Below are 227,307 nucleotides of genomic sequence, written 5' to 3'. Positions count from 1 at the left end.
GTCATTTGCCTTGATAGTAAAGGTTAAGGTGATTATTTGCCTTTCTTTAACTATGGAACGAGGCAGGGCCGCTTGCAATACTTTGCGCAACGCAAAGGAGCTACCTGATGGACAAGAACGTAAATCGAGGCTCGCTGGAAATGGTCGCTGCCATGCTCATTTCCGGCACCATTGGCTGGTTTGTCATGCTGTCGGGCTTGCCGGTTATCGATGTGGTGTTCTGGCGCTGCGTTTTCGGTGCCGTGACCTTGTTGCTGGTCTGCGCATTGATGGGCTTCTTGCGCCCAGGCCTTTTGACCCGAATCACCGTGCTGCTGGCGATGGCCAGCGGCGTTGCCATCGTCGGCAACTGGCTGTTGCTGTTCGCCTCCTACTCGCGCGCTTCCATCGCCATCGGCACCGCGGTGTACAACGTTCAGCCCTTCATGCTGGTCGGTCTGGCGGCACTGTTTCTCGGCGAGAAACTCACGGTGCAGAAGCTGGCCTGGTTGTCGGTATCCTTCATGGGCATGCTGGCCATCGTCAGTGCGCATGGCAGTCAGGAGCAGAGCGGCGAAGATTATCTGCTCGGGATAGGGATGGCCCTGGCTGCCGCGTTTCTTTACGCCATTGCCGCCTTGATAATCAAGAAGCTCAAGGGGGTACCCCCTCACCTGATCGCACTGATCCAGGTCAGTGTCGGCGTGGTGATGCTCGCCCCACTCGCCGATCTTTCCAGCCTCCCGCAGGGTGACAATGTCTGGTCGATTCTGATCACCCTGGGCGTCGTCCATACGGGCGGTATGTACGTGCTGCTGTACGGCGCCATTCAGAAACTGCCCACGGCGTTGACTGGCGCATTGTCGTTCATCTACCCGATCGCAGCGATTGCCGTTGACTGGATCGCGTTCGACCACCAGTTGAACATGCTGCAGTGGCTGGGCGTCGCGGCGATCCTGCTGGCCGCCGCGGGCATGCAGCAGGGATGGAGTCTGCGCCTCAAGGTCTGGCATGGCGTCAGCCGCTAAGCGCTCAAATGTAGGGTGGATCACGCTTCATCGATCCACCTCCGGCCGCAAGGATGGATGGGAAAAGCGCCATCCACCCCTTCCTGGCTACATCGTCAGGACTGGCAAGCGTTGCATGCCCCCACGGCTGGAAACGTTCCCAGGCCATGTCCGCCTCGCGAATACGGCGCGGCGGTTCACAGCCTGTTATCTCTTGGGGTGACCTTTACGACGATTTGCGGGAAAGTAGCACGCTTCATAGCGTACAACGCGGCTGGACAGCGCATGTCAGACGTCTTGAAAGAAGGAGTGCACTGCAGATGGAACTCACCGGCCAACATCGTTTGCGCCTGCCCTGGCTGACCCTGTGTCTGATCATCGCCAATATCGGCGCCTATTGGTGGATGGCCGACACGGTCGGTCATTTTGGCCCCTATGACGAAACCGAGCTGATGCTGCTCGGCGCCAACGTCGCCTCGTTATCGGCCACCGGCGATTATGCGCGTCTGTTCACCAGCATGTTCCTGCATGGTTCCTTGCTGCACCTGGGGCAGAACATGCTGGCCCTGCTGCTGATCGGCGCCACCCTGGAAAGCCTGCTGGCACGTTGGCAATGGTTGGCGCTGTACCTGCTCGGCGGGCTGTTCGCCAGCTTCGCGTCCGCCACCCTCAACTTCGACCGCGAGCAGGTCTCGTTCTTCGGCCAGGTAACGCAGATCATCTACGTCAGCGTTGGCGCCTCCGGTGCGATCATGAGCCTGGCGGGGGCCGAGCTCGGCGTGGCGCTGGGCCTCAAGCTCAGGGCGATGAACGAGGGCGGGGAGACTACGCAGCCCGACAAGCTGCTGCGCAGCGCTCTGCTGATGCCGATCCTGGTACTGATCTATGGCTTGCTGGATGGCGGCACCGACAACGCCGCGCATATCGGTGGTTTCCTGTTCGGCCTGTTGGCGGTCGCACCGATTGCCGCGGCGTATTTCATCAGTTCCTGGCCGCCACGCGTCGCACTGGGCCTGGGCGCATTGCTGGTGCTCGGGCTCAGTGGTCTGCAGTTGTTCAACCGGGTCGCCAGCCATCCGGACAGCGGGGGATTGCGCCAGCTGGCGCTGTGGGAGGTCGAGGAAACACAACGGGTGAGCGATCTGCATCAGCGTATCGCGCAGGAGCGCCAGGAGCCGTTGCCGCCGGCTACGACCGAGCAGGCCAAGGGCCTGGTCATTCCCGTTCCCTTCGTCGGGCGCATGGTGCCGACCTCCGATCCGCAACGGGTGTTCCTGCTGAAGAACTACGACCAGGCGCAGATCATCGAATACGACCTGGCGCGCAATGCGCCGGTGCGCACCCTGATCGATCACCCTTACGCCGGCAACGACCTGTGGGGGTGCCCCATGCAGCAGTGCTTCGGTGTCGGTGTTTCCGATCTGCAGCTCGACGAGGCCAATGGCAAGGGCTACGTCAGCAGCCTGGTCAAGGGTGCGCTGAGTCGTATCGATCTGGCCAGCGGCAGCATCGACTGGACGACCGTGACCGGCAAGTTTCCGAGCCGCCTGCTGCTGCGCGATGGGCGGCTGTATAGCCTGGATCGCGCCGACAGCAGCCTGGTGATCCTCGACGCCGAAAACGGCAAGCTGCTGGCTAAGGTGCAACTGCCAGGCGAGGGCGATTACTGGCATCGCTGGCCGACAGGCGAGACCCTGCAGTTCTCCAGCCAGGGCGATGCACTGTACCTGCTGCCGTCTGGCGGCCAGCCGTTGCGCATGGATCTGGCCAGCCAGGCGCTGACACCGGTGGGCGATGAAGGGGCCAGACAGATGGGCCACGACGGCCAGGGGCGTCTCTGGCTGCTGTACGAGGACGGGGTGTTCTATCCCGAGCTCGATGCGCGCCGCGAGCGGGTGTTCTACCGCATGGAGCGACCTTCGCCAGCGCGTTACGTCAATACCACCTTTATCGATCGTGATGGCCGGCAGCCGCTGATCCTGCACCTGGAGTCCAACTTCGTACTGGCCAGTTCGGGTCATACCGGGCAACTGTTGCGGCTGTATCCACTGGCTCATCACGAGGAAAACCAGCTGTACCTGCAGGCCCTCGATGGCGGACGGTTTTATGTCAGCGGTCGACAGGCGACGCAGTTGCTGAATATCGACACGGCCTTGCCCGCGGCCGGAGCCGGTGACGCCTATCAGGCGCAACTGGAAGAGCAGCCGCAGTGGAAGCGTCAGTTCGAGCGTCGGGAATCGCCGCAGGAAAGGCCAGGTTGGGAGTGGTAGCCGGTTACATCCCTCTGGATGCTCAAGGATTGCGCGGAACTGCTCGACTGGCTGATCCGCAAGGACAATTTCGTTCAGGCCTGAGTCGTTGTCGCCAGTCTGGCGCATGGCGGCTGACACCCCGGGCGCAATTCATGCGCCGGGGTACATGAACTCAGTGCGGCGCGCGCTGGCGTGCGGTCTTGAGCAGGTCTTCCGGGGTGATATGACCGACCACCTGGGCCGCGGCGCTGCCGGGAAGCGGCAGGTCGAGGATATGGCCCTTCATCTTGCCCACCACGTGCATTTCGCAGGGTTTGCAGTCGAATTTCAGGGTCAGCACTTCGTCGCCGTGAACCAGCTGCATTGGGGCGACCTTGGTGCGTACACCGGTGACGCCCTTGGCCTGTTTCGGGCACAGGTTGAAGGAGAAGCGCAGGCAGTGCTTGGTGATCATCACCGGTACTTCGCCGGTTTCCTCGTGGGCCTCGTAGGCCGCGTCGATCAGTTGCACGCCGTGGCGATGGTAGAACTCGCGAGCCTTGTGGTTGTACACGTTGGCGAGGAACGACAGGTGCGACTCCGGGTACACCGGCGGCGGTGTGCTTTCGGCCTTGCGCCCACCACGCGGATGAGCGGCGATGCGGGCTTCGGTCAGTGCTTCGATGGCTTCGCGGCGCAGGCTCTTGAGCTGCGAGTTCGGCACGAAGAACGCCTGGGGCGCATCCAGTTCGACGCTCTGGGCGTGGTAGATGGTGGTGCCCAGTTGGGTGAGCAGATCGCGTAGCCCATCGAGGGCCTGCTCCGGCTTGTTCGCGGCACCGAACGGGCCATCCAGGCTTGCCGAGGCGCTCAGACCTTCCTCGCTGGTGGCGGTCAGGGTCAGCTGTCGTTCACGGAGCGCGGCTTTCCACTGGATGCCGATGCGCCGCTCGGCTGAAGTTTTCAGCAGTGCCTGCTGCCAGTTGTGATCCAGGTTGCGCGAGAGCGGATGGTTGGGGCGCACACGATGCAGCGCTTCGGGCATCTCGTTGGGTTCGACGCGGTAGCGCCAGCGCTTGGCACCGTCTTCCTCGAACTCGCCTCTGGACTCGGCGATATTGGCGCGGAAACCCACCACTTCACGCTTGATCAGCACGTTGAGGCCGTCGCCGTTGGACAGCGGCTCGTGCGTGACGGCGATCAGGTCGCGTTTGCCGACCTTCTCGATATGGCCGACGGCCAAACCGGTAAAGGTCGGCGAATCGAAGGCGCCGATATCGACCTTGCGGTCGGTGACGAAATAGTCGGTGCTGCCGCGGTGGAAGGTCTTGTCCGGATCGGGCAGGAAGAAATGTGCGGTGCGGCCGCTGGAGGCGCGAGCCAGATCCGGACGGTCTTCGAGAATGTCGTCGAGGCGCTGGCGATAGTAGGCGGTGATGTTCTTCACGTAGCCCATGTCCTTGTAGCGCCCCTCGATCTTGAACGAGCGCACGCCGGCCTCGACCAGGGCGCGCAGGTTGGCACTCTGGTTGTTGTCCTTCATCGACAGCAGGTGCTTCTCGAAGGCGACGACGCGGCCCTGATCGTCTTTCAGGGTGTAGGGCAGGCGGCAGGCCTGGGAGCAGTCGCCACGGTTGGCGCTGCGACCGTTCTGGGCGTGGGAGATGTTGCACTGGCCGGAAAAGGCCACGCACAGCGCACCATGGATGAAGAATTCGATGGCAGCATCGGTTTCATTGGCGATGGCGCGGATTTCCTGCAGGTTCAGCTCGCGAGCCAGTACCAGCTGCGAGAAACCGGCCTGATCGAGGAACTTGGCCCGGTTCAGGGTACGGATGTCCGTCTGGGTGCTGGCATGCAGCTCGATTGGCGGGATGTCCAGATCCAGCACGCCCAGATCCTGCACGATCAGCGCATCCACGCCCGCGTCGTAGAGCTGATGAATCAGCTTGCGTGCCGGCTCCAGCTCATCGTCATGCAGGATGGTGTTGATGGTGGTGAACACCCGCGCGTGATAGCGGTGGGCGAACTCCACGAGCCCGGCGATATCACTGACTTCGTTGCACGCATTGTGCCGCGCGCCGAAGCTCGGGCCGCCGATATAGATGGCGTCGGCGCCATGCAGGATGGCCTCGCGAGCGATGCTGACATCACGGGCAGGGCTGAGCAGTTCCAGGTGGTTCTTGGGCAAGGACATGGTTTTTCTTTATAGGGCTGAGCACGGTAGGGGCGCATTGTACCGGCCCGCGGGGCCGAGGGCATCCTGAGCTGCCGGCTGGTCGCTACGGGGCGATTACCCGTCCTGCCTGGCGGGGGTCAATAACGATCCGGCTACGTGAGCGTTTCATCGAAACCATCGTGGCAGGGCACAGAGGTACAGGCGTCTGACAAAGCTTTTTGACGATGGCCAACTGTGGGAAAGTAGCGGCCTTTCTGAAGGGGTAGGGTGTCTGATGGACAACAAGGGGCTTGCAAAGCTCGACGAGCTGCTGCTCAAGCACGGCAACGATAATTCCATTCTTTCCGCCAGCGAGCTGGATGGCTATTTTGCCGCCATCGTTTCGGGCCCGCGGCAGATCGATCCCGGCCTCTGGTATCCGGTTATCTGGGCCGAACAGAATCCGAAATGGGCGAGCGACAAGGAAGGCGAGCGCTTCATGAAACTGGCCGTCGAGCTGATGAGCGAAGCGGCGTTCATGCTCGACGAAGAACCCGATGATTACGAAGCGATTTTCCTGGCCGACAATAATGGCCAGGGGGAAAAGCTCATCGTGTCGGAATGGTGCGCGGGTTACCTGCGTGGCGTCGCAGTCGCTGGTTGGGGGGATGATGAGCTGCCTGAGCCGATCGCGGCAGCGTTGGCGACCATTACCTTGCACGGCGCCGAGAGTGGCTCGGAACGGCTCAACGCAATGTCTGACGATGAGTACGACGCTTCCGTCGCGACCCTCGAACCTGCTGCCGTGGCGATCTATCAGTACTGGCAGCAAAATCTTCAACCAGTGCTGCCGGTACGTCGGGACGAGCTCAAGGTCGGCCGTAACGATCCCTGCACCTGCGGCAGCGGCAAGAAGTACAAGCAGTGCTGCATGCAGTGATAGGACGTGGTTTTTTATCTGGCACGCACCACGCACAGGTGTTTACGGTCTTCATGGGCGCTGCAACTGACGTAGCCAGTGATGCAGACGTCTGGTCTGGGGGCTGACGGCGTGGGTAGTGAGTCTTTGCAGGTTGTCCAGGCTGATGAACGGCTGTGGTATTTCGTCGTCGCCAAACAGGATCCCGGCAGGATGGCAGTGTTCCAGTAATGCACTTTGCCAATCGGGGTAGCCCAGCAAGTTGCACAGCGTCAGCGCATCGAGCCACGGCTGGTCATCGGTTGTGTAGCGTATGGCAATGTCATGGCCTTCGAACATCAGGTGGTGTGATCGCATCGTTCGCTTCCTTGGCGAGTTGTTTTCCTGTTCAGCTGTTAGCGATGAAATCATTAATTCCATTAGATATACAACTGAATGTTCAATCAAGCATGGACGCGGAATTTAACGTCCGCCTCCATGACTGAAAAAATCGAATTCTCCCAACGTTTGCGTAACGCCATGCTCGCTGCAGGCTATCCAGATCGCCCGGCTGTATTGGAGCGTGAGTTCAATTCGCGTTATTGGGGGCGCTCCGTGACCTTCCAGGCGGTTTCTCGTTGGTTGCGTGGTGAGGCGATTCCTTCCCAGGACAAGCTCCAGGTGCTGGCCGCATGGCTGCGGGTAGAGCCCCAGGCCTTGCGCTTTGGCGAGCGTGCTGCCCTGGCTGCGCGCGAGCAGCGCGGCCGCTGGGAGGATCCGAAGTTCTATCCGGAGCGTGAGGCCATCGAGGCCTTTCTGGTTCTGCCACCGCAGCAGCGCAAGGTCGTCCGCGACGTGATCATGGCATTCGCCCTCGCCGCAGAGGCGGGTAACAAGAGACCGGGCTCCGATTGAGCCATCCCGGAGCCAGCGTGATGGGGCCGGCCATTAGCTACAAGCCGCAAGCTGCAAGCTGCAAGTAAAAGCGGCCAGTCGATGATCCGCGTTGAACCATGGATCACGGCCTTCGGCCCCGGATTACGCCTGCAGCTAATCCAGGCTACATTCGTGCCATTATCCCGTAGGTTGGATCGGGGCGCGTAGCCTAGCCCGTAGGATGGGTGAAACCCATCAATTTCCGATGGGTTTCACCCATCCTACGACAGGCCGCTACCGCCACGTAGCTGCCATCTGTACCGAACACCTTGCAAGGGGTTCTCAGAGCTGGAAGCGGGCGATGTTTTCCCGTAGCGCCTCGCTGGTTCTGGCCAGGCTCTCGCTTTCCCGCTGGGTAGCGGCGAAGGCCTCGGCGGACTGGGCACTGCTGTCGCGCACGGCGACGATGCTCTGGCCGATCTGCTCGGCAACCGTGCTCTGCTCTTCCGCCGCGGCGGCGATCTGCTGGTTCATGCCGTTGATTTGTTCGATCATGCCGACGATCCGCACCACCGCTTCGCCGGCTTCCGACACACCTGCGACCGACTGCTGGCTGGAGGTCTGGCAGTGCTGCATGTACTGCGCGGTCTCGTCGGCGATGCGCTGCAGGTTGCCAATCAGGTTTTCGATTTCCGCGGTGGCGCCCTGGGTGCGCTGGGCCAGGCCGCGTACCTCGTCGGCCACTACGGCGAAGCCGCGGCCGGCCTCGCCGGCGCGCGCGGCTTCGATGGCCGCGTTGAGGGCCAGCAGGTTGGTCTGGTCGGCGACCGCTTTGATCACGTCGAGCACGCTGCCGATATTGCCGCTTTCCTGCTTCAGTCGGGCCATGGCCTCGGCGGAGCTGTCGATGACGCCCGCCAGTTCGCCGATCAGATCGACCGCATGACGGGTCTTGTCCTGGCCGAGGATGGCGGCCGTGTCCGCTTCGCCGGCTGCCTGCGCTGCCGCTTCAGCGTTGCGCGCCACGTCCTGGACGGTGGCCGACATTTCATGAATGGCGGTGACGATCTGCTCGATCTCCTGCTGGGCCTTGGCGACACCGGCCGTGTTGAGCTGGCTCGATTCGGCCATTTCCTGGCTGGCGGCGGCCACCGATTGCGAGGAGGCGTCGATGCGCTGCGCCATGTCGCGCAGGTTACGCTGCATCTGTCGCAGCGAACCGAGAACTCCCTGGCTGCTTTGCGCACCGCCATGCTGGCGCAGGTCGCCCTCGGCTACCTGCTGGGCGAGGCGGTCGAGGTCTCCCGGCTCAGCTCCCAGCGCGCGCAGCAGTCTGCGGGTAATGAGGTGGCCAAGCACAATGGCGAGCAGGGCCGAGAACAGGGCAATGCCCAGTAGCAGGGTGCGTTGCTGGCGGTAGCTGGCGTCGTTCTGCTCGAGTCGTTCGGCGGCCAGTTTCGCGGTGTAGCCCAGGTATTCGTCGATCGCTACCGTCAGTTCCCGCAGTAGGGGTGTGCACTGCCGGGCGATCATCTCGATGGCCGTCGCGTCCTGCCCGGCGAATACCAGGTCGGCGATGTTCTTGGCGATGGGCTCGTAGCGCCGCTCGATGACCTGGATGTTGTTGAACAGTTCGCGTGCCGTGCTGGAAACATCCTTGTCCTGGGCAATCTCCAGGGCCAGGGCGTCGAGTTGCCGGGTGACCTGGTCGTTCGCCGCCTCGATGGCGGATCGCTGGCCGGCGCGTTCGCCATGATCCACGATCAACACCAGGTTGCGCAGGGCGATGGCGCGATCCTTGGCGGCGTTGGCCAACTGCCCGGCGAGCTGGGCGCGATGGTCGATGCCATTGATATAGCGCGAGAAACTGTCTTTCGCGGCCGCCAACTGGTAGAGGGAAGCGCCGGCTACCAGCAGCAGAAGGGCGACCAGGATGGCGTAGCTCAGGTAAAGCGTGGTGCGAATGGATAGCTGGCGGGTTTGTGGCATACCGGGTCTCTCTCGGGTCGGTGGGCATGAAAGGGTTATCGGCAGGTCAGGGGAAAATTGAGGTATTCGCTGGTTGCAGCTGTCATTGCCCCTGAAACCAGGGTCATTTTATTTATTGAACTATAGGTTTAATAATTCGCAGAGTAACTGACCCGGGGCATGCTGGCGAAATGATATTTTGCAGCCCGTTGCAGCTCGGCTTCGAGCAGGCAACGCGTGGCTGCTTCCATCAATCGACGGGGTGCGCCGTTTGCCGATGCAATGCCGGCAAGCGCAGGGCGAGCTAGGACGGTCGTGACGAGAGTGATGCAGGAAGGGGGGCGTATGTGTGGCTGGGGATGGCAGTCAGGGCGAAAGTGCTGCCGTTTTCTCGGCCCGGGTGCGAATGATCTTGCCGCACCTGGCCTGTGCCATCCACCGGGAGGCGATCTACGCTGGTACGGCTCGCTGCCCCGGCGCCGCAAGGTGTGGGGCTATCCTCAGGCAAACACAAAATACTTGCGCACCGTTTCCACTACTTCCCAGGTGCCTTTCATACCGGGCTCGACCACGAAGATATCGCCGGCTTTCAGGTGGATCGGCGCCATGCCGTCCGGGGTGATGATGCAGTAGCCCTCTTGAAAGTGGCAGTACTCCCACTTCACGTAATCCACGCGCCATTTGCCGGGCGTGCAGATCCAGGTGCCCATGATCTTGCTGCCGTCATCGGAGGTGTAGGCGTTGAGGTTGACGGTATGCGGCTCGCCCTCGATGCGTTCCCACTTGCAGGCATCGACGACGGGTATCGGTTGGGTGTCGCGTAGCACGGTGATTGGCTGGTTGGTCATGGTCGTCTCTCTGTTGCGGTAAAGGTCGTTCACCATAGAGCGGCGCGGTGCCGGCCAATTGTCTGGGCTCGACATGCGAGTGCCCATCCGCGCTATCGGCGGTTTGCCTTTACTGACGGTCAACCAGGAACTTGTATTTTTCCCTCTCAGTCCAACACCTCGATTCAGCGGCGATGTAGCGCCGCATCAGCAAGCCGAACAGGGATGTCTCACCTTTCATGCTCAATCGAGGCGCCCATGAATTCCGAAGAGCAAACCCTGATCGATGGCCTGTTCTCCCGTTTGCAGGAGGCCGAGCACGAGGGCGGCCTACGCGATACCAAGGCCGAAGCGCAGATCAAGGGGCACCTGGCCCGTCAGCCCGCTGCGCCGTACTACATGGCCCAGGCGATTCTGATTCAGGAAGCGGCGATCAAGCGCCTGGATCGGCGCGTGCGTGAACTGGAGGCTCAGGCAGTCGAGCAGCGACGGCAACGCCCGAGCGGTGGTGGCTTTCTCGCCGGCCTGTTCGGTGGCGCCCAGCCCAATGCCGCACCACGGCTCGCGCAGCGCCCGGCGGGCTGGGGTGAAACCCGATTCTCCCAAGGTGCAGCGGCAGGTGTTGCGTCTACGGCCAATGCGCAGAGCACCGCGTCGGCTGCCCAGGGCGGCGGTTTCATGCGCGGTGCGTTGCAGACTGCCGCCGGTGTGGCAGGTGGGGTGATGGTGGCGGATCTGCTGACCAACCTGTTCCACCACGATCAGCCCCAGGAAATTGTCGAGGTCATCCGCGAAGACATGCCAGCGCAGACCGACAGCTTTGCCAGCGGTCTCGACGATGCTCCCTATGCCGGCACCGACGATATCGATACCGATGCTTTCGACAGCTCGGTCTTCTTCGACGACGACGGCACGTTCAGCTAATTCGCTATGGCGCTGGTAACCGGTCAGGCGCGACGTTGCCAGATGCCGCGTTCAGCACGGTTCCGGCGAGCCGTTTGGAGAAAGCGACCGCCCAACGCAGTGTGAAATTGGCGTCGCTACAGGGTGTGGGCAAGCGAGTCGGGACTGATATTCCTGTGACCTGGGTTCGGATATGATGCGCCACCCCAAAAATCGATCGAACATCACCAGGTCACTATGCCCGTTAATGCGCTTTATACCGACCTGTCTGATTACTACGATCTGATGTGTGCCGATATCGACTATCAGGCACAAAGCCATTGTATTCACAGGCTGCAGCAGATTTTCGGTAACGGGGGCTCCAGGCATCTTGATCTGGCCTGTGGAACCGGGCCACATGTTCGCCACTTCATTGATGCCGGCTACACAAGCAGTGGGCTCGATATTAACCAACCCATGTTGGATAAAGCGGCCATTCGCTGTCCGCAAGCGCACTTCTCCTTGCAGGATATGTGTGATGTCACCGTGAGCGAGCCTGCGGATCTGATTACCTGCTTCCTCTACTCCATTCACTACAGTGGCGGGATCGAGCGGCTCAAAGCCTGTATCGCCAGTGTGCATGCTGCACTCGAAACCGACGGGCTCTTCTGCTTCAATGTTGTCGATAAGAACAAAATCGACAACAACCTGTTTGCGGCGCACACCGTCAAGGACGATGAAAGTCTGTTCACCTTCAGTTCTGGCTGGAACTATGGCGGTGAAGGCGAAAAGCAGTCGTTGAAACTCAGTATTGAAAAGACCACAGCCGCCGATGTGCAGGTATGGCACGACGAACATCCCATGGTCGCCGTGAGTTTCGCTGAGTTACAGATGCTTTTACAGCCGCACTTCGACGTTCATGTGTTCGAACACGATTACGAAAAGATCATTCCCTGGGATGGTGCTTCCGGGAATGCCATCTTTGCCTGCGTAAAGAAACCGCTCTGATACGCGTTCCGGGCCTAGCTAGGGTAGGGTGGAAGACGCCTTTTTCTTCCACCGTTTGCCATCCTCACCACGTATCAACGGGATTCGGCCTTGTCCAGGCGATTGGCAAAGGCGAACTTGATAACTCCCCTGCGCGGCGAAATCGGCATGCTAACTCGCTGCTGCATGAGAACAACCAGATCAGGTGCTTTTGATCTTGGCGGCCAGAACGGCTGCCTGGAGCGTTGCCAGGGTTTTCTTGCCAGCAGGAAACTCGAAGACAGCACTTTCAACCAGCGTGTACAGGCGTTCACCGGTGTTCAGCGTGAACTCCACGAACGCCAGATGCTCGACCCATGAGCGGTAGCGCCGCACCATGAAGATGCTGTGCTTTGACCTTACCGAACCAATCTTCGCAAGGGGGATTTGCCGGTGCCCCGCTGCACTGGAAATGAACAGCTCGTCGTTGTGGATGGAGGCCGGCCCGGATTTCTTCAAACGCCGCCATTCCACGGCGAAGCGCCACACCATGATGAACAGAAAGGCGCCGGCCAGAAGCAGATCGGGGAGGGGAGTGTCAGGCCCTTTGATCAGTATCAAACCACCGATTGCCGCGAGAATGGTCAGGGTAATGGAGCGGTAGAAATAGACTCTGTGAAACTCAGGGAAGGTCAGAAAGCGGATATCCATATGGTGCCGGAATTCCCGATGCGCTAATTGGGGGGCTGAATAGGTTGAGGCGCCGCGCAGCATTATCGGTGTTGGTGAGATGGAAAACCGTACCTTGTTCCTGTTTCTGCTGAAGACCTTCGCAGAGCACGATCAAGTCCGGATTCAGGGCAGGACGCCGCCAGGTCTAGTCATCTGGCCTGCCCTCGAAACGCCGGGCGAGAAAGCCCATCACGATACCTCCGACGATGCCGATGGCACCGCAGGTCAAACCCATGGAGCGGTTGCTCACGAAGCCGACGTTTTTCACATGGGTTGGCAGACCGACCAGCCCGGTAAAAAACAGCATCGCGACCGAGAGGGCAATGAGGTATATGCCGCCGGCTCGCCAGGACTGGGTAGCCATGCCTTTGCTCCGGCAATAGGCGTAACCCAGGCCGATTGGTAGCAGGAACTGGGTCGCGAGGAAAAGGATCAGGTTACTGCTGTCGTTCATCGCTGTCTGTTTCAGAGGGGCCGGATCAGGGTATTGCATCTGCTTGCCATGCTGCGTGACCTGCCACGCAAATCGCTGGCGGAGCAACCATAAGTGCGTAGGGTGGATCGGGGCGTGTAGCTGACGCTTTTTTCATCTACCCTTTGGGCGGTGAATATTCAGGCTCCATGCTAATCATGCCTACGTAGAACGCGGGGCACGCTCAATGGATGGTCGGCGTGAGGCGTTCGCTGACCAGCTGTTGAGCCTGATAGGCCATCTGATCGAGCAGGCGGTCGCGCTTTTTCTCGGCCTCGCTCATGGCCTTCTTGCCGTGCTGCTTCAACAGGTAGGTGTGGATCTGCCGAACTTCGGTGGACTGGTAGATCGGCGTGAGATCCTGCACCGCCACCATCCCGTCCGAGCGATAGGCGCGAGTATTCATCAATACTTGCGGCCCCTGCGCCGCCAGAACCCGAAAGCCCAGGGCCTCGAAGGTCGGCACCTTGCCCGCCGCGCAGGCCAGTTCGACATGCGGGTGGCGCTCGATGATCTGCTGCAGCATGGCCCGCGCAACACCGTGCCTGCGATGGCTGGCCTGCACGGCCATATAGGCCAGGGTGCAGGCCTCGGCGTCATCCTGGCTCGGCAGGTACAGGGCAAAACCCAGCACCTGGGAAGGATCCTCATCATCCAGCGCCAGGATCAATTGCGCAGGACTATCCGCGGCACCGTTCATGGCCTGCAGATACAGGTGCACCTCGTAGCCGATCACATACTGGTACAGCTGATAGAGCGGGTTGCTGGGCGTCAGCGACACCGGGCTGATATCGCTGAAGTAGTCCACCACCATCTGCAGCACCTGGGCTTTGAGGGATTCGGGCGGCGAAGCGTTCAGGTGGATGAGGGTGAACATCGAAAGGCTGGCTCCGAGGCGGGCGCGATTGGGGGGATCGGCGGTGGCGCTATTGTAACGCTTGCGCTTGGGTAGGGTGGATGACGCTCTTTTCATCCACCAAGCGGGTTGTGAAGTTAATGTCAATCTTCCGTTCTGACACGTTTCGATGACGGCCGATCTGCTTGTGATTTCAATCCACATCACTCGCCGTAATCACCATCAGCCTGCTCTGGCTCTGGTGTAAAGTCCCATTGTCACCGCCCGGTGAAAACTCGAATACGGCCAGTCTGCCCACCGTTCGACATGTCCATGTTTCAATGGGTTGTGGATGTAATCGAAGTGGCGCTGGTAATCTCGCTCGTCGCGGATCAGGTGTTCCCAGTAATGCCGTTGCCAGATGCCACGCTCGCGCCGTCGTTGCTGGTCGAGGATCCGGGCTTCGGTGATCGGCAAGCGCTTGGCGAAGGCGAATTTGATTACCTTCCAACGCAAGGCAACGTTGGCGTCGCCTTGCGGTAGCGTCCACAGGCAATGCATATGCTCGGGCAGCACCACCCAGGCGTCGATATGGAAGGGATGTCGAGCCCGTGTGGCCCGCACCGTCTCGCGCAGCAGCTCTATTTCTCGGATCAGCAGATCGCTGGTGCGGTCGTGCAGATTGACGGTAAAGAGCCGGGAACGAGGGCGCGACGGTAATCGGGCATGGCGGCTCATCCTTGAGCATGTGTGTGTCTGAACCATGGTGGACAAGCTTCGCGTTGTCCACCCTACATCCAGGATTGCCGCTTCGTGTAGGCGGTGGTCTCTGGGCTATTTGCAAGCCGAGTTTGACATTCGTGAGATCGAGGTGCTCAGTCCGGCCATACATGCCTGCAAGGCAAGTCGGAACGCAGGAGGGGGAAGGGCCGTTGCCGTGGGCAACGGCCTTCTCAGACGGGATCAGTCGAGCAGGTCGGCCGGTACGTTGCCACCGTTGTCGGCCAGCTTCTGAAGCACGGTCTTGTGCAGCCAGGTGTTCATCTGTGCCGAGTCACCGAGTTTTTCTGCAGGGCAGCCCAATTCGTTGGCCAGTTCCTTGCGGGCGGTCAGGCTACTATCCAGCCCCAGTAGTTTGAGCAGGTCGACGATGGAAACCTTCCAGTTGAGTTTCTCCGGGTGTTTGGCAGCCAGCCCCTCCAACTTGGAGACCACGTCCACCACCGGGATGGCCTGAGAAGTGGCAGAGGGCGCTGCAGCAGGCGCAGAGACTTCAGCGGGCGCAGCCTGCGCCTTGGAACCGAAGCCCAGGGTGTCGAGAATTTTACCGAACAGACTCATGAGATTCCCTCTTCATTTGTATGAATATTGCCTAGGCAGCATAGCTCAGCGGGTGCATGACGCATTGATCGGCGAACAAGTAGGGTGGATCGGGGCGCGTAGCTGACGCTCTTTTCATCCACCAATCAGGCCTGACCACTACGCCTATCGTTCCTCTGTCACACATGTTCGCTCCGCCTCACTCCCCGTAATCACCATCATCCGCTTCGACACACCAGTCTTCGGGATAAACGCCCATCGCCACCGCCCGATGGACGCTCGAATAGGGCCAATCCGTCAGTCGTTCGACATGATCATGCTTCAGCGGGTTGACGTGGATGTAGTCGAAATGGCGCTGGTAATCCTGTTCATCACGAATCAGGTGTTCCCAGTAACGCCGTTGCCAGATGCCGCGTTCGCCCCGCCGCTGCTGGTTGAGCGTGCGTGTTTCGGTGATCGGTAGGCGTTTGGCGAAGGCGAATTTGATTACCTTCCAACGCAAGGCGAAGTTGGCGTCTCCTGGCGGTAGCGTCCATAGGCAATGCATATGCTCGGGCAGCACCACCCAGGCATCGATATGGAAGGGATGTCGAGCCCGTGTGGCGCGTACCGTCTCGCGCAGCAGGTCGATTTCGCGGATCAGCAGATCGCTGGTGCGGTCACGCAGATTGACGGTAAAGAAGTAAGTGGCGCCGGGAACACGGGCGCGACGGTAATCGGGCATGGCAGCTCATCCTTGAGCGTGCAGGTGTTTTCACCATGGTGGACAAGCTTCGCGTTGTCCACCCTACAACCTTACTTCGGGCTTCCGTAGGGTGGATCGGGGCGCGTAGCTGACGCTTTTTTCATCCACCGTTGCGGTGGTTGTCGGGGCTATTTGCTGGATGGCCATTGTCAGGCCGGCCGGTAGGGCATCCACACATCGCCTTGCCAGTGCAGCAGCGATAATCCCCGTCGGTTTTCGCGTCGTGGGCGGCGCTCATCGTCATGCTGGCCATCGCGCAGGGTCGGCACCACATCGGCGGTGATCCAGCGGCGGATGCAGCGGTTCTCCGGATGGTAATAGTGGATCAGTGCGGCATAGACGCCGGATTCGCTGACCAGCCGCGCAGCCTCCGGTTGGCCATGGGCGTTGAGCACCACCACATCGAGTAACTGGTCGGCGTCGAGCGTGCGTGTGGCGCGCTCCTCCAGATGAGGCTGGCCGATCAGCCGGCCCAGGTCGCGGGCGCTGAACCAGCATTGATCATGGAGCAACAGGGCACGCAGTTGACGGCGGTGTCGAACGAAAGTGTGCGGGGTCAGGATTTCGCCGGATAGGGCTTGTACAGGGGGCAATGCAGGTTGAAAAGGCATATCCGTTTACCTCTGGAAGCTTTCTTAGGGCTTGATTGGAGTCGGGAGCTAAGAAACCCACCAGAGACGGGCCGGACGTATTCCCCTTTCGGGTCTTGTATTAGCCCACTCCCGACAGCACAGGTGTGTTTTCTGCGGGCGTGGCAGTGCCGCGAACGCAAAAAAACCGCATAACTGTCGGGTGCGGTGAACCGCTCTGGTAAGGCGTTTCTTAGGCGCCGTTGAGTAGGGTAGGGATGTGGACGGAACCGGTCAAGGACAACGGCTCGTGCGGGCGCCGCGTAGGGGATGGATTTTTTATCCACCATTGCCGAGTTCGTCCGGGCTTCCCGCTGGATTTGGTCGTCCTGAACGGTGGACAAGCTTCGCGTTGTCCCCCTACGCCACGATTCCCGCCTCGCGTAGGGTGGATGACGCTCTTTTCATCCACCATTGTCTGGTTGGCCGGGTTACTTGCTATGCAAAATATTTTCCCCGATAGCTCCCACGCTCCAGCGTGGGAGCAGGCCCGCGACGCTCTGCATCGCGATGTGCCAGGCACATAATCGCCTGCAGGTAAACGCTGGAGCATCGAGGGCTGCATTCCCACGCGGAGCGTGGAAACAATCAAAGTTATTTATGTTTGTTGACTGCTCCGAATGGTATATGAACCGATGGCAATACTGAGGCGGCTGGATCTAAATGAAGCCTCTGGTCATCGAAAAACATGTGAGGTTTTAGCACCTCTAGTACTGATTTTTTTTCGATTCCTCCTAAGAAAAATGCTTTGTTAACCATGATGTCCCAGGCACGCATTGTGTTGATGACTCTTTCGTGTGATGGCGCATTTCTAGCTGTTACGATACTAATATCAAGAATAGGTGTGTACGTTGAGTCAGAAGCTTTTCTGGCTTGTTCCATCTTTTGGATTTTCGAGATTTTTTTGAGGAACGCCGCCAAAGGGCCTGGGTTATGTGGGGTGTTGACTAAGTTGCTTTCATGGTCGTGGAAGTCCATGAGATCTTTAGTTTTTTGATAAACCGCTTCAGCTTCATCGTCGGCTAGAACTCCATCAAAGTCTAGGGCGATCCTGAGTTCATTATCATCAGGGTCGTCATAAACGAGTGTCTTTAGCACTTGGCCTGCGGGGTAACCGGCATTCATTGCCTGTTTTACGTCAAGCTCATTAGCGGAGAGGAATAGACTTATGTGTAATGCTGGGATATAGGATTGAGGAGACTGGCCTTGTAAAAATACAGCTCTCGTCATAGAGAGGTTATGAAATTCAATTGATTTCATAACTCTCAGTCCTGTATCGGGATCGTTTCTTGAAAGCAATATGACTTCTACTGGTGGGTCGCTAGGATTAAGCTTGTTTAAACTCAGCAGCCTTCTTATGAATGAAAAGGCCACGCCATGTGGTAATGGAGTGTTTTGATTCTCGCGCTGGTAGTTTCTGTAAGTTTCTTCGCCTTGCAAGCGAAAAACTTCATCCGATTCTCCTAGATCGAAGAGTGCGCTGGATGCTAGCCCGATCACGAGCCGATTCTCTAAGTCGTAAGGCATGGTGCTCTCAAGTAAAAACCCCGCACAAGGCGGGGCTTTTTATTAAGCTTCAACCCCAACATCCATGGCAGGTGTTGGGTGAATCTAGCGTGATTTCAAACTGACATCAATCCCAGCTCAACGCCCCACCAGTCTGATACTCGATCACACGGGTCTCGAAGAAGTTTTTCTCTTTCTTCAAGTCCATGATTTCGCTCATCCATGGGAAGGGGTTGCTGGCGCCTGGGTATTCTTCTTTCAGGCCGATCTGGGTCAGGCGGCGGTTGGCGATGAATTTGAGGTAGTCCTCCATCATCGCCGCGTTCATGCCGAGTACGCCGCGGGGCATGGTGTCGCGGGCGTATTCGATTTCCAGCTGGGCGCCCTGCAGAATCATCTGGGTCGCTTCGTCCTTCATCTGGGCATCCCACAAGCTCGGGTTTTCGATCTTGATCTGGTTGATCACGTCGATACCGAAGTTCAGGTGCATGGATTCGTCGCGCAGGATGTACTGGAACTGCTCGGCGGTGCCGGTCATCTTGTTGCGGCGGCCCATGGAGAGGATCTGGGTGAAGCCGCAGTAGAAGAAGATGCCTTCCAGTACGCAGTAGTAGGCGATCAGGTTCTTGAGGAACTGGCGGTCGGTTTCCGGGGTGCCGGTTTCGAACTTGGGATCGGAGATCGAGCGGGTGTACTTGAGGCCCCAGGAGGCTTTCTTCGCGACGCTCGGGATCTCGTGGTACATGTTGAAGATCTCGCCTTCATCCATGCCCAGCGATTCGATGCAGTACTGGTAGGCGTGGGTGTGGATCGCTTCCTCGAAGGCCTGGCGCAGGATGTACTGGCGGCACTCGGGGTTGGTGATCAGGCGGTACACGGCCAGTACCAGGTTGTTGGCAACCAGGCTGTCGGCGGTGGAGAAGAAGCCGAGGTTGCGCATGACTATGCGGCGCTCGTCCTCGGAGAGGCCGTCGGTGCTCTTCCACAGAGCGATGTCGGCGTTCATGTTCACTTCTTGTGGCATCCAGTGGTTGGCGCAACCATCCAGATACTTCTGCCAGGCCCAGTCGTACTTGAAGGGTACGAGCTGGTTGAGGTCGGCGCGGGCGTTGATCATCTGCTTATCGCCGACTTCCACGCGTGCGGAGGTGCCTTCGAGCTCGTCCAGGCCTTCCTGGATGTCGAGGTCGTTCAGGGCCTTTTTCGCACGGGCGATGGCATCGGAGTCGTTGGCGTCGATGGCGCGCGCTTCGAGGGCGGCGGCGTCGCCTACCTGGTTGAGCCTTTCCAGGCTCATGTCGGCACTGGCTTGTGCGGCGGTCTGTTTCGGAGCGGCAGCTTCTGCGCCGTCTTCCTTGTCGAATTCATCCCAGCTCAGCATGAGGGGGCTCCTTTCAGGAGCAGCTTCAAGCGGCAAGCTTCAAGCTGCAAGGGGTTACGGGGTGTGGCGGACACTGATGTCCGCCCTGTTCAGCGCACGTCACGGCGATGATCACGGCAAGCTTGCAGCTCATGGCTTGCAGCTTGCCGCTGCTTTATTGACAGGCTTCGCAATCCGGCTCGTCGATGGCGCAAGCCTTCGGTACGGGAGCCGGGCCAGGCGAGGCCTGGGTGGCCGGCGCGGCAGCAGGGGCCGCGCTGAGGCCTTGGTCACCGCCGCTGGATACCGCGTTCAGTTTGCCGGTGTTGATGGTCGACTTCTCGGTGCTGGTCGCGGCCAGGGCACGGAGGTAGTAGGTGGTTTTCAGGCCACGGTACCAAGCCATGCGGTAGGTCACGTCGAGTTTCTTGCCCGAGGCGCCAGCGATGTACAGGTTGAGCGATTGCGCCTGGTCGATCCACTTCTGGCGACGGCTGGCAGCATCGACGATCCACTTGGTGTCGACTTCGAAGGCGGTGGCGTACAGGTCTTTCAGTTCCTGCGGGATACGCTCGATCTGCTGCACGGAGCCGTCGTAGTACTTGAGGTCGTTGATCATGACCGAGTCCCACAGGCCGCGCGCCTTGAGGTCGCGAACCAGGTAGGGGTTGATCACGGTGAATTCGCCCGACAGGTTCGATTTCACGTAGAGGTTCTGGTAGGTCGGCTCGATGGACTGCGACACGCCGGTGATGTTGGCGATGGTCGCGGTCGGTGCGATGGCCATGATGTTCGAGTTACGAATGCCTTTCTGTACGCGAGCCCGTACCGGAGCCCAGTCCAGGGTTTCGTTCAGGTCGACGTCGATGTACTTCTGGCCACGGGCCTCGATGAGGATCTGCTGGGAGTCCAGCGGCAGAATGCCCTTGCTCCACAGCGAACCCTGGAAGGTTTCGTAGGCGCCACGCTCGTCGGCCAGATCACAGGAAGCCTGGATGGCGTAGTAGCTGACCGCTTCCATGGATTTGTCGGCGAAGTCAACAGCGGCGTCGGAGCCGTACGGGATGTGCTGCAGGTACAGTGCGTCCTGGAAGCCCATGATGCCCAGGCCGACCGGGCGGTGCTTGAAGTTGGAGTTGCGCGCTTGCGGCACCGAGTAGTAGTTGATGTCGATGACGTTATCGAGCATGCGCACGGCCGTCTTCACGGTGCGGGCCAGCTTGGCGGTGTCCAGTTTGCCGTCGACGATGTGGTTCGGCAGGTTGACCGAGCCCAGGTTGCAGACGGCGATCTCGTCCTTGTTGGTGTTCAGGGTGATCTCGGTGCACAGGTTGGAGCTGTGTACCACGCCCACGTGCTGCTGCGGGCTGCGCAGGTTGCACGGATCCTTGAAGGTCAGCCATGGGTGGCCGGTCTCGAACAGCATCGAGAGCATCTTGCGCCACAGGTCTTTGGCCTGGATGGTCTTGAACAGCTTGATCTTGCCCGGGTACTCGGTCAGGGCTTCGTAGTACTCGTAGCGCTCTTCGAAGGCCTTGCCGGTCAGGTCGTGCAGATCCGGTACTTCGCTTGGCGAGAACAGCGTCCACTGGCCGTCGTCGAAGACGCGCTTCATGAACAGATCCGGGATCCAGTTGGCGGTGTTCATGTCGTGGGTACGGCGACGGTCGTCACCGGTGTTCTTGCGCAGCTCGATGAACTCTTCGATGTCCATGTGCCAGGTTTCCAGGTAGGCACAAACGGCGCCTTTGCGCTTGCCGCCCTGGTTGACCGCCACGGCGGTGTCGTTGACCACCTTGAGGAACGGTACGACGCCCTGGGATTTGCCGTTGGTGCCCTTGATGTAGGCGCCCAGCGAACGAACCGGTGTCCAGTCGTTGCCCAGGCCGCCAGCGAATTTGCTCAGCAGGGCGTTGTCGCGGATGGCGTCGTAGATGCCGCCCAGGTCGTCAGGCACGGTGGTCAGGTAGCAGCTGGACAGTTGCGGACGCAGGGTGCCGGCGTTGAACAGAGTCGGGGTCGACGACATGTAGTCGAACGACGACAGCAGGTTGTAGAACTCGATGGCGCGGTCTTCGCGATCCTTCGGCTCTTCGATGGCCAGGCCCATGGCCACGCGCATGAAGAACACCTGCGGCAGTTCGAAACGGATGCCGTCCTTGTGGATGAAGTAACGGTCGTACAGGGTCTGCAGGCCCAGATAGGTGAACTGCTGGTCACGCTCGTGGTTGATCGCCTTGCCCAGTTTTTCCAGGTCGTAGGTTTTCAGTTTCGGGTCGAGCAGTTCGAACTCGACGCCGGCCTCGACGTAGGCGGGCAGGGCCTTGGCGTACAGCTCGGCCATCTCGTGGTGAGTGGCGCTGGCGGCGACGTTGAGGAAGCTCAGGCCTTCGGCGCGGATGTTGTCCATCAGCAGGCGGGCGGTGACGTAGCTGTAGTTCGGCTCACGTTCGACCAGGGTACGGGAGGTCATCACCAGAGCGGTGTTGACGTCTTTCTGGGCAACGCCGTCGTACAGGTTTTTCAGGGTTTCTTTCTGGATCAGCGCGCCGTCGACTTCCTGCAGGCCTTCACAGGCTTCGGTGACGATGGTGTTGAGGCGGCCCATGTCCAGCGGCACCAGGCTGCCGTCAGCCAGGGTGACGCGAATGCTCGGGTGCGGCTGGGCGATGCCATCGGCTGCGCCAGCGGTCTTGCGCTCCTGGCTGCGGGCTTCGCGGTAGATCACGTAGTCGCGGGCGACTTTCTGCTCGCCGGAACGCATCAGGGCCAGTTCGACCTGATCCTGGATCTCTTCGATATGGATGGTGCCGCCCGAAGGCATGCGGCGCTTGAAGGTGGCGGTGACCTGCTCGGTCAGGCGTGCGACGGTGTCATGGATACGCGACGAGGCAGCGGCATTGCCGCCTTCCACTGCGAGGAACGCCTTGGTGATGGCGACGGTGATCTTGTCACCGGTGTACGGCACGACGGTGCCGTTACGCTTGATCACACGCAACTGGCCAGGGGCGGTGGCAGCCAGATCCTGGGTGGCGTCTGCACCCTGAGGCGCCTGGGCCTGAGGGTTCTCGCGAGTGGTGTCGGTATGCATGGAGGTCTCCGTGATCAATGAAATTTTCCGGGATGAGCGTTCTGCCGCTGATCGTTACGTGGTACCTGGCTTTCATTCCATTCGACAAAGCCTGAGGCCTGCACAAGGCTGGCAGCAGGGTGTTGCAAAAAGGCGCTGATGGACTGGCTGGCGCCGTGCGCCGCTGCAGTCGGTACTGTTTCGATGCCGGAACGCTTCATCCCTGGCTTTACTGGTGCTTCCTGCTGCGCGCGGCCACTAGATATAGTGTTGCCGGCGCATGCGCGGCGTGCTGTGTTCTGTATTGGCCGAGCGACCCGGGTCGTTCGATACCAGTGTGACTCTGGTTGCCGGAGCGTGTTACTCGGTGACTGCTCAATGCACCGAAACGACTCTGGGCATGGACTTTTTCAGGGCATTTGTGCTTGTACCCGTTTTCTCGGAAAACCCAACATATAGGTGTTTGGCGAGCTGTGGATACAAGATAGTGCGGTGAAGGAGCTAAGGCAAGCCCTACGGCCTGTGGATAAATCTGTGGGTTAATGCGGGGTAAGTGGCGCAAACGCCCATGAATACTGGCGATGCCCGGATTACGGTCGCGATTGCCGCAGGCAGATTTTTTTCTGGGTTCGACGGGGGAAATCCACTTCGTCACATAAACACAATATGTAGGGTTTATTCGCGCATTTTGGCCTGCAATATGCAGACGCGTGGCGACTGGCTATTGGCAGTCGCCACGGTGCGAATAGTCCATGGAATTCATCAGGTTTACGGCAGGATCAATGCCTTGTGCTTCAAGGCACGTTTCTGCGTTTCCGGCAGGTCGTCGCGATCTCCATAAGGCGCGGTGTACCAGCCGCCGTAAGTCGGGTTTGGCAGCAGGAACCAGCGTTGGCCGAACCACGCCTGGTAGGGCGCCGCTGCCTTGCGCTGCTCGCTCAGGCGATTGGGTGCGGCGATGAAGTCGCCGTAGCTGTCACCCACCAGCAGGAGAACCCGTGCGCGTTCACCGACCCACTGGCGGCGGCAGGTCTTGTCCGAGCCGGCTTGCTGGCAGCCGCCGATGGCGGTTCCTGCAGTGAGAATCTGCCCCACATCATCGATGGGAAAGCCAGCCTGGCGCAGGTTGCGCAGGGTGTCGGCTTCCTGTCCGGGTTCACGGTTGGTCAGGTAATAGGGCGTGATGCCGAGCTTTGCCGCTGCCTGCATGAAGGCCACCGAGCCGGGCAGGGCGCGAGCCTCGGCCTTTTCCACCCAGCGATACCATTCGGTGTAATCGTAAGAGCCACCATCGACCACCGATTTGGCATTCACGGGTGTGTTGTCGAGCAGCGTTTCATCGATGTCGACGATCAGCGCTGGCGGCAAGCCCGTCAGGTTGCGCGGCGGTTGCGCCAGGGCATCCCATTGCGGGTCGGCCAGCGCCGGTTGCAACTGGCGGGTCGCGGCGGCATAGACCTGGCGATAGAGCAGCTCGTGCTCGATGGAGGTTTGCGTCCACAGCACAGCGTCGAGCTGATCATGTTCCTTGGGTGCTTGCTGGCAACCAGTCAGCAGGCTTCCCAGCAAGCAGATGGTCACTAACGATGCTGTGCTACGCATTTTGGATGCTCCTTGGGCTTTTGCGACGATAGTTCATATGAAACGGCAGCAAAGCGGCGCAAGCGGACGGTCGTAGGATGGGTGAAACCCATCGGAAATTGATGGGTTTCACCCATCCTACGGGCTGGTGGATGAAAAGAGCGTCATCCACCCTACGTCTGCTCCCGCCTTTTTTCTGCCCATCACAGATACGGCTTCCCCGTCGCCTGTTAAAAACTCACGGTTGCGGACAGGCGGGCGGTGCGCGGGTCACCCGGGAACAGGTAGCCATCGCCCTGGTAGGCGCCGGTGTCGCGCCAGTAGCGTTTGTCGAACAGGTTGTCGACGGTCAGGCGCAGCACTGTTTCGTAGCCTTCGATGCGGGTGGTGTAACGGCTGCCGAGGTTGAATACCGTGTAATCGGCGACCTTCACCGTGCCGTTCGGGTTGGCGTACTTGCTGCCGCTGTACTGCAGGCCGCCAAGTAGCGACAGGCCCTGAACACCGGGCACCTGGTAATCGGCCGACAGGCTGGCGCGCACGCGCGGTACGTTGACCGCCTGGTGGCCTTCATAGGCTTCGGTGCCGCTGTCCAGTGCCCGTGCGCGAATGGCCGCGGCGCTGGCCGACAGTTGCAGATTGCGGCTGGCCTGCCCGCTGGCGGAGAGCTCCAGGCCGATATTGCGCTGTTTGCCCTGCTGAACGTAGGTAAGGCTGCCGTCGTCGTTCGGGCGGCTGTATTGCAGCGCCTGGTCGATACGGAACAGAGCGGCACCCAGGCTCAGGCCCTGCCAGTCGCGCTTGAAGCCGGCTTCCAGCTGGCGAGACAGGGTCGGCGCAAGGATTTCGCCATCGTTGCTGGTGAACCACGGTGCCTCGCCGCCCAGGGATAGGCCCTTGCTGTAGCTCACATATAAGGTGGTGTCGGCCTGCGGTTTGTAGAGCAGGGCGGCATTGGGCAGGAATTCGCTACGACGGGTGCGGCGGTCGCTGATACCGCTGCTGGTGAAGGCTTCCTCGTCCAGGCGTACTTGTCGCCCGCCCAGGAGCACCTGCCAGTGCTCGTCGAAGCTGATATGGTCGCTGAAGAACAGGCCGTACTGGCGGCTGTCCAGGCGGCGGTTCTTGGGGTTGAGCGGTACGTCGGTCGGGGCGAAGTCGACAACGTCCTGATGGATATTGCCCGCGCCTATCCATTCATTGACAGAGCTGCGCCTGTCCACGGTTCGGCGCAAGGCACTGGTGCCCATGGTCAGCTCATGGCCGATCCTGCCGGTGGCAAAGGCGCCGGACAGAGTCGCCTGCAGTTCGTCATGACGGCGGGTGTCATCCGGGCTGCGGTAGTTGGAGATGTCGTAATCGCCCTCCGGGCTGAAGTGCGAATACCAGTCGTCGCATCCGGAATCAGGGCTGCAGCCGAAGGGAAAGGTACTGTAGTCGTCGATTACCACCTGGCTGCGGGACGCATCGACTGCGGCTTTCCAGTTGTCGTCGAAGCGATATTCGAAGCGCCCACCGAGGTTCAGCGAGTCGATGCTCACCGGTTTCGACCAGCTCTGATGGCCGAGACGGGTGTCCGGATCGACGCCGCTTGGCACCCAGGTGCCGCCGAGTAATTGATAGCCGGCGACCGAGCGCTGCTCGCGAGCCTGGTATTCGGCGTCCAGCTGCAGTGTGGCGTTGGGCGAGAGGTTCCAGTCCAGCGCCAGGGAGATGAAGTCGCGCTTGCCGTCGGCGTGTTCGACGAAGGAGCGGATGTCCTCGTGGGCCAGGTTGAGGCGCAGGCCCAGCTCCTGCTCGCTGCCAAACCAGTGGCCGAGGTCGGCGGCGATATAGCGCTCGCCATCCTGATTGCTGGCCACGCTCAGCGAGCGCACGTTTTCGCTGCGCTTGGTGACGTAGTTGATCAACCCGCCGGGCTCGGTTACGCCGCTCTGCAGGCCGGAAAGGCCCTTGAGCAGTTCGACCTGCTGCTTGTTCTCCAGCGCCACGTTCTGCTCGCCCACCACGCTACGGCCATTGACCCGGTAGCTGTTGGCGGCATTCAGCGAGAAGCCGCGCACCACGAAGTTCTCGTAGTAACCGATCGGCGCGTAGGCCTCGCCTACCGAAGCGTCGTTCTTCAGCACGTCGCTGAGCAGGCGAGCCTGCTGGTCATCCAGTAACTGTCGGGTGACCACCGAAACGGACGCCGGGGTGTCGAGCAGCGGCGTCTCCGTAAAACCACCGACTGTGGCACCACGGGCCTGGTAGCTTTCGCCGGCCTGATCTTCGATGGTGGTGGCGTCGAGGGCGACCACCGAGTCGGCGGCCCAGGAAAACGTCGGGCTCAGCGCCAGGGCGAGCAGGGTCGGGGCGAAACGCGGGCGAGGCAGGGCCATGCAAATTCCTTGGATGCGGAGGTCGGCGGTTGGCTATCCGGTACGCGGGCGATTTGTTGTCGGCAGGCGGCTGCCATCGCTTGGCGGGGCGGCATTGTCGCTTATCGGGGGAGCGGTTGCCACGTCCGAGGAGAGGTACGGGCTGGCGGGAGGAATTCGAATCGGCCATCTATTTCACACAGGGCACAAGGCTTTGGCCAATGCCTTCGCATCATATTTTTTATGCGCGCAGGGCATCTGCACGGAATGTCCCATCATTGATGGCTTATTTCCCAATGTTTATGAAATGCACTTTTTTATTATTTAAATAACCATGTGGCCTGTGCCTTCATAAGTATTCCGGTGGCCTCAAGAGCCACGGCGTAGATGGTTCAGGAGCGTTATTACAATGAAGCGTGCGTTCGATAAAGGCTTACAGCGGGTGGTCGCACCCATATTTTCGGGGCTGCTGGCCCTGGTCGGTGCCACGGCCGTGCTGGCGGAGCAGCCTCTTAAGGAAATTCGCATCGCCGTGCCGGATCTGAGTGCGGGCGGCAAGCCGAGTGGTGGCGGTATCGTCGATGTGCTGCGCAACCAGGAGACTCTGGAAAAGGAGTTCGCAGCAGACGGCATCACCATCCAGTGGAGCTTTTTCAAGGGGGCCGGGCCGGTAGTCAACGAGGCGCTCGCCAACGGCCAGGTGGATCTGGCTTATCTGGGTGACATGGCGTCGATCATCGGCAAGGCCAATGGGCTGGATACCCGGCTACTGAGTGCTACCGCCCGTGATATTCGCCTGTACCTGGGCGTGGTGCCGGGGTCGGCGGTGAAAACCCTGGCGGATCTGCGCGGCAAGCGGGTGGCGATCTTCCGTGGCACCGCCTATCAGTTGTCCTTCGCACAGGCACTGGCCAGTCAGGGCCTGCGCGAGCGTGAGTTGCAGATCATCAATCTGGACGGCAATGCGTCATCGGCCGCTTTGGCAGCCAAGCAGATCGACGCCACCTGGGGCGGCGCCAACCTGATCTCCCTGGAGCAGCGAGGTCTGGCCGAGTTGCCTCTGAATACCGACGATTTGGGCGGCGCCGGCAGCGTGCAGACCATGCTGGTGGGGGCGGGGGATTTTGTCGATCGCCATCCGCAGGCAGTCCAGCGCTTGATAAGAGCTCAGCAGCAGGCGGTGCAATGGCTGCGTGACGAGGCCAACAAGCAGGCTTACGTGGCGTTGGTCGCGGATTTGTCCGGCTACCCGCGTACCTTGTTGCAGAGCGATCTCGAGGCCAGCGATGTGCAACACATGTTCGACCCGCATCTGGATGCCGGCTACCTGGCTCGGCTGCAGGCCGGAGTCGATCTGGCGGTCGAGCAACGTCTGATCCGGAAAGGCTTCAAGGTCGCTGACTGGGCGGATCCGCGCTTTCTCGATGCCGCGTTGCAAACATCGCCGGCTATCGCTGCTCGCCCCTGATCGTTGTGCGAAAAAGGCCGCAGCATGACTGCGGCCTTTGCGTCTTCGGTGTTCAGGCAGCCGCAGCGGCAGCGGCCAGAGCCTGATCGCACTGCTTGATCAGGTCGATCATCGCCCGTGCCGCCGGTGACAGCCGGTAGCCAGTGCGCGTGACGATGCCGCAATGAGCCTGCAGGGTCATACTCTGTGGCAAGTTACGCAACTGCAGGCGTACCAGCTCGCCGCGGTTCAGGGCCTCGTGTAGGGCCTCCAGCGGGCCGACGCCAATGGCATCGGTGTTGCGCACGATCTGCTCCAGCAGCGGGAAATGCTCGCACTCGATGTGTTGTTCGAAGCTGGCTTTGCCACTCAGGTTGGCCAGAGCCTTGCGGGTGCCCACGGGGATGCGCACCGACGCCAGCGGGTATGCGAACAGGTCGTTGGTCGACAGGCTTTCCTTGGCGACCAACGGGTGTGTTGCCCGGCAGAAGAAAGTAGTCGGCCGTGGCGTCAGGGCGTAGGCCTGGAAGTTCGGATCGGCGTGGAACGGGCGGATATCGGCGATGAAGAACTCGATCTCGTTGCGGCTCAGGCTGCGCCCCAGGCTTTCCCAGTTGTTGACCAGCAGCCGCGGGCGAATGCCCGGGTAGTTCGCCATGAACTGCATCAGGCTGTCCGGCACCAGCTTCGCCGCCGGTACCGGGCCCGAGCCGAAGTGCAGCTCACCGGCATCGAGCTTGCTCATCTGGCTGACTTCGTTGGTCAGGTTACTGGCGCCCTGCACCAGGCTCAGGGCGTGCTGCAGCACTACCTGGCCTTCGGGGGTAGGGCGTAGATCCTTGCTGCCACGATCCACCAACTGGCAGCCGAACTCATGCTCCAGCCCTTGAATGCTGCGACTGAACGCCGGCTGAGTGATGTTCATGGCTTCTGCCGCGCGAACGAAGCTGCGGTGCTCTGTCAGGGCGATGAAGTAGCGAAGTTGGCGCAGATCCATGATGCATTCCCGGCATTTGAAAAATAGGTTTTAGGCATTTGCGGCTGCCCTGGACGGTGGTTTTAAATGCAAGCTCTTATTCCGTCAAACGTATTTTTATTATTTAAATAGAACTTAATAGAATATTTGCCTGCTGAGCGATTGCAAGGATCTGTCCATGAAAAAACCTCACCCGACCTCGCGTCTGGCATCTGCGTGTCGCTGTTGCCCCGGTTGATCCGGTTCGCCTGACACCTTTACACCCTGCCTTTCCCTTACAGAGCTACGCATTCATGTGGCGCGGCTTCGTGCGGCCTGTTTCTTGATCAAGGATTACCATTGATGAGTTCGACACCCCCTTTCATTCAGCGCCGCCTCGCGGGTCGCACGAGCATCGTGCAGCGCCTCGCATCGCCGGATTACGTCCTGAGCCTGCTCCTGGCGCTGGGTGGTCTGGCCGCCAGTGGCCCGCTCTATGCGCAGAGCGCCACGGCGGATGCCCGCGCTGCCCAGGACGACGCGGCGCTGCAGAAGGTAACGGTCACCGCCCGGCGCCGGGAGGAGGACGCCCAGGACGTACCCACGCCGATCACCACCCTCAGCGGCGCCACGCTGGAGTTGCAGAAGGTCTACCGCGTGCAGGAACTGCAACAGGTGCTGCCGAGCGTCAACGTCGCCTACATCCATGCGCGCCAGTCCAGCATCGCGGTGCGCGGCATCGGCAACAACCCGGCCAGCGATGGTCTGGAAGGCAGCGCCGGCATCTATCTGGACAATATCTACCTCGGGCGGCCCGGCATGGCGGTGTTCGATCTGCTCGATGTCGAACAGCTGGAGTTGCTGCGCGGCCCTCAAGGTACGTTGTTCGGCAAGAACACCACGGCGGGGGTGATCAACATCACCACCCGCAAGCCGACCTTCACGCCCGAGCGCAGCTTCGAGGTATCGGGCGGCGAGCGTGGTTACTTCCAGGGCAAGGGCAGCGTGTCCGGCGGCTTGACCGACACTCTGGCCGGGCGCCTGTCGTTCTATCGCACCCGTGAAGATGGCTACATCGACAACCAGCATGACAGCCGCACCTTCCTGGGCGGCGAGCGCGAGGGCTTGCGTGGGCAGTTGCTGTTCGAGCCGAACGAGGATTTCAGCCTGCGCTGGATCACCGATTACAACCAGGAGAAGTCCACCAACGGTGTCTGGGCGCTGTACGGGGTTTCCGAACGTTTCCGCGAGCGTGCCGCGCTGATCGGCGCCAACCCGCAGTACGACATCAAGAAGCGTGAGGTAAACATCGATTCCGAGCAGGCGGTCAACGTCTGGCAGGGCGGCACCTCACTGGAAGCCAGCTGGCAACTCGATGGTGGCTACACGCTGACCTCCATCAGCGGTTATCGCTATTGGCACTTCATCCCGCTCAACGATACCGATCTCACCGATCAGCCGGCGGTTCGTCACGGCGGCGTGGAAGTGCACGACCGTCAGTTTTCCCAGGAGATTCGCCTGGCCTCACCGGCCGGCGAGCGCTTCGACTACGTGCTTGGCGCCTATATGTTCCGCCAGAACCTGGGTAACAAGACGGTACAGCGCTATGGCCCGCAGGCCGATCTGTTCCTGACGGGGGTCAATCGTGGGGTGTTCAACGATGTCAGCACGCAGACCAATGGCAAAATCGTCACCGACAGTTTCGCGCTGTTCGCGCAAGGCAACTGGCACCTTACCGATCGCCTGGATCTGACGATTGGCGTGCGCGGCACCTATGAAGAGAAGCAGGCGCGGTTGCACCGCTTCGATCCGCAAGGCGGTGCCGATCTGGCGCCTGAGGTGGATGCCATCCGCCAGCGCCAGATGGGCAGGCTGGATACCGGCGAATTCGGTCTGCACAACGCGGCGCCGTCGGGCCTGATCAGCCTCAGCTACCGGGCCAGCGACAACCTGCTCGGCTATGCCTCCCTGGCCCACGGCGAGAAGTCCGGTGGGGTCAACCTGGTCGCGCCCCAGACGGGCCTTGGCAGCGATTCTCTGGTGGTCGGGCCGGAGCGGGCCAACGATGCCGAGCTCGGCTTCAAGAGTACGCTGCTGGGTGGCCGGCTGCAGTTCAACGCCAACCTGTTCTGGACGGGGGTTCATGGCTACCAGGCCACCACGCTGACCACGCCACCGGGCTCACTGACCGCGACCTCGGTGATGGCCAACGCCGGTAGCGTGCGTTCGCGTGGTCTGGAACTGGAAACCAGCTACCGGCCGATTCGCGGGCTGACCCTGAACTTCAATGGCTCGTTCAACGATGTCACCTACCTGAGCTTCAAGAACGCGCCCTGCCCAGGCGAGGTCAGCACGGTCAATGCCGCGGCGATCTGCGATCTCACGGGCGAAAGGGTGGTCGGTGCCTCGCGCTGGATCGGCAACTTCAACGGTGAGTACCTGTGGCAACTGGACAGCGGCCTGCGACCCTACGTGACCGCGGGTTACTCCTACCGCTCCGAGGCGGAAGGCACGCTGGACAACTCCGATCTGTCGAAGATCGACGGCTATGGCTTGCTCAACCTTTCCGCCGGGGTGCGTATCGACCTGGGTGATGGCGAGCTGGATACCTCGCTGTGGATGCGCAACGTCACGGATCAGGACTACTACCTCACCGCTTTCGCATTTACCAACGGTTCCTACACCGCATCCGTCGGCCAGCCGCGTACGGCCGGTCTCACCCTGCGTTACGACTTCTAAGCACGCCCCAAGGAGAACGCCATGACTCGATCTGCCGTCGTATCAATCCCTCACGTAGAACTCGACCTGTTCCCCGTTGCCGGCCGCATCGGCGCTGAGGTGCGCGGTGTGCAACTGTCCGCGAGCCTCGACGAAGCCAGCGTAGATGCAATTGGGCAAGCGCTGCTGCGCTACAAGGTGCTGTTCTTCCGCAACCAGATGCTGGATGACGCTCAGCAGGAGGCCTTTGCCAAACGCCTCGGCGAGCCGGTGGCCCATCCCACTGTGCCGGTGCGTGATGGCAGCAGCTACCTGCTGGAACTCGACAGCGCGCAGGGTGCCAGGGCCAATACCTGGCACACCGATGTGACGTTCGTCGATGCCTACCCCAAGGCCTCGATCCTGCGCTCGGTGCTGGTGCCGTCCGCGGGTGGCGACACGGTGTGGGCCAATACCACTGCGGCCTACGAGGATCTGCCCGTCGAACTGCGCGAGCTGGCTGACAGGCTGTGGGCGGTGCATAGCAACGATTTCGACTACGCAGCGAAAAGACCCGACGCCGACCCGATACGCCTGGAACAGTATCGCAAGGTATTCGCCTCCACGGTGTACGAAACCGAGCATCCACTAGTGCGCGTGCACCCAGAAAGCGGTGAACGCACCTTGCTGCTGGGCCATTTCGTCAAACGCATCAAGGGCCTTTCCCAGCACGATTCGCAGCGCCTGTTCGAGGTTTTTCAGGGTTATGTGACTCGTCTGGAGAACACCGTTCGCTGGCGCTGGAGCAATGGCGACGTCGCGATCTGGGACAACCGCGCCACTCAGCACTACGCGGTCAATGACTACGGCGACCAGCCTCGCATCGTGCGCCGCGTAACCCTGGCCGGTGATGTGCCGATGAGCATCGACGGCCAGCGTAGCAGAACCATCAGCAAATCCTGACCTGTGCCTGCCACCTGCGTGGCAGGGCAAACCCATTACTCAAGGTGAACGACCATGACCCAGACCACCCACGTGCTGCAGCCGGCAGCGACCCATGATGACTTTCGTATCGAGCCCCAGCAGGCACCGCTGGGGGCCATTGTCCACGGCCTGGACGCCCGGCTGACGCCGAGTGCGGAGCAGATTCTGCAACTCAAGCGGGCCTTGCGCGATCACCACATTCTGATCTTCCGTGGCCAGCAGCTCGACGACGGGCAATTCCTGCAATTCACCTCCTGGTTCGGCTCGGTGTTTCAGCCGCATCCGGACTTTCTAGTGCTATCGTCCGGTGCGGACGGCAAGGCACCGGATATCGTCAAGGTGGCCAATACCGAGGATGGTGAGCTCGGTAATAACGAGCTGCCGGCCCATTCGGATCACCACTGGACGCCCACGCCCTCGAGCGGTTCGCTGCTGTATGCCCAGGAAGTCCCGCAGGACGGCGGCGAAACGGTATGGACGAACCTGGCATTGGCCTACAGCACGTTGGACGAGCAGACCAAGGCGGAGATCGAGGGACTGCGGCTGATCAACTACAACCCTTTCGTGCGCCTGCGTAACGGTGATTACGGGCGTATGGGAGCGATTACCTACCGCACGCCGGAAATCGAGCCGATCCAGGGCACCGAGCATCCGCTGGTGCGTACCCATCCCGAGAGCGGCAAGCGCCTGCTGTATCTCGGTGTGCGCACGGAAGTGGAGCTGGCCGGCGTCGAGCCCGAGCGTGGCCAGGCACTGATCGCGCGCCTGCGCGAGCACCTGGCCAGGCCCGAGCTGTCCTACACCCATCGCTGGCAGGTGGGCGATATCGTCTACTGGGACAATCAGGCCACCCTGCATGCACGCAACGCCTTTCCGGCCGAACAGCGCAGGCGGCTGCAGCGAATCAGCCTGGCGGGAAGCCGGCCGTTTTAAAGCAGTGGCAAGCGTCAAGCCACAAGCGGCAAGCTGCCCGTGGTAGAGGAGGGCCATGTGGACAACGCGAAGCTTGTCCACCGAGCGGGCGATGAGGTCATTACGATTGGCGCCTGGCCACCACGGCAAACAGGTGCCAGTGCTTGGCGCGGCCGACGGCGGTCTGGCCCGGGCGGTCGATTTCCTGCAGGTCGATGATCTGCCAATGCTGGAACAGGGCTTCGACCTCGGCGCGGGTGTGGATGCTCAGGCCGTCCTGAGCCCAGTCGTCGCGCTCGCCGAAGAAGTGCCCGGCGAAAAGGCCGCCGGGTTTCACGGCCTGTTCGATGCGCCGCCAGAACCCGGGAAAGTCAGCGGGCGCACAGAATGGCAGGGAGAAGCTGCCGTTGATCAGCTCGGCGGCGGGCAGCTCGATGTCCTGGAACGGGCTGCATGCGCAGCGCAGGGCCGCGCGCTGATCGCCAGGCACCAGCGGTTGCAGGTAGTCGAAGGCCAGCGGCTCGGCATCCACCGCCAGCACCTGCCAGCCCTGACGCAGCAGCTCCAGGGTGTCGCGGCCGGCGCCACAGCCCAGATCCACGGCCAGGCCGGGTGGCGCCTGCCAGTGTTGCAGGGCCAGCAGCAGCGAGGGCATTGCCGGTGCGCCCTTGGTGTTCTCGTAGAAGCGCCGGGGATCCATCAGAATGGCGCCGGGCACTCGAAGCGCAGGCGTTCGCCGGTTTGCGGGTGAGTCAGGCTGAGCATGCTGGCGTGCAGGCACAGGCGCGGGTAGGCGGCCAGGGCCTGTTCATGGGCATAGAGACCATCGCCGAGCAGCGGATGACCGATGGACAGCATGTGCACGCGCAACTGGTGCGAGCGGCCGGTGATCGGGGTCAGCTCGACGCGGCTGTAATCGGCATGGCGCTCGAGTATGCGCCAGAAGGTCAGGGCGTGTTTGCCGTGTTCATGGTCGACCACGTGGCGCGGTTTGGTCGGTGGGTCGTAACGCAGGGGCAGGTCGATGCTGCCGCTGTCGCCCTCGGGCGAACCCCAGCACAAAGCGGTGTAGGCTTTTTCCGTTTCGCGGTCGTGGAACTGCCGGGACAGCTCGCGGTGGCTGTCGGCATCACGGGCGAGGACGATCAGGCCCGAGGTTTCCCAATCCAGACGATGCACGATACGTGCTTCGGGGTAGCCGTTTTCCTGCAGGCGGGTGACCAGGCAATCCTTGTTGTCTTCGGCGCGACCGGGCACCGAGAGCAGCAGGGTGGGCTTGTTGATCACCAGCAGGGCGGCATCCTGATGGACGATTTCGATTTGGCTGAGCGGCATGGGCGTTCTGTTGGTTGGGCGATAAAAACGAAAAGCGGCCATCGGGGCCGCCATTCGGGGAGCGAGTTACCGCAGAAGGTCGATGTCGTCTTCGGCATCGCCTGGTGGGTTACGCAGCGCACTGACTCTGGTAGTGAATTGAAGGTCACGACCAGGCGCTGCTAACCCACCCTACGGTACGCGGATCAACGATCCGGCAGGGTGATGTTCAATTCTAGAATCGAGCAGCTGCCCTGGTTTTCCAGTGCGACCTGGACCTGATCGGAATCGATGGCAACGTACTTGCGGATCACCTCGACCAGTTCCTGCTGCAGGGCAGGCAAGTAATCTGGCTGAGTGCGCTGGCCACGTTCGTGGGCAACGATGATCTGTAGGCGCTCTTTGGCGATGGAGGCAGTGGCTTCCTTCTTGCGCGAACGCAAGAAGTCAAAAATATTCATTCTCGACCTCCAAACAGACGTTGCAGGAAGCCCTGCTTCTTCACATCAAGGAAGCGGTGCACCACTTCCTTGCCGAGCAAACGATCCACTGCATCGCTGTAAGCCTGGCCGGCATCGCTCTGATCATCGAGGATCACGGGCACGCCCTGGTTGGACGCCTTGAGCACGGCCTGGGATTCCGGGATCACGCCGAGCAGGCGGATGGCGAGGATTTCCTCGACGTCTTCCACACCGAGCATTTCACCGCGGGTCACGCGCTCCGGGTTGTAGCGGGTCAGCAGCAGGTGTTCCTTGATCGGCTCACCGCCTTGTTCGGCGCGGCGCGATTTGCTGGCCAGCAGGCCGAGCATACGGTCGGAGTCGCGTACCGAGGAGACTTCCGGGTTGGTCACCACGATCGCTTCGTCGGCGAAGTACATGGCCAGGTGGGCGCCTTTCTCGATACCGGCCGGCGAATCGCAGACCACGTATTCGAAGTTTTCGCGCAGTTCGTTGATGACCTTTTCCACGCCTTCCAGGGTCAGGGCATCCTTGTCACGGGTCTGGCTGGCGGCCAGCACGTACAGGTTCTCCAGACGTTTGTCCTTGATCAGGGCCTGGGACAGGGTGGCTTCGCCGTTGACGACGTTGACGAAGTCGTACACCACGCGGCGTTCACAGCCCATGATCAGGTCGAGGTTACGCAGGCCGACGTCGAAGTCGACGATGACGGTCTTGTGGCCGCGCAGGGCGAGGCCGGTACCGATGGCGGCGCTGGTGGTGGTTTTACCGACGCCACCTTTGCCGGAAGTGACTACGAGGATCTTGGCCAAGGTGATTCACCCCAAAAATGAATAAGAAACAGGAACCTGCCAGCAACTGGTGGTCTGTCGAAAAAATCCGTTGAGCAGGGCTCTGGTGCGACTCGCAAGGCGGGAAAAGCGATTCGCTTCAGGCGCCGAGCGATGCCGACTGGCTGTTTGCCAGTGATTGTTTTGACAGTCTGCCTGAAGGCTTCCAGATGCCCTTTATGTCCGTTAAAAGTGGCGGCAGTATCCGTTAAAGACGGGTTATGTTCAACACGTCACCCGTCAGGCCGACCTGTACCGCACGCCCCCAGTTCGGGTCACGACGCAGGTCTTCGGCAACCTTGTACTGACCCGCGATGGAGAGCAGTTCCGCACCCATCTGCTGGCAGAAAATCCGTGCCTGACGATTACCCTTGATACCGGCCAGAGCGCGGCCGCGCATAGGGGCGTAAACATGGATGTTGCCATCGGCGAGAAGTTCCGCACCGGCACTGACCGGGGCGAGCACCACCAGATCGCAACCCTGGGCGTAGATTTGCTGGCCGCCACGCACCGGCGTGGTGACCACGCGGGTCGGTTTGACTTCGGGCTCGGCCGGTTTGGCGGGTGGCTCCTGCGGTTTCGGCGCCGGGTCGATGATTCGCTCGCGGGCACCGGAGGGTGGCAGCACCGGCAGATCCAGTGCGTTGGCAGCGGCGATATCCTCTTCGCGGTTGGCGCGCACGGCCAGGGTACGCAGGCCGTGCTTGCGGCACAGGATCATCAGCTCGCCGAGATCGAGGCTGCCTTCATCCTTCGGCAGTTTGTCGAGGGCCAGCACCAGCGGGGTGTTGCTGAAGAAGTTCGGGGCCTGGGCGACTTTCTCCGCCAGTTGCAGGTCGAGGCGGGCGAGGTCGTTGTGCGCCAGTTCCATCACGGTGATGGCCAGCATGCTGCCTTTGAGCTGGAACACGGGGTCTTGGTCGAGGAGATCAGCTTGGCTCATGGTCTGCCTGATACGGCCTTGGAAAAGTAGCGGGACTTATAACGAGAACGGCGGCGAGGCTCAAGGGTAAAAGCAGCAACCATCGTTCGATGCTCGGGGCTTTCAGTGACAACGCCGCGAAACATTGGTGCCTCGGTTGCCTATATAAAAGAGGTGCGTGGTTGCGAGCAGGGCAGGTGCGGGCTATGTTGCCGCCACTTTCACCAGTGGGCCGCTTCGTCTGCAAGCGTGCCGATGCAATCCGGGAGGGGCATGAACACGTCACCCATCCATATCGCCCGCGTCCAGGCGAGCGATATCGCCGAGTTGGTCGACTTTGTCATGGCGGCCCGCGCGGAAATCTTCCCTATGCTCGACGCAACGGTATTGCCGGCGGATCTGCAGTACTTCGAGCAGGTGTACCTAAATGGCGAGGATGGCTGTTTCTGGTTGGCGCGCTGTGACGACGAGATCGTCGCGGCCGTTGGTTATCTGCCTTATGACCACCGATTCCCTCAGCTCGACTATGCCGGGCGCCGAACCGTGGAGATCGTGCGCCTGTTCGTTGCTCCGCAATTTCGCCGTTTCGGCCTGGCCAGGGCGTTATATGCGCGGCTGCACGAGCATGCCGCCGATGCCGGTGTGCAGGTGCTCTACCTGCATACTCATCCCTTTCTACCGGGTGCTATCCGCTTCTGGGAAAAGCAGGGGTTCGCCGTCGTCGATGTCGAAGCCGATCCGCTCTGGCAGACGACGCATATGCAGTGCCTGCTGCCCGACTTGAGCTAGAGTCAGAGCCGGTCAGGCCTCGGAAACCTATTGAATGTCAGCGTGCCGGTGGCGTTCGGGCGGCGGATCATCGCGCCGCACCTCGATCTTCTGCTCGAGCGACACCCCCGACGAGGCGCCGTACCGTTACTTCACCAGATGTAGCCAGCCGGATGCTGGTGACGCCATTACATTCCCAGGCCGCTCCATCTTCCGACGATCCGCGCCTGTGTACGCCGATTCATCGCGAGGCAACCATGAACACATCCACTTCCCGCGAACATCACATCCTGCCCCCGGCGCTGGTGCTGTTGTTCGCCTTCTGCTGCGGCGCCATCGTCGCCAATCTCTACTACGCCCAGCCGATCATCGAGCTGATCGCGCCGGCCGTGGGCCTGTCGATGCACAAGGCCAGCCTGATCGTTTCCCTGACCCAGATCGGCTACGCCCTGGGCCTGCTGTTTCTGGTGCCGCTGGCCGACCTACTGGAGAATCGTCGGCTGATGCTGCTGACCACCCTGGCGGCGATGGTCTGTCTGCTGGCCGCTGGCTTCTCGTCATCGCCGAACCTGTTTCTCGGCCTGTCGCTGCTGGTTGGTCTAAGTTCGGTGTCGGTGCAGATGTTGATTCCCCTGGCCGCGCATCTGGCGCCGGAGGCCACTCGCGGGCGCGTGGTGGGCAATATCATGGCTGGCCTGCTGCTGGGCATTCTGCTGGCGCGGCCGGTGGCCAGCCTGATCGCCGAGTATTTCGGCTGGCGTGCGGTGTACTTCTCTGCCGCGACGATGATGCTGGGCATCGTGGTGGTGATCGCCACCACCATTCCTCGCCATGCGCCGGATAACCGCGGGCATTACGGCCAGCTGTTGTTGTCGTTGTTCGGCCTGCTGCGCCGCTACTCGACGCTGCGTCAGCGGGCGCTGTACCAGGGCCTGATGTTCGCGTCGTTCAGCCTGTTCTGGACGGTGGCTCCCCTGGAGCTGGTGCGCCATTACGGCTTCAGCCAGAGCCAGATCGCGCTGTTCGCCCTGGTTGGCGCCATTGGTGCGATCGCGGCACCCATTGCGGGTCGCCTGGCCGATGCCGGTCACACGCGTCGTGCCACTGTGGTGGCGCTGGTGCTCGCGCCGCTGGCCTTCGCCCTGACGCAGGCCAGCCCGCTCGCTGGCGTGATTGGTCTGGTACTGTGCGCCGTGCTGCTGGATTTCGCCGTGCAACTGAACATGGTGCTGGGCCAGCGCGAGGTATACGCCCTGGAGCAGAACAGCCGGGCGCGGCTCAATGCGCTGTACATGACCAGCATCTTCGTCGGCGGTGCCACCGGCTCGGCCATCGCCAGCCCGATCTACGAAAGCTTTGGCTGGCAGGGTGCAGCACTGATCGGCGGAACATTCCCCGCGCTGGCTCTATGGGCGGGATGGCGAGCTGTTGCACCGCAAACGGTCGAGCAGGGCGTTCGGCCACGCTGATTAACGCGGTAATCCTGGCAGCGCTGGTACGTGCCGGTCATGCCGTGATTGCCTTTTGCCAGTCTGGCGACTTACAGCATTTGCCGATCATCGGGCGTTGCAGCGGATCATGTCGATGTACCGGGTGCTGAGGAACCCGCCCGTTTCACTGCTGTCTTTGTGCAGTCGGCCAAACCGAGCAGGCAGCATGGCCTTGGGCCATTTGCGCTGTGTGACTCGCCTTCACAACAATTTGCCTGGTCGACGTTAGCGCGCTGTGTCGCATTGTGTTCCACCGCCGAGTGAAGATCGTTTTTATGTCCCTAGCCCGCCCTTTTTCCGTCTCCTTTTCCCTGCCGCAGGTTCGCGTGCTCGGGGCTTCGCTGCTGTCCGGTTTGCTGCTGATTGCGGCGCCGGTTCACGCTCAGCAGGCCAGCGACAACGTGCGCTGGGTCAGTGACAGTTTGAATACCTACGTGCGCAGCGGTCCGACCGATGGCTACCGCATCGTCGGTACGCTCAGCTCTGGTATGCGCGTACAACTGCTGCGCACCCAGGGCGATTACAGCCAGGTGCGTGGCGAGAATGGCAATGCCGTGTGGATCGCCAACCGTGACCTGCAGGAAGTGCCCGGTCAGGCCGAGCGACTGCCGCAGCTGGAGCAGAAGGTGACCGAGTTGAGCAGCGAACTCGAAGGCATCAACGACACCTGGAAAACCCGCGTGCAAGGCATGCAGGAGACCCTGGATTCGCGCAAGACCCTGATCGACGAGCTGGAAGCCAGCCGCAGCGCCCTGGACATCGAACTGAATCAGGCTCGCTCGGAATTGCGCGAAGCCCAGGCACAACTGGGTAGCGAGCAGAAGCAGGTGCTGATGCGCTACATGGTCTACGGTGGCAGCATCGCCGGTGCCGGACTGTTGGCTGGCTTGATCCTGCCGACCATGTTCCGGATACGTCGCAAACGCAACGATCAGTGGGTGTAACCGATCTCGGGGCGAAACGATCGTAGCCTTCTGCGAAATCGCATCACGGCCACCAATCGCCGCGGGGCGCGGCTCCTACCAAATTGCGGAAGCCAACGCCGCGTAGGAGCCCCGATCTCGGGGCGAAGTGATCGTAGCCATCCTGCGATATCGCATCACGGCCACTAATCGTTGCAGCGCGGTTCCTACAACATCGCGTGAAGCCTCCAGCCACGTACAAGCCCCGATCTTCGTACTCAATCCGTCCCTGTCGCCACGGCCGCACGAATGGCTTCCAGCAGCATCATGCAGGCCGGGTTGTCGTTGTTGCTGCGCCAGGTCAGGTGCAGTTCGCTCTGGATGCCTTCGCCCAGGTCGATCTCGCGGAAGGTCACGTTCCTGAACACCACGTTGGTGGCGCAGCGCGGCACCATGGCCAGGCCCATGCCGGCGTTGACCAGTGCCAGAATGGTCAGTGACGACCCCAGCCACTGCACGTATTCGGGGGCCACGCCGGCCGAGCGGAACATGCCGGTCAGCAGTTCGTTGAACGGTGGGTAGGCCGCGTGGGAATACATCAGAAAAGGTACGCCATCCAGATCCTCGACCCTTGCCTGATCCGCCGTGGCCAGGGGGTGCTGATTCGGGATGGCCAGCACGAACGGCTCACGCACCAGGCATTCGTTTTCGTAACCCGCCTGCAGCAATGGCTGGCGCACGATGCCCAGATCGATACGGCGGGTGCGTAGCGCTTCGTGCTGCTGGTGGGTGTTCATCTCGCTCAGGGAAATCTTCACCTGGGGCTGATTCAGCCGTGCCTCGGCAATCACCCTGGGCAGGAACTCATACACCGCACTGCCGACGAAACTGATGCTCACCGAGCCGATATCGCCTGCCGCGAAGCGCCGCGCCGAGGCTGCTGCCTGGTGGGCGCGTTCCAGCAGATGCTGGGCTTCGATGAAGAAGGCCCGGCCTGCCGCGGTGAGTGCGACGCTGCGGGTGCTACGGGTGAACAGTTCGACACCAAGGCTGTGCTCGAGCAGCTGGATCTGCCGGCTTAGCGGCGGCTGGGTCATGTTCAGCCGTTCGGCGGCGCGGCGAAAGTTGAGTTCGGTAGCCACGGTGGTGAAGCAGCGCAACTGGGCGAGTTCGAACATTGATCTAATCCTGGTATCAATCGAGTGCCAATCTAGATTAGACGGGATCAATGTCCGCGTACATGATCGGCGCATCCCACAAAAACAATCCTCGGGAGCGCCCCAATTGAATAACGTCCAGAGTTCTGCCGACCCGCAGGTTGTCGCCCGCGCGGTCTCCAAGGTGAAACGCCACGTCTTGCCGCTGTTCGTGGTCATGTTCATCGTCAACTACATCGACCGGGTGAACATCGGCTTCGTCCGCAGCCACCTGGAAACCGACTTGGGTATCGGTGCCGCGGCCTACGGTCTGGGTGCCGGCCTGTTCTTCATCGGTTACGCACTGTTCGAAGTGCCCTCGAACATGCTCCTGCAGCGTTACGGCGCCAAGATGTGGTTGACCCGCATCATGTTCACCTGGGGCATCGTCGCTACCGCGATGGCCTTCGTGCCCAACGAAACCTGGTTCTATATCCTGCGCTTCCTGCTTGGCGTCGCCGAGGCCGGGTTCTTTCCAGGCGTGGTGTATTACTTCACCAAGTGGCTACCCGCCGGTGAGCGTGGCAAGGCCATGGCCATCTTCCTCAGCGGCTCGGCCATCGCCTCGATCATCTCCGGCCCGCTGTCCGGCTTGCTCCTGCAGATCGACGGCCTGGGCATGAAGGGCTGGCAGTGGATGTTCTTCATCGAAGGCATGTTCTCGGTGCTGCTTTGCGGTTTCGTCTGGTTCTGGCTGGATTCGCTGCCCAAGGACGCCAAATGGCTGACTCGCGAGGAAAGTCAGGCGCTGACCGACTGCATCGACGAAGAACAGCGTCAGCGCCAACTGGCGGCAGGGGAGACCGGCGCGGTCAAGCACTCGGTGTTCACGCTGTTGCGCGACCCGCAGATCATGCTGTTCTGTTTCCTGTACTTCTCCATCTCGCTGACCATCTACGGCTGCACCTTCTGGCTGCCGAGCATCATCCGCTCGATGGGCGGGCTGGATGACCTGCAGATTGGCCTGTTCAATTCGGTGCCGTGGATCATCTCGGTGGCCGCCATGTATGCCTTCGCCAGTCTGGCGGCGCGCTACAAGTGGCAACAGGCGTGGGCATCGGCGGCGTTCGTGATCGCCGCGTTCGGGCTGTTCATGTCCACCACCGGCGGGCCGATCTTCTCCTTTATCGCCATCTGTTTCGCGGCCATCGGCTTCAAGGCTGCGTCCTCGCTGTTCTGGCCGATTCCCCAGGCGTATCTGGACGCTCGTATCGCCGCTGCGGTGATCGCCCTGATCAACTCGGTGGGCAGCCTGGGTGGCTTCGTCGCCCCAGCCACCTTCGGTTACCTCGAAGAACACACCGGTTCCATCGAAGGTGGCCTGATCGGCCTGGCCGTGGTCTCGCTGATCGCCGGCATTCTGGTGTTCATGACCAAGACCAGCAAGGGCGCCAAAGGCAAAGACAATGGCATTACCTCCAAGCCGGCCGTATCGCCAGCTTGAAAAACTATCTGCGTGGCTACAAAAGCCCCGCGAACGCGCTGGCCAGCCAGCGCAGCAACATCTGTCAGATTTCGGAGTGTGAGTTATGAAGATCAAACAGGTTCGCGTAACGCCGATTGCGTTTCGAGACGCACCGCTGCTCAACGCCAGTGGGATCCACGAGCCTTACGCGCTGCGCTCGATCATCGAAGTGGAAAGCGACAACGGCTACATCGGTCTGGGTGAAAGCTACGGTGATGCGCCGGTGCTCAGTGTGCTGCAGGCCATGCAGGCGTCTCTGGTCGGTCTCGATCCGTTCGATCTCAACGGCCTGCGTGCCCGTGTCGTGAAAACCGTCGCCGCGCTGAAGCCCGGCACTGCTGGCGCCGAGCTGGCGCCTGGCTCTCACCCGAGCAAGCAGGTGGCGAACGCCTACTCGGCCTTCGAGGTGGCCTTTCTCGACCTGCAGGCGCGCGCTCTGGGCATGCCTCTGGTCGATCTGCTAGGTGGCGCGGTGCGTGACGAAGTGCCGTTCAGCGCCTATCTGTTCCTCAAGTACGCCGAGCATGTGGGCTCGCCCTACAAGCCGGATCGCTGGGGTGAAAGCATCAGCCCCGAGCAGATCGTTGCCCAGGCACGCACCATGATCGAGGAGAACGGCTTCAAGAGCATCAAGCTCAAGGCCGGTACCTTGCTCGGCCCGGAACACGAAGTCGCCTGTATCAAGGCGCTGCGTCAGGCGTTCCCGGGTACGCCGCTGCGCATCGACCCCAACGGTAACTGGTCCGTGGAAACCTCGCTGCGCATGGCCGAGCTGATGGGCGATGACCTGCAATATTACGAAGACCCGTGCCCTGGCCTGGAAGGCATGGCCGAGGTGCACAAGCGCACCGGCATACCGTTGGCGACCAATATGGTGGTCACCGACTTCGACGAATTCCGCCGCAGCGTAGCCCTCAATAGCGTGCAGATCGTGCTCGCCGACCACCATTACTGGGGTGGCCTGCGTGATACGCAGATCCTGGCGCGCATGTGCGACACCTTCGGTCTGGGCGTGTCCATGCACTCCAACTCGCACCTGGGCATCAGCCTGATGGCCATGACTCATGTGGCAGCGGCCGTGCCGAATCTGTCCTACGCCTGCGATACCCACTACCCCTGGCAGGAGCCGGATGAAGAGGTGATCAAGGGCGGCAAGCTGCCCATCGTCGACGGTTGCGTGAAGCTCAACCGCACGCCAGGGCTGGGTGTCGAGCTGGATTACGACCAACTGGCCAAGCTCCACGACCAGTATCTGACCTGCGGCATTCGCCAGCGCAACGACGTGACCCAGATGCAGAAGTACGATCCGAGCTGGAAAGCCCTGAAACCGCGGTTCTGAACCCTGTCTTGCCGAGGTGGCCAGAAATGGCCACTTCGGCTTCGCTTAGTGCGGCAGTTCTGCCGTGTGCAGCAGATTCCTCGCCTCAGCGCTGCCAATCACCCGCGCATACTCGCCCTGCAGATTGGCCAGCGCCATGGCATGTACCTCTTCGGCGCTGCGTGACACGCCGTTGTAATCGACCTTGGCAAAGGCGAAGCACGCATCTGCCGCGACATGGGTGGCGAACCCCAGATTGCCGGCCGACCGCGCCGTGCCCTCGACGGAATTGTTGGTACTGACGCCGACGATCACCAGCGACTCGATCCCCCGAACCCGCAGCCAGCGCTCCAGCGCGGAGTTGATGAACGCATCGGGTACGTTCTTCTCGACCACATGTTCATCAGGCAAAGGTTGCAGTGGGGGCTGAAATTCGACCCCGGATTGCCCCGGCGCGAAAAGCGATGTGGACGACCTCGATATATGACGCACGTGCACGATCGGAGCGCGCGCCTGTCGCCAGGCCTGCAAAAGCTCTGCGACACGTGTCGGCGCTTCGGGATTGTTGCGTTCCCCGGCAGCCGCCTCGAGCATGCCGCGCTGCATATCGATAATGATCAGAGCCGGTTGGGTCATGGATGAAGCCTCGCTTTTGGGGACTCGGGCACTTCTGGATGGATTTTCCTACCTGCAGCCTGCGTGGTTCCTGATCAGGCATTGCATCTTGCACGACCGAATAATGGTCACCGTGCAGGATGCATAGTTCAATTAGTTTTTTTATAAATTTAATCGTTATAAATCAATGACTTATTTTTTTAAGAAGCTGGCATGCACTCTGCAATAACCCTCTCGACAAAGGAAAACCACACAGAGGGTACGAGCCATGCAATACGCCATCCAGCAGCTGATCGAAAATCTCCCGGATCATGTTGTCGATTTCAAGAAGCGCCCCGACGGGATGTTGCTGATGACCTTGCGCAAGGACAATGAAGTGGTGTTCGTGAAGGCGATCGATTGCCAGACCGTGGTCTGCGAAACCCGCGTACAGGCCCTGCTGCATGAAATCATGCGTGACAGCAAACTGGTCAGCGGCGAGATCAACTGGAAAGGTCAGGGTGCTCAGTGGATCGACCGCACGCTGCCGACCTTCACCGGTGCACCGATCAACCCGACTGCCGCCAAGATGATGTGGGCACGTCGTGCTCGCGACGGCGGCTACCGCGCTATCGCCTAGAAGCAGCTAGAACATTCGAAAGCCCCGCATAAGCGGGGCTTTCTGCATCTGCAGTATCCGATTCTGCGGGTTAGCGCGCTTGACCGACACCCTGTATCGGGCGCCGGCTGCGTGGGTCAGCCCGCCAGTACGCTGTCGACCAGCGCCTTGGCTTCTTCCTGAATGCGTTGCAGGTGGGCATCGCCCTCGAAGCTTTCGGCGTAGATCTTGTAGACATCCTCGGTGCCGGATGGGCGGGCGGCGAACCAGCCGTTGTCGGTGACCACCTTGAGCCCGCCAATGGCTGCACCGTTGCCCGGTGCTTCGGTGAGGATCGCGGTGATCGGCTGGCCGGCCAGTTCGCTGGCGGTCACCTGGGAGGCGGACAGCTTACCGAGGCGGGCTTTCTGCTCACGGTCGGCGGGTGCGTCGATACGCTGGTAGACCGGCGCACCAAAACGCTCGGTCAACGCTGCATAACGTTCGCCCGGATCCTTGTTCGTCACGGCGGTGATCTCTGCCGCCAGCAGGCCGAGGATGATGCCATCCTTGTCGGTGGACCAGGCGCTGCCATCCTTGCGCAGGAAGGAAGCGCCAGCAGACTCCTCGCCACCGAAGCCGAAGCGGCCTTCGATCAGCCCGTCGACGAACCACTTGAAGCCCACCGGCACTTCCACCACTTCACGACCGATGCCTTTGGCGACACGGTCGATCATCGAGGAGGACACCAGGGTCTTGCCGATGGCGGCCTGGGCAGCCCACTGCGGGCGGTGGGTGAACAGGTACTCGATGGCCACGGCCAGGTAGTGGTTGGGATTGAGCAGGCCCACCGAGCGGGCGACGATGCCGTGGCGGTCGTGGTCGGTATCGCAGGCGAAGGAGACGTCGAAGCGATCCTTGTTCTCGATCAGGCCGGCCATGGCGTGGGGCGAGCTGCAATCCATGCGGATCTTGCCGTCCCAGTCGACGCGCATGAAGCGGAAGGTCGGGTCGACGCGGGTCGACAGCACCTCCAGCGGCAGGCCGAAGCGCTCGGCGATACGTGTCCAGTAATGCACACCGGCACCGCCCAGCGGATCGACGGCGAACGTGAGGCCGGAGCCGCGAATCGCCTGCAGATCGAGTACCTGCTCGAGATCGCCGACATAATTCTCGATGAAGTCGTAACGCTGGGTGGTCGGTGCTTTCAGGGCACTGGCGTAGTCGATGCGTTGCACGCCCTTGAGGCCTGCCACGAGCAGTTCGTTGGCGCGCTCCTGAATCCACTTGGTGACGTCGGTGTCCGCCGGGCCGCCGTTGCTGGCGTTGTACTTGAAGCCGCCGTCGGCAGGCGGGTTATGCGACGGCGTGATGACGATGCCGTCGGCCAGGCCGCTGCTGCGCCCTCGGTTGTAGTCGAGGATCGCTTTGGAGATCGCGGGGGTCGGCGTATAGCCAGGCTCGCCAGCGGTTTCGCTGCAGCCGGCATCGATACGGGTTTCGATGCGGTTGGCGGCCAGCACTTCCAGCGCGGAGACGAAGGCCGGCTCGGACAGCGCGTGGGTGTCCATGCCGATGAACAGCGGGCCGTCGATGCCCTGGCCGCGGCGGTAATCGCAGATCGCCTGGGTCACCGCGAGGATGTGCCATTCGTTGAAGCTGTTCTTCAGGGACGAGCCGCGATGGCCCGAGGTACCGAATGCCACCTGCTGTGCGGGGTCGCTCGGATCCGGACGTTCGCTGTAGTAGCGTGATACCAGGCGCGGCAGATTGGCCAGGCTGTGCTCGTCGGGAAGGCGTCCCGCGTTGCTGTGGATGCTCATCAATCGTTCCTTTGATGGGATGAAGGGGCCAGGCGGCTATCGCAGCGCGCGAGGCGTCGGACTCGGAGGTTCGACACCACGGCGGTGGTCTGGAGTTCCCCATACTCGTGACCACGGATGATAAAGGCTGCATGACAAAGCGCCAGCGCCTTGTGCCGGACGCCAAGCATGGTCAACGAGCTGCCAGGCTGGCTATGATGCAGACCATGAGCCTATCGATGCCGATCCGCCATCCCTGTCCACCTGGCGCTTGCGACTGCGAGCGGGAGCGGTTGCTGGAAACGCCTACTGGCGATCAGCGTATCCTGCTGCTGACCAGGGCGGAGGAAAAGCGTCTGCTCGACCGTCTGGAGAACCTCGCCAGCCTCGAGGAGCTCGAGCGTATGCAGCAGCGCATGTTCGAACAGTTGGGCATTCGCGTGGAGATTGCGCCTGGTTTCAATGAAGTGCGCAGCATGCGTGGCATCGCCATCGAGGTAACGACCTTTCCCGGCCTGTGCCGAAAAACCCGCCAGGCGATTCCCGCCGCCATCCGCCGTGGCCTGGAGCGACGCCCGGAAATCGCCTACGCGCTGCTCAACGCCCACGACCTGTTTCGCGAGCTTTGAGTCAGTCGCTCCGCATGCTCACAGCGTCTTGCAACCCGCGCCGAGCGTCTGATAGCGGGCATCGAAATCATCGGCCAGTTTCGCGACGGTGATGCTGGATAAACGCTGCAGCAGCAGCGCCTGAGCCTCGTCAAAGGCTTGGGTAAGGGCCTGGTTGACCGCCTGTTCGACCAGGCACTGGGGATGATCGGTGGCCAGGCCGATGCTGAAGATCGACTGCGCGCCGAGCGCCTGGTGAATGTCCAGCAGGGTGATCTGCGCCAGCGGCTTGGCTAGCGACCAGCCACCGTTGTGGCCTTTGTCCGAGGTCACGTAACCCTTGTCGCGTAGCAGGCCCATGGTGCGGCGCACCACTACCGGGTTGGTGTCCAGCATACGGGCGATGGTGTCCGAGGTGGTGCGCTGTTCGTGGCGATCCATATGGATTAGCACATGCAGCATGCGTGACAGCCGGGTGTCGTTTCTCATGGGCGTCTCGAGGTGGAGAGGCGATGGTGTGGAGTATGATTCGTAATGAATACAGTTACGAGAGGTTGACGGACTTTCCAACTGTAACTTATGGTGTTTCGTGAAGGCTCGGGCATCATCCGGGTTCTGCATGGAGGAGTAGCGCCATGAGCTATGACGCAATCATTGTCGGGGGCAGCTATGCCGGCTTGTCCGCCGGCCTGCAACTGGCCCGCGCACGCCGTCGGGTGCTGGTGATAGACGCTGGCGTGCGGCGTAACCGCTTCGCCAGCCATTCCTACGGCTTTCTCGGCCAGGACGGGCGGCCACCCGAAGAAATTGCCGCCGATGGCCGCGCCGAATTGATGGACTACCCGAACGTGACCTGGCTGGTGGGCGAAGCAGCCGAGGCTCGTGGTGACGGCGAGGGTTTCCTGGTGACGCTCGCCAATGGGCAGGTGCAGCCTGGAAGGCGCTTGATTCTTGCCGGTGGCGTGCGTGATGAATTGCCAGCCATCGAAGGCCTGGCCGAGCGCTGGGGGCGCAGCGTCTTTCACTGTCCCTACTGCCACGGTTATGAGCTGGATCTGGGCCGCATCGGCGTGTTGGCTGTCTCGCCAGTGTCGATGCACCACGCGATGATGCTGCCGGACTGGGGCAGCACCACGTTATTTACCAACGATGCCTTCACGCCTGACGCCGAACAACTGGAACAACTCGCGCGCCGCGGCGTGGTAGTGGAACCGGATCTGGTGCAGTCGATAAGCGGCGAGCGAGTCGATATCAACCTGGCCGATGGCCGCTGCGTCGCCCTTGACGGTTTGTTCGTACTGCCGCGTACCCGCCAGGGCAATACGTTGGCCGAGCAATTGGGCTGTACCCTGGCTGACGGTCCCATGGGGCGCTATCTGCAGACCTCCGAGACTCAGGAAACCAGCGTGCCGGGCGTGTTCGCTTGCGGGGATACGGCGCTGGCTGCGGGCTCCGTGGCCCTGGCTGTAGGAACCGGCGCCAGGGCGGGGGCAGGGGCTCATCAGTCGTTGATCTTTCGTTAGACGAGCGTAGGTCAATGAACAGTATCTGTTAGGGTCTGTTGACGTTTCAGCGCAAGCCGCGTTGCCGCGAGAAATCTCGCCAGGCTAGGCGGAGGACGCCGGTAATGGTGTTCCCTTGCCAAGTCCTCCAACAACGCATGGCGAGATTTCCCGCGCAACCCGCAGGGCCGGGCCCGTTTTGTCGCGATGCTGCGTTTCTCGCCGGCTCATTTGGCCAGCCAAACTTCGCGGCTCGTGCCTTGCCTCGCGGCAAAACGGGCTCCGGCGCGGTCGTGCTGAAATGTCAACAGACCCTAGGGCATACTACCGGCCCCTTCGTACGACCGAATTATCCCGTGCAGATGTCAGGCTTTCGCATCAGAAAAATCGCCGCATACCGATCTTCCCAACGCTTTCTCGGCCGCTGCCTGCTGGTCGTGGCAGCGGCGCTGTGCGCTCCTGGCATGGCTCATGCCGAAGCGAATCTCGCTGCCGGCGAGGCGCTGTTCAAACGCAGTTGTGGCAATTGCCACAACGTCGGGCCGGGGGCGCGCGCAGCCTTCGGCCCTCAGCTCAATGGCATTCTTGGTCGACATGCAGGGTCGACGGGCGACTACCGTTATTCGCCTGCCATGAAGGACTCCAAGGTGGTCTGGAGCCGGGAGACACTCAGCGACTTCATCAGGGATTCCGATGAGGTGGTACCCGGTAACAAGATGCGCTTCTGGGGAATCGGCGATCAGGAAAAGATCGACAGCCTGCTGCTCTATCTACAGTCCCAGCAGGTTCACTAAGAACCTGTTCACGATCTTTCGAGCAATGACAGCAGAAAGGCGGGAGCGGACAGTCGTAGGATGGGTGAAACCCATCGGAAATTGATGGGTTTCACCCATCCTACGGGCTAATCCAAGCTACAGGTCGTGGCCGAACGTAGCCTGGATTAGCCGCAGGCGTAATCCGGGGCCGAAGGCCGTGATCCATGGTTCAACGCGGGTCACCGACCGTCCGCTTACGCCACATTGCCGCCGATCTATAGGGATACGGGTTCCTGTTTGCCAAGTGCACAAAGATCGTGAACAGGCTCTAAGAGCCTGTTCAGCCTTTGCGGCGCGTCGGTCATTCAGTCTGAACGAAGCCAGCCATGCCGGTTCTGAAACGTCAACAGACCCTGGAACCGGCGGACGGCGCGGCCGTTCGCGATCCTTTCTCTCGAACCACGGGATCGCTATGGCAGATGAACAACAGATCAACTGGTTGGTCGAGCAGTCCATGTTGCATGCGGCCCGCCAGCGTACGCATCTCTATTCGGGGCAAGCGCGGCTGTGGCAGCAGCCTTATGCATTGGCCCGCCCACGCAGCGTTACTGCGGTCGCCTCGGTGTGGCTGGCGGTGTACCCGGCGGCGATCATCACTGCGCCAGGTGGCTCGGTGCTCCAGGCTCTGGGGGACGAACGTCTCTGGACAGCGCTTTCGGAGCTGGGTGTGCAGGGTATCCACAACGGGCCGCTGCGGCGTGCGGGCGGTTTGCAGGGGCGCGAGTACATACCGACCGTCGATGGCAACTTCGACCGCATCAGCCTGGAGATCGACCCGCGTTTCGGTAGCGAGGAGCAACTGGTTCATCTGAGCCGGGTGGCGGCTGCGCACAATGCGGTCACCATCGATGACTCCATCCCTTCACATACTGGCAAGGGCGCGGACTTTCGCCTGGCGGAAATGGCCTACGGCGATTACCCCGGGCTCTATCACATGGTGGAGATTGCCGAGGCGGACTGGGCATTGTTGCCGCCGCTGGCCGAGGGCCGTGATTCGGTGAACCTGTCACCGGCAGTGGTCGATGCCCTGCGTGACAAGCATTACATCGTCGGCCAGTTGCAGCGGGTGATCTTCTTCGAGCCGGGCGTCAAGGAAACCGACTGGAGCGCCACCGGCGAGATCACCGGTGTGGATGGCAAGGTGCGGCGCTGGGTGTACCTGCACTATTTCAAAGAGGGTCAGCCATCGCTGAACTGGCTGGATCCGAGCTTTGCCGCCCAGCAACTGGTCACCGGCGAGTCCCTGCATGCCATCGACGTGATTGGCTCACGGGTGTTGCGCCTGGACGCCAACGGCTTCCTCGGCGTCGAGCGACGTAGCCACGGCAATGCCTGGTCGGAGAGCCATCCGCTGTCGTTGACCGGTAACCAATTGCTCGCCGGCATGATCCGCAAGGCGGGGGCGTTCAGCTTCCAGGAGCTGAACCTGACCCTGGACGATATCGCTGCGATGTCCCAGGGCGGGGCGGATCTGTCTTACGACTTCATCACCCGCCCGGCCTACCAGCACGCGCTGTTGACGGGGGAGGTGGAGTTCCTGCGCCTGATGATGCAGCAGATGCACGATTTCGGCATCGATCCCGCCTCGCTGATTCACGCGCTGCAGAACCACGATGAACTGACGCTGGAACTGGTGCATTTCTGGACGCTGCACGCCAACGATACCTACATGTTCCGTGGTCAGCACTTGCCTGGCAGCATCCTGCGCGAACATATTCGCGGCGAGATGTACGAGCGCCTGACCGGCGAGCATGCGCCCTACAACCTGAAATTCGTCACCAACGGCGTGGCTTGCACCACCGTCAGTATCATCACCGCGGCACTGGGCATCCGTGATCTGGATGCGATCAACGAAACCGACATCGAGCAGATTCGCCGCGTGCACCTGCTGTTGCTGATGTTCAATGCCATGCAACCCGGCGTGGTGGCGCTTTCCGGCTGGGATCTGGTCGGCGCACTGCCGCTCGATGCACAGCAGGTGGCAGAGCTGATCGCCGACGGCGACACGCGCTGGATCAACCGCGGCGGTTACGACCTGGTCGATCTCGATCCCGAGTCACTGCTCTCCGCCGAAGGCCTGCCGCGTGCACGTCAGTTGTACGGCAGCCTTGGCGAGCAGTTGCAGGATCCGCAGTCGTTCGCCTCTCAGGCACGGCGCATGTTCGCGGCACGGCGCTCCCATGGTGTGGCGTCCAGCCGGCAGATCGCGGTGCCGGTGACCTGTCACCCGGCGTTGCTGATCATGGTGCATGAGTTGCCGGCCGGACGTGGCATCCAGGTGACGGCGCTGAATTTCGCTGCAGAGGCGCTGAGTGAGGTGATCACCCTGGAGCATGTCGAGCCTGGGCCGGTCGTGGATATCATCCATGAGCGGCTGCTGGGGGATCTGTCTGCCAACGGCGAATTGCATATTCAGCTCGAGCCTTATGAGGGCCTGGCGCTGCGTATCGCGAGCATGGCGCCGGGGCTCGCGCCGCAGGATAACTGATCCATATGCCTTTTGAGACTAAGCAAATAATCATTGGATATTTGAGGGCGTGCGCGGGAGCGCCGTATCGTCCATGTCCATAGGGGCTGGCCATGGGTGCCGGTCGCAGCGTGAGTTGAGGTTTCAATGAACAGCGAGTTTGCCACCAGCAATGTTGGTGGCACCGAGGCAGAGGGTTCGTCCCATTCGATCAACTGGCAGTTGGAGCAGACCGTCGCCGGCTTACGTGCGGCCCGCGCCGAGTGGCGTAACCGTTCTGGGCGCGATCCCGAGCTCGGCGGTCGTGAGCTGCCGTCGCGCCAGGCAGTGGCGACAATTCTCAGTGGGCTGTGTGGCGCACTGTTCCCGATGCGTTTGGGGCCGGCCGAGCTGCGTGAGGAAAGCGAGGACTACTACGTCGGCCACACACTGGATCGGGCACTGAACGGCCTGGTGGCGCAAGTGCGTCTGGAGCTGCGTTATGCGGCGCGGCAGCGCGGTGAGGGTTCTGATCAGATGGATCAGCAGGCGGTTGCCGTCGTCCGTGACTTTGCTGCCGCATTACCGGCATTGCGTCGCCTGCTCGATCAGGACGTGGTGGCGGCTTACAACGGCGACCCGGCGGCGCGCAGTGTCGACGAAGTGCTGCTGTGCTACCCCGGCGTGCTGGCGGTGATTTACCACCGATTGGCTCATCATCTGTATCGCGCCGGCTTGCCGCTGCTGGCACGTATTGCTGCAGAAACTGCTCATGGTGCCACTGGTATCGATATCCATCCGGGCGCGCAGATCGGCCACAGCTTCTTTATCGACCATGGTACCGGCGTGGTGATCGGCGAGACCGCGATCATCGGCAACCATGTGCGCATCTATCAGGCCGTTACCCTGGGTGCCAAGCGCTTCACCAGTGACGAAAGCGGCCAGCTGCACAAGGGCCAGCCGCGTCACCCGATCGTCGAGGACGATGTGGTGATCTATGCCGGTGCCACCATTCTCGGCCGCATCACCATCGGCAAAGGCTCGGTAATCGGCGGTAACGTCTGGCTCACCCGCAGCGTCGAGCCTGGTAGTAACGTATCCCAGGCCAGTGCCCAGCAACGTGAATGCTGAACTGCGATGGCTTGATCTGTGTCACAGGATAGTCACCGAAATTTCTTAGACTCGGTGCGAGACCAAAGAGAAAAAAGGAGAAGAGAGATGGACGATTATCAGGAAGAACTGCTCGAGTCCCGCGCCCTGGAACAGGACGTGCCCGAGTTCGCTGAAGACGCAACCGAGCTGTAAATGCTCGCCTGAGGCCAGATGGGGACTTGAACGACAATCCGTACAGCCCATTTGCCAGAATCAAAAGAAAAGGCCCGATGCATGCGCATCGGGCCTTTTCGTTGCTAGTGCGTCAGGGCTTTTACCAGGCTGTCGACGTTGCCTTCCAGTTCGGCCAGCGGGTCATCGTTTTCGGTTTCCAGCACCAGCAGTGCAATGCCTGCGGCTTTGACCGCGTCCGCCACCGGCTGAGACGGCTTGCGGTGATGCAGCACCAATGCCACGTCGTCTTCCTTCAGCGCGGTGGTCAGCGCGTTCAGGGACTCGGTATCCCAGTCGCGGTCGTCACGACTGTCGCTGCTGACCAGATCCAGGTTGAGGCCGCTGACCAGATAATCCAGACGGTTGCTGAGGCTGTAGACGGACAGGTTGTCGGCTTTGGCCAGTTCGGCTTCGCTGCGGGCATTGAGCTTGAGCAGACGCTGCTTGAGCGTGGCCAGGTTCTGCTCGACCTTGCCTTTGGCATCCGGAGCCAGGCGTACCAGGTCGGCGGCCATCACGTCGGCCATGCGGCCCATGTTATTGATCGCCAGCCATGGATAGCTGGCCAGGTCGTTTTCGCCTGCACTCTCGGCCTGGGTGGCGATGCCCGGCAGGGCGCCATCCACCGGCCGTGCGGCGTCGATTTCAACGATACGGATATTGCTGCGTCGAGCCATGGGGTAGAGCGGGTCTTCCGGCCATAGCGAGCGCAGGGCGATGGCGGCGTCGGCGTCGGCCGCGACCTTGTGCAGCGTGCTAGCGCCACGGCCGGCGAAGTACGACACCTGGCGGCTGGCCGGCAGGTTGGCGGGGGCGGCACGCTCGATGCGCACCGGGGTGCCTTCCAGCAGATCACTGGCAAGGCCAAAGGTGATGGGTTGCGAGACCAGAACGCTGACGTCCTTGGCCAGGGCGAGGCCGGGCAGGCTGAGGAGCAGGGCGAGGCCCAGGTGGTGAAGTCTATGGGTCATCCCAGGTTCCCTTTCAGGCTTGGTACGACGCCGCGTGCGATGGCGGCGAGGGCGAAGGTGAAACCGGCGACCAGAATGATCGCGGCACCGGAGGGGATCGGCAGATCCAGCACGATGGGCATGAGAATGCCGAGCAGTGTGCTGACGGTGGCGATCAGCACCGACAGCCAGAAGAAACCTTTCAGCGATTGGCTGAGCAGACGCGCCGCTGCGGCCGGAATCACCAGCAGGGCACCGACCAGAATGGCGCCGATGACCTTGACTGCGGCCACGGTGATCAGCGTCACCAGGATCACGAACAGATAATCCAGGCTCTTCACGGCCACGCCGCGCACGGCCGCCAGTTGCGGATTGAAACTGGCGAGCATGATGCGGTTGTACAGCGGCAGTGCCAGGCCCATCACCAGAGCGCCGACTACCAGCAAGACCAGCAGATCCATGCCGTTGACCGTCAGCACCGAGCCGAACAGGACGTTCTCCAGGATGTGCACGTTGATGCGTCCAGCGAGAATCAGCAGCAGGCTGGCGCCCATGGCCAGGGACACCGAGAGGAACACACCGATCAGCGTGTCCGGGGCCAGGCCGGTGCGGTTGCGCAGGTAATTGAGCAGGATGCCGAACAGCAGAGCGTAGCCGAACAGGGCGCCGTAAGGGCCGGTGTAGGGCTCGCCGAGCAGGATGCCGATGGCCACGCCGGTCAGCGCTGCGTGGCCGACCGCTTCGGAGAAGAAGGCGAAGCGCTTGACCACCACCAGGGTGCCGAGGCCGCCCAGTACCGGGCCGATCAGCAGGCCGGCGAGCAGTGCGTTGATGACGAAGCCGTAGGCCAGCGCTTCAGGCAGATAGCCGGAGGACGCCCAGCCCTGAATCATCAGGCGGAACTGTTCGTAGTCGATCATGGCAGCGAGGTCTCCGCGGCGCGTGCGTGGGTGGAGAACAGGCTGAGCAGGCGCTCCGGGGTCAGGGCTTCGGCTGGCGGTGCGTCGAACAGCACGCGGCGGCTGAGGCCGGTGACACGATCGGCCAGACGCTTGACCGCCTCCAGATCGTGCTCGATCCACAGCACGCTGATGCCGGCGCGGCGCCAGTCGCCGAGCAGGCGTTCGAAGACCTGGATGCCGGCTTCGTCCAATGCCGACATCGGTTCGTCGAGTACCAGCAACTGCGGTGCGGGGATCAGTCCCTGGGCCAACAGTACGCGCTGACGCTCACCACCGGACAGCGCGCCCATGCGCCGCTTGCGCTTCTCCTGCATGCCTACGCGCATCAGGGCATCATCGATGGCCTCTGCGTAGTGCTTGGACAGGCCGAGAAAGGCCGGACGACGCTGGCACATGGCAGCCATGAAATCGTCCACGGTCATTGGCAGGCCGCGGTCGAATTCCAGAGCCTGGGGCACGTAGCCGATGGTGCCGACGGCACCGGGCCACTGCAGGCTGAGCTTGCCCTGATGGGGCATCTGGCCTAGCAGGGTCTTGATCAGCGAGCTCTTGCCGCCGCCGTTGGGGCCGACCAGCGCATGCACGCTGCCCGGCTGCACCTGAAAGGTGACGTTTTCGAGGATCCGGGTGCGGCCCAGCACCAGGTTGACCTGCTGAAAATCGATGGTCGGGCCCACGGCGGTGACCGTATTCAGGTTTTCGGCTGCAGTCATTTGCCGGCTTCCTGGATGGCGCGCACCACGGTGTTCATGTTGTTGATCATTTCCTTCTCGTACTTGTCCGCGGTGTATTCGCCGTAGGAAATGTGCGACAGCGGGTAGAGCTTGACGCCCGACTCACGCTGGATGGTGTCGACATAGGTGGACGGGAAATCCAGCTCGGAGAAGATCACTTTCACGTCCAGTTCACGCAACTGGTCGATGGTCTTCTTCAACTGGCTGGGGCTTGGCTCGATGCCGTGGGCCGGTTCCACCACCGCGGTGACTTCCAGGCCGAATTCGCGCAGCAGGTAGTCATAGGCCGCGTGTACAGTGGCCACACGCAGGTCGGCATTCGGTGCTTCGGTCAGTTGAGCGAGGGCGTCGGCGCGCAGTTTGCGCAGGCGTTTGCCGTAGGCGCGGGCATTCTGCGTGTAGGTCTTGGCGTTGGCCGGATCGAGCTTGCCCAGTTCCCGGGCGATGTTGTTGATCTGCGCAATGGAGGCGCTGATCGACAGGAAGGTGTGCGGGTTGACCACCTTGCCGGCGCCACGGGCGGCAATCCCGGTAGCGGCCAGCAGCGGTACGTTGGCGTTGGCTTCGATGACATTGATATCCGGCTTTTCGCTGGCGGCGATCATGCGGTCGGCGAAATCGTCGTGACCGACGCCATTGAGCACCACCACATCCAGCGAGCCAATGCGCTTGATGTCTTCCGAGCGCGGCTCATAGGCGTGCGGGTTGAAGCCGGCCGGAATCAGCGGCACCACTTCGGCCTTGTCGCCGACGATGTTGCTCACGTAGCTGTAATAGGGGTGCAAGGTGATGCCGATACGCAGGCGTTTGGCGTCGGCGGCACTGGCGGCGCCGATGAACAGCAGGGTGAACAGGCCGATGGCCAGGCGTGACAGCAGGGGACGTGCACGGAACGGGCGAGAAATGGGCATTGGCGAGCGGTCTTCTGTCGGGGGAGTCGGAGGCGATCAGTGGCGATGTTGCCGGGTCACACCTGCGTCGTACTGGGAGGCGATCTGCTGCCAGCCGGCAGCGATCAGGCTTTGCGCGTCCAGGCTGGAAGGTGCGCTGGCGCTGGTGCGGTTGAGCCAGACATCGGCCTGGGCATGTTCCGCGTCAGCCAGCATGAGCAACGAGCCGGCAACCTCCAGCGCCTGGCTGGCACCGAAATAGGCAGGCTCATCACCAGGCAGCAACTGCCACTGGTGGCTACCACGACTGGTCGCGCTGGCATCGGCGGCGAAGGGCGGGAAGCCTTCTTCGGCCAGCTCTTCGGGGCTTAGCAGCGTCTGTTCTTCATCACGGCGGATCTGGATCTCGTCGAAGGCCACGCGCAGGTCGGCGTAGATGCCCTGTTCGGCGGCCGTGAGGTCACGACGGGCATCGATCTGATGGCCCTCGATACTGGTTTCGCTTTCCGTCACGCCATGCCATGCCACGACCGAGCCGGCTGCCAGCAGAATGGCCAGGCACAGCAACAGCACGTAGAGGGTTTCATGACCGGCACCGGCGGGGCGTACGACCTGAACCGTCATGGGGCCTCGATTTCCGTGTGATCGATTTCCACCACGTGCCCGGGGCCGGCATCGAACAGCACGTAGAACTCGCCTTCAGGACGTTTGAAGGTCATGGTCGAGTCTTCGGCCAGCTTGCCGGGAACCAGGATGCTCTCGTCGTAGCCGATCACGTCGAGAGTCACGCCGGCCGCACCGCTGCCATCGGAAAAACCACCGGTGCAGCGGATGTGCTCGGCGTCGATGTCTTCGCACTGGCACATCGGGTTGTGAGCCAGAGCCGCGCTGCTGAGCGCCAGCAGCGCGGTGCCAGCGGTCAGGCGCAGAGTGTGTTTGATCATGGTTTGCCTCCTTGTTGTTTCTTCAGCCAGGCGACGGTGGACGGGGATGCCTGCTCGAGGGGAACGGCGGCCTGGTGCATGGAACCATCCCAGCCCTCCATGGTGATCCACAGTTCGGCATCGGGTTTGGTGCGGGGTGGCAACGGTACGGTGGCCCCCATGCGGTGAGCGCTACCGAAGAATATGCCACCGGCGGCGCGCAGGCTGCGTGGTTTGCCGATGCGCAGATAGGTGGCCTTGACCTGGTTGGCGCATTCGGCGCACAGCGCGCCATTGAAGGATTTCATGTAGCCCGCGGGGCCATCCAGCTCCGGTGGTGCGGCGCGAAACTCGGCCAGGCGGATCGACCAGGGGCCGACCGCCACCTCGCCGATCATCCGTTCGCCCAGGCCACTGGTGCCGCGGAACAGGGCGACATCGGCGAAATACTTGGGCATGAACGCCAGCGGAATGATCACCAGCAGGATGTTGATGTGGAAGCGCCACTTGTACCAGAGGCGGCTCAGGGTCGAGGCGGGTTGTGCTGCAACGGCCTTGCTCATGCCTTGGCCTCCGCGTTGTCGGTGACGGTTTCACGTACTCGTGCCGGGCGCTTGATTACCTTGGCGGTGGCCTGGGCGGTGCGTTTTGTCCAGATCAGCAGGCCGCTGAGCACCATCATGCTGAGCACCAGGCCGAAGAAGAACCAGATCATCTTGATCCACAGACCGCCGAAATCGCCGGTGTGCAGTGGTCGCATGGATTCGGTGACGAACTCCAGCTTGGAGCGATCCTCCAGCAGGCGCTGGTGCTCGAGTTCACCGGTATAGGGGTTGATCGAGGCGCTCTGGAACATCAGCGGATACCAGCCACGGCCGCCGACCGAAATGTGGTCGTAGGCATTGCTCGGCAGGCTGGCGAAGCTCACGTCCAGGCTCGGCACCTTGTCGATGGCAATGCTGGCCGCCTTGTCCAGGCTGATCATCGGGATCGGCTCGCCCGGCTTGACGATTGGCACGTCTTCACGGGCCACCACGGCCGGCACACCGGCAGTGGAGATGGAAATCTGGTTGTCGAACAGGATCGCCTGGATCAGGAACCAGATGCCGGTGATCGAGACCACCGCGATGAACCAGATCGACCAGATGCCGCTCAGGCGGTGGAAGTCGCCCCAGAAAATCCGCGCACCCTGGTTGAAGCGCAGCCTGGGTTTGAAGAAGCCTTTCCAGAACTTCTTGTAGACCACCAGCCCGGTGATCAACGAGAGCAGCATGGGAATGCCCATGATCGACACCAGGTACCAGCCCCAACTGAAACCATTGGTGAACGGCACCAGCCACCAGCCATGCAGGGCACGGGTGAACTGGCGGAAATCGAACTGCGGGCTGACGCCCTGGATGTCCCCGGTATACGGGTTGACGTACAGCGTCGGCGTGCTGCCGTCCGGGTAGGCGACCCGGGCGGTGAGGGCGAAGTGGGATTCATCCGGGCGACTGATGGATTGCACGATGATCTGCGGTTCGGCCTTGTTGATCGCCTCCAGCACTTCGCCGAAGGTCAGCAGCTCGGCATCGCCCGAAGGTTTGCTGGCACGCACGTCCGGGTTGGCCAGCCAGACGATTTCCTGGCTGACCACTGCCAGGGTGCCGGTGACGCAGACGATCAGCACGAAGAACCAGATGGGCAGAGCGAGCCAACTGTGGACGAGAAACCAGATTTTGGAGCGCGACTTCTTGGACATTGAGTATCAGTCTTGTTGAGAGGCCTAGGTCGCTGGGCGGCACAGCGAGAAGGGGCTCTTTATTAACGAACGAAACCCCGCCTGCCTTGCGGCCTGCGAGGGTGGAAATCCGCTGGCGAGCGTAAGTATCGCGCTCTTGTGTGTCGGTTACCTATTAAGACGGATGAGAAGCGTAAAACCCGCAGGCGCAAATGAAAATAATTATTTCAAAGATTCAGATGTATTGGCGGTACCTAGGGTCTGTTGCCGTTTCAGCACGACCGCGCCGGAGCCCATTTTGCCGCGAGGCAAGGCACGAGCCGCGAAGTTTAGCTGGCTAAATGAGCCGGCGAGAAACGCAGCATCGCGGCAAAACGGGCCCGGCCCTGTGGGTTGCGCGGGAAATCTCGCCATGCGTCGTTGGAGAACTTGGCAAGGGAACAACCATTACCGGCGTCCTCCGCCTAGCCTGGCGAGATTTCTCGCGGCAACGCGGCTTGCGCTGAAACGGCAACAGACCCTTGCCGATAAGCGCGACGCAGCTCTCCCGGTGTCTGCTGCAACCAGCGTTTGAAGGCGCGCTGGAAGGCTTCCGCCGAGGCGAAACCGAGCAGGTAGGCGATCTCACCGAACGACAGTTCGGTGTCCCGTACATAGGCGATGGCCAGATCGCGGCGGGTTTCGTTGACGATGGTGCTGAAGCGCGTGCCTTCCTCGGTCAGGCGCCTGCGCAGCGTCCAGCTCGGTAGCTGCAGGTGTCGGGCGATGTCGTCCATGTCCGGCTCACGGCCATGCAGGCGCGGGCCGAGCAATTGGCTGACCCGCTCGCGCAAGCTGTAGGTGCGGGTCAGGCGCTGCAGTTCCTGCTCACAGAGTTGCAGCAGTTCCTGCCAGGTGCCGGGGCAGTGCTGCGGGTTGCGCAGGTTCAGCGTCTGCTGGTCGAGCCGCAAACCGTTGAATGCCGCATCGAAGGTGGGGGGGCAGCCGAACTCGGGCTCATAGCGCTCTGCGTAGGTGGGGGCCGCAAACTCCATCTGTACTGCTTCGGCGGTCAGCGCTGTGCTGGCGAGCGTAGCCAATTGCTGCAGCCAGCCCGCTAGTACCGAATCGACCACGAAACGGTTGTAAGCGTTGTAGGGGCCGATCGAATGAAAGCGCAGCCAGGCGCCGTTGCTGTCTTCCTGCAGGCTCGAGCGGCCACGGTAATTGGACGCATACAGCAGTTCGAAGCGGATCAGCGTGCGCGCCGCTTCACGCACCGTTGGCGCCTGGGCGGCGGTAATGCCGGCCAGTCCCAATTGATGCAAGCGGCCGAAGCGACCCATCAGCAAGCCCAGTGCCGGCTCGCCGGTAAGCCGGATGGCGCTGTGGCCCAGGTGCATGTAACGCGGGATGGAGAGCCGGGCACGCGGCTCGGCCAGGCGCGCGGCATCGAAGCCGTAATGTTCCAGCAAGGGCTGCGGTGTGTGGCCCAGGTGATGCACGGCGTCGGCCAGGCTGTAGAGAAAACCTACCGAAAGATCACCCAGGCGAATGCGTGCGGGGTTCATGGGCTGGGTCGAAGCTCGTGGTCGGGCCTGCAGAATATCCCGGCCAGCGATGCCTCGCCAGTTGCTGTGTCATCCATGATCAGTAAGTTGTTATTTAAGGTCATTGAGCGAGGCGCCTGGCTTCACTATCGTCTGTCGTATATCGACCGCTGCCCATGAAGGCTGCGGCATCCCGTGATCAACGCCGATGGATGCATGACCATGACCGCTTACCCGCATTTGCTCGCTCCGCTGGATCTGGATTTCGTCACCCTGAAAAATCGCACCCTGATGGGTTCCATGCACACAGGGCTGGAGGAGAAACCCGGCGGTTTCGAGCGCATGGCGGCCTATTTCGCCGAGCGGGCTCGTGGGGGCGTCGGCCTGATGGTCACCGGCGGTATCGCGCCGAACGAGGAGGGTGGTGTATACGCTGGCGCGGCCAAGCTGAACACCCCTGAAGAGGCCGAGAAACATCGCATCGTCACGGCGGCGGTGCATGCGGCCGATGGCCGAATCTGCATGCAGATCCTGCACGCCGGCCGTTACGCCTACAGCCCCAAGCAGGTCGCGCCGAGCGCCATTCAGGCGCCGATCAACCCGTTCAGGCCGCGGGAGCTGGATGAAGAGGGCATCGAGAAGCAGATAGCCGATTTCGTCAACTGCGCCGTGCTGGCGCGCCAGGCCGGTTACGACGGCGTGGAAATCATGGGTTCCGAAGGCTACTTCATCAATCAGTTCCTCGCCGCTCACACCAACCATCGCACCGATCGCTGGGGCGGCAGTTATGAAAATCGCATGCGCCTGCCGGTGGAGATCGTGCGCCGCGTGCGCGAGGCGGTAGGCAGCGACTTCATCATCATCTACCGGCTGTCGATGCTCGATCTGGTCGAGGGCGGCAGCGACTGGGACGAGATCGTGTTGCTGGCCAAGGCCATCGAGGCGGCGGGTGCGACCCTGATCAACACCGGCATCGGCTGGCACGAAGCACGCATTCCAACTATCGCCACCAAAGTGCCGCGGGCGGCATTCACCAAGGTCACCGCCAAGCTGCGCGGCGAGGTGAAGATTCCGCTGATCACCACCAACCGCATCAATACCCCGGAGGTGGCCGAGCGCGTGCTGGCCGAGGGCGATGCAGACATGGTGTCCATGGCCCGGCCCTTTCTCGCCGACCCGGAGTTCGTCAACAAGGCGGCAGCTGGCCGTGGCGATGAAATCAATACCTGCATCGGCTGCAACCAGGCGTGCCTCGACCACACCTTTGGCGGCAAGTTGACCAGTTGCCTGGTCAACCCGCGCGCCTGCCACGAAACCGAACTGAACTACACGCCGACCGCCACGGTGAAGTCGATTGCCGTGGTCGGTGCCGGCCCCGCTGGCCTGGCTGCTGCCACGGTGGCGGCCGAGCGCGGGCATCGCGTCACCCTGTTCGATGCTGCGGGCGAAATTGGCGGTCAGTTCAACGTCGCCAAGCGAGTGCCCGGCAAGGAGGAGTTCTTCGAGACCCTGCGTTATTTCAGGCGCAAGCTGGAAACCACAGGCGTCGACCTGCGCCTGAATACCCGGGTGAGTGCGGGCGATCTGCTTGCAGCCGGCTTCGATGAGGTCATCCTGGCTACCGGTATCGTGCCGCGTACCCCGGCGATTCCCGGGGTGGAGCATGCCAAGGTGATCAGCTACCTGGACGCCATCCTGCAGCGCCAGCCGGTTGGGCAGACGGTCGCGGTGATCGGTGCCGGCGGTATCGGTTTCGATGTCAGCGAATTCATCACCCATGCGGGCGCGGCCACCAGCCTGGATCGTCAGGCGTTCTGGAAGCAGTGGGGTATCGACCCGGCACTGGAGGCCCGTGGCGGAGTCGCCGGCATCCAGGCCGAGGTCGAGCCTGCGGCACGTCGGGTATTTCTGCTGCAGCGCAAGAAGAGCAAGGTCGGCGATGGCCTGGGCAAGACCACCGGCTGGATCCATCGTGCCGGCCTGAAGAACAAGCAGGTACAGATGCTCAATAGCGTCGAGTACCTGAACATCGACGACGACGGCCTGCATATTCGGATTGCCGAAGGTGAGCCGCAGGCGTTGCCGGTGGATACGGTGATCCTCTGTGCGGGGCAGGATCCGCTGCGTGAGCTGCAGGACGATCTGCTGGCTGCCGGGCAGGCCGTGCACCTGATCGGAGGTGCCGATGTGGCCGCCGAGCTGGACGCCAAGCGTGCTATCGATCAGGGTTCCCGGTTGGCCGCGATTCTCTAGGTACGCAACGTTGTAGAAGACTCCAGCGAGCAGGTCACAGTTCGGTGTTGCCGTTCGTCCCGCGGCTGAATGACTGCCAACCGGGTCACACAGTCGGTGGCGCATTCTCGCCTAGACTTGTCGCGCTGCCGCCTTGTCGCTGCAGCCGACATGCAACCGAGAACCGTCATTCGTCTGGAGAACATCAATGAGCAAGCCGCAACTGGTCGAGGCCGTGATGTTTTTCGCTGAGGACGGCAGCATCGGTAAGCAGATGTTCTACACCGAATTCGAAACGCTGCTCGATGGTCTGGTGAAGATGCCGGTTTTCGCTGACCAGCAGGTTCGTGCCACCTACGTGATGATCAATGCACGCCTGCAGATTCGCTCCGCCGTGTTTTTCTACCTGGATTTCGACGAAAGCGGCGCGCCTGACAGCGGTTGGAACATTCCGCTGCAGCAGATGGCCGAGCGTGCTGGCCGTGGCCCTGATCTGGGTGGCGGGCCGATTCGCCTTGCCTGCCGCAGCCAGTGCCCGGTGTCCTGGCACCAGATGCACCTGTGGGATCCAAGCCTGGTCGCTGGCAAGAATGACCTGGCCCTGCTGCGCGACACCGTCAAGCACAACAGCCTGGGCATCCTGATTCGGGAAGAAGAGGCCAAGACCGTAGCGCCCGAGCGTTTGCAGGTGGCCTCCGAGGAACAGTGGTACGCCGCTGCTCCGTCCCGAGAACTGGCCGAGAAACTTGCCGATCGGTTGTCTCGCGATTACCGGCAGAAGGCCGCGCAGTTGGTCAAGCAGCAGCGTGAGCGTCTTGCCAGCCTGAACCAGGAGCATCAGGCCGAACTCGCCCGTGTCGCTGCACACGGCGAAGCGCAAATTGCCGAGATGCAGGGGCAGATCCAGGCGCTGCGGCAGCAGGAAACGCTGAGCCAGACCCTCAAGACGCAACTAACCGAGCAACTTGCCGTTCAGCAGCGCGAACATGACGAGATGGCCGTTCGCTTGCGCGAAACAGAGCGGCATGCGCGCACCGAGCGTGAAGCCCTCCGTGAACAGTTCGATGAAGAACTGCGTGCGCGGATTATCGCCACTCAGGCCGCAGCCGAAGAGCAGACTCGGCGTCGTGAAGCGGAGGCCTCGCAACGCGGCGCCTATCAGGTGCTCGAGCGTCTGGCTGGGCAGGGTGTAGTGTTCGTGGTGTTCCATCCGGGCGCGGGCCATCTCACCGTGCCGCTGCAGGATGTCGATCGCTACCTGGCCAGCCCGCTGACCTATGCGGCGAGCAAGTGCTTCGTGCCCGAAACCCAATATCGCCAGTGGCTGGAGCACTACCAGCGTCCGCGTTGTGACGGCCTGCAGGCTGACGGCCAACGCTGCGACGTGGCTGTGGAGCGGATCGAAACACCGGGGCGCTTCGTGCTGGGTGACTCCAACTGCTGCATGGTGCACAAGGCGGCGGCCCGCCTGCGCACCGTGGGCTGAGCCCTGACGCTGCGGTACACTGGCGGGCCATTTCGCCAGGCCTGGTCATGGATTCACTTTCCCTCGCTGCCGTCAGTGACTGGCGCCCCCATGCGCCATTGCAACACCTGTCGTTCGATTGGCTGGCGGGCATCGAGCTGGCGGTATTGCGGCTGGATCTGATCGATCCGCTGATCAGCGGCAACAAGTGGTTCAAGCTCGCGCCGCACCTGCGAATCGCCGCGCAACAGGGTGTTTCCGGCATCATCAGCCTGGGTGGCGCCCATTCCAATCACCTGCACGCATTGGCCGCCGCCGGCCAGCGTTTCTCGTTCGCCACCGTCGGCCTGCTGCGTGGTCAGCCTCAGCGCACGCCAACCGTAGTCGATCTGCAACGCTTCGGCATGCAGCTGCACTGGCTGGGCTATGGCGGCTATCGCGAGCGTCATCGGGTGGATTTCTGGGCGCCCTGGCATGAGCGCTATCCCGGGTTTTGCGCAGTGCCCGAGGGCGGTGGTGGTTTGCCGGGTGCCCAGGGCTGTGCGGATCTGCTCGCGCTGGTGGCTGAGCAACTGCCGGCGCTGGGCTGGGCGGATTATCATGGTTGGTGGCTGGCAGCCGGTACCGGTACCACCCTGGCCGGGCTGGTGATCGGGGAAGACGGGCAACGGATCGTGCATGGTGCGATGGCAGTGCCGCTCGATCATGGCGTACCGGAGCAGGTGCAGGCGTTGCTGGCGCAGGCGGGTCTCGCAGATGCGGGGTATCGGTTGTTCGGCGCCTGTCGCGGCGGCTTCGCGCGGCAGGATGCCGAGCTGCTGGATTTCATGACGCAGTGCGAGATCCAGAGCGGTGTGCCGCTTGAGCCGCTGTATACCGCCAAGGCGCTCATGGCCTTGCGTGAAGCCATTGCTGGTGGCGTGATCAAGGCCGGCACGCGGCTGATCTTCGTGCATACCGGCGGATTGCAAGGGCGGCGAGCGGCAGGTTGCTAACACTGAGCCGGCCAATCGTCGGCGACCAGAAACAGGCGCTGGCGCTCATGCAGATAGCCCGTGGCGTCGGGGCGCAGGTCGACCAGCAGCTGTGCTCCGGCGTGCGCGGGTAACTCGTCCAGCCAAGCCTGCAGGCGAGCGCTCGACCAGCCATCCTCCGGCGGCAGTCTTGCCAGAGCCAGCCATGCGTGGCGCGGCAACGGCTGCCAGCGTGCCTCTGCATTCTCTGCCCGGAACGCTGGCCAATCGCGCCGATGCAGCCACTTGCCGCGCAGGTGTTGCGGGTGGGCGTCTTCTGGCAGTGGGCATGCCCGGGCATGGGGATAGTACAGGTAGCCACCGATCCACATGGCCGCCTGGATGGGCTCGCTCGTCAGCGCGTCCAAGGCCAGGCGCGCTTCAGGTTGAGCCGACAACGGCAACTGGTGAGTGGCGAGATGGTCGAGCTTGATATCCAGGCGGTCATGGCTGCCTGGGCCGATCCATTGTGTCGGGGCGTCTCGGTCAGGCGACGGCTCGCCCAGGTAGAACTTGACGGCCAGTTCCAGGTGATGCACGCCGCCGGCATCGCGCAGTAGCAGATCCAGCTCGCCAAGTGTATGACCGCCCTGGCGGATCGGCAGGTTGGCGGCCAGGATCTCGACCCCGGGCGCAGCCTGTAGGGCGAACTGCCAGAGGCGTTCATAGTAGAGCCCCAGGCGGCGTACCGAGCTGCGCGACAGCCAGGCTTGCAGGGGCGCGGGCTCCTTGTCCTGACGCAGCAGCCAGTCCGCCAGCAGGCCCGGATCGGCAGCCCATGGGCTGTCTGACAGCGGATGACGCTGCTGCCAGGGCGTACGGGCGAGCAGGGGCGGCGACAGCAGCGTCCAGGCCAGATCCCGCACCGCTGGCTGGGTGAGGCGCTGAGGCAGATCGGCGAGGCTGTCAAAAGGGTTCATCGTTGCAGGATAGGGGCTTTTGTTCGATTGGCGCGAGGATTGCGCGAAGGTTTGCTGCTGTAGGGCACCTCTAAAAACGTAGGCGAGGCAGTCAGTACAAGGCAAAAACAGGCGAAAAAGCGCAGTTTACGAGCTGTAAATGAGCATTTTGAGCCTGTTTTTAACGCAGTGATGACAACGCAGGTAGTTTTTAGAGGTGCCCTGAAGCGGGCTTTCACCCATAATCGGGCCATTAGAGCCAGAGCGTCGCGGGAGCCCCATGGAGCATTTTCGTAATATCGGCATCATCGGTCGCCTGGGCAGTACCCAGGTGCTCGACACCATCCGCCGGCTGAAGAAGTTTTTGCTCGAACGCCAGTTGCACGTGATTCTCGAGGACACCATCGCCGAAGTTCTACCCGGCCACGGCCTGCAGACGTCTGCCCGCAAGCACCTGGGCGAGTTCTGCGATCTGGTGATCGTGGTTGGCGGCGACGGCAGCATGCTTGGCGCCGGCCGCGCCCTGGCCCGGCACAAGGTGCCGGTGCTCGGCATCAACCGCGGCAACCTGGGCTTTCTCACCGATATTCGCCCGGACGAGCTGGAATCCAAGGTCGCCGAGGTACTGGAAGGCAACTACCTCACCGAGAACCGTTTTCTGCTCGAGACCGAAGTGCGCCGCCATTCCGAGGCGATCGGCCAGGGCGATGCGCTCAACGACGTGGTGCTGCACCCGGGCAAGTCCAACCGGATGATCGAGTTCGAGCTGTATATCGACGGCCAGTTCGTCTGTAGCCAGAAGGCCGATGGGCTGATCGTCGCCACGCCGACCGGCTCCACGGCTTACGCGCTGTCGGCGGGCGGGCCGATCATGCATCCCAAGCTGGATGCCATCGTCATCGTGCCGATGTACCCGCACACGCTGTCCAGCCGGCCCATCGTGGTAGACGGCAACAGTGAACTGAAGATCGTCGTATCCAAGGATCTGCAGCTCTATCCGCAGGTGTCCTGCGACGGTCAGAACCACTTCACCTGCGCCCCTGGCGACACCATCACGGTGCGCAAGAAATCGCAGAAGCTGTGCCTGATTCACCCACTGAATCACAACTACTACGAGATCTGCCGAACCAAGCTGGGATGGGGTAGCCGACTCGGCGGCGGGGGCGACTGATGCAGCTCGACCCGTCTCGCGGTTACGACCTGATCGGTGACATCCATGGCTGTGCCAATACCCTGGTGCATCTGCTCGAGCGCCTGGGGTATCGCCGTCAGAACGGAGTCTGGCGCCACCCGCAGCGTATGGCGATCTTCCTTGGCGACCTGATCGATCGCGGCCCGCGTATTCGCGAGTCGGTGCACCTGGTGCACGACATGGTGCGGGCTGGCGAAGCGCTGTGCATCATGGGCAATCACGAGTTCAACGCGCTCGGCTGGATAACCCCGGCGCCGCCGGGCTGCGGCCGCCAGCACGTGCGTGAGCACAGCCCGCGGCACGGGCGGCTGATCGGCGAAACCCTGAGGCAGTTCGAGCCGTACCCTGACGAGTGGCGCGACTTCCTGGCCTGGTTCTACGAGTTGCCGCTGTTTCTCGATGCCGGCCATTTTCGCGTGGTGCACGCCTGCTGGGACGAGGGGATGATCGCACCGCTGCGCCAGCAGTTCCCCGACGGCTGCATCGACGAGCACTTTCTGCAGGCCTCGGCAGTACCCGGCAGCTACGCCTGTACCGTGCTCGACCGCTTGCTGCGCGGCACCGACATGCGCTTGCCCGATGGCCTGACCATGACCAGTGGCGATGGCTTCACCCGGTCGTTCTTCCGCACCAAATTCTGGGAAGACAACCCGCAGACCTACGGCGACATACAGTTCCAGCCCGACCCCTTGCCCGATCCGGTGGCGCAGATGCCACTCAATGAAATGCAGAAGACCGAATTGTTGAAGTACGGGCCGGAACAGCCGCTGTTGTTCGTGGGCCACTATTGGCGCAGAGGCATCCCGGCACCGATCCGTCCGAACCTGGCCTGCCTTGATTACAGCGCAGTGATGTACGGCAAGCTGGTGGCCTACCGCCTGGATCAGGAGACCCGACTGGATCCACGCAAGTTCGTCTGGGTCGACGTAGATAAGCCAGAGGCTCCGCGATGAGCGCCGTGATCGCCTTGCGCGTGCCGCTCGATGAGGATCTGGCGCCTTTCATCGCGCTGCTGCGCAACCTGGGTGTCGCTCACCGTGTGGCGGAACAGGCCAACGAGCAGGTGCTCTGGGTACCTGATGAACAGGTCGCTGGTCAGGTACGCGAACTGTATGTCCGCGTCCCCCAGGGTGATCCCAATCTACGGCCGATGCGCGCTCAAGCAGCGCGCGAGCGCCCTGGTTTTCTCTCCCAGGCGAAACGCAGCCCGCTGACGCTGATCGTGCTGGCGCTGACCCTGCTGGTCGCGCTGCTGACCTGGGGCGGTGAAAACTACGACACGGTGCGCTGGCTGAGCTTCGTCGACTTCCATATCGATGGCCAGTACATCTATTTCGGCTCCTTCGCCCAGGTCGTCGACAGTGGTCAGTGGTGGCGTGTGCTGACCCCGATGCTGCTGCATTTCGGCTTGTTGCACCTGGCCATGAACAGCCTGTGGTACTGGGAGCTGGGGCGGCGCATCGAGGCGCGCCAGGGGGCTTTGATGTTGCTGCTCCTGACCCTGTGGTTCGGTCTGGCGGCCAACGTGGCTCAGTATGTCTACGGCGGGCCGGCCTTGTTCGGCGGTTTGTCCGGCGTGCTCTACGGCTTGCTCGGGCATTGCTGGCTGTTCCAGTGGCTGGCGCCGAATACCGCTTACCGGCTGCCGCGCGGCGTACTGGTGAGCATGCTGATCTGGCTGTTGATCTGCATGACCGGCGTTTTCGAGCTGCTGCAGTTCGGCGCCATCGCCAACGCCGCCCATGTCGGCGGGCTGGTTGCGGGGTGCGTCACGGGAGCCATTGGCGGTCTGCTGGCGCGGCGTTTACAACACAGCTGATCCACCGCTGCCGCCTCGGCTTGGCGGTCGAGATAGGGTAGAATCAGGGCTTTCCCAGCCTTGGAGCCAGCCATGTCCTCCTTCGTCGAACTGATCCGCAACATCACCCCGGACGTGTATGAAAGCCTCAAGCTGGCCGTGGAGATCGGCAAGTGGCCGGACGGCCGCAAACTGACCCAGGAGCAGAAGGAACTGAGTCTGCAGGCGATGATCGCCTGGGAGCTGCAGAACCTGCCCGAGGATCAGCGTACCGGCTACATGGGCGCCTCCGAGTGTGCCTCGAAATCCGAGCCGATCCCCAACATCCTCTACAAGTCTTCGGAAACCCTGCACTGATGCTTGAAGTAGCCCGTGGCGCCCTGAACAAGATGGCCACCCAGCTCGATGCGCCGGTGCAATATGCGTTTCGCCTGGGCGACGAACAGGTCGCCGTCAACCCGATGATTGGCAAGACCGTGCGCCTGGAATACCTGGGCGCGATTCATTGCAGCCATTGCGGGCGCAAGACCAAGACCAGTTTCAGCCAGGGTTATTGCTACCCCTGCATGCAGAAGCTCGCCCAGTGCGACCTGTGCATCATGAGCCCGGAGCGCTGCCACTACGACGCCGGCACCTGCCGCGACCCTGCTTGGGGCGAGCAGTTCTGCATGACCGATCATGTGGTCTACCTGGCCAATTCCTCGGGCATCAAGGTGGGCATCACCCGCGCCACGCAGATCCCCACGCGCTGGATCGACCAGGGCGCAACCCAGGCGCTGCCGATCATGCGTGTCGCGACTCGCCAGCAATCCGGTTTCGTCGAAGACCTGCTGCGTACCCAGGTGGCGGACAAGACCAACTGGCGTGCATTGCTCAAAGGCGACGCGACGCCGGTCGACCTGCATGCCGTACGCGAACAGATTTTCGACGCCTGCGCCGAAGGCATGACCGCGCTGCAACAGCGTTTCGGCCTGCATGCCGTACAGCCGCTGAATGACCAGCCGGTGGTCGAGATCCGTTACCCGATCGAGGGCTACCCGGCCAAGATCACCAGCTTCAACCTGGACAAGAATCCCGTAGTGGAAGGTACGCTGCTCGGCATCAAGGGACAGTACCTGATGTTCGATACCGGCGTGATCAACATCCGCAAGTACACTGCTTACCAATTAGCCATAAGCTGCAAGCTTCAAGCTGCAAGCTGATGGAAACCCGACTTGCAGCTTGAAGCTTGAGGCTTGAGGCTGCCTCGAAGAGGCTCTCCCATGCGCACCGAGCAATCGAAGACCATCTACCTGAAGGACTATCAGGCTCCGGATTACCTGATCGACGAAACCCATCTGACCTTCGAACTGTTCGAGGATCACACCCTGGTGCACGCCCAGTTGGTGATGCGCCGTAATCCGGCGCTATCTGCGGATCTGCCAGCGCTGACCCTCGACGGTCAGCAACTGGAGCTGCTCGAACTAAAGCTGGATGATCGTGAGCTGACCGCTGCCGATTACACGCTCACCGACAGCCACCTGACCCTGCAGCCGACCCAGGCCAGCTTCGTCATCGACAGCAGCGTGCGTATCCACCCGGAAAGCAATACCGCGCTGGAAGGCCTGTACAAGTCCAGCGGCATGTTCTGCACCCAGTGCGAGGCCGAGGGCTTTCGCAAGATCACCTACTACCTCGACCGCCCGGATGTGATGAGCAAGTTCACCACCACCCTGAGCGCCGAGCAGCACAGCTACCCGGTGCTGCTCTCCAACGGCAACCCGATTGCCAGCGGCAGCGAGGAGGGCGGCCGCCACTGGGCGACCTGGGAAGATCCGTTCATGAAGCCGGCCTACCTGTTCGCGCTGGTTGCAGGTGATCTGTGGTGCGTGGAAGACAAGTTCACCACCCTGAGCAGCCGCGACGTGACCCTGCGCATCTACGTCGAGCCGGAGAACATCGACAAGGTGCAGCACGCCATGGACAGCCTGAAGAAGTCCATGAAATGGGACGAGGAGGTCTATGGGCGTGAGTACGACCTGGACATCTTCATGATCGTCGCGGTCAACGATTTCAACATGGGTGCCATGGAGAACAAGGGCCTCAACATCTTCAACTCCAGCTGCGTGCTGGCCCGTGCCGAAACCGCTACCGATGCGGCGCACCAGCGCGTCGAGGCGGTGGTCGCCCACGAGTATTTCCACAACTGGTCCGGTAACCGGGTGACCTGCCGCGACTGGTTCCAGCTGTCGCTCAAGGAAGGCTTCACCGTGTTCCGCGATGCCGAGTTCAGCGCCGACATGAACTCGCGCACGGTCAAGCGCATCGAGGACGTGGCCTACCTGCGTACCCACCAGTTCGCCGAGGACGCCGGGCCCATGGCCCATCCGGTGCGTCCGGATGCGTACATGGAAATCTCCAACTTCTACACCCTGACCATCTACGAGAAGGGTTCCGAAGTGCTGCGCATGATCCACACCCTGCTCGGCAATGAAGCCTTCCGCAAGGGCTCGGATCTGTACTTCGAGCGCCACGACGGCCAGGCCGTGACCTGCGACGACTTCGTCAAGGCCATGGAAGACGCCAGCGGCATCGACCTGACCCAGTTCAAGCGCTGGTACACCCAGGCCGGCACGCCGCGTCTGGCGGTCAGCGAGACCTTCGATGCCGTCGCCAAGACCTATACCCTGAACTTTACCCAGAGCTGCCCGGCGACGCCGGGACAGAGCGACAAGCTGCCCTTCGTGATTCCGGTGGAGCTGGGGCTGCTGGATGCCCGGGGCAACGACCTGCCGTTGCGCCTGCAGGGCGAGGCCGCTGCCAGCGGTACCAGCCGCGTGCTGTCGGTGACCGAGGCGCAGCAGTCGTTCACCTTCGTCGATATCGCCGAGCAGCCGCTGCCGTCGCTGCTGCGTGGCTTCAGCGCGCCGGTCAAGCTGAGCTTCCCCTATGACCGCGACCAGTTGATGTTCCTCATGCAGCACGACAGCGACGGCTTCAACCGCTGGGAAGCGGGGCAGCAGTTGTCCGTGCAGGTGCTGCAGGAACTGATCGGCCAGCACCAGCGCGGTGAACAGTTGGTGCTCGATCAACGCCTGGTCACCGCGCTGCGTACCCTGCTGCAGGATGAATCGCTGGATCAGGCGATGGTCGCCGAGATGCTGTCGCTGCCGGGCGAGGCCTATCTCACCGAGATCAGCGAGGTGGCCGATGTCGACGCTATCCACAACGCCCGAGAATTTGCCCGCCAGCAACTGGCCGAGGCGCTGTTCGAGCCGCTGTGGCAGCGTTATCAGGCCAACCGCGAGCTGTCGCGCAACACTGCCTACGTCGCCGAGGCCGAGCATTTCGCGCGCCGTAGTCTGCAGAACATTGCGTTGTCCTACCTGATGCTGACCGGCAAACCGCAGGTACTGGCGGCGACCCTGGAGCAGTACGAGGCGTGCGACAACATGACCGAGCGCCTGACCGCCCTGGCGGTACTGGTCGGTTCAAAGTTCGAGGTCGAGCGCGGCAAGGCCCTGGAAGCCTTCGCCGAGCACTTCAAGGACAACGCCCTGGTCATGGATCAGTGGTTCAGCGTGCAGGCGGCCAGCACCTTGCCGGACGGCCTCGCACGTGTACGGGTGCTGATGGAGCACCCGGCGTTCACCCTGAAGAACCCGAACAAGGTGCGTGCACTGATCGGCGCATTCGCTGGGCAGAACCTGGTGAACTTCCACGCGGCCGATGGCAGCGGCTATCGCTTCCTGGCCGATCAGGTGATCGTGCTCAACGCCCTCAACCCGCAGATCGCCTCGCGCCTGCTGGCGCCGCTGACCCGCTGGCGCAAATACGGCAGCGAGCGTCAGGCACTGATGAAGGCGGAGCTGGAGCGGATTCTCGCTTCCGGCGAGCTGTCGGCTGATGTTTACGAGGTGGTGAGCAAGAGTCTGGCTTGAGCAATCGGGCAGCATCCCGGTAGGAGCGTCGCCCTCGGCGCGAAGCGATAGCGGCCTTGACGCGCCTGCTCGAATCACCGCAGTGGCGGGATTCATTCGACTGCTGGCCCTCGATCCCTATGAATGTGGATTCTACGCAACCTGCGGAAACTTCCTCAAATCTTGAAAAGTCCGCTCTAGAGCGGTTTGACTTGATTTCACTCGCATCATCGGGCCGAATGTTACCGTTCGTTCCCGCAGTAACGTTTTTTCGTTACCTGTTGGAATCAAAAGTTACTTCCTTATAAGTCGACACACTTAATATCGCGCGCTGCCGGTTGACGAGTGCGTGCGGCTGTGTGCGCTTTGCACCGTTCTCTGGGGAGGGAACCGGTTTAATGGGCAGTAATCGACAACTATTGATCAGTGGACGATCAGTCATAAAAGGACGGTACGGAGCTGCTCTGGAAAAGCGCTTTCGGCTAATACGATCGTTTGAATTGGCACCAAGGTTGCACTGCAAAAGGTAGTGATGCCAGCCAGTTCAGCGTAATGACAGGGCACCCCGCAGGGGGTGTCCGCCAGGCCCTCCGAAAAATGGGCCGGATAATAACGACTGTCTGTCAGCGGAGTAGAGATTCAATGCGTATCAAGTCCTTTGAGCCGGCCTTGCGCCTGATGCCGGCGAAGGCGGGCTATGCCCTGGCCAGTGTGTTACCGCTGCTGGTCGCCGTACCCGTGCAAGCGGTGGAGTTCAGCTTCGCCGACAACGAAATCAGTGGCTCGCTCGACACCACGCTGTCTTACGGGCAATTGTGGCGCGTGCAGGGGCAGAGCAAGAACAACGATGACGTCAACGTCAATGACGGCAATCGTAATTTCGACACCGGGCTGGTTTCCGAAGTATTGAAGATCACCTCTGATCTGGAAATGAATTACCAGAACTACGGCTTCTTCGTGCGTGGCACGGCGTTCTACGACATGCAGATCATGGACAGGCGCAACGACTTCAACAGCGGCGACAGGCCCGCTCAGCCGAGCCAGAACTTCCCCCGTGATGACAGCTTCACCCGCGACACCCGGCACTCGGCCGGGCGTAATGCGCAGATTCTCGACGCCTATGTGTACGGCAACTGGGATGTCGCCGAGCGACCGCTCAGCGCGCGCCTGGGGCGGCAGGTGTTCAACTGGGGCGAGGGGGTGTTCTACCGCGGTGGTGTGAACACCAGTAATCCGGTGGACGGTGCGCGCTTCCGTCTGCCAGGTTCAGAAATCAAGGAAGTGCTGATCCCCGTCGAGGCGGTCAGTTTCAATATCGGCCTGACCGACAACCTGTCGATGGAAGCCTTCTACCAGTTCAACTGGAAAGAAACCGCCATCGATCCGGTGGGCAGCTACTTCTCCGAGACCGATCTGTTCGCCGAAGGGGGCAGCACGGCTTACTCCAGGATGCCGGCTTTGGGGAGTCCCGCTTTTCGGGGTAATTACGCCGGGTTGAGTGCCCTGGGTGTTGGTGGATTACAGGGCAACAGTTATCTCGATAACAATGGTTATTTCAAGGTCGCCACTATCGGCTCCGACCTCAACGCCAAGGACGATGGCCAGTTTGGCGTAGCGTTCCGCTATATCGCCGAGCAACTGAACTCCACGGAGTTCGGCTTCTATTTCGTCAATTACCACGCCAAAGAGCCAACGGTTCATGCCGACCTGGAAGGGTTCACCGGACTGGATCTGGACGCCATTACGAATGTCGCCAGCAGTAGCGGCTTCGCCGATTACGCTTCTCTGGTAAATGCGGCAGGTTCTGGCAGCGTGGCCGCGCAGACACTCTTGGGACTCGTCAACGGCGTCGCGACCGTCGATACCGCCAACCGGGTCAATGCCCGCCGCGAGTACGTCGAAGATATCCGCATGTACGGCTTCAGCTTCAATACCACCCTGGGCAATGCCTCGGTATTCGGTGAGCTGTCGTATCGGCCGAACCTGCCGATCGGCATCGCCGCGACCAACGATCTGCTCGGCGATCTGCTGCGTCAGGCACCCCAGCTGGTGCAGGGGCAGCTGGTGAACATCGGTGGCAGCAACCTGCAGCTTGGCGATGAAATTCATAACTACGAGCGCGTCGAGGCCTACAACGCGTCGCTGGGGACGATCTACAACTTCGGCCCGTCGCTGGGCTTCGATGCCTTGACCGGCGTGGCCGAGCTGGCCTCCGAGCACTTGCGCGGCAGCGACCTGAAGTACACCGCTTACGACGGTTCGACCCGCTACTACGCCGGGCGTGGTGATTCGTCCTACGCCTTTGGTTATGGCCGCAGCTACCAGGTCAACAAGAATGCCTATGGATACACCCTGGTGTTGTCCGGCACCTGGAACGATGTGATTGCCGGGGTCAACCTGTCGCCCTTCGTCGTCTACAAGGACGACTTCGAGGGCAACTCCTATCAGACCGGCAATTTCATCGAAGGCCGCAAGGCGTACACCCTGGGCATGCGAGCCCACTACATGAACAGCCTGGAAGCCGAACTGCAGTACACCGAGTTTTCCGGTGGCGGTAACAACAACGCCGTGCGCGACCGCGACAATATCGGCGCCAACGTCAAATACTCCTTCTGATCACGGAGAAACAGGATGCTGAACATCAAAGGCGTTGCAGTCGCGCTGGTTCTGCTGGCCGGCAACAGTCTGGCGGCGGTCTCGCCTCAGGAAGCGGCCAGGCTGGGTACCAGCCTGACACCGCTTGGCGGCGAAAAGGCCGGCAACGCAACGGGCAGCATTCCGGCGTGGACAGGCGGCCTCACCCAGGCGCCGGCCGGCTACCAGGGCTCGGGCAAGCACCATGTCGATCCTTTCGCTGACGACAAGCCGCTGTTCACCATCACCAAGGCCAACCTGCAGCAGTACCGGGACAACCTGACCCCTGGGCAGATCGCGCTGTTCGAGGCCTACCCGGACAGCTACCAGATGCCGGTGTACGCCAGCCGCCGCACCGGTTCGGCGCCGCAGTGGGTCTACGACAACACCGCGAAGAACGCCGTCAGCGCCAAGCTGCTCGATGGCGGCAACGGCTTTGCCGACGCCTATGGCGGAATTCCGTTCCCGATCCCGCAGAGCGGGGTCGAGGCGTTGTGGAATCATATCGCCCGTTACCGCGGTACCTACATCGTGCGACGTGCCTCGGAAGTGGCAGTACAGCGCAACGGTTCCTACTCGCTGGTCACCTCGCAGCAGGAGGCGATGTTCAAGTTCTACGACCCCAAGGGCAGCTACGCCAACCTGAACAACATCCTGTTCTACTACCTGTCCTTCACCCGCAGCCCGGCGCGCCTGGCCGGTGGTGCGGTGCTGGTTCACGAGACCCTGGATCAGGTCAAGGAGGCGCGTCAGGCCTGGGGTTACAACGCCGGCCAGCGTCGGGTGCGGCGGGCACCGAACCTCGCCTACGACACGCCGATCTCCGCAGCCGATGGCCTGCGTACCGCCGACGACACCGACATGTTCAACGGTGCACCGGATCGTTACGACTGGAAGCTGGTCGGCAAGAAGGAAATCTACATTCCCTACAACAACTACAAGGTCACCAGCCCGCAGGTCAAATACAAGGATCTGCTGCAGGTCGGTCACCTCAATCCCGCCTTCACCCGCAACGAGTTGCACCGGGTGTGGGTCGTGGAGGGCACGCTCAAACCCGGCGCCCGGCATATCTACTCCAAACGCACCCTGTACCTCGACGAGGACAGCTGGCAAGCCGCCGTGGTCGATCAGTACGATGGCCGCGGTGAATTGTGGCGCGTGTCTCTGGCGTATCTGAAGAACTACTACGAACTGCCGACTACCTGGTCTGCACTGGATGTGTTCCACGATCTCCAGGCCCGCCGTTACCACGTGCAGAATCTGGACAATGAGGAAGCCAATACCATCGACTTCAGCCAGCCGATCGCCGGCGACGGCTATTTCACGCCGGCTGCGCTGCGTCGCCGAGGGACTCGCTGAGCCGATGACGCACAGGCAGCGTGACTGTCATTCGCGCGGTCGATAACACGGGCTTTTTCTTACAAAACAACGGATCGTGGTGGCTACCAAGATCCACAAAGGCCGATAGCATAAGTGGCGCTCTAGGGCACCTCTAAAAACGTAAGCGAGGCAGTCAGCACAAGGAAAAAACAGGCGAAAAAGCGGAGTTTACGAGCTGTAAATGAGCATTTTGAGCCTGTTTTTAACGCAGTGATGACAACGCAGGTAGTTTTTAGAGCTGCCCTCTAGAGGCGCTGGCAATAACAAGAAGAGGGGGAGTTTTGTATGAGTGAGCCCATTTTGCGGCGCACCAGGAGCGGGAAAACCGTGCGGCCCGTGCTGCAGGTGTTATCGCTATGCGCGCTGCTGGTGGCCGCCGCGCCGCTCGTGCAGGCGCAAGCCCCCGACGAGGCCGCCATCTATTCGGTGCCGTCGACAAAGGCCGTTTCCAGCCTCCTGCTCGATATCGCCCATGCCGGCAAGCGTCTGGTCGCTGTCGGTGAGCGCGGCCACATTCTCTACTCCGATAACGGGGGTGCGAACTGGGAGCAGGCCAAGGTGCCGACCCGGCAAATGCTCACCGCGGTGTTCTTCGTCGATGACAAGCACGGTTGGGCGGTCGGTCATGACGCACTGGTGCTCGCTACCCGCGACGGTGGTACGACCTGGGTCAAGCAGTTCGAGGATCTGCAGCGCGAGGCGCCGCTGCTCGACCTGTGGTTCACGGATCTGCAGCACGGCTTCGCCATTGGCGCCTACGGTGCGCTTCTGGAAACTACCGACGGCGGCACAACCTGGGAAGACGTCAGCGACCGTCTCGACAACGAGGACGCCTATCACCTCAACGCCATCACCGAGGTGAAGGACACGGGCCTGTTCATCGTCGGCGAGATGGGCAGCCTGTTCCGTTCCGTCGATGGCGGCGAAACCTGGGAAACCCTGGAAGGCCCTTACCAGGGCTCGCTGTTCGGCGTGCTGGCCACTGGCGAGCCACAGAGCCTGCTGGTGTATGGCTTGCGCGGTCACCTGTTCCACTCCGCAGATGGCGGCGACAGCTGGCAGCAGATCCCACTCGCCACTGCCAGTGGTGGCACCCTGGAGTTCGGCCTGGCCAACGCAGCCTTGCTCGACGACGGCAGCATCGTGGTGGTCGGGCATGGCGGCAGCGTGCTCAAGAGCAGCGATCACGGCCACAGCTTCAGCGTATTCAATCGCCCGGATCGGGTGTCTCTGGCGGGTGTGACCGCAGGTGCCGATGGCAAGCTGATTCTGGTGGGGCAGGGCGGCGTACGCCTGACCTCGTCGACCGGTGCCAATCCAGGCCAACAATAACAAGCTGGGGTAGTGTTCGATGAGTAACCATCACCAAGACAAGGCTAGCCTGCTTGAGCGCCTGATCTTCAACAACCGGCCGGCGGTGATTCTGATCTGCCTGCTGGTCAGCATCTTTCTGTTCTTCCAGGCCACTCAGGTTCGGCCCTCCACCAGCTTCGAGAAGATGATTCCGCTGAGCCATCCGTTCATCCAGAACATGATGGAGCACCGCAACGACCTGGCCAACCTCGGCAATACCGTGCGCATTTCCGTGGAAGCCAAGAATGGCGACATCTTCAGCAAGGAGTATATGGAGACGCTGCGTCTGATCAACGACGAAGTCTTCTACATTCCGGGCGTCGACCGCTCGGGGCTGAAATCGCTGTGGAGCCCCAGCGTGCGCTGGACCGAAGTGACCGAGGAAGGCTTCGCCGGTGGCGAAGTGATTCCGCAGACCTACGACGGCAGCCCGCAGAGCCTGGAAGAGCTGCGCAGCAACGTGCTCAAGTCCGGGCAGATCGGCCGCCTGGTAGCGAACAACTTCCAGTCGAGCATCATCGACGTGCCGTTGCTCGAGTCCTATCCGGATCCCGAGGATCAGGGGCGCCTGGTCACCCTCGACTACCAGGCCTTTTCCCATCAGCTGGAAGAGAAGATCCGCAGCAAGTACCAGGCGCAGAATCCGGACGTGCAGGTGCACATCATCGGTTTCGCCAAGAAGGTCGGCGACCTGATCGATGGCCTGGTCATGGTGGCGCTGTTCTTCGGCGTGGCACTGCTGATCACCTTCGTGCTGCTGTACTGGTTCACCTGGTGCATCCGCAGCACCATCGCCGTGCTGATCACCACCCTGGTGGCGGTCGGCTGGCAACTGGGGCTGATGCATTCGGTCGGCTTCGGGCTCGACCCGTATTCGATGCTGGTGCCGTTCCTGATCTTCGCCATCGGCATCTCCCATGGCGTGCAGAAGATCAACGGCATCGCCCTGCAATCCGGTGGTTGCGACAACGCCCTGACCGCAGCGCGGCTGACCTTCCGGCAGCTGTTCCTGCCGGGGATGATCGCTATCCTCGCCGACGCCGTCGGCTTCATCACCCTGTTGTTGATCGACATCGGCGTGATCCGCGAACTGGCCATCGGCGCGTCCATCGGTGTCGCGGTCATCGTCTTCACCAACCTGATCCTGCTGCCGGTGGCGATCTCCTATATCGGTATCAGCAACAAAGCGGTGGAGCGCAGCAAGCGCGATGCGGTGAGCGAACACCCGTTCTGGCGCCTGTTGTCGAACTTCGCCAGCTCCAGGGTCGCGCCGGTTTCCGTGGCGCTGGCCTTGGTCGCCGGTATTGGCGGCTTCTGGTACCAGCAGCAGAACCTGCAGATCGGCGACCTCGACCAAGGCGCGCCGGAATTGCGCCCGGATTCGCGCTACAACCTCGACAACGATTTCGTCATTCGCAACTACTCGACCAGCTCCGACGTGCTGGTGGTGATGGTCAAGACCGCGGCGGAAGGGTGCTCGACCTACGAAGCCATGGCGGCCATGGACGAGCTGATGTGGACGATGGACAACACGCCCGGCGTGCAGTCGGCGATTTCCATGGTCAGCGTGTCACGGCAACTGATCAAGGGCATGAACGAGGGCAACCTGAAATGGGAAACCCTGTCGCGTAACCAGGATGTACTCAACAACTCCATCGCCCGTGCCGACGGCCTGTACAACGCCGACTGCTCGGTCGCGCCGGTGCTGGTGTTCCTCGAAGATCACAAGGCCGAGACGCTGAAGCGCGCGGTGTCGGCGGTCGAGGGTTTCGTCGCCGAGCATGAATCGGAGAACGTGCACTTCCTGCTCGCTGCGGGCAACGCCGGCATCGAAGCGGCCACCAACGAGGTGATCAGTACGTCCGAACTGCTGATCCTGGTTCTGGTGTACCTGTGCGTGGGCGCCATGTGCATGATCACTTTCCGTTCCTTCGCCGCGACCATCTGTATCGTGCTGCCGCTGATCCTCACCTCGATCCTCGGCAATGCCCTGATGGCCTTCCTCGGTATCGGCGTCAAGGTCGCGACCCTGCCGGTAATCGCCCTGGGCGTGGGCATCGGCGTCGACTACGGCATCTATATCTACAGCCGCCTGGAAACCTTCCTGCGCGCTGGCCTGCCGTTGCAGGAGGCCTACTACCAGACCCTGCGCTCCACCGGTAAGGCGGTATTGTTCACCGGCCTGTGCCTGGCCATCGGCGTAGCGACATGGATGTTCTCGGCAATCAAGTTCCAGGCCGACATGGGCTTGATGCTGACCTTCATGTTTATCGTCAACATGTTCGGTGCCTTGTGGTTGTTGCCGGCTCTGGCGCATTTCCTGATCAAGCCGGAGAAGCTGGCAGGCAAGAAAGGTGGTTCGCTGCTGGCTCATTGAGGCCGTCGATGGGGTGAAGAAACCGCGGCCTGGCCGCGGTTTTCTCATTTAAGGCTGTGCGTGTTTTCTTCAATACGCCTGAGTGGCTGCCGGGTAATTTGCCTCACTCCAATGTAGGGTGGACAACGCTCTTTTTGTCCACCATTGCGATAGTAGAGCGGTGGACGGGTCGGGCCGCGTAGGTGGAGCGTCGTCCACCCTACGAAAGGCCGCTACCGCCTTGTAGCGTCCTGTCAGATGACCCTTGATTCTGGCTCGCGAGATTGTGAACAGGCTCTAAAGCACCGTAGATACCGTCTTGGTTCTTGGCCTGCAAGAGCCTGCTCGGAGTCAGAGGCGTAGGAGCGTTGCCCCCGGCGCGAAACGATTGTAGCCACTCCATAGAATCCATGTCGTGGCCGCTATTTGCTGCGGGGCGCGGCTACAGGATCGCGGCAAACCACAGTGTCTATACGTGTACGCGTTCAGCCGCGGTATTGGCCGGGGGTGGCGGCGAGAAACTGTTTGAAGGTGCGCTGGAAATGCGCCTGATCGGCGAAGCCGGCTTCCAGGGCGACTTCGGCGAGCGGAGCTCCGCTCTTCAGGCGCGAGTGGGCGAACTGGATGCGGCGGTTGAGCAGGTAGGCGTGGGGCGTCATGCCGTAGCGCTGCTTGAAGCCACGGATCAGTTGTGAGGGTGACAGCTGTGCGGCTTCGCACAGGGTATCGAGCTTGAGTGTTTCGCCGCAGTGCTGATGGATCAGGCGAGCGGCCTGTTCCAGCCGGGGGTTGATGCTGTCGTCACTGTCGCCCTCCAGCGTCAGCCGCTCCAGCGCAAGGCTGAAGAAGGCCGTCGCCTGGGCTGCCTTGTCGCTTGAACCAAGCGCGAAATCGAGCAGCGTTTCGCGAAGCTGCAGCAAGCCCTGGTACAGCTCGGCATCTTCGCTGACGATGCAGGCGAAACGCTGGAAAGCCGAAGTGTCGGCAAGCCCCTGATCGTGCTGCAGGCGGCCCAGCCACTGTGGGTCGATATACAGCATCAGGTACGACCAGGGTTGGCCGTCGATGGGATTGCAGGCGTGCACGTCGCCCGGGTTCATCAGCACCACGGTGCCCTGGCAGACGTGCCGATCCACATCGCGGTTGCTGTAGGTGCTCTGGCCGCGGGTGATCGCGCCGATGGAGAAAATCTCGTGGCTGTGCCTGCCGTAGCAGACCTGGCGACCATCCTCGATCGAACGCAGCTCTATAAAGGGCAGGGCGGCATCACGCCAGAAACTGGGAACCGGTGAGGTGGGTCGCTCGTCCATCAGTCTTTCCTGCTCAGCGCGGATACAGGGGCGGCAGCTGGGTGGTTTCCTGGCCGTTTTCCTGCGTTTTCTCGGCCGCCGGCAACTCGCCGATGGCTTGCCACAATTGGGCGCCCTGCCAGTGCTGGCCGCTTTCGCTGTAGAGCGCACCGTTGAGACCGTCGAGGGCTTCCGATAGCGGCGCGAAGCGGGCTGCCATATCGGCCAGGGTTTCCGGTTGCTGGCGTGCCCAGGCATCGAGGGCCTGGCGGGTAGCCTGGGTGTCGTTGGCCAGGCAGGCGCGCTTGAGGTCGTCGAGCAGGGTGCGCGGGCTCGGATCGCTCTGTACCGCGCGCTGAATGGCTGGCTGGCGCCGGGCGTGCCACCACAGGCCGAAGCCGAGCACGCTGGTCAGGGCGAACAGCACGCTGCTCAGTTGCCAGGGCCACAACAGCACGTCCTCGGCAGCGGAGCTACGTGGGCGGGGTTCCACCGGTTGCTCCACGCTCATGGCCGGATCGGCCGCAACTTCCAGGCTGCGCCCAGGCAGGCTGGTACGCTCCAGGCGATCCTCATGGGTGTTCCACCACACCACCTCGACTGCCGGCAGCTCCAGCGTGCCGGCCTTGCTGGCGACCAGGGCTTCACGTTCTTCACGGCTGCCGATCAGGCCGCGTTCGCTGCTTTCGTTGTTCAACTGCGGCTGATCCGGGTAGCGGCGCAGGCCATCCACCGTGGTCGCGGGTAGTGGCGGCAGTTGCGCGCTGGACAGACCATCGGCCTTGAGCATCATGCTGCGGGTCAGCGAGTCGCCGACCTTGACCTGGCCTGGCTCCGGGCTCCAGGCCTCGGCCAGGCTGAGGGCACGGGCTGGCAGCCAGGGCACGTCAGCGGGGTAGTCGGCGGGCTTGGCCTTGACCGTCAGGGGGATTTCCGGTGATTCGACCCGCGTGACCTTGCCGGGGCGCGGCCCGAAGGGCAGGTAATCGTTGCGGTTGGAGCGGTCGACCAGGGTGGCGCTGAACATCTGGCCGGGAATGGTCAGCTGGCCGCTCTTCTGCGGGAAGATGGCGTAGCGCAGTTCGATCACACCATGGCGAACTCCGCCGATGTCCTGCTCGTAGGTGCGCGGCTCGCCGAGGGACTCGACGCGGGCATCGGCGATTTCCAGCGGTGTCAGGCTGCTGTCGTCATACAGCGATACGGAGTGATAGATGCGCAGCGTCAGCACGCTCTGCGCCTGCACGTAGACGCTCTCGTGATCCAGACTGGCGTCGATGAATACCGGCGCCATTTGCTCATCCGTGCTCTGGGTGGCCGACTCCAGCACGTGCAGGCTGATCGGCTGGCTTTGCGAGTCGCCAAGACGAAGCGGTGGCACGATGACGTAGCCGTTGTGGCGTGGCCGCAAGGTGACGATCCAGCGGGCGGTGGCGCGGGTTTCGCCATTCTGGGTGGTGAGGCGATTGACCTGTCGGGTACCCAGTACCTCGAACAGTTCGTTGAGCGGCGCCAGATCGGGTTTGCCGAACTGGGTCGGATCCGTGGACTCCAGGATCAGCTCGACGCTTTCGCCCAGGCTCAGTCGGCTGCGGTCGACGCTGGCGATAAAATCCTGCGCGCTGGCCTGAAACGCCAGCAGGCAAAAGAGCAGGGTGCAGAGCAGGCGGGTCATCGTGGCTGTTCCTGACGCTGTTGCTGTTCATACCAGAATTTGCGGCGCAGCAATTCGCCCGGATCATCGGGAATCTGCCGTAGCCATTGTTCCAGGGCCTGGCGGCGCTCGCTATCGAGCGGCGCGTCGGCTTCGGAAGTGCCCGTGTCGGGTGCTGGCGATTCAGCGCTCTCGTCCGCCTCGGACGGCTGCCCTTGCGACGTTTGCGGGTCGCTCGGCGGCTGCTCATCCTGCGGGGGGGCGGGCTGGCCCTGGCTGTCCTTTCGTTCGTCCGGGGTGGGCGCCGAAGACTGGCCAGGTTGCTGCTGTTCGCCGTTTTCGTCGCGTTCGGGCTGCTCGTCTGGCTGGTCTTTCTGCTGTTGTTCCTGTTGCTGCTCACGCTGGCGCAGCAGTTCTTCCACCAGTGCCTTGTTCTTTTCCGCCTGGAGCAACTGCGGATCGATTTCCAGGGCTCGTTCATAGGCATCCACCGCGGCCTCCAGCTCGTTGCTGTGCGCCAGGGCATTGCCGCGGTTGTAGAAGGAGACCGCGCTGTCGCTCAGCGCGAATTGCTCGGCCGCGGCAGAATAATCACCCGCCTCGTAGAGTGCCAGACCGCGCCATTGCGGATCGTTGAACCGCTCGGCGGCTTCCTTGGGACGCTGTGCTTCGAGCAGGCGCTGGCCCTGTTGATCCGCGCGCAGCCAGAGGTCGTCGAAGCTGAAGGCCATGCCCGCCTGTGGCGTACCGAGCAACAGTAGCGGCAGACACAGCAGCCAGCCGCGGCGCCCGGCGCAGGCAGCCAGCAACAACAAGGGTAGCAACAGCCAATAACCCTGATCGGCCCAACTGCGCAGCTGGGTCTTGTGGCCGTTGTCGCGCAACTGCTGCGGGCTATCGAGCAGGCCGAGGGTGCGCAGGTCGCGCTCGTCGAGGCTGATTGCCCGGTACTGACCAGCAAGCTCCCGGGCGAATTGGCTCAACCCTGCGGCGTCCAGGCGGGGCATGAGGATGGCGCCCTGGTCGTCCTTCATGAAGGTGCCGTCTTCCTGAATGATCGGCGCGCCCTCGCTGCTGCCGACGCCAAGGATGCGCAGGCGCTCGCCGCGGCTGCCTAGCAGGTTCCTGATGGCGCTGCGTTCGCTTTCGTCGAGGCTGCTGGTGATCAGCAACAGGCGGCCCAGGCCCTGGGCGCCACCCTTGAGCAGTTCGAGGGCCTTGGCCACTGCGAGGTCGGCGCGCTTGCCCGGTTCCGGCATGATCGATGGCTTGAGCGCTTCGAGGAGGTTTCGGCTGGTGCCCAGGTCATCCGATAGCGGTACGACGGTGTGAGCGCTGCCGGCATACACGACGATGGCGGTCTGCGCATCGCCGCGTGCCTGCAGCAGATCGAGCAGCTTGCGACGTGCCTGGGCCAGGCGGTTCGGCGAGGCGTCGCTGGCCAGCATCTGCGGGGTCAGTTCGAGCATGACCACCAGTGGATCTGCCGGCTTCAGATCATTCTGTTCCACGCGCTGCCAGCTAGGGCCGAGCAGCGCCAGAGTAGCCAGCAGCCAGGCCAGACCGAGAGCGATCCATGGCAGGCGACTGCTACGCCCCTGGCCACCGCGCAGCAGCACGGCATGGAAGGCTGGCGGCAGCAGCGTTTGCCAACGGCCGCTGCGTTTTTCCCGGTGAGCCAGCAGCCACAGCAGCCAGGCCATCAGTGGCAGCAACAACAGCCAAAAGGGGCGTAGCCAATGGGGCCACAGGCCGGAGAATTCGATCATGGTGTCTTGCGCCTCACCCGCTGCATCAGGGTGAGCCACTGTTGGCGCAGTTGTGGCAACAGGTTACGCATCACCAGAGCCAGGCTGAGCAGCACAGCCGCTGCCAGGGGCCAGGCATAAAGCGCCAGGGCAGGGCGCGCCAGTGTGGGTTGCTGGGCCACGGGCTCAAGGTGATCGAGGGTCGTTTCGATGGCTTGCAACTCACTCTGATCGCGAGCCCGGAAGTATTCGCCGCCGCTGAGTTCGGCGATGGCGCGCAAGGTCGGCTCGTCCAGATCCAGGCTCGGATTGAAACCAAACGCGGCGAAGTTGCCGCCTTGCTGCGGGTCGGCACCGATGCCGATGGGATAAATGGTCACGCCTTCTTCGGCAGCCAGGCGTGCAGCGGTCATCGGCTCGATTTCGCCGCCATTGTTGGCGCCGTCGGTGATCAGCACCAGTACGCGGCTGTGGGCGGGTCGCTGGCGCAGACGCTTGACGGCCAGGCCAATGGCATCGCCGATGGCGGTGTTATTACCGGCGATGCCGATTACCGCTTCGTCGAGCCAGGTACGCACGGTCTGACGATCGAAGGTCAGCGGCGCCTGCAGATAGGCCTGGCTGCCGAACAGGATCAGCCCGACCCGATCGCCGGTGCGGCCTTCGATGAAATCACCGATCAGGTGTTTGACCAGCGTCAGGCGGCTGACTTCTTCGTCCTCCCAGCGCATATCGGCGTAATCCATGGAGCCGGATACGTCCACGGCGATCAGCAGATCACGCCCGCTGGCGGGCAGCGGCAAGGGTTCGCCGACCCATTCAGGGCGTGCGGCGGCGCCGAGCAGCAACAGCCAGAGCAGGGCGAAATGCACCTGTTTCTTCCAGGGTGGCAAGCGCAGGCGGGCGCGGCGACCGGAGAGGTTTTCCAGCTCACCGAGAAAGCTCACCTGCAATGCCGCTTCGCCACTGTCGGCTGGTGGCAACCACAGGCGCAGCAGCCAGGGCAGCGGCGCGAGCAGGAAGATCCACGGCCAGGCGAACTCAAACATGCTTGCGGATCCAGATGGCGACGGCCTGGTTGAGGTCTTCGATGGCCTTGTCATCCAGGTTGCACTGCGGTTTGTAGGCGCCTTCGACCAGAATCATCCAGCGTGTCAGGCCGGCCGCCGGGCAGCGGTTATCGAGAAACGCCAGCCAGGCACGGCTGCTCAGGGTATGGCTGTGGCTGTCCGGATAACGTTCGCGACACAGGCGTTTGAGTAGCCCGTTGATTTGTTGCAGCCAGGGCCCGGCAGGGGCGCCGTCGTAGGGTTTGCTGAGGTGTTGCAGCTCTTGCAGCGCGGCTTCACGCAGCGGATCCAGGGGCTGTTCGCTGGTTTGTTTGCGCCGCAGCTTGGGCAGCCGCTCGAGCAGGCGCCGGGCGCCCCACAGCAGAGCTGGTAGTAGCAAGGCGAGCAGCCACCAGCCGGGTGCGGGCGGCCACCAGCCGACGGCGGCTGGTGCGAGCAGCGGTTCGAGTTGATCCAGCGGATTCATGCCGATTTACCGGAGCGCAGGTTGTTCAGGTGCTCGCGCAACTGCTCGACCAGCTCAAAAGCGGTGGACAGCGACAGCAGCGGTACGCCGAGCTTCTGCGCCAGGCGCTGCCAGCGCGCCTGACGGGCCTGCGCCTGGGCGCGATAGCTGTGCTGCAGGTCGGTGTCTTCGGTGTCCACTTCCAGTTGTGCATCGCCATCGGCGAAACGCAGTAAACCGGAAATGGGCAGGGCGTGATCCAGAGGGTCGGACACTGGCAGCAGCAACAGATCGGTGTGCCGGGCGAGCAGAACCAACTGTTGCTCGCTGCTATCGCTCAGGGTGCGCTCGTCACACAGGATCACCACCAGGCTACCGGGGCGCAGCACCTCGCGAGCACGGCGCAGGGCCTGACCGAAGCTGTCCCGATAGACCGGCGCCTCGCCAGACAGCGCCTGGTTGGCGCGGGCCAGGCGGCTGAGCAGTTGCAGCAGGCTCTGCTTGCTGCGCCGCGGTTTGATTTCGTGATGATCCTGGCCACCGAATACCAGGCCGCCGATGCGGTCGTTATGGCCTAGTGCGGCCCAGCCGATCAGGCTGGCGGCGCGGGCTGCGAGCACCGATTTGAACAGTAATCCGGAGCCGAAGAACAACTGGCGGCTCTGCTCCACGAGAATGTAGATCGGCCGCTCGCGCTCTTCGTGGAACAGCTTGGTATGCGGCTCCTGGGTGCGCGCGGTTACGCGCCAGTCGATGGTGCGCACATCATCGCCGGGCTGATAGACTCGCACCTGGTCGAAATCCACACCGCGCCCGCGCAGTTTCGAATGGTGCAGGCCGATCAGCGGGCTGTGCTGACCGGGCGTGGAGAACAGATGAACTTCGCGCACGCGGTGACGCATGTCGATCAGTTGCTTGAGATCGGTACGGATGCCCGCCTGCAGCTCAGGGTTATCCGCGTGCGGTTGCATCAGGCCACCGCGACCACGTCGAGAATGCGCTGGATCACGCGATCCTGATCGATACCCGAGGCTTCCGCTTCGAACGACAGGATGATGCGGTGGCGCAGCACGTCGAACAGCACCGCCTGAATGTCTTCCGGGCTGACGAATTCCCGGCCAGCCAGCCAGGCGTGGGCGCGTGCGCAGCGATCCAGGGAAATGGAGCCGCGTGGGCTGGAACCGTGGGCGATCCACTCGGCCAGTTCGGCGTCGAACTTGCCCGGCGTACGTGAGGCCATCACCAGCTGCACCAGGTACTCTTCCACCGCGTCGGCCATGTACAGACCGAGGATTTCCTTGCGGGCGGCAAAGATCGCCTGCTGGCTCAGGCGGTGATCGGGTTTGGTTTCACCGTGCAGCGCCTCGCCACGCGCCTGGGCGAGGATCTTGCGCTCCACGCTGGCGTCGGGGAAGCCGATCTTCACATGCATCAGGAAGCGGTCGAGCTGGGCTTCCGGCAGGGGGTAGGTGCCTTCCTGCTCGATGGGGTTCTGCGTGGCCATGACCAGGAACAGCGGCGACAGGTCGTAGGTGCTGCGGCCTACCGACACCTGGCGCTCGGCCATGGCTTCGAGCAACGCCGACTGCACCTTGGCCGGTGCGCGGTTGATCTCGTCGGCGAGCACCAGGTTGTGGAAGATCGGCCCCTGCTGGAACACGAAGCTGCCGGTTTCCGGGCGATAGATTTCCGTGCCGGTGATATCGGCGGGCAGCAGATCCGGAGTGAACTGGATGCGGTGGAACTCCGCCTCGATGCCTTCGGCCAGTTCCTTGATCGCTTTGGTCTTGGCCAGGCCGGGAGCGCCCTCGACCAGCATGTGACCGTCGGCCAGCAGGGCGATCAGCAGGCGATCGATGAGTTTTTCCTGACCGAGGATCTGGCTGGCGAGAAAGTGGCGAAGGGCGAGCAGCGCGTCTCTGTGTTCCATAGGTTTTCCAAGATGGAAATCGCGAGCGACGACCACCGCTCGTCAGGGCCGACCATGATAATCGAAGGGGAGGGGGTTAAGCCATCGACGCCCATGTCTTATGCCACGGGCATCACGACTTCACTGCCACTGCGCCAACAGTTGGCGATGGCGCTGCTGGGCGCTGGTTTGCTGGCTGGGTGCGAGTTGCAACGTTTCGCCGGGCAGGCACTGGGCCAGGCGGGCGACGGCCTGTGGGGTGAGGGCGCCGAGGCGCGGGTAGCCGCCGATGGTCTGGCGGTCGTTGAGCAGAATGATCGGCTGGCCATCGGCAGGCACCTGTACGGCACCGAGGGGGATACCTTCGGAGACCATCGCCGAATGCTGACACTGCAACTGCGGGCCGTTCAGGCGTACGCCCATGCGGTCGGCGCGGGCGTCGATGATCCAGGTCGTGTTGAAGGCATCGAACAGGCTCTGGCCGCTGAAGTCGCCGATCTGTGCGCCCAGTATCAGTTCCAGGCGCGGCGAGGGCGTGAAACGTGGGATTCGCCCGGTGGGGATCTGCCGTGGCGTGCCGGCCTGGCCCTGCCAGTCAAGCTGATCATCCTGCGCCAGTGCCTGGCCATCGCCATGCAGGCCGCCGAGGGCTTCGCGGGCCACCGTGGCACGGCTACCGAGCACCGGCTCGGCAAGAAAACCACCAGGCGCTGCCAGGTAGGCCCGCGCGCCATTCACCGGTTGGACGAAATCCAGGCGCTGGCCCTTGCTCACCCTGAAGCTGCGCCAGGGCGCCAGGGGCTGGCCGTCCAGGGTGGCGCCCAGGTCGGCACCGGCCAGGGCCAGCTCACCATCCCGTTCGCAGCACAGGCTGAGATTGCCCAGGGTGATTTCCACCACTGCCGCATTGAGATCGTTGCCCAGCAGCCAGTTGGCCCAGCGCAGGGAGATCCAGTCCAGGGCGCCACCCTGGGTCACGCCGAGGTGACGCACGCCGAAGCGGCCGGCGTCCTGCAGCAGGGCGAAGGGGTTGCTACGCAGTACACGCAGGCCACCGCGATCATGTTGAGGGTTCATGGCGCGCGCTCCAGAGGGGTATCGTCGCCGCCGAGGCGAATGAATTCGGCATGTTCGATGGCCACGAAGCGCACACGATCACCCGGACGCATCAGGCTGTAGCCGTCGATCTCGCGGTCGAACAGTTTTGCCGGAGTACGCCCCAGCAGGTTCCAGCCACCGGGCGAGACCACCGGGTAGACCGCGGTCTGGCGATCGGCGATGCCGACGCTGCCCGGCGCGATGCGCTTGCGCGGGGTGCTCAGCCGCGGTGTGGCCAAGGCATCCTCCACCAAACCCATGAAGGCGAAGCCCGGCGCGAAGCCGAGGGCGAACACCTGGTACTCGCGCGCCGTGTGACGCTGGATCACTTCGGCCTCGCTGAGCCCGCTGCGTTTGGCCAGCAAGGGCAGTTCCGGGCCAACGCTGGCGTCGTACCAGGTGGCCAGGGTGTGGCAGCGCCCGGCGCCGGTAGTGGCTGGTTGCAGGTCACTGAAGGCTTCGGCGATCAGCGCTTTGGCCTGCATCGGATCGAGGGCTTCGAGGTCGTATTGCAGCAGCAGGGTGGTGTAGGAGGGCACCAGATCGATCAGCGCGTCGCCGAAGCACTGGCGCAGGCGTTCGCTGGCAGCCAGCAGCCAGGGCATGTTGCTTTCATCGATCTGCTCGAACAGTCGCAGGATCAGGGCATCGATCCCGGCGATCTCGATCTTCGGTGTCGGTACGCTCACTGTCATGCCCGCCCCAGGGCGTCGAAGGCCTCGCGAATACGCTGCACCGCGGCCACCGAACCGGCGTTGTCACCGTGCACGCAGAGCGTATGGGCCTGCAGGTTCAGCGCGCTGCCATCGCTGGCTACCAGGGCTTCGCCGCGCGCCAGGGTGGTGGCCTGGTTGACGATGGTCTCGGCGTCATGGTGCACGGCGCCGGGCAGGGCACGCGAAACCAGGAAGCCGGCGGGGTCATAGGCGCGGTCGGCGAAGGCCTCGAACCACAGGGTGATGCCGAACTCGTCGCCGATGGCCTGGGCCTGGGTGTTGTCGCGGGTGGTCATGAGCATCACCGGCAGGCTGCTGTCATAGGCCGCCACGGCGCGCATCACCGCCCGCAGGATTTCAGGTTTGCGCATCATGTCCTGGTACAGGGCACCGTGGGGTTTGACGTAGCTGACACGGGTACCCTGGCTGCGGCAGATACCCTCCAGAGCGCCGACCTGATAGAGCAGCAGGTCTTCGACCTCCTTGGGCGAGCAGTCCATGGAACGGCGGCCGAAACCGACCAGATCCGGGTAGGCCGGATGGGCGCCGATCCGCACGTCATGGGCCACGGCCAGGGCGACGGTCTTGGCCATGGTGCTGGGATCCGAGGCGTGGAAACCGCAGGCGATATTGGCGCAGTCGATGAAGGGCATGACCTCGGCATCCAGGCCCATTTTCCAGGCACCGAAGCTTTCACCGATATCGCAATTCAGGAGCAGGCTGTTCAAGGTGATGTCCTCTGTGCGTTCTACGTTCACATGTAGAGTCGGCGTAGGTGGATACGTCTTATGACCCTGATTGGCATTTTTCAGTGCCACGGGCGAGGCGTCCAACTAATTAAAGCGGCCGCTGGAGATAGGAAAAGTCGATGGAGGGGCTGCCGCGACGCGTCGGCTGACGGTCGCGGCGAGCAGGTGACGGGGTTCAGGCGATGCGGAACTGATTGGCGCTGGTGGTCAGCGCCTCGACCTGGTGCGACAGGCTCTGGGTGTGTTCGTCCAGGCTCAGGCGCAGGGTCTTGGTCTTGCCGGTGTGCAGGTTGATGTCCTCGACCTTGGCGGCGATCTCCTCGGTGGTGCTGGAGATCTGTTCGATGGCCACCACCACCTGGCTCATTTCCGCGCTCAGGTGCTCCATGGAACCGGTGATGCCATCGATGGCCCGAGCCACCTCGCCGGAGCTGCGTTCGCCTTCACTGGCCAGTCTCAGGCCGCTGACCATCAGGTCGTCCATACGCTGGGTCTGCTGGCGCAGGTCGTTGACGATCACCGCGATGTCGGTGGTCGCCGCCACGGTCTTCTGCGCCAGTGAGCGCACCTCATCGGCCACCACCGAGAAGCCCCGGCCGGCCTCGCCCGCGCGGGCGGCCTCGATGGCGGCATTGAGCGCCAGCAGGTTAGTCTGGTCGGCCAGGCCGTTGATCACGTCGATGATGCTGGTGACCTTGCCGCTCGACTGGGTCAGGGCACTGACCTGGGTATGGGTGTCCTGGATCAACTGCGACAGGCGGCGCATGTTGTCGGCGCTGGCGACTATCACCGCAGCGCCGTTGCGCGCCGATTGATAGGCCGCCTGGGTGGCGTTGCCGACATCGTTGGTGCGCTGGGCCATTTCGTTGACCGTGGCGGATATCTGCTGCGAAGCGGACGCCGCCTGTTCGGTCTGCATCTCCACCTGGGTGCTGTTCTCCTCGAGACGGCGCATGGCGTCATTGAGGTAGTTGTGCAACTGGTTGAGCTGCTGATTGCCATCGACCACCTGGCGAATGACGCCGGCGATACCCACTGTCATCTGGTTGGAGGCGCTACCCAGCAGGTTGAATTCATCCTTGGGGTTCTGGCCAACCTCGATGCGTGCGGTGAGATTGCCGGCGGCAACCTGGGAGAGCAGGCGGATCACCTTGTCCAACTGAGCCATCAGCAGACGCGAGGCCTGACTGAGGGTGATCAGCATGAACAGCGAGACCAGTACGAAGGTCAGGCCCATGGCCCAATTGGCGGTGCTGCGCGCCTGTTCGGCCTGTTGTGTGGTGCGCGCGAGCACGCCTTGCTGCAGACGAGTGTTTTGCTCGCCGATGGCCGCGTCGATCTGGCGGCCCTGATCGAGCAGCTGTTTCTCGGTGTCGCTGATACGCAGGATCAGTGCGTCCGCCGCGGCGAAGGCCTGGGTGAAGGCGTTGACCGACTGGCCGACCTGGGTGTCCTGCCAGTCCAGGTCGACGACCTTGGCCTGCAGTTCGCTCACGGCCGCATGCACGCGCTGGGCGTAGGTGGGGTTGAAGGTGGCCAGGTAGTCGCGCTGATTGTTCAGGGCCTCGACGACGAAGGGCTGGATCAGGCTGATGGTTATTTGCTCCAGCTCCTTGGCACTCTCGGCCAGGTGCGCGCGCTTGCCGTCGAAGGGCGTCAGGCCAAGATCGCGAGACAAGCCCAGCCAGGTTTCCTGGAGGCGTATATCGTCCTGCAGCAGTTGCTCGATCGACTGGGCCTCCTGGGTGATGCTCGGGTCGTCCAGACTGGTGGCGCGTTCGGCGTACTGGCGTGACATATCCGCGAGGGCGGTCAGGCTGGCCTGGAAGTCGGCTTCTCCTTCCGGGGTCAGGGCGCGCCGCTCGGCACCGAGCTTCAGCCACTGATTCATCAGTGTGGCAGAAGCCCCTGCATAGGCGGTGGCGTTCTCGCGGGCCTGCAGGGCGTGGTCGAGTCGCTGGCTGGCCCAGAACGAGGAGGCCGTCATCAATGCCAGACTGGAGAGGGTAATGAGGATGAGCAGACGGAACTTCTGCTTCCAGGAAAGGAAGAACGGCATGGTGGTTCCCTTGTTGGCTTTATTGTTTTGCGTGGACTCTACCCTAGGTTGCTAGGGTTTGTTGACGTTTCAGCACAAGCCGCGTTGCTGCGAGAAATCTCGCCAGGCCGGGCGGCGATCCGCTAGGCGGAGGGCGCAGGGAATGGTTGTTCCCTTTTCAAGTCCTCCAACGACGCATGGCGAGATTTCCCGCGCAACCTAGGCGGCCCCACCCGAAGGGCCGGGCCCGTTTTGTCGCGATGCGGCGTTTCTCGCCGGCTCATTTGGCCAGCCAAACTTCGCGGCTCGTGCCTTGCCTCGCGACAAAACGGGCACCGGCGCGGTCGTGCTGAAACGTCAACAGACCCTGCATGACTGTAGAACTTTAAAGCCGATCAATGATTTGTTCGTGGCGCGGGGGCCAATGGCTGAGCATTGGCCCCCGCGGTTACTCACCACAGAGGCATGCTGTAGCTCAGGATCAGGCGGTTTTCGTCCAGATCGTTGCCGAAGTTGGAACGAACCGTGGCGTTGCGCCATTTCAGGTTGAGGTTCTTCAGCGCACCGGACTGGATGGTGTAGGCGATATCCATGTTGCGTTCCCACTCCTTGCCATCGTTGCCTGCGGCTACGGCGACGTTGTCGCCGGAGATGTAGCGGGTCATGAAGGTCAGGCCGGGCAGGCCGATGGCGGCGAAGTTGTAGTCGTAGCGTGCCTGCCAGGAACGCTCTTCGGCGTTGGCGAAATCGCCGATCTGCACGAAGTTGACCAGGAACGGGTCGCTGCTGGCGATATAGGGAAACGGATCGTCGCCGCTCATGCGCTGGTAGCCGGCACCGATGGCGTGGCCGCCCAGGGTGTAGGTGAGCATGGCGCCGAAGGCCTTGTTGTCGATGTCGCGGAAGTTGCCGTCTTCACGGCTCTGCGAGTAGCGCAGGTCGGTTTTCAGTGACTGGCCTTCGCCCAGCGGCAGCAGGTGCACCAGGGTGCCGTAGTACTGCTGGTAGACGTCTTCGAGGGTGCCGTAGTGCAGGCCGGCGGTCAGTTCGGGGGTGATCTTGTAATCACCGCCGCCGAACACGAACGAGTCGCTGCTGCCACCGATGCGGTTGGCGGTCATCTCGGTGTAGTCGGTGGAGCTGTTGGCCTTGATGCGGTTGATCTTGCCGCCTTGCAGGGTCAGCCTGTCGATTTCCTGCACGTTCAGCAGCGCGCCCTGGAAGGTTTGCGGCAGCAGGCGCGAGTCGTTGGCCGATACGATCGGGCTGCGGAAGTGCAGGGCGCCGACCTTGAGGGTGCTGTTGGAAATCTTCGCCTTGGCGGTGAGTGCCAGCTTGGAGTACTCGTCCTGCGAGCCGCCGGAGCCATCGGCCGGCAGCAGACCGCTGCCTGCGGTGCCGTCGCCGGAGTCGAGTTTCAGGCCGAGCATGCCCAGGGCATCGATGCCTACGCCAACGGTGCCCTCGGTATAACCGGACTCGGCACGCAGCAGGAAGCCCTGGGCCCATTCCTCGGCCTTTTCACGGGCGCCTTCCTGGCGGAAGTCACGGTTGAAGTAGAAATTGCGCAGCTCCAGGCTGCCCTTGCTGTCGCCGATGAAGTCGGCGTTGGCCAGGCCGGGTACGCTGCTGGCGAGCAGCAGGGCGGCCATGCGGGTGGACGGTGTCATGCGGAGTCTCTCCTGATGGTTGAGCGCGCAGCGGTATGTTCCGTCTGCTTGGCAGTGCGCGATTTATCGTTCTTGTTAGGTGGACGGTACGGCGCTGCATTCTTGGTAGCCGCGGCCGAGAGCGTCCAACGAGAAAAACCGGTGGCGGCCCATAAGAAAAGTCGATGCGCTAAAACAGGGCGATGGCGGGGTGGCTGGCATGCAAACTGCTTCCACTGCCGCCGTTGCAGGCTTCTTATCGCCCGCATTACTTTCATCGCCGGGGCTAGTCGCCATGAACCTGAGATTTCTCGAGACCTTCGTATGGGTCGCTCGCCTGAAGAGTTTTCGCCTGACCGCGGAGAAGCTGTTCAGCACCCAGGCGTCCATTTCCAGCCGCATCGCCGCGCTTGAAGACGAGTTGGGTACACGCCTGTTCCTGCGTGATTCCAAAGGTGTGTCGCTGACCCCCGAGGGGCAGAAGGTGCTCGAGTACGCCGAGCAGATGATCGACACCATGCAGGCCATGAAACAGTCGATCAACGATGCCAGCAGCATCCAGGGGCGCATCCGCGTGGGCGCGATGGATACCGTCATTCACACCTGGCTGAGTTCGTTCGTAGCAAAGATCATGGAGTGTTACCCGGCGGTGGAGATCGAGCTGACTGCCGACACCTCGCGCAACCTCTGCGAGCAACTGCAGAAAGGCTATCTGGACATCATCTTCCAGACCGATGTGATGCGCGGCGACAGCGTGCGCAACCTGGAGCTGGCGCGCTATCCGGTGCAATGGATCGTGCCCACCGGCTCGCTCTATCACCGGCCATTCACCTCCATGGACGAGCTCGCTCGCGAGCGCATCATCACCTTTTCGAAGAACTCGCGGCCGCACCAGGACATCCTCAACCTGCTGCATGCCGGCAACGTGGTTTCTCCGCGTATCAGCTGCGTCAACTCGGTCGCGGCGATGACCCGGCTGATCCGCGATGGCTTCGGTATCGGTGCCTTGCCGGCCTCGCTGGTCAGCAAGGAGCTGGAGCTTGGCGTGCTGAGCATCCTCGCGGACGTGCCGCAGCCGCCACCGCTGGATATCGTCGCCACCTGGCGCAGCGGCGTGGGCCTCGAACTGATCGAGGACATCGTCGCCCTGACTCCGGAGGTGCTGGCGCAGTACAGCGAGGAAATGGGCGATGAGCGGGTGACATTGGCCAGTCATTGCCTGGAGCGCAAGACCGCCTGAACGGATTCGTCGCAGCGTTGAGCGCGCTCCCTTTTTATAGAGTGGCGCTCGCTGTCTGTGCGGAATCATCGCGAGAACGAATGTTTCGACTATCTGTTATCTGTTTTTTGCCCTTTAGTAGTGCGCAGGGGCTCTGCTGCGCCTCGTTTTATCCCATAACGATTTCTGATCATGCACCCCCGTTTTTTCTAGTTGGACAGCCTTTGGCGATCTGACGAGACTCGAAAACGGCTTCCGATACGTCCCGCGCATCTCGAGGGTCTCTGACGCTGAACACCGGGCCAGCCCTTGCTGGGGTGGTGTCCGGGTCGCGCCATCGAGTGGTTGAAGGCCGTTCGCCGCGTCCCCCTTTCTGATCTGGAGAAACACATGAAGACAACTTCGTTTCGCTTCGGCCTGACGGTTCTGGCCTGCATCATGGGCACGATGAGCATCTCCGCCCAGGCCGCTGAGCGTTGGAACATGTCGGTCGAACAGCCGGATGGCAACTCCATTACCAAAGTCGCCAAGGACTTCGCCAAAGAGGTTTCCACCGCCACCGCGGGCGAGCTGGAAATCCGCGTGCACGCCAACTCGTCGCTGTTCAAGCGTCCCGAGGTCAAGCGGGCGGTGCAGACCGGCCAGGTTCAACTCGGTGATGTACTGATGTCGGTACTGGGCAACGAAGACGCGATCTACGAGATCGACAGCGTACCGTTCCTGGCGCGCAACTACACCGATGCGCAGAAGCTCTGGGAAGTCAGCAGGCCAGCCGTCGAGGCCCGCCTGGAGAAGCAAGGCATCAAGCTGTTGTACGCCATGCCCTGGTCGCCGCAGAGCATCTTCACCAAGACGCCGATCAGCAGTATGGCCGACTTCAAGGGCATGAAGTTCCGCGCCTACAACCCGGCCACCTCGCGCATGACCGAGCTGATGGGCGCGGTGCCCACGGTGATCAACACCGGTGAAGTGCCCCAGGCTTTCAGCACCGGCATGATCAACGGCATGCTCACCTCGCCGACCACCGGCGTCGACACCCAGGCCTGGGATTTCTCCAAGTACTACTACGACGTCAAGGCATTCATTCCGAAGAACTTCGTGATCGTCAACGCCCGTGCCTTCGCCCGCCTGCCGGAAGCCTCGCAGCAGGCTGTCCTGGCCGCGGCGGAGCGTGCCGAGCAGCAAGGCTGGGCAGCAGCCGAGGCGGAAACCGGCAAGCTGGTCGCCACCCTGGCCGAGCATGGCATGCAGGTCAGCGAGAGTGCGCCGGCGGAAGTCGAAAGCGGCTTCGAAAGCATCGGGGCGACCATGGCCGCCGAGTGGCTGCAGCGCACCGGCGATGAAGGCCAGGCGATCATCGACGCCTATCGCAAGTGATGAAGCGGCAGCGGGCGTGGCTCACGCTCGCTGCCATCGTGGTGAAAGCCCACAGGCGTTTTCATCCCCCGAACCGCGCAAGGTGGCGACGCCTTGCCAATCGCTCCCTTCGCGTGCGAGGCGTTTGCGCCATGAGTTGGCTACGTAAGTTGTATACCCTGTCCGGCATGCTTGCCGGTGTGTTCCTGATGCTGATCTGTCTGCTGATCGTGGCGCAGATCCTGGCGCGTCAGTTCGGCAGCATGATTCCGTCGACCGACGAATTCGCCGCCTATTGCATGGCCGCATCGGGTTTCCTGGCGTTGCCCTATGCGTTGATGCGCGGCGCGCACATTCGCGTCGAGCTGCTGTTTCGCATCCTGCCGCGCCGCTGCCTGTTCGCCGTCGAGGTGCTCGGCAATATCGTCGGGCTGGTGATCGCCGCTTACCTGGCCTGGTACTGCGCACTGTTCGTGCTCGAGTCCTACCAATTCAAGGAAGTGTCCTCCGGCTTGCTGCCGATCCCGATGTGGCTGCCGCAACTGCCGATGGTGCTGGGCACCGCGATCCTGGTGATCGCCATGACCGAGCGCCTGGTGCTGGTGTGCATGGGCCGCCGTTTCGAAGACGAAACCCCTGGCGTGATGAGCGAGTAAGCAGCTCGCCTGACGAATAGACCCGGTGGCCAAGGCCGCCTGATAAAAAGTGAGTTCGCCGTGGAATACACAATCATTGCAATCACCCTGCTGGTGGCGCTGTTCGCGCTGCTCGGCGGCGGTGTCTGGGTGGCCTTGTCGCTGCTCGGGGTCGGCATCATCGGCATGGAGTTGTTCGGTGGCGCACCTGCCGGCTCGATCCTCGCCTCCAGCAGCTGGACGGCCAGTGCCAGCTGGACGCTGACGGCGCTGCCGCTGTTCATCTGGATGGGCGAGATTCTCTATCGCACCAAGCTTTCGGAAGACATGTTCAAAGGGCTTTCGCCCTGGGTTCGCGGGCTGCCGGGGCGCCTGCTGCACGTCAACGTACTGGGCTGCGGCATCTTCGCCGCGGTCAGCGGCTCGTCCGCCGCCACGGCGGCGACCATTGGCCGTATCTCCCTGCCCGAGCTCAAGTCGCGCGGCTACCCGCAAGGCATCTCCATGGGCTCGCTGGCCGGCGCCGGCACCCTCGGCCTGCTGATCCCGCCGTCGATCATGATGATCGTCTACGCGGTAGGCGCTCAGGTTTCGGTTTCGCGCTTGTTCATCGCCGGCATCCTGCCCGGTCTGCTGTTGCTGGCGATCTTCTCCGGCTACCTGATGATCTGGTCGAAGATCAACGCCGATCAGTTGCCTGCGCAAGAGCCAGCCCTGCCGCTGCGGGAAAAACTGCGTCGTGCACGCCTGCTGATTCCCGTGGTGGTGCTGATCATCTCGGTGATCGGTTCGATCTACAGCGGTATCGCCACTGCCACCGAGGCCGCGGCGCTGGGCGTGGTCGGCGCGCTGGCCATCGCCCTGTACTCGCGCTCGCTGACGGTGGATACCTTCATGTCGAGCCTGCTCGGCGCGGTCAGCACCTCGTGCATGATCTTCTTCATTTTGCTGGGCGCGGCCTACCTGACCGCGGCGATGAGCTTCACCGGGCTACCGACGGCGCTGGCCGACTGGATCATCGCCAAGCAGATGTCGCCTTACGTGTTGCTGCTGGCGCTGATGGTGTTCTTCATCATCCTCGGCAGTTGCCTGGACGGGATTTCGATCATCCTGCTGGCCACCGCGGTGATTCTGCCGGCCGTTCAGGCGGCGGGTATCGATCTGCTGTGGTTCGGCATCTTCATCATCCTCACCGTGGAGATGGCGCAGATCACGCCGCCGGTGGGGTTCAACCTGTTCGTCATCCAGAACCTCACCGGCAAGGACATGTGGACGGTGGCCAAGGCCAGTTTCCCGTTTTTCCTGCTGCTGGTGTTCATGGCCATCATCATCACCGTCTTCCCGCAGATCGTGCTGGTGCTGCCGCAGGCCATGACCGCCGCTTGACGGGATAGCGCTGCCGTTCTCTCCATCAAGGCCCCACACAGCATGCTGTGTGGGGCCTTGTTACATTCACAGGGCCCTGGTGAACGAAAATGTCGCCGCATCGCAAGCGCTGGCGCATGCACTGTCGTTAAGCTCAGGCGGCACTTATGACCAGCGAGTCATCGTTATGGCGTTTAGGTAAGCCCGGTCTAAGGTTGAACTAGGACATGGAACACGAATCGCACATACCAAGCCCATAGACGGAGCATAAACATGGCGTTCTTCACCGCGGCCAGCAAAGCCGACTTTCAGCATCAACTGCAAGCGGCCCTGGCGCAGCATGTCAGTGAGCAGGATCTGCCACGAGTGGCCCTGTTCGCTGAACAGTTCTTTGGCATCATCGCCCTCGAGGAACTGACCCAGCGGCGTCTTTCCGATCTGGTCGGTTGCACCCTTTCTGCCTGGCGCCTGCTGGCCAGTTTCGATCCCGCCCAGCCCCAGGTTCGTGTGTTCAACCCCGATTACGAAAAGCATGGCTGGCAAAGCACTCACACCGGCATCGAAGTGCTGCACCCGGACATTCCGTTTCTCGTCGATTCCGTACGCATCGAGCTCAAGCGCCGCGGTTACAGCATCCATACCCTGCAGAACAGCGTGCTCAGCGTGCGCCGCGATCCCCAGGGCGCATTGATCGATCTGCTGCCCAAGGGCAGTACCGGCGAAGATGTCAGCCGGGAATCGTTGATGTTCCTGGAAATCAACCGTTGTGCCAGCAACGCCGAGATCAAGTCGCTGCAGAAGACCCTGCTCGAAGTACTGGAAGAAGTCCGCCTGAGCGTTGCCGATTTCCAGCCGATGAAGGCCAAGGCCCAGGAACTGCTGAGCAAACTGGGAGAGGGCACCCTTGGCCGCGGTCAGACCGAAGCCGCCGAGCTGGACGAGATCAAGGTGTTTCTCGACTGGCTGCAGGACGACCACTTCACCTTCCTCGGTTACGAGGAGTTCACGGTTCACGACGATGCCACCGGCGGTTATCTGCAGTACGACGAAAGCTCGCTGCTGGGCCTTTCCAAACGCCTGCGCAGCGGCCTGAGCAAGGACGATCTGCACATCGAGCCCTACGCGCTGGCCTACCTGCGTGAGCCGAGCCTGCTGTCGTTCGCCAAGGCGGCGCAACCAAGCCGCGTGCACCGCCCGGCCTACCCGGATTTCGTCTCCATCCGTGAAATCGACGGCGAAGGCAAGGTGGTCAAGGAGTACCGTTTCCTCGGCATCTATACGTCCACTGCCTACAGCGAAAGCGTGCGCGAAATTCCCTACATCCGGCGCAAGGTCGCCGAGGTGGAGAAACGCTCCGGCTTCATTTCCCAGGGCCACCTGAGCAAGGAGCTGGTCAAGGTTCTCGAGGTGCTGCCGCGCGACGATCTGTTCCAGACCCCGGTAGACGAGCTGGCCAGCACGGCGCTGTCGATCGTGCAGATTCAGGAGCGCAACAAGGTGCGCCTGTTCCTGCGTTTCGACCCCTACGGCCGTTTCGTCTACGCCCTGGCGTACGTACCGCGCGACATCTATTCCACCGAGACTCGCCTGCGCATTCAGCAAGTGCTGGTCGATCGTCTGCAAGCCAGCGATTGCGAGTTCTGGACCTACTTCTCCGAGTCGGTGCTGGCCCGTGTGCAGTTCATCCTGCGCGTCGATCCAAAGACCAAGCTGGATATCGATCCGCAGCAACTCGAGCGCGAAGCCATCCAGGCCTGCCGCTCCTGGACGGACGATTACGCTGCCCTGATGGTGGAGAGTTTCGGCGAGGCCAAAGGCACTCGCGTGCTCACCGACTTCCCCAAGCATTTCCCGGCCGGTTACCGCGAGCGCTTCCCGGCGCACTCGGCCGTTGTCGACATGCAGCACCTGCGCAGCCTCTCCGAGGAGCGCCCGCTGGTCATGAGCTTCTACCAGCCGCTGGTACCGGGTGAGCGTCAACTGCACTGCAAGCTGTATCACGCCGATACGCCGCTGGCGCTGTCCGACGTGCTGCCGATCCTGGAAAACCTCGGCCTGCGTGTACTCGGCGAATTCCCCTATCGTCTACAGCACCAGAGCGGTCGCGAGTTCTGGATTCACGATTTCGCCTTCACTTACGGCGAAGGTCTCAAGCTCGATATCCAGCAGCTAAACGACACGCTGCAGGATGCCTTCGTGCACATCGTACGTGGCGACGCCGAGAACGATGCCTTCAACCGACTGGTGCTGACGGCCGGTCTGCCGTGGCGCGATGTCGCGCTACTGCGTGCCTATGCCCGTTACCTGAAGCAGATTCGCCTGGGCTTCGACCTTGGCTATATCGCCAACACGCTGCTCAACCACGCCGATATCGCTCGCGAGCTGGTGCGTCTGTTCAAGACGCGCTTCTATCTCGCCCGCAAACTCAGCGACGATGATCTGCACGACAAGCAGAACAAGTTGGAACAGGCCATCCTCGGGGCGTTGGACAACGTCGCGGTGCTCAACGAAGACCGCATCCTGCGTCGCTACCTGGATCTGATCAAGGCGACTCTGCGTACCAACTTCTATCAGCCGGACGCCCAGGGCGAGGCGAAGCACTACTTCAGTTTCAAGTTCAATCCGAGCGCGATTCCCGAGCTGCCACGACCAGTGCCGAAGTTCGAGATCTTCGTCTACTCGCCGCGGGTCGAGGGCGTACATCTGCGCTTCGGCACCGTCGCACGCGGTGGTCTGCGCTGGTCCGACCGTGAGGAGGATTTCCGCACCGAAGTGCTTGGCCTGGTCAAGGCGCAGCAGGTCAAGAACGCGGTGATCGTGCCGGTCGGTGCCAAGGGCGGTTTCGTGCCGCGTCGTCTGCCGGTGGGTGGCGGTCGCGACGAGATCCAGGCCGAGGCCATCGCCTGCTACCGCATCTTCATCAGCGGGCTGCTCGACATCACCGACAACCTGAAAGAAGGCGAGGTGGCGCCACCGGCCAACGTGGTACGCCACGATGCCGATGACCCCTATCTGGTCGTCGCTGCCGACAAGGGCACTGCGACCTTCTCCGACATCGCCAACGGCATTGCCGGCGAATACGGCTTCTGGCTGGGCGATGCATTCGCCTCCGGCGGTTCGGCCGGTTACGACCACAAGGGCATGGGCATCACCGCCAAGGGCGCCTGGGTTTCCGTGCAGCGGCATTTTCGCGAGCGCGGCATGGACGTGCAGAAAGACCTGACTACAGTGATCGGTATCGGCGACATGGCCGGCGACGTATTCGGCAATGGCCTGCTGCTGTCCGAATCGCTGCAGATGGTCGCCGCGTTCAACCACCTGCATATCTTCATCGACCCCAACCCGGATGCGGCGCGCAGTTTCGTTGAGCGCAAGCGTCTGTTCGACCTGCCACGTTCGAGCTGGGCCGATTACGACACCTCGCTGATTTCCCAGGGCGGCGGCATCTTCCTGCGTAGCGCCAAGAGCATCGCCATCAGCCCGGAAATGAAGGCCCGCTTCGATATCCAGGCCGACAAGCTGGCGCCCACCGAGCTGCTCAACGCGCTGCTAAAGGCGCCGGTGGATCTGATCTGGAACGGCGGCATCGGTACCTACGTCAAGTCGAGTCGCGAGAGCCATGCCGACGTCGGCGACAAGGCCAACGACCTGCTGCGTGTCGACGGCCGCGAGCTGCGTGCCAAGGTGGTGGGCGAGGGCGGCAACCTGGGCATGACGCAACTGGGTCGTGTCGAGTTCGGCCTCAATGGCGGTGCCAGCAACACCGACTTCATCGACAACGCCGCTGGGGTGGACTGCTCCGACCACGAGGTGAACATCAAGATCCTGCTCAACGAGATCGTCACCGCCGGCGACATGACCGGCAAGCAGCGCAACACGCTGCTCGCCGAGATGACCGAAGACGTGGGCAATCTGGTGCTGGGCAACAACTACAAGCAGACCCAGGCACTGTCGCTGGCCGAGCGCCGTGCGCGCGAACGTCAGGGTGAATACAAGCGTCTGATGGCGGCAATGGAGGCCTCCGGCAAGCTCGACCGCGCACTGGAGTTCCTGCCCACCGAAGAGGAGCTCAATGAGCGCGCCATCAAGGGCCAGGGCCTGACCCGCCCGGAGCTCTCGGTGCTGATTTCCTACAGCAAGATCGAGCTGCAGGAGTCGCTGATCAAGTCCGGTATCGCGGATGACGATTACCTGGCCCGCGAGATGGAAACCGCCTTCCCGCCACGGCTGGCTCAGCAGTACGGCGAGGCCATGCGTCGTCACCGCCTCAAGCGCGAGATCGTCAGCACGCAGATCGCCAACGATCTGGTCAACCACATGGGCATCACTTTCGTGCAGCGCCTCAAGGAGTCCACCGGGGTGGGTTCGGCCCAGGTGGCCGCTGCCTACGTGGTGGTGCGTGACGTGTTCCATCTGCCGTTCTGGTGGCGGCAGATCGAGGCCCTGGACAACCAGGTGCCTGCCGATCTGCAACTGACCATGATGGACGAGCTGATGCGCCTCGGTCGTCGTGCCACCCGCTGGTACCTGCGCAGCCGCCGCAATGACCTGGACGCTGCCCGCGACGTCGCCCACCTCGGCCCACGGGTCAAGGCCCTGGCCATGCGCCTGGACGAGTTGCTCGAAGGACCGGCTCGCGATCAGTGGATGGCCCGCTACCAGACCTACGTCGAAGCCGGTGTGCCGGAGCTGCTGTCCCGGGTGGTCGCGGGAACCGGCCACCTGTACACGCTGCTGCCGATCATCGAATCGGCGGATCTCACCGGCCGCGAGCCGACCGAGGTGGCCTCGGCATACTTCGCCGTGGCCGATGCCCTGGATCTGTCGTGGTACCTGCAGCAGATCAGCAGCCTGAGCGTGGAAAGCAACTGGCAGGCCCTGGCCCGCGAGGCATTCCGCGATGACCTGGATGCCCAGCAACGGGCGATCACGGTATCCGTGCTGCAACTGGCAGGCGGGCCGGAGTCGATCGAGGAACGGGTCGAGGCGTGGCTGGAACAGAACCGCCGTCTGGTCGAGCGCTGGAAAGCCATGCTCGCCGAGCTGCGTGCGGCTACGGGTAGCGATTACGCCATGTACGCCGTGGCCAATCGCGAGCTGAGCGATATGGCGCAGAGCCAGCTACCGGTATTGCCGGTTTGATCGGCTAGGTTGCCGTGAGAAAGGAAAACGCCCCGACTGGTTCGGGGCGTTTTTTTATCTCCGATTCCTAAGATCGCATCGCCCCGAGGTCGGGGCTCCTGCTCTGGTCGGGGAGAGCCACAATCAGCGACATTTCATGGCTTCAACCGCAGGCCTTCGAGCAGCGCCTTGTGGAAGCGCTCGGGTTCCTGAATCTGTGGCGAGTGGCCAAGATCCGGGAAGGTCACCAGTGTCGCGTAGGGGATACGTTTCGCTGTCGCCGGGCCCAGCGCCTTGTAGTCGCCCAGCTTGCTGCGCATCGCTTCGGGGGCTGCGTCCTTGCCGATGGCGGTATTGTCCTTCTCGCCGATCAGCAACAGCACGGGCATCTTCAGGTTGGCGAATTCATAGACCACCGGCTGGGTGTAGACCATGTCGTAGGTCAGGGCCGAATTCCAGGCGACGATTTCCTTGCCGTCGCCTTTGAACATGCCTGCCTGCATATCCACCCAGCGGTCGAACTCGGGGCGCCACTGGCCGGCGTAATAGGTGTTCTTCTGGTAGTTGCGGCTGGCTTCGGCGGTGGTCTTCAGCTCGCGCTGGTACCACTGATCCACGCTCAGGTAGGGTACGCCGAGGGTCTTCCAGTCTTCCAGGCCGATCGGGTTGACCATCGCCAACTGCTCGACCTGTTCGGGGTAGAGCAGGGCATAACGCGTGGCGAGCATGCCGCCCATGGAGTGGCCCATGACCGTCACGCGTTCGATACCCAGTTGCTCCAGTAGCGTATGGGTGTTGCCCGCCAATTGCTGGAAGCTGTACTGGTAATGATCGGGTTTGCTGGATTTGCAGAAACCGACCTGATCAGGCACCACGACGCGGTAACCGGCTTCGCTCAATGCCGCGATGCTGCCTTCCCAGGTCGCGCCGCAGAAATTCTTGCCGTGCATCAGCAGCATGGTTCGGCCGTTGGCTTTTTTCGGCTGCACGTCCATGTAGGCCATCTGCAGCGAGCTGCCTTGGGAGTCGAAGGTGAAGCGCTTGATCTCGTATGGGTAATCGAAGCCTTGCAGTTCCGGGCCGTAGCTGGGCGTTTCGGCAGCCAGGGCTGGCAGGCTGCCAGCGATCAGTAACGTGGCGAGGGCTATGCGCACAGGGGACGCTCCAGACGATAGGGGGGGATAAAGACTGACAGCAATGCGGCGGTGACATTGCTGGCAAGTCTTTACAAAAGCTGTCTGGTTGGCGCTTTTCAGTCTAATTCGCGGATATAACGCAGCATGTCCGGGGCGCCGGCCTGGCACAACCCTTCCCCCAGGGCTGAGGCTTGCGGCGAATGCTTGGGCAGCAGCAGAAACTCGGGAGAGTCCGGCGTGCGCAGCAAGCTCAAGCGGGCGTAGGGAATATCGTGATCCATCAGCAACTGCATGAAGCCGGCGTCGCTCCAGGCCGCGCAGGGCATGGCCAGGGCGTGGTAGTGCTGCTCCAGCTCGCGCAGGCCGTTTGCACTGACGCGGTAGTGGGTAATGTCCGCCGATAGGCTGATTTCCAGCCCGCGCAGTCGTGCATAAGCCACGGCGCTGGCGAATGCTTCAGGATGCTGCTCTCCAGCCCAGAACAGGCGCTCGCCACGCCACTGCGCCTGGTAAAGCTCGAGGCGCTGGTCAGGGAAATCGGGCAACGCCTGGCTCAGGACTTTCACGAAGTCTCTGTAGCTGATGATGCGGATCTGCCGGCAGGCTTCACTGGTGGCGTAATCCTCGAAGCTGGCGTGGCGGTCATCGCAATGAACCAGGCTGTCGACCTCGCGCAGGTCGAGCTTTTCCACTTGCCGGTGCTCGACCTCGATCAGGCCGGTCAGCGCCGCGTGAGCCTCGGCCTTGTCTTCCTGTACCGGGCCGGACAGGGCGCTACGGGGCAGATCCTTGAGGCGTTGCAGCGGCGGGCCGTCGAGCCAGCAAAGGTTGTCGGCGAAAGTCGGGATGGCGGCGAAGGGCAGGCGCAATTGGCTGGCGCGTTCGAAGATCGGTTTGCAGCCACGGCCAAGCAGACCCACGCGCTGGGCCAGGGCGGTCAAGCGTGAGGTAAGTGGGCTGGGCTGTTCAGGCAGGCTCATGGTAACTCGCGGACGTCGGTATGCCCGCTGCAGTGTGGCAGAGCTGACAGCGTCTTGCACGGATCGTATCGAGGGAGCGTCGCGCCTGGTGCTGCAATGCCAAGCGGCAGTGCGCCTGTCTGGTGGCACTGTGGCAGAATCCGTTCATTCATTTGCAAGGGAGCCTCCATGGCCAGCCTGGTTCTGGATATCGCGTTATCGGCAGAGCGCCTGCGGGTGGTCTATTCGGGGCGGGCCAATCGCATTCAGGCACTCAGTCGCGATGGCCGGCGGGTAAGCATTCCGGCCCATCATTTTCGGCCGTTTCTGACTCATGAAGGTATCTATGGTTCCTTCGAGCTGCAATTCAACGGCGAAGGTGAGTTGCTCTCCCTGCGTCGCCTGCCTTAGGGTCTGTTGACGCGGCAACGCGGCTTGTTCTGAAACGTCAACAGACCCTGGGCCTCGCTAGGCGGACGTCTGGGCGGCTATAATTCGCGCCTTTCGATTTCGCCACTGACGAGCTGAGTCTGCCCATGTACAACCTGGCCCGCGAGCTGTTGTTCAAACTGTCCCCGGAAACCTCCCACGAGTTGTCCATCGACCTGATCGGCGCGGCCGGCCGGCTGGGCCTTGCCGGGTATCTGAGCAAGGCGCCGAACAGTCTGCCGGTGACGGTGATGGGCCTGCAATTCCCCAACCCGGTTGGTCTGGCCGCAGGCCTCGACAAGAACGGCGATGCCATCGACGGTTTCGCAGGGCTGGGTTTCGGTTTCGTCGAGATCGGCACGGTCACGCCGCGTCCGCAGCCAGGCAACCCCAAGCCACGTCTGTTCCGTCTGCCCGAAGCCGAGGCGATCATCAATCGCATGGGGTTCAACAACCATGGCGTCGATCATCTGCTGGCTCGGGTGCAGGCCGCCAGGTTTCGCGGTGTGCTGGGCATCAACATCGGCAAGAACTTCGATACGCCGGTCGAGCGGGCGGTAGACGATTACCTGATCTGCCTGGACAAGGTCTACGCCCACGCCAGCTACGTCACGGTCAACGTCAGTTCGCCGAATACGCCGGGGCTGCGCAGCCTGCAGTTCGGCGATTCGCTCAAACAGTTGCTCGATGCTCTGCACGAGCGTCAGAGCGCGTTGACCCTGAGCCATGGCCGCCGAGTGCCCCTGGCGATCAAGATCGCGCCGGACATGACCGACGAGGAAACCGTTCAGGTCGCGGCTGCGCTGCTGGAAAGCGGTATGGATGCGGTCATCGCCACCAATACCACCCTGAGCCGTGAGGGGGTCGAGAACCTGGCGTTCGCCAACGAGGCCGGTGGTCTGTCGGGTGCGCCGGTGCGTGACAAGAGCACCCATACGGTCAGTGTGCTGGCTGGCGAGCTGGGCGGGCGTCTGCCGATCATCGCCGCTGGCGGTATTACCGAAGGGCGCCATGCCGCGGACAAGATTGCCGCGGGTGCGAGCCTGGTGCAGATCTATTCCGGTTTCATCTACAAGGGGCCGGCGCTGATTCGCGAGGCAGTGGATGCGATTGCCGCGGCGCGGCGCTGAGAAGGGGAAATAAAAAGGGCTCCCTTAGGGAGCCCCTGGGCTTGCGCCCGCCGCTCGGATGGAGCGTGCTTGGTGAAGTCGGTAGGTCCCTGATTTAGCCGACAGCTCGAAGTTCGTTGAGTCGATGGATACCGGCGGTGCCGGTCAAACCGTCCCAGTTGTCACCGCGGCCTTCACGCCAGCCATTGAGCCAGGCCTGACGCACGGACGGAAGGGTGAAAGGACACAGCTCGCGGGATTTGCCACTAATACCGTACTGATAGCCGCGCAAAAAAGCTTTTTCTAACGGATCACGCTTAAGTCTTCTCATAGGGTGTTGCCCTCACTTGTTGACTGTTATGTCCCGTAGACCTCTGGGAGGTCAGGCAGAAGGTTCTGCCGCGGAGTCCGCTGCCGGCGTCGCGAGCCTCCTGTGCCATCGTCGTTGCGACGAAAGCCTGGGTAGATTTCTATCGAATGCATGAACCTGTGTGAATGATCGATTTGTCATAAGGACGTAACGCTTTTGCGGGTGAGGCCATAAGCTCGGTGTGATTTTTTATCGAGCTTGGGCAGAAGTCGCGCTAACAGGGGCTTTGCGCGTCGCTTGCTGGTGTTTTGCCATGTGAATGGCTATCGATTACACCCGCTATTTATTCCGACGAAGGGTCGCTTTGCGACTTTTTGTCACTTATTTTGGTTGTGCCTTCTGTTGCGGCCAACCCATTACTGCCTTTTGGCACTGGATCTCTGATGTCGGACGATAACGAACTCTTCCTCACTTGCCCCAAGGGGCTCGAAGGCCTGCTACTCGAGGAAGCCAAAGCGTTGGGCCTGGAACAGGCCCGTGAGCACACCTCGGCAATCCGCGGTGTGGCCAGCATGGAGACGGCTTATCGCCTGTGCCTGTGGTCGCGTCTGGCCAACCGGGTGCTGCTGGTGCTGGCGCGTTTTCCGGTGCGTGATGCGGAGACCCTGTATCAGGGCGTACTCGACGTCGACTGGTTCGAGCATCTGCAGCCGAGCGGCAGCCTGGCCGTGGAGTTCAGTGGTAATGGTTCGGGCATCGACAACACCCATTTCGGTGCGCTGAAGGTCAAGGACGCCATCGTCGACAAGCTGCGCCAGGCCGACGGCACCCGCCCATCGGTGGACAAGCTCAATCCGGATATGCGCGTGCATCTGCGCCTGGATCGCGGTGAGGCGATACTGTCGCTGGATCTGTCCGGCCACAGCCTGCATCAACGCGGTTATCGTCTACAGCAGGGCGCCGCTCCACTGAAGGAGAACCTGGCCGCCGCGGTGCTGATCCGCGCCGGTTGGCCACGCATCGCCGCTGAAGGTGGCGCGCTGGCTGATCCCATGTGCGGTGTGGGTACCTTCCTGGTGGAGGCGGCGATGATCGCTGCCGACATCGCGCCGAACCTGACTCGCGAGCAGTGGGGCTTCAGCAACTGGCTCGGGCATGTGCCGGCCACCTGGAACCGTTTGCGCGCCGAGGCCGAGGAGCGTGCTGCTGCCGGTCTGGCCAAACCGCCGCTGTGGATCCGCGGTTACGAAGCCGACCCGCGGCTGATCCAGCCTGCCCGCAACAACATCGATCGGGCCGGGCTGAGCGACTGGATCAAGGTCTACCAGGGCGAAGTGGCGACCTTCGAGCCGCGGCCTGACCAGAACCAGAAAGGTCTGGTGATCAGCAACCCGCCCTACGGCGAGCGCCTGGGCGATGAGGCGAGCCTGTTGTACCTCTACCAGAACCTTGGCGAACGCCTGCGTCAGGCCTGCATGGGCTGGGAAGCCGCGGTATTCACCGGGGCGCCCGACCTGGGCAAGCGCATGGGCATCCGCAGCCACAAACAGTACGCGTTCTGGAACGGCGCCTTGCCGTGCAAGCTGCTGTTGATCAAGGTGCAACCCGAGCAGTTCGTCACCGGCGAACGTCGCACGCCCGAACAGCGTGAGCGGGAGCGCGAGCAGAACGAACTGCAGGCCGAAGAGCCGAAGCTCAACCGCAACGGCAATCCGATCAAGCCGGCAGCGGCTCCAGTCGAGCAGGCACGCTTGAGTGAAGGCGGGCAGATGTTCGCCAACCGTCTGCAGAAGAACCTCAAGCTGCTGGGCAAGTGGGCGCGCCGCGAAGGCATTGACTGCTATCGCCTGTACGATGCCGATATGCCCGAGTACGCCCTGGCCGTCGATCTGTATCACGATTGGGTGCACGTGCAGGAATATGCTGCGCCGCGTTCGATCGACCCGGAAAAGGCCCAGGCTCGCCTGTTCGATGCGTTGGCAGCCATTCCCCAGGCGCTGGGCATCGACAAGAGCAAGGTGGTGATCAAGCGCCGCGAGCGGCAGAGCGGCACCAAGCAATATGAACGGCAGGCCGCGCAAGGTCAGTTCATGGAAGTGAAGGAGGGCGGCATCAAGCTGCTGGTCAACCTGACCGACTATCTGGATACCGGGCTGTTTCTCGACCATCGTCCGTTGCGCCTGCGCATTCAGAAGGAAGCGGCGGGCAAGCGTTTCCTCAACCTGTTCTGCTACACCGCCACGGCCAGTGTGCATGCAGCCAAGGGCGGTGCGCGCAGCACCACCAGCGTCGACCTGTCGAAGACCTATCTAGACTGGGCGCGGCGCAACCTGTCGCTCAACGGGTTTTCCGACAAGAACCGCCTGGAGCAGGGCGATGTGATGAGCTGGCTGGCTGATGATCGTGGCGAGTACGAGCTGATCTTCATCGACCCGCCGACCTTCTCGAACTCCAAGCGCATGGAAGGTGTGTTCGACGTCCAGCGTGACCATGTGCAACTGCTGGATCTGGCCATGGCGCGTCTGGCGCCGGGTGGCGTGTTGTACTTCTCCAACAACTTCCGCAAGTTCCTGCTCGACGAGCAGTTGCCGTCGCGTTACCAGGTGGAAGAGGTCACCGCTACGACCCTCGATCCGGACTTCGCCCGTAACGCCAAGATCCACCGCGCGTGGAAGTTGATGGCCAAGTAACCGGCAGCCGAGCCGTCGCGTCACCCATCTGCGGCATTAAAGCGGTAGCGGACGTAGGCTGGGCTTCAGCCCAGCAAATCAACTGTCCACTACCGCCTTTGACCAGCTCTACAGCCAGGTTCAGGGCTTGGCCGCGATCCTGGGCTGCTTGTATAGGTCGAGCAGCACCTGATCGAGGATCGCCGAGGCGCCCCAGGGTTTCGGGTCGTTGAGGATCGCCACCACGGCCCAGCTGTTGCCATTGCTGTCGCGGCTGAAGCCGGCGATGGCGCGCACGTTGTTCAGGGTGCCGGTCTTGATGTGCGCCTGGCCGGCCATCGGTGTGTTGCGCAGGCGTTTGCGCATGGTGCCGTCCAGCGCGACGATCGGCATGGAACTGATGAACTCGGCGGCGTAGGGGCTCTTCCAGGCGGCTTCCAGGATGCGGCCCATTTCTCGAGCGCTCAGGCGTTCCGCACGGGACAGCCCGGAGCCGTTTTCCATCACCAGTTGCGGCGCGGTAATGCCCTTGCGTGCCAGCCAGGCGCGGATCACCCGCTGCGCGGCGTGCGCATCGTCGACATCCGCTTCGTTGCGGTTCTGCGCGCCGATGCTCAGGAACAATTGCCGGGCCATGGTGTTGTTGCTGTACTTGTTGATGTCGCGGATGACTTCCACCAGATCGGGCGAAAAGGCACGCGCCAGCAGGCTTGCGCTCTTGGGCACATCGGCCTGGCGGTTCTTGCCCATGATGCTGCCGCCCAGCTCCTGGAAGATGGCGCGCACGGCACCTGCGGCATAACCGGGATGGTCGAGCAGCGACAGATAGGTCTGGGCACTGCAGCCATCCATCAACTGGCCGGTGACGATCACCCGCGTACCGTCGAACTCTTTCACGGGGTTGTAGCGTACGTCCGGCCAGGCCGGGCATTTACCGGCCTTGAGTACCTTGACCTGGTTGTCCATGGTCAGGCCGGTCAGGGGTGGTTCGGCGGCAACGGTGACCTTGCCGCTCTCGGCGCGGGCGATGAAGCGCAGGGCCTTGAGGTTGACCAGCAGCGAGTCGGGCGTGACCAGATAAGGCTTGTTGGCATCGCCGCCATCGTCGTCGAAGGCCGGCAGATCCGGTTGCACGAAATAGCTGCGATCGAGCACCAGGTCGCCGGTCACCTGGCGTACGCCGTTGGTTCGCAGGTCACGCAGCAGCAGCCAGAGTTTCTCCATGTTCAGCTTGGGGTCGCCGCCGCCCTTGAGGTACAGATTGCCGTTGAGCACACCGTCCTTGAGTTGGCCGTCGGTATAGAATTCGGTTTTCCACTGATAGGTCGGGCCGAGCAGCTCCAGCGCGGCGAAAGTGGTCAGCAGCTTCATGGTCGAAGCCGGATTCACCGAGACGTCGGCATTGAATAAGGTGCCATTGCCCGGGCCGGTCAGCGGCAGGGTGACCACCGACAATGACTGCTGGCCGATCTTGTTGGCGTTGAGACTCTTGACCACGCTTTCGGGGAGATTGGCGCTGGTTGCCGCATGAGTGGGCAGGGCGGCGGGCAGTACGAGGCAGGCGAGAACCAAAGGGCGGAGGATGCGCAGCCTCCGTACGGCGGGTACAACGGAAAATCGCATTACGAGCTCCCAGGGTGGTTTGGGACAATGCTGCGCATTATGCCCGATGGCCGAGCCGCCAGGGCCGCGATTGCAGGTTTTTGTGCCCCGCCATCCCTGCGGGCCGTCGCAAGCGACGTCAAAAATCACTCCCGGCGATTTTTCGTCGGCTGACGGGCATCGTGGCCGCTAAGCTGGTAGAGTGCCGCGCGTTATCACTCTGCAAGGATTTTTACCCATGGCTACCAATCGTTCCCGTCGTCTGCGCAAGAAACTCTGTGTGGACGAATTCCAGGAGCTGGGTTTCGAGCTGAACCTGAACTTCAAGGAAGATCTGAGCGACGAAGCCGTCGACGCCTTCCTCGATGCATTCCTGAGCGACGCCATGACCGCCAATGGTCTGGGCTATGTCGGCGGTGACGACTACGGTCTGGTATGCCTGTCCAAGCGTGGCTCGGTCAGCGAAGAGCAGCGCGCCGCGGTCGAAGCCTGGCTCAAAGGCCGTTCGGAGCTGGTCGATGTCAGCGTCAGCCCGCTGCTCGACGTCTGGTATCCGGAAAACGAGATCAACTCGGCTTCCTGATTCCAAGTAAGGGCCTCGTTCGAGGCCCTTTTCATTCTCGGGCTCTGTCCTGACGACTCTCCAGATGCCGCGCGGTAATCGCTGCCACGGCCTCGCTGAATGCCACGCACTGTTCGCTACGGATGCCCGAATGGCCGTCCAGCAGCTCTTCGCCCTGCAGCAACACGAACATGCCGAGCAATTCGCCTTGCCGATCACGCAGCGCAATGGCCACCAGGTTCACCCGGGGTGTACCGAGCGCGTTGAGCAGCGGCTGAAAATCGCCGGCCTTGTCGAAGCCCAATGACAGTACCGCGGTGCCTTGATCCAGCGCCTGGCGCAACCATGCCGTCGAGTCGCTGCCATCCAGCGGCTGGTCGTGCAGGTCGCTAGCGCGCAGTGTGCCGCCGATGCTTTCGAACTCCACCGTATGCGCTCGCAGGCGGTTGTCTTCGACCAGGTAGACGAGACCGGCCTGGGCCTGAACGACCTGCAGGGTTTGCCGCGTTATCCACTTCAGCAGTGCCTGAACGCTTGGTTGGTGCCCCAACTCGGCGATGATGTTCTGGTAGTGGGTCAGGGCCCGATTCATCCGTGCCATGGCCTGGGCCAGGCAATCCACTTCCAGCACCGAGGAACGTACGCCGCCCGCCGCGACGAAGTCGAACCGCGCCATCGCTTCGGTCTGATCCTGCAGTGCAGCGAGCGGGCGAGTGATGCAGCGCGACACCAGCCAGCCGATGGGCAGGCACAGCAGCAAGGTGGTCAGGGCGATCAGTGCGCCTTGCCAGCGAATGCGATAGGCGTCGGCGAGCAGTTCGTCTTCGGGCACCAGCAGCGCCAGGTACAGGCCATCGGGCCCGCCTTCGCTGACGTGGCTGCGCGAGACCACCCAGCGGCGCTTGTTCAGTGTTTCGATGCCCTGTTGATTGTGCCCGGGTGTCAGCTCGTGCAGCGCGCCGGCCAGCTCCGGCAGCAGTTCGGTCACCGGTTTCAGTCCGGGTTCGGGCACATGGCTGAGCAGGCGTTGACTGTCGGGGTAGGCCACGGCCAATCCCCTGGCATCGAATAGCACCACCTCGCTGCTGGGTGTGATCTTGTGCTTTATCAGCGTGGCGGAGAGGTCTTCCAGGGTGAGGTCTGCCGCTATCACCGCTTGCTCGCCGGCTGTGTTGGCCAGTGTGGTGCCGATCGCGCCGGAGGAAAAGAACGCGTAGGGCGTGGTGACCACGGTGCCATTCTGGCCGCGGGCACGGCTGTACCATTCGCGCATCCGCGGATCGTAATCCTGGCTGCCTAGCGAGCGCTGTTCCAGCAGATTCAGGGCGTCGTCGAAGAACAGGTATTCACCTGTCCGGCTGGTGCCTTGCTGCTCGATCGACCAGATCTGCAGGGCGGCGCCTTCCGGTGCCTGAAACTGTCGCTGGATGGTTCGGTTGCGCAGGGCGCGCACCATGAAGAAGTCGCCGTCTCGATAGCCGAGAAACAGCGAGGCCAGTTTGGGGTTATCGCGCAGGGCCTGGGCGAAGGGCGCAAGCAACGCCAGGCGCGCCTGCAGATCATCGCTGCGGGTGCCTTCGGCGAAGGCCAGCACACCGAGCAGATGATGAATGGGTTGGTAGGTGGCGCTGATGTCCCGCTGCACATCCTGCTGGATGTGCTCGAACAGGGTGGCACTGCTGGAGAAGATGATCGCCGTGGTCTGGCGATAGTTGAAGATGCCCAGCGCACCGCCGGCGAGTAGCAGCATCAGCATGAACAGCACGCTGATATGAACGTGCAGGGGGAGCCTGCGTTCTCCGCGGCGAAAGCTGCTGGGCATCGCGCGTCGCTCCGTGGTTGCGCTATTCACGGGCCAGCATAGTCAAGCGTTTACGGCTCTGTCGACTCTTATGAAGGCACTTTGTCATTATTGCTGGGTGGTCGCCGTTCTGCCGCCATGCGATTGTCCAGCCATTGTTGTAGACCGTGCATCAGCAGGGCGATGAACAGGGTCAGCAAAATGCCGAGGGTGACGTTGAACAGGCGTACCTGTGGTAAATGCCAGTCTCTGGCCAGGCTCTCTGCCAACAGCACGAAGCACACCGTGGTCTGCAGCACGAACAGGCCGTAGTTGTTGGCCTGCAGCGCGCGGCTGAGGGTAATCAGCGGCAGCATGATGGCCACCATCAGTGGTGGGCTCTGCAGGCTGTTGCCAAACAGGATCAGCAGCCCGGCGGCGCTCAAGCTGGCCATGCTCGCTTGCAGGGCGCGCACCAGGCTGCCTCTGAACTCCAGCTGAAGCGTGGTGACTACCGCGAGCGTCAGCCAGTAACCACGTTGCAGATGCGCCAGGTTGACGATCAGGCCGGCGAGCGATACCGCCATGGTGCAACCCAGGGCGTACAGCCACCATTGCTGGCTTGACTGGCGACGAGCATGGCGGCGCAGTACCTTGAGCAGGCTCACCAGGCGTGGCATGTACGGCCACATGCGCAGGCCGTGAACGCCACGCAGGCCGAAGGCCAGGAGCATCACCCACAGCCCGCCGAGAATGAACAGCATGGCGATGGCGTAGGGATTGTTCAGGTTGCTGCTGCCGTATTGACCTTGTCCCAGACACAGGCACACGGTGAGGCCGATACCCAGCTTGCCTGCCTCGGTGCCGTAACGCTGCAACCAGGCCAGCAGCAGACCGAAGCATGCGAACAGCGACAGGCTGATGAGTGGGTGCGTCGCCGACCAGAAGCCCAGGCCGGCGCTGCAGGCGCCCAGCCCGGTGAGCAGCAGCATGCGCAACATGCCGAAGCGGTGCAGGGGATTGGCCTGGGCGGCCTGAAAGGCGCCGACCGAGGCCCAGAGAAAGCCCGGATGCGCGCTGAACAACCCCAGCAGCAATGGCAGGGCACAACCCAGACCCGCCACTACGGCCGGGCCCCAGGCAGGTGGCCCGGCATGCCAACTGAACAGCTGTCTGAAAACCTGGCGCATGGTCAGACCGGGCTCGAGCGACCGGTCATTTCGCGGGCCATTTCGGTGGCGTAGCTATCGGTCATGCCGGCGATGAAATCGATCATCCGCAGGAAGGAACGGTACAGCGGCCAGTTCGGGTCGGGCGCGTTGGGGCCAAGCAGGTCGAGAATACGGCGGTTCTTGAACGAAGGCGTGCGTCCGCCATGCTGTTCCAGCGCCGCACCGCAGAAAGCATTCAGCAGAATCTCCAGAGTGGTGTAGGCGCCGATCTCGTGGAGGGTCTTGCGCTTGTCCTGGAAGATCTTTTCCCGGGCCATCGCCTTGGCGGCCTGTACGCAGTCCTTGGCCGGGCCGTGCATGTGCTCGACCAGATCGCCTTCCAGGGTGCCCGCCAGCAGTGCGGACTGCTGCTCGACGAAGGCGTGAGCGGCGGAGTTGGTCAGGTGCTCGATGGCCTTGCCGCGCAGGATCGCCAGTTTGCGTCGGCGCGAATCGTTGGGGCCCAGTTGACGGTAGGTTTCCGGCAGATCGTCGCCGACCAGATCGAGTAGCAGCGACTCCACTTCGGCGTAGTCGAGCAACTCCATTTCCAGGCCGTCTTCCAGGTCGATCAGCCCGTAGCAGATGTCGTCTGCCGCCTCCATCAGATAAACCAGTGGATGACGCGCCCAACGCTGTTCTTCGAGTTGCGGCAGGCCGAGCTTGCTGGCGATCTGTTCGAGCAGTGGCAGCTCGCTCTGGTAGCAACCGAACTTGTGCTTCTTGTAGCCCAGGGCTTCCGCATGGCGGGAAGTCCAGGGGTACTTGAGGTAGGCGCCGAGGGTCGCGTAGGTCAGCCGCGTGCCGCCATCGAACTGGTGGTACTCCAGTTGGGTGAGCACACGAAAACCCTGGGCGTTGCCCTCGAAGCTGAGGAAGTCGCCGCGTTCGGCATCGCTCATGGCGTCCAGCCAACCACGCCCGGCCGCTTGCTGAAACCAGTGGCGAATGGCGTCTTCACCGGAATGACCGAATGGCGGATTGCCAATGTCGTGAGCCAGGCAGGACGACTGCACCACCATGCCCAGGTCGCTCGGCTCGCACCAGGCTGGCAGTTCGCCGCGCAGCATCTCGCCGACGCGCATGCCCAGGGAGCGGCCGACGCAGCTGACTTCCAGCGAGTGGGTCAGGCGCGTGTGGATATGATCGTTGCTGGATACCGGGTGCACCTGGGTCTTGCGGCCCAGGCGGCGGAAGGCACCGGAGAAGATGATCCGGTCATGATCCTTGTGGAACGGGCTGCGGCCCAGTTCATCGGCGCTGGACGACGGTTTGCCGAGACGTTCACGGGTGAGCAGGGTTTGCCAGTCCAAGCGGGGTTCCTTTGCCGGCGACGGCGATGCGTCTCGTTGGGCGGGCCTGCGCGGGCACTCATCGGCGACCGGCACGCGTTTGGCCATAGGGTCTGTTGACGTTTCAGCACGACCGCGCCGGAGCCCGTTTTGCCGCGAGGCAAGGCACGAGCCGCGAAGTTTAGCTGGCTAAATGAGCCGGCGAGAAACGCAGTATCGCGGCAAAACGAGCCCGGCCCTGCGGGTTGCGCGGGAAATCTCGCCATGCGTCGTTGGAGGACTTGAAAAGGGAATGCCATTCCCTGCGTCCTCCGCCTAGCCTGGCGAGATTTCTCGCGGCAACGCGGCTTGCGCTGAAACGTCAACAGACCCTAGCTTCCCTGTTCGACGCGGCAACTGCAAGGCTGTTATTGCTGCAGATCCCGCAGGCGCTGCTGCAGGCGATTGAGATAGCCCATTTCGAAGGCCTGGCGGGCACCGTCAGGGTCGTACAGGGCTCTGGAGTAGGCCAACTGGCGCCATAGCTGGCGGGAATGGGGATCGTTGCACCAGTCGTCGGCATCGCGCATGCCCTCATCGACGATCGGCTGCAACGCCAGCGGGCAGTCCAGGACGATCGCCGATTGGCTACCGAACGATGGGATACTGGCCAGACGGTTGTTCATGGGCGCTCCTTGCCTGCGAGTGATCTGAGTTTCTGCAGGTCGACGAGCACATGACCGGCGAGCCGTATCACTGGCAGCGTCCCGTCGTCTATCCAGGCCTGCACGCGCTCCGGGTATTCAGCCAGGCCGATCAGTTCGGCAAGGCGGCCGGGGGTGACGTAGCGAGGCGAGTCGAGCAGGGGAGAGAGGTCGAGTTCTTCCACTTTGATTCTGCTTCCTGCAACATGGACGGCTCCGTAGAATCATCCGCTGGACGATCAAGGCTGCGGGTAGTGTTAATCACTAAATATTAGTATGTCAATGCGTTTGAGCGCGTGACGCTTGATGAGAGTTGAGCCATGTCCAATAAGCGCTTTCTGTTCACGGCTGGCGAGCGCATGCGCGGGCTGCGTGAATTGATGGGGTTGAGTCGCAAGGCTTTCGCCGAAATCGTCGGTATGCCGCCCAAGCGTGTCGAAAATATCGAGAACGGCTGGCAGCGCATGCATGACGAGGACTTCCAGCGGGTCTGTAGCCAGTTCGAAGACTTCAGTCGCTGGATCTCATATGAAGGGCCGATCGACTCCGTCTCGCTGAAATTCAAGGTGGCGGATTCCGCGCAGAAGGCCGCTGTCTACCTCGTGCAGCACAATCCCGAACTCCTGGAAGGCAGTGGCATGGACTTGCAACAATGGCAGCAACGTCACCGTGATGTTCTGCTGGAGATCGACCGGCAGGCCAATGCGGCAGCCTCGGATCCCGACCCGCAGTGACTAGGGCCTGTTAACGCTACCGCGCAAGCCGCGTTGCTGCGCAAAATCTCGCCAGGCTAGGCGGAGGACGCAGGGAATGGTTGTTCCCTTGCCAAGTCCTCCAACGACGCATGGCGAGATTTTTCGCGCAACCCGTAGGGCCGGGCCCGTTTTGCCGCGATACTGCGTTTCTCGCCGGCTCATTTAGCCAGCTAAACTTCGCGGCTCGTGCCTTGCCTCGCGGCAAAACGGGCTCCGGCGCGGTCGTGCGGCAGTGTTAACAGGCCCTAGGCCGCATCCTGATGGAGTGGCTGGTTACAGCCAGTGAGCGTCGATATCGACCAGTAGCAGGCGCGTGCCATTGTCGATGAACTGCCCGGCGGTCAGGCAGTACTGGTTACTGGTGGCGTCGCGGTAGGTGCTGGAAAGGATCAGGCGGCGCTCTTCCCAGCCTTCGGCCAGCAACTGATAGAAATACGGGCGCCATGACCAGTTATGACCGAGGTAACGGGGATCGGCCTGCCACGCGCCGTCACGCCATTCCAGATTGGGGGTGATCTGCGTGCCGCGCTGGTCGCACTGGTACAGGCGTAGCAACCAGGGGTAGGCAGTGGGTGCCGCAAGCGCTGCCAAGCCGCTTTCCAGGTTGTCTTTAAATTGTGCGAACAGCTCGGCGAGTTGTCGGCGCAAGCCCATCAGGCGGGCTCGCTCGGTCAGTTTCTGCTGCACATACTGGTCGCGCAGGCTGGCGAAGCGTTTGACGAAGGCATCGTTCTGGAAGAACTCGAGTTCCGGCTGCGCAAACAGATAGCCTTGCACATAGCGGGCTCCGCACTCGAGGGCGAAATTCAGTTCGGCATTGGTTTCCACGCCCTCGGCGATGATCCAGCAGCCGGTCTTCTCAGCCATCATTGCCAGGGCCTTGACCACTTCACCGCTGGGGCCGCCACGAGCGGCTTCCTGGAACAGGCGCATATCCAGTTTGAGGATGTCGGGTTGCAGGGCCAGCACGCGATCGAGTTGTGAATAGCCGGCGCCGAAGTCATCGATGGCGATGCGTGCGCCAGCTTCCCGGTAGCGGGCTACCACGCCGGGCAGGCGCAGGCTTGCCCCGCCCAGTTCGGTGATCTCGAAAACCACCCGCCTGGGATCGATACCGCTGCGCTCGAGTTGCCTGAGGCTTGGCAGCGCCTGCTCGGGGCGCAAGCGACTGATCCAGCGTGGCGAGATATTCAGGCTCAGGAACCATTGCGGTGGGGCGTCATGAAAACGCATCAGTGCCTGTTCGCGGACTTCCCGATCAAGTCGGCGCAGCGCAGTTGGCGGGGTTTTCGGATCAGCGAACAGCGGCCCTGCCGAGTGCAGGCGACCTTGCGCATCGCGCAGACGAGCCAGTGCCTCGACACCGGCGATCTGGCCGGTGGCCGTATCGATAAAAGGTTGGAAGACGGCGAGCGGTTGACCGTCGAGCACCGAACACATCCTTAGTAAGAGAACGGTAATGCCGGGGAGATATCCGGCTTGTAGTCGTTCCGTCTAGCAAGAATGTAGCCAGCATCAGGTCTCGCCTGGCTCGGATGATGGCGTTTCGCCTTTGCTGCGCGAGTTGCGTTTTCTGAGGATCGGAAAGGCGACCAATGCCATGCGCAGCCAGCGACGCCACTGGCCGCCGCGCATACCCAGCACTGTCAACACGAAGGCACCGCCGGTGATCCAGATGGGTGCGTTGCTGTCTTTCAGTTCCTGGCGCCAGTGGCGGCCGAAATCCTTGGCTTTGTGCAGCGGCTGCAGCATGACCATGGTTTCGTGGCGAATTTCCTGGCGGTGCATTTCCAGGCGCAGGCGCAGCATGGTTTTACGCAATTCCTGCGTGGAGGTCTTCGAGGTGGGACGGCTCATGGCAGCAGTTGCTCCCGGTCGCGGGCCAGCTCTTCGAGGCTGGCGCTGAAAGGCGCGGGAGCGTTACGCATGCGCTGTATCAGGGTTGCAGCGCAGACCAGCAGTCCCGCCCCGTAAAACAGGCAGAGCAGGGAGATAACCAGAATGCGATGGTTGTCCCAGAAGGCGATCAGCAGGGCGGCAGAGAGGCCGACGATCAGCAGCAGTCCGAACAATACACTCAAGCCAGTCAGGATCAGCAGGGTTATGGTGCGCGCCTGCTGTTCCCGAATCTCTTCACTGAACAACGCCACATGGCCATGAACCAGCCCGAGCAGGGCGCCGGCCAGGCGCCGCGGCGAAGGGCCGCGGCTGGGAGGTGGTGCTGTCTGGCTGTCATCCATGTGCTGTCCTGATCAACGTCGGCTAATGAGCATGCCGATCAGTATACCAATGCCGGCAGCGATGCCGATGGTCTGCCACGGGTGCGTCTGCACGTAGTCTTCGGTAGCGCCGACTGCAGCCTTGCCACGCAGAACAACGGACTCTTCGGTGTTCTTCAGGGTGGAGCGCGCGCGGCCGAGGCTGTCACGAATCTGTGCGCGCAGCTCTTCGGCCTGGTCGCCGACCAGGCTGGCCGAATGCTGCAGCAGGGTTTCGGTGTCGCGCACCAGGGCTTGGAACTCTTCAAGTAGCTCTTCTTTATTGGCGGGTGTAGCAGGACGCGAGGGAAGGGGGCGGGCCATGGATCGTTCTCCTGTAGATGGATGCGGTGTAAGGGGTTCGAGTGGCAGCTGATTGGCCTGGTTCACTCTATCTGCGAATCGCTCGGACCGGGGGCGTCGAGAGAGGCATAACGGTTGCGCTGGCGTGATAGGTTCGTACGGAAATGCGTGTTTATGATGCCTGGTGCGCAGGGGAGGAATTGTCTGGTGCGTTATTAACCTATTGATAATTAAAAATAAGTATCGATTAAGCGATATTTAAAAGCACCACTGTGGCGCCAGGGTCGGGATAAGGCCGAGTTGAAGTGGTTATTTATGCGCCTTAATGGTTCATTTTGGTATGGCCATGTTCTTTTATGGTGCCTTTTGCTGTGGGTCTCTGCTTCGATGCTAACCTTGACAGTGCCCGTGCAAGCGCCGATTCACGGCTCCAACCAACACGCTGTTCATCCTGATTACCGGCTTCGGCTTTCTCGAAATGGGCACGGTACGCCGGTTCGTTAGTGCTGCATGGCGACCCTAAACTTTTATCGGAAGCTGCCGTTAACTCTGGACATGCTCCGTTTCGGTGACTTGCCATGACTGTTTCCCATCCGCTGTCGACTTCGACGACAGGCCGCTCGCCACAAATCGCTGGCCAGACCACCATTCGCAATGCGGCCGACGCCCAGGTCGCGCTGTCCAACCGGCTCGCCGAGCGCCTGGGGCTGCCCGCTGGTTCGCTGACCGCCAAGCAGGATGACTTTTCTCCGGAGAAGGTGGCGGAGCGGGTACTCGGCTTTATCGAGCAGCGCCTGAAGCGCGAAGCGGCCTCCGGCGCCGATCCGGAAAAATTGCAGAACCTGCTGCAGCAGGCGCGTTCGGGTGTGGAGAAGGGCTTCGGCGAGGCCCGCAAGATTCTCGACGGCATGGGCCTGCTCAAGGACAAGGTCGCCAGTGACATAGACGACACCTTCCAGCGCATCCAGCAAGGCTTCGCTGGCCTCGACAAACAGTACGCCACCACGCCTGCCGCTGGCGGCAGCGCAGGTGCTGTCGCTACCTCGAGTGACCGTTTTGTGGCGGTAGCAGAAAGCTTCGAACTGGATATCACCACGCGTGACGGTGACCGCTTGCGCGTGTCGATCGCTCAGGCGTCGGCCGCCTGGTCGCGTACCGAAGGCTCGGGCAGCCAGTCCGGTAGCCTGTTGATCGCTGGCTGGCAGGTTGAAGTTCAGGGTGACCTGGACGATGCCGAGAAGGCCGCGCTGGAGAAGCTCTTCACCCAGGTGCAGGATCTCTCCAGTGCCTTCTACTCCGGGGACACGGCAGGTGCGTTCGATCGGGCCATGTCGCTCGAGATGGATGGCTCGCAACTGGCTTCCATGTCCTTGCGCCTCACCCAGACCAGTGTGCGCCAGGCCACTGACACCTATGGTTCGGTTGCCAGTCAGGGGGGGCAGCCGGCCAGCGCGGTCAATGGCGCGCTGACCGAGTACGCCCAGGGCCTGCTCGATGCCCTGCGCAATGCCAATGAATGGGTCAGCGACGGCAAGGGTCTGCTGCAGGATCTGCTCAAGGGCGGTTTCTCGCTGGACGAGCGTTTCGATAGCGCACGGCTGGACAAGGCCGAACAACTCAACGCTCGTCTGCTCGATGGCCTGCAGGGGCTGCTGGCTTCCACGCTTACCTCGAAAGCGGATGAGGGGGCGGCGAGCGCCTGAGTGCGTGGGCCGAGGTGCTAGACTGCTGCCTTTATCGACTGTGGAGGCTGACGCATGCTCCCTGAATGCCAACTGCTGGGAACCCTCGGCTGTCATCTGTGTGAATACGCCGAGGCGGTGTTGATGCCTTTCGTCGAGCACGGGCTGTTGGTGGAACTGGTGGATATCGCTGAACGTGAGGAGAGCCTGGAGCGTTATGCGCTGCTGATTCCCGTGTTATTGCGCACCGATACGGGGGCAGAGCTGCCATGGCCGTTCGATGCGCAGCAAGTCGCCACCTTTCTCGGCTGATCGATTGCCTGAACAACGATGAGCCCGGCGCCTTAGAGCCTGTTCACGATCTCTCGAGCAATGACAGCAGAAAAGCGGGAGCGGACGTAGGGTGGATCGGGGCGCGTAGCTGACGCTCTTTTCATCCACCATTGCGATCGTTAGGTTGGTGGACGGATCGGGCCGCGCAGGTGAAGCGTCGTCCACCCTACGAACGACCGCTTGCGCCACATTGCCGCCGATCTATAGGGGTACGGGTTCCTGTTTGCCAAGTGCACAAAGATCGTGAACAGGCTCTTAGAGCCGGGCCAGGTTTTACTTATTAAATTGCAGGGGAGTGATATCCATGAGTGTGGTGCTGGGCGATGCGTTATCGCTGCTGTTGTTTCGTTTGCACAGTGGCCGTTTGCTGGGCATCAATCTGCTCAAGGTCAACGAGATCATTCCCTGCCCACCGCTGACCAAGATGCCCAGCCGACATCCCCATGTGCGCGGCGTGGCGACCTTGCGTGGCTCGGCGCTGACGGTCATCGACCTGGCTCGGGCGATTGGTGAGCGCGGCGGTGGTGATAGTCAGGACGGCTGCCTGATCGTTACCGAGCTCAGCCGTTCGCGCCAGGGGCTGCACGTACAAAACGTCGAGCGCATCGTGCAGTGCTCGACTCGCGATGTGCGTCCGCCGCCTGCAGGTGCAGGTGCGCGCGCGTTCATCACTGGAGTGACGCAGATCGACGGCACTATCGTGCAGATTCTCGATATCGAAAAAGTGCTGCATGAGATCGCGCCAGCTCCCGTCGAGGATGTGGACGAGCAGTTGCTCACCCCCGCCGAACGACAACTCTTGCAAGGGCGCCGAGTGCTGGTCGTCGACGATTCTCAGGTAGCCCTGCAGCAAACCCTGATCACCCTGCGCAAGCTCGACCTGGACTGCAAGGCGGTGCGCAGCGCTGCCAGCGCGTTGGCGTTGTTGCAGACTGCACAGCAGGAGGGGCAGCCAATCGAGGTGCTGGTCTCGGATATCGAGATGCCGGAAATGGATGGCTATACCCTGGTGCAGCAGATCCGCAAGGATGCCGTGCTCGGAGAGACCTACGTGCTGCTGCACACCTCCCTGGACAGCACCATGAACACGGAAAAGGCCCGCGCAGTCGGTGCCAACGACGTACTCACCAAGTTCTCCACCGTGGATCTGAGCAAGGCCATGGTGCGGGCGTTTCAGCGTCTTGGTGAGTGAATGGGGCGTTACCTGGCAGGCGTTGAAGAGCAGAATCATGGTTCTGCTGCGGTCTTTTCGCTCGGTATCGCTTCGCGCCAATCTGCGCGGCCCGCCCCATCCTTATCTACGAGCGTCCGCTTCGCTTGAGTGTGTAAAAACACTCATCATGGAGCGGGCATCTAGATCGCTCATCGGGATATGCTTGTCCGGCGACCTGTTGAGCTGGACTGCGGTTGCTTGAAGCGATTTGCTCGAACTCAGGTATTGGCGAAAGGTCGGTTGAGGTGAGCCGGCCCATGAGTCTATGGGTGACGTCCTGGCTGACACCAGGAAGGTGTCAGCCAGGACGCAGATCAAGTTACGACGGTCGGTTACCCTCCCAGGCATTTTGAAGTAGCTCTCGAATTGCCTTTTGCTCAATCGGACGAGGATTCCAGTAGGGGTTGGAAAGAGCGATATCTGTCGCCCGATCCAGATCCGCTTCGGTAAGCCCCAGCTCGCGCAGCGTCAGCGGTGCACCGAGGGACTTGGCCAGGTCGTAGAGGGCGCCACCTGCAGAGTCATGGTCGCCTCCGAGAGCTCGGATAATACGGGCTGCTGCGTCGGGCACCGCGCCGGCGTTGTATGCAATGGCGTGCGGCAAGACGACGGTATGTGTTTGGGCATGGGGCAAATTGAAGCTGCCGCCTAGGGTATGGCAAAGCTTGTGATGAAGCGCCATCCCAACGTTCCCCAATACGGTGCTGCAGAGCCAGGCGCCATAAAGACAGTCGGAACGAGCATCCAGGTCATCGGCTTTCTGAGTTACTCGGCCCAGACCTTCGGCCATCGCTCGGATCCCTTCTTCAGCGATCAAAGCCATGACAGGGTTGCCGTCCTGGGCATAAAGACCTTCTGCCGCGTGTGCGATGGCATTCATGCCGCTGGTAACTGACATTCCAACGGGCAGGGTTTTGGAGAGCTCTGGATCGTAGATGACCGTTTTGGGCAGAACGCGGGGATCCTTGCCTGTTTTTTTCAGGCCATTCTCAGTCAGTCCATAAACGGGTGTCATTTCGGAGCCAGCATAGGTGGTAGGGATCGCCAGGATCGGCAGGCCCGAATCCAGTGCGATGGCCTTACCTAAGCCAGTCGTGGAGCCGCCACCAATCGCGACGGCGCAATCAGCCCCAAGCTTATTGGCTACTTCGCGCGCTTCACGCGCGGTTTCGATGGGTACGTGCATGACGGCTTTATCGAAGATGCCGGCCGCGCGCTCACCCAAAATCGAAGCGATCTGCTCTGCCTGATCCCGCTGCTCCGGCGTCGACAATACGAGTGCGCGGCGAGAGCCAAGTCGATCGATCTCGGCTTCCAGTTGCGAGAGGGAACCTTTGCCGAAAATAACGCGCGAAGGGAGGCCGGTGTAGGTGAAGTTTGAAATAGTCACGGTGCATTCCTGTTGGTCTAGGTAGCCAGTGGCAACGGTTGCTGAGAGCTGGCGCCCGCTCGAAGGGGGCGCCGCTAAGGGTTATTTGACGGGTGTGGGCTGGTAGGCGATCAGTCGCCATTCCCCGTTATGAAGGCACCAGACCGCCAGCGTGTGATTACGCAGTGTCTTGTGCACGCCACCCGAAGTGATCTCACCATTCATTTCGCCGAAGACCAGTGCCGTCTCTCCAAGAATCTGAACAGAGTGGATGGGGCTCTCAATGTGGTGATAGATGTAGTACCCCTCGCGGCATTTATTCAGGTAGCTGTCACGCGTATCGATCAAGCCGTTCGAGTGGGTATAGGTCAGCCCGGGATGGGCAAGTCTGAAAAATGTGTCGAAGTCGCCGAGCACCATAGAGGAGTAGCGTTGCTCCTCTAATGACCGAATCAGCGTCTCCGTTTCATTGATGCTATTCATCAGGCGCCTCTTGTTCTTATCGAAGGAGAGGCCTGAATGGGGGGAGGCCACACCTGAATGGGTTAGGTGCACCTAACCCATGAAGCTGAGCCTATAGTTACGTTTGCGGATATAAAATATCGTTTCTGGAAAACTTTATTTCTATTGTGAAAAAATGCTTTGCCACCCAGGCAATTTCGCTACCTCTGCCACACCTACTGAGTGACAGCTACTGCGTCCAGAGTTTTTCGTAGTTGTTGTCACGGAAGCGCTTCACTAGCGCATCGATGAAGAGCCGAACTTTTGCCGGCATATGGCGCCGCGTTTGGAAGGCTATGTTCATGGTGAGGCGTGGCAGATCCCAATCATCTAGCACTGGCACCAGCTCTCCGCGAAGGATGCTGTCATGCACGATGTATTTGGGCTGTACAAGGATGCCCATGTCGTCGAGAGCCGACCTCACGAGAATCTGCCCATCATTCGTTGAAATGAGCGGGGGAACTCGGACGACGACAGATTCGTTTTTGCGAGTGAAGGGCAATTCGGTAGGGTTTACCGCGTAGTCGTAGATCAGCATCTTGTGCTTGGTGAGATCCATCGGTACCGAGGGTGTTCCGTACCGCTTCAAGTAGGAAGGGGATGCGGCCAGAACGCGACGGGTCTCGGCCAGTCGGCGGATCGTCAGGCTGTTATCGGCTTCGAATTGCCGTGTGCGAATCGCCACATCGACATTGTTTTCCATCACGTCCAGGTATCTGTTGGCTGCGACGATGTCGAGGCTGATCTCCGGGTGTTGGCGGGTAAACTCAGGAAGCAGCGGCTCAATATGAAGTAGGCAGAATGACAGCGAGGCGGTGACTCGGAGTACGCCACTCGGTTTCACCACTGCGTCGCGAGCTACGTCCTCGGCTTCACGCATATCGGCAAGTACCGACTTACTGCGCCTGTAAAACTCAGCGCCGATTTCGGTCAACGACAGCTGCCTCGTTGTCCGCTGTACCAGCCGTACCCCGAGCCGCGTTTCCAGAGCTATCAGGTAGCGGCTTGCAGCTGATACCGACAGGCCCAACTGTTCGGCGGCTTTGCTGATGCTGCCGGAATCCGCAACCTGTACAAACAGCTCCATCTCCCGAAACGGATCCATTGTCATTTTCCTGAAAAATGGGAAGGTGTATCCCGAATATACGTGTTTTTTCGTGAAAGAAGAGAAACTAGACTCGGCTCACTCCACAAATAAAAACAAATGCGGAGGGAGTCATGACTCCTTGCTCAAAAGTTGAACAGTCCAACTCCCATGCTTCCCATGCGTGGCAATACGGCTTTTGCCTTCGTGGCTTCGCCCGAAACACGCTTGCGCTGTTTCAGAAGGCCGTACCGCAGTCATTCCCACCTTATCTGTACCAGACGCCCGTTTCTGCTGAAGGAGCAGGGCCTGCAGATCATCTAGTCCCGTCCCTTTTGCACGAAATTCTCCGCCACGAGCGCTGATCGAGCCTGGCTCATGGCTGTAAATCGTGCTCGTTGAGGCGCCGAATTTTCAAGCTGGACTACGTAAATCGCGGTTCGGCTACAAACAAAACCTGAAGTGAAATAGGAGATCGACATGGTTGGTATCGCGGTTCTCGGTGCAGGTCGCATCGGTAAAATCCATGCCACTAACGTAGCTGGTAACAAGCACGCGAAATTGATCGCGGTTGCTGATCCGTACGCATCTGCCGCTCAGAGCCTTGCAGGGGCGCTGGGCGCTGACGCCATGACCGATTGCGAAGCGGCGATCGACCGCAACGATGTTCAGGCTGTCGTTATCGGCACGCCTACCCACACGCATATCGGGCTGATGCTGCGCGCTGTTCGTCAGGGCAAAGCGGTTCTTTGTGAAAAGCCAATCGATCTCGATATGGCCAAGAGCCTGGCTGCCGTTGAAGAAGTGGAGCGCCTGAAAGGTCGCGTCATGCTGGCGTTCAACCGCCGCTTTGAAAGCACCTTCGCGGCAATGCGTGAGGCGATTGTTGCCGGAGAAATTGGTGACGTTCGCCAAGTCATCATCACTAGCCGTGATCCAGGGCTTGCTCCTGAAGACTACATAGAACACTCGGGCGGCATCTTTCGCGATATGACCATCCACGACCTGGATATCGGTCGCTGGTTGCTCGGCGAAGAGCCAGTGGAGCTGAGCGCTGTCGGCAGCCGCCTGGTCGATCCGAAGTTGATGGAAAAGTATGACGACTACGACACCGTCATGCTGCAGATGAAAACGGCGACCGGGAAGCAGTGCCACATCAATAACTGCCGGGCAACCGTCTACGGTTACGATCAGCGTGTCGAGGTTTTTGGTTCCAAAGGCATGCTCCTTCAGGACAACCTGCGCCCCACGACGATTCGTCGTTGGACTGAAGCCTCTACCGATGCACGCGAGCCGCTGCTGAATTTCTTTCTTGAGCGCTACCAGCAAGCGTACAAGTCCGAACTCGACGCATTCGTCGACGCGTTGGTCGAGAGCAAACCACTGCCGACAGGTGTTCAGGATGGCTTGAAGGCATTGCGCCTGGCCGAATGCGCTGTTGAGTCGGCCCGTACCGGCCGTGCGGTAATCGTCGAGTAATCTCTGCTCGCCTGAGATGACAAGAGAAGGAGATAAGCATGTCCCATCAAGTTACCGAGACCGTATTGGGTGTCGCTTGCCTAGGTATTACACACCCGCATACATCTGGGCGCGTGAAAGCCTTTCAGCGCATGGAGAATGTCCGTTTCCATGGCGCCTATGACGATAGCCCGTTGCTGCAGCCCTTTGTTAATGCGCTTGGTCTAGAGGCTCGTACGAAAGAAGAGATCCTTGCTGATCCGAACGTTCACATCGTTCTGGTACACCCGAAAAGCTATCTGATGGCTGACTGGGCGATCGAAGCCCTTGAGGCAGGGAAGGCGGTGCTTTGTGAAAAGCCGGCTGGCCGTGGCATCGCGGATACTCAGCGGATTGTTGAAGCGGTTGAGCGCACGGGTGGACTCTTCCAGGTTGGTTATTGCTGGCGATTCGCACCTTCTGTAGAGAAGATGCAGCAGGTGCTGCAGAGCGGTGAAATTGGCAAGGTGCTTCAGGTACGCGCCCATGCTGGATGCTCTCATGATGAGGCCGATACCAACCATATGAAGCAGCCTGGTGACCTGGGCGGGGCCTTCTATGTGATCGGCTGTCATACCATCGATCGCATTCTGCTGCATTTCGGTATACCCAATTCCGTCAACGCACGTATCAGCAAATTCGCAGGGCAGATGAGCGAGAGTGCTCGTGAAGATGCCGCCGCCGCAGTGCTCAATTACGACGACAAGATGGTCACCATCGATTTCATGTCGTGGGATCCCATGCCATGGACAGAGAGCTGGGACATCACCGCGTATGGCACCCACGGTGTAATGCATTCCACTCCGATGCCGGCCTCCTACAAGCTCTACCACGACGGTAAAAATGGTCACGCTCAAGGTTGGACGCACTGGAACGAAACCAGTTTTCCAGAAATTTGGGCAGTGAGGAAAACGGTTTATTCCCCAGAAATTGCCGAAATCGGGAACCCGATCTATTTCGATCGTGAGGCGTTCGCTTTCGTCAACGCGCTGCGTACTGGGGCGCCATCTCAAGTTCCAGCTACTCAAGCTCACAACATCAATATCCTGCTGAAGGCTCTGTTCGAGTCTGCCGGTAATGATGGTCAGGAAGTGAAGTTAGGCTAACTAAGCCTGGTAACCAAAGTGCGATGTACTGCCCCTTGAAATAGGGGGGTAGTGCATGCGCTCAACAAAAATAAGACACCTCCTAAAGGGTGAAAATAATGCGTAAATTGATAAGTGTTGCGGCGTCTCTGTTGTTTGCAGTTGCTGTTACCGGTTGCTCTGAAGAAACATCGGATTCCAAAGGCATTATTGGCATTTCTCTCCCCTCTAAAACGGAGGCTCGATGGGTGACCGACGGTGGCAGCATGGTCGCGGCCCTGAAAGAGCTCGGTTACGAAGCCGATGTGCAGTATGCCCAGTATGAAGTGCCTACCCAGTTGTCTCAGATCGAGAACTTGCTGGTGAAAGGGGTAAAAGGGCTCATCATTGCTCCCATCGACGGCACCACCATGTCTGATGTTCTGAAACAGGCGAAGTCTCAGGGTATCGAGGTCATCTCCTATGACCGTTTCATTCGCAACTCGAAGGACTTTAGCTATTACGTCACTTTCGACAACTACAAGGTTGGTCAACTCCAGGCGCAGTCGATTGTAGACACGTTGGAACTGGCCCAGGAGAAGGGGCCATTCAATCTTGAGATTTTCGCAGGCTCTACCGACGACAATAATGCCCATGTCTTCTACGCAGGCGGCATGTCTGTGCTGCAGCCCTACATCGACGCCGGAAAACTGGTTGTTCGAAGTGGCCAGGTTACTCTGGATAAAGTCGCTACGCCAAACTGGGAAGGTTCGCAAGCACAAGCTCGCATGGATAACCTGCTGAGCGCGTTCTATGGCAACAATCATCTGGATGCCGTGTTGACCGCCAACGATCAACTAGCGATCGGTGTCATCTCTTCTCTCCGCGGTGTGGGGTATGGCTCGGGCAACAGCAAAATGCCTATTGTCACTGGGCAGGATGCTGAAATTCCTGCGATCAAAGCGATTATTCGCGGCGACCAGAGTTCTACCGTATTTAAAGACACCCGCGCCCTCGCCAAAGCGGCAGCCGAGATGATGGATGCCACGTTGAATGGCACCCAGGTGAGCGTCAACGATACCCAGTCCTACGACAATGGCGTGATGGTCGTTCCGACGCAGCTGTTGCCTCCCATCCTGGTTAATCAGCAAAACTGGAAGCAAGTACTCATAGATCAAAGCAAGTATTACAGCGAAGACCAGCTGCGCTAGTTAATCCTGTTCCGAAGGGGTTCCAGCGACCGTTGGCTGCTGGAGCTAGCGTCCCGGTGCGATGAGAGAAACACAATGACAACTACGATTCTCGACATGCTGGGTATCCAGAAGTGCTTTGGGCCTGTCAAGGCGCTGAGTAATGTCAATTTGCAGGTTTCCCAAGGCGAAATTCACGCAATCTGCGGTGAAAACGGTGCCGGTAAGTCCACGCTGATGAAGATTCTCAGTGGGGTTTATCCGTATGGGAGCTACAGCGGAACGATTAACTATGATGGCCAGGATCGCCGGTTCAACGGCCTCCGGGATAGTGAAGCTGTAGGAATTTGCATCATTCATCAGGAACTCGCCTTGGTACCGATGCTCTCCATTACCGAAAATCTCTTTCTCGGCAATGAGATGTCGAGCTTCGGTGTCATCAATTGGGACGAGGCCCATCGCAGGGCGAAAGAGTTGATTGCGCGTGTGGGCCTCAACGCTGAGCCGCGCGCACTGGTGAACAGTCTGGGTATAGGTCAACAGCAACTAGTAGAGATTGCCAAGGCGCTGGCGAAGGATGTGAAGCTACTTATCCTGGATGAGCCAACTGCGAGCTTGAATGAAAAGGACAGCGACACACTGCTGGCGTTAATGCTTGAGCTGAAAGCCAAGGGCATCACTTCGATCATCATCTCGCACAAGCTGAACGAAATATCGCGGGTAGCTGATTCCATTACCGTGATTCGTGATGGCAATACGGTAGATGTCATGGACTGCCGGGGTGGAGCGGTCAGTGAAGACCGTGTCGTACACGCGATGGTTGGGCGGGAGCTTTCCGACCGCTATCCACCACGCGTACCGGATATTGGCGGGAAGATGTTCGAGGTCGAAGGGTGGTCTGTGGCTGACCCCGAACATCCTGAAGTCGACCGGCTGCAGAACATCGATTTCCATATCCGTCGCGGTGAGGTGGTAGGTATCGCCGGCCTGATGGGGGCGGGTAGAACCGAACTCGCAATGAGTTTATTTGGTCGCGCGTACGGCACCAAAATTCGAGGAAAGGCACGCCTTAATGGGCAGGAAATCGATGTCAGCACGGTAAAAAAAGCCATCGACCATGGCATCGCTTACGCGACTGAAGATCGGAAGGGATCTGGGCTGGTTCTGGGAGATGGAAGCGCCCGAAACATCAGCTTGGCCAATCTGCCAGCGGTCTCCAGTGCGGGAGTTATCGATGAGCATGAAGAGGCTTCGGTAGCTACCAGCTACCGACAGAAGCTTCGAATCCGTTGCGCTGATGTACAGCAATCGGTCGAGAGACTCTCTGGCGGCAATCAGCAGAAGGTGGTGCTGGGGAAGTGGCTGTTCTCCGACCCGCAAGTGCTGATCCTGGATGAGCCCACTCGTGGGATCGACGTAGGGGCCAAGTACGAAATCTACAGTGTGGTCAACGAGATCGTAGCCGAAGGCAAGTGCGTGCTGATGATCTCCTCCGAGATGCCTGAGCTGTTGGGTACTTGTGACCGAATTTACGTGATGAACGAGGGGCGTCTCGTCGGAGAGTTTCCGATTGAAGACGCATCCCAAGAGCGAATCATGCACGCCATTATGAAAAACGAGGTACTCCTGTGACTGACGTTATCGCACCCTCGGCAACAAAGAGTTCTCTATTGCCAACGCTCAAGCGCGGCGCTCGGGAGTATGGCCTTCTGGCCTCTTTGCTGGTCATTGTTGTGTTCTTTCAGGTGGCTACAAACGGGGCTTTGCTACAGCCTCTCAATCTGACGAATCTGGTTTTGCAGAACAGCTACATCGTCGTCATGGCACTTGGCATGCTCATGGTGATTGTCTGTGGTCATATTGATCTTTCCGTCGGCTCCATTGTCGGCGTCATCGGTGCCCTTGCTGCTGTCCTGATGGTGCATTACCAGATGGACTTCTGGATCGCCTCTGCACTGTGCATTCTTGCTGGAGCGGCGATTGGCGCTGCGCAAGGGTACTGGGTGGCGTTCTGGGGCATGCCGTCCTTCATCGTTACTCTGGCCGGTATGCTCGTGTTTCGGGGCGCGACGATCGCCATCACCGATGGGCAGTCCATCGGGCCGTTCCCAGAGACATTTGGCTTGATCAGCTCTGGCTTCATTCCGGACGTTTTCAATGGTCAGGGGTTGCGCATTACTTCGCTGGTCTTGGGGATCGCAGTCGCAGTTACCTTCTGTGTCATTGAGCTACGTAGCCGAAAGCGTGCTGCCAAGAGCGGAGCCGTGGTTGGGTCTTGGCTGGTATTTGCCTTGCGCAATGCAATCGTTGCGGGGTTGATCATATTCTTCTGCTACAAACTTGCAACCTACCGTGGTTTGCCAACGGTACTGGTGATCATGTGTGTACTGATCGGTATTTATACCTTCATCATGAACCGTACTGTTCTTGGCCGCTGGGTATATGCCGTTGGTGGCAACCTGAAGGCGGCAAAACTTTCTGGTATCAACACTACCCGTGTAACGTTCTTCGCCTTCGTAAATATGGGGGTACTGGCGGCAGTGGCAGGGTTGATCTTTGCGGCCCGACTTAACAGCGCAACGCCCCGTGCGGGGACGGGGTTTGAACTTGATGTGATCGCAGCCGTTTTTATCGGCGGTGCTTCCGCTTCCGGTGGTGTTGGAAAGGTAGTGGGTGTAGTGATTGGTGCTTTCATCATGGGCGTACTCAATAACGGTATGTCGATCATGGGCGTTGGTGTGGATTATCAACAGGTCATTAAAGGGGCGGTACTACTCGCCGCTGTATTCGTGGACGTGTACCAGAAAAACAAACATAGCTAACGCCCTGTGATATTTCTGATGTGTGTTGGATGTGCGACGTGAACTGAGGGTCTTCCTCAAAGTCCTGTTGAGTTAACACTTGCAGGGCTTTTTTTTGCCTGTTTTTCTTAGGTGTTGCTGCGGTGCTTTTGATTCTTTCGTGTGGAGAAAAGTGTTTTTTATTTTCTGACATATATTGTTTTCAGGGTGCCTGCTAGATTAAGTCCCGTCCTGTGATGCGTTCTGCTTAACAGTCTTGCGTTCAAGGCGTCTCGTCGATCATTTTATGAATTCTTCTTGCTGCTCTTGTGTGGGCAACTTTCGTGGATTTGAAATGATTGATCAATGCGTCGCTTGAAATTATGGATTGAAGAGAGGTTGGATCCAGGTAAGCCAATAACAACAAGAAGGTGGTTTAAATGAAGAAATTCAATCTGGGTTTGTCGGCCGCCACGGTGCTGGCGGTTTCGATATTGCCCATGACTGCAAATGCCTTGGAATTCACCGGCTACTTTAGGACTGGGGTAGGGGAGGCAAAGAACGGGCCTGGCCAATCGTGTTTTCAGCTGCCCGGGGCACCCTCTAAATACCGCCTTGGTAACGAGTGTGAGCAATACGGGGAACTGGATCTGCGTCAAGATGTTTTGAAGCTGGACGACGGATCGGTTGTCAGCCTCGAGGGCATGCTTTCCCTTTACAATGAATATGGGCATACGCCCAGGTTCACCGGCGAACATGGCGAGACGCGGCTGCCACAGATGTATGCCGAGTGGAGCAACATGCCGGCGCTCAATGGCGGTTCATTGTGGGCAGGTCGACGCTATTACAATCGTAATGATATTCATATTTCTGACTTTTTCTATTGGAACCAGAGTGCTACCGGATTTGGCTTGGATGAGGTCTTGATCGGTGGCCTCAAATACAGCTACGTGTTTTCGCGCAAGGATGGTTACACCCAGAAAGACTATATCAATCGACACGACTTTACGGTGGGAGGCTTTACCCCTAACCCAGGCGGTGAGTTGAAAGTGGGTGTCAGCTATATCGATAAACCTGATGCCAATGAGGCCCACAGCGGCTGGGCGGTGACTGCTCAGCACAAGCAAAAGGACTTCCTCGGTGGCGTTAACACTTTCGCACTTCAGTATGGAGAGGGCTCTGGCACGGGCCTTGGCTATACAGGTGACCCCACGCTCAGCAGTGGCAACAAGAGTTGGCGTGTGGTGGAGTTCGTAACATGGGATATGACGGCGAAGCTGAGTGGCCAGGTTCAGGCGGTGTATCAGAAAGATTCACGCACCGACGGTGCCGATCAGAACTGGATCTCGGTGGGGGCTCGCCCGGTATATGCATTCACTCATCAGTTCAAGCTCGCCGCGGAGATCGGTCGCGACCAGATTGAGGCTCCGGGAGGCACCCGCAAGCTTGATAAGTTTACAATTGCACCGATCTGGTCACCCTCTGGCCCCGGTTTCCGAGACCGCCCTGAATTCCGCCTTTACTACACCTATGCCCGCTGGAACGAAGCGGCACAAAGGGCGGCGAGTGAGCTGGCTGCAGGATCTGCATTGTCTGACACGGGGGCCTTCGGTAATGTGTTGCATGGCTCGAATATTGGCGTCCAACTGGAATATGGCTGGTAAGCAGCCGCCCTCTCATTAGCGGCAATGCTTTAATTCCTGAGGGCTTCTGATTGGTGTGGAGCGACCTGCTGCTGAGAGACAGGTCGCCTCCACATAATATGCACTGAAGTATTTTGAGGCGAGAATTCTTAAGTTTCATATCTGTTCAACCAGAAACTTCACTGTTTCATTTACTTGGAGTCAGCTGAGAAACGGGAAGCGTTGAAGGCCCATACGCAGGCAGCGCTTCCAAGAGATTGCAAGTAACTTGTAAAAAACATCGCAATATATAATTCAAGAAGAATATCCCTGGATCTATACAGCGTTATTGGCTTGGCGTAATGGCGGGTGTCGTTCTCGGACACCGATTTAGGGCGAGAATGCTCCCCGCAGTGAGCGTCTAATGACCAAGCAACGTCGTTCCTTTTCCACTGAGAAGCGCGAAGCTGCCAGCCTGGTGCTCGATCAGGGCTACAGCCATATCGAAGCAGCCCGTTCGCTTGGATTGGTTGAGTCGGCACTGCCTCGGTGGATCAACCCGCTTTAGGAAGAGCGAAACGGTGTCACTCCTACGAGCTGACATCCGAGCAGCAAAAGATCTAGGAGCTGGAAGCCCGATTCCGATCTGGTAATCAAGGCTTTGGACATGGCCTACGAGCAGCTTGGCCGGCCTCAGAACGTGCTGTTTCACTCAGACCAAGACAACCGAAGCTTCCGTCAGCGACTGTGGCGCTATCGTTTCAAGCAGAGCATGAGCCGCCGCGGAAACTGCCGTGACTAAAACGGTTGTTTCGCAGCCTAAAGATCGAGTGGATACCCGATTGTGGGTTACATGAACGCTGCGCTGGCACAGCAGAATATCGGTCGATTTCGGAGAAGAAGCGCAACGCAGTATCCGAGTTTAGTAGACCACCACAGGGCAGCTAGATACTGGGGTTTTGGCATGTCGCAGCCAGGTAATGATGCATGAAGCAAGCCGCACTCCGGGCTTGCTTCATCAAAGATTTTCTCAGGATTTAGGGAAGCGAATCTGCTCGAATTGAGCAATGGTCGTGTCAAAGGCACGCTTGGCTGCGACTTCCAACGGCAGTTTGCGTAGTTCAGCGGAAATCACTTCGACCCCCCATGGGCCTTGGTAGCCTGCGTCGACGACATTCTGAATGAAGCCTGTGACATCGAGATCGCCCTCTCCGCAGAGCTTGCGATAGTGAGTCGAGTCGTTGAACAGGGTGCCATTGACTTCCTTGGCCGCGTCATTGAGTTCGATAGACTTGATCAGGTCTGTCGGGATTTTTTGAATTTCGTCGTTGCTCATACCGCCACGTGCGACGTGCCAGGTGTCAATCAGAATGCCGCCATTCGGACGCACATCTTTAGTTAATGCCAGAGCACGGTCGATAGTATTGATGCTTGAGAAGGGCAAAAACTCGACGACAACATTCACTCCGAACGGCTTCGCCTTATCGCAGAGGACAGCGAAGTGCTCCCTCATCGCCTCGATGTCTGGTGCGTCTTCATCAAATAGACCACCAGCGACTTTGATGTTTCGCGCATTGAGTTCGCCGGCAGCTTCCAGCAGCTCCATGCAGATCCTGTCCGATGCCGTGCGACGCTCACCGCTCAAATGCCAGTCGATCAGGAATTCGACCTCAAGGTGTTTGATGCCATTGTCTTTGAAGATATTGCGGACGGTCGAAATGCCGTGCCTTTCTACAGTGTGAAGGATATCGGCATGAACGAGCCCCATGCCTCGCCAGCCCGCCTTGGATGCGGCCTCGGCACGCGCCTGCAATGAGTGAGGGCTGAACTCGGTTGCTGCACCAGGGTAGGTATCGCCGGCGATGGTCCAGTAGGCGGCCAGAAGCTCGATATTATTGATCGACATAGGGTGTGCTCTTATTTAACTACGGTTAAGTGTTTCAAACGTGCTGCTGGTCAAGGCAGCGCCGCTCAGCCAGTTGCCGCCAAATAATGGGCATGTCCATAACGGCTGGGAGTGAGGAGGGCCACGTCACTAACCCTCGCATTCTCCTCAACTGATTGCTTCGGACTTGTGCCATTCCCGACGGGGGCGGCTTAGGCGCTGCTCCATCAACTGCTCGATCTCCTCCAATGACAAGCCCTTCGTTTCTGGCAGGCACAGTGAGCAGAAAATGATGGAGCCTATGTTGATCACTGCGAACAGGAAGAACGTCATGCCACCGAAATACGTGAGGGCGACCGGAAAGACGAAGGCAACGATTGCATTGAAGATCCAGAACATCCCAACTGAAATGCCATTCATCAAACCGCGAGCGTGGGTTGGAAAAAGCTCCGACATCAGCAACCAGTAGACCGGACCGATGCACATCTGCATGAAGAACAGGAAAAGCAGGATTCCGGAGAGTGCCAGATAGCTCTGGGCAAGTGAATTCGGCATGAAGTTCATCACAATGCCCAGGAAAATCTGAGCGATGACAACGACGCTCAAGCCGAGCAGAAGCATCGGGCGCCGCCCCATCCGACCGATCAACCACATTCCGATCAGCGTCGCGATAACAGAGATCACACCATTGCCGATAGTCGCTACCAGGGCTCCATTAGTGTCCATGCCCGTGGATTTGAGGATGCTCGGGGTGTAGTACATGAACGCGTTCACGCCGGTGGCCTGAATCATGAACCCCAGACCGATCCCGATCAGCAGAAGTTTGACCAACCACGGCTCGCTCAGCTTGCTCATCATGCTTTGATGAGTACGGTCATGGTCACACTGTTCGGTAATCTCTTTTAGCTCGTGGTCTGCTTCTTCCCTGGTATCGCGAATGTCATGCAGGATCGCTTTAGCCTCGGCGACTCGTCCTTTGCTAACGAGCCAACGTGGTGACGTAGGGACGAAGTAGGTGCCTATAAACAGCAGGGCTGCCGGAACCATCGAGATCGACAGCATGTAGCGCCAAACAGAGGGACTCTCCAAGATGTGTGCGAATAGAGCACTGGAGATGTAAGCCAGACATTGTCCTGAAACGATCATGAGTTCGCTCTGACAAACCAGACGTCCCCGGTGTTTGGGCCCCGCGAGCTCGGCAATGAAGACGGGTACGGTAGCTGAGGCGCCACCTACTGCGATACCCAAGGCAAAGCGCGTGGCAACCATTACCCACATGTCTGGTGATAGAGCGCTACCGATTGCGCCCATGGCGAATAGCAAAGCCAGCATCTTGAGTACTTCAAGACGGCCGAATCGATCCGACATATGGCCTGCGAACAATGCTCCGAATGCGCCGCCGAAAATAAGAGAGGAGGCCACCAGTCCTTCGGTCAAGGGCGTCAGCCCCAGTCCTCCTTGCGATGCTTCGAGTGTCATGAAGGGGAGGGCACCCGAGATCACACCGGTGTCGTAACCGAATGCAAGCGACCCCATGGTAGCGATGGCTGCGATGCGCCAAAGAAGGCCAGTTTTGGAGGGGGCACCAGAGGTGGCGTAATCACTAGTACGCATGACTATCTACCTTTTATTGGATTTATTTGTATGTGTGATGGATCAAGGCTACAGATGATGAAAGCGAAAAAAAATCCGCAATAAGTAAATGTGTTTTCCTCTGCGTGAAAAACTGACAGGGCTTTGGTGCAGTAAATGAAAATCAGAATTTCGATTCTGTAGCTGACAAATGGGGCCGTGAAACCTACCGTCTGGCACCTCTTACGACGGAAAATGGTACGACCCAATGCCGAATGCAGCGAGTAGCTTGAGGCGAGACCTCACTTTCACAATGCCTTTTTCCAACGTTCTGCATCTAGGCTATGCAGACAAGATCAAGGCCACACGGCTCGCTGGTTACAGTGAGCTCACGCTGCAGCCTCAAGAGATCAAGCGTCTAGTTCAACAGGGCTTTTCGATCCAGGATATGCTTGCAATCGCAGCAGATAGCGGGGTTGCTATCAATCGACTTGATCCCTTGTGTACATGGAATCCCGCGTGGCAACCTAAAAACATGGATGAGGCATTTGTCGCCGATCACGCCATGAGTGCGGAGGCGTTCTTCGAAATCTGCAGCGCGCTTGGCTGTCGGTTCATGAGTCTGAACGCTACCTTTGCACACGACGCCTATTCAGTTCAGCAACAGGTCGATTACTACGCCGGTATCTGCCAGCGAGCAGCCGAACATGGATTGGTCTGCGACCTCGAACCTATTCCGATGTGGGGCGTTCGTACTCTGCAAAACGGTTGGGATATCGTGCGCCTGGCTAACCAGGCCAATGGCGGCCTGGTGTTTGACACGCTGCATTTCACTCGCAGCAATTCGACGCTGGAGACCTTGGCAAACATCCCGGGGGAGAGGATTCATTGCGTACAGATCTGTGACGGTGTCCTCGCGCTTCCTCAGGGCTTCACGCTTGAGGAAGACTGCTTTCAGCGTAGGTGGCCTGGGCAAGGCGACTTTGCCTTAAAACCGATCGTTGCTCTGCTGGACGAAATTGGAGGGCTTAATCAAGTCGGCCCTGAAGTTTTCTCAATTGCCAATGCTTCGATGTCTGCAGAGGACATCGCCGCCGCCTGCAGGACGTCACTCGAACACTTCGTCGAGCTTCACGAAACCCCCCAGATCCTGAGTCAGTGATGGTTTCAGCGTGTCCAGTAGCGCTCGTACTCGTTGCGCTTGAAATGCTCTAGGAGAAAATCGATGAACAGTCTTGTCTTCGCAGGCATGTAGCGTCGATCCTGGAAGGCCAGGTTGATGGTAAGTCGTGGTAGATCCCAGTCATCCAGGACGGGCAATAGCCTTCCTGAGATCAGGTCGTCGTGAATGATGTACTTGGGTTGCACCAGAATCCCTGCACCCGCTAACGCAGCAGCCCTCACTATTTGCCCATCGTTGGCTTCCAGAGAGGGCTGTACCTTCACTACCGCTTTCTCATCCCCGCGAGTGAACTCCATTGTGTTTGGATGGTTTGCGAGGCTATAGATGAGCATGTCGTGATCGGCGAGCGCCTCGACCGTGCGAGGAACACCACGCCGTTTGAGATAGCTCGGAGAGGCCGCCAGCACTCTACGGGTAATAGCCAGTTTCCTGACTGCAATGTTCGAGTCTGCTTCGAACTCTCTCGTGCGCACGGCCAAGTCAATCTCACTGTCCATGATGTCGTAATAACGATTGGCACCCAGGATCTTTACCTTGATTCTCGGATACAGCTTTTGAAATTCAGGAACCACAGGGGCTAGGTGCAGCATGGAAAATGAAACGGTTGCCGTAATGGTTAACGTGCCTGTGGGCTCAACCAAAGATGCATTTACGGAGGCTTCGGCTTCGCTCCACTCTGCAAGGAGGGTCTTGCAGCGTGCATAAAAGTCATGGCCGGCGTTAGTCAGGGCAAGTCTTCTGGTATTGCGCTCGATCAGGCGCACCTTCAGCCGGGCTTCAAGTGCGGCAAGGTGACGGCTCGCGGCTGCGTTGGAAATCTCCAGCTTCTCAGCAGCTTTGCTCAGTGTCCCTAGTTCGGCAGTGTGAACAAACAGTTCGAGTTCAGTGAAGCGATCCATTCCTACTCCTGCTAGCTATCGGTGGACTTTTTCATGAGAGAAATAAAGATTTTCATTTTTAGTATTTTATTCCGTCCATCGGCACTTTAGCGTACACGACAGAACTCTGAACAGTCCGGTGCATCGGTGTTTGAGCCGTAATTTCAGCCGACAGCTATCTGCTTGCCACAGCCACAATAACAACTCGATCCAAAGGCCCCTCCATGAGAAACCTAGATGAACAGACCATTACACAGGCAGTCCTGACCCGAAACTCAGGCACTGATGATCGGCGGTTGCATGAGATTCTGACTTCGCTGGTGCAGCACCTTCACGCTTTCGCGCGCGAGACGAAGCTGACGGAGGCTGAGTGGGAGAAAGGCATCGAGTTCCTGACTGCGGTTGGCCAGATCTGCTCGCCCACGAGACAAGAGTTTATTCTGCTATCTGACACCTTGGGCCTGTCGACGCTGGTGATCGCGCAGAATCACAAGAAGCCTGAAGGCTGCACCGAAGCCACCGTGTTCGGTCCTTTCCATGTACAGAATGCACCTCGCTATGACCTCGGTGAGGACATTACTGGTGGCCTTGCCGGGACGCCTTGGTTCGTTAACGGGCGGATTCGCAACATCGATGGTGAGCCGATTCCGCACGCGGAAATCGAAGTCTGGCAGGCCGATGATGCCGGTTTCTATGACGTTCAAAAAGAGGGGCTCGAGGCCTATCACGGGCGCGCAATTCTTCAGGGTGATAGCGAAGGGCGTTATTACTTCAAGACGATCGTTCCCGAGTGCTATCCCATTCCACATGACGGTCCGGTGGGCAAAATGCTGCATGCGCTCAACCGCCATCCCTGGCGCCCGGCGCACCTCCATTTCATGATTTCTGCGACTGGTTACGAGCGATTGGTAACCCATGTATTCCGCGAGGGTGGGGAGTACCTCGATTCAGATGCAGTCTTTGGCGTGCGTTCTTCATTGATTGCTGATTGGGTGCGCCATGATCCCGGGATTGCTCCGGATGGTAGCCAGCAGGAAAAGCCTTTCTACACGCTTGAGTTCGATTTCGTTCTTAATCGCTCCGCATTCTGACCCTATTACCTGGCAGTTATTGACGGTGCCGCGTGCACCTACACCCTGGAGCATCTATGCAACCCGTAAAACACATCGTCATGTGGAATCTGAGTGGCGATACAGAACAAGAACGCACAACAAATATTCAAAAATTGAAAAATGCTTTCGAGGAAATTCGCAGCGAGATTCCAGGCCTTCGCTTGCTCGAAATCGGTGTGGATTTCAGTAAGGTCGACTATGCATGTGATGTTGTTTTGTATTCGGAATTCGACTCAGTGGAAGCGCTGGAAGGTTACGCATCGCATCCGGCACATCTACGTGTCAGGGAAGAGCTGGGAACAGTACGGATCGCACGGCACCAAGTGGACTATCTGTACTGAAGCGCCTACTCCATCTGGCCAGTTGCTGCTGATGGGAGTGGCTTGCTTTCAGGAGTGAAAGAGTCGCCTCCAACTCATCTAACCCGTATGTGGCTGCAGTCCTGGCAGTCAATTTGGAAATGATTATGAGCAAAGACCGACCGAGTTCTTATACGGCCGTCGCAAAGTGGCTGCATTGGATAATGGCGATTTTATGGATCGTGGGCTGGCTGCTTGGGATGGTCGCTGTTTACCTGCGGGATCAAGTAAATAGCGATCATGGGATCACCATTCTGCACAAAGCTGTGGCCAGTAGTTTGTTGTTCTTCATTGTTATCCGCATCCTTTGGCGCCTGTTAAATCCGCCGCCAAAATTTCCGGATAGCATGAGCCCAGCCCTACAGCGAGCAGCTCACGTCGGGCACGTTCTTCTTTACACGGTGGCGCTGGTTGCATTACCCGTTTCTGGATGGTACTGGAGCTCAGTTGCGGATAAGCCTGTTCTGGTGCTGGGGCTGTTTTTGTTGCCTCCCTTGGTGGAGGCGAACCAGGATTTGTACAGCCTGGCCAAATGGATTCACACACTGTCCGCCTGGGGCTGTGGCGTTCTCGTCGGCGGGCATGTACTTATCGCTTTGAAGCATCATTTTGTAGATAAAGACGATGTCTTGAAGGGGATGCTTCTGGGCGGGCGTTCACGAGGGCGTCGGGAAGAGGTCGGTTGACTATTGGAGCTGACGGGTAGCAATGCTCGAACACTCTCGGCGCTTCGCTCGCCATCGGCTTGGGCACATAAGCGATGATACCGGCGTTGTGACAGGCCAGGTTTCTTCTGCGGTCAGCTACTGCTGCGAAGTTCTCGAAAATCAAAGGGATGAGGGCGCGTTTTTACACACGCACACTGACCTTTCAGAGATCCTGACTGCGCATTGCCGTAGTCCGCTTACGCGAGTCGCTGTTCACCGGTGAACTGCAAGGTGATCTTGCAGCGCCGGCAGAAGTAGCGGCGGCCCTTGGCGACCAGTGCGTGGCGTTGGGCGGAGAAGGGGAATTCGCCTTGCGGGCACTGACAGCGGTAGATGAAACGGCTGACCTGGCGTCGTTTCACGTCATAGCTGTGGCAACGATGCGGCGGCAGCTCGTAGACCCCACGCATGATCAGTTGCCATTCCTCACCATGTGGCTGGATGCGCGGGCCGAACAGTTGGTGGGCGATCAGATGAGCCACTTCGTGAGCGACCGTCTGCAGCAGGAAGTCTTCCTGGTTCTCGCGGTACAGCTGCGGGTTGAAGCGCAGTTTGTTTTCCGTGAGATGAGCCACCCCGGCCTTCTGGCCGCGCAGCTTGAAACTCACCTCGGGGCGTTTGAAGGATTGTTTGAAGAAGCTTTCCGCCTGCTGATAGCAGGCTTCGACGCGGGCGTGGATCTGGTCTGGCATGGCGGCATCGGAGGCAGGTGACTGTTGCCGATTATGCCGCAGATCAACTCTTCACGCAGTGATTGCGGGCTGAACGGTGTCTGCCTTCAGCGGTAATAACGCTGTAGCGTTTCCATGGCGTGGTTGATGCTCTGCAGCTGTTGCGTGCTACCGCCGCGATCGGGATGGTGGCGGCTGACCAGTTGTCGGTAGCGCTGCCTGATGATCGACAGGTCGAGCTCGCCGGTATGTGTGTCCAGCTCAAGTACGGCGAGGGCGGATTGTTTTTCCTCGCCGCCCTGCAAGCGTATCCAGAAGGCTTCAAGCAGTTTCTGTACATCCTCCGCACCCGTATCGCGCAGGTGATCGAGGTCGAGGTAATACTCGCGCAGCGGATCGTTCTCGCTCAAGGCGCTTTCACCCGCCTGGTAAGGCAAGAGGCGAATGCACAGTGGGCTGATCTGCAGCAGTGCCATCTGTTCGGCATGCAGCTGATCACGCAGCCTGTAGAGCGTGTGAAACAGCAGGAAGTGGGTGCGAAACAGTTCCAGCGTATCGCTGGGCAGGCGCTCTGCAGTGCCTTGCCTGCGGCTCAGTCGCAGCAGCAGCTGGTATTCCGAGAGGCCTTCGGGAGCTGCATGCAGTAATTCGAGCAGCTGCGCGGCGGGGGTGGTTTCTTCGTTCATCGGCTCACCTTAATCGAAGGTCGGCTGCCTTGCATGACGAAGCGCATGGACCACTCGGCGACGGTTAGCAGGCCGTTGAAAAACGTTGACGAGGCAGCCAGCGCAAGGCAGAAACAGGCGAAAAAGCGGAGTTTACGCATTGTAAATGAGCATGACTCGCTGCGCTCGCCCTTCGGGCCGCACTGAAGTGCGTTAGCCGCAAGCGGCTTGCTAAGCCTGTTTTTAACGCCGCGATGGCAACGCAGGTAGTTTTTCAACAGCCTGTTAGCCGTTTTGTGGCTGGGGTACGCATTATTTTCTGGGTAAAATGCGCGGCTTCAGTACTTCTAGCGGATTTTTGCGCGCCATGGGCACCCTCTCGGTCAATCAGAACAAGCTGCAGAAACGCCTGCGTCGGCAGGCCGGCGAAGCCATTGCCGACTTCAATATGATCGAGGAGGGCGACAAGGTCATGGTCTGCCTGTCCGGTGGCAAGGACAGCTACACCATGCTCGATATCCTGCTGTATCTGCAGAAGGTCGCGCCCATTCACTTCGAGATCGTCGCGGTGAACATGGATCAGAAGCAACCGGGCTTTCCCGAGCACGTGCTGCCGGCCTACCTGAAATCCATCGGCGTGGCGTACCACATCGTCGAGAAGGACACCTATTCGGTGGTCAAGGAGAAGATCCCGGAAGGCAAGACCACCTGCTCGCTGTGTTCGCGCCTGCGTCGCGGCACCCTGTACACCTTTGCCGACGAAATCGGTGCGACCAAGATGGCCCTCGGTCACCACCGTGACGATATCCTCGAGACCTTCTTCCTCAATATGTTCTACGGCGGCACCCTCAAGGCCATGCCGCCGAAGCTGCGCGCCGATGACGGGCGCAACGTGGTGATTCGCCCGTTGGCCTATTGCAACGAGGCCGATATCGAGGCCTACAGCAAGCTCAAGGAATTCCCCATCATTCCGTGCAACCTCTGTGGCTCCCAGGAAAACCTGCAGCGCCAGGTGGTCAAGGACATGCTCCAGGAGTGGGAGCGCAAGTCACCGGGGCGTACCGAAATCATGTTCCGTGCCTTGCAGAACGTGGTGCCGTCACAACTGGCTGACCGCAACCTGTTCGACTTCACCAACCTGAAGATCGATGACCAGGCCACGCCGCGCTTTCTGAATGTGATGAACCTGTAATTTCGAGGGCTGGCCGCAACGATGCACGATTACCGATGGCTGCACGAGTACTGCGTAAACCGCTTCGGTTCGGTCGAGGCGCTCGAAGCGCGCCTGCCGCAGCCGGCCTCTGACAAGAAGCTGCGGGCCCTGAGCGATGATCGCTATCTGTCGATCATGAGCCTGCGCATCTTTCGTGCCGGCCTCAAGCACAGCCTGGTGGACGCCAAGTGGCCGGCCTTCGAGGAAGTGTTCTTCGGCTTCGACCCGGAAAAGGTCGTGTTGATGGGCGGCGAGCGCCTCGAGCGGCTGATGCAGGACACACGCCTGATCCGTCACCTGGGCAAGCTCAAGAGCGTGCCGCGCAACGCGCAGTTCATTCTCGATGTGGAGCGTGGCGCACTGACCGGCCCGGCTGCTGCCGTGAAGACAACCAGCCCTGAGCCCGGTTTCGCCTTTGGCGCGCTGATCGCCGATTGGCCGGTGACCGATATCGTCGGACTCTGGCACTGGCTGGCGAAGCAGGGCAGCCAGCTTGGCGGCCTCTCGGCACCACGCTTTCTGCGCATGGTCGGCAAGGACACCTTCATTCCCAGCGACGACATGGTCGCTGCGCTCAAAGCACAGAAAATCATCGACAAGGCGCCGAACAGCCAGCGTGATCGTGCGGCGGTACAGGCTGCTTTCAATCAGTGGCACGAGCAGAGCGGTCGACCGCTGTGTCAGCTGTCGGTGATGTTGGCGCACACGGTCAATCACTGATGCACCCGCATCTGTCGCGCATCGCCTCGGCCATCGCCGCTGCGCAGCGGATCCTGATCATCACTGGCGCCGGTTTGTCGGCCGACTCCGGGCTGCCTACTTACCGCGGTCTAGGCGGGTTGTACAACGGCCATACCGAAGAGGGCTTGCCGATCGAGGTGGCGCTGTCGGGCGACATGCTGCGCCGCGACCCGGCGCTGTGCTGGAAATACCTGGCCCAGCTCGGCGCCGCCTGCCTGGCGGCTCGGCCGAACGCCGGGCATGTGACGATTGCCGACTTGCAGGCCTTGAAGCCCGAATGCTGGGTGCTCACCCAGAATATCGACGGCTATCACCGTTTGGCAGGCAGTCCGGCGGATCGCCTGATCGAAATCCATGGTGAGTTGGCGCCACTTCACTGCCAGCGGTGTGGCGGCGTGGATGAGCGGCTCGCCGAGCATCTGCAGCGACCGCTACCGCCTTTGTGCGCGCATTGCGGTGGAGTGCTGCGCCCGCCCGTGACGCTGTTTGGCGAGATGCTGCCGGAGGCGGCCGTCGAGCGTCTTTGTGCGCAGTTGGAGAAGGGCTTCGATCTGGTGATCAGCGTCGGCACCAGTGCCAGCTTTCCTTATATAGTCGAGCCGCTGCTGCGCGCATGCCAGTCTGGCGGAGTGACGGTGGAGGTCAATTTGTCGCAGAGCGAGGTCAGCGATCTGGTTGACTTCAGGATGGAAGAAAGGGCCTTAGATGTTTTCCCGGAACTACTGAGTCACATAAAGCATCATAGAATTTGCAAATGGCCCTGTTAGTAGGCATAGTCGCGGCTGTTAATTTTTCACGCCACGGTCGTGCCCATGCGCAAACGCTTCGCACCCCTCGTGCCTCTCGCACTTACGATGGTTCTCGCCGCCTGCGCTAACCATGCTCCACAACCCCAGATCGACGCCCCTGTCCAGGCTTCTCTGCCTGCCAGACCGGTGGTCGCAGCGCCTGTTCTGGACAGGAACGATGCTGTCGAAGACGACGCAGTCGCCGACTTTGCCGATCACGCGCCCTATGAGCTTCCGGTTCTGGCGGATAGTGTCCTCGAGAAAGGGCTTTCCCTGGTCGGTACCCGCTACCGCTTCGGTGGTAGCTCGGTGAAAACCGGTTTCGATTGCAGTGGCTTCATCGGTTATCTGTTCCGTGAGGAACTGGGCATGGAACTGCCGCGTTCGACTCGCGAAATGATCAAGATCGATGCACCGCTGGTCGAGCGCAAAGAGCTGGAGCCCGGTGATCTGGTGTTCTTCAGCACCAATGGCCGCGGTCGTGTCAGCCATGCCGGCATCTACCTGGGGGATGATCAGTTCATCCATTCTTCCAGCAGCCGCAGTGGTGGCGTGCGGGTCGATAGCCTGGATGATCGCTACTGGAAGCGCACCTTCATCGAAGCCAAGCGTGTCCTGGCTCTCGCGCCGACCGAGCATCTGGCCTCCCAACATTGAGGTAGTGCTGTCCGGTCTTGTAGAGATCGGGCAACATCTTGATGGTTTTCAACGAACTGCAGCGTAAAGCTAAAGCTTGCACTGCAGTTGTGAACGCGGCAGAGTAGGACGCATCCAGGCTCCAGGATCGTCCGTCCATGACTGCTACCGTCCGCATCGCCTTCCTGCTTCTCGTCGCACTGCTCAGTGCCTGCTCCAGTCGAGCGCCCGTACCCGCTCCGCAACCAGTCGTTGTAGCGCCCGTTCCTGGCGGTTATCAGGGCGGTGCCGACGATGTGCTGTTTCGTGCCCTGGGTCTTGTCGGCACGCCTTACCGCTACGGCGGCAATACGCCGGCCAGTGGCTTCGATTGCAGCGGCTTGATCGGTTATGTCTACCGCGATGCGGCCGGCATTCAGTTGCCTCGCTCGACGCGTGAGCTGATCAGCATGCGAGCGCCGACCATCGGGCGTGAAGCCCTGCGCAGCGGTGATCTGGTGTTCTTCGCCACCAATGGCGGCCGGCAGGTCAGCCACGCCGGCATCTATGTCGGTGAAGGTCGCTTCGTGCATGCGCCGTCCTCGGGCGGCACCGTGCGCCTCGACAGCCTCGGCAACAGCTACTGGCAGCGCACCTACATCGAAGCCAAGCGCGTCTTTCCGGTCGAGCTGGCCAGCCATCCCTGAGTCTTCGATTGACGCTGGCGCAGCCAATCCTTACCCTTCGTCGCTTGCTTCAGGTGTCCCCGCTTTCGACCGGGGGTGAAACTGGGAAGTCGGTGCGCCACTGCTCTATAAAGCAGGCAATGCCGACGCTGCCCCCGCAACGGTAAACGAGTCAAACCGCGTTTTTTGCCACTGTATCGCTGATACGGGAAGGCGGCGCTGGTGGCCGCGTCTGGATCAGGCGCGGCGCTCGCAAGCCCGGAGACCGGCCTGTCGCTTTCCTGAGTTGCGCGGTGGGCGCGGCCGATGCGCGATCAATCCGGTCTGCGCCTGCCTCCCCTCTGTGTGAGCCTTTTATTGTTCGGCATGAGCCTGGTTCCTGCCCGACCGTTTCACCTGCGTGCGCCTGGCAGCCCGGCGCTGAGGAGATCCCATGAGCCCATCCCCAAGCCGCGAATCGACAGAGCGCGATGCTCGACACAACGCCCGCATGGCGCGCAAGAAAGCCCTGATGGACGAGAAGATCGCTCAAGCCCAGGACGAGTACGGGCTGTTGCTGGTGCACAGCGGCAATGGCAAGGGCAAGAGCAGTTCTGCCTTCGGCATGGTCGCCCGCGCGCTGGGTCATGGGCTGAAAGTTGGCGTGGTGCAATTCATCAAGGGTGGCATGGCCACCGGCGAAGAGCATTTCTTCCGCCGTTTTCCCGATGAGGTCAGCTATCACGTGATGGGCGAGGGCTACACCTGGGACACCCAGGATCGCCAGCGCGACATCGAGAAAGCCCGTCAGGCCTGGGAGGTCGCTCGGCAACTGCTGAACGATCCGCAGATCGCCCTGGTGGTGCTGGACGAGCTGAACATCGCCCTCAAGCATGGTTATCTGGATGTGGATGTGGTGCTGCGTGATATCGAATCGCGCCCCGAGCTGCAGCACGTGGTGGCCACCGGCCGTGGCGCGCCACCAGCGATGATCGAGGCGGCGGATACCGTTACCGAGATGACGCTCGTGAAGCATGCCTTCAAGTCCGGCGTCAAAGCGCAGAAAGGCGTCGAATTCTGATGAGTATGGTTTCCAGTCCCGATGCTGGCGAACGCGCGCCGCGTCACTGTCCGGCGCTGTTGATCGCGGCCCCGGCGTCGGGGCAGGGCAAAACGACCGTTACGGCTGCCTTGGCACGCTTGCACTCCCGCCAGGGCAAGCGCGTGCGGGTATTCAAATGCGGGCCGGACTTTCTCGACCCGATGATCCTGTCCCGCGCCAGTGGCAACCCGGTGTATCAGCTGGATCTGTGGATGGTCGGTGAGGCCGAGAGCCGCCGCCTGTTGTGGGAGGCCGCTGGCGAGGCTGACCTGATTCTCATCGAGGGGGTGATGGGCCTGTTCGACGGCTCGCCATCCGCCGCCGACCTGGCTCGCCGCTTCGGTGTGCCGGTGTTGGGCGTGATCGATGGCTCGGCCATGGCCCAGACCTTCGGCGCGCTTGCCGTCGGCCTGGCCAGCTATCAGCCTGATCTGCCGTTCTCCGGCGTGCTCGGTAATCGCGTCAACCCCGGGCGGCACAATGACCTGATTCGTGACAGCCTGCCGGCATCCATTCGCTGGTACGGCTCGTTGCCGCGCAGCGCCGCCATCGAATTGCCGAGTCGGCACCTGGGGCTGGTGCAGGCAGGTGAACTTGCCGACCTCGATGTACGTCTGGATACCGCTGCCGACGCCCTCGCGCAGACGGCGACCGTAACTCTGCCGCCGCCGGTGACGTTCGCGGCTCCGCCGATGTCGCCCGCACAGCCACTGCTGGACGGTGTGCGTATCGGCGTGGCCCGTGACTCATCCTTTGCTTTCACCTATCAGGCCAATCTCGATCTGCTGGAGCAGATGGGCGCGACCCTGGTGTTCTTCAGTCCGCTGGCCGATGAGCAGCTACCCGAGGTGGATAGCCTTTATCTGCCCGGCGGTTACCCCGAACTGCATCTGCAGGCGTTGGCGGCTAATCGCTCGATGATCGAGGCCATCTCGGCTCATCAGCATGCCGGCAAACCGATCCTCGCCGAGTGCGGTGGCATGCTCTACCTGCTCGATGCGCTGAGCGATGTGGCCGGTGAGCGAGCCGAACTGGCCGGGCTGGTGCCCGGCCACGCACAGATGCAGAAGCGCCTGGTCGCCCTGGCGCTGCAGGCGGTGACGCTGCCCGAAGGGTTGCTGCGTGGGCACAGCTATCACCATTCACGCCTCGAGTCCGATCTGCAGCCGCTGGCCCTCGGCGAGTGCCCCAACGACAAGCCGGTGAGCGAGGCGGTGTTCCGTCTCGGTCGACTTACCGCGTCCTATATTCACTTTTACTTGCCGTCCAATCCGGCCACTGCAGCGGCATTGTTGCGGCCATGAACGATCACGCCTTCAGCGCTGACGAGCGCGCCGCGGTCTATCGGGCCATCGCCGAGCGCCGCGATATGCGTCATTTCAGTGGCGGCGAGGTGGCGCCCGAGCTGCTGGCGAAGTTGCTCGAAGCGGCCCACCAGGCGCCCAGTGTGGGCCTGATGCAACCGTGGCGCTTCATCCGCATCACCCGGCCGGTGCTGCGTGAAGACATCTATCAGTTGGTCGAGGCCGAACGCCGGTTGACCGCCGAGGCTTTGGGCGAGCGTTCCGATGCGTTCATGCGGCTCAAGGTCGAGGGCGTTCGCGAGTGCGCCGAAGTGCTGGTTGCAGCGCTGATGGACGGGCGCGAGGCCCATGTATTCGGGCGACGCACCCTGCCGGAAATGGACATGGCGTCACTGTCCTGCGCCATTCAGAATCTCTGGCTGGCTGCTCGAACCGAAGGGCTGGGCATGGGCTGGGTATCGTTGTTCGATCCTGCGGCGCTGGCCGAGTTGTTGGGCATGCCGCCTGGCAGCAAACCCGTGGCGGTGTTGTGTCTCGGCCCGGTTGAAGCGTTCTATCCAGCACCGATGCTGGCCCAGGAAGGTTGGGCCGAGGTGCGGCCATTGAGTGAATTGCTGTTTCAGGATCGCTGGGGGAACCCATGAATAGCAGCGTGCGCTTATGAGCCTGATCCTCAGTGCGGTCGCTGGCGTTGCGCTGGACGCTGCTCTCGGTGAACCCAGACGCTGGCATCCATTGGTAGGCTTTGGCAAGTTGGCCAGTCGTCTGGAGCAGCGTTTCAACCCGTCCGGTGGTGGCTGGCGCAGCCATGGCGTCAGCGCCTGGTGCCTGGCGGTATTGCCGTGGACGCTGCTGACCATCCTGCTCGTGCAGTTACCCTGGATCGGCTGGCTGGTGCAGATCGTCGCCCTGTACGCGGCCCTTGGCCTGCGCAGCCTCGATCAGCACGCCCAGCCAGTGGCCCAGGCGCTACGCCTTGGCGATCTGCCGTTGGCCCGCCAGCGGGTCGGCTATATGGTCAGCCGCCGCACCGAGGATCTTGATGCCACCGGCGTCGCCCGTGCCGGTACCGAGTCGGTACTGGAGAACGGCAGCGACGCGGTATTCGCCGCGCTGTTCTGGTTTCTCGTCGCAGGCGCGCCAGGGGTGGTGCTGTATCGCCTGAGCAATACCCTGGATGCCATGTGGGGCTACCGCAACGAGCGCTTCGAGCGCTTTGGCTGGGCCGCCGCGAAGATCGACGATCTGCTCAACTACGTACCGGCGCGCCTGGTGGCGCTGACCTACGCGTTGCTCGGGCGAACCGCCACGGCGCTGCGTTGCTGGGAGCGGCAGGCGCCGCAGTGGGACAGCCCCAACGCCGGGCCGGTGATGGCCGCCGGTGCCGGTGCGCTGGGCGTCAGCCTTGGTGGTGCAGCCATCTATCATGGCGAGGTGCACCAGCGCCCCGAACTCGGCGAAGGCCCGCAGCCTCAGGCGCGGGATATCGAGCGGGCGATGAACCTGGTCTGGGGCGGCGTGCTGTTGTGGCTGTCGCTGATGCTGATCGTGGGGGTGTGCGTTGCTTGAGCATGGCGGGCGATTGCGCCGGGCGGCCCTTCAATACGCTATCGAGCTGGCCGACTGGCTGGACGTTTCGACTGGCGTGGCGCCGTATGGTCTGCCGCTGCCCGAGATCCCAGAGCAGGCCTGGATGCGTTTGCCTGAGCTGGATGATGGCCTGGAAGCGGCTGCCTGCGCCTATTACGGCGTCGGGCGGTTATTGCCGGTGGCCGGTTCCCAGGCGGCCATCCAGTGCCTGCCGCGGCTGCGACGCGAGGCGCGGGTCGGCATCGTCTCGCCAGCTTACGCCGAACATGCGGCGGCCTGGCAGCGCGAAGGGCACCGGGTGCTGGAAATCAGCGAGGCGAGCGTCAACCGAGCATTGGAGCGGCTCGACGTGCTGTTGCTGGTCAACCCCAACAACCCCACCGGGCGACGGTTTTCCCCGCAGCAGTTGTATGCCTGGCATGCGCGCTTGGCCGCACGTGGTGGCTGGCTGATCGTCGACGAAGCCTTCATCGATTGCACGCCGGAGCAGAGCCTGGCCGCCCACAGCCATTTGCCGGGGCTGATCGTGTTGCGTTCGTTCGGCAAATTCTTCGGCATGGCTGGCGCGCGGCTGGGCTTCGTGCTGGCCGATACCAGGCTGCTCGCCGAGCTGGAAGAAATGCTCGGCCCCTGGACTGTCAGCGGGCCGACCCGCTGGATGGCGACCCATCTGCTGGAGGATCGCGCTAGCCAGCAGGCTCAGCGGCAGCGTCTTGTCAGGGACGGTCAACGCCTGGCCGACCTGCTGCGTGAGCATGACCTGCCGCCCACCGGCGGTTGCGCGCTGTTCCAGTGGATTGCCTGCGAGCGTGCTGCCTTGCTACACGAGTTTCTTGCCTGTAATGGCATTCTCACCCGGCTGTTCGAGCGGCCGGCAAGCATTCGTTTCGGCCTGCCGCCGGACGAAGAAGGCTGGCAGCGCCTGGATCGGGCGCTGAGCGTATTCGCCGAGGAGTCGCGATGAGCCTGCCTGAACCGGGCGCCACCCTGATGGTGCAGGGCACCACCTCGGATGCCGGTAAAAGTACCCTGGTGACCGCGCTGTGCCGCTGGCTGCGCCGCCAGGGTGTCAGCGTGGTTCCGTTCAAGCCACAGAACATGGCGCTCAACAGTGCGGTGACCGCCGACGGCGGCGAGATCGGTCGCGCCCAGGCGGTGCAGGCCCAGGCGTGCGGTCTGCCGCCCCATACCGACATGAACCCGGTGTTGCTCAAACCCAACAGCGACACCGGCGCTCAGGTGATCATCCACGGCCAGGCCATCGGCAACATGAATGCCGTGGCCTATCACGACTATAAACAGGTCGCCCGCGAGGCGGTGCTGGCTTCCCACCAGCGCCTGCAGGCAACACATCAGGTGGTGATGGTGGAAGGCGCAGGCTCTCCCGCGGAGATCAACCTGCGTGCCAACGATATTGCCAACATGGGCTTTGCCGAGGCGGTCGACTGCCCGGTGATTCTGATCGCCGATATCGACAAGGGCGGTGTGTTCGCCCATCTGGTCGGTACTCTGCAACTGTTGTCGCCCAGTGAGCAGGCGCGTCTCAAGGGTTTCGTGATCAATCGCTTTCGCGGTGATATCGCCTTGCTGCAACCGGGCCTGGACTGGCTTGAGCAGCGCACCGGCAAGCCGGTGCTTGGCGTGCTGCCCTACCTGATGGATTTCCATCTGGAGGCCGAGGACGCCATCGACCGTCGCCAGGTGGGCAAGGCCGAGCAGGTGCTCAAGGTGGTGGTGCCGGTGCTGCCGCGCATCAGCAACCACACCGATTTCGATCCGCTGCGCCTGCATCCTCAGGTCGAACTGACCTTCGTCGGCCCCGGCGAAGCGATTCCGCCCGCCGACCTGATCATCCTGCCTGGCTCCAAGAGCGTGCGTGCTGACCTGGCCTTCTTGCGCAGCCAGGGCTGGGCCGAAGCCATCGACCGGCACCTGCGCTACGGCGGCAAGCTGCTCGGTATCTGCGGCGGGCTGCAAATGCTCGGGCGCCGGGTCGAGGATCCAAGCGGGCTGGAGGGGCCCGTCGGCGGTAGCGATGGTTTCGCCTTGCTGCAGATCGATACGGTGCTGGAATCCCACAAGCAATTGCGTAATGTCAGTGGGCGGCTGTGCCTGGAAGATGCGTTGATCGGCGGTTATGAGATTCATGCCGGAGTGACTTCGGGAGCCGATCTGCAACGCGCCGCGGTTCGGCTCGATGATGGCCGCGCGGATGGCGCGCTGAGTGCGGATGGCCAGGTCATGGGCACCTACCTGCACGGCCTGTTCGAATCCTCGGCAGCCTGTTCGGCGCTGCTGCGCTGGGCCGGTCTTCAGGATGTGCAGGTGGTGGATTACCACGCCTTGCGCGAGCGCGATATCGAGCGCCTGGCCGATCTGGTCGAGGCGCATCTGGATCAGGCGGCACTGCGAGCGCTCTGCGGCCTGGCGATCCACACGGAGATCGAATAGATGCAGGAGTTGATTCTCGGCGGCGCACGCTCCGGCAAGAGCCGATTGGCCGAGCGGCTGGCCGATGAGTCGGGCCTGGAGGTGATCTATATCGCCACCAGCCAGGCGCTCGACGGCGAGATGAGCAGCCGTATCCGGCAGCATCGCGATCGCCGCCCGGCACACTGGGGCCTGGTCGAGGAACCGCTGGCGCTGGCCCGGGTACTCGGCGAGCAGGCATCCGCGCAGCGCTGCCTGCTGGTCGATTGCCTGACCCTGTGGCTGACCAACCTGCTATTGCTGGAGGACGACGCGCGCCTGGTGCGCGAGCGCGACGCGCTGCTGGCTTGTCTGCAGGCGTTGCCGGGCCGGCTGATTCTGGTCAGCAACGAAACCGGTCTCGGTGTGGTGCCGATGGGCGAGTTGACCCGTCGCTATGTCGATGAAGCCGGCTTGCTGCACCAGGCCATCGCCGAACGCTGCCAGCGCGTGGTGTTCACGGTGGCTGGCCTGCCCATGATTCTCAAGGGAGATGCGCTATGAATCTCGATTGGTGGCTAAATCCCTGTCAGCCCCTCGATCAGGTTGCGCGCGACAAGGCCGAGGCGCGGCAGCAGCAACTGACCAAACCAGCGGGCTCGCTCGGCGAACTGGAGCGCCTGGCGATTCACCTTGCCGCGCTGCAGGGGCGTGAACGCCCAGGTATCGACAAGGTATGGATCGCCATTTTCGCGGGCGATCACGGTGTGGTCGCCGAAGGCGTATCGGCATACCCGCAGGCGGTGACGGGGCAGATGCTGCGCAATTTCGTCGGCGGTGGCGCGGCGATCAGTGTGCTGGCTCGGCAGTTGGGCGCGTCGCTGGAGGTGACCGATCTGGGAACGGCGCTGCCGCTCGAGCCGCTGCCAGGCGTGCGTCATCTGCATGTCGGCGCCGGTACCGCCAATTTCATGCGTGAGGCGGCGATGACCCCGGCCCAGGCCCTGATCGCCCTGCAGGCAGGGCGCAACAGTGTTGTCCGTGCCGCACAGGATGGTCGTGAGCTGTTCATCGGTGGTGAGATGGGCATTGGCAACACCACCTCGGCGACGGCGTTGGCTTGTCTGCTGCTGGATTGCCCGGTGGCTGATCTGGTGGGGCCGGGCACCGGGCTTGCCGCCGCCGGCGTAGCTCACAAGACACAGGTTATCGAGACGGCGCTGGCGCTGCACCGTGGGGCCGCCAGCGAACCGATAGAAGCCTTGCGTTGCCTGGGCGGTTTCGAGATCGCGGCGCTGACCGGCGCCTACCTGGCCTGCGCACAGCAGGGGGTGGTGGCGCTGGTCGACGGTTTCATCTGCAGCGTCGCCGCCATGCTGGCGGTGCGCCTGAACCCGGCGTGCCGCGACTGGCTGCTGTTTTCCCATCAGAGCGCCGAGCCCGGCCATCAGCGCCTGCTCGCCGCCTTGCAGGCCACGCCGATAGTGAGTCTGGGCTTGCGCCTGGGCGAGGGCAGCGGTGCTGCACTGGTGGTTCCGATGCTGCGTCTGGCCTGTGCGCTGCACAATGAAATGGCCACCTTCGCCGAGGCGGCGGTGGCGGATCGCGCACCGTGATTCTGCACTTGCTGCGCCACGGCGAAACGGAGCAGGGCGGCGGTCTGCGTGGCAGCCTGGACGACGCGCTGACCGACGCTGGTTGGGCGCAACTACGGGCTGCGGTACAGGCGGATGAGCACTGGGATGCTCTGATCAGTTCGCCGCTGCAACGTTGTGCGCGCTTTGCCGAGGAGCTGGCCGCCGCCCGCGATCTGTCGCTGCAGTTCGAGGCCGCTTTGCAGGAGCTGCATTTCGGCGATTGGGAAGGACGCAGCGCTGCACAACTGATGGAAACCGATGCCGAGGATCTTGGCCGTTTCTGGGCCGATCCCTATGCTTTCACGCCACCTGGCGGTGAACCGTTGCTCGCCTTCGAGGCGCGGGTGCTGGAGGCGATACAGCGCCTGCAGGTCGAGTACCGCGGTCAGCAATTGCTGGTGGTCACCCATGGCGGGGTGATACGCCTGTTGTTGGCGCGAGCGCGGGGCCTGCCCCGTGGGCAGTTGTTGCAGGTCAGTGTCGGCCATGGTCAACGGGTGCATCTGAAGCTCGATGCCCAGGGCCTGCGGGAAATTCCATGACACCTTTCTGGATCGCGCTGCAATTTCTCACCCGCCTGCCGGTGCGCCTGGTCGGCATGCCCACGCCGGAGCAGGTGGGGCGCTCGCTGCTTTGCTATCCCCTGGTTGGCGTGGTGATCGGCCTGCTTCTGCTGGCCGCCGGGTATCTGCTCGAAGCGGCGCCCGTTCCCCTGCAGGCGGCATTGCTGTTGAGCCTGTGGGTCGCACTGACCGGGGCTTTGCATCTGGACGGCCTGGCCGACAGCGCCGATGCCTGGATGGGTGGTTTCGGCGATCGCGATCGTACCCTGGCGATCATGAAGGATCCACGCAGTGGGCCGATCGCCGTGGTGGTGCTGGTGGTGTTGCTGCTCCTCAAGTTCGCCGCGTTGCTGGCATTGCTCGAACAGGGCGATCACCTCGCGTTGCTGCTGGTTCCGGTGCTCGGGCGTGGCGCTCTGCTGGCCTTGTTTCTCTGTACGCCATACGTTCGCGCGGGCGGTCTGGGCGAGGCGCTGGCAGGTCACCTGCCACGCTCGGCCGCCATCGCCGTGCTGGTGGCGACATCGCTGGTCTGCCTGGTGCTCGGTGGTGTCTGGGTGATGCTGGCGGCAGCGGGCATTTTCCTCTGCCTGCGCCGCATGATGCTGCAGCGCCTCGGCGGCACGACGGGCGACACCGCCGGGGCGCTGCTGGAAGTGCTGGAGTGCGTTGTGCTGCTGTTGATGGCATTGCAAATCGCCAACTGATCAAGCCGCCAGTGCCTGGCATTCGTCCGCACAATGCTGGCAGGCTTGAGCGCATTGCTGGCAGTGATCGTGACCGTGCTTGATGCATTCTTCCGCGCAAGCCTGGCAGGCAACGGCGCAGAGTCGGCAGAACTCATCGACCAAGGCACTATCACGCAGCATCAGCACTTCGGCCAACCGACACATATCCGCGCAATCGCGATCCAGTTGAATGCAGGTGCGCATCATCTGCAGGTCTTGCTCTTCAAGGCAGGCTGCCGCGCAGGTTTCGCAGGCAATGGCACAAGCGCTACACGCCTGGATGCATGAGGCATATCGTGTGGAAAGCATTCTCAGTTCTCCTCAGGGTCTGTTGACGTTTCAGCGCAAGCCGCGTTGCCGCGAGAAATCTCGCCAGGCTAGGCGGAGGGCGCCGGTAATGGTTGTTCCCTTGCCAAGTCCTCCAACGACGCTTGGCGAGATTTCCCGCGCAACCCGCAGGGCCGGGCCCGTTTTGCCGCGATGCTGCGTTTCTCGCCGGCTCATTTGGCCAGCCAAACTTCGCGGCTCGTGCCTTGCCTCGCGGCAAAACGGGCTCCGGCGCGGTCGTGCTGAAACGTCAACAAACCCTTAGGGTCGTGTGTGGTTGACTGGAGTCGCCTGGCAATGTTCGGAGTTTCTGATGTGAGTCGATTTTCAGGTTGCGCAAACAATAATGCGGGTATATACATGCATTCCATGTTGCCTACCGAATGCCTCTGCACTCGTTTGCGTCGTGCCAGCCGCGGCGTCAGCAAACTCTATGACGACGCCTTGAGCGATGTCGGGCTCAACGTTGCTCAGTATTCTCTGCTCAAGCATCTGCAGCGCCTCGACAAACCGAGCATCACCGATCTGGCCGATGCCATGGGGCTCGAGCGCAGCACGTTAGGCCGTAACCTTCGGGTGCTCGAAGGCAGGGGAGTGGTGGTGCTGCAGGAAGGTGCCGATCAGCGCAACCGACTGGTAGAGCTGACAGCGCCGGGGCAGCAGCTCCTCACTGAGGCTCTGGGCGCCTGGCAGACCGTGCAGGTGCAATTGAAGCAACGCCTGCAACCGCGACACATGGAAGCGCTCGACGAGCTGCTCGCCAGCCTGGATTGCCAGGGCTCGGATCACCTTCCCCCCACTTAGCGTTTCGACCTGACAACAGAAGGATATGCAATGAGTTCGGTATGGCGCACGAGTTTCTGGCTGATGCTGGGAGCCTCTCTGATCCTCGCCCTGTCTCTTGGCACCCGTCACGGCTTCGGTCTGTTCCTGTCGCCGATGAGCGACGACTTTGGCTGGGGGCGTGGTGTCTTCGCTTTCGCCATCGCCTTGCAGAATCTGATCTGGGGGATCGCTCAGCCATTTACCGGCGCCCTGGCGGATCGTTTCGGTGCTCAGCGGGCGATCATCGTTGGCGGCCTGTTGTACGCAGCTGGGCTGGTGTTGATGGGCCTGTCGGACTCGCCGCTATCGCTGTCGCTCAGTGCCGGCCTGCTGATCGGCATCGGTCTGTCGGGTACCTCGTTCTCGGTGATTCTCGGTGTCGTCGGCCGTGCGGTGCCGGTGGAGAAGCGCAGCATGGCCATGGGCATCGCCGCAGCAGCGGGCTCTTTCGGTCAGTTCGCGATGCTGCCGGGCACGCTCGGGCTGATTGGCTGGTTGGGCTGGTCGGCAGCACTGGTCGCGCTGGGCATCATGGTGGCGCTGATCGTACCGCTCGCGGCCATGGTCAAGGATCGCCCGCAAGTCTCCCCGGGGCCACAGCAAACGCTTGGCGAAGCGCTACGCGAAGCGTGCAGCCATTCCGGTTTCTGGCTTTTGGCGCTGGGCTTCTTCGTGTGTGGTTTCCAGGTGGTATTCATCGGCGTTCACCTGCCGGCCTATCTGGTCGACCAGCACTTGCCGGCTATGGTCGGTACCACCGTGCTGGCCCTGGTCGGGCTGTTCAACGTATTCGGTACTTATATCGCCGGCTGGCTCGGCGGGCGGCGTTCCAAGCCACGGCTGCTCAGTGCCTTGTACCTGGCGCGTGGGGTGGTCATTGCGCTGTTCATCACGGTGCCGCTGAGCGTCTGGACGGCCTATGCGTTTGGCATCATCATGGGCCTGCTGTGGCTGTCCACGGTGCCGCTGACCAACGGCACCGTGGCGACCATGTTCGGCGTGCGCAACCTGTCCATGCTCGGTGGCATCGTCTTCCTGTTCCACCAGTTGGGGTCTTTCCTCGGCGGCTGGCTCGGCGGTTATCTCTACGACCACACGGGCAGCTATGATCTGGTATGGCAGATTTCCATCCTGCTCAGCGTACTGGCCGCTGCCTTGAACTGGCCGGTTCGCGAGCAGCCCGTCGCGCGCTTGCAAGGAGCCCAGGCATGACACTCAGACCCTGGCTTGCAACAGCTATCGGCGCAGTTGCGCTGTTGGCACTGGCAGCGGTCTTCTGGGGCTGGCATCAGGGTGGGCTGGCGATAATGCAGCTGGGGATGAGCCTCTGCTGAACGGAAGGAAAATACCTGATGCGCATGCGACTGTTTGCCCTGCCGCTGGTTTTGCTGGCGTTCAATGTCTCCGTACAGGCCGCCGAGTGCCCGGCGCTGCTGCAGGGTGAGCTGCCCAAGTTGCGCTCCAAGGAGAAGATCGATCTGTGCGAGCAGTTCGTCGGCAAACCGCTGGTGGTGGTGAATACCGCCAGCTTCTGCGGCTTCACCTCCCAGTTCGAGGGGCTGGAGGCGCTCAATCAGCGCTATCGCGAGCAAGGCCTGGAGATCCTCGGCGTACCTTCCGATTCGTTCAAGCAGGAGTCCGACGACGCCGAGGAGACTGCCAGGGTCTGTTACGTGAATTACGGCGTGACCTTCACCATGAGCGAAACCCAGCCCGTCACCGGCGACAAGGCCATTCCACTGTTCAAGGAACTGGCCGCGCAAACTGCCGCGCCGCGCTGGAATTTCTTCAAGTATGTGGTCGACCGGAAGGGGCAGGTGATCGCGCGGTTTTCCAGCATGACCAAACCGGATGATGCGGATCTGATCGCAGCCGTGGAAAAGGCGATCGCTTCCACGCCATGAGCCCCGATGCTATTGAGGCTGGTGGGCTTGAATAAGAAAAATCGCGGCAAGCGCCGCGATTTTTTATGGGTACCGATTTGCACGGTCACCCTGACGGTGACCGTGCTCGGGGCCAGCTTAGAAACGATAGGTCATGGACGCACCCAGGCCGTGGGCGCTGTTCTTGTAGGTCGCCTGGTAAGTGTCCTGGTTGATGTGAACCTTTTCCTCCTTGAGGTAGGAGTAGGCCAGGTCGATGGTCATATCGTCGCTGGGGCTCCAGCCTGCACCGAAACTGAGGATGGTACGATCACCCGACGGAATGCGTGGCGAGCGATCGGTGTTGTTGACGGGTGACTGGTCGTAGGCAAGACCGGTACGCAGCACCCACTGCGGGTTGAGCTTGTAAGAGACGCCGACGGCATGGGCCCAGGTGTCGTGCCAGTTCTGTTCCTCGACGATGCTGGAAAGGGCTGGTTCCAGAGGCCCAGCGACGCCTTCGTTGTCCACGCGAATTTCCTTGAGGCGGCTCCAGCGTGTCCAGGTGCTGCCTGCATACAACGTCCAGTTGTCGTCGATTTCGTGGGTGAAGGACATATCGACGGATTCAGGCGTCGTGAGATCCAGAGACGCATCGTATTTACCCGCCGCCGTTTCAAGGACAGGGCCTGCTCCCGAGACGCGAGTGTCTCCTTCCAGCTCGTACTTGACGCGTGAATGGTAGGTCAGGCCGACGCGGGTTTGCGGTGTGAACTCGTAGAGCACCCCGACATTGAAACCGACTGCTACGTCGTCACCCTTGATCTTCACCTTGCCGTCGCCGGCACCGGGAACAGGGTTGTTGATAGCTGAAGTCAGTTCACCATCAATGCGGTTGAAGGTCGGCCCGAAACCTACGGAGAGCTGATCATTGAAGCGATAGCTGAGCGTCGGTTGTATGGTGACGACACGAACGAAGCTCTTGTCTGCTTCGTAACGCCCCATGAAGCCGCTTTCATAATCGGTGGCCAGACCGAAGGGCGCATAGACGCCGATACCAAACGCAACTTTATCGTCCAGCGGCTTCACGTAGTAGCCCATGGGGACGCCAGTTGTCGGCACCATATCGCCGTCATTGCTGCCGCCTCCGATGCCGCTGGCATGGCTGATATCACTCTTGGCATGAATGGCGGCAGCACCAATATTGATCTGCTCACGTTTGATGCGCGCCATACCAGCCGGGTTGCCGAACACCGTGCTGGCATCTTCAGCGGAGGACGAGCGTCCAGCGAAGGACATGCCCATGCCCGCGACACTTTGCTCGTTGAGTGCAAAGCCGCTGGCCAGGCTATAGCTGGAGGTGGATGCGATGGCGATTGCCAGACCGGTTCTTAGGATTCTTGTATTCACGGGGTGCTCCATGGCAGGTTCGGGGAACTCTCGCTTTGCTGACTCAAAGCCAATCCGGAAAGTTCAGGGTTAAACACGATCCGTCGAAGTGAAGCTGTCCGTCGAGTCAGGATATAGAGCCTCGCAGCACTTGGCACCTATGACTCGGTAGTCAGTTTTTTCAGGCTGCAATTGCCCGCCCGAGGATGCAGCGCTGCCAGGCGGAAATGAATTCGTCCGGTTTACGATAGGGCGCGAATACCTGTTGCCAGATCAATGCCTGAGCGGCGAGATCATCGGCTGCCGGTAGCGCCAGGCGCTGATTCTCGATAAGCATCCAGGCAATCGCGGTTGCATAGCGCAGATTGACGGTCAGTTCGAGGTGCGGTGCGCCGAGAAACGCATGCTGGCTGGCCAGGCCACGTATACGGCTGGCCAGTTCGGGGTCGGCGGCGAGGTGATCGTCCCAGATATGCTGATGGTGGGCGTCGGAAATTCGGTACAGACCGTGCCCGCTCTGGTTGTCCAGGGCTGCGCCAAGCGACGATTGGCAGGCGGCGATGCCCAGCAACAGCGCTTCGGCAGCGATGGACTGTCTATTCAGGTACAGCAGCGTCGGGCGGATCACGTGCTGGTTCAGATCACTGGCGGCGATTCCCATACGAACCTCGTCGGGGAGGTGACCGGTGGGGGAGGGCGCTGGCAGCATCGTCTTGAATGTGGTGTGGCGGTTGGAAGAAGCCCGCTACCACATAATCCCACCGGGAGCAGGGTTTAGCTGCTCAAGTTGAAGCTTAGTGGGATATTCATGCTGTAAAGGGCTGTTTTTAAATCGATTGAAGATGTAACTCAGTGTGCATATGCCGAATAGGAACTTGGAGCGGTCGCTTTAGCGCCATGAAGCGACGTTGACAGCGCAGCGATGGTTTCGGCAGTATCGATGCATAGTCGTCTTGCCCGAGCATTCAATGTTCTCCATCTCCCAGCCCATGTTTTCTGTTCGTAGCCTTGCTGCTGCGCTGCAGTGCGTTTGCCTGGAAGTCGGTAAGTCGAAGAAACAGTCGCTCATTTGACCGGGGCGTGCTGTCCCGTCAGATGGGCTGACAGGACAGAGGCGCAAGGTCGAAGCATCCATTCGCCATACCCCCTTCCCGCACTCCATCGACGGTGACCAGACGGTCTACACCGAGGAGTTGCAAGCATGTCTACATTTTCTGGAGTCTGGGTCGCCCTGGTGACGCCATTTCGCGACGGGCAGGTGGATCTGCCTGGGTTACGCTCTCTGGCCGTACACCTGCTGGACAATGGTGCGGCCGGGCTGGTGGTCTGCGGCACCAGTGGAGAGGCGGCTGCGCTGGATGAAAGCGAGCAGTTGGCGGTGCTCGACAGCGTGCTCGAAGTGGTGCCCGCTTGCCGTGTCGTGATGGGGTTGAGTGGTAATAACCAGGCAGCGGTGCTGGCCCGATTGCAGCGCATCCAGAGCCGTCCTCTGGCAGGTATCCTGGTGCCCGCGCCCTATTACATCAGGCCGTCGCAGCAGGGGCTGTTGAGGTTCTTCGAGGCTATCGCCGATGCCTCGCAGTTGCCGATCGTTCTCTACGACATTCCCTACCGCAGCGCCGTCAGCCTGGACTTGGAGACGATCCGCCAGCTTGCCGGGCACCCACGGATTGTGGCGATCAAGGATTGTGGCGGCGACGCGCGCAAAACCCAGACGCTGATTCAGGATGGAGCGCTCGAAGTGCTCGCCGGTGAAGACGAGCAGATATTCGCCACGCTCTGTCTCGGCGGCCGCGGCGCCATCTCCGCCGCGGCACATATCCGTACCGCCGATTTCGTGCAGGTGGTGGCACATCTGCAACAGGGCGATCTGCAGGCCGGCCGTGCGCTGTTCCGCGAATTGCTGCCATTGATCCGTCTGGCCTTCGTCGAGCCCAATCCGGCGCCGGTAAAAAGCCTGTTGGCCATGCAGGGGCTGATCGCCGATGAGTTGCGCGAGCCCATGTTGCGCTGTTCCGACGGGTTGCGTGAGCGCATGCGCAGCGAACTGCTGTGAGCTTGCAACACGGCAGAGGCTCACGGGATATACTGCGCGGCAATCTTTACGGGAGAGCCGCGTGAGCATCGAAATTGTCTGGATTCGAGACAACGCCAGCCTGGCGGAGCACTGCTCTGCCTGGCGCAAACAGCCATTTCTGGCGCTGGACACCGAGTTCATGCGTGTCGACACCTTTTACCCGATTGCCGGGCTTTTGCAGATCAGCGAGGGCGAGCGTGCCTACCTGATCGACCCGCTGCTGATCGACGACTGGTCGTCATTCGCTGCGCTGCTCGAGGATCAGCAGGTGATCAAGGTGGTGCACGCCTGCAGCGAAGATCTGGAAGTGCTTCTGCGCCTGACCGGCAGCCTGCCAGTGCCGCTGTTCGATTCGCAACTGGCGGCCGGTTACCTCAACCTCGGTTTTTCCATGGGCTATTCGCGGCTGGTGCAGGCGGTGCTGGACATCGAACTGCCCAAAGGCGAGACCCGCTCGGACTGGTTGCAACGCCCGCTGTCCGATACCCAGGTCAGTTATGCCGCCGAAGACGTGGTGCATCTGGCCGAGCTCTACCGGCGTCTGCAGGACAAGCTCTCGGCAGAAAAGAACGCCTGGATACTCGAGGATGGCGCCGAGCTGGTCGCCGGCCTCGGTCGCGAGATTCCCGCCGAAGAGGCTTATCGCGAGGCCAAGCTGGCGTGGAAGTTGTCCCGTGCCCAATTGGCGGTACTGCGTGAGCTGTGCATCTGGCGCGAGCGTCAGGCACGAGTGCGTAACCAGCCGCGCAACCGCATCCTGCGTGAGCACTCGCTGTGGCCGCTGGCCCGCCAGCAACCTGGCGATCTGGTCAGCCTGGGGCGCATCGAAGACATGCATCCGAAAACCGTACGCCAGGACGGTGCGACCATCCTGCAGATGATCCGCGATGCCGCCGCACTGCCGCCGAGCGAGTGGCCGCCCGCCATGCCGGAACCCTTGCCGCTGGAGTCCACGGCGCTGCTCAAGAAGCTGCGTGCCATTGGCCAGCGTGAAGGCGAGCGCCTGGATATCGCCCCCGAGTTGATGCTGCGCAAGAAGACCCTGGAAGCGTTGCTCAAGAGCGGTTACCCGAACGGGCCTTACCGCCTGCCTGATAGCCTGCGCGGCTGGCGGCGTGAGCTGATGGGGCAGGCGCTGCTCGATTGTCTGGCCGCTCAAGGAGAATCCGCTTGAAACGCATCTGCTCCATCTACAAAAGCCCGCGCAAGGATGGGATGTACCTCTACGTGCTGCGTGCCGATGCCCTCAAGCAGGTACCCGAAAGCCTGCTGAGCGCCTTCGGCCCGCCTATTCATTCGTTCGACATGGTGCTTACGCCGGAGCGCGCCCTGGCGCGCGAAGATATCCACAAGGTGCTGGAGAACCTGGACAACCAGGGCTATCACCTGCAGATGCCGCCACCGGAAGAGGATTACATCGAGCATCTGCCGGAAGAACTGTTGCGTCGCAACGATCCAGTCTGAGGAGCGGCCATGCGTGTACTGATTGCCGAAAATGATTACGCCGTGTACCGCGAGTTGCTGCAGCGGGCCTTGCCGGAGCTCGAGCTGATCGCTGGTGACGGGCCCGAGCTGGCGCAGCAGGCGGCTAGTTGCCCGGTGTGGCTGGGCGAGCCTCATCTGTTCGCCGAGCTGATGCGTGCTGGCCACAAGCCGGCCTGGGTGCAATCGACCTGGGCCGGTATCACGCCGCTGCTGGCGGAGGATTTGCCACGGGATTATCAGCTGACTCGCGCGGTCGGGGTTTTCGGCCAGGTCATGGCCGAGTATGTGCTCTGCCATATGCTTGCCCACGAGCGCGAACTCTTCACCCGCCTGCAGGCGCAGCGCGAGCAGCGCTGGGACGGTCGCCTGCCGCACAGCCTGGCCGGGCGCAAGGTGCTGATCGTCGGTACCGGCGAGATCGGCCTGGCGGTTGCGCGCTTCCTGCAGCCGTTCAACGTCGAACTGACCGGCATTGCCAGTAGCGCGCGAACGCTGGCGCCATTCAGCGAAGTGGCTGCTCTCGAAGACCTGCCGCGGCTGGTGGCGCAGGCCGATTACGTGATCAATCTGCTGCCCAATACGCCGGCCACTCGCGATATCTACGATGCTGCGTTGTTGGCGCGCTTCAAGCCGTCAGCCGTGTTGATCAATGCCGGGCGCGGTATGGCAGTAGTCGATGAGGATCTGGTCACGGCGCTGGCCAAGGGGCAATTGGCCGCTGCGGTTATCGATGTCTGCCGTGAAGAGCCGCTGCCTGCCGGGCATCCGTTCTGGACGGCCGACAATCTGCTGCTGACCGGCCACAGCGCGGCGCCGAGTCTGCCGCATCTGCTGGTCGAGTTGTTCGTCAGCAATCTGCAGTGTTATCAGGACGGTACCACGCTGCAGGGGCTGGTGGATTTCTCTCGGGGTTATTGAGCCGCGCCGTCGGGCGTGGCTTGTACTGCGCGGCCGGCAGACCTAGACTGCCGGCCTTTTCACCTGTTACCTCCAGTTCTGATCATGGCCGCCCCCGTACAACCTTTCTGGAAACACAAGACCCTCGACCAGCTCGACGCTCAGGAATGGGAATCGCTGTGCGATGGTTGCGGTCTATGCTGCCTGCAGAAGCTTGAAGACGAGGACGACGGAACGGTCTATTACACGCGCATCGCCTGCAAGCTGCTCGATCTGAATACGTGCCGCTGCACCGACTACCCGAATCGCAAGACCTTCGTGCCGGACTGCATTCAACTCACCCCTGCGCAGGCGGATCAGTTCCAGTGGCTACCGCCTACCTGCGGTTACCGGCTGGTCAGCGAGGGCAAGGATCTGCCGCTCTGGCATCACCTGGTGTCCGGCGACCCGGATGCGGTGCATCGCGAACGCATTTCCCAGGCGGGGCGTATGCTCAGTGAGAACAGCGTGGCCGAGGATGATTGGGAAGAACACCTGATCTTTCGCGCTGGCTGAGTGTCTGTGATATGCCGTTAAGGCTCGCTTAAGCGGGCTGGTGTCTTATGGCGCTATTGCGCCATGCGGTTGTTGTGCTGTGATCCCATGGAACGATCCGATTCGTCTGTTCTGGAGTTGCCTGTATGTCGATTCGCTGCCTGCTGCTTTCCGCTGTTCTGTTGAGTACCGGCACTCCCTTGTGGGCAGCCGGCAAGGTCGATCTGGACTACAAGGTAAAATTCCTTCCGCAAAGCGATCAGGCCGAAGTCAGCATCAGCCTGGAGAAGGGCGAGCGCGTGCGCAGCCTCAACTTCAATCTGGGCGATAACGGTTACTACAGCGATTTCAAGGCCGATGGCGAATGGAAACAGGACGATCCGCAACGCGGTCTGTGGGTGCCAGGCAAAGGCAAGGCCACCCTGACTTACAAGGTGCGTATCAGCCATCCGCGTGGCGAAGGCCGCTTCGACGCGCGGATGACCGAAGATTGGGCTCTGCTGCGCGGCGACGACCTGATCCCCAGTGCGCTGCTCAATCAGGTCGATGGCACGAATCTGGTGGCGCGCCTGGAGTTCGATCTGCCCAAAGGCTGGCGTAGCGTCGAGACCGGTTGGCCGCGAGTGGGCAAGAATAAATTCCGTATCGACAACCCGCAGCGCAAGTTCGATCGCCCGACCGGCTGGATAGTCGCCGGCAAGATCGGCACGCGTCGCGCCAAGCTCGGTGAAACCCAGGTGACCATCGCCGCGCCGATGGGTGAGGGCATGCGCCGTATGGACGCCCTGACCCTGCTGACGTTCGTCTGGCCGGAGATGCAGGCGGTGTTCCCGCGTGACCCTGGCAAACTGCTGGTGGTCGGCGCCGGTGACCCGATGTGGCGCGGCGGCCTGTCGGCACCCAACTCCTATTTCATGCATGCCGACCGTCCGCTGGTCAGCGAAAACGGCACCAGCTCCCTGGTGCACGAACTGGTGCATGTGTTCAGCCGCATCAGAGACACCGACAAGAGTGACTGGATCAGCGAAGGGTTGGCCGAGTATTACGCCATCGAAGTGATGCGCCGCGCTGGCGGGCTGAGCGAGGATCGCTACCAGAAGGTACGCGAGCATCTGATCAAGTGGAGCAAGCCGGTCAAATCTCTGCGCACCGAGAACTCCACCGGGCCGATCACCGCCCGGGCGGTTCTGCTGCTGCAGGAGCTCGACCGGGAGATCCGCCAGGCCACCAAGGACGGTCAGCAGCGCTCGCTGGATGATGTGACTCGCGGCCTGATGCGCCTGGACAAGGCCAGCACCAAGGATTTCATCGAGATCACCGAAAACGTCATGGGCCGCAGTTCCAAGGTGCTGGATACCCGGCTGCTGCGCTGAGTGGGAGACTGCGATGATCTTGCGTGCAGGCTCGCGGCGATCCTAAGCTCTGGGAAATCGTCGAGAGCATTCCCATGTTTGGTATCGAGCATTTCGCGTTGTTCCTGGCTGCCACCCTGGCGCTCAACCTCACCCCAGGTCCGGACATGCTGTACATCGCCTCGCGTTCCAGCGCCCAGGGGACGACAGCGGGTCTGGTATCCAGCCTCGGTATCGGAGCTGGTTGTCTGGTGCACATCGTCGCCGCGGCGTTTGGCCTGTCCGCTCTGTTGATGATGTCGGCGGTAGCGTTCAGCGTGGTCAAGTGGGTAGGGGTCGTCTACCTGATCTGGCTCGGCATTCAGCTGATCCGCTCCGGCTGGCGCATCGAGCAACGGACGAGCCTGCAGGAAGCCGGGTTGCGACAAATCTTCTTGCAGGGTGTGTTGGTCAACGTTTTCAACCCGAAAGTGGCGCTGTTCTTCATCGCCTTTCTACCGCAGTTCGCTCATCCGGCGTCTCCTGCCTTCATCTGGGAAATCCTGTTCCTGGGGCTGCTGTTCACCTTCTGCGGCACGCTGATCAATGCCGGTGTGGCGGTGTTGGGCGGGTATTTCGGTAATCGAGTTGGGCAGAACCCCACTTGGCGGCGCTGGCAGCAAAGCGTAGCTGGCGCGGTAATCATGGCGATGGGCGTCGGCTTGGCCCTCAGCGAGCGGAAATCCTAGCCAACCTGGGTTTCAGCCCCCTGAGTTGGAATGCCATTTCTCTCGATCTGCCCACTTTTAATGCGATTACGCCCAATCCGGTGCAGGTGCCGGATTGGGCGTTTTGCTTTGGGGCCCCGTCATTGCTGACTTTGGTCGAGCTATCAATGAAGTCGATCTTTACTATTCCTGGGATCAAGTTTTTGATCAAATTTTCTTGAGTAACATGAGCTCCATACCCACTTACGTCCTCCCAAGGAGCTCAACATGAAAACTGAATTTATCGCCAGCCTGTTTATCGCCACCCTCGCCAGCTCTGCTTTCGCACTGCCGCAAGCGTCTGTCGATGCCACTACTTCGCACTCGATTGGTGCGCAGAAAGTCGCTGAAGATGGCTTTGACCGTACGCCTGCTGGCCGAACCGTTGCCGAGGATGGCTTCGACCGTACGCCTGCTGGCCGAACCGTTGCTGAGGATGGTTTCGACCGTACGCCTGCTGGCCGAACCGTTGCCGAGGATGGTTTCGACCGTACGCCTGCTGGCCGAACCGTTGCCGAAGATGGCTTCGACCGTACGCCTGCCGGTCAGACCGTTGCCGAAGATGGCTATGACCGCACACCCGCCGGTTTGATGGTTGCCGAAGACGGTTATGACAACACGCCGGCAGGAAAAAACCAGCATTCCTGAGTAGTCGTCTCAAGCATAAGCCTGGCATAGCCCAGGCTTTACTTTTTCTAGTACTTGGCGCCAGTCTTGGTGTTGTTGCCCTTGGCCAGGCGGTCATAGAGCACCACGTTGACCGTCGCTGCCAGGTTCATACAGCCCTGAGTCGGGATGTACACCACCTCTTCGCACCAATCGCGCACGGCTTTGTCCAGCGAGCCGTCTTCCGGGCCGAAGATATAGAAGGCGCGATCCGGATGGGTGTAGGTCGGCAATGGTCGGGCGCCGTCCACCAACTCCACGGCCACGGGGGTGCAGCCCAGCGGAATGACTTTCTGCAGATCATCGATGCCGATCAGGGGAATGTCCAGATGCACGCGCTTGGTATCGGTGACGAAGTCCCGGGCGCGCTCGTAGCGCTTGCCGGTATAGAACACCGAGGCTACGCCGTAGCAACCGGCGGCGCGCATCACGGCACCGACGTTTTCCGGTGACTTGGGATTGTAGAGACCGATGCAGCTGTATCGTTTGTTACCCACGGACGACAGGCCTTGCGCAAAAGGAGCGGCATTATACGGCCTGTTTAGCTCCTAGGATTTTTTCTGAAGCAGATCGGTCAGGTTGGCAAAGGCCTTGTGGGTCGTTTTCGGCCCCGTCTGGCTGGCGGTGGAGCCTTCGCTGAAATACTGCTGGTCGGTGTAGCGGGCGTGTTCGTTGTCGTGACAGAACAGGCAGAGCAGTTCCCAGTTGGAGCCGTCCTGGGGATTGTTGTCGTGATTATGGTCACGGTGATGCACGGTCAGTTCGCTGAGGCGTTTGCCGGAGAACTCACGTGCGCAACGTCCACAGACGTGCGGATACATGCGCAGGGCCTTGTCCCGATAGCCCTCTTCGCGGCTGCGCTGGGCATCGGCGAGGATGCGGTCGAGTTTGGACGTGGGCGTGTTCATGATTTATGTCTCATCGGCTAATGCACCCAGTCTAGGGCCGGAGATCGGTCGCTACAACTGTCGTGCACCGACCGTCGGCCTTGGATGATTTCACCCGCACTTACTCGCAAGCAGTCATACAAACGCAGTACATCCATCCTTTGGGAGAAAATGTAATGCGCCTATTCACTGTAACGCTGATGAGCCTGCTGCTGTTGAGTGCTGGAGTCCAGGCCCAGCAAACCGATCCTCAGCCTGCGGGCGAACCTGCAGGCACGCCAACCCAGCCGGCGCCACCCGTGACGCTTCCCCAGGCGCCGAACGTCGAACCGGACTCGCCACCGCTGATCCGTGACGGGCGCGAGAATCGCGATACGGATGAGCAACGCCGTGAGCACGATGAGCCACTGACCGATGAGCCGGCCGACTCTGATGGTGAGGAGTAGCCGGGCGTTTCAGGGTTGCCGTGGCCTTGCGACCAGCAGTTAATGCAAGCCGAGTACCTTGAAGAGGAACGCATATTCCAGGGCGACATCGCGTAGCGCCTGGTAACGGCCACTCATGCCGCCGTGGCCGGCTTCCAGGTCGGTCTTGAGCAGCAGCAGATTGTCATCGGTCTTCAGCTCACGCAGGCGTGCCACCCACTTGGCGGCTTCCCAGTACTGCACGCGGCTGTCGTTGTAGCCGGCCACCGCGAGGATCGCTGGATAACGCTGTGCGCGCACGTTCTCGTAAGGGGCGTAGCCCTTGATGCGCTCATGTACCTCGGGCTGGCTGGGATCGCCCCATTCGTCGTACTCGGTAACGGTCAGTGGCAGCTCCGGATTGAGCATGGTGTTGAGCACATCGACGAAGGGCACTTCGGCGATAGCCGCTGCGAACAGATCCGGCCGCTGGTTGAGCGTTGCGCCGATCAGCAGACCGCCCGCGCTGCCACCGCTGATGGCCAGCCGCGATGGGCTGGTGAAGCCCTGTGCGATCAGGTGCTCGGCACAGGCGATGAAGTCGCCGAAGCTGTTCTGCTTGTGCTCCAGCTTGCCGGCACGGTACCAGGCCTCACCCAGCTCGCCGCCACCGCGTACGTGGGCGATGGCGAATACCACGCCGCGGTCGAGCAGGCTCAGGCGGGCGTGGGAAAACCAGGTGTCGAGGCTTTCGCCATAGGCACCGTAGCCGTACAGATACAATGGCGCTGCCTGACCCAGGGCATCGCGGCGGGCGACCAGGCTGATCGGCACCTGGGTGCCATCTGGGGCTGTCGCCCACAGGCGCTGGCTGAGATAGGCATCGGCATCGAACTCGCCGAGTACCGGGGTTTCCTTGAGGATCTGCTGGGCGCCGTCTGCCAAATTCAACTGACGAATCTGCGCGGGGCGATTGAGCGCTTCGTAGCGCAGGCGAATCACCGGGCTGGCGAATTCCAGGCTGTCCTGCACGTACAGGCTATAGGCGGCATCCGGCAGGCTGACGCGATAACCGGCCAGCCCTTGAGGGCGCACGTCGATGATCGGCAGGCCACCTTCGCGCAGGCTGAGCACCAGGGCCGACTCGGCCAGGCTGACGCCTTCGAGCATGATCTGTTCGTCGTGCGCCACCAGTTCCTGCCAGTGGGCGCGTGTCGGCTTTTCTGGCGTAGCGCTGTACAGCGCGAAGTTGATCCCGGTCTGGTTGCTGCGAATCAACCAGGCCCATTGGCCGTCGAGCTTGCCATGGTCGGCGTAGTACTCATGACCTTCTTCCCGCGGCGCCAGGCACTGGAAGGGTTGTCGCGGGGTATCCGCATCCAGCACCCAGCATTCGCTGGTGGTTTTGCTACCCAGCAGCAACACCAGTTGGCGCTCCGAACTGCTGCGGTAGCAGGTGAGGAAGAAACGGCCGTCGGGTTCATGGAAGACCTGTGCGCTCTTCGTTTCGCCAAGCCGATAGCGATGCAGCGTGCCGGGGCGATGGGCTTCATCCAGTTCGCCATAGAACAGGGTCTGGCTGTCGTTGGCCCAGGTCATGCTGCCGTCGCAGTCGTCGAACGGCAGCTCTTCGATCACGCCGCTGGCCAGCTCCTTGACGAACAGGCGGTAGATCTCGTCGCCACTGGTGTCCAGGCTGTAGGCCAGACGCTGTTGGTCGGGGCTGATACTGAAGGCGCCCAGTGACAGGAAACCGCCGGCCGCGATTTCGTTGGGGTCGAGGAGCAGTTGTTCGGCGCTCTCATCGAGGCTCAGGCCGCCATCGGCAGGACGAGGGCAGCGATAGTGACGCGGATACTCGTCGCCCGCCGTGGTGCGTTGGTAATAGAGATAGTCGCCCCAGGGCGTGGGCAGCGACAGATCGGTTTCACGGATGCGCGCCTTGATTTCCTGAAACAGTTGTTCGCGCAATTCGCCCTGATCGCTCAGTTGGCTTTCCAGGTAGGCGTTCTCGGCACGCAGGTGAGCCAGCACCTCGTCGCTGTCGCGGGCTTCGAGCCAGTGGTAAGGATCGGCGCCAGTGTCCTTGCGGGCGATAGGGGCGGTGGTCATAAGGGTCTCCAGAACGCGGGGCGACGCCAAAGGGCACCTCTAAAAACTACCTGCGTTTTTAGAGGTGCCCTAAAGGCGCCGAACCAGGGAAAAGCCGTTATCATAAGCGTCTTTGTCGTCAGGCAACCGCCGAAAAGTGCGGATTGGCCCGTTCGAGCCCTGTCAAGCAAGGGAACCTTCCCCCTCATGATCGAAAACGACTATCTCCTCGCCTGGGGCGCCTATGCCATTGCTGCACTGGGCTGCCTGCTGGTGTGGTTTCGCATGACCAGCTGGATGTGGCGCTACCTGCGTGAGCCCCTGCGCGTGCTGGTGGCGATTCTGCTGTTCTGCCCGACCATCGTCGATCCTGCCAAGGAGTTGTTTGCGCCTGCGGTAGCGATCGTTGCCCTCGATCTGCTCTTCAAGATAGGCAGCAACGCCTGGCGCGCCGTGGCGGATCTGGCCATGTACGGGCTAATCGTGTTCGTCATCTACCTGGTGTTCGTGGCCATTCGCTGGCCGCTGGAGCGCAGCTGGAAGGCACGCAAGGCTGCACGCGAAGAGGAGCGGGACGAAGACAGCGACCTGACCCTGCGCGAGCGCCTGCAGCGCAAGCCCGAACCCGAGCACTCGTCACATAGCCCCCGCAACGCTCGCGTCGAGCCGCGTTTGTAAGCCCGATCAATCGAGAACCAGATCATGTGTGAACTGCTCGGCATGAGCGCCAACGTCCCCACCGATATCGTGTTCAGCTTTACCGGGCTGATGCAGCGTGGCGGGCGTACGGGGCCACATCGCGATGGTTGGGGCATCGGTTTCTACGAAGGGCGCGGCCTGCGCCTGTTTCAGGATCCGCGGGCGAGCAGCGAGTCGGAAGTGGCGCAACTGGTGCAGCGCTACCCGATCAAGAGCGAGGTGGTGATCGGCCATATCCGTCAGGCCAATGTCGGGCGTGTGTGTCTGGCCAATACCCACCCGTTCGTGCGTGAGCTGTGGGGGCGCAACTGGTGCTTCGCTCACAACGGCCAACTGACCGATTTCCGCCCGGCCCTGAGCTTCTACAGGGCAGTTGGCGATACCGACAGCGAATCGGCCTTCTGCGATCTGCTCAACCGCATCAGAACGGCGTTTCCGGAAGCAGTGCCGATCGAGGTGTTGTTGCCTGAACTTGTCGCAGCCTGCGTGGCCTATCGACAGCACGGCGTGTTCAATTGTCTGCTCAGCGACGGTGACTGGTTGTTCAGTTTCTGTTCCAGCAAGCTGGCGCATATCACCCGACGTGCGCCCTTCGGCCCGGCGCACCTGCGCGATGCCGACATGAGCGTGGATTTTCATGCCGAGACCACGCCCAATGACGTGGTCTCGGTACTGGCCACCGAGCCGTTGACCGACAACGAGCAATGGTCGCTGTACCAGCCTGGCGAATGGCGCCTGTGGCGCGCGGGCGAATGCATCGCCCAAGGCCTGAGCAACTGACGAGCGTCCCGCGTGGCGGGGCCGCGGGGGAAGGATGGTAAGAAGTTATCTGCGTCTGGCGTTGTTCGCTCTGGGCCTGTTGATGGGCGTTCAGGTGCCGGGTTTCATCGACGACTACGCCAAACGCGTCGAAGCCCATCGCCTGGAGTCCGAGCAGAGTCTGAGCGGCTTTCGTGAAACGGCGCGACGCTTCTTCGAGGGCGATCTGCAGCGGCTGGTCGGCCATTATCGCGGCAGCAGCGACCCGGTGATGCAGAGCGACGCGCGCAGCGTGGGCCTGCTGGTCGAGCGTTCCGAACTGCTCCAGCGCGAGTCGCTTGCCATGCAAGGGCCCTGGTATAGGCAGGTCTGGCACCTGGCGACCGGCGCGGACGAGCAACTGCTGCAGGAAACCCATGCTGCCTACCGTTATCAGGTGCTACTGGCGCCCGAGGCAATCGCCTGGGGTATCGCCTGTGCGCTGTTCCTCGCCTGGGTAGTGGAAAGCATCGTGCTATTGCTGGCCTTGCCGTTCCGTCGCCGTAATCGTCGCGAAGTATCCGAGCGTCAGCAGCCGCGCATGCGTTAACGCGGATGTGGATCGGGTGGATCGGGCGCGTAGCTGACGCTCTTTTCGTCCACCAGCCTCGGTGGCTACGGTTGTGCAGCCCTGACGGCGATCAAGGTTTTTCGCCCGGCGGGACAACGGTCAATCCCTATTTGGCCAGAAAGCGCATCCCATCCTCCAACCCCTGCAGGGTCAGCGGATACATCTGATCATTGATCAGCTCGCGGATGATGCCGGTCGAAGTGGTGTAGTCCCAGGTCTGGCGTGGATAGGGGTTGATCCAGATAAGTTTCTTGTAGGTTTCCATGAAGCGCCGTATCCACAGGTGGCCGGCTTCCTCGTTCCAGTGCTCGACGCTGCCGCCGGCCTGGGTGATCTCGTAGGGCGCCATGGCGGCGTCGCCGATAAATACGACTTTGTAGTCGGCACCGTACTTGTGCAGCAGGTCATGGGTGGAAAAGCGCTCGGCGTTGCGGCGCAGGTTGTTCTTCCACACCGATTCGTACACGCAGTTATGGAAGTAGAAATATTCCATATGCTTGAACTCGGTGCGGCAGGCGGAGAACAGCTCCTCGCAGACTTTGACGTGGGCATCCATGGAGCCGCCGATATCGAACAGCAGGAGTAGCTTGACCGTATTGCGGCGCTCCGGGCGCATCTGGATGTTCAACAAGCCGCCGTCCCGGGCGGTATGGTCGATGGTGCCATCGAGATCCAGTTCGTCCTGTGCGCCCTGGCGGGCGAACTTGCGCAGGCGGCGCAGGGCCACCTTGATATTGCGGGTGCCCAGCTCGACAGAGTCGTCGAGGTTCTTGTACTCGCGCTGATCCCAGACCTTGACCGCTTTGCCCTGACGCTTGCCCGCGTCGCCAACGCGGATGCCCTCGGGGTTGTAGCCGCCTGAGCCGAACGGGCTGGTGCCGCCGGTGCCGATCCACTTGTTGCCGCCAGCGTGGCGTTCCTTCTGTTCCTCCAGACGCTTCTTGAACTCTTCGATCAACTGGTCGAGGCCGCCGAGAGACTGGATCTGCGCACGTTCTTCGTCGCTCAGGGAACGCTCGAACTCTTTGCGCAGCCATTCTTCGGGAATCAGGGCCTCCAGGTGCTGATCGAGACTCTGCAAACCGTCGAAATAGGCCGAGAAGGCACGGTCGAACTTGTCGAAGTGGCGCTCGTCCTTCACCAGGATTGCGCGCGACAGGTAGTAGAACGCGTCCATGTCGGCGAACACGACGTTGTGCTTGAGTGCGTCGATCAGGTCGAGTAGCTCGCGCAGGGAGACCGGAACCTTGGCGGCGCGCATCTCATTGAACAGGTTGAGCAGCATGGTTGCTATCTCCCGATTACCCGTAGGGTGAATAACGCTCTTTTTATCCACCGTGCCCTTAGGGTCTGTTGACGTTTCACGCACGGCCGTGCCGGAGCCCGTTTTACCGCGAGGCAAGGCACGAGCCGCGAAGTTTAGCTGGCTAAATGAGCCGGCGAGAAACGCAGCATCGCGGTAAAACGGGCCCGGCCCTTCGGGTTGCGCGGGAAATCTCGCCATGCGTTGTTGGAGGACTTGGCAAGGGAGCGACCATTACCGGCGTCCTCCGCCTAGCCTGGCGAGATTTCTCGCGGCAACGCGGCTCGCGCTGAAACGTCAACAGACCCTACGGCAGGGGTGACGGTGGAAAACGCTTCGCGGTTCTCCATGGGATGGCTATCCACTCGTCTTCAGCGATTGCCGCGTCGCGCCATAAATGCCAGGCGCTCCAGCAACTGCACATCCTGCTCGTTCTTCACCAGGGCGCCGGCCAGTGGTGGGATGGCCTTGGTCGGGTCGCGTTCGCGCAGCACCGCTTCGCCGATGTTGTCGGCCATCAGCAGTTTGAGCCAGTCCACCAGTTCGCTGGTCGATGGTTTCTTCTTCAGGCCCGGTACCTTGCGCACATCGAAGAACACATCGAGGGCTTCGGCCACCAGGCTGTTGCTGATGTTGGGGTAGTGTACATCGACGATCTTCTGCAGGGTCTGGCGATCCGGGAAGGAGATGTAGTGGAAGAAGCAGCGGCGCAGGAAGGCGTCCGGCAGTTCCTTTTCGTTGTTCGAGGTGATGATGATGATTGGCCGTTGTTTGGCCTTGATCGTCTCGTCGGTCTCGTAAACGTAGAACTCCATCTTGTCGAGTTCCTGCAACAGGTCGTTGGGGAACTCGATGTCGGCCTTGTCGATTTCGTCGATCAGCAGCACCACGCGCTCGTCGGCCTCGAAGGCCTCCCATAGCTTGCCTTTCTTGATGTAGTTGCGAACGTCGTGAACCTTCTCTGAGCTCAATTGTGAATCGCGCAGGCGGCTGACCGCATCGTATTCATACAGGCCCTGGTGAGCCTTGGTGGTGGACTTGATGTGCCAGGTGATCAGCCGCGTGCCTAAGGATTCGGCCAGTTGCTCGGCAAGCAGGGTCTTGCCGGTGCCGGGTTCGCCCTTGACCAGCAGCGGCCGCTGTAGGGTGATGGCCGCATTGACCGCCAGTTTGAGGTCGTCGGTGGCGACATAGGACGGTGTGCCTTCGAACTTCATCGGGTAATCCTCGTGCAGCAAGGGGCAGGGCGGTTGCGAAAATGGCGACTATAACGTGCCGGGGTCGTGGGTGTGAACGCGGGGCACTTATTCAGTCACTGAATGGACGCACTCATTCTTCTTCCGCGGCGCCACGTTCGAATCGACTGTTGAAGGCTTCGACGAAGCCATTGCGCAGGATGCCGATGAACGCCTGGAAGGCGCTGATATCCTGCTGACGGGTGCTGCCGCGCAACTCCACGCGGGTGGCGATCTGATCCTGGCGCTGGTTTTTCAGCACTTTCTCGCCGCCGCCAACCACGGCTTCCCAGATGGAACGGAAGAAGCCTTTGTCTTCGTTTTCCACGTCCTGCTGCCAGTCGAACACTTCGACGTTGCGCAGCAGCGGCTTGATGTAGCCGCTGAGCTGGGAATCCTCGGCGAAGGCCTCGACCACCAGATCGCCATTGCCGCTCTTGAAGTCGAACTTGCCATAGGCGTTGGCCAGGTCATTGAGGCGCGGCAGCTCGAGGCCGGTGGCGCGCACGCGGAACTCGAAATCCTGGAAGTTATGGAAGGGGTCGAATACCGCGCTGGCTTCCAGTGGCGCATGGTCGAGCAACTGCGCCTTGCCTTCGAAACGGGCGACTCGATCGCCCTGTTCGTCGGCCACGTTGGTCAGGTTGTACAGGCTGGCCTGGATGGCGTTGGCCTGGATCTTCACTGGCGGTGATGTGCCGAAATTGTAGAAGCCCAATGTGCCGTCGTTTACCCGCACTTCGTTGAGGGTTATCGGCAGCAGCTTGTTCAGTTGTTCGCGCCAGTCGGTGCCTTCACCGGTCTGCGAGTCATCGCTGTTTTTGCCGTCGACGAAGTTCACCTCGGGCTGCTCGAATACTACGCGGGCGACGATGGCGCGCTCGCGCCACAGTGCGTTCCAGCTCACGGAAATATCGATCAGCGGTGCATCGACGAAGGGTACCGGCAGATCCTGGTCGGCCTTGATGATTTGCAGGCCATTGATCTGGTAACCACCGCGCCACAGGGCCAGATCGACATCGTCGACATGACCGCGGTAGTCACCCATGTCGGCGAGCTTGTCGTTCAGGTAGTTGCGCACCACGTAGGGCAGGGCGACGTGGGCGACCAGCACCAGTGCGAGCAGACCCAGGCTGATCCAGAGTGGCAGGCTGTAGCGGCGTTTCATCGGATGCATCCGTTTAGGCGTTGTCTGGGTGGACTGCAATCGCGTCCGCAGAGTTCGACCTTCCGGACGCTGGACGCCCTGGCGCATCGGGCATAGTCTGATCGACTCAGTCATGACAAGGAACCGATACACCATGAGCCGCATTTACGCAGACAACGCACAGGCTATCGGCAACACTCCTCTGGTGATGGTCAACCGCCTCGGGCCCAAGGGCGTGACCATCCTGGCCAAGATCGAGGGGCGCAATCCTGCCTACTCCGTGAAATGTCGGATCGGCGCCAACATGGTCTGGGATGCCGAGTCCCGTGGTGTGCTCAAGCCGGGTATGACGCTGGTCGAGCCGACTTCGGGCAATACCGGTATCGGCCTGGCCTTCGTCGCCGCCGCACGCGGTTACAAACTGGTGCTGACCATGCCGGCCTCCATGAGCCTGGAACGCCGCAAGGTACTCAAGGCACTGGGCGCCGAGCTGGTGCTGACCGAACCGGCCAAGGGCATGAAGGGCGCCATCGAGAAGGCTGCGGAGATCGCCGCTTCCGATACTGCCAAGTACTACATGCCGCAGCAGTTCGATAACCCGGCCAACCCGGCGATTCACGAGAAAACCACTGGCCCGGAAATCTGGAACGACACCGAAGGCGCGGTGGATGTGCTGGTTTCCGGCGTCGGCACCGGCGGTACCATTACCGGTGTTTCGCGCTATATCAAGCAGACCCAGGGCAAGGCCATCCTTTCGGTGGCGGTCGAGCCGGTTTCTTCGCCGGTGATCAGCCAGACCCTGGCTGGTGACGAGGTCAAACCCAGTCCGCACAAGATCCAGGGTATCGGCGCCGGCTTCGTGCCGAAGAATCTCGATCTGTCGATGGTTGACCGTGTCGAGCAGGTTACCGACGAAGACGCCAAGGTCATGGCCCTGCGCCTGATGCGCGAGGAAGGCATTCTCTGCGGTATTTCCTGCGGTGCGGCAATGGCCGTGGCCGTGCGCCTGGCGGAGAAGCCGGAGATGCAGGGCAAGACCATCGTGGTGATCCTGCCGGACTCCGGTGAACGCTACCTGTCGAGCATGCTGTTCAGTGATCTGTTCACCGAGCAGGAATTGCAGCAGTAAAGCGTCTGCTGCGAAGAGTAAGCGGCCGCTCAAAAACTGTATTGGATGTGCCGGCCAAATGTCGGATTACGCTTCGCTAGGCTATGCGCCCCGATCCAGCCTACGGGATCCATGGCACGAATGTAGCCTGGATTAGCCGCAGGCGTAATCCGGGGCCGAAGGCCGTGATCCATGGTTCAACGCGGGTCACCGACAGGCCGCTTCCGCCTTCAAGTCCGTAGGATGGGTGAAACCCATCAATTGCCGATGGGTTGCACCCATCCTACGACTAGGTTGGTGGACGGATCGGGCCGCGTAGGCGAAGCGTCGTCCACCCTACGTCATGAAGCCCACCGAATCGATACGCTGTCCCTATGGCGAGACTTTTGCCGTAGGGCGCACCACCAGCCACAAGGCGATGGCGATCAGTATGCCACCGTACAGGTGTGCCCAGGATAATGGCTCGTCGAGCAGCAGCGCTCCCCAGAGCACCCCGAAGATCGGAATCAGAAAGGTGGTGGTCGAGGCCTTGATCGGGCCGATGTCGTTGAGTAGGCGAAAATACAGCACGTAGGCGAAGGCCGTGCAGCCCAGCCCCAGGGCCAGCAGTGACGACCACTCCAGCCAGCCGCCCCAGCTGGCCGGTGTTTGTATCGCCAGCGAGGCGCCAAACAGTGGCAGCAGGAACAGGCTGGCGCCGCACAAGCTGCCGAAGGCGGTGAGGCGATTGTCCAGATTGCCGGCGATCCAGCGGCGGGTGAGAAATCCGGCCAGGCCATAGCAGGCGGTAGCCACCAGGCAGGCGAGGGCACCAAGAAGCAGGTTGATATCCAGTTCTACCGGCCCGCTGCGGGTCAGCACGGCGACGCCGAACAAACCAAGCGCCACGCCGGCGGCGCGCATCAGCGTCATCGCCTCGGCAAAGAACAATGCGCCGATCAGCACGCCCATCATCGGCGTGGTGGCGTTGATGATCGCCGAGTAACCGGCCGGCAGCACCAGCGCCGCCAGGCTGTACATGGCCGACGGCAGACCCGCGTTGATCATCCCCAGCAGCAGGCACAGGCCGAGCTTGCCGCGGAAGTCCCACTTCACCCGCATCAGCAGCAGGATCGCCAGCAAACCAAGCGTACCGATTGTGGCGCGGAAAAAGGCTGTCGGCATGCTGCCTATGACGGGCGCTACCAGACGCAAGAATAGAAAGCTGGCGCCCCAGATCGCGGCGAGTAGCAAAAGGCGCAGCATATCGGCAGGGCGCAAGGCAGGCTCCAGTCTCTGGCAGAAGGCCGGCAGTTTTGCCGGACAACGCCCGTAAGGCAAGCCCGGAATTGGCTTTCAATACCGGCGAGTGGCTCCTTTCTACGGATAAGGAAGCTACGACCTTTTCCGGCTATTGCTGGCTGCGCCCGCTGGCTTAGTCTGGCACGGCGAGTAGTGCTGGGGAGGCGATTTGCCGAGTCGACCATCCGTTTATGGCCAAATATTGTTTGAACAAGCGCTCTGGGCCGCGGGTCGCACGTCAGGCCGGAAAGACCGACAATGGCGTCGCTAAGGTATCCTTGCAGGCTTTGTCAGAAAGCGTCGGGTTGCCTCCAGAGTCATCCCGATCCGGATGATCGCGGCAAAACGCTGTACACCGAAGAATGAAAGGATCACGCCCATGAGCTGTAACTCACCTGCGCAACTGCCCGAATTGTCCCGACTGGCCAAGGCCATCCTGCTGTGCAGCTGCGCGGTTGCTGGCACGTCACACGCGGCGGCGCCTGCCGGCAAGGTCGTGCTCGACCCCAGTGTGGTGACTGGCTCGCGCAGCGCGACCCAGAGCTTCGACCTGCCATTCTCGGTGGACAGCTTGGGCCAGGAGCAGATCAGCGACGGGCAGTTGGGTATCAATGCCTCGGAAGTACTGACGCGAGTGCCGGGACTGGTGGTGCAGAATCGCCAGAACTACGCCCAGGATCTGCAGATATCTTCCCGCGGCTTCGGTGCTCGCTCGGCTTTCGGCGTGCGCGGGCTGAAGCTGATCACCGATGGAATCCCGGCCAGCACGCCGGACGGCCAGGGCCAGGCTGCGACCTTCAATCTGGATACCGCCGAACGCATCGAAGTGCTGCGTGGCCCGGCTTCGACCTTGTATGGCAGCAATGCCGGCGGGGTGATCCAGATGTTCTCCCGTGACGGTGTCGGGCGGCCGCGTATCGGTGCGGAAACGCTGATCGGCAGCGACGGCCTGACCCGCAACCACCTCACAGCCGAAGGCGAAGCGGATGGTGTCGGTTTCGTGCTCGATGCTTCGCGGATGGACACCGACGGTTACCGCGACCATAGCTCGGCCCGCCGCGACCAGAACTTCGCCAAGCTCAACTTCAGGCCGGATGAAGACAGCAAGCTGGCGCTGATCTACAGCAGCCTGGAGCAGAACGGCACGCAAGATCCGCTGGGGCAGGAATGGGAGGCTTACAAGGCCGATCCGCGATCGGTGACTGCCAATGCGCTGACCTATAACACTCGAAAGAGCATCGACCACCAGCAGCTAGGGGCCAATTACGAGCGCTATTTTGGCGAGGCTACTTTGCAGCTGACGGCGTATGCCGGTAAACGCAGTGTGATCCAGTATCTGGCCATTCCCGAAGGGCCACAGGGAAATCCGAACCACAGCGGTGGCGTGGTGGATTTTGACCGCGAATTTCATGGCGGCAGTGTGCGCTGGCTACAACCGGTAGAGGGTGTGGCGGGTGATCTGCGCCTGGTGTTTGGTCTGGATTACGATCAGAGCCGTGATGATCGCCGCGGTTATGAAAACTTCTCAGGCTCTCAAGTCGGCGTGAAGGGCGCGTTGCGCCGCGACGAAGTGGATACGGTCACCAGCCTTGATCCCTACGCTCAGGCAACCTGGACGCTCGGCAACTGGACGCTGCAAGGCGGCCTGCGCTATAGCACGGTGGAGGTGGACGTCGATGATAAGTACATCGTCGGCGCCAACGGTGACGATAGCGGCACTAAACGCTACGAGAAGGCCACGCCCTCGGTCAGTCTGGGTTATGCGTTTACGCCCGACCTGAACGGTTACATCAGCGTGGGTAAGGGGTTCGAGACGCCGAGTCAGGCCGAGTTGGCTTACTCCCAGGGCAACGCGGGCTTCAACTATGGGTTGGAGCCATCTGAAAGCACTCAGTATGAAATCGGCCTGAAAGCGCGTGTTACCGAAGGCACTCGCATCAACGCCGCGATATTCCAGATCAATACCGATGACGAAATCGTCGTGCTGGAAAACAGCGGCGGGCGTACCAGCTACCAGAATGCCGGCAAGACCCTGCGTCGCGGTTTCGAACTGGGTGTCGAGAGCCAGTTCAGCGAGCAGTGGTCGGCAGCCCTGGCTTACACCTATCTGGCTGCCACTTATGATTCACGCTTCGCCGCCGGCAGCGATACCATCGACAAGGGCAACAATCTACCCGGCGTGCCCCGCACCACGCTGTTCGGCGAACTCGCATGGAAACCCGTCGATGGCATCAGTACGGCGCTGGAAGGCCTCTACCGCAGCAAGGTGTACGTCGAGGACTCCAACGCCGAAAAAGCTGCGCCGAGTTACGCGGTATTCAATTGGCGTACTCGTTTCGAGCAGAACCTCGGCTCCTGGACGACCCACCAGACCCTGCGCCTGGATAACCTGCTGGATAAACAGTATGTCGGCTCGGTAATCGTTGGCGATGGCAATGATCGCTACTACGAGGCCGCGCCGGGGCGTTCCTGGTATGCGGGGGCGGGCGTGGAGTACCAGTTCTGAGGGAGCAAGTTGCGGTCTCGCGCTGGAAACGGATTCCCCGCTGGTTCGCCATGCGGATGAGCCATGCGACGGTCGGTAGCGCCTTGCAATGGTTAGAGACCAGTTGCCTCTCCACGAACGTGCTGGTTTCGGCTACTCTCAAGGTAAGCGGTCACCATAGCCGCGCGTAGTTCGAGGATAACTCTTATGAAAGCCTGGTTCGAAAAACTTGCCGCACAGTTCAATGCCCTGTTTGCCCCGCGCATGCAGCCGGTTCCCATCCGCAGTGACGAGCAGCGCCGCCTGGCCGCAGAGCGCCGTCGCCGCCGCTAAACGCCGCGACCGTCACTGATTCGAAAGCGCCGCCAGCGGCGCTTCGATATCCACGCCCGTATCACCGCCCAGCGACTGGTACAGGGTGGCGGCATTGAGCAACTGATTCAGGCGGTTCTCCGCCAGGGTGATCTGCGCCGAACGGCGTGTATCCTGCGCGCTTAGCCAGGATTGCAGATCCACTGCCCCTGACTCGTAGCGAATGCGATAGATACGCTCGGCCTCGCTGGCCGCATCCAGCGCTCGGCTACGCATGCCTTCCTGCTCGGCGTAATGACGCCGACCCGCCAGCCCGTTCTCCACGTCGGCCAGTGCCTGATACAAGCTCTGTCGGAAGTCCGTCACCGCCAGTTCGTAATCCGTTCTCGACACGGCGACGTTGAGTTTCATCTGATTCCACTGCAGGAAGGGCATGGCCAGGCTCGCGCCCAGTGCGCCAACCGGGTTCTGCAGCAGGTTGCTCAGCGCCGAGCTGGAATAGCCCAGGGTGCCGGTCAGACTCAGATCCGGGTAGTAGCTCGCACGGGTCGCATCCACGGATTTCAGGCTGCTTCGCAGGCGCAGTTCGGCGGCGCGCAGATCCGGTCGTCGAGCCAGCAGGCTGGCCGGTAGGTCGGCCTGCACGGCGGGCAATACGCTGCTTTCCAGGCTTTGCAGCTCGTTCAGATTCACGGGCGTAGCACCATCGAACAGCACTGCCAGGGCATTGCGCTGCTCGACCCGCTGCTGGCGCAGATCCACTTCACTGGCCAACTGGGTTTCCAGGCTCTGCCGCGCTTCGGCGAGCTCCAGGGCCGAAGCCTGGCCGGCATCGTATTGCACCTGAACCAACTGCAACGTTTGCCGGGCGTAGGCGATGCTCGCGGCGCTGGAGGCCAGGCGTTCGTTGAGATAACCGATCTGCCAGTACAGGCTCGCCAGCGTGCCCGCCAGGGACAGTCGGGTGGCGGCGTAATCCTGTTCGGTCGCCAGGGCTTCGAGTTCCGCCGCGTCAGTGGCACTACCCAGACGGTTCCACAAATCGGCTTCCCAGCTTACCGAGCCGGTCAGCGAATAGCTGTGGGCTGCGCTGCCTTCACCGCGCAGGGCGCGGGTGCGGTCGGCGCTCAGGCCGCTGCTGAGCTGAGGAAATTGACCGTCACGGGCCAGGCCGGCCTGCAACTGCGCGCGACGTACGTTGAGCAACGCCGTACCGATGTCGTTGTTGCGTGCCAGCGCTGCGTCGATCAGCCGATCCAGTTCGGGGTCGCCGAAAGCTTTCCACCAGGCCTGGCCAGTGCTGGCCTGCTGCTCGCCCGGCTGTTGCCAACTGGCGGGAACGTTCAGCGCCGGCCGCTCGTAAGGTGTGGAGAGCAGCGAACTGCAGCCGCCCAGGGCAAGGGCGATAACCAGTGACAGGGGTTTCAGATAATGGCTATGCATGATCGGGTCTACTCGCGAGACAGGGCGTCGACGGGGTCGAGGCGGGCGGCGTTGCGTGCTGGCAGGAAACCGAACACCAGGCCGATGACCGTGGAACACAGGAAAGCGGCGACGATGGAGGTGCTGGAAAACACCAGGCTGAATTCGCTGGTGAAATGGCTGAACACGGCGCCGAAGGCCAACGCCGACATCACGCCGAGTGCGCCACCGATCAGGCACACCAGCACCGCCTCGATCAGGAACTGCCGGAGGATATCGTTCTGCCGTGCCCCCACCGCCATGCGCACGCCAATCTCGCGGGTGCGCTCGGTGACCGACACCAGCATGATGTTCATCACCCCGATACCGCCGACCAGCAGGGAGATCAGGGCGATGGCCGAGATCAGCAGGGTCATGGTCTGGCTGGTCTTTTCGATGGTCTGGCGGATGGTGTCGGTGTTCATCACGAAGAAGTCCTGCACCCCGTGGCGACGCGTGAGCAGGCGGATGATGCCTTGCTCGGCGGCATCGCTGGACACGCTGTCGTCGACCCGTACGGTGATGCTTTCCAGGTACGACTGGCCGAGCATGCGGTTCATCACCGCGGTGTAGGGCAGGTAGATGCGTAGCGAGTCGCTGCCGCCGAAGTTGCTCTGGATCGGGTCGAGCACGCCGATGACGCGCACCGGTACATTGCCCAGCAGGATCACCTGGCCGAGCGCCTGCTTGCCGGCGAACAGCTTCTTGTAGGTGTTGTCGTCGATCACCGCATTCTGTGCCGACTCGCGCACCGCCTTGGTATCGAACGCGCGGCCCTGGGCGAAGGTATAACCCTTGGCGCGGAAGAACTGCTCGCCCACGCCGCTCATGGACACGCTCAGCGCCTGCTCGCGGTAGCGCAAGGTACCGGAGCTGGAAACCGATGGCGTGACGCTGTCGACGAAGGCCTGACCAGCCAGGGCATCGGCATCGGCCGGCACCAGCGTCTGGATGCGTGCCGAGCGACGATCACCGAAACCGCTGCCGGGATAGATGTCGATGGTATTGGTACCGATCGCGCTGATGTTCTCCATGATCTTCTGTTGCGAACCCTGGCCCAGCGCCACCACCGACACCACCGAGGCGATGCCGATGATGATGCCGAGCATGGTCAGGAAAGTGCGCAGCTTGTGCGAGAGCATCGCCAGTAGAGCCATGCGGAACGCTTCGCGAAACTGCCCGACCCCGGCGCGCAAGGTATTGGCATCACGTGCCTGGGCTGGCTCTTCCAGCACGTCCGAGTCCGCGTCGCCGTCGCGCAGGCGGCGGTCGGCAACGATGCAGCCATCGCTGATCTCGATGATGCGGTCGGCGGTTTCCGCGACCTTCATGTCGTGGGTGACGATGATCACCGTGTGCCCAGCGGCATGCAGCTCACGCAGCAGCTTGAGCATCTCTTCGCCGCTGTGGCTGTCCAGCGCGCCGGTGGGCTCATCGGCGAGAATCACCTGGCCGCCGTTCATCAGCGCCCGGGCAATGGAAACGCGTTGCTGCTGGCCGCCGGAAAGCTGGCTTGGCTTGTGGCTCAGGCGTTCGCCCAGGCCGAGGCGCTGCAGCAGTGCTTCGGCGCGCTGGTGACGGCTGGTGGCGTCCTTGCCGGCGTAGATGGCAGGGATCTCGACATTGCCCACGGCATCCAGGTCGCCCAGCAGGTGGTAACGCTGGAAGATGAAACCGAAATATTCGCGGCGCAGTTCGGCCAGCTCGTCCGGGGATAGCCTGCCGGTTTCCCGGCCGGCGATGCGGTAAGTGCCGGCGCTGGCCCGATCCAGGCAGCCAAGGATGTTCATCAGGGTCGATTTGCCCGAGCCGGAGGTACCGATGATGGCAACCATTTCGCCCTGTTCGATGCTCAGGTCGATATCCTTGAGCACGGCGATGGTCTGATCCCCGGCCGGGAATTCGCGGCGCAGGCCGCTCAGTTCGAGGAGTGCCATGTCAGAGTCTCATCGGCCCGCGCATGCGCAGGGTGGTGCTGGAGCCGGCAGCGGCATCGCCGAGTACCACCTTGTCGCCGGTCTCCAGGCCTTCCAGCACCTGTGCGTTGATGGAGTCTTCCAGTCCGGTACGGATCTGCCGCGCCTCGACCTTGCCGCCTTTACCCAGCACCTGCACGGTGTAGCTGCCGTCACGGTTGGCGCGGCCCAGCGCCGACACTGGAATGCTCGTCGCGTCCTTGACGCTGTTAAGGACGATGTTCACCTCGGTGGTCATGGAAATACGCAGCTTGCCATCGGGGTTGGGCACATCGAACACGGCGATGTAATAGACGGCCGTGTCGGTCGAGGTGGTGGACGATGAACTGGAGGTGCTGTCGCTGGTGTTTATCGAATCCGGCGCCGGTTCGATCATGCGCAGCGTCGCTTCATAGCGCTTGCCGGGTTCGCCAAGAATGGTGAAGTACACGGGTAGGCCGGGCTGCAGGTTGACCACATCGGCTTCGGAGATCTCCGCACGCACGGTCATCTTGTCGAGCTGGGCGACCTTGACGATGGTCGGCGCCGATTGCGCCGAGTTCACCGTCTGGCCTTCCTTGACCACCACGCCGACCACGGTGCCGTCGATGGGGGCGGTGATCTTGGTGTAGCCCAGGTCGACTTCGGCGGTGGAAACCTGAATCTGCGCCTGTTCGATCTGCGCATCCAGCGCGGCGACCTGAGCCTTGGCGGTATTCAGGTCGGCCTCGGCAGTCTCGTAGCTTTCCCGCGAACTGGCGTTCTGAGCGAGCATGGATTTCTGCCGGTTGAAGGTGAGCTGCGCCTTTTTGAGCGTCGCGGCCTGCACCGCGCGCTGGGCCTTGACATTGGCCAGGGAGGCTTTGGTATTGGCCAGATAGTTTTGTTGGGTCAGGGAATCAATCTCGGCGATCGGCTCACCCTGTTTGACCAGGTCGCCAAAATCGACGTGCAGCTTGGTGACCTGCCCCGACACCTGGGCACCGACGCTGACCTGCTTGAAGGCCTCCAGCGTACCGGTGGCGATGACCGTCTGCTCGATATCGGCCTGGCGCACCTCGGCGGTCAGCAGGCCGCTGCCAGGTGCTGGCGATAACCAGCTCTTGAGTGCGTAGCCACCCAGCGCCAGGGCGGCGATGGCGGGAATCAGGAACAGCAGCTTGGGTTTCGGCATGTCTATTGGCACACGGCGGATTCGGATGAGCGCCACTATAGAGAGACGTTCGCCAGCGTTGGGTAAGAGCGGAGTAAGGTTCTGTCAGGAATAGGTAAAGTTCGGCGCTGACCGGAATTTTTGACGCGTGAAACGCTGCGACGCTCTCAAGTCACCGAAGAGCGTGCCGACAATATGGAAAGCCCATTCGGACGAGCAGGGAACAGGCGTGGCCAGGAACTGCATGCGATGGATCCGATACGCCATTTTTGCGCTTGATCGTTTGAAAAACAAACGCCTAGCTGTGCTGGCGTGGCAGCTTTGCTGTGCTAGACATAGTGGAGTGGCAGGGATGTACACCTTCACGAACTAAAGGATTGCGAGCATGCGTCAGAATCTTCCGGTGACTCAGCGGGAAAGGACTTTTCCCGGGCATGAGCGGTTGATCTCCACCACCGATCTGAACAGCAAGATTACCTATTGCAACGACGCATTCGTTGCCATCAGCGGCTTCACTCGTGAGGAACTTATCGGCCAGCCCCACAACCTGGTGCGTCACCCGGACATGCCACCTGCTGTATTCGGTCACATGTGGGAGACCATCAAACAGGGCAAACCCTGGATGGGCATCGTCAAGAATCGCTCTAAGAATGGCGATTACTACTGGGTCAGCGCCTATGTCACACCGATCTACCAGAGCGGTCAGGTAGCGGGCTACGAGTCGGTGCGTTCGCTGCCGACGGAAGATCAGAAGCGCCGGGCCGAGGCGCTGTACGCCAGGTTACGGGCCGGTAAGCCGCCCGTGCCGAAGATCGAATACCTGACCTATGACCTGATTCGTTCCTGGCCGCTGATTCTCGCTGCGCTGGTGATCCTCGCTGCCCACTCGGTACTCACCGGACTGTGGCTGGCGCTGTTCATCGTGGCGGTGATGTTCGCCCTGGGTTCCTATCAGTTGCACAGCAAGCGTGCGCTGATCCGTCGAACCCTTGCTGACCACCCGAAGGCATTCACCAGCAGCCTGGTGGCACTGACCTACAGTGAGAGTCGCGGCGCTCAGGCGTTGCTCGACATGGCCATGATCAGCGAAGAGGCGCGACTGCAGACGGCGCTGACGCGCCTCGAAGATGCCGGTGTCAACGTCAAGAGGCAGGCTGCCCAGTCTGCCGGCTTTTCCCGAGCGGGCGCCGAGATGCTCGACCAGCAGCGCAGCGAGACCGATCAGTCGGCCACGGCGATCAATCAGATGGCCGCGACCATCCAGGAGGTCACGCAAAACGTGCAGAGCACCAGCCATGCCGCCGAAGAGGCGGATCGCCTGGCCAAAGAGGGTCGGCAACTGGCCGGTGGCAGCCTGGAATCCATGCAGCACATGGCCAAGGCCGTCTCGGATATCGGCCAGGCAGTGAGCGATCTGGCCAATTCCACCCAGTCGATCGGCAGCGTCGCCGATGTGATCACCTCGATTGCCGAGCAGACCAACCTGCTGGCGCTCAATGCGGCGATCGAGGCGGCGCGGGCGGGCGAGCAGGGGCGTGGGTTCGCCGTGGTTGCCGATGAGGTGCGTTCGCTGGCTTCGCGCACTCGGGAGTCGACCCAGCAGATTCACCAGATCATCGCTTCGCTGCGTGCCGGTGCCGAGCGCGCTGTCGTCACGGCCGAACGTGGCGAGGAAATTTCCCGGGAGAGCGTACAGAGCGTGGAGGCGGTACGTATCGCGCTGGACGGCATCAGCGAGTCGGTCAGCCGCATCACCGGCATGAGTCAGCAGATTGCAGCCGCCTCCGAAGAGCAGGGGCAGGTGGCCGATGACATCAGCCGGCAGATCACCCGGATCGCCCAGCTTTCCGAACAGGGCGCCGAGCAGGCTCACCAGGGCGTCGCCATCGGCGAGGAGCTGGAAACCATGGCCGACTACCTGCACAGCTTGGCCGAACGCTTCAACCGCTAAACCGCTTCCTCGGCTGCGCATTCGTGCTATGGCAAACTGCGCGGCCGAGGAGAGCCATCTAATGCCACGCCCCCGCTGTTCCCGCTGCAAACGCCCCGCAAGCCATTGCCTCTGCGCTCTGATTCCCGATCTGCCCAGCCGTACCGAGATTCTGGTGCTGCAGCACCCTGATGAAGTCGACCACGCTCTGAATACGGCGAACCTGGCCGTGCTCGGCTTGCGCAATGCAACACTGTGGGTGGGCGAGGTGTTCGAGGATCTGCCGCTGTGGCTGGCGCAACCGGGTTACCGGACGCATTTGCTGTTTCCGGGGAACGATGCGCAGCCACTGGCCTGCGTTGTCGACGAGCACGACGAACGGCCGGTACGGCTGGTGGTACCGGACGGTACCTGGCGCAAGGCGCGCAAGTTGCTGCACCTCAATTCTGCGTTGGCAGCGTTACCGCGGGTGACCCTGACGGACGTACCACCCTCGCGCTATCGCCTGCGCAAGGCGCCGATGGAGGGATCGTTATCGACCCTCGAGGCGATAGTCGCGGCGCTGAACGTGCTGGAGGCGCCCGCTGATTATCAGACCCTGCTCAAACCCTTCGATGCCTTGATCGAAGGGCAGATCGCGGCCATGGGGGAGGAGACGTTCAGGCGCAACCATCAGCGTTGAGCGGGGCGTTGGATGGCAGCCCACCAATAGCGATGTGGGAATCATGCTGCTGCCTGAGTCAGGCGAACGTACCGTCACGGAAGTCCGTACTGCTCGATGGGTTCGTTCAGCGGTTTGCCGGCGATCCGCAGTACACGGATGCCGCCATCCGCGTCACTCGGCGATCTGCAGCTTGCGAGATTCAGTGTAGAAGAAACGCAGTTTCTCGTATTCGAACGGTGAGTTGATCTGGCCATAGCGGAAGCTGGTGGTCGATCGTTGATCGACCACCCTGAGTAGGGTGACTTCCGGGTGACTGTTGCTGACCTCGGCCACGTTGAGGTAGTTGATCTGTTGTTCGGCGACGAAGTCCGCCACCAGGCCACCGGTATCACGCAGGTTCGACGGGCCAAGGATCGGCAGCATCAGGTAGGGGCCGGCAGGGGTTCCATAGAAGCCCAGGGTCTGGCCGAAATCTTCACGCTGCTTGGGCAGGCCCATGTGGGTTGCCGGATCCCACAGCCCGGCGACCCCGAGCGTGGTGTTGAACAGCAGGCGCGCCGTGGTGTTCAACGCCCGCTGGCCCTTGAGCTGAAGCACGCTGTTGACCAGGTTGGACACATCGCCGAGATTGCCGAAGAAGTTGCTCACGCCCTGTTGCACCAGGCTCGGCGTGATAGTGCGGTAACCGTCGACCACGGGCAGGAATACCCATTCGTCGAAGCGATAGTTGAAGTGGTAGACGCGGCGGTTCCACGACTCCAGTGGATCGAAAACTTCCAGCGCGGACAGGGTCGAGCGTTCGAATTCACGCTGATCCAGGCCCGGGTTGAACTTGAGCTTGCTCAGCGGTTGCTTGAATCCGTCGTCTTCGATGGTGGTCTGGGCTGTGGCGGCACCGCAGCTCAGCAAGGCAGCGAACAGCGCGAAGGCAGGAAAGGTCTTAGCCACGGAAGAACTCCAACATGTCGTTGCTGTTGACGCGGTAATTGAGGTTGCCGCAGTGGCCGCCGAGTGGGTATACGGTCAGGCGGTCGCCCATCGTGCGGCGCAGGAAACCAAGGTCGCCTGGGCCGAGGATCACGTCGTCGGCGTTATGCATCACCGCGATCTTCGGGCTGTTCTTCAGGTAATCCTCGATGCCGTACAGGCTGACCTGGTTGATCAGCTGGGCCATGCTGCCGCCGTCATAGCGCGCCCGCCACATGGGAATCAACTGTTCGGCCATGTAGCAGTCGAAATCGCACTGCAGCGCTCGACGGAAGAAAGGCGTCAGGCTGGTGCCCTCGCCAATCGGGTATTCCACCGGCGTGATCAGGCCACGACGGTTGATCAGATCCGAGGTGAACGCGATATCGGCAGCCGAGAAGCGGAACGAGGTGCCGATCAGCATGGCCATCTGTTCGTCGGACAGATGTTCCCTGGACTGCTGGAAGTCATACAGCAGCGCATCGTTGATATCGATATAACCCTTCTCCTGGAAGTAACGGGTCAGCTTGCCCAGTACCAATTCGTAGAAGGTGGTGCGGCTGTCGATGCCCTTGACCTGAGTTTGCACCAGGCTATCGAGGTTGGTGATCGAGGTGTACAGGTTGACCGGCGGGTTGAGCATCAGCACGCGCTTGAAGTTGAAGCTGCGACGGGTTTCGTCCAGTTGGCTGACGAACGCAGCGTGCAGGGCGCCGAGGCTGTAACCGGTCAGGTAGAAGTCGGTGACCTGCAGTCGTGGATGCTGGGCGCGCACGGCCTGCATGGCGCGATACAGGTCTTCGGCATCGTCACGGCTGATGCCCGGCGTGGCGAAGCGCGAGGCGGAGGTCATGAAGTCGTAGCTGGTCGGCGAAGACAGCTGCACGACGTGATAGCCCGCGCCATAGAACAGTTTCTTCAGGTATTCGGGGGTGCTGCTCGAATAGTGCGCGCCAGTGCCAGCGATGATGAAGATCAGCGGCGCCGGGCCTTTCTGCTCGGCCAGCCGGTAGCGCATCTTGGTCACGGCCCAGAAGTTGTCCGGCAGCTGGAATTCGCGTTCCGGGCGCAGGCGAATCTGATAGTCCTTCTGATTGATATCGGCGTCGTCTGGCAGCTCCGGTCGCAGTTCTGGCGGCGTGGTGGCGATGGTCGCTTCGAACGGATTGGTGAGCGGATAACCGTAAGTCTGCGCGTCGATATCGGCTGCCCAGAGTGGGGCACTGAGTAGCAGGCCGCTAAGCAGGGCAGTAAGGCGGGGAATGAAAGACATACAAGATCCCTTTGCAAGAGAACGTTCTTTTCAGAGGTGGGCGGGGCAGCCCGTGCTTTTCGGCATCAGCCGCGATCCCTAAGACAACTGCCGGTGTGTCAAAGTGCCATGGGAAATTATCGTTGCGCTGCAACTTAATGCAGTAGATACCGGATTTACCACGAAAGGTCGAGCTGGCGCGGTTTCAGAGCTCCCAGGCTTGCCACTATTTGTAACTTGCATCCGCCTGGCGGGAGCTTATGCTGAGCGCCGTTTCCAAGCCCTCTGGAGTGGCCGGATGCCCCGTCGTTTATCTGTCGTTGTGCTGGTGATCGCCGCCGTTCTGTGCGTGATCGCCAGTTATGGCTTGCGTTACCTGCTTATGGAGGGCGATCAGTGGGTAGGCCGTTGTGTCGAGGATCCGGAGAATTTGGCCTGCCAGGTTCGCGCCACCCTGGGGTGGATGATTCATCTGCGAATCATCGCCTGGATCGCACTTGGCTGCGCCATGCTGGCATTCGTGCTGCCCGGTGTCTGGGGTTGGCGCCTGGCGGTGCCAGGACTGCTGCTCGGTTTACCGGCTCTCGCGCTCTACACCGCCAGTCTGGCGGTGTTTGCCGTGGTGCTGGCTCTGCTGCGCCTGGTACGTGCGCCTACTCCGGCAGCTGGCTGATTCAGCCTGGTGGTGTGTATTGAGCGCAGCGCCGAGAAAAATGCTTACCGCCCCTTCGAGCGTTTCAAGCTGCGCCAGAGCGCAGTCGCCAGCAACGTGCTGGTGATGGCCCAGGGTCGTAGGATGGGTGCAACCCATCGGCAATTGATGGGTTTCACCCATCCTACGGGCTAGGCTGCGCGCCCCGATCCAACCTACAGGGAACCATGGCACGAACGTAGCCTGGATTAGCCGCAGGCGTAATCCGGGGCCGAAGGCCTGATCCTTCGTTTAACGCGAATCATCGACAGGCCACTACCGCCACTTTGCTGTCATTGCACGTGGAGTTTCGTCGAAAGATCGTGAGCAGGTTCTTCGCGCCCCTTCGAGCGTTTCAGGCTGCGCCAGAGTGCAGTCGCCAGCAATGCGCTGGTGATGGCCCAGCCGACGGCTTGCAGGTTATCCAGCGTCTCTTCATACAGTTGCGGCACCACGCCTGCGGCGATCAGCAGTGCCAGCAGGGCGATTTCCCGGCGTGGCGCGGCAACCGGGCGCAGCAGGTAGACCAGGGACGGGAGCAATAGCGCTGCACTGGGGAAGCTGCGGTAGCGTGCGTCGGTCACCATGGCCAGCATCATCACTGCACCGGCGAAGCCTGCCGCCGCCAACCACCAGCCTGCACGTCGCTCCAGCCAGGAGAACGCCCGGGCACGCCAACCATTAGCCGTCGACAGTGCCAGCGTTGCATGAGCCAGAACCAGCATGTTGAGGGCGAGCAGGGCACTGGCCCACAGCCATTCGCCGATGTAGCGGCTGGTCACCCACGACAACTCCACCCATAGCCCGATGCAGGCGGCACCCAGCGCTGCCACGAGCGGCAGCAGCACGGCGTTGCGGGGCGAACTTGGTCGACCGCCGACCAGCAGGCCAAGCGCCAGGATACCAGTGCTGATTGTTAGCCAAAGCGGCCAATACGGAAGGTTGGAAACCGGGCCGGCGAGGATCGACTTGTCCTGGCGGTCGGCGTCGTACAGGCCCCAGAAGCCGCCCACAGCGCCTTCGCTGGTGCGTTTCCACGGTTGGTCGAAGGCTTCGATCAGGTTGTAGCGCCAGCCGTGCTGCTCGGCCAGCGCCACGAAACCGCGAATGAAGGTGGCCTGGTTGACGCGGCTGGGCAACGCGGTTTCACGCTGGCGGCCTTCGCTGGGCCAGCCGGTTTCGCCGATCATGATGTCCTTGGGCGCGAATTTCTTGCCGAACAGCTCGCGCAACTCGGTGACTTCATGCAACGCCGCGTCGATACCTGCCGGGTCATCTTCCCAGTAAGGCAGCAGGTGAATGGTGATGAAATCCACTGCCGGAGCGACTTCCGGATGCTTGAGCCAGAATTCCCAGACATCGGCATAAGTCACTGGCTGGGTGATTTCTGCCTTGACCTGATTGATCAGCTCGACCAGTTGCTCGCCCGTGACTTCCTTGCGCAGCAGCGCTTCGTTGCCGACGATCACGGCCTCGACTACATCCGGATTTTCCTTGGCCAGCTTGACCAGGCCCTGGATTTCGATGGCCGTGTCATGCGGGTTGCGGCTAACCCAGGCGCCGGCGATCAGCTTCAGGCCATGTTTGCGCGCCAGATCCGGCAGCGACTCGAGGCCGGTGACCGAATAGGTGCGGATGCACTGGAAGCGCTCCGCAAGCAGCGCCAGGTCGGCATCCATGCGCTCGGGGCGGATTTGCAGCGGTAGATCGAAGGGGGACTGATCCTTGTCGAATGGTGTGTAAGACGCACACTGCAGCTTGTGAGTGGGCGTCGCCGCATCGGCCAGAACGATCGGTTTTCCGATGGTCTGCCACAGGCTGCCAAGCGCGAGGAAAGCGATGACGCAGGCGCAGGCATAGGGGAGCAAAGGAAAGCGGGCGGTGGCGGGCATGATCGGACACGGGGGTAAGGGAGACGCGCATCTTAGCGGCGAGCAGGGGCTTTAGATAGCGGCGGAAAGTACGCTGACAAAGCGGCGATTTGACAAGTGTTGCATGCTGACTAATTTTGAATGTGCGGCGTTAGGAAAACCCGCGTCGCTCAACTGGAGTGAACTCTAAAAGGATGTTGAACCATGCAAAAATCTATGCTGCAAGCCCTGCTGTTCGCTGCCCTGGCCAGTGCCTCGCTACTGGTCAGCGCCAACGAAAGTACTAACGCGCCCGCCACCGAGCCCGTCGCCCAGCAACTGGCCGAGCTCAACCCGGTCAACCTCAATAGTGCCGATGCCGAAACCCTGCAGCGTGAGCTCAGTGGTGTCGGCTCGGTCAAGGCGCAGGCCATCGTCAGCTATCGGGAGACCCATGGCGAATTCGCCTCGGTCGACGAGTTGCTCGAGGTCAAGGGAATCGGCGAGGCCCTGCTTGAACGCAATCGTGGCAAGTTGACCATCGGCCAATAACGCTTATTGCAATACACCCGGGCCGCTCGACCCCTCAGGGTCGAGCGGCTTTTTCATGGATGGCGGTAATCCTTCGTACGGGCGGTTTTCTGACGTCGCGCTGGCGGTTCATCCTGTCTGACCCCGCTCTGCCTGCCTCTCCAAGCGTTGGCGCGTTTCATGCTCCTGCCGATCTGTGACACCTTACCGCGCCGATAAATCGGTGCTCTCGGGAGAGAGCGTACAGTTGGCACCCTTGTTGCAAATACCCCTGCAAAGCACACGCGGCGTCAAAAAACCGCGCTCAGTTGAGGAAGGGTTATGAGTCAGGGTGTCGCGTTCAATCGTCTAATGCTGGAAATGCGCTCCATGCAGGCCGAGGCCATGGCACGCAAGCCGGCAGTCTCCGAAGCCCAGGAAGTCGGCGCGCCGAGTTTCTCGGACATGCTCGGGCAGGCGGTGAACAAGGTCAGCGAAACCCAGCAGGCTTCTAACCAGCTGGCCACAGCCTTCGAGATGGGCCAGAGCGGCGTTGACCTGACCGACGTGATGATCGCCTCGCAGAAGGCCAGCGTTTCCTTCCAGGCCATGACCCAGGTACGCAACAAGCTGGTTCAGGCTTATCAAGACATCATGCAAATGCCGGTTTAAGAGGTAGATTCCGATCATGGCCGAAGCACTTGCCGCAAACGTACCCGCCACCACCGCTGGCAGCGAGCCGAAAAAGCCGCTGTTCGGGCTGACGTTCCTGGAGAATCTTTCCGACATGCCGGTATTGCGTCAGGCCGGTCTGCTGGTCGGCCTGGCCGCCAGTGTGGCGATCGGTTTCGCCGTGGTGCTGTGGTCGCAACAACCGGATTACAAGCCGCTGTACGGCAGCCTCAACGGCATGGACGCGAGCCAGGTGATGGAAACCCTGGCGAGCGCGGACATCAATTACACCATCGAGCCGAATTCCGGCGCGCTGTTGGTCAAATCCGAAGACCTGGCGCGTGCACGCATTCGCCTGGCTTCTGCCGGCGTAGCGCCGACCGACACCAGCATCGGTTTCGAGATTCTCGACAAGGAGCAGGGCCTCGGTACCAGCCAGTTCATGGAAGCGACCCGCTATCGTCGCGGACTGGAAGGCGAGTTGGCGCGCACCGTCTCCAGCCTGAACAACGTCAAGGCCGCGCGCGTGCACCTGGCGATCCCGAAGAGCTCGGTGTTCGTGCGTGATGAGCGCAAGCCCAGCGCTTCGGTGCTGGTCGAGCTGTATGCGGGGCGTAACCTGGAGCCAAGCCAGGTGATGGCCATCGTCAATTTGGTCGCCAGCAGCGTGCCGGAAATGGACAAGGGGCAGGTCACCGTGGTCGATCAGAAGGGCAACCTGCTGTCCGACCAGCAGGAAATGTCCGAGCTGAGCATGGCTGGCAAGCAGTTCGACTACAGCCGCCGCATGGAAAGCCTGTTCACCCAGCGCGTGCACAACATCCTGCAGCCGGTGCTCGGCATGGGCCGCTACAAGGCTGAAGTCTCGGCCGACGTGGATTTCAGTGCCGTCGAGTCGACCTCGGAAACCTTCAATCCGGATCAGCCGGCGCTGCGCAGCGAGCAGCAGGTCAACGAACAACGTAGCAGTAGCAGTGGCCCGCAAGGCGTACCCGGAGCCCTCAGCAACCAGCCGCCTGGCCCGGCTGACGCACCGCAGCAGACCGGTGGTGCAGCCGCCCCTGGCGGCCCGGTCGCACCGGGTCAGCCGCTGGTCGACGCCAATGGCCAGCAGATCATGGATCCGGCTACCGGCCAGCCCATGCTGGCGCCATACCCGGCCGACAAGCGGGATCAGTCGACGCGCAACTTCGAGCTCGATCGCTCTGTCAGCTATACCAGGCAGCAACAGGGTCGCCTGCGTCGGCTTTCCGTCGCCGTGGTGGTGGATGACCAGATGCGTGTCGACCCGGCTACCGGGGAAGCCACCCGTGTGCCGTGGAGCAGTGATGACCTGGCGCGCTTCACCCGCCTGGTGCAGGACTCGGTAGGCTTCGATGCCAGCCGTGGCGACAGCGTCAGTGTGATCAACACCGCCTTCAGCAGTGAAATCACCGAAGTGATCGAGGTGCCGTGGTACCAGAGCGAGCTGTTCCTGATGGCCATGGGCGGCCTCAAGTCGTTGTTCCCGGCACTGTTGATCTTCCTGTTGGTGTGGTTCGTGCTGCGCCCGGTATTGAACAACATTACCGGTGGCGGTAAAGGCAAAGAGCTGGCCATGGTTGGCGGTGGCCGCGATGGCGACGTGGATCTGGGCGAAATGGGTGGCCTGGATGGCCAGTTGGCGTCCGACCGAGTGAGCCTGAGCGGCCCGCAAAGCATTCTCCTTCCGAGTCCGAGCGAGGGGTATGATGCGCAACTGAATGCGATCAAGAGTTTGGTCGCCGAAGATCCGGGCCGTGTCGCCCAGGTAGTCAAAGATTGGATCAATGCCGATGAATGAGAACCGTATCGCTGCCAAGATGAGCAAGGTCGAGAAGGCCGCCATCCTGCTTCTGTCGCTCGGTGAAACCGATGCGGCCCAGGTGCTTCGTCATCTGGGGCCCAAGGAGGTGCAGCGCGTGGGTGTGGCCATGGCCGGCATGCGCAACATTCATCGTGAGCAGGTCGAGCAGGTGATGGGCGAGTTCGTCGAAACCGTCGGCGACCAGACCAGCCTGGGCGTGGGTGCCGACGGCTATATCCGCAAGATGCTCACCCAGGCACTGGGCGAGGACAAGGCCGGTAACCTGATCGACCGCATCCTGCTCGGCGGCAGTACCAGTGGTCTGGACAGCCTGAAATGGATGGAGCCACGCGCCGTGGCCGACGTGATCCGCTACGAACACCCGCAGATCCAGGCGATTGTCGTTGCCTATCTGGATCCCGACCAGGCGGGTGAAGTGCTTTCGCATTTCGACCACAAGGTTCGCCTGGACATCGTGCTGCGCGTGTCGTCGTTGAACACCGTGCAGCCGGCGGCGCTCAAGGAGCTCAACCTGATTCTCGAGAAGCAGTTCTCCGGCAGTTCCAACACCACCCGCGCTACCATGGGTGGCGTGAAGCGCGCCGCGGACATCATGAACTACCTCGACAGTTCGGTCGAAGGACAGCTGATGGACTCGATCCGCGAGATCGACGAAGACCTGTCGTCGCAGATCGAAGACCTGATGTTCGTCTTCGACAACCTGGCCGATGTCGATGATCGCGGTATCCAGGCGCTGCTGCGCGAGGTGTCTTCCGATGTGCTGGTGCTGGCGCTCAAGGGCGCGGACGAGGCGATCAAGGAGAAGGTGTTCAAGAACATGTCCAAGCGCGCCGCCGAATTGTTGCGTGATGACCTCGAAGCGAAAGGGCCGGTGCGTGTCAGCGACGTCGAGACCGCTCAGAAGGAAATCCTCACCATCGCCCGGCGCATGGCCGAAGCCGGCGAAATCGTATTGGGTGGCAAGGGCGGCGAGGAGATGGTTTAAATAGGGTCTATTCCCGTTTCGCCACGGCCGCGCCGGAGCCAGTTTTTGCGCGGGGCAAGGCATGAGGAGAGAAGTTTGGTTATTCCAAATGAACGACGAGTAACGCAGCAGCGCGCAAAAACTGGCCCGGCCCTCCGGGTTGCGCGGCAAATGGCGCCAGGCGGCGTTGCGGAACTTGGCAAGGGGGTAACCATTCCCTGCGTTCCGCGCCTTGCCTGGCGCCATTTGGCGCAGCAACGCGGCTCGTGTCGAAGCGGGAACAGACCCTGATGGCCGGCAAGGAACCCGTCAGCGAACTGATTCGCGCCAAGGATCTGGGCAGCGTCGATCGCTGGTCGCTGCCAAGTTTCGACGAGCATGTGGAGGTGCCGGAAGACGCCCAGCCTGAGATCGAACAGGCGGCCGAGGCCCCGCCGCCCCAGGAAAGCGAAGAAGTCGCGCTGGAAGATGTCAAACCCTTGACGCTCGACGAGCTCGAGGCCATTCGCCAGGACGCCTACAACGAAGGCTTCGCCACCGGTGAAAAGGACGGTTTTCGCGCTGGTCAGCTCAAGGCCAAGCAGGAAGCCGACGCCGCGCTGGCTAGCAAGGTCGATGGGCTCGAACAGGTCATGAGCCATTTGTTCGAACCTATCGCCGAGCAGGATCAGCAACTCGAAGTGGCACTGGTGACCCTGGTCGGGCAGATCACCCGCGAGGTCATTCAGCGTGAATTGAGCCGCGACTCCAGCCAGATCCGCCAGGTGCTGCGCGAAGTGCTCAAGCTGCTGCCCATGGGCGCGGAAAATATCCGTATCCACCTCAATCCGCAGGACTTCGAGCTGGTCAAGTCGCTGCGTGATCGCCATGAAGAAAGCTGGCGGATTCTCGAGGACGATTCCCTGCTGCCCGGGGGCTGCCGGGTAGAGACCGAGCACAGCCGCATCGACGCCAGTGTCGAAACCCGCCTCAGCCAAGCGCTCAAGCAACTGTTCGAACAGCAGCGCGAGCATGCGACCACGCCCCGTTCCGCCGATATGCACATCGACCTGGATGACGCCAATGCGCCTTGAGCGCATCAGCTTCGCTCGCCGCATGGAGGGTTATGGCGACGCGGTGAAGCTGCCGTCCCAGCCCGTAGTCGAAGGCCGCCTGCTGCGCATGGTCGGCTTGACCCTCGAAGCCGAAGGCCTGCGAGCCGCCCTGGGCAGCCGCTGCCTGGTCATCAACGACGACAGTTATCATCCGGTACAGGTGGAAGCCGAGGTCATGGGCTTTTCCGCCGGCAAGATCTATCTGATGCCGGTCGGCAGCCTGGCTGGTATTGCGCCCGGTGCGCGCGTGGTGCCGCTGCCGGATACCGGACGCCTGCCCATGGGCAGATCCATGCTTGGCCGCGTGCTCGATGGCGCCGGCCGTGCCCTGGATGGCAAGGGCGGGATGAAAGCCGAAGATTGGGTGCCGATGGACGGCCCGACCATCAACCCGCTCAAGCGCCACCCAATCAGCGAACCTCTGGATGTCGGTATCCGCAGCATCAATGGCCTGCTCACCGTTGGCCGCGGCCAGCGCCTCGGGCTGTTTGCCGGCACCGGTGTCGGTAAGTCGGTGTTGCTGGGCATGATGACCCGTTTCACCGAGGCCGAAATCATCGTGGTCGGCCTGATCGGCGAGCGGGGCCGCGAGGTCAAGGAATTCATCGACGAGATTCTTGGTGAAGAAGGTATCAAACGCTCGGTGGTCGTCGCATCGCCTGCCGATGATGCGCCACTGATGCGCCTGCGCGCCGCCATGTATTGCACACGTATCGCCGAGTACTTTCGCGACAAGGGCAAGAATGTCCTGCTGCTGATGGATTCCCTGACCCGTTTCGCCCAGGCGCAACGGGAAATCGCGCTGGCCATCGGCGAACCGCCGGCGACCAAGGGCTATCCGCCGTCGGTATTTGCCAAACTGCCGCGCCTGGTCGAACGAGCCGGTAATGCCGAGGAGGGCGGTGGTTCGATCACTGCGTTCTATACCGTGCTGTCGGAAGGCGATGACCAGCAGGATCCCATCGCTGATGCCGCCCGCGGGGTGCTCGACGGCCACTTCGTGCTGTCCCGGCGTCTGGCCGAAGAGGGGCATTACCCGGCAATCGACATCGAAGCGTCCATCAGCCGGGTCATGCCCCAGGTGGTCAGCCCCGAGCACATGCGTAACGCCCAGCGTTTCAAGCAGCTGTGGTCGCGCTACCAACAGAGCCGCGATTTGATCAGCGTTGGCGCCTATGTGCCGGGTGGCGATGCCGATACCGATCTGGCCATCGCCCGCCAGCCGGCGATGGTGCGCTACCTGCGCCAGAGTCTGGGAGAAAGCGAAAGCCTGGAAAACAGTCGTGACCTGCTGGCCGCCGTTCTGAACCCCACTGCGGCGTCCTAACCGGTGGCAACGAGTCGCGCCGCGCGGTTGGCGCCCGTCGTCGAAATGGCCGAAAAGGCCGAGCGTGAGGCGGCTCTGCAACTGGGTCGTGCTCAAGGCATGCTGGGGCAGGCTCAAGGCAAATTGGCTGATCTCGAAAATTACCTGCAGGGCTATCAGCAGCAGTGGATCAGCGAGGGGCAGCGGGGCGTGTCCGGTCAGTGGCTGATGAACTATCAGCGCTTTCTTTCCCAGCTCGATGTGGCGATCGCTCAACAGCAGCAGGCCGTGACCTGGCACCGCAGCAATCTGGACAAGATGCGCGAAGTCTGGCAACAGCGCTACGCACGCCTCGAGGGGCTGCGAAAACTGGTGCAGCGCTACCTGGACGAAGCGCGTCTGGCCGAGGACAAACGCGAGCAGAAACTGCTCGACGAGCTTTCTCAGCGTATGCCTCGACGCGATTCCCAGGAATGAATGATGGTTGCCGCTGACGCAGGCTAATGCTAAATCTTCATATGCCGGCATTCAGGTCGCTGTAGGGAGACCTGGGCAGGGTCAGGAAAAACAGGTGAGACACCGCGCCACGGCTCTGGTCAACAAGATGTCGCCTGCTTCTCAGGACAGGCTCGGCCAGTTGTTCCGCATACGGCGGTCTGGCGGATTTCCCGGATCTCAAGGAGTGCTTCATGCCCATCACCTCACTGCCTTCGGAAGACGGGCAAGAGCTGACCATCACGATTCAGGGGCGCTTCGATTTTGGCGCCCATCAGGAATTTCGTCGTGCTTACGAGCGCGTCGATATCCGTCCTGAACGCTATTCGGTAGACCTCAAGGGGACGACCTATCTCGATAGCTCGGCGCTCGGCATGTTGTTGCTGCTGCGCGATCATGCCGGTGGCGACCGTGCGCAGATTCGTCTGCTCAACTGCAATGCCGATGTGCGCAAGATTCTGTCCATTTCCAATTTCGAACAGCTTTTCCAGATCGTCTGAGGCGCGATGAACGCCTCGCGCCTTACCATCCTGATCGCCGAGGACAGCGCCACTGACCGCATGCTGCTGTCGACCATCGTCGGTCGCCAGGGGCATCGGGTGCTGGCCGCCAGCGATGGTCTGGAGGCGGTTGCGCTGTTCGAGTCGCAGCGCCCGCAACTGGTGTTGATGGACGCGCTGATGCCGGTGATGGATGGTTTCGAGGCTGCGCGGCGGATCAAGGCCATGGCTGGCGATGCCATGGTGCCGATCATCTTTCTGACCTCCCTGAGCGAAGACGAGGCGCTGGTTCGCTGCCTGGAAGCGGGTGGCGACGATTTTCTCGCCAAGCCCTACAGTCGGGTAATCCTCGAAGCCAAGATAAATGCCATGGATCGGTTGCGACGCCTGCACCAGGAGGTGCTGCGACAACGCGACCAGATTGCCCGGCATAACGAGCACCTGCTCAATGAACAGCTGGTGGCCAAGGCGGTATTCGACAAGGTGGCGCACTCCGGTTGCCTGAGCGCCGGCAATATTCGCTACCTGCAATCGCCGTATGCGCTGTTCAATGGCGATCTGCTGCTGGCCGCGTTTCACCCCAGCGGTGACATGCATGTGCTGCTCGGTGATTTCACCGGTCATGGTCTGCCTGCGGCGATCGGCGCGATGCCGCTGGCCGATGTCTTCTACCGCATGACGGGCAGAGGCCATTCACTGGCCGAGATTCTCCATGAGAGCAATGCCAAGCTGCGGCGTATTCTGCCTCGCGGCGTGTTCTGCTGTGCGACGCTGCTGAATGTCAGCTTCCGGCGGCAGATGGTCGAATTCTGGGGCGGCGGTCTGCCGGATGGCTACGTGCTGCGCAAGGACGGTGGAGCGCGGGTACCGCTGGTATCGCGGCACCTGCCGCTTGGGGTGCTGGATCCAGACAGCTTTCGCGACGATTACGAGGCGTATCCGCTAGCACCGGGGGATCGGGTTTTCCTGCTTTCCGATGGAGTGCTCGAGGCGCGTGACGAGCATGAAGAGCTGTTTGGCGAGCAGCGTCTGCTCGACGTGCTCGACAACGGCCATCCACCGTTAGCGCTGTTCGACGACATTCAGCAGGCGTTGCAGCGCTTCAACGGCGAAGCACGTGACGATGTCAGCCTGGTCGAGGTGACCATGGTCGAGGAGGGCGCCGTGAGTCGACCTCCGCTGCCGGACGGGGAATGGCGTAGAGGGCCTGAACAGTGGTCGGCGCGCTTTGATTTTCAAAGTTCCACGTTGCGTGACTTCTATCCCTTGCCCTATCTGTTGCAGTTGCTGCTCGAAGTGCCTGGCTTGCGTGGGCACGGCGGCAGCCTCTACAGCGTGCTGTGCGAGCTGTATACCAACGCTCTGGAGCACGGGGTATTGGGCCTGGATTCAGCCCTCAAGCGTGATGCTGCCGGGTTCTCCGAGTATTACCGGCAGCGTGCCGAACGTTTGGATGCCTTGCGTGATGGCTGCGTCAGCATCGCCTTCGACGTTTGCCGCGAAGAAGGCGGCGGTCGTTTGACGCTGACGGTGGAAGACAGCGGCGCCGGCTTCGATCCCCAGACGGTATTGACGCGCCAGTGCCCTGCTGGAGGCCTCAGTGGGCGTGGCATGAGCTTGGTTCGCGATCTTAGCGAGCGCTGCAACTGGTCGTCCGACGGCCGTCGGGTCAGTGTAGAGTTTTCCTGGCCTGCAGAGGCATAATCCATCGATTCGGTGCTTTCCTCGGCCGCTCGGCGCGAGGCGTGTTATCAGCAATGGCGAACTGCCGCTCAAGGCGGGCCTGGAGTAAAGGATGTCCGACAATCATCTAGACCGCGCCGTACTGATTGCCTTGCAGGACATCATGGAAGACGAGTATCCCGTGCTGTTGGATACCTTCGTCGCTGACTCCGAAGAACGCCTGCGCCTCTTGCAAGGGGCCGAGCGGGCGCAAGACGCTCAAGCCATGCGCCGCGCCGCGCACAGCTTCAAGGGTAGCTGCAGCAACATGGGGGCCAAGGTGCTGGCTGAGTCCTGCCGCGAGCTTGAAGAGCTGGCGCGTCGTGGCGATCTGACTGATTCGGCTGAGCTGATCGGGCGCATCGAGCGTGAATTCGCCATCGTCCGTATCCTGCTCAAATCCGAACACCAGCGTTTTTCTACTGAGTAATCCTCTTGTCTGACATGTTGGCCCGGCCCTTGCTTGCTCTGTGCTCACTACATCATTCAAGCGGAGAGCATTCATGCCCGTTGCCCCCGATCTGCTGCTGACGCCTACCACCGTGGCCAAGCCCAAGGCCCCTGCGGCGAACAATGCGCAGAGTACGGCCGAACCGCGCAAGCAAGAGGCTTCCAGCTTCTCGCAGGTGTATGCCAAAGAGCGCCAGGCCAAGGCCGTTGAACGCCAGGACAACGCCGCCAGAAACGCACGCGACAGCAAAGCCGATCCGCAGCGAAACGTCAGTAGTTCGACGCCGACGTCGGATCAGGCGCCAGCCGTTGCCGAAAGCGGCAAGGATTTGCCTGCCGATCCGGCAAGCGAGGACGGCGCTGTCGATCCACTGCTGATGCTCGGCCTTTTCGAGCCGCAACCGGTAGTGGTGGAGGTCGATCCTGAGCTGCAAGCGCAGGCTGCCGCCGTGTCGACCAGCCTGATCGGTTCCGCGCCTGCCAGCATGACCGAAGCCAGTTTCGATCCCGAGATCGATGCGCTCAATCAATTACCCGCGGTGCGCTTGGCGCTTGATATCGGCGCGCAGGAAAAGGTGGCAGAGCAGGGCGCGACGAGCGCCCAGGTATTTGCCAGCGCCATGGCGGCGATGGGTATGAAATCTACGGCTGTCGATGTAGAGGGCGAATCCGCCGAGCTGCCGCTGTTCGAGCTCAGCACCGAAGCTCTGGAGGCGCTCAAGGAAAGTTCGGCGGACACAGCCCCCGAGCAGTTCGTCAGTAAGCTCAGTGCGCTGAGCCAGGTGATTGGTCAGCAGACCTCGCAAGCCGCGCGGGTACCCGTGGTGCCCGGGCAGCCGGTAGCCATGCAGCAGACCGGCTGGGGCGAGGGTGTGGTGGACAAGGTGATGTGGATGTCCAGCCAGAACCTCAAGTCCGCCGAAATTCAGCTCGACCCCGCTGAGCTTGGTCGCCTGGACGTGCGCATCAGCCTGAACCAGGATCAGACCCAGATCAGCTTCGCCAGCGCCCATCCAGGTGTGCGCGAAGCGCTGGAAAGCCAGATGCACCGCCTGCGTGAGATGTTCACCCAGCAAGGCATGAACCTCGCTGACGTGAACGTTTCCGACCAATCCCAGGGGCGTGCATGGCAGGGCCAGGAGAACGATGGTCGCGGCCGCGGCGATCGGCCCGCGGATGATGGCACTGCCGGTACCGGCGAAGAAGAGCGGGTGATCGGCAGTGTCGAACTGCGTGATCCTGGCCAGGGAGCTGGCCGCGGTATGGTCGACTACTACGCCTGACGTCGTTTGTCGGCGATGCGGCTGAACTGCCGGGCCGCCGCTCAGCCCGATCGCCAGACTCTGTTCTAGACTTAACCCTGCCCCGAATCACTGGGGCAGGGTTATTTCATTTATGAGCCGATGCTCGGCTTTCGCGTAACATGGCGCGCGCAGCAATTGCACCCAAGCTTATGAGCTGGCATAACACTTGCTCTTAACCCTTTGAAAGCGGAAGGATCTCCACTCCGTGACGGATTTTTGGCATGGCTAAGAAGAACGCCCCACTCGCTGTTGCTACCGAGGCTGGAAGCAAGCCGGCCGGTAAGCTGAAGCTCATCATCGTGATCGTCCTGGCGCTGCTGCTCGCCGTGGGGCTGTCGATTGGTGGCACCTGGTTCTTTCTCAGCAAGGGTGCGGCCAAGGAAGATACGGCCCATGAGTCGGCCCAGAACGCCGCTCCGGTCAAGAAACCGGCCATTTACGAAGAATTGGCGCCGGCGTTCGTGGTCAATTTCACCCAGAACGGCCGGGCCCGATACATGCAGGTCAGCGTTGCCCTGATGACCCGTGACCAGGCCGGGCTCGATGCACTGAAGGTGCATATGCCGGTACTGCGCAACAACCTGGTGATGCTGTTCTCCAGCCAGGATTTCGCCACGCTGGTCACTCCCGTGGGCAAAGAGATGCTGCGCCAGCAGGCCACGGCCAGCGTGCAGCAACTGGCTGAGAAGGAGACGGGTAAAGTGACCGTCGAGCAGGTGCTGTTCACCAACCTTGTGTTGCAATAGGGCGGGAGTCCGATAATGGCTGTGCAAGACCTGCTGTCCCAGGACGAGATCGACGCGCTGTTGCACGGTGTCGACGACGGCTTGGTGGAAACCGAGGAATTCGTCGAGCCGGGCAGCGTCAAGCAATACGACCTGACCAGTCAGGATCGGATCGTGCGCGGTCGCATGCCGACCCTGGAAATGATCAACGAGCGCTTTGCGCGCTACACCCGCATCAGCATGTTCAATCTGCTGCGACGCTCCGCCGATGTGGCCGTAGGTGGTGTGCAGGTGATGAAGTTCGGCGAGTACGTTCACTCGCTGTACGTACCGACCAGCCTCAACCTGGTGAAGATGAAGCCGCTGCGTGGCACCGGCCTGTTCATTCTCGATGCCAAGCTGGTGTTCAAGTTGGTCGACAATTTCTTTGGTGGCGATGGCCGCCACGCCAAGATCGAGGGTCGTGAGTTCACGCCTACCGAGTTGCGCGTGGTGCGTATGGTGCTGGATCAGGCGTTCGTCGACCTGCGTGAAGCCTGGGCCGCGGTAATGGATATCAACTTCGAGTACGTCGGCTCGGAGGTCAACCCGGCGCTGGCCAACATCGTCAGCCCAAGCGAAGTCATCGTGGTGTCGACCTTTCACATCGAACTCGATGGCGGTGGTGGCGACCTGCACATCACCATGCCCTACGCCATGGTCGAGCCGATCCGCGAGATGCTCGATGCCGGTTTTCAGTCCGATGTCGACGACCAGGACGAACGCTGGGTCAAGGCTCTGCGCGAGGACATCCTCGAAGTCAGCGTGCCGCTCAGTGCCACGGTGGCGCGTCGTCAACTGAAGGTACGCGACATCCTGCACATGCAGCCGGGCGACGTAATTCCCGTGGAGCTGCCGGAACACATGATCCTGCGTGCCAATGGCGTACCGTCCTTCAAGGTCAAGCTAGGCTCGCACAAGGGCAACCTGTCGCTTCAGGTGCTCGACCCGATCGAGCGTCACCGTTAGGCACTGCCATGTGGCCCGTGAAGCCTTACCCATTTCGCCGTGCGCCCGAGCGTGTGGCCCAACCGATAAACGCCAGCCGAGGTTGAACGATGGCAGACGAGAACGAAAACACCACGCCTGAGGAGCAGGCACTGGCCGATGAGTGGGCAGCAGCCCTGTCCGAATCCGGCGACGCCGCCGGGCAGGACGACATCGATGCCATGCTGGCCGCCAGTGCGCCAAGCCAGCCGGCCGCACCGCGGGTACCGATGGAAGAATTCGGCAGCATGCCCAAGGCCAACAATCCGGTCAGCCTGGACGGCCCGAATCTCGACGTGATCCTCGACATTCCCGTCTCCATCTCCATGGAGGTGGGTAATGCCGACATCACCATCCGCAACCTGCTGCAGCTCAACCAGGGCTCGGTGATCGAACTCGACCGCCTTGCCGGCGAGCCACTCGACGTGCTGGTCAACGGTACCCTGATCGCCCATGGCGAAGTGGTGGTGGTCAACGAGAAGTTCGGCATTCGCCTGACCGACGTGATCAGCCCTAGCGAACGCATCAAGAAGCTGCGCTGAAGACGATGAACAGAATTCTGCTCGCTTTACTGGCGCTGCCGCTCTCTGTGCTGGCTGCCGAGCCCGCGGCTCAGGCGCCTGCGGCCGGTAGCGGTATTGGTGGCCAGCTGGTGCAACTGGTCATTGGCCTGTTGCTGGTCATCGGCCTGATTTTCCTGCTCGCCTGGATGATGCGTCGTGTACAGCGCATGGGGCCGAGTGGCGGCAAGGTGATCAAGATCGTCGCCACCCAGGCCTTGAGCCCGCGTGATCGGCTGGTGCTGGTGCAGGTGGGGAACGAGCAGATACTGCTGGGGCTGACCCCGGGGCGGATCAATCCGCTGCACGTGATGGGCGAGCCGGTTCATCTGCCTGATGCCGAGCCAGCCTCCACGGAGTTCGCCCAGCGCCTGATGGAGCTGTTGGGCAAGGATCAGAAGGACAAGTCCTGATGCTGCGCCTTCTGCTTGTATTGGTGTTCACACTGGGCGCCTCGCTGACCTTTGCCCAGGAGCCGCCTGCAGGCAGTTCGCTGATCCAGCAGGGCAGCAATCCGCTGTCGATTCCGGCTATCACCCTGAGCACCGACGCCGACGGCCAGCAGGAATATTCGGTCAGCCTGCAGATCCTGCTGATCATGACCGCGCTGAGCTTCATCCCGGCGTTTGTCATGCTGATGACCAGCTTCACGCGCATCATCATCGTGTTTTCCATCCTGCGTCAGGCCCTGGGCTTGCAGCAAACGCCGTCCAACCAGATTCTCGTCGGCCTGGCGTTATTCCTGACGATGTTCATCATGGCGCCGGTGTTCGACCAGATAAACCGCGAGGCGCTGCAGCCCTACCTGAACGAGCAGTTGCCGGCGCAGCAGGCGATCGAGCGGGCGGAAGGGCCGATCAAGAACTTCATGCTGGCGCAGACCCGTGAGAGCGATCTGGAGCTGTTCGTACGCCTGTCCAAGCGCACCGACATTGCCAGCCCGGATGAGGCGCCGCTGACCATTCTGGTGCCGGCCTTCGTCACGTCGGAACTGAAGACCGCCTTCCAGATCGGTTTCATGATCTTCATCCCGTTCCTGATCATCGACATGGTGGTGGCGAGCATCCTCATGGCCATGGGTATGATGATGTTGTCGCCGCTGATCATTTCGCTGCCGTTCAAGATCATGCTGTTCGTGCTGGTCGATGGCTGGGCCCTGATCATGGGCACCCTGGCCAGTAGTTTCGGCACCTTATAGCGAGGTTCACATGACCCCTGAAGTCGCCGTCGACCTGTTCCGTGAAGGGCTCTGGCTGATCTGCCTCATGGTCGGTTTGCTGGTCACGCCCAGCCTGTTGGTGGGCCTGATGGTGGCGATGTTCCAGGCCGCCACGCAGATCAACGAACAGACCCTGAGCTTTCTGCCGCGTTTGCTGGTGATGCTGCTGACCCTGATCGTTGCCGGGCCCTGGATGGTGCGTGAGCTGATGGAATACACGCAGAATCTGATCATGAACATCCCGCAGCTGATCGGCTGAGTGCGATGTTCGAACTGAGCGATGCGCAGATCGGCGGCTGGGTCAGCAGTTTTTTGCTGCCGCTGTTCCGCATCGCGGCCTTGCTGATGGTGATGCCGATCATCGGTACGCAGCTGGTGCCGACCCGGGTGCGCCTGTATCTGGCGCTGGCCATCAGTGTGGTGCTGGTACCGACGTTGCCGCCTATGCCGCAGGTCGATGCCATCAGCCTGCAAGCCTTCGTGCTCATCGCTCAGGAAATTCTCATCGGCGTCATGCTCGGCTTCGTGTTGCAGCTGTTCTTCCATGTCTTCGTGGTCGCCGGGCAGATCCTGGCGATGCAGATGGGCCTGGGTTTCGCATCCATGGTCGACCCTGCCAACGGTATTTCGGTGCCGGTGATCGGCCAGTATTTCACCATGCTGGTGACCTTGCTGTTTCTGGCCATGAACGGCCATCTGGTGGTGTTCGAGGTGCTGGCCGAGAGTTTCGTGACGCTGCCGCCTGGCTCCGGGCTGCAGGTTGAGCACTACTGGGAAGTGGCGACCAAGCTCGGCTGGGTGATGGGGGCGGCGCTTATTCTGGTGTTGCCGGCGGTTACCGCGTTGCTGGTGGTCAATATCGCCTTTGGCGTGATGACCCGTGCTGCACCGCAGCTGAACATCTTTTCCATCGGCTTCCCGCTGACCCTGGTGCTGGGGATGGTGATCGTGTGGATTTCCCTGGCCGATATCCTCGCGCATTACCAGATAATGGCCGCCGAAGCCCTGACGATGCTGCGTGAATTGGTGAGGGCGAGCTGAGTGGCCGAATCCGAAAGTGGTGCCGAAAAAAGCGAGGAACCCACGGAGAAGCGTCTCCGTGAATCCCGCGAGAAAGGGCAGATCGCGCGTTCGCGCGAGCTGAACACCTTCGCCATCATGCTCGCTGGCACCGGCGGCCTGCTGGCCACAGGGGGCGGTCTGGGCATCGCGCTGCTGGACGTCATGCGCGGCAATTTCGTGTTGTCACGCGAGGATCTGTTCGATGAGCGCAACATGGGCCTGTTGCTGGCCGCCTCCGGTCAGGTGGCGATGGAGGCGTTGGTTCCACTGTTCGTGACCCTGCTGATCGCCTCCATCGTCGGCCCCATCGCCCTGGGTGGCTGGTTGTTCTCGGCCAAGGCCATGGCCCCCAAGTTCAGCCGCATGAACCCGCTGGCCGGGCTCAAGCGCATGTTCTCGGTGAAGGCACTGGTCGAGCTGCTCAAGGCGCTGGCCAAGTTCATCCTGATCCTCGTGGTGGCACTGGTGGTGCTGTCGATGGATCGTGACGATCTGATGGCGATCGCCAACGAACCGATCGAATCGGCGATCATGCATGCCGCTCAAGTGGTCGGCTGGAGTGCGTTGTGGATGTCCCTCGGGCTGATCCTGATCGCCGCCGTGGATGTGCCGTTCCAGCTCTGGGACAACAAGAAGAAGCTGAAGATGACCAAGCAGGAGGTCAGGGACGAGTACAAGGACAGCGAGGGCAAGCCCGAGGTCAAACAGCGGATTCGCCAGTTGCAGCGCGAAATGGCCGAGCGGCGCATGATGCAGGCGGTACCTCAGGCCGATGTGGTAATCACCAACCCGACCCACTTTGCGGTGGCACTGAAATACGACCCGGCAAAGGGCCAGGCACCGGTACTACTGGCCAAAGGGGGGGATTTCACGGCGCTGAAGATCCGCGAGATCGCTCAGGAGCACAACGTGATGCTGCTGGAGTCGCCAGCCCTGGCTCGCTCGATCTATCACACCACCGAACTGGATCAGGAGATCCCGGCCGGTCTTTATCTGGCGGTGGCCCAGGTATTGGCGTACGTCTATCAGATTCGTCAGTACCAGGCTGGCAAGGGCAAGCGGCCAACACCGTTGAAGGATCTGCCCATTCCGCCGGATCTGCGTCGCGACGAATAGCACCATGCCACGGACTCTGCGGGGTGGCCACGATCGCATCGCGCCGGGGGCGACGCTCCTACAGGGTCGGTAGCTTGCCGCGATCCCGTAGGCGCCGCGCCCTCGCGGCGATTGGCGGCCGCGACGCGGTTTGGCGTGAGGCAACGTAATTCGGAGCGGCCAGCGGTCATGACCATTAGCGCCGACTGGCGTGCTGCATCAGCCTTGCGCGCGCCTCACGCGTCGGTGAAGGTCTGGCCCCGGGCATGTCCCTTGGCCAGTGGCGGCGGGGCGGTCGGTTGCTCGAAATCATCCGTCCAGTGCCAGTTGCGGATTTCCGGCAAGTCCTCGAAGTGCTCGCGGATATAGCTGTGGTGCTCGCGCAGTTTGCGCTGGAACAGATCGACCGCCTGGCTGGCCTGGGCGCGCAGGCGGGGCACGTACTTGAGCGCTTCGCTGGCCAGCTGGTAGCGGCTGAGGTCGTTCAGCACCACCATGTCGAACGGGGTGGTGGTGGTGCCTTGATCGGAGAAACCGCGGACATGGAAGCGGGCCTCGTTGGCCCGGCCATGCACCATGGAGTGGATGACCCAGGTCGAGCCATGGAAGGCGAAGATCACCGGCACATCCCGGGTGAACAGGGCTTCGAAGCTGGCGTCGTCGAGGCCGTGGGGGCGATCCCGCGGCGAGGCGAGGATGCCCAGGTCGACCACGTTGACCAGGCGCACCTTGATCCCCGGCACATGCTTCTGCAGCAGCCATGAGGCGGCCACCGCTTCCGTGGTGGGCACGTCGCCGGCGCAGGCCAGCACGATGTCCGGCTCGCCGCCGCCGTCGCTGCTGGCGAAGCTCCAGATCGACGCGCCGCGCGAGCAGTGTTCCAGGGCCGCTTCGAAGTCCAGCCACTGGAAGTCCGGCTGTTTGCCGCAGGTCACCACGTTGATGTAGTTGCGACTGCGCAGGCAGTGGTCGAACACGTTGACCAGGCAGTTGGAGTCCGGCGGGTAGTAGATGCGCACCACCTCCGAGCGGCGTTGCAGGACGTTGTCGACGAAGCCGGTGGATTGATGGCTGAAGCCATTGTGGTCATTGCGCCAGGCGTGGCTGGTGATCAGGATGTTCAGCGACGCCAGCGGCTTGCGCCAGGCAAATTCGCGGCATTGCTGCAGCCATTTGGCATGCTGGGTGACCATCGAATCGACGACCTGGGCGAAGGCCTCGTAGGTCGACCACATGCCATGCCGCCCGGTGAGCAGATAGCCTTCCAGCCAGCCTTCGCACAGGTGTTCGCTGAGCACTTCCATGACCCGGCCGTCCATCGCCAGTTGATCGTCCAGTTCCAGCAGCGGGCCGGAGGCGGTGCGGGAAGAGGCTTCGAACACCGCGTTGAGGCGGTTGGAATTGGTTTCGTCGGGACTGAACATCCGGAAGTTGCGCGGGTTGCGGCGGATCACGTCGCGCAGGAACTCGCCCAGCTTGCGCGGCGCCTCGGCGATCACCTGGCCGGGGGCTGGTACTTCCAGCGAGTATTCGCCGAAGGCGGGCAGATCCAGGGCGGTCAGTAGCCGCCCGCCGTTGGCGTGGGGCACCGCGCCGAGGCGCAGGTGGGCGGGCGGGTTGAGCCCGTCGAGATCGGCCGCCGGCACGCCGTTGTCGTCGAACAGGCTGTGGGGTTCGTAGCTGCGCAGCCAGGCCTCCAGCAAGGCCAGGTGCTGCGGGTCTTCCCGCACCCCCGCCAGGGGCACCTGATGGGCGCGGAAGGTGCCGGACACCGGCAGGCCGTCGACTTCGATCGGCCCGGTCCAGCCTTTGGGGGAGCGCAGGATGATCATCGGCCAGCGGCCGACCCGCGGCAGGTCCTGGTCGCGGGCCTGGGCCTGCAACTGGCGAATCCGCTGGTAGCTGTCGGACAGGGCGGCGGCGAAGCGCTGGTGCATGCCGGGCAGGTCGTCGCCGGCGACGATGATCGGCTCGTAGCCGCGGCCCTGGTAGAGCTGGATCAGGTCGGCGTCATCGGTACGCGCCTCGACGGTCGGGCCGGAGATCTTGTAGCCGTTGAGGTGCAGGATCGGCAGCACCGCGCCGTCCTTGCGCGGATCGAGGAAGCGAATGCTTTTCCAGCTGCCTTCCAGCGGGCAGGTTTCCGCTTCGCCGTCGCCGATCACGCAGACCGCCACCAGCTCGGGGTTGTCGAACACGGTGCCGAAGGCATGCATCAGCGAGTAGCCCAGTTCGCCCCCTTCGTGCAGCGAGTTCGGTGTGTGCGGCCCACAGTGGCTGGGTATGCCGCCGGGGGTCGAGAACGAGCGGAAGAAGCGGCGCATGCCGTCGGCGTCACGGCTGATCTGCGGGTGGACTTCGCTGTAGGTGCCCTCCAGCCAGGCGCAGGCGTTGAGGGTCGGGCCGCCGTGGCCGGGGCCGGAGAGGAACAGCATCTCCACGTTTTCGCGGCCGATCAGGTGGTTGAGGTGGGCATAGATGAAGTTCTGTCCGGCCGAGGTGCCCCAGTGGCCGAGCAGGCGTGGCTTGATGTGCTCGGCCTTCAGCGGCTCCTGCAACAGCGCGTTGTCCTGCAGGTAGATCTGCCCCACGCAGAGGTAATTGGCCGCCTGCCAGTAGCGCTGGATGACCGCCAGTTGCCGATCGTCGAGCGCCGGCTTGTCGGCGGCAGGCGGTACGGGGGAGGGCGTGGTATCGGCACTGGAAAGGTCGGGATTGAAATGGAACACGGGCAACTCCTGTCGGGCTGTGGTGGTTCGTTCGAGGCGTTGGGCGCCAGGTCGTGCCCGGCGTCCGCGGTCACGACCTGTCCGCCATCGCCTGGCGGCGCACCGGTACGACTGGATCCGGCGAGGATGGTGTGTCACCAGTGTAGGCACGAACGCGGCATCCGTTTCGATCGACCGCCGCACGGCGAGCGGAGCGCATGGGCTCGCCTGGACGGCTCGGGCACCAACGCACCCGCCATGACGGGCGCGCCGCTGGAGCCGCATCAGTAGCGCACGGACGTTACAGTTGCTTGATGCTTTGCACCTGATCCTTGTTGATGCGGTTCGACTTGCCGTCCAGTTGCCGGAATTCGTAGAAGCCGGTCTTTTTATCGAACTTGGGCTTGTCCAGCGTCTGCAGTTCCTGGCCGTCGTTGAGAATGATCAGCGAAGGCGTGGAGCAGCCGCTCAACAGGGCGGCGAGGGCAACGGCAGAGAGGATGATGGCGAATTGTTTCATGGTGAGACTCCGGTATGGCTCAGGTGGGGTGTCGGCTGTGCGTGGCGCTTCGGCATCGATCGATCCTCAATGCAATGACTTGCGCAGCCGCGACAAGGCGCCGACGAAGAACAGGCTGCCGATGATGGCCAGCGCCACCAGCTGTGGCCAGACGATGGTGCTTCCCGCGCCACGGAAGAGGATGGCCTGGGCCAGTTCGACGAAGTGCGTGGTGGGGGCCAGCAGCATGATGTGTTGCACCGCCTCCGGCATGCTTTCCCGGGGCGTCATGCCGCCCGAGAGGATCTGCAGCGGCATCAGCACGAGGATGATCAGCAGGCCCAGTTGCGGCATCGAACGGGCCAGGGTGCCGAAGAAGATGCCCATCGAGGTAGTGGCGAACAGGTGCAGGGCCGCACCGCACAGGAACAGCGCGATGGAGCCCGGTATGGGCACCTCCAGCCAGCCCTCGACCACCAGGGTCAGGGCGATGGCCGAAGCCGTCAGTACCACCAGCCCCATCGACCAGACCTTGGCGCACATGATCTCGAACGGCGTGACCGGCATCACCAGCAGATGCTCGATGGTGCCGTGCTCGCGTTCGCGGATCAGCGCGGCGCCGGTGAGGATGATCGACAGCATGGTGATCTGGTTGATCACCTCGTTCACCGAGCCGAACCAGGCGCGTACCAGGTTGGGGTTGTAGTTCATGTGCACCACCGCCTCGACCGACTGGGTCGCCGCGCCGCGCGTGCGCTGGAGGAATTCGCCGGCTTCGGCGCTGATGATCTGCTGGATGTGCCCGGCGCCGGTGAAGGCCTGGCTGACCTGGGTGGCGTCGACGTTGAGCTGGATGCTCGGCTGGCGCCCGGCGAGCAGATCCTGCTGGAAGTTCGGCGGGATGTTCAGGGTGAAGGTGTAGAGGCCCGCATCCATGCCGCTGTCCATTTCCTCCAGGGTGATCGGCTTCGGGGCGAGGAAGTAGGGCATCTGGAAGGCCGCGATGATGCGCTGGGACAGCTGCGACTGGTCTTCGTCGATCACCCCGATGGTGGCGCGGTGCGGGGCTTCCGGCACCCCGGTGGCGCTGGAGTAGATGCCGAGGGTGAAGGCGTAGACGATCAGCAGCAGCAACGCCGGATCGCGATACAGGCTGCGCAGTTCCTTGATCCCCAACTGCAGGATATTGCTCAGTTTGCGCATCTCAATGCTCCTGCTTCTTCAGGCCGGCGACGCTGAGCAGGGTCAGCACGGGAATGGTCAATAGCAGGGGAAAGAAATAGAGGTACAGGTCGTGCAAACCCAGGGCCTTGGAGAACACGCCACGGCTGATGGTCAGGAAGTGGCTGGTCGGGTAGATATTGCCGATGAAGGCGCCGGCGCCTTCCATGGCCGATACCGGGTGGATCAGGCCGGAAAACTGCGTCGCCGGCAGCAGGGTGGCGATGGCGGTGCCGAAGATGGCGGCGATCTGGCTGTTGAGGATCGACGACATCAGCAGGCCGAGTCCGGTGGCGCAGATCACGTAGAGCAGGGCGCCGATGGTCAGGGTCAGCATGCTGCCCTTGACCTGGACGTCGAACACCAGCACCGACAGGGCCACCAGCATGAAGAAGTTGATCATGCCCAGGCCGATGTAGGGCAACTGCTTGCCGAGCAGGAATTCCAGGCGGGTCACCGGGGTGACATAGAAATTGGTGATCGAGCCCAGTTCCTTCTCGCGCACCACGCCGAGGGCGGTGAGCATGGCCGGGATCAGCATCAGCAGGATCGGGATCACCGCCGGCACCATGGCCGGCAGGCTCTGTACGTCGGGGTTGTAGCGGTAGCGCAGGGTGATGTCGAACGGACTGGCCGCCACCCCCTGGGTCGAGCCACGGGCGAGTTCCTCCAGGTAGCTCTGGTGGATGCCTTGCACGTAGCCCTTGATGGTGTCGGCGCGGGTCGGCATGGCGCCATCCACCCAGAAGCCCACCTGCGGCACCTCGCCGCGCTTGAGGTCGCGGCCGAAGCCGGGCGGAATCTCCAGCGCCAGGCTGATCTCGCCCTTGCGCATGCGCTGGTCGAGATCGGCATAGTCACGCAACGGTGCTTGCTCGACGAAGTAGCGCGAGCCGGCGATGTTCAGGGCGTAGGCGGCGCTGGTGGTGGTCTGGTCGCGGTCGAGCACCGCGTAGTTCAGGTCCTCCACGTCCAGGCTGATGCCGTAGCCCATGATGAACATCAGCAGCACCGTACCGAGCAGGGCCAGGGTGGCGCGGATCGGGTCGCGGCGCAGTTCCATGGATTCGCGCTGGGTATAGCTGTACAGGCGACGCAGGCTGAAGCGTGACGTCGACGCGCCGGCGGTGCCGTTCGACGTCTCTGGCGCTACGCCCGGCGTGGCCTCCGGGGCGCTCTCGTCGCTGCCGGCGGCATCGCGCAGGTAGGCGATGAAGGTCTCTTCCAGGGTGGCCAGGCCGCGCTTGTCCATCAGCGCCTGCGGCGTGTCGCTGTCCAGCACCCGGCCGGCGTGCATCATCGACATGCGGTCGCAGCGCAGCGCCTCGTTCATGAAGTGGGTGGAAATGAAGATGGTCACGCCATCGTTGCGCGACAGGTCGATCAGCAGTTCCCAGAAGCCGTCCCGGGCGATCGGGTCGACCCCCGAGGTGGGCTCGTCGAGGATCAGGATCTCCGGCTTGTGGATCACCGCCACCGCCAGCGACAGGCGTTGGCGCACGCCCAGGGGCAGGTCGGCCGGCAATTGCTCGGCAACGCCCTGGAGGTTGAACCTGTCGAGCATTTCCTGGATACGGCCAGGGCGCTGTGCCACGGGAATGTGGAACAGCCGGGCGTGCAGGTCGAGGTTCTGCAGCACGCTCAGCTCGCTGTACAGGGAAAAGGCCTGGGACATGTAGCCGACCCGCCGGCGGGTTTCGATGTCCCTGGGGTCGACCGGCTGGCCGAACAGGAAGGCTTCGCCTTCGCTGGCCGGCTGCAGGCCGGTGAGCATCTTCATGGTGGTCGACTTGCCGCAGCCATTGGAGCCGAGGAAGCCGAAGATCTCCCCGCGTTCGATGCGGAAATCCACGTGGTCGACGGCGACGAAATCGCCGAAGCGACAGGTCAGGCCATGGGCCTCGATGGCCACCGCGTCGTTGCCGCTGGCCGCCGGGCGCGGTGGAATCACCAGGGCATGGTGGCCGCTGCGCTTGGCTTCGGGCAACAGGGCGATGAAGGCTTCTTCCAGGTTGTCGGTGGCGGTGCGTTCGAGCAGTTCGCCGGGAGTGCCGGTATCCAGCACCTTGCCGTCGTCCATGGCCACCAGCCAGTCGAAACGCTGGGCTTCGTCCATGTAGGCGGTGGCGACCAGCACGCTCATGCCGGGACGGCGCGTGCGGATGCGCTCGATCAGCTCCCAGAACTGGTTGCGCGCCAGCGGGTCGACGCCGGTGGTGGGTTCGTCGAGGATCAGCAGGTCCGGGTCGTGGATCAGCGCGCAGCACAGCCCGAGCTTCTGCTTCATGCCGCCGGACAGCTTGCCCGCCGGGCGCTCGGTGAAGGGCGCGAGGCCGGTGCTCTGCACCAGGTCGGCGATGCGCGCCTTGCGTTCCGCTGCGTCCTGGCCGAACAGCCGGCCGAAGAAGTCGAGGTTCTCGAACACGGTCAGGGTCGGGTAGAGGTTCTTGCCCAGGCCCTGGGGCATGTAGGCGATGCGCGGGCAGATGGCGCGGCGGTGGCCGGCGTCGGCCATGTCGCCATCGAGCACCCGCACCGTGCCGTCCTGCAGCTTGCGCGCCCCGGCGATCAGCGCCAGCAGGCTGGACTTGCCGACCCCGTCCGGGCCGATCAGGCCGATCATGCGCCTGGCGGGAATCTCCAGGCTGACGTGATCCACCGCGCAGGTCTTGCCGTAGCGCAGGCTGACGTCGAGCAGTTGCGCCACGACGGAGGGGCTCTGCGTCATTGGGGAATCCGGATCTGCAGGTCTTGCGGCCATTCGGCGGCAGCGTCGAGTTTCAGGTAGGCCATGCCGGGGATGCCGGTCTTGACCTGCTCCAGATGCGCCTTGAGCAAGTCGGGGTCGATCCGCGCCTTGATCCGGAACATCAGCTTCTCGCGTTCGCTGGCGGTTTCCACGGTCTTCGGCGTGAACTGCGCGACGCTGGCCACGAAGGTCACCTTGGCCGGGATCACATACTGCGGCGCCGCATCCAGCACCAGGTGCACATCGGAACCGAGGGCGACCCGGCCGGCCTGCTGCGAAGGCAGGAAGATGTTCATGTAGACATCGTTGAGGTCGACCAGGTTGAGCACCTTGCCGCCCGCGGCCAGCACTTCGCCGGGCTGGCTGATACGGTACTGCACGCGGCCGCTGCGCGGTGCCTTGAGCTGGCTGTCCTCGATATCGGCCTGCAGCCGCTCGACGCTGGCCTGGGCGGCCTGCACCGCCGATTCGGCCTCGATCACCTGGGATTGCGCGGCCTCGATGCCGGCCTGGGCCGAGACCACCTGGGACTGCGCGGCGGCGAGGGCGGCCTGGCCGCTCTGCAGGGCGGCCAGGTCGTCATCGAGTTGCTGGCGTGGCAGGGCATTGCGCTTGACCAGGATCGCGGTACGCTCATGGCGTTTCTGCGTGGCGCTGAGTTCGGCGCGGCGCTGGCGCACCACGGCTTCGGCGGTGACCTTCTCGCTTTGCCGCAGGGAGACCTGGGAATGGGCCGTACGGGTGGCGTTCTGCGCCTGGCGTACCTGGGCCTGGGCCTGGTTCAACTGCGCCACGAGCACCTGGGTATCCATGCGCGCCAGGATCTGCCCGGCCTGGACGAAGTCGCCTTCCTCGACCTCGATTTCCAGGAGCCGGCCGGCCAGCTTGCTGGCCACGTCCACTTCGGTGGCTTCGATACGGCCGTTGGCGCTGGCGAAACCCTCACCCAGTCCGCTTGGGCGCAACTTCATCCATACCAGGGCGACAACGGCGACCAGGGCGGCCACGACCACCACACGGGTGAGGTTCTTCCTGTGCTGCTGCTTCATCGATCGATTTCCCAAGGTCAGACATTCACTGCTTCACGTAGCGGCCAGGCGCGGGTGCCACAAGCGGATACTCGGCATTGCCAGTGTGCATGACGGCGCGGGGCGATGGGATGACCCAGGGCAATGGAAGCACCATTGACTTTGCCGGTATCCCGGCGCAGTGCCTGGGCGACCGCCAGGGATTGCGCAGTGAAAGCTGCGTTGGTCTCGAGCGGGACGAGTTCGTCCAGTGTTCAGCCGAGGCGGGATGGTTCATCGCTGGTGAGGATGAGTGGTTCGCCCTTGCGCTGGGGAATCAGGATAGACGTGATTTCATCGCTGCAGTGACCCGCTTCGATGGCGTACGAGCCCAGCGCAGCATCGTGATGCCAGCGCTGGGCTCGTACGTCAGAGGCTTGTCACTGGCTGTGGCGTGGCAAGCGTATTGGCAGGCTAACGCGCCGTGGCGTTACTCGATTACGCCGCAGGCCACGCGGGCACCACCGCCACCCAGCGGTTCGGGATGGTCGGCATGGTTATCGCCGCCGGCATGAACCATCAGCGCCAGGTTCTTCAGCTCATCCACGCTTTTGATGCGCGGCGCCAGTACGGGCTGATTGGCTTTGCCGTCCGCCGTGACCAGCAGGGCGGGGAGGTCACCCAGATGGCCATCGCCCCAGGGCAGGCCGTGTTTGCCGGTGTTCTGCGGATCCCAGTGACCACCCGCGGACTCGGCTGCTGAAGGCTGGCCATCCTTCGGTGCGGGATCGCAACTGGGTTTGCCGTGCACGTGGAAGCCGTGTACGCCTGGCTCCAGGTCATGCAGTTCAGGGGTGAAAACCACGCCGTAAGGGCTCTGGCTGATCACCACCTTGCCAACCGAGGTGCCGACGCCTTTAGCGTCCACGGCATTGAGTTCGACCGCCAGGTCGGCGGCCTGCAGGCTAGCGGCACAGCAACTGGCCAATGCGGCCATCATCCAGCGTTTCATACGTGACTCCTCGTAGATGGAAAATCCGTGGGCAAAACCATCGCTCACAGGTTGTGGACTTGAGTTTCCTGGCGGGGTTCGTGTTTTCGTCTCGCTTTCGTGTCAGCTGTCGCCGGCCCGATCAGCCGTCCAGTGATTTCAGGTTTTTTGCAGAGTTGGAAAGGTTCTTGCAAACACCGGCAGCGAAGGCGCTTAGGCGTCAAAAGATTGAATCAGCCGGGGTAACCACGTGGCAGTAGATCGCGCACAAATGATTGGCAACGTTCGCAGCAACCTGTCCGGGTTGCGCGACGGCAATCTCGGTATCCCGCTGTTGCTGCTGGTCATGCTCGGCATGGTCATGCTGCCGGTTCCGCCGTTCCTGCTCGACGTGCTGTTCACCTTCAATATCGCCTTGTCCATCGTCGTCCTGCTGGTGGCGATCTATGCGCTGCGGCCGCTGGATTTCGCCGTCTTCCCTACCATCCTGCTGGCGGCTACCTTGCTGCGTCTGGCGCTGAACGTGGCCTCCACGCGGGTGGTGCTGCTGCACGGGCAGGACGGCGCGGGAGCGGCCGGGCAAGTGATCAAGGCGTTCGGCGAGGTGGTGGTCGGCGGTAACTACGTCGTTGGTATCGTGGTGTTCGCCATCCTCATCATCATCAACTTCGTGGTGGTGACCAAGGGCGCCGGACGGATTTCCGAGGTCAGTGCGCGTTTCACTCTGGATGCCATGCCCGGCAAGCAGATGGCCATCGATGCCGATCTCAATTCCGGCCTGATCGACCAGGTGGAAGCCAAGAAGCGCCGTGTCGAGGTAGCCCAGGAAGCGGATTTCTACGGTTCGATGGATGGTGCCAGCAAGTTCGTGCGCGGCGATGCCATCGCCGGTCTGCTGATCATGTTCGTCACCCTGCTCGGCGGCATCGGCATCGGCATGCTGCAGCACGGCCTGCCGTTCAGCGAGGCGGGGCGTATCTACTCGTTGCTGACCATCGGTGACGGTCTGGTGGCACAGATCCCGTCGCTGCTGCTGTCCACGGCCGCGGCGATCATGGTCACCCGGGTTTCCAGCTCCGAAGACATGGGCGCTCAGGTCAACCGGCAGATGTTCGCTTCGCCGCGCGCGCTGGCCGTTGCGGCGGCGATCATGATCGCCATGGGTCTGGTGCCTGGCATGCCGCATATGCCTTTCGTTGGCCTGGGCCTGATCGCCGCGGGCGCGGCGTACTGGATCGCCAACAAGCAGCGCAAGGTCAAGGAAGTCGAGATTCAGGAGGTTCAGCGCCAGCAGGAACTGCTCCCGGCGCAGCGCGCTCAGGAGATCAAGGAGCTTGGCTGGGACGACGTGATGCCGGTGGACATGGTCGGTCTGGAAGTCGGCTATCGGTTGATTCCGCTGGTCGATCGCAACCAGGGCGGGCAACTGCTGGCGCGGATCAAGGGCGTACGCAAGAAGCTGTCGCAGGAGATGGGCTTCCTGATGCCATCCGTGCATATCCGCGACAACCTGGATCTGCAACCCAATGCTTATCGACTGACTCTGATGGGCGTCAGCGTCGCCGAGGCCGAGGTGTACCCGGATCGCGAACTGGCGATCAACCCGGGTCAGGTATTCGGCACCCTCAACGGCGTGGCCGCCAAAGATCCGGCGTTCGGTCTCGATGCCGTGTGGATCGACCCCGGTCAGCGCGACCAGGCGCAGTCCCTCGGTTACACCGTGGTGGACGCCAGTACCGTGGTCGCTACCCACCTCAATCAGATCCTGCACAAGCATGCCCATGAGCTGCTGGGCCACGAAGAAGTCCAGCAACTGATGCAATTGTTGGCAAAAAGCTCGCCAAAGCTGGCGGAAGAGCTGGTTCCTGGCCTTATCTCGCTGTCGACCCTGCTCAAGGTGCTGCAAGCGCTGTTGCAGGAACAGGTGCCGGTACGTGACATCCGTACCATTGCCGAAGCCATCGCCAACGTCGCACCGCGGAGTCAAGATCCCGCCGCGATGGTTGCTGCGGTACGCGTCGCGTTGGCTCGTGCAATCGTGCAAAACATCGTGGGACTAGAGCCGGAGCTGCCTGTGATCACCCTTGAGCCAAGGTTGGAACAGATATTGCTAAATAGTCTTCAGAAGGCCGGTCAAGGCTCCGAGGATGGCATCCTCCTGGAACCTGGCATGGCCGAGAAGCTGCAACGTTCCCTGGTGGAAGCAGCGCAGCGTCAGGAGATGCTTGGCAAGCCGGTGATTCTGCTGGCGGCCGGGCCGGTTCGGGGAATGCTCTCGCGTTTCGCCCGGTTGGCCGTCCCGAGCATGCATGTTCTGGCGTACCAGGAAATTCCGGACAACAAGCAGGTCACCATCGTTGCGACGGTGGGGCAGAATTAATCGAGGGTACGGGCCATGCAGGTCAAACGCTTTTTTGCCGCCGATATGCGCCAAGCCATGAAGCTGGTTCGCGATGAGCTGGGCGCTGATGCGACCATCATCGGTAACCGCCGTGTGGCGGGTGGCGTGGAATTGACGGCCGCGCTCGATTATCAGGTTGCGCCCGCACCGGCGCGGCAACCGAACCCGGCCCTGGAGGCCGAACTGCGCAAGACTCAGTCGCGCATCGCCTCCGCCCAGGCCGAACTGACTACCCGTGCGCAGCTGGATGCCGGCAAGGATCGTCAGCTGTTCGCCGATGCGCCAGGTGCGTCGCCTGCCGACAGCCTGGACGCCGTGCTCGAGCGTCAGCAGAAGAAGCCGGCCTCGGCTTCGGTCGATCAGGCCGCGCTGGATTCGATGCGTTCCGAACTGCACGGCCTGCGTGAACTGATCGAAATGCAACTGGGTTCCATCGCCTGGGGGCAGATGCAGAGCCGTCGCCCGCAACAGGCCACCCTGTGGCGTCGTTTGCAGCGCATGGGGCTGCCCGCCGAACTGGCCCGTACGCTGCTCGAACGTGTGGCCTCGCTCGGTGACCAGCGTCAGGCCTGGCGTATGGTGCTGGCGCATCTGGCACACTCGATTCAGACGCCCAAGCAGGAGCCGATGGAAGAGGGCGGCGTGATCGCTCTGGTCGGCCCGGCGGGCATGGGCAAGACCACCACGCTGGCCAAGCTCGCAGCACGCTACGTACTCAAGTACGGCGCCGCGAATATCGCCCTGGTGAGCATGGACAGCTACCGCATCGGTGCCCAGGAACAGCTAAAGACCCTGGGCCGTATTCTTGGCGTATCCGTGACCCACGTCGATCCCGGTCAGTCTTTGACTCAGGCGCTGGCGCCGTTGGCGCGCAAGCGTGTGGTGCTTATCGATACAGCCGGTCTGCCGGCCAGCGACCCGGCGCTGCGTATGCAACTGGAAACCCTGGCAAGCCGCGGCGTCAACGCCCGAAATTACCTTGTGCTGGCTGCTACCAGCCAGGCGCAAGTGCTGAAGGCCGCCTATCACAGCTACAAGCGCTGTGGGCTGGCCGGCTGCATTCTGAGTAAACTGGACGAAGCGACCAGCATGGGTGAGGTATTGGGTCTGGCTATTAGCCACCGTCTACCAGTAGCCTATCTGGCAGATGGCCCGCGGATTCCGGACGATGTACAGGTGCCGCGTAGTCATCAACTGGTCAGCCGTGCCGTCGGTCTGCAGGCTCCGGATGAGCCCAGTGAGGATACGATGGCC

General features: G+C 61.5%; 210 protein-coding genes, 1 pseudogene and 1 riboswitch (1 of these 212 only partly in view). Of the genes and pseudogenes, 118 read left to right on the top strand and 93 right to left on the bottom strand.

Translation table 11 applies throughout. The features are described from left to right. Positions 1–107 precede the first annotated feature (107 nt). Together DNK06_RS06510 and DNK06_RS06505 are read left to right on the top strand one after the other, a co-directional pair. Positions 108–1,007, top strand: a complete 900-nt coding sequence (locus DNK06_RS06510; RefSeq protein ID WP_131179217.1) for a DMT family transporter — start codon at positions 108–110, stop codon at positions 1,005–1,007. A 299-nt stretch (positions 1,008–1,306) separates the two neighbouring features. Then, positions 1,307–3,256 (top strand): rhomboid family intramembrane serine protease, encoded by a 1,950-nt coding sequence (locus tag DNK06_RS06505; protein ID WP_165493617.1) that lies wholly within the window; start codon positions 1,307–1,309, stop codon positions 3,254–3,256. Between the two features lie 154 nt (positions 3,257–3,410). Here the strand turns inward: DNK06_RS06505 and DNK06_RS06500 are convergent, their stop codons facing one another. Further along, positions 3,411–5,414 carry a peptidase U32 family protein gene (locus DNK06_RS06500; RefSeq protein WP_131179215.1) on the bottom strand — a complete coding sequence of 668 codons (2,004 nt, stop codon included), beginning with the start codon at positions 5,412–5,414 and terminating at the stop codon, positions 3,411–3,413. A gap of 256 nt (positions 5,415–5,670) precedes the next feature. Here DNK06_RS06500 and DNK06_RS06495 point away from each other — a divergent pair, with 256 nt between their 5' ends. Beyond that, positions 5,671–6,315, top strand: coding sequence for a YecA/YgfB family protein (locus DNK06_RS06495; protein ID WP_131179214.1), 645 nt, complete (start codon positions 5,671–5,673; stop codon positions 6,313–6,315). Positions 6,316–6,366: 51 nt separating this feature from the next. On the opposite strand, the gene DNK06_RS06490 is transcribed toward DNK06_RS06495, so the two are convergent. Continuing rightward, the gene (locus DNK06_RS06490; RefSeq protein WP_131179213.1) at positions 6,367–6,651 is read right to left on the bottom strand and encodes a BRO-N domain-containing protein; all 285 of its coding nucleotides are present in this window, start codon (positions 6,649–6,651) and stop codon (positions 6,367–6,369) included. 120 nt (positions 6,652–6,771) lie between these two features. Between DNK06_RS06490 and DNK06_RS06485 the strand changes: the two genes are divergently transcribed. After that, on the top strand, positions 6,772–7,188 hold the full coding sequence (locus DNK06_RS06485) for a transcriptional regulator (RefSeq protein WP_131179212.1): 417 nt from the start codon (positions 6,772–6,774) through the stop codon (positions 7,186–7,188). Positions 7,189–7,491: 303 nt separating this feature from the next. Here DNK06_RS06485 and DNK06_RS06480 read toward each other — a convergent pair whose 3' ends face one another. Then, complete coding sequence (locus DNK06_RS06480; RefSeq protein WP_131179211.1) at positions 7,492–9,138, bottom strand: methyl-accepting chemotaxis protein; 1,647 nt, start codon at positions 9,136–9,138, stop codon at positions 7,492–7,494. 479 nt (positions 9,139–9,617) lie between these two features. Further along, positions 9,618–9,965, bottom strand: coding sequence for a cupin domain-containing protein (locus DNK06_RS06475; protein ID WP_131179210.1), 348 nt, complete (start codon positions 9,963–9,965; stop codon positions 9,618–9,620). Positions 9,966–10,202: 237 nt separating this feature from the next. Here DNK06_RS06475 and DNK06_RS06470 point away from each other — a divergent pair, with 237 nt between their 5' ends. Both DNK06_RS06470 and DNK06_RS06465 read left to right on the top strand, forming a co-directional pair. Next, positions 10,203–10,868: a DUF2076 domain-containing protein gene (locus DNK06_RS06470; protein WP_131179209.1), complete on the top strand. Its 666-nt coding sequence runs from the start codon at positions 10,203–10,205 to the stop codon at positions 10,866–10,868. Positions 10,869–11,084: 216 nt separating this feature from the next. Further along, a complete protein-coding gene (locus tag DNK06_RS06465; RefSeq protein WP_131179208.1) occupies positions 11,085–11,834 on the top strand; it encodes a class I SAM-dependent DNA methyltransferase in 750 nt (249 codons plus the stop codon). 180 nt (positions 11,835–12,014) lie between these two features. On the opposite strand, the gene DNK06_RS06460 is transcribed toward DNK06_RS06465, so the two are convergent. The 13 genes from DNK06_RS06460 to DNK06_RS06400 form a co-directional block, all read right to left on the bottom strand. Then, positions 12,015–12,503 carry a hypothetical protein gene (locus DNK06_RS06460; protein ID WP_131179207.1) on the bottom strand — a complete coding sequence of 163 codons (489 nt, stop codon included), beginning with the start codon at positions 12,501–12,503 and terminating at the stop codon, positions 12,015–12,017. A gap of 166 nt (positions 12,504–12,669) precedes the next feature. Beyond that, the gene (locus DNK06_RS06455) at positions 12,670–13,065 is read right to left on the bottom strand and encodes an MFS transporter (protein ID WP_165493616.1); all 396 of its coding nucleotides are present in this window, start codon (positions 13,063–13,065) and stop codon (positions 12,670–12,672) included. A 115-nt stretch (positions 13,066–13,180) separates the two neighbouring features. Next, positions 13,181–13,873, bottom strand: coding sequence for a GNAT family N-acetyltransferase (locus tag DNK06_RS06450; RefSeq protein ID WP_131179205.1), 693 nt, complete (start codon positions 13,871–13,873; stop codon positions 13,181–13,183). A 201-nt stretch (positions 13,874–14,074) separates the two neighbouring features. Further along, positions 14,075–14,569, bottom strand: a complete 495-nt coding sequence (locus DNK06_RS06445; protein ID WP_165493615.1) for an REP-associated tyrosine transposase — start codon at positions 14,567–14,569, stop codon at positions 14,075–14,077. Positions 14,570–14,794: 225 nt separating this feature from the next. Further along, positions 14,795–15,172, bottom strand: a complete 378-nt coding sequence (locus DNK06_RS06440; protein WP_131179204.1) for a DUF3597 domain-containing protein — start codon at positions 15,170–15,172, stop codon at positions 14,795–14,797. Positions 15,173–15,350: 178 nt separating this feature from the next. After that, positions 15,351–15,875: an REP-associated tyrosine transposase gene (locus DNK06_RS06435; protein WP_131179203.1), complete on the bottom strand. Its 525-nt coding sequence runs from the start codon at positions 15,873–15,875 to the stop codon at positions 15,351–15,353. Between the two features lie 170 nt (positions 15,876–16,045). Beyond that, positions 16,046–16,507 (bottom strand): BRO-N domain-containing protein, encoded by a 462-nt coding sequence (locus DNK06_RS06430; protein ID WP_131179202.1) that lies wholly within the window; start codon positions 16,505–16,507, stop codon positions 16,046–16,048. A 612-nt stretch (positions 16,508–17,119) separates the two neighbouring features. Beyond that, on the bottom strand, positions 17,120–18,052 hold the full coding sequence (locus tag DNK06_RS06425; RefSeq protein ID WP_131179201.1) for a 5'-nucleotidase: 933 nt from the start codon (positions 18,050–18,052) through the stop codon (positions 17,120–17,122). Between the two features lie 106 nt (positions 18,053–18,158). Further along, complete coding sequence (locus DNK06_RS06420; protein ID WP_042552772.1) at positions 18,159–19,412, bottom strand: ribonucleotide-diphosphate reductase subunit beta; 1,254 nt, start codon at positions 19,410–19,412, stop codon at positions 18,159–18,161. Positions 19,413–19,566: 154 nt separating this feature from the next. Then, a complete protein-coding gene (locus DNK06_RS06415) occupies positions 19,567–22,482 on the bottom strand; it encodes a ribonucleoside-diphosphate reductase subunit alpha (RefSeq protein ID WP_131179200.1) in 2,916 nt (971 codons plus the stop codon). 14 nt (positions 22,483–22,496) lie between these two features. Then, positions 22,497–22,682: a hypothetical protein gene (locus DNK06_RS06410; protein ID WP_131179199.1), complete on the bottom strand. Its 186-nt coding sequence runs from the start codon at positions 22,680–22,682 to the stop codon at positions 22,497–22,499. Positions 22,683–23,229: 547 nt separating this feature from the next. Continuing rightward, positions 23,230–24,063 (bottom strand): 5'-nucleotidase, lipoprotein e(P4) family, encoded by an 834-nt coding sequence (locus DNK06_RS06405; protein WP_131179198.1) that lies wholly within the window; start codon positions 24,061–24,063, stop codon positions 23,230–23,232. A 209-nt stretch (positions 24,064–24,272) separates the two neighbouring features. Continuing rightward, the gene (locus DNK06_RS06400) at positions 24,273–26,423 is read right to left on the bottom strand and encodes a TonB-dependent siderophore receptor (RefSeq protein WP_131179197.1); all 2,151 of its coding nucleotides are present in this window, start codon (positions 26,421–26,423) and stop codon (positions 24,273–24,275) included. On the opposite strand from DNK06_RS06400, the gene DNK06_RS06395 reads away from it, so the two are divergent. Further along, positions 26,422–26,730, top strand: coding sequence for a hypothetical protein (locus tag DNK06_RS06395; protein WP_131179196.1), 309 nt, complete (start codon positions 26,422–26,424; stop codon positions 26,728–26,730). The two genes, DNK06_RS06400 and DNK06_RS06395, sit on opposite strands and share 2 nt — an antisense overlap. 81 nt (positions 26,731–26,811) lie before the next feature. Beyond that, entirely contained in the window at positions 26,812–27,870 is a 1,059-nt protein-coding gene (locus DNK06_RS06390) for an ABC transporter substrate-binding protein (RefSeq protein WP_131179195.1), read from the top strand. Positions 27,871–27,922: 52 nt separating this feature from the next. Here DNK06_RS06390 and DNK06_RS06385 read toward each other — a convergent pair whose 3' ends face one another. Further along, a complete protein-coding gene (locus DNK06_RS06385) occupies positions 27,923–28,846 on the bottom strand; it encodes a LysR family transcriptional regulator (protein WP_131179194.1) in 924 nt (307 codons plus the stop codon). Between the two features lie 321 nt (positions 28,847–29,167). On the opposite strand from DNK06_RS06385, the gene DNK06_RS06380 reads away from it, so the two are divergent. The 3 genes from DNK06_RS06380 to DNK06_RS06370 are packed head-to-tail and all read left to right on the top strand — an operon-like array spanning position 29,168 to position 33,418. Further along, positions 29,168–31,543 carry a TonB-dependent receptor gene (locus tag DNK06_RS06380; protein ID WP_131179193.1) on the top strand — a complete coding sequence of 792 codons (2,376 nt, stop codon included), beginning with the start codon at positions 29,168–29,170 and terminating at the stop codon, positions 31,541–31,543. 21 nt (positions 31,544–31,564) lie between these two features. Then, on the top strand, positions 31,565–32,464 hold the full coding sequence (locus DNK06_RS06375; RefSeq protein ID WP_131179192.1) for a TauD/TfdA dioxygenase family protein: 900 nt from the start codon (positions 31,565–31,567) through the stop codon (positions 32,462–32,464). Between the two features lie 54 nt (positions 32,465–32,518). Beyond that, on the top strand, positions 32,519–33,418 hold the full coding sequence (locus tag DNK06_RS06370; protein WP_131179191.1) for a TauD/TfdA dioxygenase family protein: 900 nt from the start codon (positions 32,519–32,521) through the stop codon (positions 33,416–33,418). 100 nt (positions 33,419–33,518) lie between these two features. On the opposite strand, the gene DNK06_RS06365 is transcribed toward DNK06_RS06370, so the two are convergent. The 5 genes from DNK06_RS06365 to minC all read right to left on the bottom strand — a co-directional run bounded on the left by DNK06_RS06365 (position 33,519) and on the right by minC (position 36,945). After that, positions 33,519–34,097, bottom strand: a complete 579-nt coding sequence (locus DNK06_RS06365; protein ID WP_207389955.1) for a class I SAM-dependent methyltransferase — start codon at positions 34,095–34,097, stop codon at positions 33,519–33,521. Further along, the gene (locus DNK06_RS06360) at positions 34,097–34,732 is read right to left on the bottom strand and encodes an RluA family pseudouridine synthase (RefSeq protein ID WP_131179189.1); all 636 of its coding nucleotides are present in this window, start codon (positions 34,730–34,732) and stop codon (positions 34,097–34,099) included. Before DNK06_RS06360 ends, DNK06_RS06365 begins: the two co-directional genes overlap by 1 nt. A gap of 185 nt (positions 34,733–34,917) precedes the next feature. Further along, the gene (gene minE, locus DNK06_RS06355; RefSeq protein WP_042552782.1) at positions 34,918–35,172 is read right to left on the bottom strand and encodes a cell division topological specificity factor MinE; all 255 of its coding nucleotides are present in this window, start codon (positions 35,170–35,172) and stop codon (positions 34,918–34,920) included. Next, positions 35,169–35,984 (bottom strand): septum site-determining protein MinD, encoded by an 816-nt coding sequence (gene minD, locus DNK06_RS06350; protein WP_131179188.1) that lies wholly within the window; start codon positions 35,982–35,984, stop codon positions 35,169–35,171. Before minD ends, minE begins: the two co-directional genes overlap by 4 nt. A 226-nt stretch (positions 35,985–36,210) precedes the next feature. Then, positions 36,211–36,945, bottom strand: coding sequence for a septum site-determining protein MinC (minC, locus tag DNK06_RS06345; RefSeq protein ID WP_131179187.1), 735 nt, complete (start codon positions 36,943–36,945; stop codon positions 36,211–36,213). 252 nt (positions 36,946–37,197) lie between these two features. Between minC and DNK06_RS06340 the strand changes: the two genes are divergently transcribed. From DNK06_RS06340 to DNK06_RS06330, 3 genes are all read left to right on the top strand, one after another. Then, positions 37,198–37,713 (top strand): GNAT family N-acetyltransferase, encoded by a 516-nt coding sequence (locus DNK06_RS06340; RefSeq protein WP_131179186.1) that lies wholly within the window; start codon positions 37,198–37,200, stop codon positions 37,711–37,713. 236 nt (positions 37,714–37,949) lie between these two features. Continuing rightward, positions 37,950–39,161 carry an MFS transporter gene (locus DNK06_RS06335; protein ID WP_131179185.1) on the top strand — a complete coding sequence of 404 codons (1,212 nt, stop codon included), beginning with the start codon at positions 37,950–37,952 and terminating at the stop codon, positions 39,159–39,161. A 296-nt stretch (positions 39,162–39,457) separates the two neighbouring features. Then, the gene (locus tag DNK06_RS06330) at positions 39,458–40,126 is read left to right on the top strand and encodes a TIGR04211 family SH3 domain-containing protein (RefSeq protein ID WP_131179184.1); all 669 of its coding nucleotides are present in this window, start codon (positions 39,458–39,460) and stop codon (positions 40,124–40,126) included. Between the two features lie 236 nt (positions 40,127–40,362). On the opposite strand, the gene DNK06_RS06325 is transcribed toward DNK06_RS06330, so the two are convergent. After that, the gene (locus DNK06_RS06325) at positions 40,363–41,262 is read right to left on the bottom strand and encodes a LysR family transcriptional regulator (RefSeq protein ID WP_131179183.1); all 900 of its coding nucleotides are present in this window, start codon (positions 41,260–41,262) and stop codon (positions 40,363–40,365) included. 106 nt (positions 41,263–41,368) lie between these two features. Between DNK06_RS06325 and DNK06_RS06320 the strand changes: the two genes are divergently transcribed. Together DNK06_RS06320 and DNK06_RS06315 are read left to right on the top strand one after the other, a co-directional pair. Beyond that, the gene (locus DNK06_RS06320) at positions 41,369–42,724 is read left to right on the top strand and encodes an MFS transporter (protein ID WP_131179182.1); all 1,356 of its coding nucleotides are present in this window, start codon (positions 41,369–41,371) and stop codon (positions 42,722–42,724) included. A gap of 85 nt (positions 42,725–42,809) precedes the next feature. Next, a complete protein-coding gene (locus DNK06_RS06315; protein WP_131179181.1) occupies positions 42,810–44,084 on the top strand; it encodes a glucarate dehydratase family protein in 1,275 nt (424 codons plus the stop codon). 45 nt (positions 44,085–44,129) lie between these two features. Here the strand turns inward: DNK06_RS06315 and DNK06_RS06310 are convergent, their stop codons facing one another. Continuing rightward, entirely contained in the window at positions 44,130–44,699 is a 570-nt protein-coding gene (locus DNK06_RS06310) for a cysteine hydrolase family protein (protein WP_131179180.1), read from the bottom strand. A gap of 247 nt (positions 44,700–44,946) precedes the next feature. Here DNK06_RS06310 and DNK06_RS06305 point away from each other — a divergent pair, with 247 nt between their 5' ends. Next, the gene (locus tag DNK06_RS06305; RefSeq protein ID WP_131179179.1) at positions 44,947–45,297 is read left to right on the top strand and encodes a hypothetical protein; all 351 of its coding nucleotides are present in this window, start codon (positions 44,947–44,949) and stop codon (positions 45,295–45,297) included. Positions 45,298–45,413: 116 nt separating this feature from the next. On the opposite strand, the gene pgm is transcribed toward DNK06_RS06305, so the two are convergent. Next, positions 45,414–47,078 carry a phosphoglucomutase (alpha-D-glucose-1,6-bisphosphate-dependent) gene (pgm, locus tag DNK06_RS06300; RefSeq protein ID WP_131179178.1) on the bottom strand — a complete coding sequence of 555 codons (1,665 nt, stop codon included), beginning with the start codon at positions 47,076–47,078 and terminating at the stop codon, positions 45,414–45,416. A gap of 206 nt (positions 47,079–47,284) precedes the next feature. On the opposite strand from pgm, the gene DNK06_RS06295 reads away from it, so the two are divergent. Next, on the top strand, positions 47,285–47,686 hold the full coding sequence (locus DNK06_RS06295; RefSeq protein WP_207389956.1) for a hypothetical protein: 402 nt from the start codon (positions 47,285–47,287) through the stop codon (positions 47,684–47,686). 18 nt (positions 47,687–47,704) lie between these two features. On the opposite strand, the gene DNK06_RS06290 is transcribed toward DNK06_RS06295, so the two are convergent. Next, positions 47,705–48,154 carry an Rrf2 family transcriptional regulator gene (locus DNK06_RS06290; RefSeq protein ID WP_131179177.1) on the bottom strand — a complete coding sequence of 150 codons (450 nt, stop codon included), beginning with the start codon at positions 48,152–48,154 and terminating at the stop codon, positions 47,705–47,707. A gap of 146 nt (positions 48,155–48,300) precedes the next feature. Between DNK06_RS06290 and DNK06_RS06285 the strand changes: the two genes are divergently transcribed. From DNK06_RS06285 to epsC, 4 genes are all read left to right on the top strand, one after another. Continuing rightward, positions 48,301–49,188, top strand: a complete 888-nt coding sequence (locus DNK06_RS06285) for an NAD(P)/FAD-dependent oxidoreductase (RefSeq protein ID WP_131179176.1) — start codon at positions 48,301–48,303, stop codon at positions 49,186–49,188. Positions 49,189–49,529: 341 nt separating this feature from the next. After that, complete coding sequence (locus tag DNK06_RS06280) at positions 49,530–49,961, top strand: c-type cytochrome (RefSeq protein WP_131179247.1); 432 nt, start codon at positions 49,530–49,532, stop codon at positions 49,959–49,961. A gap of 433 nt (positions 49,962–50,394) precedes the next feature. Further along, positions 50,395–52,470 (top strand): maltose alpha-D-glucosyltransferase, encoded by a 2,076-nt coding sequence (treS, locus tag DNK06_RS06275; protein WP_423228048.1) that lies wholly within the window; start codon positions 50,395–50,397, stop codon positions 52,468–52,470. Between the two features lie 126 nt (positions 52,471–52,596). Beyond that, complete coding sequence (epsC, locus tag DNK06_RS06270) at positions 52,597–53,559, top strand: serine O-acetyltransferase EpsC (protein WP_131179175.1); 963 nt, start codon at positions 52,597–52,599, stop codon at positions 53,557–53,559. Positions 53,560–53,837: 278 nt separating this feature from the next. On the opposite strand, the gene DNK06_RS06265 is transcribed toward epsC, so the two are convergent. The 9 genes from DNK06_RS06265 to DNK06_RS06220 form a co-directional block, all read right to left on the bottom strand. Next, entirely contained in the window at positions 53,838–54,725 is an 888-nt protein-coding gene (locus tag DNK06_RS06265) for a metal ABC transporter solute-binding protein, Zn/Mn family (RefSeq protein ID WP_131179174.1), read from the bottom strand. After that, complete coding sequence (locus tag DNK06_RS06260) at positions 54,722–55,621, bottom strand: metal ABC transporter permease (RefSeq protein WP_131179245.1); 900 nt, start codon at positions 55,619–55,621, stop codon at positions 54,722–54,724. The genes DNK06_RS06265 and DNK06_RS06260 overlap by 4 nt, the downstream gene beginning before the upstream one ends. After that, entirely contained in the window at positions 55,621–56,379 is a 759-nt protein-coding gene (locus tag DNK06_RS06255; RefSeq protein ID WP_131179173.1) for a metal ABC transporter ATP-binding protein, read from the bottom strand. Before DNK06_RS06255 ends, DNK06_RS06260 begins: the two co-directional genes overlap by 1 nt. After that, positions 56,376–57,311, bottom strand: coding sequence for a metal ABC transporter substrate-binding protein (locus DNK06_RS06250; protein ID WP_131179172.1), 936 nt, complete (start codon positions 57,309–57,311; stop codon positions 56,376–56,378). Before DNK06_RS06250 ends, DNK06_RS06255 begins: the two co-directional genes overlap by 4 nt. Positions 57,312–57,347: 36 nt before the next feature. After that, positions 57,348–57,914 (bottom strand): DUF6162 family protein, encoded by a 567-nt coding sequence (locus DNK06_RS06245; RefSeq protein ID WP_131179171.1) that lies wholly within the window; start codon positions 57,912–57,914, stop codon positions 57,348–57,350. Beyond that, a complete protein-coding gene (locus DNK06_RS06240; protein ID WP_131179170.1) occupies positions 57,911–58,234 on the bottom strand; it encodes a hypothetical protein in 324 nt (107 codons plus the stop codon). Before DNK06_RS06240 ends, DNK06_RS06245 begins: the two co-directional genes overlap by 4 nt. Beyond that, entirely contained in the window at positions 58,231–58,776 is a 546-nt protein-coding gene (locus DNK06_RS06235) for a thiamine pyrophosphate-binding protein (protein WP_131179169.1), read from the bottom strand. The genes DNK06_RS06240 and DNK06_RS06235 overlap by 4 nt, the downstream gene beginning before the upstream one ends. Continuing rightward, complete coding sequence (locus DNK06_RS06230; protein WP_131179168.1) at positions 58,773–59,954, bottom strand: PepSY-associated TM helix domain-containing protein; 1,182 nt, start codon at positions 59,952–59,954, stop codon at positions 58,773–58,775. The genes DNK06_RS06235 and DNK06_RS06230 overlap by 4 nt, the downstream gene beginning before the upstream one ends. 443 nt (positions 59,955–60,397) lie before the next feature. Beyond that, entirely contained in the window at positions 60,398–61,483 is a 1,086-nt protein-coding gene (locus DNK06_RS06220; protein ID WP_131179166.1) for an AraC family transcriptional regulator, read from the bottom strand. Positions 61,484–61,678: 195 nt separating this feature from the next. On the opposite strand from DNK06_RS06220, the gene DNK06_RS06215 reads away from it, so the two are divergent. The 3 genes from DNK06_RS06215 to DNK06_RS06205 all read left to right on the top strand — a co-directional run bounded on the left by DNK06_RS06215 (position 61,679) and on the right by DNK06_RS06205 (position 66,154). After that, complete coding sequence (locus DNK06_RS06215; protein ID WP_423228047.1) at positions 61,679–63,715, top strand: oxidoreductase; 2,037 nt, start codon at positions 61,679–61,681, stop codon at positions 63,713–63,715. 187 nt (positions 63,716–63,902) lie between these two features. After that, complete coding sequence (locus tag DNK06_RS06210) at positions 63,903–65,180, top strand: chromosome partitioning protein ParA (protein WP_131179164.1); 1,278 nt, start codon at positions 63,903–63,905, stop codon at positions 65,178–65,180. Positions 65,181–65,227: 47 nt separating this feature from the next. Beyond that, positions 65,228–66,154, top strand: a complete 927-nt coding sequence (locus DNK06_RS06205) for a 1-aminocyclopropane-1-carboxylate deaminase/D-cysteine desulfhydrase (protein WP_131179163.1) — start codon at positions 65,228–65,230, stop codon at positions 66,152–66,154. Here the strand turns inward: DNK06_RS06205 and DNK06_RS06200 are convergent. Then, positions 66,151–67,092, bottom strand: coding sequence for a DUF1853 family protein (locus DNK06_RS06200; RefSeq protein ID WP_131179162.1), 942 nt, complete (start codon positions 67,090–67,092; stop codon positions 66,151–66,153). The two genes, DNK06_RS06205 and DNK06_RS06200, sit on opposite strands and share 4 nt — an antisense overlap. 259 nt (positions 67,093–67,351) lie before the next feature. On the opposite strand from DNK06_RS06200, the gene DNK06_RS06190 reads away from it, so the two are divergent. From DNK06_RS06190 to DNK06_RS06140, 10 genes are all read left to right on the top strand, one after another. Further along, on the top strand, positions 67,352–68,242 hold the full coding sequence (locus DNK06_RS06190) for an NAD(+) kinase (protein WP_131179161.1): 891 nt from the start codon (positions 67,352–67,354) through the stop codon (positions 68,240–68,242). Then, positions 68,242–69,216: a metallophosphoesterase gene (locus tag DNK06_RS06185; RefSeq protein WP_131179160.1), complete on the top strand. Its 975-nt coding sequence runs from the start codon at positions 68,242–68,244 to the stop codon at positions 69,214–69,216. The genes DNK06_RS06190 and DNK06_RS06185 overlap by 1 nt, the downstream gene beginning before the upstream one ends. Further along, positions 69,213–70,082, top strand: a complete 870-nt coding sequence (locus DNK06_RS06180) for a rhomboid family intramembrane serine protease (protein WP_131179159.1) — start codon at positions 69,213–69,215, stop codon at positions 70,080–70,082. The genes DNK06_RS06185 and DNK06_RS06180 overlap by 4 nt, the downstream gene beginning before the upstream one ends. 72 nt (positions 70,083–70,154) lie before the next feature. Beyond that, positions 70,155–70,418, top strand: coding sequence for a YeaC family protein (locus DNK06_RS06175; protein WP_131179158.1), 264 nt, complete (start codon positions 70,155–70,157; stop codon positions 70,416–70,418). Further along, the gene (locus tag DNK06_RS06170; RefSeq protein WP_131179157.1) at positions 70,418–71,263 is read left to right on the top strand and encodes a DUF2797 domain-containing protein; all 846 of its coding nucleotides are present in this window, start codon (positions 70,418–70,420) and stop codon (positions 71,261–71,263) included. The genes DNK06_RS06175 and DNK06_RS06170 overlap by 1 nt, the downstream gene beginning before the upstream one ends. 60 nt (positions 71,264–71,323) lie before the next feature. Then, on the top strand, positions 71,324–73,981 hold the full coding sequence (pepN, locus tag DNK06_RS06165; protein WP_131179156.1) for an aminopeptidase N: 2,658 nt from the start codon (positions 71,324–71,326) through the stop codon (positions 73,979–73,981). Positions 73,982–74,602: 621 nt separating this feature from the next. Continuing rightward, positions 74,603–76,576 carry a DUF1302 domain-containing protein gene (locus tag DNK06_RS06160; protein ID WP_131179155.1) on the top strand — a complete coding sequence of 658 codons (1,974 nt, stop codon included), beginning with the start codon at positions 74,603–74,605 and terminating at the stop codon, positions 76,574–76,576. A gap of 15 nt (positions 76,577–76,591) precedes the next feature. Continuing rightward, the gene (locus tag DNK06_RS06155) at positions 76,592–77,953 is read left to right on the top strand and encodes a DUF1329 domain-containing protein (RefSeq protein ID WP_131179154.1); all 1,362 of its coding nucleotides are present in this window, start codon (positions 76,592–76,594) and stop codon (positions 77,951–77,953) included. Between the two features lie 306 nt (positions 77,954–78,259). Continuing rightward, entirely contained in the window at positions 78,260–79,306 is a 1,047-nt protein-coding gene (locus DNK06_RS06145) for a WD40/YVTN/BNR-like repeat-containing protein (protein ID WP_131179153.1), read from the top strand. Between the two features lie 19 nt (positions 79,307–79,325). Continuing rightward, the gene (locus DNK06_RS06140; protein ID WP_131179152.1) at positions 79,326–81,704 is read left to right on the top strand and encodes an efflux RND transporter permease subunit; all 2,379 of its coding nucleotides are present in this window, start codon (positions 79,326–79,328) and stop codon (positions 81,702–81,704) included. Between the two features lie 464 nt (positions 81,705–82,168). Here the strand turns inward: DNK06_RS06140 and DNK06_RS06135 are convergent, their stop codons facing one another. The 12 genes from DNK06_RS06135 to DNK06_RS06080 form a co-directional block, all read right to left on the bottom strand. Continuing rightward, entirely contained in the window at positions 82,169–82,993 is an 825-nt protein-coding gene (locus DNK06_RS06135) for an AraC family transcriptional regulator (RefSeq protein ID WP_131179151.1), read from the bottom strand. 13 nt (positions 82,994–83,006) lie between these two features. Beyond that, positions 83,007–84,647: a BatD family protein gene (locus DNK06_RS06130; protein WP_131179150.1), complete on the bottom strand. Its 1,641-nt coding sequence runs from the start codon at positions 84,645–84,647 to the stop codon at positions 83,007–83,009. Further along, positions 84,644–86,395 (bottom strand): VWA domain-containing protein, encoded by a 1,752-nt coding sequence (locus DNK06_RS06125; protein WP_131179149.1) that lies wholly within the window; start codon positions 86,393–86,395, stop codon positions 84,644–84,646. The genes DNK06_RS06130 and DNK06_RS06125 overlap by 4 nt, the downstream gene beginning before the upstream one ends. Next, entirely contained in the window at positions 86,392–87,423 is a 1,032-nt protein-coding gene (locus DNK06_RS06120; RefSeq protein ID WP_131179148.1) for a vWA domain-containing protein, read from the bottom strand. Before DNK06_RS06120 ends, DNK06_RS06125 begins: the two co-directional genes overlap by 4 nt. After that, entirely contained in the window at positions 87,416–87,910 is a 495-nt protein-coding gene (locus DNK06_RS06115) for a DUF4381 domain-containing protein (protein WP_131179147.1), read from the bottom strand. The genes DNK06_RS06120 and DNK06_RS06115 overlap by 8 nt, the downstream gene beginning before the upstream one ends. Then, positions 87,907–88,860, bottom strand: a complete 954-nt coding sequence (locus DNK06_RS06110; protein WP_131179146.1) for a DUF58 domain-containing protein — start codon at positions 88,858–88,860, stop codon at positions 87,907–87,909. Before DNK06_RS06110 ends, DNK06_RS06115 begins: the two co-directional genes overlap by 4 nt. Next, a complete protein-coding gene (locus DNK06_RS06105; protein ID WP_131179145.1) occupies positions 88,860–89,819 on the bottom strand; it encodes an AAA family ATPase in 960 nt (319 codons plus the stop codon). Before DNK06_RS06105 ends, DNK06_RS06110 begins: the two co-directional genes overlap by 1 nt. 120 nt (positions 89,820–89,939) lie before the next feature. Then, positions 89,940–90,875 carry a 5-oxoprolinase subunit C family protein gene (locus tag DNK06_RS06100; RefSeq protein WP_131179144.1) on the bottom strand — a complete coding sequence of 312 codons (936 nt, stop codon included), beginning with the start codon at positions 90,873–90,875 and terminating at the stop codon, positions 89,940–89,942. Then, on the bottom strand, positions 90,872–91,591 hold the full coding sequence (locus DNK06_RS06095; RefSeq protein WP_131179143.1) for a 5-oxoprolinase subunit B family protein: 720 nt from the start codon (positions 91,589–91,591) through the stop codon (positions 90,872–90,874). Before DNK06_RS06095 ends, DNK06_RS06100 begins: the two co-directional genes overlap by 4 nt. Further along, positions 91,588–92,340 carry a 5-oxoprolinase subunit PxpA gene (locus DNK06_RS06090; protein ID WP_131179142.1) on the bottom strand — a complete coding sequence of 251 codons (753 nt, stop codon included), beginning with the start codon at positions 92,338–92,340 and terminating at the stop codon, positions 91,588–91,590. The genes DNK06_RS06095 and DNK06_RS06090 overlap by 4 nt, the downstream gene beginning before the upstream one ends. Positions 92,341–92,536: 196 nt before the next feature. Then, positions 92,537–94,420, bottom strand: coding sequence for a methyl-accepting chemotaxis protein (locus DNK06_RS06085; protein ID WP_131179141.1), 1,884 nt, complete (start codon positions 94,418–94,420; stop codon positions 92,537–92,539). Positions 94,421–94,851: 431 nt separating this feature from the next. Further along, positions 94,852–96,069 (bottom strand): OprD family porin, encoded by a 1,218-nt coding sequence (locus DNK06_RS06080; protein ID WP_131179140.1) that lies wholly within the window; start codon positions 96,067–96,069, stop codon positions 94,852–94,854. 274 nt (positions 96,070–96,343) lie between these two features. On the opposite strand from DNK06_RS06080, the gene DNK06_RS06075 reads away from it, so the two are divergent. The 5 genes from DNK06_RS06075 to DNK06_RS06055 all read left to right on the top strand — a co-directional run bounded on the left by DNK06_RS06075 (position 96,344) and on the right by DNK06_RS06055 (position 105,765). Further along, complete coding sequence (locus DNK06_RS06075) at positions 96,344–97,288, top strand: LysR family transcriptional regulator (RefSeq protein WP_131179139.1); 945 nt, start codon at positions 96,344–96,346, stop codon at positions 97,286–97,288. 369 nt (positions 97,289–97,657) lie between these two features. Next, on the top strand, positions 97,658–98,644 hold the full coding sequence (locus DNK06_RS06070) for a TRAP transporter substrate-binding protein (protein ID WP_131179138.1): 987 nt from the start codon (positions 97,658–97,660) through the stop codon (positions 98,642–98,644). Between the two features lie 131 nt (positions 98,645–98,775). Continuing rightward, positions 98,776–99,279: a TRAP transporter small permease gene (locus DNK06_RS06065; RefSeq protein ID WP_131176336.1), complete on the top strand. Its 504-nt coding sequence runs from the start codon at positions 98,776–98,778 to the stop codon at positions 99,277–99,279. A gap of 60 nt (positions 99,280–99,339) precedes the next feature. After that, positions 99,340–100,644 (top strand): TRAP transporter large permease, encoded by a 1,305-nt coding sequence (locus tag DNK06_RS06060; protein ID WP_131179137.1) that lies wholly within the window; start codon positions 99,340–99,342, stop codon positions 100,642–100,644. 252 nt (positions 100,645–100,896) lie between these two features. After that, entirely contained in the window at positions 100,897–105,765 is a 4,869-nt protein-coding gene (locus DNK06_RS06055) for an NAD-glutamate dehydrogenase (protein ID WP_131179136.1), read from the top strand. A 134-nt stretch (positions 105,766–105,899) separates the two neighbouring features. On the opposite strand, the gene DNK06_RS06050 is transcribed toward DNK06_RS06055, so the two are convergent. Continuing rightward, entirely contained in the window at positions 105,900–106,898 is a 999-nt protein-coding gene (locus tag DNK06_RS06050; RefSeq protein WP_131179135.1) for an alpha/beta fold hydrolase, read from the bottom strand. Between the two features lie 98 nt (positions 106,899–106,996). Next, positions 106,997–107,860, bottom strand: a complete 864-nt coding sequence (locus DNK06_RS06045) for a DUF6685 family protein (RefSeq protein ID WP_131179134.1) — start codon at positions 107,858–107,860, stop codon at positions 106,997–106,999. Positions 107,861–108,028: 168 nt separating this feature from the next. Here DNK06_RS06045 and DNK06_RS06040 point away from each other — a divergent pair, with 168 nt between their 5' ends. Beyond that, on the top strand, positions 108,029–108,250 hold the full coding sequence (locus DNK06_RS06040; protein WP_131179133.1) for a DUF2835 domain-containing protein: 222 nt from the start codon (positions 108,029–108,031) through the stop codon (positions 108,248–108,250). 125 nt (positions 108,251–108,375) lie between these two features. Next, positions 108,376–109,398 carry a quinone-dependent dihydroorotate dehydrogenase gene (locus DNK06_RS06035; RefSeq protein ID WP_131179132.1) on the top strand — a complete coding sequence of 341 codons (1,023 nt, stop codon included), beginning with the start codon at positions 108,376–108,378 and terminating at the stop codon, positions 109,396–109,398. A 94-nt stretch (positions 109,399–109,492) separates the two neighbouring features. On the opposite strand, the gene rmf is transcribed toward DNK06_RS06035, so the two are convergent. Further along, positions 109,493–109,708 (bottom strand): ribosome modulation factor, encoded by a 216-nt coding sequence (rmf, locus tag DNK06_RS06030; protein ID WP_073268316.1) that lies wholly within the window; start codon positions 109,706–109,708, stop codon positions 109,493–109,495. A 422-nt stretch (positions 109,709–110,130) separates the two neighbouring features. Here rmf and rlmKL point away from each other — a divergent pair, with 422 nt between their 5' ends. After that, a complete protein-coding gene (gene rlmKL / locus DNK06_RS06025) occupies positions 110,131–112,377 on the top strand; it encodes a bifunctional 23S rRNA (guanine(2069)-N(7))-methyltransferase RlmK/23S rRNA (guanine(2445)-N(2))-methyltransferase RlmL (protein WP_131179131.1) in 2,247 nt (748 codons plus the stop codon). Between the two features lie 120 nt (positions 112,378–112,497). Here rlmKL and dacB read toward each other — a convergent pair whose 3' ends face one another. Further along, entirely contained in the window at positions 112,498–113,979 is a 1,482-nt protein-coding gene (dacB, locus tag DNK06_RS06020; RefSeq protein WP_131179130.1) for a D-alanyl-D-alanine carboxypeptidase/D-alanyl-D-alanine endopeptidase, read from the bottom strand. A 217-nt stretch (positions 113,980–114,196) separates the two neighbouring features. Between dacB and DNK06_RS06015 the strand changes: the two genes are divergently transcribed. Continuing rightward, the gene (locus DNK06_RS06015) at positions 114,197–114,541 is read left to right on the top strand and encodes a YggL family protein (protein WP_131179129.1); all 345 of its coding nucleotides are present in this window, start codon (positions 114,197–114,199) and stop codon (positions 114,539–114,541) included. A 31-nt stretch (positions 114,542–114,572) separates the two neighbouring features. Here DNK06_RS06015 and DNK06_RS06010 read toward each other — a convergent pair whose 3' ends face one another. The 5 genes from DNK06_RS06010 to DNK06_RS05990 form a co-directional block, all read right to left on the bottom strand. Beyond that, positions 114,573–116,342: a cache domain-containing protein gene (locus DNK06_RS06010; protein ID WP_131179128.1), complete on the bottom strand. Its 1,770-nt coding sequence runs from the start codon at positions 116,340–116,342 to the stop codon at positions 114,573–114,575. A 68-nt stretch (positions 116,343–116,410) separates the two neighbouring features. After that, a complete protein-coding gene (locus tag DNK06_RS06005) occupies positions 116,411–117,490 on the bottom strand; it encodes an FUSC family protein (RefSeq protein WP_131179127.1) in 1,080 nt (359 codons plus the stop codon). A gap of 2 nt (positions 117,491–117,492) precedes the next feature. Next, positions 117,493–118,824, bottom strand: a complete 1,332-nt coding sequence (locus DNK06_RS06000) for a deoxyguanosinetriphosphate triphosphohydrolase (RefSeq protein WP_131179126.1) — start codon at positions 118,822–118,824, stop codon at positions 117,493–117,495. 386 nt (positions 118,825–119,210) lie between these two features. Then, a complete protein-coding gene (locus DNK06_RS05995) occupies positions 119,211–119,468 on the bottom strand; it encodes a LasR-specific antiactivator QslA (RefSeq protein ID WP_131179125.1) in 258 nt (85 codons plus the stop codon). Next, a complete protein-coding gene (locus DNK06_RS05990) occupies positions 119,465–119,671 on the bottom strand; it encodes a DNA-binding protein (protein WP_242674652.1) in 207 nt (68 codons plus the stop codon). The genes DNK06_RS05995 and DNK06_RS05990 overlap by 4 nt, the downstream gene beginning before the upstream one ends. Positions 119,672–119,806: 135 nt before the next feature. Between DNK06_RS05990 and DNK06_RS05985 the strand changes: the two genes are divergently transcribed. Continuing rightward, positions 119,807–120,220: a helix-turn-helix domain-containing protein gene (locus tag DNK06_RS05985; RefSeq protein ID WP_131179124.1), complete on the top strand. Its 414-nt coding sequence runs from the start codon at positions 119,807–119,809 to the stop codon at positions 120,218–120,220. Between the two features lie 294 nt (positions 120,221–120,514). Here DNK06_RS05985 and DNK06_RS05975 read toward each other — a convergent pair whose 3' ends face one another. From DNK06_RS05975 to DNK06_RS05960, 4 genes are all read right to left on the bottom strand, one after another. Beyond that, positions 120,515–121,672, bottom strand: a complete 1,158-nt coding sequence (locus DNK06_RS05975; RefSeq protein ID WP_131179122.1) for an EAL domain-containing protein — start codon at positions 121,670–121,672, stop codon at positions 120,515–120,517. 84 nt (positions 121,673–121,756) lie between these two features. After that, positions 121,757–122,098 carry a hypothetical protein gene (locus DNK06_RS05970; protein ID WP_131179121.1) on the bottom strand — a complete coding sequence of 114 codons (342 nt, stop codon included), beginning with the start codon at positions 122,096–122,098 and terminating at the stop codon, positions 121,757–121,759. Beyond that, positions 122,095–122,481: a phage holin family protein gene (locus tag DNK06_RS05965; protein WP_131179120.1), complete on the bottom strand. Its 387-nt coding sequence runs from the start codon at positions 122,479–122,481 to the stop codon at positions 122,095–122,097. Before DNK06_RS05965 ends, DNK06_RS05970 begins: the two co-directional genes overlap by 4 nt. Before the next feature lie 12 nt (positions 122,482–122,493). Then, on the bottom strand, positions 122,494–122,823 hold the full coding sequence (locus DNK06_RS05960) for an ElaB/YgaM/YqjD family protein (protein ID WP_131179119.1): 330 nt from the start codon (positions 122,821–122,823) through the stop codon (positions 122,494–122,496). A gap of 557 nt (positions 122,824–123,380) precedes the next feature. Between DNK06_RS05960 and DNK06_RS05955 the strand changes: the two genes are divergently transcribed. From DNK06_RS05955 to DNK06_RS05945, 3 genes are all read left to right on the top strand, one after another. Beyond that, the gene (locus DNK06_RS05955) at positions 123,381–124,505 is read left to right on the top strand and encodes a DUF5610 domain-containing protein (protein ID WP_131179118.1); all 1,125 of its coding nucleotides are present in this window, start codon (positions 123,381–123,383) and stop codon (positions 124,503–124,505) included. Positions 124,506–124,559: 54 nt separating this feature from the next. After that, entirely contained in the window at positions 124,560–124,796 is a 237-nt protein-coding gene (locus DNK06_RS05950; protein WP_131179117.1) for a glutaredoxin family protein, read from the top strand. Positions 124,797–125,121: 325 nt separating this feature from the next. Then, on the top strand, positions 125,122–126,009 hold the full coding sequence (locus DNK06_RS05945) for a chemotaxis protein CheV (protein WP_131179116.1): 888 nt from the start codon (positions 125,122–125,124) through the stop codon (positions 126,007–126,009). Positions 126,010–126,349: 340 nt separating this feature from the next. Here the strand turns inward: DNK06_RS05945 and DNK06_RS05940 are convergent, their stop codons facing one another. The 3 genes from DNK06_RS05940 to DNK06_RS05930 form a co-directional block, all read right to left on the bottom strand. Further along, complete coding sequence (locus DNK06_RS05940; RefSeq protein ID WP_423228049.1) at positions 126,350–127,414, bottom strand: maleylacetate reductase; 1,065 nt, start codon at positions 127,412–127,414, stop codon at positions 126,350–126,352. An 87-nt stretch (positions 127,415–127,501) separates the two neighbouring features. Then, positions 127,502–127,882 (bottom strand): nuclear transport factor 2 family protein, encoded by a 381-nt coding sequence (locus tag DNK06_RS05935; RefSeq protein WP_131179114.1) that lies wholly within the window; start codon positions 127,880–127,882, stop codon positions 127,502–127,504. A gap of 208 nt (positions 127,883–128,090) precedes the next feature. Next, a complete protein-coding gene (locus tag DNK06_RS05930) occupies positions 128,091–129,005 on the bottom strand; it encodes a LysR family transcriptional regulator (protein WP_131179113.1) in 915 nt (304 codons plus the stop codon). Positions 129,006–129,464: 459 nt separating this feature from the next. Here DNK06_RS05930 and iolG point away from each other — a divergent pair, with 459 nt between their 5' ends. From iolG to DNK06_RS25270, 8 genes and pseudogenes are all read left to right on the top strand, one after another. Next, entirely contained in the window at positions 129,465–130,463 is a 999-nt protein-coding gene (iolG, locus tag DNK06_RS05925; RefSeq protein ID WP_131179112.1) for an inositol 2-dehydrogenase, read from the top strand. Between the two features lie 38 nt (positions 130,464–130,501). After that, positions 130,502–131,587 carry a Gfo/Idh/MocA family protein gene (locus DNK06_RS05920; protein WP_131179111.1) on the top strand — a complete coding sequence of 362 codons (1,086 nt, stop codon included), beginning with the start codon at positions 130,502–130,504 and terminating at the stop codon, positions 131,585–131,587. 98 nt (positions 131,588–131,685) lie between these two features. Continuing rightward, positions 131,686–132,756, top strand: a complete 1,071-nt coding sequence (chvE, locus tag DNK06_RS05915; RefSeq protein ID WP_131179110.1) for a multiple monosaccharide ABC transporter substrate-binding protein — start codon at positions 131,686–131,688, stop codon at positions 132,754–132,756. 75 nt (positions 132,757–132,831) lie between these two features. Beyond that, positions 132,832–134,367 carry a multiple monosaccharide ABC transporter ATP-binding protein gene (mmsA, locus tag DNK06_RS05910; RefSeq protein WP_131179109.1) on the top strand — a complete coding sequence of 512 codons (1,536 nt, stop codon included), beginning with the start codon at positions 132,832–132,834 and terminating at the stop codon, positions 134,365–134,367. Then, on the top strand, positions 134,364–135,557 hold the full coding sequence (gene mmsB, locus DNK06_RS05905) for a multiple monosaccharide ABC transporter permease (RefSeq protein ID WP_131179108.1): 1,194 nt from the start codon (positions 134,364–134,366) through the stop codon (positions 135,555–135,557). Before mmsA ends, mmsB begins: the two co-directional genes overlap by 4 nt. 398 nt (positions 135,558–135,955) lie before the next feature. After that, positions 135,956–137,179 (top strand): maltoporin, encoded by a 1,224-nt coding sequence (locus DNK06_RS05900; protein ID WP_131179107.1) that lies wholly within the window; start codon positions 135,956–135,958, stop codon positions 137,177–137,179. Between the two features lie 382 nt (positions 137,180–137,561). Further along, entirely contained in the window at positions 137,562–137,705 is a 144-nt protein-coding gene (locus DNK06_RS25275) for a transposase (RefSeq protein ID WP_242674651.1), read from the top strand. 63 nt (positions 137,706–137,768) lie between these two features. Continuing rightward, positions 137,769–138,085: pseudogene (locus tag DNK06_RS25270) on the top strand (hypothetical protein); the annotation flags it as partial. Positions 138,086–138,167: 82 nt separating this feature from the next. Here the strand turns inward: DNK06_RS25270 and DNK06_RS05890 are convergent. Both DNK06_RS05890 and DNK06_RS05885 read right to left on the bottom strand, forming a co-directional pair. Further along, positions 138,168–139,043, bottom strand: a complete 876-nt coding sequence (locus tag DNK06_RS05890; RefSeq protein WP_131179106.1) for a sugar phosphate isomerase/epimerase family protein — start codon at positions 139,041–139,043, stop codon at positions 138,168–138,170. Positions 139,044–139,190: 147 nt separating this feature from the next. Then, positions 139,191–140,636, bottom strand: a complete 1,446-nt coding sequence (locus DNK06_RS05885) for a sugar porter family MFS transporter (protein WP_131179105.1) — start codon at positions 140,634–140,636, stop codon at positions 139,191–139,193. 271 nt (positions 140,637–140,907) lie between these two features. Here DNK06_RS05885 and DNK06_RS05880 point away from each other — a divergent pair, with 271 nt between their 5' ends. After that, positions 140,908–141,756 carry a sugar phosphate isomerase/epimerase family protein gene (locus DNK06_RS05880; protein WP_207389957.1) on the top strand — a complete coding sequence of 283 codons (849 nt, stop codon included), beginning with the start codon at positions 140,908–140,910 and terminating at the stop codon, positions 141,754–141,756. Positions 141,757–141,761: 5 nt separating this feature from the next. On the opposite strand, the gene DNK06_RS05875 is transcribed toward DNK06_RS05880, so the two are convergent. After that, complete coding sequence (locus DNK06_RS05875; RefSeq protein WP_131179103.1) at positions 141,762–142,676, bottom strand: LysR family transcriptional regulator; 915 nt, start codon at positions 142,674–142,676, stop codon at positions 141,762–141,764. A 203-nt stretch (positions 142,677–142,879) separates the two neighbouring features. On the opposite strand from DNK06_RS05875, the gene DNK06_RS05870 reads away from it, so the two are divergent. From DNK06_RS05870 to DNK06_RS05860, 3 genes are all read left to right on the top strand, one after another. Further along, positions 142,880–143,746, top strand: a complete 867-nt coding sequence (locus DNK06_RS05870; protein ID WP_131179102.1) for an intradiol ring-cleavage dioxygenase — start codon at positions 142,880–142,882, stop codon at positions 143,744–143,746. A gap of 56 nt (positions 143,747–143,802) precedes the next feature. After that, positions 143,803–144,108 carry a Dabb family protein gene (locus tag DNK06_RS05865; RefSeq protein WP_131179101.1) on the top strand — a complete coding sequence of 102 codons (306 nt, stop codon included), beginning with the start codon at positions 143,803–143,805 and terminating at the stop codon, positions 144,106–144,108. Positions 144,109–144,233: 125 nt separating this feature from the next. Next, positions 144,234–144,812 carry a cytochrome b gene (locus tag DNK06_RS05860; RefSeq protein ID WP_131179100.1) on the top strand — a complete coding sequence of 193 codons (579 nt, stop codon included), beginning with the start codon at positions 144,234–144,236 and terminating at the stop codon, positions 144,810–144,812. Positions 144,813–145,030: 218 nt separating this feature from the next. Here the strand turns inward: DNK06_RS05860 and DNK06_RS05855 are convergent, their stop codons facing one another. Then, entirely contained in the window at positions 145,031–145,567 is a 537-nt protein-coding gene (locus DNK06_RS05855) for a SprT family zinc-dependent metalloprotease (RefSeq protein WP_278248832.1), read from the bottom strand. Between the two features lie 44 nt (positions 145,568–145,611). Further along, a complete protein-coding gene (locus tag DNK06_RS05850) occupies positions 145,612–146,190 on the bottom strand; it encodes a DNA-J related domain-containing protein (RefSeq protein WP_131179098.1) in 579 nt (192 codons plus the stop codon). A 346-nt stretch (positions 146,191–146,536) separates the two neighbouring features. Here DNK06_RS05850 and ttcA point away from each other — a divergent pair, with 346 nt between their 5' ends. From ttcA to DNK06_RS05775, 15 genes are all read left to right on the top strand, one after another. After that, the gene (ttcA, locus tag DNK06_RS05845) at positions 146,537–147,361 is read left to right on the top strand and encodes a tRNA 2-thiocytidine(32) synthetase TtcA (RefSeq protein ID WP_131179097.1); all 825 of its coding nucleotides are present in this window, start codon (positions 146,537–146,539) and stop codon (positions 147,359–147,361) included. A 21-nt stretch (positions 147,362–147,382) separates the two neighbouring features. Beyond that, positions 147,383–148,102 carry a DNA-3-methyladenine glycosylase I gene (locus DNK06_RS05840; RefSeq protein WP_131179096.1) on the top strand — a complete coding sequence of 240 codons (720 nt, stop codon included), beginning with the start codon at positions 147,383–147,385 and terminating at the stop codon, positions 148,100–148,102. Beyond that, on the top strand, positions 148,102–148,890 hold the full coding sequence (locus tag DNK06_RS05835) for an NAD-dependent protein deacylase (RefSeq protein ID WP_131179095.1): 789 nt from the start codon (positions 148,102–148,104) through the stop codon (positions 148,888–148,890). The genes DNK06_RS05840 and DNK06_RS05835 overlap by 1 nt, the downstream gene beginning before the upstream one ends. Positions 148,891–148,935: 45 nt before the next feature. After that, complete coding sequence (locus DNK06_RS05830; RefSeq protein WP_131179094.1) at positions 148,936–149,568, top strand: C40 family peptidase; 633 nt, start codon at positions 148,936–148,938, stop codon at positions 149,566–149,568. A 137-nt stretch (positions 149,569–149,705) separates the two neighbouring features. Further along, the gene (locus tag DNK06_RS05825) at positions 149,706–150,233 is read left to right on the top strand and encodes a C40 family peptidase (RefSeq protein ID WP_131179093.1); all 528 of its coding nucleotides are present in this window, start codon (positions 149,706–149,708) and stop codon (positions 150,231–150,233) included. 34 nt (positions 150,234–150,267) lie between these two features. After that, positions 150,268–150,500: riboswitch (cobalamin riboswitch) on the top strand. A 145-nt stretch (positions 150,501–150,645) separates the two neighbouring features. After that, positions 150,646–151,272: a cob(I)yrinic acid a,c-diamide adenosyltransferase gene (cobO, locus tag DNK06_RS05820; protein ID WP_131179092.1), complete on the top strand. Its 627-nt coding sequence runs from the start codon at positions 150,646–150,648 to the stop codon at positions 151,270–151,272. 5 nt (positions 151,273–151,277) lie between these two features. After that, entirely contained in the window at positions 151,278–152,597 is a 1,320-nt protein-coding gene (locus tag DNK06_RS05815; protein WP_131179243.1) for a cobyrinic acid a,c-diamide synthase CobB, read from the top strand. Further along, positions 152,594–153,241 (top strand): 5,6-dimethylbenzimidazole synthase, encoded by a 648-nt coding sequence (gene bluB / locus DNK06_RS05810; RefSeq protein WP_131179091.1) that lies wholly within the window; start codon positions 152,594–152,596, stop codon positions 153,239–153,241. Before DNK06_RS05815 ends, bluB begins: the two co-directional genes overlap by 4 nt. 16 nt (positions 153,242–153,257) lie before the next feature. Next, positions 153,258–154,166, top strand: coding sequence for an adenosylcobinamide-phosphate synthase CbiB (gene cbiB, locus DNK06_RS05805; protein ID WP_131179090.1), 909 nt, complete (start codon positions 153,258–153,260; stop codon positions 154,164–154,166). Beyond that, the gene (gene cobD, locus DNK06_RS05800; protein ID WP_131179089.1) at positions 154,159–155,151 is read left to right on the top strand and encodes a threonine-phosphate decarboxylase CobD; all 993 of its coding nucleotides are present in this window, start codon (positions 154,159–154,161) and stop codon (positions 155,149–155,151) included. Before cbiB ends, cobD begins: the two co-directional genes overlap by 8 nt. Then, positions 155,148–156,638, top strand: coding sequence for a cobyric acid synthase (locus tag DNK06_RS05795; protein WP_131179088.1), 1,491 nt, complete (start codon positions 155,148–155,150; stop codon positions 156,636–156,638). The genes cobD and DNK06_RS05795 overlap by 4 nt, the downstream gene beginning before the upstream one ends. After that, positions 156,639–157,160, top strand: a complete 522-nt coding sequence (gene cobU / locus DNK06_RS05790; RefSeq protein ID WP_131179087.1) for a bifunctional adenosylcobinamide kinase/adenosylcobinamide-phosphate guanylyltransferase — start codon at positions 156,639–156,641, stop codon at positions 157,158–157,160. After that, positions 157,157–158,212 (top strand): nicotinate-nucleotide--dimethylbenzimidazole phosphoribosyltransferase, encoded by a 1,056-nt coding sequence (gene cobT / locus DNK06_RS05785; protein WP_131179086.1) that lies wholly within the window; start codon positions 157,157–157,159, stop codon positions 158,210–158,212. Before cobU ends, cobT begins: the two co-directional genes overlap by 4 nt. Then, the gene (gene cobC, locus DNK06_RS05780) at positions 158,209–158,775 is read left to right on the top strand and encodes an alpha-ribazole phosphatase family protein (protein WP_131179085.1); all 567 of its coding nucleotides are present in this window, start codon (positions 158,209–158,211) and stop codon (positions 158,773–158,775) included. The genes cobT and cobC overlap by 4 nt, the downstream gene beginning before the upstream one ends. Then, the gene (locus tag DNK06_RS05775; protein WP_131179084.1) at positions 158,772–159,503 is read left to right on the top strand and encodes an adenosylcobinamide-GDP ribazoletransferase; all 732 of its coding nucleotides are present in this window, start codon (positions 158,772–158,774) and stop codon (positions 159,501–159,503) included. Before cobC ends, DNK06_RS05775 begins: the two co-directional genes overlap by 4 nt. On the opposite strand, the gene DNK06_RS05770 is transcribed toward DNK06_RS05775, so the two are convergent. Beyond that, complete coding sequence (locus DNK06_RS05770) at positions 159,504–159,833, bottom strand: four-helix bundle copper-binding protein (RefSeq protein ID WP_131179083.1); 330 nt, start codon at positions 159,831–159,833, stop codon at positions 159,504–159,506. A gap of 387 nt (positions 159,834–160,220) precedes the next feature. Between DNK06_RS05770 and DNK06_RS05760 the strand changes: the two genes are divergently transcribed. The 4 genes from DNK06_RS05760 to DNK06_RS05750 are packed head-to-tail and all read left to right on the top strand — an operon-like array spanning position 160,221 to position 162,580. Continuing rightward, positions 160,221–160,655: a MarR family winged helix-turn-helix transcriptional regulator gene (locus DNK06_RS05760; protein WP_131179242.1), complete on the top strand. Its 435-nt coding sequence runs from the start codon at positions 160,221–160,223 to the stop codon at positions 160,653–160,655. A 30-nt stretch (positions 160,656–160,685) separates the two neighbouring features. Further along, complete coding sequence (locus DNK06_RS05755; RefSeq protein WP_131179081.1) at positions 160,686–161,888, top strand: MFS transporter; 1,203 nt, start codon at positions 160,686–160,688, stop codon at positions 161,886–161,888. Continuing rightward, positions 161,885–162,010: a hypothetical protein gene (locus DNK06_RS25420; protein ID WP_278248831.1), complete on the top strand. Its 126-nt coding sequence runs from the start codon at positions 161,885–161,887 to the stop codon at positions 162,008–162,010. Before DNK06_RS05755 ends, DNK06_RS25420 begins: the two co-directional genes overlap by 4 nt. Positions 162,011–162,028: 18 nt before the next feature. After that, positions 162,029–162,580, top strand: a complete 552-nt coding sequence (locus DNK06_RS05750; RefSeq protein WP_131179080.1) for a glutathione peroxidase — start codon at positions 162,029–162,031, stop codon at positions 162,578–162,580. 117 nt (positions 162,581–162,697) lie between these two features. Here the strand turns inward: DNK06_RS05750 and DNK06_RS05745 are convergent, their stop codons facing one another. Both DNK06_RS05745 and DNK06_RS05740 read right to left on the bottom strand, forming a co-directional pair. After that, positions 162,698–163,960 carry an OmpP1/FadL family transporter gene (locus DNK06_RS05745; RefSeq protein ID WP_423228046.1) on the bottom strand — a complete coding sequence of 421 codons (1,263 nt, stop codon included), beginning with the start codon at positions 163,958–163,960 and terminating at the stop codon, positions 162,698–162,700. A gap of 148 nt (positions 163,961–164,108) precedes the next feature. Beyond that, entirely contained in the window at positions 164,109–164,588 is a 480-nt protein-coding gene (locus DNK06_RS05740) for a hypothetical protein (protein WP_131179078.1), read from the bottom strand. A gap of 540 nt (positions 164,589–165,128) precedes the next feature. Here DNK06_RS05740 and dapA point away from each other — a divergent pair. The 8 genes from dapA to DNK06_RS05700 all read left to right on the top strand — a co-directional run bounded on the left by dapA (position 165,129) and on the right by DNK06_RS05700 (position 171,666). Beyond that, positions 165,129–165,983, top strand: coding sequence for a 4-hydroxy-tetrahydrodipicolinate synthase (gene dapA / locus DNK06_RS05735; protein ID WP_131179077.1), 855 nt, complete (start codon positions 165,129–165,131; stop codon positions 165,981–165,983). Between the two features lie 61 nt (positions 165,984–166,044). Continuing rightward, positions 166,045–167,178, top strand: a complete 1,134-nt coding sequence (rnd, locus tag DNK06_RS05730; protein WP_131179076.1) for a ribonuclease D — start codon at positions 166,045–166,047, stop codon at positions 167,176–167,178. Beyond that, on the top strand, positions 167,175–167,468 hold the full coding sequence (locus DNK06_RS05725; RefSeq protein WP_131179075.1) for a YcgL domain-containing protein: 294 nt from the start codon (positions 167,175–167,177) through the stop codon (positions 167,466–167,468). Before rnd ends, DNK06_RS05725 begins: the two co-directional genes overlap by 4 nt. A 9-nt stretch (positions 167,469–167,477) precedes the next feature. After that, positions 167,478–168,407 (top strand): D-2-hydroxyacid dehydrogenase, encoded by a 930-nt coding sequence (locus DNK06_RS05720; RefSeq protein WP_131179074.1) that lies wholly within the window; start codon positions 167,478–167,480, stop codon positions 168,405–168,407. A gap of 84 nt (positions 168,408–168,491) precedes the next feature. Beyond that, positions 168,492–168,941 (top strand): YcgN family cysteine cluster protein, encoded by a 450-nt coding sequence (locus tag DNK06_RS05715; RefSeq protein ID WP_131179073.1) that lies wholly within the window; start codon positions 168,492–168,494, stop codon positions 168,939–168,941. Positions 168,942–169,066: 125 nt separating this feature from the next. Further along, positions 169,067–170,293: a hypothetical protein gene (locus DNK06_RS05710; protein ID WP_131179072.1), complete on the top strand. Its 1,227-nt coding sequence runs from the start codon at positions 169,067–169,069 to the stop codon at positions 170,291–170,293. Positions 170,294–170,367: 74 nt separating this feature from the next. Continuing rightward, positions 170,368–171,000 (top strand): LysE family translocator, encoded by a 633-nt coding sequence (locus DNK06_RS05705; RefSeq protein WP_131179071.1) that lies wholly within the window; start codon positions 170,368–170,370, stop codon positions 170,998–171,000. Between the two features lie 246 nt (positions 171,001–171,246). Continuing rightward, positions 171,247–171,666: a hypothetical protein gene (locus DNK06_RS05700; protein WP_131179070.1), complete on the top strand. Its 420-nt coding sequence runs from the start codon at positions 171,247–171,249 to the stop codon at positions 171,664–171,666. Positions 171,667–171,713: 47 nt separating this feature from the next. On the opposite strand, the gene DNK06_RS05695 is transcribed toward DNK06_RS05700, so the two are convergent. Together DNK06_RS05695 and DNK06_RS05690 are read right to left on the bottom strand one after the other, a co-directional pair. Then, positions 171,714–172,181 carry an RNA methyltransferase gene (locus DNK06_RS05695; RefSeq protein WP_131179069.1) on the bottom strand — a complete coding sequence of 156 codons (468 nt, stop codon included), beginning with the start codon at positions 172,179–172,181 and terminating at the stop codon, positions 171,714–171,716. A gap of 51 nt (positions 172,182–172,232) precedes the next feature. After that, positions 172,233–172,592, bottom strand: coding sequence for a YajD family HNH nuclease (locus tag DNK06_RS05690; protein ID WP_131179068.1), 360 nt, complete (start codon positions 172,590–172,592; stop codon positions 172,233–172,235). A 155-nt stretch (positions 172,593–172,747) separates the two neighbouring features. On the opposite strand from DNK06_RS05690, the gene DNK06_RS05685 reads away from it, so the two are divergent. After that, positions 172,748–173,017, top strand: coding sequence for a hypothetical protein (locus tag DNK06_RS05685; protein ID WP_131179067.1), 270 nt, complete (start codon positions 172,748–172,750; stop codon positions 173,015–173,017). Positions 173,018–173,056: 39 nt separating this feature from the next. Here the strand turns inward: DNK06_RS05685 and DNK06_RS05680 are convergent, their stop codons facing one another. Further along, positions 173,057–175,087 (bottom strand): S9 family peptidase, encoded by a 2,031-nt coding sequence (locus tag DNK06_RS05680; RefSeq protein ID WP_131179066.1) that lies wholly within the window; start codon positions 175,085–175,087, stop codon positions 173,057–173,059. 186 nt (positions 175,088–175,273) lie between these two features. On the opposite strand from DNK06_RS05680, the gene DNK06_RS05675 reads away from it, so the two are divergent. Genes DNK06_RS05675 through DNK06_RS05665 form a run of 3 tightly spaced genes read left to right on the top strand, consistent with a single transcriptional unit; the run spans position 175,274 to position 177,113 of the window. Further along, the gene (locus tag DNK06_RS05675) at positions 175,274–175,744 is read left to right on the top strand and encodes an MFS transporter (RefSeq protein WP_131179065.1); all 471 of its coding nucleotides are present in this window, start codon (positions 175,274–175,276) and stop codon (positions 175,742–175,744) included. 24 nt (positions 175,745–175,768) lie between these two features. Continuing rightward, positions 175,769–176,545 (top strand): class II glutamine amidotransferase, encoded by a 777-nt coding sequence (locus DNK06_RS05670; RefSeq protein ID WP_131179064.1) that lies wholly within the window; start codon positions 175,769–175,771, stop codon positions 176,543–176,545. Between the two features lie 34 nt (positions 176,546–176,579). Next, a complete protein-coding gene (locus DNK06_RS05665) occupies positions 176,580–177,113 on the top strand; it encodes a DUF2937 family protein (RefSeq protein ID WP_131179063.1) in 534 nt (177 codons plus the stop codon). 127 nt (positions 177,114–177,240) lie between these two features. Here DNK06_RS05665 and DNK06_RS05660 read toward each other — a convergent pair whose 3' ends face one another. The 3 genes from DNK06_RS05660 to DNK06_RS05650 form a co-directional block, all read right to left on the bottom strand. Beyond that, the gene (locus DNK06_RS05660) at positions 177,241–178,419 is read right to left on the bottom strand and encodes a vWA domain-containing protein (RefSeq protein WP_131179062.1); all 1,179 of its coding nucleotides are present in this window, start codon (positions 178,417–178,419) and stop codon (positions 177,241–177,243) included. Between the two features lie 389 nt (positions 178,420–178,808). Next, positions 178,809–179,654 (bottom strand): AAA family ATPase, encoded by an 846-nt coding sequence (locus DNK06_RS05655; RefSeq protein ID WP_131179061.1) that lies wholly within the window; start codon positions 179,652–179,654, stop codon positions 178,809–178,811. Between the two features lie 112 nt (positions 179,655–179,766). Continuing rightward, entirely contained in the window at positions 179,767–180,849 is a 1,083-nt protein-coding gene (locus DNK06_RS05650; RefSeq protein ID WP_439331765.1) for an AsmA family protein, read from the bottom strand. 124 nt (positions 180,850–180,973) lie between these two features. On the opposite strand from DNK06_RS05650, the gene cysK reads away from it, so the two are divergent. After that, complete coding sequence (gene cysK, locus DNK06_RS05645; protein ID WP_131179059.1) at positions 180,974–181,948, top strand: cysteine synthase A; 975 nt, start codon at positions 180,974–180,976, stop codon at positions 181,946–181,948. Between the two features lie 351 nt (positions 181,949–182,299). Here cysK and DNK06_RS05640 read toward each other — a convergent pair whose 3' ends face one another. Further along, entirely contained in the window at positions 182,300–183,187 is an 888-nt protein-coding gene (locus tag DNK06_RS05640; RefSeq protein WP_131179058.1) for a DMT family transporter, read from the bottom strand. A gap of 400 nt (positions 183,188–183,587) precedes the next feature. Between DNK06_RS05640 and DNK06_RS05635 the strand changes: the two genes are divergently transcribed. Together DNK06_RS05635 and DNK06_RS25415 are read left to right on the top strand one after the other, a co-directional pair. Next, positions 183,588–185,714: a TonB-dependent receptor family protein gene (locus DNK06_RS05635; protein WP_131179057.1), complete on the top strand. Its 2,127-nt coding sequence runs from the start codon at positions 183,588–183,590 to the stop codon at positions 185,712–185,714. Between the two features lie 186 nt (positions 185,715–185,900). After that, positions 185,901–186,026, top strand: coding sequence for a PA1414 family protein (locus tag DNK06_RS25415; RefSeq protein ID WP_278248830.1), 126 nt, complete (start codon positions 185,901–185,903; stop codon positions 186,024–186,026). A 12-nt stretch (positions 186,027–186,038) separates the two neighbouring features. Here DNK06_RS25415 and DNK06_RS05630 read toward each other — a convergent pair whose 3' ends face one another. Genes DNK06_RS05630 through DNK06_RS05620 form a run of 3 tightly spaced genes read right to left on the bottom strand, consistent with a single transcriptional unit; the run spans position 186,039 to position 190,595 of the window. After that, positions 186,039–187,448 carry an efflux transporter outer membrane subunit gene (locus DNK06_RS05630; RefSeq protein ID WP_207389958.1) on the bottom strand — a complete coding sequence of 470 codons (1,410 nt, stop codon included), beginning with the start codon at positions 187,446–187,448 and terminating at the stop codon, positions 186,039–186,041. An 8-nt stretch (positions 187,449–187,456) separates the two neighbouring features. Then, on the bottom strand, positions 187,457–189,403 hold the full coding sequence (locus DNK06_RS05625) for a MacB family efflux pump subunit (protein ID WP_131179056.1): 1,947 nt from the start codon (positions 189,401–189,403) through the stop codon (positions 187,457–187,459). A gap of 1 nt (position 189,404) precedes the next feature. Further along, positions 189,405–190,595: an efflux RND transporter periplasmic adaptor subunit gene (locus DNK06_RS05620; protein WP_131179055.1), complete on the bottom strand. Its 1,191-nt coding sequence runs from the start codon at positions 190,593–190,595 to the stop codon at positions 189,405–189,407. Between the two features lie 364 nt (positions 190,596–190,959). Here DNK06_RS05620 and DNK06_RS05615 point away from each other — a divergent pair, with 364 nt between their 5' ends. Further along, positions 190,960–192,525, top strand: coding sequence for a methyl-accepting chemotaxis protein (locus DNK06_RS05615; RefSeq protein ID WP_131179054.1), 1,566 nt, complete (start codon positions 190,960–190,962; stop codon positions 192,523–192,525). Positions 192,526–192,586: 61 nt separating this feature from the next. Beyond that, complete coding sequence (locus tag DNK06_RS05610; protein ID WP_131179053.1) at positions 192,587–193,186, top strand: tRNA-uridine aminocarboxypropyltransferase; 600 nt, start codon at positions 192,587–192,589, stop codon at positions 193,184–193,186. A 153-nt stretch (positions 193,187–193,339) separates the two neighbouring features. Here the strand turns inward: DNK06_RS05610 and DNK06_RS05605 are convergent, their stop codons facing one another. After that, complete coding sequence (locus tag DNK06_RS05605) at positions 193,340–194,089, bottom strand: MlaA family lipoprotein (protein ID WP_242674654.1); 750 nt, start codon at positions 194,087–194,089, stop codon at positions 193,340–193,342. 19 nt (positions 194,090–194,108) lie between these two features. Continuing rightward, entirely contained in the window at positions 194,109–195,407 is a 1,299-nt protein-coding gene (locus DNK06_RS05600) for a serine/threonine protein kinase (protein WP_131179051.1), read from the bottom strand. Positions 195,408–195,684: 277 nt separating this feature from the next. On the opposite strand from DNK06_RS05600, the gene DNK06_RS05595 reads away from it, so the two are divergent. Then, positions 195,685–196,059 carry a hypothetical protein gene (locus DNK06_RS05595; RefSeq protein WP_131179050.1) on the top strand — a complete coding sequence of 125 codons (375 nt, stop codon included), beginning with the start codon at positions 195,685–195,687 and terminating at the stop codon, positions 196,057–196,059. 311 nt (positions 196,060–196,370) lie between these two features. Here the strand turns inward: DNK06_RS05595 and DNK06_RS05590 are convergent, their stop codons facing one another. Further along, entirely contained in the window at positions 196,371–197,969 is a 1,599-nt protein-coding gene (locus DNK06_RS05590) for a glycoside hydrolase family 17 protein (protein ID WP_131179049.1), read from the bottom strand. Between the two features lie 183 nt (positions 197,970–198,152). On the opposite strand from DNK06_RS05590, the gene DNK06_RS05585 reads away from it, so the two are divergent. From DNK06_RS05585 to flhB, 19 genes are all read left to right on the top strand, one after another. Further along, positions 198,153–198,479 (top strand): ComEA family DNA-binding protein, encoded by a 327-nt coding sequence (locus DNK06_RS05585; RefSeq protein ID WP_131179048.1) that lies wholly within the window; start codon positions 198,153–198,155, stop codon positions 198,477–198,479. A 300-nt stretch (positions 198,480–198,779) separates the two neighbouring features. Continuing rightward, the gene (gene fliE / locus DNK06_RS05580) at positions 198,780–199,109 is read left to right on the top strand and encodes a flagellar hook-basal body complex protein FliE (protein WP_131179047.1); all 330 of its coding nucleotides are present in this window, start codon (positions 198,780–198,782) and stop codon (positions 199,107–199,109) included. Positions 199,110–199,125: 16 nt separating this feature from the next. Further along, on the top strand, positions 199,126–200,931 hold the full coding sequence (fliF, locus tag DNK06_RS05575) for a flagellar basal-body MS-ring/collar protein FliF (protein ID WP_131179046.1): 1,806 nt from the start codon (positions 199,126–199,128) through the stop codon (positions 200,929–200,931). After that, positions 200,924–201,940 (top strand): flagellar motor switch protein FliG, encoded by a 1,017-nt coding sequence (gene fliG, locus DNK06_RS05570; RefSeq protein WP_131179045.1) that lies wholly within the window; start codon positions 200,924–200,926, stop codon positions 201,938–201,940. The genes fliF and fliG overlap by 8 nt, the downstream gene beginning before the upstream one ends. Positions 201,941–202,209: 269 nt before the next feature. Then, the gene (gene fliH, locus DNK06_RS05560; protein WP_131179043.1) at positions 202,210–202,992 is read left to right on the top strand and encodes a flagellar assembly protein FliH; all 783 of its coding nucleotides are present in this window, start codon (positions 202,210–202,212) and stop codon (positions 202,990–202,992) included. After that, positions 202,982–204,340, top strand: coding sequence for a flagellar protein export ATPase FliI (gene fliI / locus DNK06_RS05555; protein WP_131179042.1), 1,359 nt, complete (start codon positions 202,982–202,984; stop codon positions 204,338–204,340). Before fliH ends, fliI begins: the two co-directional genes overlap by 11 nt. A 3-nt stretch (positions 204,341–204,343) precedes the next feature. Continuing rightward, positions 204,344–204,796: a flagellar export protein FliJ gene (gene fliJ / locus DNK06_RS05550; protein WP_131179041.1), complete on the top strand. Its 453-nt coding sequence runs from the start codon at positions 204,344–204,346 to the stop codon at positions 204,794–204,796. Positions 204,797–205,008: 212 nt separating this feature from the next. Continuing rightward, positions 205,009–205,314: an STAS domain-containing protein gene (locus DNK06_RS05545; RefSeq protein ID WP_131179040.1), complete on the top strand. Its 306-nt coding sequence runs from the start codon at positions 205,009–205,011 to the stop codon at positions 205,312–205,314. Positions 205,315–205,320: 6 nt separating this feature from the next. Next, entirely contained in the window at positions 205,321–207,018 is a 1,698-nt protein-coding gene (locus DNK06_RS05540) for a fused response regulator/phosphatase (protein ID WP_131179039.1), read from the top strand. Between the two features lie 91 nt (positions 207,019–207,109). Further along, positions 207,110–207,466: an Hpt domain-containing protein gene (locus DNK06_RS05535; protein ID WP_131179038.1), complete on the top strand. Its 357-nt coding sequence runs from the start codon at positions 207,110–207,112 to the stop codon at positions 207,464–207,466. 73 nt (positions 207,467–207,539) lie between these two features. Next, complete coding sequence (locus DNK06_RS05530) at positions 207,540–208,769, top strand: flagellar hook-length control protein FliK (protein ID WP_131179037.1); 1,230 nt, start codon at positions 207,540–207,542, stop codon at positions 208,767–208,769. Between the two features lie 242 nt (positions 208,770–209,011). After that, complete coding sequence (gene fliL / locus DNK06_RS05525; RefSeq protein ID WP_131179036.1) at positions 209,012–209,536, top strand: flagellar basal body-associated protein FliL; 525 nt, start codon at positions 209,012–209,014, stop codon at positions 209,534–209,536. A 15-nt stretch (positions 209,537–209,551) separates the two neighbouring features. Continuing rightward, positions 209,552–210,523 (top strand): flagellar motor switch protein FliM, encoded by a 972-nt coding sequence (gene fliM / locus DNK06_RS05520; RefSeq protein WP_131179035.1) that lies wholly within the window; start codon positions 209,552–209,554, stop codon positions 210,521–210,523. An 89-nt stretch (positions 210,524–210,612) separates the two neighbouring features. Then, on the top strand, positions 210,613–211,083 hold the full coding sequence (gene fliN / locus DNK06_RS05515; protein WP_131179034.1) for a flagellar motor switch protein FliN: 471 nt from the start codon (positions 210,613–210,615) through the stop codon (positions 211,081–211,083). A 5-nt stretch (positions 211,084–211,088) separates the two neighbouring features. Further along, on the top strand, positions 211,089–211,514 hold the full coding sequence (gene fliO / locus DNK06_RS05510) for a flagellar biosynthetic protein FliO (RefSeq protein ID WP_131179033.1): 426 nt from the start codon (positions 211,089–211,091) through the stop codon (positions 211,512–211,514). Beyond that, on the top strand, positions 211,514–212,299 hold the full coding sequence (gene fliP / locus DNK06_RS05505; RefSeq protein WP_131179032.1) for a flagellar type III secretion system pore protein FliP: 786 nt from the start codon (positions 211,514–211,516) through the stop codon (positions 212,297–212,299). The genes fliO and fliP overlap by 1 nt, the downstream gene beginning before the upstream one ends. Before the next feature lie 10 nt (positions 212,300–212,309). Then, positions 212,310–212,579 (top strand): flagellar biosynthesis protein FliQ, encoded by a 270-nt coding sequence (gene fliQ, locus DNK06_RS05500; protein ID WP_131179031.1) that lies wholly within the window; start codon positions 212,310–212,312, stop codon positions 212,577–212,579. 5 nt (positions 212,580–212,584) lie between these two features. Then, the gene (gene fliR / locus DNK06_RS05495; RefSeq protein ID WP_131179030.1) at positions 212,585–213,361 is read left to right on the top strand and encodes a flagellar biosynthetic protein FliR; all 777 of its coding nucleotides are present in this window, start codon (positions 212,585–212,587) and stop codon (positions 213,359–213,361) included. After that, positions 213,362–214,498, top strand: a complete 1,137-nt coding sequence (gene flhB, locus DNK06_RS05490) for a flagellar biosynthesis protein FlhB (RefSeq protein ID WP_131179029.1) — start codon at positions 213,362–213,364, stop codon at positions 214,496–214,498. A 215-nt stretch (positions 214,499–214,713) separates the two neighbouring features. Here flhB and DNK06_RS05485 read toward each other — a convergent pair whose 3' ends face one another. From DNK06_RS05485 to sodC, 7 genes are all read right to left on the bottom strand, one after another. Continuing rightward, complete coding sequence (locus tag DNK06_RS05485; protein WP_131179028.1) at positions 214,714–217,206, bottom strand: phosphoketolase family protein; 2,493 nt, start codon at positions 217,204–217,206, stop codon at positions 214,714–214,716. Between the two features lie 280 nt (positions 217,207–217,486). Beyond that, entirely contained in the window at positions 217,487–217,705 is a 219-nt protein-coding gene (locus tag DNK06_RS05480; protein ID WP_131173593.1) for a YgdI/YgdR family lipoprotein, read from the bottom strand. Positions 217,706–217,771: 66 nt separating this feature from the next. Then, complete coding sequence (locus DNK06_RS05475; protein ID WP_131173592.1) at positions 217,772–218,887, bottom strand: ABC transporter permease; 1,116 nt, start codon at positions 218,885–218,887, stop codon at positions 217,772–217,774. Between the two features lies 1 nt (position 218,888). Beyond that, positions 218,889–221,633, bottom strand: coding sequence for a ribosome-associated ATPase/putative transporter RbbA (gene rbbA / locus DNK06_RS05470; RefSeq protein ID WP_131179027.1), 2,745 nt, complete (start codon positions 221,631–221,633; stop codon positions 218,889–218,891). After that, the gene (locus DNK06_RS05465) at positions 221,630–222,703 is read right to left on the bottom strand and encodes an HlyD family secretion protein (protein WP_131179026.1); all 1,074 of its coding nucleotides are present in this window, start codon (positions 222,701–222,703) and stop codon (positions 221,630–221,632) included. The genes rbbA and DNK06_RS05465 overlap by 4 nt, the downstream gene beginning before the upstream one ends. Positions 222,704–222,720: 17 nt before the next feature. Then, on the bottom strand, positions 222,721–222,933 hold the full coding sequence (locus tag DNK06_RS25500; protein ID WP_131179240.1) for a hypothetical protein: 213 nt from the start codon (positions 222,931–222,933) through the stop codon (positions 222,721–222,723). A 218-nt stretch (positions 222,934–223,151) separates the two neighbouring features. After that, positions 223,152–223,673, bottom strand: coding sequence for a superoxide dismutase family protein (gene sodC, locus DNK06_RS05455; RefSeq protein WP_131179025.1), 522 nt, complete (start codon positions 223,671–223,673; stop codon positions 223,152–223,154). Between the two features lie 250 nt (positions 223,674–223,923). On the opposite strand from sodC, the gene flhA reads away from it, so the two are divergent. Together flhA and flhF are read left to right on the top strand one after the other, a co-directional pair. Continuing rightward, positions 223,924–226,032 (top strand): flagellar biosynthesis protein FlhA, encoded by a 2,109-nt coding sequence (flhA, locus tag DNK06_RS05450; protein WP_131179024.1) that lies wholly within the window; start codon positions 223,924–223,926, stop codon positions 226,030–226,032. A gap of 15 nt (positions 226,033–226,047) precedes the next feature. Then, positions 226,048–227,307: the 5' portion of a flagellar biosynthesis GTPase FlhF gene (gene flhF / locus DNK06_RS05445; RefSeq protein WP_131179023.1), read on the top strand. 48 nt of this gene lie beyond the right edge of the window; only the first 1,260 of its 1,308 coding nucleotides appear in the window; the start codon lies at positions 226,048–226,050; its stop codon lies off the right edge, out of view.

This window comes from Phytopseudomonas daroniae (assembly GCF_004327285.1).
Classification (GTDB): domain Bacteria; phylum Pseudomonadota; class Gammaproteobacteria; order Pseudomonadales; family Pseudomonadaceae; genus Aquipseudomonas; species Aquipseudomonas daroniae.
Note: the sequence above shows the minus strand (reverse complement) of the source record. Positions and strands in the feature narration are given on the sequence as shown.

Excerpts from the sequence above, each read along its gene's own strand:
- DNK06_RS05995 (WP_131179125.1), bottom strand. The coding sequence starts at position 119,468 with ATGAACAACCGTCTGGCCAGTATCCCATCGTTCGGTAGCCAATCGGCG.
- DNK06_RS06375 (WP_131179192.1), top strand. The coding sequence starts at position 31,565 with ATGACTCGATCTGCCGTCGTATCAATCCCTCACGTAGAACTCGACCTG.
- DNK06_RS05815 (WP_131179243.1), top strand. The coding sequence starts at position 151,278 with ATGGTTTCCAGTCCCGATGCTGGCGAACGCGCGCCGCGTCACTGTCCG.
- epsC (WP_131179175.1), top strand. The coding sequence starts at position 52,597 with ATGAACAGCGAGTTTGCCACCAGCAATGTTGGTGGCACCGAGGCAGAG.
- DNK06_RS05610 (WP_131179053.1), top strand. The coding sequence starts at position 192,587 with ATGCCACGCCCCCGCTGTTCCCGCTGCAAACGCCCCGCAAGCCATTGC.
- DNK06_RS05745 (WP_423228046.1), bottom strand. The coding sequence starts at position 163,960 with ATGGAGCACCCCGTGAATACAAGAATCCTAAGAACCGGTCTGGCAATC.
- rbbA (WP_131179027.1), bottom strand. The coding sequence starts at position 221,633 with ATGACGCAGAGCCCCTCCGTCGTGGCGCAACTGCTCGACGTCAGCCTG.
- DNK06_RS06200 (WP_131179162.1), bottom strand. The coding sequence starts at position 67,092 with ATGAACCCTTTTGACAGCCTCGCCGATCTGCCTCAGCGCCTCACCCAG.
- DNK06_RS05775 (WP_131179084.1), top strand. The coding sequence starts at position 158,772 with ATGACACCTTTCTGGATCGCGCTGCAATTTCTCACCCGCCTGCCGGTG.
- DNK06_RS05715 (WP_131179073.1), top strand. The coding sequence starts at position 168,492 with ATGGCCGCCCCCGTACAACCTTTCTGGAAACACAAGACCCTCGACCAG.
- DNK06_RS06440 (WP_131179204.1), bottom strand. The coding sequence starts at position 15,172 with ATGAGTCTGTTCGGTAAAATTCTCGACACCCTGGGCTTCGGTTCCAAG.
- mmsA (WP_131179109.1), top strand. The coding sequence starts at position 132,832 with ATGACAACTACGATTCTCGACATGCTGGGTATCCAGAAGTGCTTTGGG.
- DNK06_RS06340 (WP_131179186.1), top strand. The coding sequence starts at position 37,198 with ATGAACACGTCACCCATCCATATCGCCCGCGTCCAGGCGAGCGATATC.
- DNK06_RS06425 (WP_131179201.1), bottom strand. The coding sequence starts at position 18,052 with ATGCCTTACGACTTAGAGAATCGGCTCGTGATCGGGCTAGCATCCAGC.
- DNK06_RS06475 (WP_131179210.1), bottom strand. The coding sequence starts at position 9,965 with ATGACCAACCAGCCAATCACCGTGCTACGCGACACCCAACCGATACCC.
- DNK06_RS05870 (WP_131179102.1), top strand. The coding sequence starts at position 142,880 with ATGAGAAACCTAGATGAACAGACCATTACACAGGCAGTCCTGACCCGA.
- DNK06_RS05720 (WP_131179074.1), top strand. The coding sequence starts at position 167,478 with ATGCGTGTACTGATTGCCGAAAATGATTACGCCGTGTACCGCGAGTTG.
- DNK06_RS05665 (WP_131179063.1), top strand. The coding sequence starts at position 176,580 with ATGGTAAGAAGTTATCTGCGTCTGGCGTTGTTCGCTCTGGGCCTGTTG.
- DNK06_RS05970 (WP_131179121.1), bottom strand. The coding sequence starts at position 122,098 with ATGAGCCGTCCCACCTCGAAGACCTCCACGCAGGAATTGCGTAAAACC.
- DNK06_RS05710 (WP_131179072.1), top strand. The coding sequence starts at position 169,067 with ATGTCGATTCGCTGCCTGCTGCTTTCCGCTGTTCTGTTGAGTACCGGC.
- DNK06_RS05675 (WP_131179065.1), top strand. The coding sequence starts at position 175,274 with ATGATCGAAAACGACTATCTCCTCGCCTGGGGCGCCTATGCCATTGCT.
- fliG (WP_131179045.1), top strand. The coding sequence starts at position 200,924 with ATGAATGAGAACCGTATCGCTGCCAAGATGAGCAAGGTCGAGAAGGCC.
- DNK06_RS06505 (WP_165493617.1), top strand. The coding sequence starts at position 1,307 with ATGGAACTCACCGGCCAACATCGTTTGCGCCTGCCCTGGCTGACCCTG.
- DNK06_RS05660 (WP_131179062.1), bottom strand. The coding sequence starts at position 178,419 with ATGCTGCTCAACCTGTTCAATGAGATGCGCGCCGCCAAGGTTCCGGTC.
- DNK06_RS06005 (WP_131179127.1), bottom strand. The coding sequence starts at position 117,490 with ATGCGCCAGGTTTTCAGACAGCTGTTCAGTTGGCATGCCGGGCCACCT.
- DNK06_RS05985 (WP_131179124.1), top strand. The coding sequence starts at position 119,807 with ATGTCCAATAAGCGCTTTCTGTTCACGGCTGGCGAGCGCATGCGCGGG.
- DNK06_RS06405 (WP_131179198.1), bottom strand. The coding sequence starts at position 24,063 with ATGCGTAGCACAGCATCGTTAGTGACCATCTGCTTGCTGGGAAGCCTG.
- DNK06_RS06365 (WP_207389955.1), bottom strand. The coding sequence starts at position 34,097 with ATGGATCCCCGGCGCTTCTACGAGAACACCAAGGGCGCACCGGCAATG.
- DNK06_RS05955 (WP_131179118.1), top strand. The coding sequence starts at position 123,381 with ATGACTGTTTCCCATCCGCTGTCGACTTCGACGACAGGCCGCTCGCCA.
- DNK06_RS06325 (WP_131179183.1), bottom strand. The coding sequence starts at position 41,262 with ATGTTCGAACTCGCCCAGTTGCGCTGCTTCACCACCGTGGCTACCGAA.
- DNK06_RS05830 (WP_131179094.1), top strand. The coding sequence starts at position 148,936 with ATGCGCAAACGCTTCGCACCCCTCGTGCCTCTCGCACTTACGATGGTT.
- DNK06_RS06205 (WP_131179163.1), top strand. The coding sequence starts at position 65,228 with ATGGATTCACTTTCCCTCGCTGCCGTCAGTGACTGGCGCCCCCATGCG.
- DNK06_RS05885 (WP_131179105.1), bottom strand. The coding sequence starts at position 140,636 with ATGCGTACTAGTGATTACGCCACCTCTGGTGCCCCCTCCAAAACTGGC.
- DNK06_RS06490 (WP_131179213.1), bottom strand. The coding sequence starts at position 6,651 with ATGCGATCACACCACCTGATGTTCGAAGGCCATGACATTGCCATACGC.
- cobU (WP_131179087.1), top strand. The coding sequence starts at position 156,639 with ATGCAGGAGTTGATTCTCGGCGGCGCACGCTCCGGCAAGAGCCGATTG.
- DNK06_RS06170 (WP_131179157.1), top strand. The coding sequence starts at position 70,418 with ATGCTTGAAGTAGCCCGTGGCGCCCTGAACAAGATGGCCACCCAGCTC.
- cysK (WP_131179059.1), top strand. The coding sequence starts at position 180,974 with ATGAGCCGCATTTACGCAGACAACGCACAGGCTATCGGCAACACTCCT.
- DNK06_RS05620 (WP_131179055.1), bottom strand. The coding sequence starts at position 190,595 with ATGCCGAAACCCAAGCTGCTGTTCCTGATTCCCGCCATCGCCGCCCTG.
- DNK06_RS06495 (WP_131179214.1), top strand. The coding sequence starts at position 5,671 with ATGGACAACAAGGGGCTTGCAAAGCTCGACGAGCTGCTGCTCAAGCAC.
- DNK06_RS06045 (WP_131179134.1), bottom strand. The coding sequence starts at position 107,860 with ATGAGCCTGCCTGAACAGCCCAGCCCACTTACCTCACGCTTGACCGCC.
- DNK06_RS06370 (WP_131179191.1), top strand. The coding sequence starts at position 32,519 with ATGACCCAGACCACCCACGTGCTGCAGCCGGCAGCGACCCATGATGAC.
- DNK06_RS06070 (WP_131179138.1), top strand. The coding sequence starts at position 97,658 with ATGAAGACAACTTCGTTTCGCTTCGGCCTGACGGTTCTGGCCTGCATC.
- DNK06_RS05900 (WP_131179107.1), top strand. The coding sequence starts at position 135,956 with ATGAAGAAATTCAATCTGGGTTTGTCGGCCGCCACGGTGCTGGCGGTT.
- DNK06_RS06140 (WP_131179152.1), top strand. The coding sequence starts at position 79,326 with ATGAGTAACCATCACCAAGACAAGGCTAGCCTGCTTGAGCGCCTGATC.
- DNK06_RS06120 (WP_131179148.1), bottom strand. The coding sequence starts at position 87,423 with ATGTTTGAGTTCGCCTGGCCGTGGATCTTCCTGCTCGCGCCGCTGCCC.
- DNK06_RS05690 (WP_131179068.1), bottom strand. The coding sequence starts at position 172,592 with ATGAACACGCCCACGTCCAAACTCGACCGCATCCTCGCCGATGCCCAG.
- fliI (WP_131179042.1), top strand. The coding sequence starts at position 202,982 with ATGCGCCTTGAGCGCATCAGCTTCGCTCGCCGCATGGAGGGTTATGGC.
- DNK06_RS06280 (WP_131179247.1), top strand. The coding sequence starts at position 49,530 with ATGTCAGGCTTTCGCATCAGAAAAATCGCCGCATACCGATCTTCCCAA.
- DNK06_RS05670 (WP_131179064.1), top strand. The coding sequence starts at position 175,769 with ATGTGTGAACTGCTCGGCATGAGCGCCAACGTCCCCACCGATATCGTG.
- DNK06_RS05835 (WP_131179095.1), top strand. The coding sequence starts at position 148,102 with ATGCACCCGCATCTGTCGCGCATCGCCTCGGCCATCGCCGCTGCGCAG.
- DNK06_RS06220 (WP_131179166.1), bottom strand. The coding sequence starts at position 61,483 with ATGAACCCCGCACGCATTCGCCTGGGTGATCTTTCGGTAGGTTTTCTC.
- DNK06_RS05540 (WP_131179039.1), top strand. The coding sequence starts at position 205,321 with ATGAACGCCTCGCGCCTTACCATCCTGATCGCCGAGGACAGCGCCACT.
- DNK06_RS06335 (WP_131179185.1), top strand. The coding sequence starts at position 37,950 with ATGAACACATCCACTTCCCGCGAACATCACATCCTGCCCCCGGCGCTG.
- DNK06_RS06180 (WP_131179159.1), top strand. The coding sequence starts at position 69,213 with ATGAGCGCCGTGATCGCCTTGCGCGTGCCGCTCGATGAGGATCTGGCG.
- DNK06_RS06460 (WP_131179207.1), bottom strand. The coding sequence starts at position 12,503 with ATGGATATCCGCTTTCTGACCTTCCCTGAGTTTCACAGAGTCTATTTC.
- DNK06_RS05475 (WP_131173592.1), bottom strand. The coding sequence starts at position 218,887 with ATGCGCAAACTGAGCAATATCCTGCAGTTGGGGATCAAGGAACTGCGC.
- DNK06_RS06235 (WP_131179169.1), bottom strand. The coding sequence starts at position 58,776 with ATGAGCAAGGCCGTTGCAGCACAACCCGCCTCGACCCTGAGCCGCCTC.
- DNK06_RS05875 (WP_131179103.1), bottom strand. The coding sequence starts at position 142,676 with ATGGATCGCTTCACTGAACTCGAACTGTTTGTTCACACTGCCGAACTA.
- DNK06_RS05760 (WP_131179242.1), top strand. The coding sequence starts at position 160,221 with ATGTTGCCTACCGAATGCCTCTGCACTCGTTTGCGTCGTGCCAGCCGC.
- DNK06_RS06230 (WP_131179168.1), bottom strand. The coding sequence starts at position 59,954 with ATGTCCAAGAAGTCGCGCTCCAAAATCTGGTTTCTCGTCCACAGTTGG.
- minE (WP_042552782.1), bottom strand. The coding sequence starts at position 35,172 with ATGAATATTTTTGACTTCTTGCGTTCGCGCAAGAAGGAAGCCACTGCC.
- DNK06_RS05625 (WP_131179056.1), bottom strand. The coding sequence starts at position 189,403 with ATGGCACTCCTCGAACTGAGCGGCCTGCGCCGCGAATTCCCGGCCGGG.
- DNK06_RS06485 (WP_131179212.1), top strand. The coding sequence starts at position 6,772 with ATGACTGAAAAAATCGAATTCTCCCAACGTTTGCGTAACGCCATGCTC.
- fliR (WP_131179030.1), top strand. The coding sequence starts at position 212,585 with ATGTTCGAACTGAGCGATGCGCAGATCGGCGGCTGGGTCAGCAGTTTT.
- DNK06_RS05595 (WP_131179050.1), top strand. The coding sequence starts at position 195,685 with ATGCCCCGTCGTTTATCTGTCGTTGTGCTGGTGATCGCCGCCGTTCTG.
- DNK06_RS05535 (WP_131179038.1), top strand. The coding sequence starts at position 207,110 with ATGTCCGACAATCATCTAGACCGCGCCGTACTGATTGCCTTGCAGGAC.
- DNK06_RS05530 (WP_131179037.1), top strand. The coding sequence starts at position 207,540 with ATGCCCGTTGCCCCCGATCTGCTGCTGACGCCTACCACCGTGGCCAAG.
- DNK06_RS06130 (WP_131179150.1), bottom strand. The coding sequence starts at position 84,647 with ATGACCCGCCTGCTCTGCACCCTGCTCTTTTGCCTGCTGGCGTTTCAG.
- DNK06_RS06105 (WP_131179145.1), bottom strand. The coding sequence starts at position 89,819 with ATGGAACACAGAGACGCGCTGCTCGCCCTTCGCCACTTTCTCGCCAGC.
- DNK06_RS05655 (WP_131179061.1), bottom strand. The coding sequence starts at position 179,654 with ATGAAGTTCGAAGGCACACCGTCCTATGTCGCCACCGACGACCTCAAA.
- DNK06_RS06310 (WP_131179180.1), bottom strand. The coding sequence starts at position 44,699 with ATGACCCAACCGGCTCTGATCATTATCGATATGCAGCGCGGCATGCTC.
- DNK06_RS25420 (WP_278248831.1), top strand. The coding sequence starts at position 161,885 with ATGACACTCAGACCCTGGCTTGCAACAGCTATCGGCGCAGTTGCGCTG.
- DNK06_RS06215 (WP_423228047.1), top strand. The coding sequence starts at position 61,679 with ATGACCATGACCGCTTACCCGCATTTGCTCGCTCCGCTGGATCTGGAT.
- fliO (WP_131179033.1), top strand. The coding sequence starts at position 211,089 with ATGAACAGAATTCTGCTCGCTTTACTGGCGCTGCCGCTCTCTGTGCTG.
- DNK06_RS05825 (WP_131179093.1), top strand. The coding sequence starts at position 149,706 with ATGACTGCTACCGTCCGCATCGCCTTCCTGCTTCTCGTCGCACTGCTC.
- DNK06_RS06125 (WP_131179149.1), bottom strand. The coding sequence starts at position 86,395 with ATGATCGAATTCTCCGGCCTGTGGCCCCATTGGCTACGCCCCTTTTGG.
- DNK06_RS06285 (WP_131179176.1), top strand. The coding sequence starts at position 48,301 with ATGAGCTATGACGCAATCATTGTCGGGGGCAGCTATGCCGGCTTGTCC.
- fliM (WP_131179035.1), top strand. The coding sequence starts at position 209,552 with ATGGCTGTGCAAGACCTGCTGTCCCAGGACGAGATCGACGCGCTGTTG.
- DNK06_RS05880 (WP_207389957.1), top strand. The coding sequence starts at position 140,908 with ATGCCTTTTTCCAACGTTCTGCATCTAGGCTATGCAGACAAGATCAAG.
- fliN (WP_131179034.1), top strand. The coding sequence starts at position 210,613 with ATGGCAGACGAGAACGAAAACACCACGCCTGAGGAGCAGGCACTGGCC.
- DNK06_RS06290 (WP_131179177.1), bottom strand. The coding sequence starts at position 48,154 with ATGAGAAACGACACCCGGCTGTCACGCATGCTGCATGTGCTAATCCAT.
- DNK06_RS06185 (WP_131179160.1), top strand. The coding sequence starts at position 68,242 with ATGCAGCTCGACCCGTCTCGCGGTTACGACCTGATCGGTGACATCCAT.
- DNK06_RS05480 (WP_131173593.1), bottom strand. The coding sequence starts at position 217,705 with ATGAAACAATTCGCCATCATCCTCTCTGCCGTTGCCCTCGCCGCCCTG.
- DNK06_RS05840 (WP_131179096.1), top strand. The coding sequence starts at position 147,383 with ATGCACGATTACCGATGGCTGCACGAGTACTGCGTAAACCGCTTCGGT.
- DNK06_RS05795 (WP_131179088.1), top strand. The coding sequence starts at position 155,148 with ATGAGCCTGCCTGAACCGGGCGCCACCCTGATGGTGCAGGGCACCACC.
- DNK06_RS06040 (WP_131179133.1), top strand. The coding sequence starts at position 108,029 with ATGGCCAGCCTGGTTCTGGATATCGCGTTATCGGCAGAGCGCCTGCGG.
- rlmKL (WP_131179131.1), top strand. The coding sequence starts at position 110,131 with ATGTCGGACGATAACGAACTCTTCCTCACTTGCCCCAAGGGGCTCGAA.
- DNK06_RS05590 (WP_131179049.1), bottom strand. The coding sequence starts at position 197,969 with ATGCCCGCCACCGCCCGCTTTCCTTTGCTCCCCTATGCCTGCGCCTGC.
- DNK06_RS06295 (WP_207389956.1), top strand. The coding sequence starts at position 47,285 with ATGAGCCTATCGATGCCGATCCGCCATCCCTGTCCACCTGGCGCTTGC.
- DNK06_RS06115 (WP_131179147.1), bottom strand. The coding sequence starts at position 87,910 with ATGAATCCGCTGGATCAACTCGAACCGCTGCTCGCACCAGCCGCCGTC.
- cbiB (WP_131179090.1), top strand. The coding sequence starts at position 153,258 with ATGAGCCTGATCCTCAGTGCGGTCGCTGGCGTTGCGCTGGACGCTGCT.
- minC (WP_131179187.1), bottom strand. The coding sequence starts at position 36,945 with ATGAGCCAAGCTGATCTCCTCGACCAAGACCCCGTGTTCCAGCTCAAA.
- dacB (WP_131179130.1), bottom strand. The coding sequence starts at position 113,979 with ATGCGATTTTCCGTTGTACCCGCCGTACGGAGGCTGCGCATCCTCCGC.
- DNK06_RS05585 (WP_131179048.1), top strand. The coding sequence starts at position 198,153 with ATGCAAAAATCTATGCTGCAAGCCCTGCTGTTCGCTGCCCTGGCCAGT.
- DNK06_RS06250 (WP_131179172.1), bottom strand. The coding sequence starts at position 57,311 with ATGCCCATTTCTCGCCCGTTCCGTGCACGTCCCCTGCTGTCACGCCTG.
- DNK06_RS05865 (WP_131179101.1), top strand. The coding sequence starts at position 143,803 with ATGCAACCCGTAAAACACATCGTCATGTGGAATCTGAGTGGCGATACA.
- sodC (WP_131179025.1), bottom strand. The coding sequence starts at position 223,673 with ATGAAACGCTGGATGATGGCCGCATTGGCCAGTTGCTGTGCCGCTAGC.
- DNK06_RS05960 (WP_131179119.1), bottom strand. The coding sequence starts at position 122,823 with ATGGCCCGCCCCCTTCCCTCGCGTCCTGCTACACCCGCCAATAAAGAA.
- DNK06_RS05755 (WP_131179081.1), top strand. The coding sequence starts at position 160,686 with ATGAGTTCGGTATGGCGCACGAGTTTCTGGCTGATGCTGGGAGCCTCT.
- DNK06_RS05680 (WP_131179066.1), bottom strand. The coding sequence starts at position 175,087 with ATGACCACCGCCCCTATCGCCCGCAAGGACACTGGCGCCGATCCTTAC.
- DNK06_RS06480 (WP_131179211.1), bottom strand. The coding sequence starts at position 9,138 with ATGCCACAAACCCGCCAGCTATCCATTCGCACCACGCTTTACCTGAGC.
- DNK06_RS06330 (WP_131179184.1), top strand. The coding sequence starts at position 39,458 with ATGTCCCTAGCCCGCCCTTTTTCCGTCTCCTTTTCCCTGCCGCAGGTT.
- DNK06_RS06305 (WP_131179179.1), top strand. The coding sequence starts at position 44,947 with ATGCAATACGCCATCCAGCAGCTGATCGAAAATCTCCCGGATCATGTT.
- DNK06_RS05545 (WP_131179040.1), top strand. The coding sequence starts at position 205,009 with ATGCCCATCACCTCACTGCCTTCGGAAGACGGGCAAGAGCTGACCATC.
- DNK06_RS05615 (WP_131179054.1), top strand. The coding sequence starts at position 190,960 with ATGCGTCAGAATCTTCCGGTGACTCAGCGGGAAAGGACTTTTCCCGGG.
- DNK06_RS06415 (WP_131179200.1), bottom strand. The coding sequence starts at position 22,482 with ATGCATACCGACACCACTCGCGAGAACCCTCAGGCCCAGGCGCCTCAG.
- DNK06_RS05945 (WP_131179116.1), top strand. The coding sequence starts at position 125,122 with ATGAGTGTGGTGCTGGGCGATGCGTTATCGCTGCTGTTGTTTCGTTTG.
- DNK06_RS25275 (WP_242674651.1), top strand. The coding sequence starts at position 137,562 with ATGACCAAGCAACGTCGTTCCTTTTCCACTGAGAAGCGCGAAGCTGCC.
- DNK06_RS05860 (WP_131179100.1), top strand. The coding sequence starts at position 144,234 with ATGAGCAAAGACCGACCGAGTTCTTATACGGCCGTCGCAAAGTGGCTG.
- flhA (WP_131179024.1), top strand. The coding sequence starts at position 223,924 with ATGATTGGCAACGTTCGCAGCAACCTGTCCGGGTTGCGCGACGGCAAT.
- DNK06_RS06010 (WP_131179128.1), bottom strand. The coding sequence starts at position 116,342 with ATGCCCAGCAGCTTTCGCCGCGGAGAACGCAGGCTCCCCCTGCACGTT.
- DNK06_RS06510 (WP_131179217.1), top strand. The coding sequence starts at position 108 with ATGGACAAGAACGTAAATCGAGGCTCGCTGGAAATGGTCGCTGCCATG.
- DNK06_RS06450 (WP_131179205.1), bottom strand. The coding sequence starts at position 13,873 with ATGTTCACCCTCATCCACCTGAACGCTTCGCCGCCCGAATCCCTCAAA.
- DNK06_RS05965 (WP_131179120.1), bottom strand. The coding sequence starts at position 122,481 with ATGGATGACAGCCAGACAGCACCACCTCCCAGCCGCGGCCCTTCGCCG.
- DNK06_RS06095 (WP_131179143.1), bottom strand. The coding sequence starts at position 91,591 with ATGACAGTGAGCGTACCGACACCGAAGATCGAGATCGCCGGGATCGAT.
- fliL (WP_131179036.1), top strand. The coding sequence starts at position 209,012 with ATGGCTAAGAAGAACGCCCCACTCGCTGTTGCTACCGAGGCTGGAAGC.
- DNK06_RS05705 (WP_131179071.1), top strand. The coding sequence starts at position 170,368 with ATGTTTGGTATCGAGCATTTCGCGTTGTTCCTGGCTGCCACCCTGGCG.
- DNK06_RS05465 (WP_131179026.1), bottom strand. The coding sequence starts at position 222,703 with ATGAAGCAGCAGCACAGGAAGAACCTCACCCGTGTGGTGGTCGTGGCC.
- DNK06_RS06075 (WP_131179139.1), top strand. The coding sequence starts at position 96,344 with ATGAACCTGAGATTTCTCGAGACCTTCGTATGGGTCGCTCGCCTGAAG.
- DNK06_RS05890 (WP_131179106.1), bottom strand. The coding sequence starts at position 139,043 with ATGTCGATCAATAATATCGAGCTTCTGGCCGCCTACTGGACCATCGCC.
- DNK06_RS05700 (WP_131179070.1), top strand. The coding sequence starts at position 171,247 with ATGAAAACTGAATTTATCGCCAGCCTGTTTATCGCCACCCTCGCCAGC.
- fliE (WP_131179047.1), top strand. The coding sequence starts at position 198,780 with ATGAGTCAGGGTGTCGCGTTCAATCGTCTAATGCTGGAAATGCGCTCC.
- DNK06_RS05630 (WP_207389958.1), bottom strand. The coding sequence starts at position 187,448 with ATGCATAGCCATTATCTGAAACCCCTGTCACTGGTTATCGCCCTTGCC.
- DNK06_RS05685 (WP_131179067.1), top strand. The coding sequence starts at position 172,748 with ATGCGCCTATTCACTGTAACGCTGATGAGCCTGCTGCTGTTGAGTGCT.
- DNK06_RS06315 (WP_131179181.1), top strand. The coding sequence starts at position 42,810 with ATGAAGATCAAACAGGTTCGCGTAACGCCGATTGCGTTTCGAGACGCA.
- pepN (WP_131179156.1), top strand. The coding sequence starts at position 71,324 with ATGCGCACCGAGCAATCGAAGACCATCTACCTGAAGGACTATCAGGCT.
- DNK06_RS05935 (WP_131179114.1), bottom strand. The coding sequence starts at position 127,882 with ATGAATAGCATCAATGAAACGGAGACGCTGATTCGGTCATTAGAGGAG.
- pgm (WP_131179178.1), bottom strand. The coding sequence starts at position 47,078 with ATGAGCATCCACAGCAACGCGGGACGCCTTCCCGACGAGCACAGCCTG.
- DNK06_RS05650 (WP_439331765.1), bottom strand. The coding sequence starts at position 180,849 with ATGCATCCGATGAAACGCCGCTACAGCCTGCCACTCTGGATCAGCCTG.
- DNK06_RS06265 (WP_131179174.1), bottom strand. The coding sequence starts at position 54,725 with ATGACCCATAGACTTCACCACCTGGGCCTCGCCCTGCTCCTCAGCCTG.
- DNK06_RS05920 (WP_131179111.1), top strand. The coding sequence starts at position 130,502 with ATGTCCCATCAAGTTACCGAGACCGTATTGGGTGTCGCTTGCCTAGGT.
- DNK06_RS06015 (WP_131179129.1), top strand. The coding sequence starts at position 114,197 with ATGGCTACCAATCGTTCCCGTCGTCTGCGCAAGAAACTCTGTGTGGAC.
- rmf (WP_073268316.1), bottom strand. The coding sequence starts at position 109,708 with ATGAGAAGACTTAAGCGTGATCCGTTAGAAAAAGCTTTTTTGCGCGGC.
- dapA (WP_131179077.1), top strand. The coding sequence starts at position 165,129 with ATGTCTACATTTTCTGGAGTCTGGGTCGCCCTGGTGACGCCATTTCGC.
- DNK06_RS05770 (WP_131179083.1), bottom strand. The coding sequence starts at position 159,833 with ATGCTTTCCACACGATATGCCTCATGCATCCAGGCGTGTAGCGCTTGT.
- chvE (WP_131179110.1), top strand. The coding sequence starts at position 131,686 with ATGCGTAAATTGATAAGTGTTGCGGCGTCTCTGTTGTTTGCAGTTGCT.
- cobT (WP_131179086.1), top strand. The coding sequence starts at position 157,157 with ATGAATCTCGATTGGTGGCTAAATCCCTGTCAGCCCCTCGATCAGGTT.
- DNK06_RS06445 (WP_165493615.1), bottom strand. The coding sequence starts at position 14,569 with ATGAGCCGCCATGCCCGATTACCGTCGCGCCCTCGTTCCCGGCTCTTT.
- DNK06_RS06245 (WP_131179171.1), bottom strand. The coding sequence starts at position 57,914 with ATGACGGTTCAGGTCGTACGCCCCGCCGGTGCCGGTCATGAAACCCTC.
- DNK06_RS06385 (WP_131179194.1), bottom strand. The coding sequence starts at position 28,846 with ATGGATCTGCGCCAACTTCGCTACTTCATCGCCCTGACAGAGCACCGC.
- DNK06_RS06390 (WP_131179195.1), top strand. The coding sequence starts at position 26,812 with ATGAAGCGTGCGTTCGATAAAGGCTTACAGCGGGTGGTCGCACCCATA.
- DNK06_RS06435 (WP_131179203.1), bottom strand. The coding sequence starts at position 15,875 with ATGCCCGATTACCGTCGCGCCCGTGTTCCCGGCGCCACTTACTTCTTT.
- cobO (WP_131179092.1), top strand. The coding sequence starts at position 150,646 with ATGAGCCCATCCCCAAGCCGCGAATCGACAGAGCGCGATGCTCGACAC.
- DNK06_RS06500 (WP_131179215.1), bottom strand. The coding sequence starts at position 5,414 with ATGTCCTTGCCCAAGAACCACCTGGAACTGCTCAGCCCTGCCCGTGAT.
- DNK06_RS06400 (WP_131179197.1), bottom strand. The coding sequence starts at position 26,423 with ATGGCCCTGCCTCGCCCGCGTTTCGCCCCGACCCTGCTCGCCCTGGCG.
- DNK06_RS05600 (WP_131179051.1), bottom strand. The coding sequence starts at position 195,407 with ATGTCTTTCATTCCCCGCCTTACTGCCCTGCTTAGCGGCCTGCTACTC.
- treS (WP_423228048.1), top strand. The coding sequence starts at position 50,395 with ATGGCAGATGAACAACAGATCAACTGGTTGGTCGAGCAGTCCATGTTG.
- DNK06_RS05635 (WP_131179057.1), top strand. The coding sequence starts at position 183,588 with ATGAGCTGTAACTCACCTGCGCAACTGCCCGAATTGTCCCGACTGGCC.
- DNK06_RS06175 (WP_131179158.1), top strand. The coding sequence starts at position 70,155 with ATGTCCTCCTTCGTCGAACTGATCCGCAACATCACCCCGGACGTGTAT.
- DNK06_RS05750 (WP_131179080.1), top strand. The coding sequence starts at position 162,029 with ATGCGCATGCGACTGTTTGCCCTGCCGCTGGTTTTGCTGGCGTTCAAT.
- fliQ (WP_131179031.1), top strand. The coding sequence starts at position 212,310 with ATGACCCCTGAAGTCGCCGTCGACCTGTTCCGTGAAGGGCTCTGGCTG.
- DNK06_RS06110 (WP_131179146.1), bottom strand. The coding sequence starts at position 88,860 with ATGCAACCGCACGCGGATAACCCTGAGCTGCAGGCGGGCATCCGTACC.
- DNK06_RS06380 (WP_131179193.1), top strand. The coding sequence starts at position 29,168 with ATGAGTTCGACACCCCCTTTCATTCAGCGCCGCCTCGCGGGTCGCACG.
- fliH (WP_131179043.1), top strand. The coding sequence starts at position 202,210 with ATGGCCGGCAAGGAACCCGTCAGCGAACTGATTCGCGCCAAGGATCTG.
- DNK06_RS06160 (WP_131179155.1), top strand. The coding sequence starts at position 74,603 with ATGCGTATCAAGTCCTTTGAGCCGGCCTTGCGCCTGATGCCGGCGAAG.
- DNK06_RS06255 (WP_131179173.1), bottom strand. The coding sequence starts at position 56,379 with ATGACTGCAGCCGAAAACCTGAATACGGTCACCGCCGTGGGCCCGACC.
- DNK06_RS05930 (WP_131179113.1), bottom strand. The coding sequence starts at position 129,005 with ATGGATCCGTTTCGGGAGATGGAGCTGTTTGTACAGGTTGCGGATTCC.
- DNK06_RS06055 (WP_131179136.1), top strand. The coding sequence starts at position 100,897 with ATGGCGTTCTTCACCGCGGCCAGCAAAGCCGACTTTCAGCATCAACTG.
- ttcA (WP_131179097.1), top strand. The coding sequence starts at position 146,537 with ATGGGCACCCTCTCGGTCAATCAGAACAAGCTGCAGAAACGCCTGCGT.
- DNK06_RS05740 (WP_131179078.1), bottom strand. The coding sequence starts at position 164,588 with ATGGGAATCGCCGCCAGTGATCTGAACCAGCACGTGATCCGCCCGACG.
- DNK06_RS06145 (WP_131179153.1), top strand. The coding sequence starts at position 78,260 with ATGAGTGAGCCCATTTTGCGGCGCACCAGGAGCGGGAAAACCGTGCGG.
- DNK06_RS06210 (WP_131179164.1), top strand. The coding sequence starts at position 63,903 with ATGAGCAAGCCGCAACTGGTCGAGGCCGTGATGTTTTTCGCTGAGGAC.
- DNK06_RS06100 (WP_131179144.1), bottom strand. The coding sequence starts at position 90,875 with ATGAACCCTCAACATGATCGCGGTGGCCTGCGTGTACTGCGTAGCAAC.
- bluB (WP_131179091.1), top strand. The coding sequence starts at position 152,594 with ATGAACGATCACGCCTTCAGCGCTGACGAGCGCGCCGCGGTCTATCGG.
- DNK06_RS06155 (WP_131179154.1), top strand. The coding sequence starts at position 76,592 with ATGCTGAACATCAAAGGCGTTGCAGTCGCGCTGGTTCTGCTGGCCGGC.
- DNK06_RS05950 (WP_131179117.1), top strand. The coding sequence starts at position 124,560 with ATGCTCCCTGAATGCCAACTGCTGGGAACCCTCGGCTGTCATCTGTGT.
- fliF (WP_131179046.1), top strand. The coding sequence starts at position 199,126 with ATGGCCGAAGCACTTGCCGCAAACGTACCCGCCACCACCGCTGGCAGC.
- DNK06_RS06430 (WP_131179202.1), bottom strand. The coding sequence starts at position 16,507 with ATGCCTTTTCAACCTGCATTGCCCCCTGTACAAGCCCTATCCGGCGAA.
- fliP (WP_131179032.1), top strand. The coding sequence starts at position 211,514 with ATGCTGCGCCTTCTGCTTGTATTGGTGTTCACACTGGGCGCCTCGCTG.
- iolG (WP_131179112.1), top strand. The coding sequence starts at position 129,465 with ATGGTTGGTATCGCGGTTCTCGGTGCAGGTCGCATCGGTAAAATCCAT.
- DNK06_RS06080 (WP_131179140.1), bottom strand. The coding sequence starts at position 96,069 with ATGACACCGTCCACCCGCATGGCCGCCCTGCTGCTCGCCAGCAGCGTA.
- DNK06_RS25415 (WP_278248830.1), top strand. The coding sequence starts at position 185,901 with ATGAAAGCCTGGTTCGAAAAACTTGCCGCACAGTTCAATGCCCTGTTT.
- DNK06_RS05850 (WP_131179098.1), bottom strand. The coding sequence starts at position 146,190 with ATGAACGAAGAAACCACCCCCGCCGCGCAGCTGCTCGAATTACTGCAT.
- DNK06_RS06190 (WP_131179161.1), top strand. The coding sequence starts at position 67,352 with ATGGAGCATTTTCGTAATATCGGCATCATCGGTCGCCTGGGCAGTACC.
- DNK06_RS06470 (WP_131179209.1), top strand. The coding sequence starts at position 10,203 with ATGAATTCCGAAGAGCAAACCCTGATCGATGGCCTGTTCTCCCGTTTG.
- DNK06_RS06420 (WP_042552772.1), bottom strand. The coding sequence starts at position 19,412 with ATGCTGAGCTGGGATGAATTCGACAAGGAAGACGGCGCAGAAGCTGCC.
- DNK06_RS06035 (WP_131179132.1), top strand. The coding sequence starts at position 108,376 with ATGTACAACCTGGCCCGCGAGCTGTTGTTCAAACTGTCCCCGGAAACC.
- DNK06_RS06360 (WP_131179189.1), bottom strand. The coding sequence starts at position 34,732 with ATGCCGCTCAGCCAAATCGAAATCGTCCATCAGGATGCCGCCCTGCTG.
- DNK06_RS06395 (WP_131179196.1), top strand. The coding sequence starts at position 26,422 with ATGCAAATTCCTTGGATGCGGAGGTCGGCGGTTGGCTATCCGGTACGC.
- DNK06_RS06465 (WP_131179208.1), top strand. The coding sequence starts at position 11,085 with ATGCCCGTTAATGCGCTTTATACCGACCTGTCTGATTACTACGATCTG.
- DNK06_RS06085 (WP_131179141.1), bottom strand. The coding sequence starts at position 94,420 with ATGCCGTTCTTCCTTTCCTGGAAGCAGAAGTTCCGTCTGCTCATCCTC.
- DNK06_RS06410 (WP_131179199.1), bottom strand. The coding sequence starts at position 22,682 with ATGAAGCGTTCCGGCATCGAAACAGTACCGACTGCAGCGGCGCACGGC.
- DNK06_RS06240 (WP_131179170.1), bottom strand. The coding sequence starts at position 58,234 with ATGATCAAACACACTCTGCGCCTGACCGCTGGCACCGCGCTGCTGGCG.
- DNK06_RS06135 (WP_131179151.1), bottom strand. The coding sequence starts at position 82,993 with ATGGACGAGCGACCCACCTCACCGGTTCCCAGTTTCTGGCGTGATGCC.
- DNK06_RS06065 (WP_131176336.1), top strand. The coding sequence starts at position 98,776 with ATGAGTTGGCTACGTAAGTTGTATACCCTGTCCGGCATGCTTGCCGGT.